The 219,330-nt window shown below is 72.1% G+C and carries 228 protein-coding genes, 7 tRNA genes and 1 pseudogene (1 of these 236 only partly in view); 125 read left to right on the top strand and 111 right to left on the bottom strand.

The features are described from left to right. Nucleotides 1-305 precede the first annotated feature (305 nt). Nucleotides 306-470 (top strand): DUF7838 family putative zinc beta-ribbon protein, encoded by a 165-nt coding sequence (locus NO900_RS03420; protein WP_256407820.1) that lies wholly within the window; start codon nt 306-308, stop codon nt 468-470. 123 nt (nt 471-593) lie between these two features. Here the strand turns inward: NO900_RS03420 and aceA are convergent, their stop codons facing one another. Genes aceA through NO900_RS03435 form a run of 3 tightly spaced genes read right to left on the bottom strand, consistent with a single transcriptional unit; the run spans nt 594 to nt 2,133 of the window. Then, nucleotides 594-1,637 (bottom strand): isocitrate lyase, encoded by a 1,044-nt coding sequence (gene aceA, locus NO900_RS03425; protein WP_256407821.1) that lies wholly within the window; start codon nt 1,635-1,637, stop codon nt 594-596. Nucleotides 1,638-1,642: 5 nt separating this feature from the next. Then, complete coding sequence (locus tag NO900_RS03430; RefSeq protein ID WP_256407822.1) at nt 1,643-1,807, bottom strand: hypothetical protein; 165 nt, start codon at nt 1,805-1,807, stop codon at nt 1,643-1,645. Further along, entirely contained in the window at nt 1,804-2,133 is a 330-nt protein-coding gene (locus NO900_RS03435) for a hypothetical protein (RefSeq protein WP_256408413.1), read from the bottom strand. Before NO900_RS03435 ends, NO900_RS03430 begins: the two co-directional genes overlap by 4 nt. A gap of 255 nt (nt 2,134-2,388) precedes the next feature. Between NO900_RS03435 and thiL the strand changes: the two genes are divergently transcribed. Continuing rightward, entirely contained in the window at nt 2,389-3,282 is an 894-nt protein-coding gene (gene thiL / locus NO900_RS03440) for a thiamine-phosphate kinase (RefSeq protein ID WP_256407823.1), read from the top strand. 70 nt (nt 3,283-3,352) lie between these two features. Beyond that, entirely contained in the window at nt 3,353-3,910 is a 558-nt protein-coding gene (locus tag NO900_RS03445; protein ID WP_256407824.1) for a sugar O-acetyltransferase, read from the top strand. A gap of 4 nt (nt 3,911-3,914) precedes the next feature. Here NO900_RS03445 and prs read toward each other — a convergent pair whose 3' ends face one another. Continuing rightward, entirely contained in the window at nt 3,915-4,769 is an 855-nt protein-coding gene (gene prs, locus NO900_RS03450; RefSeq protein ID WP_256407825.1) for a ribose-phosphate diphosphokinase, read from the bottom strand. A gap of 206 nt (nt 4,770-4,975) precedes the next feature. On the opposite strand from prs, the gene NO900_RS03455 reads away from it, so the two are divergent. Further along, a complete protein-coding gene (locus NO900_RS03455) occupies nt 4,976-5,626 on the top strand; it encodes an HVO_0476 family zinc finger protein (RefSeq protein ID WP_256407826.1) in 651 nt (216 codons plus the stop codon). Between the two features lie 124 nt (nt 5,627-5,750). Here NO900_RS03455 and fer read toward each other — a convergent pair whose 3' ends face one another. Then, nucleotides 5,751-6,140 carry a ferredoxin Fer gene (fer, locus tag NO900_RS03460; protein ID WP_256407827.1) on the bottom strand — a complete coding sequence of 130 codons (390 nt, stop codon included), beginning with the start codon at nt 6,138-6,140 and terminating at the stop codon, nt 5,751-5,753. A 244-nt stretch (nt 6,141-6,384) separates the two neighbouring features. Here fer and NO900_RS03465 point away from each other — a divergent pair, with 244 nt between their 5' ends. From NO900_RS03465 to NO900_RS03475, 3 genes are all read left to right on the top strand, one after another. After that, the gene (locus NO900_RS03465; protein WP_256407828.1) at nt 6,385-7,254 is read left to right on the top strand and encodes a CheF family chemotaxis protein; all 870 of its coding nucleotides are present in this window, start codon (nt 6,385-6,387) and stop codon (nt 7,252-7,254) included. Nucleotides 7,255-7,333: 79 nt separating this feature from the next. After that, nucleotides 7,334-7,510, top strand: coding sequence for a hypothetical protein (locus NO900_RS03470; RefSeq protein WP_256407829.1), 177 nt, complete (start codon nt 7,334-7,336; stop codon nt 7,508-7,510). Nucleotides 7,511-7,670: 160 nt separating this feature from the next. Then, a complete protein-coding gene (locus NO900_RS03475) occupies nt 7,671-8,570 on the top strand; it encodes a hypothetical protein (protein WP_256407830.1) in 900 nt (299 codons plus the stop codon). A gap of 49 nt (nt 8,571-8,619) precedes the next feature. Here NO900_RS03475 and NO900_RS03480 read toward each other — a convergent pair whose 3' ends face one another. Both NO900_RS03480 and psmA read right to left on the bottom strand, forming a co-directional pair. Next, a complete protein-coding gene (locus NO900_RS03480) occupies nt 8,620-9,501 on the bottom strand; it encodes an MOSC domain-containing protein (RefSeq protein WP_256407832.1) in 882 nt (293 codons plus the stop codon). Nucleotides 9,502-9,577: 76 nt separating this feature from the next. Next, nucleotides 9,578-10,387 carry an archaeal proteasome endopeptidase complex subunit alpha gene (gene psmA / locus NO900_RS03485; protein ID WP_303654678.1) on the bottom strand — a complete coding sequence of 270 codons (810 nt, stop codon included), beginning with the start codon at nt 10,385-10,387 and terminating at the stop codon, nt 9,578-9,580. A gap of 170 nt (nt 10,388-10,557) precedes the next feature. On the opposite strand from psmA, the gene NO900_RS03490 reads away from it, so the two are divergent. From NO900_RS03490 to NO900_RS03500, 3 genes are all read left to right on the top strand, one after another. After that, entirely contained in the window at nt 10,558-12,015 is a 1,458-nt protein-coding gene (locus tag NO900_RS03490) for a hypothetical protein (protein WP_256407833.1), read from the top strand. Then, nucleotides 12,008-12,751, top strand: coding sequence for an ABC transporter ATP-binding protein (locus tag NO900_RS03495; RefSeq protein ID WP_256407834.1), 744 nt, complete (start codon nt 12,008-12,010; stop codon nt 12,749-12,751). Before NO900_RS03490 ends, NO900_RS03495 begins: the two co-directional genes overlap by 8 nt. Nucleotides 12,752-12,864: 113 nt before the next feature. After that, nucleotides 12,865-13,968 (top strand): ABC transporter permease, encoded by a 1,104-nt coding sequence (locus tag NO900_RS03500; RefSeq protein WP_256407835.1) that lies wholly within the window; start codon nt 12,865-12,867, stop codon nt 13,966-13,968. Between the two features lie 44 nt (nt 13,969-14,012). Here the strand turns inward: NO900_RS03500 and NO900_RS03505 are convergent, their stop codons facing one another. From NO900_RS03505 to NO900_RS03545, 9 genes are all read right to left on the bottom strand, one after another. After that, on the bottom strand, nt 14,013-14,189 hold the full coding sequence (locus NO900_RS03505; RefSeq protein ID WP_256407836.1) for a DUF7501 family protein: 177 nt from the start codon (nt 14,187-14,189) through the stop codon (nt 14,013-14,015). Nucleotides 14,190-14,326: 137 nt separating this feature from the next. Continuing rightward, complete coding sequence (locus NO900_RS03510; protein WP_256407837.1) at nt 14,327-14,890, bottom strand: dihydrofolate reductase; 564 nt, start codon at nt 14,888-14,890, stop codon at nt 14,327-14,329. An 8-nt stretch (nt 14,891-14,898) separates the two neighbouring features. After that, on the bottom strand, nt 14,899-15,927 hold the full coding sequence (gene thyA / locus NO900_RS03515) for a thymidylate synthase (protein ID WP_256407838.1): 1,029 nt from the start codon (nt 15,925-15,927) through the stop codon (nt 14,899-14,901). 505 nt (nt 15,928-16,432) lie between these two features. Continuing rightward, the gene (locus NO900_RS03520; RefSeq protein ID WP_256407839.1) at nt 16,433-16,831 is read right to left on the bottom strand and encodes a DUF7975 family protein; all 399 of its coding nucleotides are present in this window, start codon (nt 16,829-16,831) and stop codon (nt 16,433-16,435) included. A 34-nt stretch (nt 16,832-16,865) separates the two neighbouring features. Beyond that, nucleotides 16,866-18,029, bottom strand: a complete 1,164-nt coding sequence (locus NO900_RS03525; RefSeq protein ID WP_256407840.1) for a DUF7118 family protein — start codon at nt 18,027-18,029, stop codon at nt 16,866-16,868. Next, complete coding sequence (hisI, locus tag NO900_RS03530) at nt 18,029-18,436, bottom strand: phosphoribosyl-AMP cyclohydrolase (protein WP_256407841.1); 408 nt, start codon at nt 18,434-18,436, stop codon at nt 18,029-18,031. Before hisI ends, NO900_RS03525 begins: the two co-directional genes overlap by 1 nt. 65 nt (nt 18,437-18,501) lie before the next feature. Next, nucleotides 18,502-18,870: a GNAT family N-acetyltransferase gene (locus tag NO900_RS03535; RefSeq protein WP_256408415.1), complete on the bottom strand. Its 369-nt coding sequence runs from the start codon at nt 18,868-18,870 to the stop codon at nt 18,502-18,504. Nucleotides 18,871-19,049: 179 nt separating this feature from the next. Beyond that, nucleotides 19,050-20,444, bottom strand: coding sequence for a DUF92 domain-containing protein (locus NO900_RS03540; RefSeq protein ID WP_256407842.1), 1,395 nt, complete (start codon nt 20,442-20,444; stop codon nt 19,050-19,052). Between the two features lie 453 nt (nt 20,445-20,897). Then, the gene (locus NO900_RS03545) at nt 20,898-21,677 is read right to left on the bottom strand and encodes an HAD-IIA family hydrolase (protein ID WP_256407843.1); all 780 of its coding nucleotides are present in this window, start codon (nt 21,675-21,677) and stop codon (nt 20,898-20,900) included. A 142-nt stretch (nt 21,678-21,819) separates the two neighbouring features. Here NO900_RS03545 and NO900_RS03550 point away from each other — a divergent pair, with 142 nt between their 5' ends. Together NO900_RS03550 and NO900_RS03555 are read left to right on the top strand one after the other, a co-directional pair. Further along, a complete protein-coding gene (locus tag NO900_RS03550) occupies nt 21,820-22,593 on the top strand; it encodes a GTP cyclohydrolase III (RefSeq protein WP_256407844.1) in 774 nt (257 codons plus the stop codon). Nucleotides 22,594-22,777: 184 nt separating this feature from the next. Beyond that, entirely contained in the window at nt 22,778-23,014 is a 237-nt protein-coding gene (locus NO900_RS03555) for a hypothetical protein (RefSeq protein WP_256407845.1), read from the top strand. Between the two features lie 34 nt (nt 23,015-23,048). Here NO900_RS03555 and NO900_RS03560 read toward each other — a convergent pair whose 3' ends face one another. Next, a complete protein-coding gene (locus NO900_RS03560) occupies nt 23,049-23,255 on the bottom strand; it encodes a DUF8149 family protein (RefSeq protein ID WP_256407846.1) in 207 nt (68 codons plus the stop codon). A gap of 132 nt (nt 23,256-23,387) precedes the next feature. On the opposite strand from NO900_RS03560, the gene NO900_RS03565 reads away from it, so the two are divergent. The 4 genes from NO900_RS03565 (at nt 23,388) to NO900_RS03580 (ending at nt 27,825) form a co-directional block, all read left to right on the top strand. Further along, entirely contained in the window at nt 23,388-24,218 is an 831-nt protein-coding gene (locus tag NO900_RS03565; RefSeq protein ID WP_256407847.1) for an SDR family NAD(P)-dependent oxidoreductase, read from the top strand. A gap of 105 nt (nt 24,219-24,323) precedes the next feature. Further along, nucleotides 24,324-25,928 (top strand): heme-binding protein, encoded by a 1,605-nt coding sequence (locus NO900_RS03570; protein WP_256407848.1) that lies wholly within the window; start codon nt 24,324-24,326, stop codon nt 25,926-25,928. 67 nt (nt 25,929-25,995) lie between these two features. Continuing rightward, the gene (locus NO900_RS03575) at nt 25,996-26,460 is read left to right on the top strand and encodes a universal stress protein (RefSeq protein WP_256407849.1); all 465 of its coding nucleotides are present in this window, start codon (nt 25,996-25,998) and stop codon (nt 26,458-26,460) included. Nucleotides 26,461-26,526: 66 nt separating this feature from the next. Further along, entirely contained in the window at nt 26,527-27,825 is a 1,299-nt protein-coding gene (locus tag NO900_RS03580; protein ID WP_256407850.1) for a DHH family phosphoesterase, read from the top strand. A 27-nt stretch (nt 27,826-27,852) separates the two neighbouring features. Here NO900_RS03580 and NO900_RS03585 read toward each other — a convergent pair whose 3' ends face one another. Then, nucleotides 27,853-28,446, bottom strand: coding sequence for a DUF7411 family protein (locus NO900_RS03585; protein ID WP_256407851.1), 594 nt, complete (start codon nt 28,444-28,446; stop codon nt 27,853-27,855). Next, nucleotides 28,447-28,797, bottom strand: coding sequence for a DNA-binding protein (locus NO900_RS03590; protein WP_256407852.1), 351 nt, complete (start codon nt 28,795-28,797; stop codon nt 28,447-28,449). 147 nt (nt 28,798-28,944) lie between these two features. On the opposite strand from NO900_RS03590, the gene NO900_RS03595 reads away from it, so the two are divergent. Continuing rightward, nucleotides 28,945-30,051, top strand: a complete 1,107-nt coding sequence (locus NO900_RS03595; protein WP_256407853.1) for a 60S ribosomal export protein NMD3 — start codon at nt 28,945-28,947, stop codon at nt 30,049-30,051. Nucleotides 30,052-30,554: 503 nt separating this feature from the next. Here the strand turns inward: NO900_RS03595 and NO900_RS03600 are convergent. Together NO900_RS03600 and NO900_RS03605 are read right to left on the bottom strand one after the other, a co-directional pair. Next, nucleotides 30,555-30,746 (bottom strand): DUF7317 family protein, encoded by a 192-nt coding sequence (locus NO900_RS03600; RefSeq protein WP_256407854.1) that lies wholly within the window; start codon nt 30,744-30,746, stop codon nt 30,555-30,557. A 322-nt stretch (nt 30,747-31,068) separates the two neighbouring features. Beyond that, complete coding sequence (locus NO900_RS03605) at nt 31,069-32,982, bottom strand: helicase C-terminal domain-containing protein (protein ID WP_256407855.1); 1,914 nt, start codon at nt 32,980-32,982, stop codon at nt 31,069-31,071. Between the two features lie 105 nt (nt 32,983-33,087). Here NO900_RS03605 and NO900_RS03610 point away from each other — a divergent pair, with 105 nt between their 5' ends. Continuing rightward, nucleotides 33,088-35,151, top strand: coding sequence for an AMP-dependent synthetase/ligase (locus tag NO900_RS03610; RefSeq protein ID WP_256407856.1), 2,064 nt, complete (start codon nt 33,088-33,090; stop codon nt 35,149-35,151). Between the two features lie 40 nt (nt 35,152-35,191). Here NO900_RS03610 and NO900_RS03615 read toward each other — a convergent pair whose 3' ends face one another. The 5 genes from NO900_RS03615 to sucC all read right to left on the bottom strand — a co-directional run bounded on the left by NO900_RS03615 (nt 35,192) and on the right by sucC (nt 41,977). Continuing rightward, complete coding sequence (locus tag NO900_RS03615; protein ID WP_256407857.1) at nt 35,192-36,502, bottom strand: tRNA (N(6)-L-threonylcarbamoyladenosine(37)-C(2))-methylthiotransferase; 1,311 nt, start codon at nt 36,500-36,502, stop codon at nt 35,192-35,194. 111 nt (nt 36,503-36,613) lie between these two features. Then, a complete protein-coding gene (locus NO900_RS03620) occupies nt 36,614-36,931 on the bottom strand; it encodes a helix-turn-helix domain-containing protein (protein WP_256407858.1) in 318 nt (105 codons plus the stop codon). 102 nt (nt 36,932-37,033) lie between these two features. Further along, the gene (locus NO900_RS03625) at nt 37,034-39,835 is read right to left on the bottom strand and encodes a GAF domain-containing protein (RefSeq protein WP_256407859.1); all 2,802 of its coding nucleotides are present in this window, start codon (nt 39,833-39,835) and stop codon (nt 37,034-37,036) included. A 130-nt stretch (nt 39,836-39,965) separates the two neighbouring features. Next, entirely contained in the window at nt 39,966-40,835 is an 870-nt protein-coding gene (gene sucD, locus NO900_RS03630; RefSeq protein ID WP_256407860.1) for a succinate--CoA ligase subunit alpha, read from the bottom strand. Beyond that, complete coding sequence (gene sucC / locus NO900_RS03635) at nt 40,832-41,977, bottom strand: ADP-forming succinate--CoA ligase subunit beta (protein WP_256407861.1); 1,146 nt, start codon at nt 41,975-41,977, stop codon at nt 40,832-40,834. The genes sucD and sucC overlap by 4 nt, the downstream gene beginning before the upstream one ends. Before the next feature lie 200 nt (nt 41,978-42,177). On the opposite strand from sucC, the gene NO900_RS03640 reads away from it, so the two are divergent. Continuing rightward, nucleotides 42,178-42,252, top strand: a tRNA-Val gene (locus tag NO900_RS03640). 34 nt (nt 42,253-42,286) lie between these two features. Here the strand turns inward: NO900_RS03640 and NO900_RS03645 are convergent. The 11 genes from NO900_RS03645 to NO900_RS03695 form a co-directional block, all read right to left on the bottom strand. Further along, nucleotides 42,287-42,991, bottom strand: a complete 705-nt coding sequence (locus tag NO900_RS03645) for an ABC transporter ATP-binding protein (RefSeq protein WP_256407862.1) — start codon at nt 42,989-42,991, stop codon at nt 42,287-42,289. Then, entirely contained in the window at nt 42,988-43,824 is an 837-nt protein-coding gene (locus tag NO900_RS03650) for an ABC transporter ATP-binding protein (protein WP_256407863.1), read from the bottom strand. Before NO900_RS03650 ends, NO900_RS03645 begins: the two co-directional genes overlap by 4 nt. Then, the gene (locus NO900_RS03655; protein WP_256407864.1) at nt 43,817-45,076 is read right to left on the bottom strand and encodes a branched-chain amino acid ABC transporter permease; all 1,260 of its coding nucleotides are present in this window, start codon (nt 45,074-45,076) and stop codon (nt 43,817-43,819) included. The genes NO900_RS03650 and NO900_RS03655 overlap by 8 nt, the downstream gene beginning before the upstream one ends. Beyond that, complete coding sequence (locus NO900_RS03660) at nt 45,076-46,275, bottom strand: branched-chain amino acid ABC transporter permease (protein WP_256407865.1); 1,200 nt, start codon at nt 46,273-46,275, stop codon at nt 45,076-45,078. The genes NO900_RS03655 and NO900_RS03660 overlap by 1 nt, the downstream gene beginning before the upstream one ends. A gap of 51 nt (nt 46,276-46,326) precedes the next feature. Beyond that, nucleotides 46,327-47,478: an MFS transporter gene (locus tag NO900_RS03665; RefSeq protein WP_256407866.1), complete on the bottom strand. Its 1,152-nt coding sequence runs from the start codon at nt 47,476-47,478 to the stop codon at nt 46,327-46,329. After that, nucleotides 47,475-49,220 (bottom strand): hydantoinase B/oxoprolinase family protein, encoded by a 1,746-nt coding sequence (locus NO900_RS03670; protein WP_256407867.1) that lies wholly within the window; start codon nt 49,218-49,220, stop codon nt 47,475-47,477. Before NO900_RS03670 ends, NO900_RS03665 begins: the two co-directional genes overlap by 4 nt. After that, the gene (locus NO900_RS03675; RefSeq protein ID WP_256407868.1) at nt 49,217-51,268 is read right to left on the bottom strand and encodes a hydantoinase/oxoprolinase family protein; all 2,052 of its coding nucleotides are present in this window, start codon (nt 51,266-51,268) and stop codon (nt 49,217-49,219) included. The genes NO900_RS03670 and NO900_RS03675 overlap by 4 nt, the downstream gene beginning before the upstream one ends. A 163-nt stretch (nt 51,269-51,431) precedes the next feature. After that, nucleotides 51,432-52,787: an ABC transporter substrate-binding protein gene (locus NO900_RS03680; protein WP_256407869.1), complete on the bottom strand. Its 1,356-nt coding sequence runs from the start codon at nt 52,785-52,787 to the stop codon at nt 51,432-51,434. A gap of 141 nt (nt 52,788-52,928) precedes the next feature. Beyond that, a complete protein-coding gene (locus NO900_RS03685; RefSeq protein WP_256407870.1) occupies nt 52,929-53,483 on the bottom strand; it encodes a ribbon-helix-helix protein, CopG family in 555 nt (184 codons plus the stop codon). Nucleotides 53,484-53,645: 162 nt separating this feature from the next. Next, a complete protein-coding gene (locus NO900_RS03690) occupies nt 53,646-54,362 on the bottom strand; it encodes an SDR family NAD(P)-dependent oxidoreductase (RefSeq protein WP_256407871.1) in 717 nt (238 codons plus the stop codon). 64 nt (nt 54,363-54,426) lie between these two features. Next, nucleotides 54,427-54,789 carry a hypothetical protein gene (locus tag NO900_RS03695; RefSeq protein ID WP_256407872.1) on the bottom strand — a complete coding sequence of 121 codons (363 nt, stop codon included), beginning with the start codon at nt 54,787-54,789 and terminating at the stop codon, nt 54,427-54,429. Between the two features lie 101 nt (nt 54,790-54,890). Between NO900_RS03695 and NO900_RS03700 the strand changes: the two genes are divergently transcribed. The 7 genes from NO900_RS03700 to NO900_RS03730 all read left to right on the top strand — a co-directional run bounded on the left by NO900_RS03700 (nt 54,891) and on the right by NO900_RS03730 (nt 58,957). Further along, nucleotides 54,891-55,841, top strand: coding sequence for a carbohydrate kinase family protein (locus NO900_RS03700; protein WP_256407873.1), 951 nt, complete (start codon nt 54,891-54,893; stop codon nt 55,839-55,841). 117 nt (nt 55,842-55,958) lie between these two features. After that, on the top strand, nt 55,959-56,243 hold the full coding sequence (locus tag NO900_RS03705) for a DUF5789 family protein (protein WP_256407874.1): 285 nt from the start codon (nt 55,959-55,961) through the stop codon (nt 56,241-56,243). Nucleotides 56,244-56,445: 202 nt separating this feature from the next. Further along, the gene (gene phoU / locus NO900_RS03710) at nt 56,446-57,120 is read left to right on the top strand and encodes a phosphate signaling complex protein PhoU (protein ID WP_256407875.1); all 675 of its coding nucleotides are present in this window, start codon (nt 56,446-56,448) and stop codon (nt 57,118-57,120) included. A gap of 88 nt (nt 57,121-57,208) precedes the next feature. Continuing rightward, nucleotides 57,209-57,607, top strand: coding sequence for an acyl-CoA thioesterase (locus tag NO900_RS03715; RefSeq protein WP_256407876.1), 399 nt, complete (start codon nt 57,209-57,211; stop codon nt 57,605-57,607). Between the two features lie 166 nt (nt 57,608-57,773). Next, on the top strand, nt 57,774-58,013 hold the full coding sequence (locus tag NO900_RS03720; RefSeq protein ID WP_256407877.1) for a glutaredoxin family protein: 240 nt from the start codon (nt 57,774-57,776) through the stop codon (nt 58,011-58,013). Continuing rightward, nucleotides 58,010-58,543: a cob(I)yrinic acid a,c-diamide adenosyltransferase gene (locus NO900_RS03725; RefSeq protein ID WP_256407878.1), complete on the top strand. Its 534-nt coding sequence runs from the start codon at nt 58,010-58,012 to the stop codon at nt 58,541-58,543. The genes NO900_RS03720 and NO900_RS03725 overlap by 4 nt, the downstream gene beginning before the upstream one ends. Nucleotides 58,544-58,684: 141 nt before the next feature. Further along, nucleotides 58,685-58,957 (top strand): DUF7553 family protein, encoded by a 273-nt coding sequence (locus NO900_RS03730; RefSeq protein ID WP_256407879.1) that lies wholly within the window; start codon nt 58,685-58,687, stop codon nt 58,955-58,957. A 2-nt stretch (nt 58,958-58,959) separates the two neighbouring features. Here the strand turns inward: NO900_RS03730 and NO900_RS03735 are convergent, their stop codons facing one another. Continuing rightward, complete coding sequence (locus tag NO900_RS03735) at nt 58,960-59,484, bottom strand: hypothetical protein (protein ID WP_256407880.1); 525 nt, start codon at nt 59,482-59,484, stop codon at nt 58,960-58,962. 154 nt (nt 59,485-59,638) lie between these two features. Between NO900_RS03735 and NO900_RS03740 the strand changes: the two genes are divergently transcribed. The 6 genes from NO900_RS03740 to NO900_RS03765 all read left to right on the top strand — a co-directional run bounded on the left by NO900_RS03740 (nt 59,639) and on the right by NO900_RS03765 (nt 66,365). Next, nucleotides 59,639-60,133, top strand: coding sequence for a CBS domain-containing protein (locus NO900_RS03740; protein WP_256407881.1), 495 nt, complete (start codon nt 59,639-59,641; stop codon nt 60,131-60,133). Between the two features lie 174 nt (nt 60,134-60,307). Continuing rightward, nucleotides 60,308-61,996 carry an ABC transporter substrate-binding protein gene (locus tag NO900_RS03745; protein WP_256407882.1) on the top strand — a complete coding sequence of 563 codons (1,689 nt, stop codon included), beginning with the start codon at nt 60,308-60,310 and terminating at the stop codon, nt 61,994-61,996. After that, nucleotides 61,996-62,952: an ABC transporter permease gene (locus tag NO900_RS03750; protein WP_256407883.1), complete on the top strand. Its 957-nt coding sequence runs from the start codon at nt 61,996-61,998 to the stop codon at nt 62,950-62,952. Before NO900_RS03745 ends, NO900_RS03750 begins: the two co-directional genes overlap by 1 nt. Beyond that, the gene (locus tag NO900_RS03755) at nt 62,949-63,944 is read left to right on the top strand and encodes an ABC transporter permease (protein ID WP_256407884.1); all 996 of its coding nucleotides are present in this window, start codon (nt 62,949-62,951) and stop codon (nt 63,942-63,944) included. The genes NO900_RS03750 and NO900_RS03755 overlap by 4 nt, the downstream gene beginning before the upstream one ends. Nucleotide 63,945: 1 nt before the next feature. Beyond that, on the top strand, nt 63,946-64,983 hold the full coding sequence (locus NO900_RS03760) for an ABC transporter ATP-binding protein (protein WP_256407885.1): 1,038 nt from the start codon (nt 63,946-63,948) through the stop codon (nt 64,981-64,983). A gap of 11 nt (nt 64,984-64,994) precedes the next feature. After that, nucleotides 64,995-66,365 (top strand): ABC transporter ATP-binding protein, encoded by a 1,371-nt coding sequence (locus NO900_RS03765; protein WP_256407886.1) that lies wholly within the window; start codon nt 64,995-64,997, stop codon nt 66,363-66,365. A gap of 49 nt (nt 66,366-66,414) precedes the next feature. On the opposite strand, the gene NO900_RS03770 is transcribed toward NO900_RS03765, so the two are convergent. Together NO900_RS03770 and NO900_RS03775 are read right to left on the bottom strand one after the other, a co-directional pair. After that, a complete protein-coding gene (locus NO900_RS03770; RefSeq protein WP_256407887.1) occupies nt 66,415-67,473 on the bottom strand; it encodes a zinc-dependent metalloprotease in 1,059 nt (352 codons plus the stop codon). Nucleotides 67,474-67,547: 74 nt separating this feature from the next. Further along, on the bottom strand, nt 67,548-67,847 hold the full coding sequence (locus tag NO900_RS03775) for a hypothetical protein (RefSeq protein WP_256407888.1): 300 nt from the start codon (nt 67,845-67,847) through the stop codon (nt 67,548-67,550). A gap of 129 nt (nt 67,848-67,976) precedes the next feature. On the opposite strand from NO900_RS03775, the gene NO900_RS03780 reads away from it, so the two are divergent. Beyond that, complete coding sequence (locus tag NO900_RS03780; RefSeq protein WP_256407889.1) at nt 67,977-69,041, top strand: M20/M25/M40 family metallo-hydrolase; 1,065 nt, start codon at nt 67,977-67,979, stop codon at nt 69,039-69,041. Nucleotides 69,042-69,161: 120 nt separating this feature from the next. Beyond that, a tRNA-Glu gene (locus NO900_RS03785) sits at nt 69,162-69,236 on the top strand. Nucleotides 69,237-69,311: 75 nt separating this feature from the next. On the opposite strand, the gene NO900_RS03790 is transcribed toward NO900_RS03785, so the two are convergent. The 5 genes and pseudogenes from NO900_RS03790 to dgoD all read right to left on the bottom strand — a co-directional run bounded on the left by NO900_RS03790 (nt 69,312) and on the right by dgoD (nt 73,519). Further along, entirely contained in the window at nt 69,312-70,475 is a 1,164-nt protein-coding gene (locus NO900_RS03790; protein ID WP_256407890.1) for a hypothetical protein, read from the bottom strand. A gap of 118 nt (nt 70,476-70,593) precedes the next feature. Then, the gene (locus NO900_RS03795) at nt 70,594-70,998 is read right to left on the bottom strand and encodes a helix-turn-helix domain-containing protein (RefSeq protein WP_256407891.1); all 405 of its coding nucleotides are present in this window, start codon (nt 70,996-70,998) and stop codon (nt 70,594-70,596) included. 161 nt (nt 70,999-71,159) lie between these two features. Beyond that, nucleotides 71,160-71,489 (bottom strand): annotated as a pseudogene (locus tag NO900_RS03800) (inorganic phosphate transporter); the annotation flags it as partial. Continuing rightward, nucleotides 71,490-72,302 carry an SDR family NAD(P)-dependent oxidoreductase gene (locus NO900_RS03805; RefSeq protein WP_256407892.1) on the bottom strand — a complete coding sequence of 271 codons (813 nt, stop codon included), beginning with the start codon at nt 72,300-72,302 and terminating at the stop codon, nt 71,490-71,492. It lies immediately after the preceding pseudogene. Between the two features lie 62 nt (nt 72,303-72,364). After that, the gene (dgoD, locus tag NO900_RS03810; protein ID WP_256407893.1) at nt 72,365-73,519 is read right to left on the bottom strand and encodes a galactonate dehydratase; all 1,155 of its coding nucleotides are present in this window, start codon (nt 73,517-73,519) and stop codon (nt 72,365-72,367) included. Between the two features lie 195 nt (nt 73,520-73,714). Here dgoD and NO900_RS03815 point away from each other — a divergent pair, with 195 nt between their 5' ends. Further along, nucleotides 73,715-74,356, top strand: coding sequence for a bifunctional 4-hydroxy-2-oxoglutarate aldolase/2-dehydro-3-deoxy-phosphogluconate aldolase (locus NO900_RS03815; RefSeq protein WP_256407894.1), 642 nt, complete (start codon nt 73,715-73,717; stop codon nt 74,354-74,356). A 119-nt stretch (nt 74,357-74,475) separates the two neighbouring features. Here NO900_RS03815 and NO900_RS17525 read toward each other — a convergent pair whose 3' ends face one another. The 7 genes from NO900_RS17525 to NO900_RS03850 form a co-directional block, all read right to left on the bottom strand. Continuing rightward, the gene (locus tag NO900_RS17525) at nt 74,476-75,540 is read right to left on the bottom strand and encodes a sensor histidine kinase (RefSeq protein ID WP_256407895.1); all 1,065 of its coding nucleotides are present in this window, start codon (nt 75,538-75,540) and stop codon (nt 74,476-74,478) included. Nucleotides 75,541-75,613: 73 nt separating this feature from the next. Further along, nucleotides 75,614-76,405, bottom strand: a complete 792-nt coding sequence (locus NO900_RS03825; protein WP_256407896.1) for an HpcH/HpaI aldolase family protein — start codon at nt 76,403-76,405, stop codon at nt 75,614-75,616. Between the two features lie 58 nt (nt 76,406-76,463). Next, entirely contained in the window at nt 76,464-77,561 is a 1,098-nt protein-coding gene (locus tag NO900_RS03830; protein WP_256407897.1) for a PAS domain-containing response regulator, read from the bottom strand. 188 nt (nt 77,562-77,749) lie between these two features. Then, nucleotides 77,750-78,163 carry a Rieske (2Fe-2S) protein gene (locus tag NO900_RS03835; protein WP_256407898.1) on the bottom strand — a complete coding sequence of 138 codons (414 nt, stop codon included), beginning with the start codon at nt 78,161-78,163 and terminating at the stop codon, nt 77,750-77,752. A 43-nt stretch (nt 78,164-78,206) separates the two neighbouring features. After that, nucleotides 78,207-78,845, bottom strand: a complete 639-nt coding sequence (locus tag NO900_RS03840) for a DUF6517 family protein (RefSeq protein WP_256407899.1) — start codon at nt 78,843-78,845, stop codon at nt 78,207-78,209. Between the two features lie 168 nt (nt 78,846-79,013). Further along, nucleotides 79,014-79,679 (bottom strand): AIM24 family protein, encoded by a 666-nt coding sequence (locus NO900_RS03845; RefSeq protein ID WP_256407900.1) that lies wholly within the window; start codon nt 79,677-79,679, stop codon nt 79,014-79,016. A gap of 826 nt (nt 79,680-80,505) precedes the next feature. Next, nucleotides 80,506-80,877 (bottom strand): ArsR/SmtB family transcription factor, encoded by a 372-nt coding sequence (locus NO900_RS03850; protein ID WP_256407901.1) that lies wholly within the window; start codon nt 80,875-80,877, stop codon nt 80,506-80,508. Between the two features lie 136 nt (nt 80,878-81,013). Between NO900_RS03850 and NO900_RS03855 the strand changes: the two genes are divergently transcribed. Beyond that, on the top strand, nt 81,014-81,580 hold the full coding sequence (locus NO900_RS03855; protein WP_256407902.1) for a GbsR/MarR family transcriptional regulator: 567 nt from the start codon (nt 81,014-81,016) through the stop codon (nt 81,578-81,580). A gap of 37 nt (nt 81,581-81,617) precedes the next feature. Here the strand turns inward: NO900_RS03855 and NO900_RS03860 are convergent, their stop codons facing one another. Further along, complete coding sequence (locus tag NO900_RS03860) at nt 81,618-82,169, bottom strand: hypothetical protein (RefSeq protein WP_256407903.1); 552 nt, start codon at nt 82,167-82,169, stop codon at nt 81,618-81,620. A 158-nt stretch (nt 82,170-82,327) separates the two neighbouring features. Here NO900_RS03860 and NO900_RS03865 point away from each other — a divergent pair, with 158 nt between their 5' ends. Next, the gene (locus NO900_RS03865; protein ID WP_256407904.1) at nt 82,328-82,795 is read left to right on the top strand and encodes a hypothetical protein; all 468 of its coding nucleotides are present in this window, start codon (nt 82,328-82,330) and stop codon (nt 82,793-82,795) included. Between the two features lie 93 nt (nt 82,796-82,888). On the opposite strand, the gene NO900_RS03870 is transcribed toward NO900_RS03865, so the two are convergent. After that, nucleotides 82,889-83,134, bottom strand: coding sequence for a hypothetical protein (locus tag NO900_RS03870; protein WP_256407905.1), 246 nt, complete (start codon nt 83,132-83,134; stop codon nt 82,889-82,891). A 129-nt stretch (nt 83,135-83,263) separates the two neighbouring features. After that, a complete protein-coding gene (locus NO900_RS03875) occupies nt 83,264-83,701 on the bottom strand; it encodes a universal stress protein (RefSeq protein ID WP_256407906.1) in 438 nt (145 codons plus the stop codon). A 232-nt stretch (nt 83,702-83,933) separates the two neighbouring features. On the opposite strand from NO900_RS03875, the gene NO900_RS03880 reads away from it, so the two are divergent. After that, on the top strand, nt 83,934-84,371 hold the full coding sequence (locus NO900_RS03880) for a hypothetical protein (protein ID WP_256407907.1): 438 nt from the start codon (nt 83,934-83,936) through the stop codon (nt 84,369-84,371). A gap of 132 nt (nt 84,372-84,503) precedes the next feature. Beyond that, nucleotides 84,504-86,054 carry a glutamate-cysteine ligase family protein gene (locus tag NO900_RS03885; protein WP_256407908.1) on the top strand — a complete coding sequence of 517 codons (1,551 nt, stop codon included), beginning with the start codon at nt 84,504-84,506 and terminating at the stop codon, nt 86,052-86,054. A 104-nt stretch (nt 86,055-86,158) separates the two neighbouring features. Here NO900_RS03885 and NO900_RS03890 read toward each other — a convergent pair whose 3' ends face one another. Beyond that, a complete protein-coding gene (locus NO900_RS03890; protein ID WP_256407909.1) occupies nt 86,159-87,040 on the bottom strand; it encodes a hypothetical protein in 882 nt (293 codons plus the stop codon). Nucleotides 87,041-87,210: 170 nt separating this feature from the next. Between NO900_RS03890 and NO900_RS03895 the strand changes: the two genes are divergently transcribed. The 3 genes from NO900_RS03895 to NO900_RS03905 all read left to right on the top strand — a co-directional run bounded on the left by NO900_RS03895 (nt 87,211) and on the right by NO900_RS03905 (nt 89,652). Beyond that, nucleotides 87,211-87,804, top strand: coding sequence for a class I SAM-dependent methyltransferase (locus NO900_RS03895; RefSeq protein ID WP_256407910.1), 594 nt, complete (start codon nt 87,211-87,213; stop codon nt 87,802-87,804). A gap of 66 nt (nt 87,805-87,870) precedes the next feature. Continuing rightward, nucleotides 87,871-88,188, top strand: a complete 318-nt coding sequence (locus NO900_RS03900; protein ID WP_465261784.1) for a BolA family protein — start codon at nt 87,871-87,873, stop codon at nt 88,186-88,188. Nucleotides 88,189-88,242: 54 nt separating this feature from the next. Further along, complete coding sequence (locus NO900_RS03905; protein ID WP_256407912.1) at nt 88,243-89,652, top strand: class II fumarate hydratase; 1,410 nt, start codon at nt 88,243-88,245, stop codon at nt 89,650-89,652. A gap of 6 nt (nt 89,653-89,658) precedes the next feature. Here the strand turns inward: NO900_RS03905 and NO900_RS03910 are convergent, their stop codons facing one another. Beyond that, on the bottom strand, nt 89,659-90,432 hold the full coding sequence (locus tag NO900_RS03910) for a DUF7847 domain-containing protein (RefSeq protein ID WP_256407913.1): 774 nt from the start codon (nt 90,430-90,432) through the stop codon (nt 89,659-89,661). A 214-nt stretch (nt 90,433-90,646) separates the two neighbouring features. Between NO900_RS03910 and NO900_RS03915 the strand changes: the two genes are divergently transcribed. Further along, the gene (locus NO900_RS03915) at nt 90,647-91,141 is read left to right on the top strand and encodes a metal-dependent hydrolase (protein ID WP_256407914.1); all 495 of its coding nucleotides are present in this window, start codon (nt 90,647-90,649) and stop codon (nt 91,139-91,141) included. Between the two features lie 119 nt (nt 91,142-91,260). After that, on the top strand, nt 91,261-91,527 hold the full coding sequence (locus tag NO900_RS03920; protein WP_256407915.1) for a hypothetical protein: 267 nt from the start codon (nt 91,261-91,263) through the stop codon (nt 91,525-91,527). Between the two features lie 186 nt (nt 91,528-91,713). Here NO900_RS03920 and NO900_RS03925 read toward each other — a convergent pair. Further along, a tRNA-Met gene (locus tag NO900_RS03925) sits at nt 91,714-91,867 on the bottom strand. 164 nt (nt 91,868-92,031) lie between these two features. On the opposite strand from NO900_RS03925, the gene NO900_RS03930 reads away from it, so the two are divergent. The 3 genes from NO900_RS03930 (at nt 92,032) to NO900_RS03940 (ending at nt 95,200) form a co-directional block, all read left to right on the top strand. Then, nucleotides 92,032-93,354 carry a DUF7115 domain-containing protein gene (locus NO900_RS03930; RefSeq protein WP_256407916.1) on the top strand — a complete coding sequence of 441 codons (1,323 nt, stop codon included), beginning with the start codon at nt 92,032-92,034 and terminating at the stop codon, nt 93,352-93,354. A gap of 57 nt (nt 93,355-93,411) precedes the next feature. Beyond that, nucleotides 93,412-94,635: a mechanosensitive ion channel family protein gene (locus NO900_RS03935; protein WP_256407917.1), complete on the top strand. Its 1,224-nt coding sequence runs from the start codon at nt 93,412-93,414 to the stop codon at nt 94,633-94,635. 163 nt (nt 94,636-94,798) lie between these two features. Then, nucleotides 94,799-95,200, top strand: coding sequence for a hypothetical protein (locus tag NO900_RS03940; protein ID WP_256407918.1), 402 nt, complete (start codon nt 94,799-94,801; stop codon nt 95,198-95,200). A 27-nt stretch (nt 95,201-95,227) separates the two neighbouring features. Here NO900_RS03940 and mutL read toward each other — a convergent pair whose 3' ends face one another. Both mutL and mutS read right to left on the bottom strand, forming a co-directional pair. After that, the gene (gene mutL, locus NO900_RS03945) at nt 95,228-96,985 is read right to left on the bottom strand and encodes a DNA mismatch repair endonuclease MutL (RefSeq protein WP_256407919.1); all 1,758 of its coding nucleotides are present in this window, start codon (nt 96,983-96,985) and stop codon (nt 95,228-95,230) included. Continuing rightward, on the bottom strand, nt 96,975-99,974 hold the full coding sequence (mutS, locus tag NO900_RS03950) for a DNA mismatch repair protein MutS (RefSeq protein ID WP_256407920.1): 3,000 nt from the start codon (nt 99,972-99,974) through the stop codon (nt 96,975-96,977). The genes mutL and mutS overlap by 11 nt, the downstream gene beginning before the upstream one ends. Nucleotides 99,975-100,102: 128 nt before the next feature. Here mutS and NO900_RS03955 point away from each other — a divergent pair, with 128 nt between their 5' ends. Next, on the top strand, nt 100,103-100,666 hold the full coding sequence (locus NO900_RS03955) for a J domain-containing protein (RefSeq protein ID WP_256407921.1): 564 nt from the start codon (nt 100,103-100,105) through the stop codon (nt 100,664-100,666). 6 nt (nt 100,667-100,672) lie between these two features. On the opposite strand, the gene NO900_RS03960 is transcribed toward NO900_RS03955, so the two are convergent. Continuing rightward, the gene (locus NO900_RS03960) at nt 100,673-101,371 is read right to left on the bottom strand and encodes a molybdenum cofactor guanylyltransferase (protein WP_256407922.1); all 699 of its coding nucleotides are present in this window, start codon (nt 101,369-101,371) and stop codon (nt 100,673-100,675) included. Nucleotides 101,372-101,500: 129 nt separating this feature from the next. On the opposite strand from NO900_RS03960, the gene pdxS reads away from it, so the two are divergent. Beyond that, nucleotides 101,501-102,409 carry a pyridoxal 5'-phosphate synthase lyase subunit PdxS gene (gene pdxS / locus NO900_RS03965; RefSeq protein WP_256407923.1) on the top strand — a complete coding sequence of 303 codons (909 nt, stop codon included), beginning with the start codon at nt 101,501-101,503 and terminating at the stop codon, nt 102,407-102,409. Between the two features lie 252 nt (nt 102,410-102,661). Further along, complete coding sequence (locus NO900_RS03970) at nt 102,662-103,087, top strand: DUF8159 domain-containing protein (protein WP_256407924.1); 426 nt, start codon at nt 102,662-102,664, stop codon at nt 103,085-103,087. A gap of 32 nt (nt 103,088-103,119) precedes the next feature. On the opposite strand, the gene NO900_RS03975 is transcribed toward NO900_RS03970, so the two are convergent. After that, complete coding sequence (locus NO900_RS03975) at nt 103,120-104,001, bottom strand: homoserine kinase (protein ID WP_256407925.1); 882 nt, start codon at nt 103,999-104,001, stop codon at nt 103,120-103,122. Between the two features lie 145 nt (nt 104,002-104,146). After that, nucleotides 104,147-104,398, bottom strand: a complete 252-nt coding sequence (locus NO900_RS03980) for a DUF8006 family protein (RefSeq protein ID WP_256407926.1) — start codon at nt 104,396-104,398, stop codon at nt 104,147-104,149. Nucleotides 104,399-104,579: 181 nt separating this feature from the next. Between NO900_RS03980 and NO900_RS03985 the strand changes: the two genes are divergently transcribed. From NO900_RS03985 to NO900_RS04010, 6 genes are all read left to right on the top strand, one after another. Further along, nucleotides 104,580-105,854 carry a TIGR00341 family protein gene (locus tag NO900_RS03985; protein WP_256408416.1) on the top strand — a complete coding sequence of 425 codons (1,275 nt, stop codon included), beginning with the start codon at nt 104,580-104,582 and terminating at the stop codon, nt 105,852-105,854. Nucleotides 105,855-106,027: 173 nt separating this feature from the next. Beyond that, nucleotides 106,028-108,211: a formate/nitrite transporter family protein gene (locus NO900_RS03990; protein ID WP_256407927.1), complete on the top strand. Its 2,184-nt coding sequence runs from the start codon at nt 106,028-106,030 to the stop codon at nt 108,209-108,211. Between the two features lie 138 nt (nt 108,212-108,349). Continuing rightward, on the top strand, nt 108,350-109,105 hold the full coding sequence (locus tag NO900_RS03995) for an SIMPL domain-containing protein (RefSeq protein ID WP_256407928.1): 756 nt from the start codon (nt 108,350-108,352) through the stop codon (nt 109,103-109,105). Between the two features lie 202 nt (nt 109,106-109,307). Then, complete coding sequence (locus NO900_RS04000; RefSeq protein WP_256407929.1) at nt 109,308-110,375, top strand: TAXI family TRAP transporter solute-binding subunit; 1,068 nt, start codon at nt 109,308-109,310, stop codon at nt 110,373-110,375. Nucleotides 110,376-110,478: 103 nt separating this feature from the next. Next, the gene (locus tag NO900_RS04005; protein ID WP_256407930.1) at nt 110,479-110,976 is read left to right on the top strand and encodes a DUF1850 domain-containing protein; all 498 of its coding nucleotides are present in this window, start codon (nt 110,479-110,481) and stop codon (nt 110,974-110,976) included. Next, complete coding sequence (locus tag NO900_RS04010; protein WP_256407931.1) at nt 110,973-113,828, top strand: TRAP transporter permease; 2,856 nt, start codon at nt 110,973-110,975, stop codon at nt 113,826-113,828. Before NO900_RS04005 ends, NO900_RS04010 begins: the two co-directional genes overlap by 4 nt. 87 nt (nt 113,829-113,915) lie before the next feature. On the opposite strand, the gene NO900_RS04015 is transcribed toward NO900_RS04010, so the two are convergent. Continuing rightward, nucleotides 113,916-115,112: a multicopper oxidase domain-containing protein gene (locus NO900_RS04015; RefSeq protein WP_256407932.1), complete on the bottom strand. Its 1,197-nt coding sequence runs from the start codon at nt 115,110-115,112 to the stop codon at nt 113,916-113,918. 152 nt (nt 115,113-115,264) lie between these two features. On the opposite strand from NO900_RS04015, the gene NO900_RS04020 reads away from it, so the two are divergent. Then, entirely contained in the window at nt 115,265-115,861 is a 597-nt protein-coding gene (locus NO900_RS04020) for a YfcE family phosphodiesterase (RefSeq protein ID WP_256407933.1), read from the top strand. A gap of 1 nt (nt 115,862) precedes the next feature. On the opposite strand, the gene NO900_RS04025 is transcribed toward NO900_RS04020, so the two are convergent. After that, nucleotides 115,863-117,512 carry a sensor histidine kinase gene (locus NO900_RS04025; protein ID WP_256407934.1) on the bottom strand — a complete coding sequence of 550 codons (1,650 nt, stop codon included), beginning with the start codon at nt 117,510-117,512 and terminating at the stop codon, nt 115,863-115,865. A 1-nt stretch (nt 117,513) separates the two neighbouring features. After that, the gene (locus NO900_RS04030; protein ID WP_256407935.1) at nt 117,514-118,353 is read right to left on the bottom strand and encodes a DUF5806 family protein; all 840 of its coding nucleotides are present in this window, start codon (nt 118,351-118,353) and stop codon (nt 117,514-117,516) included. Nucleotides 118,354-118,473: 120 nt separating this feature from the next. On the opposite strand from NO900_RS04030, the gene NO900_RS04035 reads away from it, so the two are divergent. The 4 genes from NO900_RS04035 (at nt 118,474) to NO900_RS04050 (ending at nt 121,163) form a co-directional block, all read left to right on the top strand. After that, complete coding sequence (locus NO900_RS04035; RefSeq protein WP_256407936.1) at nt 118,474-118,842, top strand: universal stress protein; 369 nt, start codon at nt 118,474-118,476, stop codon at nt 118,840-118,842. Further along, nucleotides 118,839-119,438, top strand: a complete 600-nt coding sequence (locus tag NO900_RS04040; RefSeq protein ID WP_256407937.1) for a GNAT family N-acetyltransferase — start codon at nt 118,839-118,841, stop codon at nt 119,436-119,438. Before NO900_RS04035 ends, NO900_RS04040 begins: the two co-directional genes overlap by 4 nt. 88 nt (nt 119,439-119,526) lie before the next feature. Beyond that, on the top strand, nt 119,527-120,150 hold the full coding sequence (locus tag NO900_RS04045; protein ID WP_256407938.1) for an adenylate kinase: 624 nt from the start codon (nt 119,527-119,529) through the stop codon (nt 120,148-120,150). A 98-nt stretch (nt 120,151-120,248) separates the two neighbouring features. Next, on the top strand, nt 120,249-121,163 hold the full coding sequence (locus tag NO900_RS04050) for a DUF106 domain-containing protein (protein ID WP_256407939.1): 915 nt from the start codon (nt 120,249-120,251) through the stop codon (nt 121,161-121,163). Between the two features lie 67 nt (nt 121,164-121,230). On the opposite strand, the gene NO900_RS04055 is transcribed toward NO900_RS04050, so the two are convergent. Further along, nucleotides 121,231-122,553 carry a carboxylate--amine ligase gene (locus NO900_RS04055; RefSeq protein WP_256407940.1) on the bottom strand — a complete coding sequence of 441 codons (1,323 nt, stop codon included), beginning with the start codon at nt 122,551-122,553 and terminating at the stop codon, nt 121,231-121,233. Nucleotides 122,554-122,657: 104 nt separating this feature from the next. On the opposite strand from NO900_RS04055, the gene NO900_RS04060 reads away from it, so the two are divergent. Continuing rightward, nucleotides 122,658-123,164 carry a DUF5813 family protein gene (locus NO900_RS04060; RefSeq protein WP_256407941.1) on the top strand — a complete coding sequence of 169 codons (507 nt, stop codon included), beginning with the start codon at nt 122,658-122,660 and terminating at the stop codon, nt 123,162-123,164. Nucleotides 123,165-123,294: 130 nt separating this feature from the next. Further along, complete coding sequence (locus tag NO900_RS04065) at nt 123,295-123,618, top strand: DUF7991 family protein (RefSeq protein WP_256407942.1); 324 nt, start codon at nt 123,295-123,297, stop codon at nt 123,616-123,618. A gap of 12 nt (nt 123,619-123,630) precedes the next feature. Here the strand turns inward: NO900_RS04065 and tmk are convergent, their stop codons facing one another. Beyond that, nucleotides 123,631-124,230, bottom strand: a complete 600-nt coding sequence (gene tmk / locus NO900_RS04070) for a dTMP kinase (protein WP_256407943.1) — start codon at nt 124,228-124,230, stop codon at nt 123,631-123,633. Between the two features lie 164 nt (nt 124,231-124,394). Here tmk and NO900_RS04075 point away from each other — a divergent pair, with 164 nt between their 5' ends. The 7 genes from NO900_RS04075 (at nt 124,395) to NO900_RS04105 (ending at nt 132,063) form a co-directional block, all read left to right on the top strand. Next, nucleotides 124,395-125,780, top strand: a complete 1,386-nt coding sequence (locus NO900_RS04075; protein ID WP_256407944.1) for a hemolysin family protein — start codon at nt 124,395-124,397, stop codon at nt 125,778-125,780. Between the two features lie 135 nt (nt 125,781-125,915). Further along, nucleotides 125,916-126,782 carry a universal stress protein gene (locus tag NO900_RS04080; RefSeq protein WP_256407945.1) on the top strand — a complete coding sequence of 289 codons (867 nt, stop codon included), beginning with the start codon at nt 125,916-125,918 and terminating at the stop codon, nt 126,780-126,782. A 161-nt stretch (nt 126,783-126,943) separates the two neighbouring features. Then, nucleotides 126,944-127,840 carry a complex I NDUFA9 subunit family protein gene (locus tag NO900_RS04085; protein WP_256407946.1) on the top strand — a complete coding sequence of 299 codons (897 nt, stop codon included), beginning with the start codon at nt 126,944-126,946 and terminating at the stop codon, nt 127,838-127,840. A 157-nt stretch (nt 127,841-127,997) separates the two neighbouring features. After that, nucleotides 127,998-129,179, top strand: a complete 1,182-nt coding sequence (locus NO900_RS04090) for a tubulin/FtsZ family protein (protein WP_256407947.1) — start codon at nt 127,998-128,000, stop codon at nt 129,177-129,179. A gap of 13 nt (nt 129,180-129,192) precedes the next feature. Further along, a complete protein-coding gene (cofC, locus tag NO900_RS04095; RefSeq protein WP_256407948.1) occupies nt 129,193-129,873 on the top strand; it encodes a 2-phospho-L-lactate guanylyltransferase in 681 nt (226 codons plus the stop codon). Between the two features lie 72 nt (nt 129,874-129,945). Further along, nucleotides 129,946-131,109, top strand: coding sequence for a 7,8-didemethyl-8-hydroxy-5-deazariboflavin synthase subunit CofG (gene cofG / locus NO900_RS04100; RefSeq protein WP_256407949.1), 1,164 nt, complete (start codon nt 129,946-129,948; stop codon nt 131,107-131,109). A 93-nt stretch (nt 131,110-131,202) separates the two neighbouring features. Next, the gene (locus NO900_RS04105) at nt 131,203-132,063 is read left to right on the top strand and encodes a mechanosensitive ion channel family protein (RefSeq protein WP_256407950.1); all 861 of its coding nucleotides are present in this window, start codon (nt 131,203-131,205) and stop codon (nt 132,061-132,063) included. A 20-nt stretch (nt 132,064-132,083) separates the two neighbouring features. On the opposite strand, the gene NO900_RS04110 is transcribed toward NO900_RS04105, so the two are convergent. After that, on the bottom strand, nt 132,084-133,556 hold the full coding sequence (locus NO900_RS04110; RefSeq protein WP_256407951.1) for an MATE family efflux transporter: 1,473 nt from the start codon (nt 133,554-133,556) through the stop codon (nt 132,084-132,086). Between the two features lie 128 nt (nt 133,557-133,684). Here NO900_RS04110 and thiE point away from each other — a divergent pair, with 128 nt between their 5' ends. Further along, complete coding sequence (thiE, locus tag NO900_RS04115; protein WP_256407952.1) at nt 133,685-134,323, top strand: thiamine phosphate synthase; 639 nt, start codon at nt 133,685-133,687, stop codon at nt 134,321-134,323. A gap of 19 nt (nt 134,324-134,342) precedes the next feature. After that, entirely contained in the window at nt 134,343-135,248 is a 906-nt protein-coding gene (gene thiM, locus NO900_RS04120) for a hydroxyethylthiazole kinase (protein WP_379792125.1), read from the top strand. A 28-nt stretch (nt 135,249-135,276) separates the two neighbouring features. Here the strand turns inward: thiM and NO900_RS04125 are convergent, their stop codons facing one another. Next, nucleotides 135,277-136,095 carry an SDR family oxidoreductase gene (locus NO900_RS04125; RefSeq protein WP_256407954.1) on the bottom strand — a complete coding sequence of 273 codons (819 nt, stop codon included), beginning with the start codon at nt 136,093-136,095 and terminating at the stop codon, nt 135,277-135,279. Nucleotides 136,096-136,231: 136 nt separating this feature from the next. Here NO900_RS04125 and NO900_RS04130 point away from each other — a divergent pair, with 136 nt between their 5' ends. The 8 genes from NO900_RS04130 (at nt 136,232) to moaA (ending at nt 143,983) form a co-directional block, all read left to right on the top strand. Continuing rightward, a complete protein-coding gene (locus tag NO900_RS04130) occupies nt 136,232-137,731 on the top strand; it encodes a phytoene desaturase family protein (RefSeq protein ID WP_256407955.1) in 1,500 nt (499 codons plus the stop codon). Next, complete coding sequence (locus NO900_RS04135) at nt 137,728-138,627, top strand: prenyltransferase (protein ID WP_256407956.1); 900 nt, start codon at nt 137,728-137,730, stop codon at nt 138,625-138,627. Before NO900_RS04130 ends, NO900_RS04135 begins: the two co-directional genes overlap by 4 nt. Beyond that, complete coding sequence (cruF, locus tag NO900_RS04140) at nt 138,624-139,535, top strand: bisanhydrobacterioruberin hydratase (RefSeq protein ID WP_321169210.1); 912 nt, start codon at nt 138,624-138,626, stop codon at nt 139,533-139,535. The genes NO900_RS04135 and cruF overlap by 4 nt, the downstream gene beginning before the upstream one ends. A gap of 112 nt (nt 139,536-139,647) precedes the next feature. Further along, nucleotides 139,648-140,205: a diadenylate cyclase gene (locus NO900_RS04145; protein ID WP_256407957.1), complete on the top strand. Its 558-nt coding sequence runs from the start codon at nt 139,648-139,650 to the stop codon at nt 140,203-140,205. A 720-nt stretch (nt 140,206-140,925) separates the two neighbouring features. Then, nucleotides 140,926-141,351, top strand: coding sequence for a universal stress protein (locus NO900_RS04150; protein WP_256407958.1), 426 nt, complete (start codon nt 140,926-140,928; stop codon nt 141,349-141,351). Nucleotides 141,352-141,356: 5 nt separating this feature from the next. After that, complete coding sequence (locus NO900_RS04155) at nt 141,357-142,136, top strand: MBL fold metallo-hydrolase (RefSeq protein WP_256407959.1); 780 nt, start codon at nt 141,357-141,359, stop codon at nt 142,134-142,136. 46 nt (nt 142,137-142,182) lie between these two features. After that, the gene (gene tenA, locus NO900_RS04160; protein ID WP_256407960.1) at nt 142,183-142,866 is read left to right on the top strand and encodes a thiaminase II; all 684 of its coding nucleotides are present in this window, start codon (nt 142,183-142,185) and stop codon (nt 142,864-142,866) included. A gap of 112 nt (nt 142,867-142,978) precedes the next feature. Continuing rightward, nucleotides 142,979-143,983: a GTP 3',8-cyclase MoaA gene (gene moaA / locus NO900_RS04165; RefSeq protein ID WP_256407961.1), complete on the top strand. Its 1,005-nt coding sequence runs from the start codon at nt 142,979-142,981 to the stop codon at nt 143,981-143,983. A gap of 49 nt (nt 143,984-144,032) precedes the next feature. Here moaA and NO900_RS04170 read toward each other — a convergent pair whose 3' ends face one another. Further along, on the bottom strand, nt 144,033-144,425 hold the full coding sequence (locus NO900_RS04170; protein ID WP_256407962.1) for a DUF1648 domain-containing protein: 393 nt from the start codon (nt 144,423-144,425) through the stop codon (nt 144,033-144,035). 236 nt (nt 144,426-144,661) lie between these two features. Then, nucleotides 144,662-144,736 (bottom strand) — tRNA-Arg (locus NO900_RS04175). Between the two features lie 102 nt (nt 144,737-144,838). Between NO900_RS04175 and NO900_RS04180 the strand changes: the two genes are divergently transcribed. Next, nucleotides 144,839-145,468, top strand: a complete 630-nt coding sequence (locus NO900_RS04180) for an AAA family ATPase (RefSeq protein WP_256407963.1) — start codon at nt 144,839-144,841, stop codon at nt 145,466-145,468. After that, nucleotides 145,465-145,917, top strand: a complete 453-nt coding sequence (locus NO900_RS04185) for an RNA-binding domain-containing protein (RefSeq protein WP_256407964.1) — start codon at nt 145,465-145,467, stop codon at nt 145,915-145,917. The genes NO900_RS04180 and NO900_RS04185 overlap by 4 nt, the downstream gene beginning before the upstream one ends. A gap of 35 nt (nt 145,918-145,952) precedes the next feature. On the opposite strand, the gene NO900_RS04190 is transcribed toward NO900_RS04185, so the two are convergent. The 4 genes from NO900_RS04190 to NO900_RS04205 form a co-directional block, all read right to left on the bottom strand. Continuing rightward, on the bottom strand, nt 145,953-146,540 hold the full coding sequence (locus NO900_RS04190; protein ID WP_256407965.1) for a DUF7978 family protein: 588 nt from the start codon (nt 146,538-146,540) through the stop codon (nt 145,953-145,955). A gap of 103 nt (nt 146,541-146,643) precedes the next feature. Continuing rightward, nucleotides 146,644-147,237, bottom strand: a complete 594-nt coding sequence (locus NO900_RS04195) for a GNAT family N-acetyltransferase (RefSeq protein ID WP_256407966.1) — start codon at nt 147,235-147,237, stop codon at nt 146,644-146,646. A gap of 75 nt (nt 147,238-147,312) precedes the next feature. Beyond that, on the bottom strand, nt 147,313-148,233 hold the full coding sequence (locus tag NO900_RS04200) for a DMT family transporter (protein ID WP_256407967.1): 921 nt from the start codon (nt 148,231-148,233) through the stop codon (nt 147,313-147,315). 202 nt (nt 148,234-148,435) lie between these two features. Then, entirely contained in the window at nt 148,436-149,107 is a 672-nt protein-coding gene (locus NO900_RS04205) for an ArsR/SmtB family transcription factor (protein WP_256407968.1), read from the bottom strand. A gap of 136 nt (nt 149,108-149,243) precedes the next feature. Here NO900_RS04205 and gpmI point away from each other — a divergent pair, with 136 nt between their 5' ends. The 6 genes from gpmI (at nt 149,244) to NO900_RS04235 (ending at nt 155,547) form a co-directional block, all read left to right on the top strand. Next, entirely contained in the window at nt 149,244-150,821 is a 1,578-nt protein-coding gene (gpmI, locus tag NO900_RS04210) for a 2,3-bisphosphoglycerate-independent phosphoglycerate mutase (protein ID WP_256407969.1), read from the top strand. 63 nt (nt 150,822-150,884) lie between these two features. Beyond that, nucleotides 150,885-152,027 (top strand): thiolase family protein, encoded by a 1,143-nt coding sequence (locus NO900_RS04215; protein ID WP_256407970.1) that lies wholly within the window; start codon nt 150,885-150,887, stop codon nt 152,025-152,027. 47 nt (nt 152,028-152,074) lie between these two features. Then, a complete protein-coding gene (locus tag NO900_RS04220) occupies nt 152,075-152,662 on the top strand; it encodes a DUF655 domain-containing protein (protein ID WP_256407971.1) in 588 nt (195 codons plus the stop codon). Between the two features lie 43 nt (nt 152,663-152,705). After that, nucleotides 152,706-153,644, top strand: a complete 939-nt coding sequence (locus NO900_RS04225) for a 16S ribosomal RNA methyltransferase A (RefSeq protein WP_256407972.1) — start codon at nt 152,706-152,708, stop codon at nt 153,642-153,644. Between the two features lie 8 nt (nt 153,645-153,652). Further along, nucleotides 153,653-154,933, top strand: a complete 1,281-nt coding sequence (locus NO900_RS04230; protein ID WP_256407973.1) for a mechanosensitive ion channel family protein — start codon at nt 153,653-153,655, stop codon at nt 154,931-154,933. Continuing rightward, nucleotides 154,930-155,547, top strand: a complete 618-nt coding sequence (locus tag NO900_RS04235; RefSeq protein WP_256407974.1) for a HemK2/MTQ2 family protein methyltransferase — start codon at nt 154,930-154,932, stop codon at nt 155,545-155,547. Before NO900_RS04230 ends, NO900_RS04235 begins: the two co-directional genes overlap by 4 nt. A gap of 7 nt (nt 155,548-155,554) precedes the next feature. Here NO900_RS04235 and NO900_RS04240 read toward each other — a convergent pair whose 3' ends face one another. Further along, nucleotides 155,555-156,487 carry an ABC transporter substrate-binding protein gene (locus NO900_RS04240; protein WP_256407975.1) on the bottom strand — a complete coding sequence of 311 codons (933 nt, stop codon included), beginning with the start codon at nt 156,485-156,487 and terminating at the stop codon, nt 155,555-155,557. A 112-nt stretch (nt 156,488-156,599) separates the two neighbouring features. Between NO900_RS04240 and NO900_RS04245 the strand changes: the two genes are divergently transcribed. Next, on the top strand, nt 156,600-157,616 hold the full coding sequence (locus NO900_RS04245; protein WP_256407976.1) for a 5-methyltetrahydropteroyltriglutamate--homocysteine methyltransferase: 1,017 nt from the start codon (nt 156,600-156,602) through the stop codon (nt 157,614-157,616). Continuing rightward, entirely contained in the window at nt 157,616-158,686 is a 1,071-nt protein-coding gene (locus tag NO900_RS04250) for a methionine synthase (RefSeq protein ID WP_256407977.1), read from the top strand. Before NO900_RS04245 ends, NO900_RS04250 begins: the two co-directional genes overlap by 1 nt. Before the next feature lie 63 nt (nt 158,687-158,749). On the opposite strand, the gene NO900_RS04255 is transcribed toward NO900_RS04250, so the two are convergent. Next, nucleotides 158,750-159,223 (bottom strand): luciferase domain-containing protein, encoded by a 474-nt coding sequence (locus NO900_RS04255; protein ID WP_256407978.1) that lies wholly within the window; start codon nt 159,221-159,223, stop codon nt 158,750-158,752. A 90-nt stretch (nt 159,224-159,313) separates the two neighbouring features. Between NO900_RS04255 and NO900_RS04260 the strand changes: the two genes are divergently transcribed. After that, entirely contained in the window at nt 159,314-160,063 is a 750-nt protein-coding gene (locus tag NO900_RS04260) for a sugar phosphate isomerase/epimerase family protein (protein WP_256407979.1), read from the top strand. A 35-nt stretch (nt 160,064-160,098) separates the two neighbouring features. Here NO900_RS04260 and NO900_RS04265 read toward each other — a convergent pair whose 3' ends face one another. From NO900_RS04265 to NO900_RS04300, 8 genes are all read right to left on the bottom strand, one after another. Continuing rightward, entirely contained in the window at nt 160,099-160,965 is an 867-nt protein-coding gene (locus tag NO900_RS04265; RefSeq protein WP_256407980.1) for a DUF7547 family protein, read from the bottom strand. Between the two features lie 60 nt (nt 160,966-161,025). Further along, complete coding sequence (locus tag NO900_RS04270; RefSeq protein WP_256407981.1) at nt 161,026-162,321, bottom strand: GNAT family N-acetyltransferase; 1,296 nt, start codon at nt 162,319-162,321, stop codon at nt 161,026-161,028. 52 nt (nt 162,322-162,373) lie between these two features. Continuing rightward, entirely contained in the window at nt 162,374-163,024 is a 651-nt protein-coding gene (locus NO900_RS04275; RefSeq protein ID WP_256407982.1) for a CocE/NonD family hydrolase, read from the bottom strand. Nucleotides 163,025-163,046: 22 nt separating this feature from the next. Continuing rightward, entirely contained in the window at nt 163,047-163,445 is a 399-nt protein-coding gene (locus NO900_RS04280; RefSeq protein WP_256407983.1) for a DUF5778 family protein, read from the bottom strand. Nucleotides 163,446-163,531: 86 nt separating this feature from the next. Then, the gene (locus NO900_RS04285; protein ID WP_256407984.1) at nt 163,532-164,530 is read right to left on the bottom strand and encodes an HhH-GPD family protein; all 999 of its coding nucleotides are present in this window, start codon (nt 164,528-164,530) and stop codon (nt 163,532-163,534) included. 25 nt (nt 164,531-164,555) lie between these two features. Continuing rightward, on the bottom strand, nt 164,556-165,215 hold the full coding sequence (locus NO900_RS04290) for a DUF7384 family protein (protein ID WP_256407985.1): 660 nt from the start codon (nt 165,213-165,215) through the stop codon (nt 164,556-164,558). Between the two features lie 24 nt (nt 165,216-165,239). Then, nucleotides 165,240-165,311, bottom strand: a tRNA-Thr gene (locus NO900_RS04295). Nucleotides 165,312-165,414: 103 nt separating this feature from the next. After that, nucleotides 165,415-166,080 carry a DUF7114 family protein gene (locus NO900_RS04300; RefSeq protein ID WP_256407986.1) on the bottom strand — a complete coding sequence of 222 codons (666 nt, stop codon included), beginning with the start codon at nt 166,078-166,080 and terminating at the stop codon, nt 165,415-165,417. Between the two features lie 59 nt (nt 166,081-166,139). Here NO900_RS04300 and NO900_RS04305 point away from each other — a divergent pair, with 59 nt between their 5' ends. The 3 genes from NO900_RS04305 (at nt 166,140) to NO900_RS04315 (ending at nt 168,373) form a co-directional block, all read left to right on the top strand. Next, on the top strand, nt 166,140-166,865 hold the full coding sequence (locus NO900_RS04305; RefSeq protein WP_256407987.1) for an enoyl-CoA hydratase/isomerase family protein: 726 nt from the start codon (nt 166,140-166,142) through the stop codon (nt 166,863-166,865). Nucleotides 166,866-166,953: 88 nt separating this feature from the next. After that, nucleotides 166,954-167,024 (top strand) — tRNA-Gly (locus NO900_RS04310). A gap of 182 nt (nt 167,025-167,206) precedes the next feature. Further along, nucleotides 167,207-168,373 carry an inorganic phosphate transporter gene (locus NO900_RS04315; protein ID WP_256407988.1) on the top strand — a complete coding sequence of 389 codons (1,167 nt, stop codon included), beginning with the start codon at nt 167,207-167,209 and terminating at the stop codon, nt 168,371-168,373. A 20-nt stretch (nt 168,374-168,393) separates the two neighbouring features. Here the strand turns inward: NO900_RS04315 and NO900_RS04320 are convergent, their stop codons facing one another. Continuing rightward, complete coding sequence (locus tag NO900_RS04320; protein ID WP_256407989.1) at nt 168,394-169,059, bottom strand: undecaprenyl diphosphate synthase family protein; 666 nt, start codon at nt 169,057-169,059, stop codon at nt 168,394-168,396. 81 nt (nt 169,060-169,140) lie between these two features. Here NO900_RS04320 and NO900_RS04325 point away from each other — a divergent pair, with 81 nt between their 5' ends. The 5 genes from NO900_RS04325 (at nt 169,141) to NO900_RS04345 (ending at nt 173,845) form a co-directional block, all read left to right on the top strand. Continuing rightward, on the top strand, nt 169,141-169,749 hold the full coding sequence (locus NO900_RS04325) for a DUF8056 family protein (protein WP_256407990.1): 609 nt from the start codon (nt 169,141-169,143) through the stop codon (nt 169,747-169,749). A 45-nt stretch (nt 169,750-169,794) separates the two neighbouring features. Beyond that, nucleotides 169,795-170,352 (top strand): DUF5812 family protein, encoded by a 558-nt coding sequence (locus tag NO900_RS04330; protein WP_256407991.1) that lies wholly within the window; start codon nt 169,795-169,797, stop codon nt 170,350-170,352. Nucleotides 170,353-170,423: 71 nt separating this feature from the next. Then, a complete protein-coding gene (secF, locus tag NO900_RS04335) occupies nt 170,424-171,305 on the top strand; it encodes a protein translocase subunit SecF (RefSeq protein WP_256407992.1) in 882 nt (293 codons plus the stop codon). Then, complete coding sequence (locus NO900_RS04340) at nt 171,305-172,906, top strand: preprotein translocase subunit SecD (protein WP_256407993.1); 1,602 nt, start codon at nt 171,305-171,307, stop codon at nt 172,904-172,906. The genes secF and NO900_RS04340 overlap by 1 nt, the downstream gene beginning before the upstream one ends. A gap of 186 nt (nt 172,907-173,092) precedes the next feature. After that, on the top strand, nt 173,093-173,845 hold the full coding sequence (locus NO900_RS04345; RefSeq protein WP_256407994.1) for a TMEM165/GDT1 family protein: 753 nt from the start codon (nt 173,093-173,095) through the stop codon (nt 173,843-173,845). 19 nt (nt 173,846-173,864) lie between these two features. On the opposite strand, the gene NO900_RS04350 is transcribed toward NO900_RS04345, so the two are convergent. The 3 genes from NO900_RS04350 to NO900_RS04360 form a co-directional block, all read right to left on the bottom strand. Next, nucleotides 173,865-174,620: a ribonuclease HII gene (locus NO900_RS04350; protein ID WP_256407995.1), complete on the bottom strand. Its 756-nt coding sequence runs from the start codon at nt 174,618-174,620 to the stop codon at nt 173,865-173,867. A 71-nt stretch (nt 174,621-174,691) separates the two neighbouring features. Further along, entirely contained in the window at nt 174,692-175,063 is a 372-nt protein-coding gene (locus NO900_RS04355) for a 30S ribosomal protein S8e (RefSeq protein WP_144797511.1), read from the bottom strand. 119 nt (nt 175,064-175,182) lie between these two features. Then, nucleotides 175,183-176,817 (bottom strand): potassium channel family protein, encoded by a 1,635-nt coding sequence (locus NO900_RS04360; RefSeq protein WP_256407996.1) that lies wholly within the window; start codon nt 176,815-176,817, stop codon nt 175,183-175,185. 192 nt (nt 176,818-177,009) lie between these two features. Between NO900_RS04360 and NO900_RS04365 the strand changes: the two genes are divergently transcribed. The 3 genes from NO900_RS04365 (at nt 177,010) to NO900_RS04375 (ending at nt 178,515) form a co-directional block, all read left to right on the top strand. Further along, nucleotides 177,010-177,408 (top strand): winged helix-turn-helix domain-containing protein, encoded by a 399-nt coding sequence (locus tag NO900_RS04365; RefSeq protein ID WP_256407997.1) that lies wholly within the window; start codon nt 177,010-177,012, stop codon nt 177,406-177,408. Then, on the top strand, nt 177,405-177,683 hold the full coding sequence (locus NO900_RS04370) for a DUF7521 family protein (protein ID WP_256407998.1): 279 nt from the start codon (nt 177,405-177,407) through the stop codon (nt 177,681-177,683). Before NO900_RS04365 ends, NO900_RS04370 begins: the two co-directional genes overlap by 4 nt. Before the next feature lie 130 nt (nt 177,684-177,813). Further along, nucleotides 177,814-178,515 carry a helix-turn-helix domain-containing protein gene (locus tag NO900_RS04375; protein ID WP_256407999.1) on the top strand — a complete coding sequence of 234 codons (702 nt, stop codon included), beginning with the start codon at nt 177,814-177,816 and terminating at the stop codon, nt 178,513-178,515. 80 nt (nt 178,516-178,595) lie between these two features. Here the strand turns inward: NO900_RS04375 and NO900_RS04380 are convergent, their stop codons facing one another. Next, nucleotides 178,596-178,886 (bottom strand): DUF7577 domain-containing protein, encoded by a 291-nt coding sequence (locus tag NO900_RS04380; RefSeq protein ID WP_256408000.1) that lies wholly within the window; start codon nt 178,884-178,886, stop codon nt 178,596-178,598. Between the two features lie 246 nt (nt 178,887-179,132). On the opposite strand from NO900_RS04380, the gene NO900_RS04385 reads away from it, so the two are divergent. Then, complete coding sequence (locus NO900_RS04385) at nt 179,133-179,678, top strand: DUF1684 domain-containing protein (protein WP_256408001.1); 546 nt, start codon at nt 179,133-179,135, stop codon at nt 179,676-179,678. 99 nt (nt 179,679-179,777) lie between these two features. Here NO900_RS04385 and NO900_RS04390 read toward each other — a convergent pair whose 3' ends face one another. Next, entirely contained in the window at nt 179,778-179,939 is a 162-nt protein-coding gene (locus NO900_RS04390) for a hypothetical protein (protein WP_256408002.1), read from the bottom strand. Between the two features lie 192 nt (nt 179,940-180,131). Here NO900_RS04390 and NO900_RS04395 point away from each other — a divergent pair, with 192 nt between their 5' ends. Beyond that, nucleotides 180,132-181,235 carry an NADH:flavin oxidoreductase/NADH oxidase gene (locus NO900_RS04395; protein WP_256408003.1) on the top strand — a complete coding sequence of 368 codons (1,104 nt, stop codon included), beginning with the start codon at nt 180,132-180,134 and terminating at the stop codon, nt 181,233-181,235. 120 nt (nt 181,236-181,355) lie between these two features. Here NO900_RS04395 and NO900_RS04400 read toward each other — a convergent pair whose 3' ends face one another. Then, the gene (locus tag NO900_RS04400) at nt 181,356-181,685 is read right to left on the bottom strand and encodes a transcription factor S (RefSeq protein WP_256408004.1); all 330 of its coding nucleotides are present in this window, start codon (nt 181,683-181,685) and stop codon (nt 181,356-181,358) included. Nucleotides 181,686-182,226: 541 nt separating this feature from the next. On the opposite strand from NO900_RS04400, the gene NO900_RS04405 reads away from it, so the two are divergent. The 4 genes from NO900_RS04405 (at nt 182,227) to NO900_RS04420 (ending at nt 185,769) form a co-directional block, all read left to right on the top strand. Then, entirely contained in the window at nt 182,227-183,114 is an 888-nt protein-coding gene (locus NO900_RS04405; protein ID WP_256408005.1) for a DUF502 domain-containing protein, read from the top strand. Continuing rightward, nucleotides 183,111-183,566 (top strand): archease, encoded by a 456-nt coding sequence (locus NO900_RS04410; RefSeq protein WP_256408006.1) that lies wholly within the window; start codon nt 183,111-183,113, stop codon nt 183,564-183,566. The genes NO900_RS04405 and NO900_RS04410 overlap by 4 nt, the downstream gene beginning before the upstream one ends. Before the next feature lie 70 nt (nt 183,567-183,636). Further along, complete coding sequence (locus NO900_RS04415) at nt 183,637-184,164, top strand: hypothetical protein (protein WP_256408007.1); 528 nt, start codon at nt 183,637-183,639, stop codon at nt 184,162-184,164. Between the two features lie 96 nt (nt 184,165-184,260). Then, nucleotides 184,261-185,769 carry an RtcB family protein gene (locus tag NO900_RS04420; RefSeq protein WP_256408008.1) on the top strand — a complete coding sequence of 503 codons (1,509 nt, stop codon included), beginning with the start codon at nt 184,261-184,263 and terminating at the stop codon, nt 185,767-185,769. A 133-nt stretch (nt 185,770-185,902) separates the two neighbouring features. Here NO900_RS04420 and NO900_RS04425 read toward each other — a convergent pair whose 3' ends face one another. The 4 genes from NO900_RS04425 to NO900_RS04440 all read right to left on the bottom strand — a co-directional run bounded on the left by NO900_RS04425 (nt 185,903) and on the right by NO900_RS04440 (nt 188,914). After that, nucleotides 185,903-186,631 carry an SDR family NAD(P)-dependent oxidoreductase gene (locus NO900_RS04425; protein WP_256408009.1) on the bottom strand — a complete coding sequence of 243 codons (729 nt, stop codon included), beginning with the start codon at nt 186,629-186,631 and terminating at the stop codon, nt 185,903-185,905. Between the two features lie 84 nt (nt 186,632-186,715). After that, nucleotides 186,716-187,027, bottom strand: a complete 312-nt coding sequence (locus NO900_RS04430) for a thiamine-binding protein (protein ID WP_256408010.1) — start codon at nt 187,025-187,027, stop codon at nt 186,716-186,718. Between the two features lie 502 nt (nt 187,028-187,529). Then, nucleotides 187,530-188,465 carry an alpha/beta hydrolase gene (locus NO900_RS04435; RefSeq protein WP_256408011.1) on the bottom strand — a complete coding sequence of 312 codons (936 nt, stop codon included), beginning with the start codon at nt 188,463-188,465 and terminating at the stop codon, nt 187,530-187,532. Then, complete coding sequence (locus NO900_RS04440) at nt 188,462-188,914, bottom strand: DUF8159 domain-containing protein (protein ID WP_256408012.1); 453 nt, start codon at nt 188,912-188,914, stop codon at nt 188,462-188,464. The genes NO900_RS04435 and NO900_RS04440 overlap by 4 nt, the downstream gene beginning before the upstream one ends. A 361-nt stretch (nt 188,915-189,275) precedes the next feature. Between NO900_RS04440 and NO900_RS04445 the strand changes: the two genes are divergently transcribed. Together NO900_RS04445 and NO900_RS04450 are read left to right on the top strand one after the other, a co-directional pair. Next, nucleotides 189,276-190,367, top strand: coding sequence for a DUF4013 domain-containing protein (locus NO900_RS04445; protein WP_256408013.1), 1,092 nt, complete (start codon nt 189,276-189,278; stop codon nt 190,365-190,367). Nucleotides 190,368-190,392: 25 nt separating this feature from the next. Next, nucleotides 190,393-191,460 (top strand): mRNA surveillance protein pelota, encoded by a 1,068-nt coding sequence (locus NO900_RS04450; RefSeq protein WP_256408014.1) that lies wholly within the window; start codon nt 190,393-190,395, stop codon nt 191,458-191,460. 426 nt (nt 191,461-191,886) lie between these two features. On the opposite strand, the gene NO900_RS04455 is transcribed toward NO900_RS04450, so the two are convergent. The 4 genes from NO900_RS04455 to glyA all read right to left on the bottom strand — a co-directional run bounded on the left by NO900_RS04455 (nt 191,887) and on the right by glyA (nt 195,352). Beyond that, nucleotides 191,887-192,885 (bottom strand): ornithine cyclodeaminase family protein, encoded by a 999-nt coding sequence (locus NO900_RS04455; RefSeq protein WP_256408015.1) that lies wholly within the window; start codon nt 192,883-192,885, stop codon nt 191,887-191,889. Nucleotides 192,886-193,020: 135 nt separating this feature from the next. Beyond that, a complete protein-coding gene (locus tag NO900_RS04460) occupies nt 193,021-193,299 on the bottom strand; it encodes a DUF8015 family protein (RefSeq protein ID WP_256408016.1) in 279 nt (92 codons plus the stop codon). A gap of 296 nt (nt 193,300-193,595) precedes the next feature. Then, nucleotides 193,596-194,006, bottom strand: coding sequence for a DUF3054 domain-containing protein (locus NO900_RS04465; RefSeq protein ID WP_256408017.1), 411 nt, complete (start codon nt 194,004-194,006; stop codon nt 193,596-193,598). Nucleotides 194,007-194,104: 98 nt separating this feature from the next. Next, complete coding sequence (glyA, locus tag NO900_RS04470) at nt 194,105-195,352, bottom strand: serine hydroxymethyltransferase (protein WP_256408018.1); 1,248 nt, start codon at nt 195,350-195,352, stop codon at nt 194,105-194,107. Between the two features lie 269 nt (nt 195,353-195,621). On the opposite strand from glyA, the gene tbsP reads away from it, so the two are divergent. The 8 genes from tbsP (at nt 195,622) to NO900_RS04510 (ending at nt 203,926) form a co-directional block, all read left to right on the top strand. Next, nucleotides 195,622-196,428 carry a transcriptional regulator TbsP gene (gene tbsP, locus NO900_RS04475; protein ID WP_256408019.1) on the top strand — a complete coding sequence of 269 codons (807 nt, stop codon included), beginning with the start codon at nt 195,622-195,624 and terminating at the stop codon, nt 196,426-196,428. 66 nt (nt 196,429-196,494) lie between these two features. Continuing rightward, the gene (locus NO900_RS04480) at nt 196,495-198,186 is read left to right on the top strand and encodes a YcaO-like family protein (RefSeq protein ID WP_256408020.1); all 1,692 of its coding nucleotides are present in this window, start codon (nt 196,495-196,497) and stop codon (nt 198,184-198,186) included. Between the two features lie 54 nt (nt 198,187-198,240). Then, a complete protein-coding gene (locus NO900_RS04485) occupies nt 198,241-198,579 on the top strand; it encodes a cupin domain-containing protein (protein ID WP_256408021.1) in 339 nt (112 codons plus the stop codon). Between the two features lie 460 nt (nt 198,580-199,039). After that, on the top strand, nt 199,040-200,068 hold the full coding sequence (locus NO900_RS04490; RefSeq protein ID WP_256408023.1) for a beta-ribofuranosylaminobenzene 5'-phosphate synthase family protein: 1,029 nt from the start codon (nt 199,040-199,042) through the stop codon (nt 200,066-200,068). Between the two features lie 91 nt (nt 200,069-200,159). Continuing rightward, nucleotides 200,160-200,996: an RAD55 family ATPase gene (locus NO900_RS04495; RefSeq protein WP_256408024.1), complete on the top strand. Its 837-nt coding sequence runs from the start codon at nt 200,160-200,162 to the stop codon at nt 200,994-200,996. A 201-nt stretch (nt 200,997-201,197) separates the two neighbouring features. Continuing rightward, nucleotides 201,198-202,046 carry a hypothetical protein gene (locus NO900_RS04500; protein WP_256408025.1) on the top strand — a complete coding sequence of 283 codons (849 nt, stop codon included), beginning with the start codon at nt 201,198-201,200 and terminating at the stop codon, nt 202,044-202,046. Next, a complete protein-coding gene (locus NO900_RS04505) occupies nt 202,043-202,723 on the top strand; it encodes a DUF8135 domain-containing protein (protein ID WP_256408026.1) in 681 nt (226 codons plus the stop codon). The genes NO900_RS04500 and NO900_RS04505 overlap by 4 nt, the downstream gene beginning before the upstream one ends. 87 nt (nt 202,724-202,810) lie before the next feature. Next, nucleotides 202,811-203,926 (top strand): putative sulfate/molybdate transporter, encoded by a 1,116-nt coding sequence (locus tag NO900_RS04510; protein WP_256408027.1) that lies wholly within the window; start codon nt 202,811-202,813, stop codon nt 203,924-203,926. Nucleotides 203,927-204,152: 226 nt separating this feature from the next. Here NO900_RS04510 and NO900_RS04515 read toward each other — a convergent pair whose 3' ends face one another. Further along, nucleotides 204,153-206,444, bottom strand: coding sequence for a nitric-oxide reductase large subunit (locus NO900_RS04515; protein ID WP_256408028.1), 2,292 nt, complete (start codon nt 206,442-206,444; stop codon nt 204,153-204,155). A 159-nt stretch (nt 206,445-206,603) separates the two neighbouring features. Here NO900_RS04515 and NO900_RS04520 point away from each other — a divergent pair, with 159 nt between their 5' ends. Next, the gene (locus NO900_RS04520) at nt 206,604-207,083 is read left to right on the top strand and encodes a MoaD/ThiS family protein (protein ID WP_256408029.1); all 480 of its coding nucleotides are present in this window, start codon (nt 206,604-206,606) and stop codon (nt 207,081-207,083) included. A gap of 101 nt (nt 207,084-207,184) precedes the next feature. On the opposite strand, the gene NO900_RS17595 is transcribed toward NO900_RS04520, so the two are convergent. The 5 genes from NO900_RS17595 to NO900_RS04545 all read right to left on the bottom strand — a co-directional run bounded on the left by NO900_RS17595 (nt 207,185) and on the right by NO900_RS04545 (nt 209,765). Then, a complete protein-coding gene (locus NO900_RS17595) occupies nt 207,185-208,291 on the bottom strand; it encodes a sensor histidine kinase (protein ID WP_256408030.1) in 1,107 nt (368 codons plus the stop codon). 201 nt (nt 208,292-208,492) lie between these two features. Beyond that, nucleotides 208,493-208,577, bottom strand: a tRNA-Leu gene (locus tag NO900_RS04530). 58 nt (nt 208,578-208,635) lie between these two features. Further along, nucleotides 208,636-208,983 (bottom strand): ferredoxin, encoded by a 348-nt coding sequence (locus NO900_RS04535; protein ID WP_256408031.1) that lies wholly within the window; start codon nt 208,981-208,983, stop codon nt 208,636-208,638. A gap of 87 nt (nt 208,984-209,070) precedes the next feature. Then, nucleotides 209,071-209,310, bottom strand: coding sequence for a DUF7508 domain-containing protein (locus tag NO900_RS04540; RefSeq protein ID WP_256408032.1), 240 nt, complete (start codon nt 209,308-209,310; stop codon nt 209,071-209,073). Further along, a complete protein-coding gene (locus tag NO900_RS04545; RefSeq protein WP_256408033.1) occupies nt 209,307-209,765 on the bottom strand; it encodes a DUF5796 family protein in 459 nt (152 codons plus the stop codon). Before NO900_RS04545 ends, NO900_RS04540 begins: the two co-directional genes overlap by 4 nt. A gap of 97 nt (nt 209,766-209,862) precedes the next feature. Between NO900_RS04545 and NO900_RS04550 the strand changes: the two genes are divergently transcribed. The 5 genes from NO900_RS04550 to NO900_RS04570 all read left to right on the top strand — a co-directional run bounded on the left by NO900_RS04550 (nt 209,863) and on the right by NO900_RS04570 (nt 213,005). Further along, nucleotides 209,863-209,988 carry a hypothetical protein gene (locus NO900_RS04550; protein WP_256408034.1) on the top strand — a complete coding sequence of 42 codons (126 nt, stop codon included), beginning with the start codon at nt 209,863-209,865 and terminating at the stop codon, nt 209,986-209,988. Continuing rightward, a complete protein-coding gene (locus tag NO900_RS04555) occupies nt 209,988-210,449 on the top strand; it encodes a hypothetical protein (protein ID WP_256408035.1) in 462 nt (153 codons plus the stop codon). The genes NO900_RS04550 and NO900_RS04555 overlap by 1 nt, the downstream gene beginning before the upstream one ends. A 124-nt stretch (nt 210,450-210,573) precedes the next feature. Beyond that, entirely contained in the window at nt 210,574-211,479 is a 906-nt protein-coding gene (locus tag NO900_RS04560) for a shikimate kinase (RefSeq protein WP_256408036.1), read from the top strand. A 12-nt stretch (nt 211,480-211,491) separates the two neighbouring features. Further along, complete coding sequence (locus tag NO900_RS04565; protein ID WP_092567282.1) at nt 211,492-211,785, top strand: chorismate mutase; 294 nt, start codon at nt 211,492-211,494, stop codon at nt 211,783-211,785. Between the two features lie 296 nt (nt 211,786-212,081). Then, nucleotides 212,082-213,005: an acetamidase/formamidase family protein gene (locus NO900_RS04570; RefSeq protein ID WP_256408037.1), complete on the top strand. Its 924-nt coding sequence runs from the start codon at nt 212,082-212,084 to the stop codon at nt 213,003-213,005. 48 nt (nt 213,006-213,053) lie between these two features. Here NO900_RS04570 and NO900_RS04575 read toward each other — a convergent pair whose 3' ends face one another. Both NO900_RS04575 and NO900_RS04580 read right to left on the bottom strand, forming a co-directional pair. After that, nucleotides 213,054-213,446 carry a hypothetical protein gene (locus NO900_RS04575; RefSeq protein ID WP_256408038.1) on the bottom strand — a complete coding sequence of 131 codons (393 nt, stop codon included), beginning with the start codon at nt 213,444-213,446 and terminating at the stop codon, nt 213,054-213,056. A 16-nt stretch (nt 213,447-213,462) separates the two neighbouring features. Further along, nucleotides 213,463-215,439 carry an ATP-binding protein gene (locus NO900_RS04580; RefSeq protein ID WP_256408039.1) on the bottom strand — a complete coding sequence of 659 codons (1,977 nt, stop codon included), beginning with the start codon at nt 215,437-215,439 and terminating at the stop codon, nt 213,463-213,465. A gap of 137 nt (nt 215,440-215,576) precedes the next feature. Here NO900_RS04580 and NO900_RS04585 point away from each other — a divergent pair, with 137 nt between their 5' ends. After that, the gene (locus tag NO900_RS04585) at nt 215,577-215,924 is read left to right on the top strand and encodes a DUF5518 domain-containing protein (protein WP_256408040.1); all 348 of its coding nucleotides are present in this window, start codon (nt 215,577-215,579) and stop codon (nt 215,922-215,924) included. A 31-nt stretch (nt 215,925-215,955) separates the two neighbouring features. Here the strand turns inward: NO900_RS04585 and NO900_RS04590 are convergent, their stop codons facing one another. Together NO900_RS04590 and NO900_RS04595 are read right to left on the bottom strand one after the other, a co-directional pair. After that, on the bottom strand, nt 215,956-217,659 hold the full coding sequence (locus tag NO900_RS04590) for a tryptophan--tRNA ligase (RefSeq protein ID WP_256408041.1): 1,704 nt from the start codon (nt 217,657-217,659) through the stop codon (nt 215,956-215,958). 605 nt (nt 217,660-218,264) lie between these two features. Beyond that, nucleotides 218,265-219,330: the 3' portion of an ATP-NAD kinase family protein gene (locus tag NO900_RS04595; RefSeq protein WP_256408042.1), read on the bottom strand. Its footprint extends 104 nt past the window's final position; the window shows 1,066 of its 1,170 coding nt (coding positions 105-1,170); its start codon lies beyond the right edge, outside the window; the stop codon is at nt 218,265-218,267.

Consider the following 219,330-nt stretch of genomic DNA (forward strand, 5'->3'; position numbering starts at 1 on the left):
GCCACGAGGCTGGGGAGGTGTGAGGTGCCGTGCGGTTGCGGGTGGGTGGGACTCAAAGGGGCAGCCGACGAGGCGGGCGCAGGCGACGCAAGCACCGCAGCGAAGGAGCGAAGCGACTGAGCGAGGAGCGCAGCGAGCGTGCGCCCGCCTCGTCGGCTGGGGCTTTGGAGTTGTTCACCGTCGATCCGGCAGCAACGATTTATAAACGACTGGCTGTCTCTTCGTAGACGGCGATCGCTCACTCCTCATCTTCGTACAACCGGTGAATCAGTAGCTTCAAAACCGCGCCGGACCGAACCGCGGGCATGGCGCTCGAAAAGGACGTCGACTGTCCCTCGTGCGGAGAGACCCGGTCGTTCTACCGGACCGCGGCGATGACCCTCCACCTCGGCGAGAAGACGAAGTGGCGCTGTCCCGACTGCGGCTACGGCTACGTCGAGATCGACGGTATCGACACGCTCCCGGCCTGAGGGGGACCGAAGGCCGGTCCGGGCGGTTCCGCGGGCTACCTTCGTTCGCTCGACCGGGAACGAACGGCGCTCGGAGAGACGCGAGGGCGCGGGTGATGGATCCGACGGCCGCGCCCGGTCCGATCAGTCGTCGTCGCTCTCGCTCGCCGTGATCGGGTCGCGCTCCTCGTCGGTGAAGCCGGCCGACTCCTCGTGTCGGGCCGACGCCTCGGGGTCGAAGCGCGCCTCGACGTCCTGGTACCGCGGGACGAAGGAGAGCTCGTGGTGGCTCTCCGTCTCGTGGCCGAGGTAGCGCTCTTCGAGGTCGAACTGGGCCTCCTCGTCGTTCTCGGCGATGTTCTGCAGGTCCTCGTACACCGCGTGGGCGCCCGAGTGGAGCCCGTAGAGGGTGATGAAGATGTACTGGTAGCCGAGGTCGCCGAGCTCCGCGAAGGTGAGCGGGTCCTCCTCCTCGCTCCACGCGAACGACGAGGAGTAGTTGAACGCGAGGTCGAGGTCGGGGTGGGTCTCGTGGATCGTCTCCGCGTACTCGATCGCGTCCTCGCGCGACGGGTCGGGCATCTCCGGCCAGACGAGGTCGACGCCGGCGTCGGCGTAGATCCGGCCGCGTTCGAGGTGCTCCTCCCAGTCGCCGTTGGCGGAGCCGTAGGCGTCGGTGCGCGCGATGATCACCGTGTCCTCGCTCTGCTTGGCGTCGACGGCCGCCTCGAAGCGCGACCGCGCCTGCTCGCGGGAGACGATCTGCTTGCCGGCGATGTGGCCGCACCGCTTCGGCGAGGTCTGGTCCTCGATGTGGACGGCGGCGACGCCGGCCTTCTCGTACTCGCGGACCGCGCGGCGGACGTTGTGGACGCCGCCGTAGCCGGTGTCGCAGTCGGCGACCACCGGGAGGTTCGTCGCCTCGACCATCCGCTTCGCGTTCTCGACCATCTCGGTCATCGTGACCATCTCCAGGTCGGGGAAGCCGAACTGACCGAGGACGGTCGAGTAGCCGCTCATGTAAGCGGCGTCGACCCCCGCCATCTCGGCGAGGCGGGCGTCGAGCGCGTGGTAGATCCCGGGCGCGAACGTGTACTCCTGCTCGTCGAACAGCTCGCGCAGCCGCCGGCCGGCCGGGTTGTCGATGTCTCTCGTGAAGACGTCGTCGTCGAGTTGGTTTGGATGCATGGGTGTCACTCCGCGGCGTCTTCGACGGGGCGCTCGGTCGCGGAACGGTCGTTCGCGGCCCGATCGGTCGCGGGGCGGTCCCTCGCGAGCCGGTCGGTCGCGTCGCGCGTGAACGTCGTCGGGTCCGGCCGCGGCCCGTCGCCGGTGCCGGCCATCGGGACGGCGCTCATCGCGACCCCCCGTCGGTCCGCGCGCGGCGCGTCGGACGCAGGTCCGGGACGAGCGGGGCCTCCCGCTCCGCGTCCGTCGGCGGCGGGCTCGGGCGGCCGGGCGTGTCGAACGGCTCGGCGGTCGCGTCGGTCCGGACGGTCCCGTCGGTCTCACCGGTCCCGTCGGTCCCGGCGGTCGCGTCGGGCCGCGTCGGCGGAACGAGCGGCGCGCCCGCCTCCTCGGTGATCGGCGTGCGGCCGGGGATCGGCGGAGAAGCGTCGGCGGTCGTCCGCTGGTCTGTCGGTCGGGTCGTCTCGGGCGTCGTGGTGTCGTCAGGTGTCGTCATCGGGTCGTGTGGGCGGTTGCGGTGGTCGTCTGGTGGTCGATCGCTCGTCGCGTCGGGCTGCCGCGTGTCCGCGTACGGATACTGACATTGCACTTGGTGAGTTCGGAGGACCGGTAATAAACATAATGATTGATAATGATAATATTCGTTAGCATGTTTTACCTATTTAAATGGCGCTTGGTATCACGGCTCACGATCCGGCGACGAGGGGCCGGACCGATCCATACTAACCGGTTCCGGCGCGTGTGGACGCCCGTGAACGAGCGCGACGCGCTTCGCCGGCTCGCCGCCGACCTGCCGCACGCGGGCGACGACGCGGCCGTCGTCGGCGACACCGTCATCACGACCGACATGCTCCACGAGCGCACCGACTTCCCGCCGGGGACGACCCGGTACACCGCGGGGTGGCGCGCGGTCGGCGCGTCGCTCTCGGACGTGGCGGCGATGGGGGCGCGCGCGACCGCGGCGGTCGCCGTCTACGCCGACGACGTCTTCGACCCCGACCAACTGGACCGGTTCGTCGCCGGCGCGGTCGACGTCTGCGAGGCGGTCGACGCCGAGTACGTCGGCGGCGACCTCGACTCCCACGGGGAGTTCACGACCGCCTCGACCGCGATCGGGGCGGTCACCGACGCCGGCCCGGTGACGCGCTCGGGGGCGGCCGCGGGCGACGCGCTCTGCGTCACCGGCGAGTGGGGCCGGTCGGCGGCCGCGCTCCGCCTGTTCGAGCGCGGCGACGACGCCGCGGTCGAGCGCGCCAACGACCTGTTCCGGCTCGCGCCGCGGGTCGCCGACGGGGTCGCGCTCGCCGGGCGCGCGACCGCGATGATGGACTCCTCGGACGGGCTCGCGCGGTCGCTCCACCAGCTCGCGGAGGCGAGCGAGGTCGGCTTCGCGCTCGACCGCGACCGGCTCCCCGTCCACCCCGCGGTCGACGACGTCGCGGAGGGGCCGGCAGACCGGTTCGAGCTGGCCGCGCACTTCGGCGAGGACTTCGAGCTCGTCTGCGCGGTCCCCGAGGGCGACCTCGACGACGCCCGCGAGGGCTGTCCCTCCGGGCTCGCACGCGTCGGCACCGTCGTCGACGCCGCGGAGGGGGTGACCGCCGACGGCGACCCCCTCGCGGACCGCGGCTACACGCACGGGTGAGGACCGGTCGACGAGCGAACCGGGCGGCCGAACCGCCGGCCCTTATGCCCGGGGTCCCGTCGGTCCCCGCATGGCGACCGAGACGGAGCGGATGCTGGCCGGAGAGCCGTACGACCCGAGCGATCCGGCGCTCGCCGCCGACCGCGCCCGCGCCCGCGACCTCGCCCGCCGATACGACGCGACGAGCGAGGCCGAACGGGACCGGCGCGGGCGGCTCCTCCGCGAGCTGTTCGACGCCGTCGGCGAGGACCCGACCGTCCAGCCGCCCGTGCGCTGCGACTACGGCTACAACGTCGCCGTCGGCGACGGCTTCTTCGCGAACTACGGCTGCGTCCTCCTCGACTCGAACCCGATCGAGTTCGGCGACCGCTGCCTGCTCGGCCCGGGCGTTCACGTCTACACGCCGACGCACCCGATCGACCCCGAGGAGCGCGCGACCGGCCGCGAGCGCGCGGAACCGGTGACCGTCGGCGACGACGTCTGGATCGGCGGCCGCGCCGTGCTCAACCCCGGCGTGACCGTCGGCGACGGCGCGGTGATCGCCTCCGGCGCGGTGGTAACGAGGGACGTTCCGGCGCGTGTGGTGGTCGGCGGGAACCCGGCGCGGGTGATCCGGGAGATCGAGTAAGGGGCTACTCCAGCGCCTCGGCGAGAGCGGGGGCGACGCTGACGACGCTACAGCCCCGCTCGACGGTGTCGCTGCCGACGATGCGGTCGACGCCGGCGCCCCGGAGCTTCGTCACGGCGTTGGCGACGAGCACCGGGTGGACGCAGGCCGCGAGCACCCGCGCCGCGCCGCGGTCGTTCAGCACGGCGACCGCCTCGCTCATCGTCGACCCGGTGGCGACGATGTCGTCGACGACGACCACGTCCCGCCCCGACACGGCCGCGTCCGACGGGGACACCGCGACGGCGCCCGTCTCCCGGTCGCGGTGCTTCTCGAAGTAGTCCGTCTCGCCCGCGCCGTACGCGTCTCGGACCGTCTCGGCGATGTCGACGGCGCCCGCGTCCGGCGCGAGGAACAGCGGCTCCGCGAGGCCGGCCGGGAGGGGGTCGGCGAGGACGCTCGCGGCGTCGGCGACGTCGACGGGGACGTCGTAGAGCTCGGCGACGCGCGGCTCGTGGGGGTTGACGAGGACGACGCGGTCGGTCCCGGTGGAGATCGCCCGCGCCATCGCCCGCGCCGAGACGGGCTCGCCCGCCCCGAACGACTCGTCCTGTCGGGCGTAGCCCATGTAGGGGATCACCGTCGACACGCGCTCGGCGCCGGCCTCGCGGACGGCGTCCTGGAGCTGGAGCAGTTCGACCCACGCCTCGTCGGAGTCGGTCGTCGCGACGACCGTCGCCTCGTCGGCGTCGAAGTCGGGCACCGCCGCGAGCGTCTCGCCGTCCGGGAACCGGTCATACGTCGGCGTCGCCAGCGGCCGACCCGTCTCCTCGGCGAGCGCGGCCGCGAGCAGCTGTGAGCTGGATCCGGGAACGATCATGGGCGTCCGTTCCCCTGACACCGGTAAACCAGTTTCCTTACTCCGGCGGGGCCGGTTCGGACTCGGACCGATTCGGCCTCGGACCGATTCGGCCTCGGACCGATCGCCGTCGACCCGCCCCGGCTCGTCCCCCGCTCCACGAGAGCGCGTGACGCACCGCGGCCACAGGGGCGGATATTTACGCGAGCGGCGGGTACGACGCCGTAATGACCGAAACAGGAGACCGAGTCGGCCTCGCTTGCCCGTCGTGCTCCCCGGGCGAGGAGACCGTCCACGAGGTGTTGCGCCCCGGCGGGCAGGCGACCGTCCGCTGTACCGACTGCGACCACACGCACAAGGCCGAGATCCCGGAGGCGGAGACCGTCGAGCTGAAGATCGTCGTCTCGCAGGACGGCGAGTCGTTCACCACCCGGATGGACGTGCCGGCGGACACCTACGTCGCGACCGGCGAGGAGTTCGTCGTCGACACCCCCGACGCGCTGATGCAGGTCCGGGTGACCGGGATCGAGGTCGGCCCCGAGCAACGGGTCGAGGAGGCCGGCGTCGAGGACGTCGCGACGCTGTGGACCCGCGCGGTCGACAACGTCTCCGTGCCGGTGACGCTCCACCCGAAGGACGGTGACGCCGACGAGACGCGCTCAGTCCGGGTGAACGTCCCCGGCGACTACGAGTTCACGGTCGGCGAGACCGTCGAGTTCGGCGACGAGGAGTTCGCCGTCGAGGGCGTCCAGATCCGCGAGGACGCCCCCGAGTACCGCCACGAGAAGCTGGACCACGAGGGCGACTTCGCCTACGCGAAGGACTGCAAGCGGGTGTACGGCCGCGACGAGAGCCTGACGGCGTGGTCCGCCTGGTAGGGGGCGTCACGGGGAGTGAAGAGGGCGGCCGCTCTCCGGGTGGCGCGTTCGAAAAAACGGTGAGGCCGATGTGGGCGACCCACATCGAACACCGTCTGTGAGTGCGACCGCGGTCGGTGCGGCGTTAGATGACGCGGTTCTGCAGGTAGTCGAGGTGTTTCGCGTTGTAGACGATCTTGACCTCGTCGGTCGCCGGGCTGCCGATGCAGGTGAGGCGGACGTTCTTCTCTTCGACCTCCTCGTCGGAGAGGATCTGCTGCATGTCCATCTCGATGTCGCCCTCCTTCACGATGGACGCGCAGTTCGCGCAGGCGCCGGCGCGGCACGAGAAGGGCCAGTCGTAGCCCTGCGCCTCGGCGGATTCGAGGATGTACTCGCCCTGGTTGACTTCGAGGGTGCCGTAGTCCTCGGCGTCGAGGTCGGCGTCGGCGGCCTCCTCGAAGAGGTCGTCGTCGTCCATCGACCAACCGTGGTCGTCGAGCACTTCGTAGTTGAGGTATTCTACTGTGGGCATCACCTGATGGTTTGATGCCCTCCTCATTAGGCTTTGCTGTTCCTCGGCTCTCGGCGGTCGATCGATCGACCGATCGAGGGGCGAACGAGGCCCGAGCGAGGCCCGAGCGAGGCCGAACGAGGGCCGTTCCGGAATCGAGCGGAGTCCGAACGCGTCCGGCCGCACCCGAGTGCCTGACAGATCGTTATCAGGAGTGATACGTCGTGGGCAACAGTAAATAGCGAACGGCGCATAGCGTGGTCCGATGGAGGAGTCCGTCGTCGCCGACTTCGTCGGTCGCGTCCACGCCCCGGACGTCGGAGGGGACGAGCCGGTGACGGGGCGGGTGCTCCTGAGCGAGCGTCGGCTGGTGCTCGTGACGGACGACGGGAAGACGACCGTCCCGCTCTCCGGCGTGTTCGACGTGGTCGTCGGCACGGTCCCGGGCGACCTGCGCTCGTTCTTCAGCGACAGCGTCACCCTCGCGTACGACCGCCGAGGGGAGCGGCGCACGGCCCTCGTCGAGGGCGAGCCGGACGACATGGACCGGTTCGTCCGCCTGCTGTTCACGGCCCTGCTGCGCGACGTGACGGTCACCGTCCGGCACCCCGCGAAGGTCGGCGGACGCGTCACGGACGCGTCGGACCACACGGCGTCGGTGACGCTCTCGCCCGGCGCGATCGGCTTCGTCGACTGCCCCGACCCGTTCAAAGTCGACCTCTCCGCCGTGATCGACTACGAGCGGACCGACCGGACGCTCGCGGGGACGCGGCGGCCCGCGCTCGTGTTCCGGCACGCCGTCGACGGGCGGACCGTCTCCTCGATCGCGACCGTCCCGAACGAACGGACGCTGAACGTGCTCGGCCGGTACATCAAGCTGGAGTACGACGAGGCCATGGAGGAGCTGGAGTCGTTCGACCCGACCGAAGAGCAGCTGGAGATCCTCGTGTCGATCTACTCGGCCGGCGGCGAGGCCGACATCGCCGACGTGGTCACGGGCGACGTGACCCGGACGTCGATGGTCCTCGACACGCTCCGCGACGAGGAGCTCGTCGTGGACGGCGAGTCGGGGGCGGCGCTCACGCGGAAGGGACAGATGATCGTCACCTCCTACCTGGAGTCGGTCAACGCCTGACGGGCTCCCGTCTGCCGGGTCCGAGACCGGAGACGTCGCCCGACCGAACGACTATGCGCTCGGAGGGCGTACGTCGGGTATGGGATTCAAGACCGACCTGAGCAACGGAATCATTTCGCTCGTCATCAGCCTCGCCGTGACCGCCGCGGCCGCGCGCTCCGACGGCGACGGTGAGTGGTCGACGGGCGAGTTGCTGGCCGCGGTCGGGATCGCCTCGTTCCTCTCGGGGTACCTGACCAGCTACTTCGCGAAGTAGGGGAGGGGCGGACCGCCGCCGTCGCCGTGACCGACCGATCGGCGTCGCCGTGACCGACCGATCGACGTCGTCATGGCCGACCGAGCGACGTCGTTCCGACCGGTCGAGCGACGCCGCCACGGGGGGAAGTTTCATGCCGGTTCGGACGTAGGTAGTTCACATGCCAGACGACCGCCACGGGCGTTCGACGCGGCTCGACGCCGCGGCCCGCGACCGGGGGATCGACGCGCCGGCGGGCGGCCGCCGCGACGCGTCGCCCGACGACGCGGGGCCGCGGACCGCGCGAGTGCCGGAGCCGCACGTTCACGACACCTTCTCGGTGGACGGGATCGACACGAAGCGGCGCGAGGGGCTCCTGGAGGCCGTCCTCCTCGACCGCGACGACGTCAGCGCCGCCTCGGCGACGAAGCGGAACGGGACGGTCGGGATCCACCACGACCCCGACGTTTCCCGCGAGGAGCTCCGGGACGCGCTGGAGGCCTGCGGGCTCGTGGTCGCGCCGGGCGACGCGGCGTTCGAGGTGCGGCGCGCCGCGCAGTTCGCCTCCGCGCGCGTCGCCGTCGCCGTCCTCTTCGGGCTGATGGTGGCGACGCCGTACATCGCCGTCCTCTACCCCACCCGGATCGAGTGGCTGTTCTACGACCCGGTGACGGTCCAGTACCTCCAGTCGATCCTCGACTCCAACATGGCGACGCATTTCTTCGTCAACCTCGGATCGCTGTCGGGGATCGCGTTCCTCGTCGCCTGCGGGCCGATGATCAAGCGGTCGCTCGCCGCGGCGGCCGCGGGCCGCGTGACGAACGAGAGCGCCTTCGTGGCGGGCGTGACCGCGCTGTTCGGCTACAGCACCCTCGCCGCGTTCACGGCGTTCGAGGGCGCCGTCCACTACGACCTGATCGCCTACGCGGTCGTCGCCGTCACCCTCTGGAACCACTTCGGCGTCGGCGCGTCGACGCCCGACACCGCGAGCGTCGAGGAGCCGACCGCCGACGGGACCGCCGACGCCGCGACCGAGGCCGCCGAGGAAGAGCCGGTCGCGCTGACCGACGGCGGTCGGTAGTCGCCGGCGACCCGGAGGCTCTCTTCTCGCCGAGTCCCGTCCCCGACGCTCAGTAGGGTTCCCCGTCGAGCGGCTCGACGCCCGCGATCGTCACCTCGTCGCCGACCGCGAGGGCCGACCCCCGCTCGGCCTCCGGAACGACGGTGTTCACCATCAGCCGGAAGTCGTGGTCGAACCGGTCGCTCTCGGTCCAGTCCGGGAGCGTCGCGCGGCGGTTTTCCATGAACGCCTCGCGGAACCCGTCGATCTCGGCGCCCGTGTCCGGGTCCCGAGACGGGACGACGCAGCGCTGGCAGGGGTTGACGCCGAGCAGCTCGGCGTCGCCCGCGGCGAACCGGACCGCCTCCCCGCGGTCGGCGAACAGCCGGTCCTCCCAGAACGCGGGACAGCCGTCGACGACGACGTTGGGGCGCAGCCGCCGGCGCATCTCCGTCGCGTCCGCGACCGCGTCGAACCAGCCGGCGACCGTCTCCAGGGTCGCGCGCGAGACCACGGTTGGGCCAGCGGCGGCCCGGTCGTCCGGGAGCCCGCCGTCGGGCTCGCGGGCCAGGTCGACGGCGTAGCCGAGGTAGTCGCCGACCCACGCCGCCAGCGCGTCGCCGTCGTCGGGGAGCGCGAACGTCCGCTCGTCGGCGTCGGCCCCTGTCTCGGGCCGCGCCGGCCGCGAGAGGGTCACCGCGGTCGGCGTCGCGTCGGCCGGGCCGGCGAGCTCGTAGCTCGCGCGGAGCCCGTGGACCGCCGGCTCGCGCTTCCCGTTGACGTAGCCGCCGCTCCCGCCGACGGAGGCCTCGTGCGGGTCGACGCCGGCCTCGACGAGCGCGTACGTCCGGTCTCCGCGGAGCGCGCCGGCGGGTCCGATCTCGGCGCGGTCGAGGGCGACGCCGTCGTTCGACTTCAGGGGATAGGCGACGAGTTCCGCGACGCGTACCATGGCCGGCGTTCGACGGCGGGAGAGAAAAGCGATCGGTCGGCGGGAACCGCGGCGTTGCGCCTCGTCGGCGGCGTCGTTACTCCTCGTCGCTCGCGTCGTCCGCGTCGGCGTCGTCGCCCGCGTCCTCGCCCGCATCGGCGTCGGTCTCCTCGTCGGCGTCGTCGCCGCCGAGCCCGGCCGCCTCGAACGCCTCGGCGACCTCGTCGCCGGGGACGGTCCGGTAGCCGTCGGCCTCGGTGATCGTCGCGACCGCGACGTCGTCGGCGTCGAACTCGTCCTCGTGGGCCGCGAGCGCGGCGAGGCCCAGCTCGATGCCGGCGGACAGCGAGAGGTCGTCGGTCCACTCCGCTTCCAAGTGACCCTGGATCTCCTTCCGGCCGCCGCCGATGACGGTCGCCTTCCACTCGTTCGGGGTGCCGGAGGGGTCGGCGGCGAACAGGCGCGGCTCGCCGTCGTCGATGCCGCCGATGAGGAGCGCGGCGCCGTACGGGCGCGTGCCGCCGCGCTGGGTGTTCTCCTGGATGTGGTCGGTGACGAACTTCGTCAGCGTCTCGACGCCGACGGGCTCGCCGTAGCGCAGGCGGTTCCCCTGCGACTGGCGGCGCGCGAGGTCGATCAGCTGTCGCGCGTCGGCGACGTGGCCGGCGCTCGCGGTGCCGAGGTGGTCGTCGAGCTTGTGGAGCTTCTCGATGCTCTCGGCCTCCATCAGCGTCGAGGAGGCGCGGGACATCGCGACGAACACGACGCCCTCGGCGGTGCGGATCCCGACGCTCGGCGCGCCGCGCGAGACCGCCTCGCGGGCGTACTCGACCTGGTAGATGCGCCCGTCGGGCGAGAACAGCGACGTGCCGCGGTCGTACGCCTGCTGGTCGTTGCCGCCCATCATCGCCGATCACCCGCTCTCGCGGTGTCGCCTTGGCTCATTACCTCCCCTTACGCCGGACGGTTGAAAAAGGGTCCGTAACCGGTACGCCCCGGGCGCGACCCGGGGACACTTCCCCGCCCGCGGTCGGCGGGAGAGGGGTCGAGTCGCCGGTCCCGACCTACGACGGATATATGTCGATCGGTCCCCTAACAGGGTCGACATTGATTCCCACACGAACGACGGCCGCCCTGCTGGCCCTTCTGACGCTGTTCGCGGCGGTCGGCGGCGCCGCGGCGGTGCCCGACACGCGGATCGCGATCGACGCGGTCGAGCCGAGCACGAGCGAGCCGGTCGTCGGCGAGCGCACGACGCTGAACGTCTCGCTCTCGAACTCCGGCGGGAGCCCCGCCGCCGCCGACGTGACGAGCGTCAGGGTCGTCGACGCGGCCGACGACGACGCGGAGCCATTGGACGAGGCGACCGCGGTCGGCGCGCTCTCGGCCGGCGACGCGCTCGACGTCGAGCTGTGGACGCGGTTCGACGAGCCAGGCGAGCGCCGGCTCACGGTCGAGGTCGTCGCCGAGGAGGAGGCGACCGGCGACGAGGAGGCGGGCGAGGGCGGCACGGTCACCGTGACGCGCGACGTCGTCCTCGACGTCCAGCCGGCCGAGGTGACGCTCGACCTCCGGACGCGCGGGCTCGCCCCGGAGGACCTCCAGAGCGACGACGAGGGCGAGGGCGCCGGGGGCGTCGGCGTGAGCGGCATCGAGGGGATCTTCGGCGGCGGTGGCGGCGGGCTCGACACCGGCGACGACGCCGAGCGGGCCGCGGAGTCGGCCGACTCCCCCGTGGCGGTGACCGTGGTCAACACGGGGACGACGACCGCCGACCGCGTGAGCCTGACCGCGGTCGGCGAGCCGGTCGCCGGCGGAGGGGGAAGCGGGAACGGGAGCGACGGCGACGACGCGGGCGGCGGGGCCGGCGAGGCCGACGACGCCGGCTTCGAGGCCGGGCCGTACGTCGTCGAGGACGTCGCGCCCGGCGAGGCGCGCGATGTCGTCGTCGACCTCGGGCCGCTCGACCGGCGCTCGGCCGTGACGTTCACGGCGGCGTTCCGCTCGGGCCTCGACGCGCAGGCGGGCGCCGGCGCGGAGCGCACCGCGACGTCGACGCTCCGGTACCCCGCGCACGAGGGGGCGCCGACGGTCACCGACGCGACGGTCGAGACGGTCGGGGACGGCGAGGTCACCGTCGACGCCAACCTCGGCAACGCGGGCGGCGGGGAGCTGGAGGGCGTCGTCGTCTCGGTCGGGGAGGCGCCGGGCGTCGAGCCCACGCCCCCCGGCCGCGAGTACTTCGTCGGCGCGGTCGGCGCCGGCGACTTCGTCGCCTTCGACCTCGACGCGACGGCGAACGCGTCGGTCGCCGACCGGGTCCCGATCCGGATCGCGTACACCGAGCGCGGCGTGCGGTACGTCGAGACGGAGACGGTGGCGCTCCCCGACGCGGCGGGCGGCGCGAACGGGAGCACGGGGGCCGTCGGAACGCTGGGCTCCGCGGGCGGGATCGGGGCGCTCGGGGCGGTCGGCCTCGTCGGCGCCGCGGGGCTCGCGGTCGCGGGGGCCGTCGTCCGTCGCCGCGATGTATAGCGTCGAGCTGCGGGGCGCGACCAAGCGCTACCCCGGCGGGGGCGCGGAGCCCGTGGTCGCGCTCGACGACGTCGACTTCGCGGTCGAGCCGGGCGAGTTCGTCGCGGTCGTCGGGCCGAGCGGCTCCGGGAAGTCCACGCTGCTGAACGTGCTCGGGCTGCTCGACGACCCGACCGAGGGGACGCGGCTCCTCGACGGGACGGACGTGACGAGCCTCTCGGTCGCCGGGCGCACGGCGGCGCGCAAGGAGTCGATCGGGTTCGTCTTCCAGGACTTCCACCTGCTGCCGACGCTGACCGCGGTCGAGAACGTCGCGCTGCCGACCGCGTTCGACCCCGGCGACGCGAGCGACCGCGCCGCCGACCTCCTCTCTCGGTTCGGGCTCGGCGACCGGCTCGACCACGAGCCGTCGGAGCTCTCGGGCGGGCAGAAGCAGCGGGTCGCGATCGCCCGGTCGCTGATCAACGAGCCGGCGGTGCTGCTCGCGGACGAGCCGACCGGGAACCTCGACACGGAGACGGGCGAGTCGATCCTCGCCGAGTTCGAGCGCGTGAAGGAGGAGGGGGTCGCGGTCGTCGCGGTGACGCACGACCCGCTCGTCGAGGAGTACGCCGACCGCGTCGTCGAGCTCACCGACGGCGTGCTCGTCGGCGGCGTTCCGGACGGCAGAGGCAGCGAGGCGGACGAGGAGGCGCCTCGTCCCGACCCCGAAACGGCGAGCGCGGGTGACCGATGAGCCGGATCGACTCGCTCGACTCACTGGATTCACCGAACTCACCGAATTCACCGAACTCACCGGACTCGCCGGGGTTCGGTGACCGGCTTCGGGGCTGGCGCCCCGCGGTCGCGATGGCGGCGCGGAACCTGCGCCGGAACCGGGTGCGGACAGCGCTCGCGGTGCTCGGCGTCTGCATCGGCGTGCTCGCGGTCGCGGCGCTCGGGATCTTCGGCAACGTGCTGGCGCTCGGCGCCGACGACGCCATCGGCGACATCGGCACGCAGGTGGTGGTCTCGCCGAACGCGGACGCCGGGATCGACTCGTTATCCGACGCCGACGTGGCGGACATCCGGCGCGCCGTCGGCGAGCCGGCGGTCGTCCCGCTGTACTCGGACAACGCGGTCGTCGCCGGCCCGACGGAGCAGGAGTTCGCGACCGTCTACGGCGTCGAGGAGCCGGCGCTCGCGTTCGAGGCCGCCGAGGGGCGGCTCCCCGAGCGCCACCGGCGGGGCGCGATCGTCGGCGCGAGCGTCGCCGAGGAGCTCGGCGTCGGCGCGGGCGACACCGTCGAGATCGCCGGGTCGCAGGTGCGGGTCGTCGCGGTGCTCGTCGAGAGCCAGACGTTCAGCCCGGTGGCGCCCGACGACGCCGTCTTCCTCCCCGAGTCCGCCTTCTCGACCGACGGGTACGCACAGGCGCTCGTCGTCGCGGAGTCGGGCGAGGCCGCGCGGGCCGCGGCGGACGCCATCCGCGAGGAGGTGAACGCCCGCGAGGAGCGCGTCGACCTGTTCGAGCTCGCCGCGATCGTCGACGAGATCAACGAGTTCTTCGGCCTGCTGAGCACGTTCCTCCTCGGGCTCGGCGCCATCTCCCTCGTCGTCGCCGGCGTCTCGATCCTCAACGTGATGTTAATGAGCACCGTCGAGCGGAGACAGGAGATCGGCGTGATGCGCGCGGTCGGCGTGACCCGCCGCGACGTGTTGCGCGTGCTGCTCGCGGAGGCCGGCCTCATCGGGGCCGCGGGCGCCGCCGCGGGGACCGTCCTCACCGTCCTGCTCGTCGCCGGGCTCGTCCTCGCGACGCCCGAGGTGGACCCCGCGCTCGCGCTCGACCCGACGAACGGCTACTACCTGATCCTCGCGCTCGGCTTCGGCGTCGGCGTGGGGCTCGTCAGCGGGGCCTACCCGGCCTGGAAGGCGGCGAACGAGCGGCCGGTGGAGGCGCTACGGAACTGAGCGGCCGCGGCGGCCGCGGTTTCCCGGCGTCGCGAGCGAGGTCGTCACCCGGCCCAGCCGCCCCGCATGTCGTCGGTCACGCGGTCACGCCAGGTCCCGAAGGCGTCCCGACACTCCGGGGTCTCCTCGATGTGCCGGACGAAGCCGGCGCCGGGAGACGACAGCTCCGCCTCGCAGAACGGACACCGCCTCGGCTCGATCGTCGACTCGGCTAGCGCCATGTCAACAGGTGACAACCTGGAGCGGTAAAAGCGTTGTTACGTTTGGTTATCAGCGAGAACGCTGTCGGTATCCGACAGCGTTCGACTTGTTCGGAGTTCGAACGACCACTCCGGGGCCGGAGTCGACGACCGTCGGTTCACTCGGTCGCTCGCTCGTAGGTGACGAACGCGAGGCCGTCGTCGTCGGCGTCGGCAGCGGCGTCGGCCTCGGCGCCGGCGTCCGCGGCGAGCTCGCGGTCGACCTCGCGCCACGCGTCGGCGTCCCAGTCCGGGAAGCGCGTGTCGCCGTCGGGGCGCTCGGGGACCTCCGTCAGCACCAGTCGGTCGGCGCGGTCGAGGAGCTGTTCGTACACCGCCGCGCCGCCGATCACGTACGCCTCGTCGACGCCGCGGTCGGCGGCGTCGGCGGCGGCGAGCGCGACCGCCTCGTCGACGTCGCCCGCCGCGACCGCCCCCTGGGGGAGGTCGAGGTCGCGCGTCGTCAGCACGACGCTGGTGCGGTCGGGGAGCGGGCCGCCGATCCGGCCGGCGATGCTCTCGTACGTCTTCCGGCCGACGATCACGGGGTGGCCGGTCGTGAGCCGCTTGAAGTGCGCGAGGTCCGCCGGGTAGTGCCACGGCATCCCGCCCGCGTCGCCGATGACGCCGTTCTCGGCGACGGCGGCGACGACGACGAGGTCGAGCTCCGTCTCGGGGTCCATCTGGTGCGTCACTCCGCGACTGCGAACGAGAGCCCGTCCGCGGAGTCGTAGTCGACGAGCTCGACGTCGTCGTAGGTCAGCTCGTCGAGTGGCTCGTCCGCGATCTCGATACGTGGGCGCTCGCGCGGCTCCCGCGAGAGCTGTTCGAGCAGGCCGGGGACGTGGTCGTACCCCGCTTCGCCGTCCGCCTCGTCGGGCGCAGTGCGCTCGACCCAGTCCTTCACGTCGAGGTAGTCGGCCTTGCTCTCGACGCTCGCGAGCCGCTCCTGGACGTACTTGAGGTTGTTCGCGTACCACTTCCCGCGCTCGCCGCGGCCGCAGTAGACGTGCGCGTCGACGACGGTGTGGCCGAACTCGCCGACCTCGAACCCCGACCGCTGCGCGAGCGCGTTCGCGAGCAGCGCGTACGCGGCGACGTTGAACGGCACCCCGAGCGCGATGTCGCCCGAGCGCTGCGTGAGGTGGAGGTTCAGTCGGTCGTCCTGGACGTTGACGACGAACGAGTAGTGGCAGGGCGGGAGCGTCGAGGTCGCGGCGTTGGCGGGGTGCCACGCGTTGACGACCATCCGGCGCGAGCGGGGGTTCTCTTCGAGGGTGTCGAGCACGTACCGGATCTGGTCGAAGGTGCGACGCTCGGTCCCGTCGGGGGCCTCCTCGACGGTCACCCAGCGGTGGGCGTCCTCGGGCCACGTCTCGCCGGGGAGCGCGGCGTCCTTGCCCGGAACCGGAAAGCGGCGCCAGAACCGGCCGTAGGCGGTGTCGAGCCGCCCCTCCTCGTCGGCCCACGCGTCCCAGATCTTCGTCTCCTCGCGGAGGTTCCGGACGTGCTCCTCGCCGGAGAGGTACCACAGCACCTCGTGGATGAGCGAGTTCCAGCGGTAGCCGTCCATCTTCTTCGTGGTGAGGAGCGGGAACCCCTCCGCGAGGTCGACGGTGTACTGCCCGCTGAACGACGCGATCGTGTCGACGCCGGTCCGGTTCGGCTTGTACGTGCCCGTCGACAGGGTGTCGTCGACGAGATCGAGGTACTGTTGCATGGTGGTCGGCGTCGCCCCCGTCCCGCGGGCACGCGAGGCGACTGTCTATCGGGTCAAACGCGCGGCGGAAAGTAAGTGTGTCGCGAACGAATTGCGGGGACGCGTTTACGCACACGTCAGTGTCGATCGGCAATTTATAAGCGATCGAAGCGGTGGCGCGCGCCTCCGAGCGGCCGCCGCCGGCGGCCGCGAGGAGCGCGTGCGAGGGACGCGGCGACCCAAGGGAGCCGCGAGGCTGGGGAGGTATGAGGTGCGGTCGCGGTGCGGGGCGGGATTCAAAGGGGCAGCCGTGAGGCGGGCGCAGGCGAAGTAAGGACCGCAGAGAGCGAGCGACGCGAGCGACCGAGGACCGCAGCGAGCGTGCGCCCGCCTCACGGCTGGGGCTTTGGAGGTGTTCACCGTCTATCTGTAGTTAGCTGTTTATAAGCGAGCGACTGGGGCTCTACCGACGTTCCCCGCGTCGTCGACAACTTACAAATGGTCGACAGCGACACCGAAGCTCAGTTCATATCGCCGTCACCCAGGCCCGGTACCCCTCGTCCAACTCGTACACCTCGCGGAACGCGCGCTCGACGAACCCCGCCACGCGGTTCGCGTCCGAGCGCGCGGTGACGACCGCGTTCGTCCCCTCGGCCTCCTCCGGGCTGACGAGCTCGTCGATCCGGAACTCGGGGAACTCGCCGAGCAGCGCTTTCAGCCGGTCCAGCTCGTCGTCGGTACAGTCCAGAATGAGCTCCGTGCCCGCGAGCTGGATCCACGGCGGCACCTCGCCGCCCTCGGTGACGTCGCTGTCGGGGTCGACGTCGACGGTCATCACGTCGCTCGACCGGGTCCGGTGGGCGGTCGCCGCGTCCGCGAACAGCCGCAGCCGCTCGTCCTCGGTGGCGGCGTCGAATCGGGTCATACCCGCACGTCCGCGCCGCCGACTGTTAAAAGCGCTACTCCCGCTCCGTCTCCGCCAGCACCTCGTCGACGACGTCGAGCGTGCGCTCGGCCTCGCGCACCCGGTCGTCGACGGCGCCGGTCCGCACCAGCTCCAGCTCCGACTCGTCGAGCGCGTCGCGCACCTCGGCGGCGCGGCGGAGCCGCTCGTACGCCTCGTCGCGCGCGAGGTCGCGGATATCCCGCAGCGTCGCGACCGTCTCGTCGCCGGCGACCCGCGAGACCAGCGGGATCAGCTCGTCGATCTCGTAGGCGAGCTCGTCGCCGGCGGCGGGGGGCCAGTCGAGCGTCAGCGGCTCGCCGTCGAGCCGCTCGACGTACGTGCGATGGACCGCGACCGCCGTCCGGAGCGCGCCGGGGTCGTCGACGTAATGCTCCAGCTTGGAGTTCGAGTAGTCCGCGTACTCCAGCAGGGTCGGCAGCGGCTCCTCGCCGGCCGCGTGCTCCACGACGTAGTCGGCGAGATCGGTCGGCGGCACGTCGACGTCGACGAAGGGGGTGGCGTCCGCGCGGTCGAGGAACGCGAAGACCTCGCGGGCCGACGCCGACTTGTAGAAGTCGTCGAACGCCTCGCGGACCGCCTCGTTGTACGCCTCGACCGGCTCGCGGAGGCGGTCGACGTCGGCGTCGAGGTCGGCGTCCGCCATCGCCGCGACCTCGCGGAGCTCGTCGAGCCGGGCGTCGAGCTCCTTGCGCGCCCGCCTGGCCTCCTTGCGGGCGATCCGGTAGTCGTCGAGCGCCTCGTCGCGGTCGGCGAGCAGGTCGACGTACTCCCCGGCCGGGTCGAGCGCCTCGCGGGCCGCCGCGAAGTCCGACTCGGAGAGCCGCTTCTTGTCGACCGCCTCGTCGGCGGCCGCGAACGCCTCGGCGGCGAGCGCGTCGTCGGCCACGTCGACCGCGTTCGCGAACTCGCCCTCGAACCGGACGTAGGCCTCGAAGTCCCCGCTGCCGACCGCGTCCTCCTCGTACTGGTCGAGCACGCGGTGCGCCCGTCGGTAGGTGTCCGCCGCGGCCTCGACGCGCTCGCGGCCGAGGTCGGCGATCCGGTCTTCGAGCCGCCGGAGCTCGTCGTACCGCTCGCGGAGCCTCGCGGCCGCCTCGCCCGCCTCGGCGACCGGGTCCGAATCGGCCGTCGACCCGCTCGCGACGGCCCCCCCCATCAGTACACCTCGTCCGGGTCGAAGACGCGCTCCCCGACGTTCTCGCCCTCGATCGTCCGGTGGAAACAGGAGCGGTGGCCCGTGTGACACGCCCCGCCGGTCTGGTCGACGAGGTACAGCAGCGCGTCGGCGTCGCAGTCGACGCGCACCTCCCGGACCGCCTGCGTGTGGCCGGAGGAGCCGCCCTTGTGCCACAGCTCCTCTCTGGACCGGGAGTAGTAGTGCGCCTCGCCCGTCTCGCGGGTGCGGTCGAGCGCCTCCGGCGAGACGTACGCGAGCATCAGCACCTCCCCCGAGTCGGCGTCTTGGGCGACCGCGGGCACGAGCCCGTCCTCGCCGAAGTCGACGTCGATGTCGTCGCTCTCGTTCCCGCCCGCCCCGCCGGCTCCCGCGTCGGCGTCGCTCATGTCTCGCCCGAAGCGCGGGGGTCGAATAGTCCTTTTGTCTGTCCGATTTCGGAACGCGACCCGTCCTACTCCCGGCGCAACACCAGCGCGTCGCCGTCGGCGTACGCGTCGGGGCGCCGGTCGACGACCTCGAAGCCGAGCCCGTCGTAGAGCGCGAGCGCCGCGTCGTTGTCGGGGTGCGCCTGCAGCGTCACCGGACCGGTCCCGTCCCCGACCACGGCCGAGAGGAGGCCGCGGGCGCGTCCCTCGCGTCGGTAGTCCGGGGCGACGACGAGCTCGGTGACGTGGACGCCCGGCCGGTTCGGGGCGTCGACCGGGAGCAGGTAGCCGACGGGCCGCCCGTCGGCGACGCTCACGAGCGCGGACCCGACGGCGAGCCCGTACTCCAGGAGGTCCGGGTTCGGTTGCCGGAGGAACGACTGCAGCTCCCGGATCCGGTCGGCGTCGGTCGGACGAGCGGCGCGGACGCGCGGGTCCGGAGCGGGGAGGTCCTCGTCGGGCGGGTCGGGCGAGCCGGACGCCTCGGACGCCTCAGACGTGCCGGACGCCTCGGACGTGCCGGACGCCTCGGACGCCTCGTTCCCCTCGTCCTCGCCGTCGCGCGGCGTCGGACTCACAGCAGAGTCACCCCGAGCGCGACCGCGACCGCCGCCCCGGACAGCGTCGCGAGGAAGTTCACGGCCTGGTTGCCGACGCGGTCGCCCTCGACGACCGCGCCGAGCACGCTGTCGACGGTCATCCCCGCGACCCCCGCCAGGACGACGACCCCCCCGCCGACGGCGAGGTCGCCGACCGGCATCCCGACCGCGGCGATGCCGCCGACGACGAGCGCGCCCGTCAGGCCGGCGAGCTCGCCCTGCCACGTGATCGCGCCGTCGGTGCCGGGCTCGACCCGCCGGAGGGTGGTGACGAGCCGCGGCCCGTCGAACAGCCCGCCGATCTCCGAGGAGAGCGTGTCGGCCATCGCGGTGGCGGTCGCCCCGGCGAAGGCGAACGCGAAGGGGGCCGGGGGGAGGGCGACGTGGGCCGTCGCGGCGTAGCCGACGAGCGCGACCAGGGCGACCGCGGAGTTCGCTAGGACGTTGCCGGTGCCGCGGGCGCCCTCGTTCTCCTGGGCGACGCCGCGGGCGGCCTTCTCGTCGAACCGGTACTTCGAGGCCAGGCCGCCGACGGCGTAGAAGGCCATCAGCGTGAGGAACCAGCCGACGCCGCCGAGCACGACGGCGAGCAGCGCGGAGAGCACCCCGGTGAGCATGCCGGGGACTGAGGCGGTCCCGAGCGCGAACGAGACGTAGCCCAGCGCGGCGGTCACGCCGAGCCCGAACGCGACGAGGGGGACGGTGACGGTCGGGTCGAGCGCGACGAACCCCCAGACCGCGAACGCGACGAGGATCACCGTGATGTGGGCGTCGCGGGAGAACACCAGCGACCGCACGAGCGCGGCGGTCAGCGCGGCCACCGACGCCAGGAAGACGAGGTCGGGGAACGCCGTCGCCAGCGACGAGGCCGTCCCCGCGAGGTCGAGGCTCGGGGCGGGGACGGGCCCGCCGAGAGCGAGTCCGCCGGCGTCGCCGAGGAGCTCGGTCTGGACCCGCACCGCGACCTGTCCGGCGAGGGCGGCGAGGGCGCCGACGCCGACGTAGCCGGCGACGAGCGGGAACTCGTCGGTCGAGCTCCGGCCGACGAACTCCCGGCCCAGCCGCCCGCCGCCGACGGCGAGCGCCGCCGCGGCGAACGCCTCGTACGGGAGCGGCGCGCGGGGGAGCGAGGCGAACAGCGCGAGGCCCGCGGCGGCGACCGAGAAGGCGACGAGCCCGTACAGCCGCTCCTCCTCTCGGTCGCCGGGAAGCGCGAGCGTCTCGAACCACTCGCCCTCCCGGATCCCGAAGAAGGCGAGGCCGGCGACCGCGAGGAAGGGGACGACCGCGGCGTCGCCGAGCGTCGGCGCGAGGGCCGCGAGCGCGGCCACGCCGGCGAAGGTACTCGCCCGTCGGAGCCTCCGTATCACGGCTTCGGCTACCCGGGACGAGCACTTAACGGTCCCGACACCGGCCGGCGATCGCGGCCCCGATCGGCGCCGGTCGGCCGCGAGGGCGGTGTCGGGTCGCCGACGCGATCGGTCCCGGACCGCCCACCGAAGCGGTCCCGGACCGCGGGCGGTCAGTAGCGGTACTCGTTGAACCGGACCGCGTGCCCCTCGATGACGCGCACGGGGCGCTCCGGGTCCTCCTCGTCGTCTCCGGTCGCCTCCTCGTGGGTGTCAACGTCACTCATACCGGTCGGGAAGCGGCCGTCCGGAGATAAACGTTCGCCACGGGGCGGAACTGTCGGCGGCGGCGAGAGCCGCCGAGACCGCAGGATCGAGGCTTCCTGAGAACGCCGAACCGGTGGTTTCCGGAGAACGCCGGACCTCCGGAGAACGCTGGCACGTCTCGTGACCGCGCGCGGCGGACGACTCCGATCAGCCGACGACGCGGTCGATGTCGCCGAGGTCGTCGAGCACGTAGTCCGGGGTGACGTCGGCGGCGGCGATCCGGTCCTCGTCGGTGACGCCGGACCTGACGAGCACGGTCGTCATCCCCGCGCGCTCGCCGAGCGCGACGTCGGTGTTCAGGCGGTCGCCGACGACGAGACACTCCTCGGGCGGGTAGGGGAGCCGCTCGCGGACCATCTCGATCGCGGTGTCCGACGGCTTCCCGAGGACGGCGTCGGGCTCGCGCTCGGCGACGCCGGCGACGGCGTTGATCACCGCCCCCGAGCCGGGCACGTCGCGCTCGGGCGCCGGGATCACCACGTCGGGGTCGGTACCGATGAACGGGATGTCCCGATCGAGCGCCCACAGCGCGGTACAGAGGTCCTCGTAGTCGAACTCGCGGTCGATCGAGGCGACCAGGGCGTCGGCGGCGCCGACGTCGTCGGTGGTCGAGAGCCCCGCGTCGGCGAACTGTTCGAGCAGCCCGGCCTCGCCGATACAGAGCAGGTCGTCGTCGGCGTGGTGCTCCCGGAGGTACCGCGTCGTCACCGTCCCGGCCGTGAACACGCTGTCGGCGTCGACGTCGTACCCCGCGGCACCGAGCCGGTCGACGTACGCCGGCGGCGCCTTCGTCGGGTTGTTCGAGACGAACAGCGTCTCGATCCCGGCCTCGCGGAGCCGCCGGTACCCCGCCGGCGCGCCCGGGATCGGATCGTTGCCTCGCACGACCGTGCCGTCCACGTCGAGGACGGCGCCGCTGAACCCCATGTCCGTCCTCGGGGCCCCACGGCCGTAGTGGTTCCGGGGCGACGGCCTCCCCGCCGGGGCCCGAGGTTCCCAGATACGGTAACGGTTTCACCTTCGGGATAACGGAAGCGTAAAGCGGCGCGACTCCTTATCGGAGTTTACTGTGACGACGACCCAGGTGACCCTCGTCCAGATCGACAACTACGGGCCGTGGACGACGACGCCGGAGCCGCGCCGGGAGATGGACCTCCAGACGCTCCAGTCGCGGCTCTTCGCCGACGTCGCCCAGTTCGTCGGCCACCGCGACGCGTACGTCTTCTTCACGCGCTTCGACAACATGATCGCGGTGACGAACGGGGTGGACGGCGCGGCCCACGCGGCCCTTCAGGAGTCGATCGGGAACCGGTATCCGGTGAGCATCAGCCTCGGCACCGCGGTCGACGAGCGACCGGTCGACGCGCTGGAGGCGGCGAATCGCCAGCTCCAGGTGGAGGGGAGCGCGCAGGACGAGCACCGGACCGAGGTGCTCGCCGGCGAGTACCTCACGGAGACGACGCCCTCCGACCTCCAGGTCGCGCACTTCGACGTCGTCAACGCGACGGGGAAGTACACCGACCGGCTCAACGAGTTCGACACGTTCATCAACATCGAGCGGGCGTACGGCTCCCTCATGCGATACCTCCGGGAGCGGCACGGCGCGCTCTCCTTCTTCGTCGGCGGGGACAACATCGTCTCCGTCTGTCCCGACCTCCCCGAGCGCGCGTTCGCCGACGCGGTCGCGCACGTGAGCGAAGACGTCGAGGTGGAGCTACAGGTCGGCGTCGGTCGGGGCGCCTCCGCCCACGAGGCGGGCTTCGCCGCCAAACACGCGCTGGAGGACTGCCGCCACGACGGGACGAGCGTCGAGCTGTTCGGCGCCCCCGCCGCCGGCGACTGAATCGAGTTCGAAGCGACGGCGACTGAATCGAGTTCGGGGTGGCGACCGAGCGGAGATCGGAGGTGGCGACCGAGTGGAGATCGGGGAGGACGACGTCCGAGCCGGAACGAACGATCCGATCGTTATCGAACGTGATAATTGAGTCTGTATATTTATATATGTCAACTCGGTATCCTCCGGCAACATGTCCGATGCAATAGTGTTCGTCTGCACGGCGGACGGCTGCGACGAGGGGCCGTGGGAGGGTTCCCACGACGCGATGGCTCACTGCGCCGAACACCCCGACCACGGCTACACCGGGCGACCGCGGAGCGAGGTCGGCGGCGACGCGGTGATCCCGGCGACGGCGACCCGGGAGCGCGACAACCGGAACCTCCAGCACAAGGGTCATCCCAAGGGCGCGCTCGCGAAGAACGACTGAGCCGACCCGAGAGCGGCGGTCGGTTTCGCTTCGTCTACGCCTCGTCGAAGAGCCCGAGGTCCTCGGCGACGAGGTCGGCGAGCCGGTCTTTTAATGCGGGGTCGACCTCCGCGATCTCCTCCCCGTCGTGTTTCCCGTCGTTGTGTCTGGCGAGCGCGTCCGCCACGTCCGAGAGGGGGACGCTGGTCTCCGTCTCGCACTCGGTGCAGACGATCGGGACGGACGGTTCGTCGGTGGACATACGTCGGGTAGTCGCGGGTCGGCGGTATATGCCTTCGGGGCGCGAGCCGCGCCGCCCGCCGTCGGTTCCCGAGGCGACTCGGCGGCGGATTGAACCGTCAGCGTCACCCGTCCCCGGTCGCTACCGGGAGCCATGCGCGTCCTCGTGACCGGAGCGGCGGGCGGGATCGGCGGCGGCGTCGTCAGGACCCTCGCGGCCGCCGGTCACGACGTGATCGGGATCGACCGCGACGCCGACGGGCTGGCCGCGCTCCCGGAGGCGGCGGAGACGCACGCCCTCGACCTGCGCGACGGCGACGCGGTCGCGGCGCTGCTCGCGGACCGCCCGCTCGACCGCGTCGTCTCCTGCGTCGGCGGGTACGAGATCGCGGCCGTCGAGGACACCTCCGTCGACTCGTTCCGCCGCCAGCTCGACACGAACCTGACCGCGGTCCACACCGTCGTCCGGGCCGCGCTCCCGTCGGTCCGCGAGCGCGGCGGCCGGATCGTCCTCGTCGGCTCGATGGTCGGCTCGACCGCGCTCCCCTACCACGGCGCCTACAGCGCCGCGAAGGCCGGGCTGCGCGGGTACGCCGACGCCCTCCGCCGCGAGGTCGAGCCGCACGGCGCGACGGTGGCGTTCGTCGAGCCCGGCCCGGTCCCGACCGGGTTCAACGAGCGCGCGGCCGCGGGGCTCGCCGAGCGGAACGCGGAGGCGGGCGCCGACGACTCCCACGCCGACGGCCCCTACGCCGACGCCTACCGGGCGTTCGAGGGGTACGCGCCCGCCGCGACCGACGTGGAGACCGTGGTCGAGCGCGTCGTCGAGGCGGCCACGGTCGACCGACCGCGGGCCGTCTACCGGGTGAGCCGCCGCGCGCGCTGGCTCCCGCGGCTGGCGGCGGTGCTCCCCGACCGGCTGTACGACCGGCTGGTCCGCGCCGGGCTCCCGGGCGGGGTACTCGGACGCCTGATCGATCGGTAGCGGCGACGCCCCGGCGGCCACCTCCCGTCGCTCTCGGCCGGTCGCCAGCCGTCGCTCTCGGCCGCGACCCGCAAGCCCCTAAGCCGCGGGGCTCCAAGCCGGCGTATGGTCGAGGCACCACAGACCGAGGAGGGGTGGTTCGCGCTGCACGACTTCCGGTCGATCGACTGGGACGCGTGGCGCGAGGCCCCCGAGCGGGAGCGACGCCGAGCGATCGAGGAGGGCGAGGCCTTCCTGCGGGACCGCGAGCGCGTGGCCGACGCCGACGAGGGGGACTCCGGGCTGTTCTCCGTGGTCGGGCACAAGGCCGACCTCCTGTTCGTCCACTTCCGGCCCTCGCTCGATCACCTCTCGTCGATCGAGCGTCGCTTCGAGGACACGGCCATGGCGAGGTTCACCGAGCGGACCACCTCGTACGTCTCGGTGACCGAGGTCTCCGGCTACGTCTCCGACGAGTACTTCGAGGACGGTCCGGAGGAGATCGACGAGGGCCTCCGCCGGTACATCGAGGGGAAGCTGACCCCGGAGATCCCGGACGACGAGTACGTCTGCTTCTACCCGATGAGCAAGCGCCGCGGCGAGGAGTACAACTGGTACGACCTCGACTTCGAGGACCGCGCCGAGCTCATGGCCGGCCACGGCGAGGTCGGCAAGGAGTACGCCGGGAAGATCAAGCAGGTGATCGCCTCCTCGGTCGGCCTCGACGACCACGAGTGGGGCGTCACGCTGTTCGGAGCGGACCCGACCGACATCAAGGACATCGTCTACGAGATGCGCTTCGACCCCGCCTCCTCGCGCTACGGCGAGTTCGGCGACTTCTATATCGGCCGGCGGTTCCCGCCCGCGGACCTCGGCGCGTACCTCGCCGGCGAGACGGTGCCTGCGGGGGAAGCGGACGGGGAGGACGCGCACGCGGGTCACGCCCACGGCGAGGGCAATCACCACGGCGACGACGGCCACGGGGGCCGCGGCGAGGGGCGCGACCGGGCCGGCGCCGGCGGGGGCTCGGCGCACGGCGACCACCCGCACGGCGAGGAGGCGGCGAGCGGCGAGGGCGACCACCCGCACGGCGAGGAGGCGACGGGCGGCGAGGAGGCGACGGGCGAGGGCGACGACGGCGTCTCGGACGAGGCGATCCGCGGCGAGCTCGCGGACCTGGACATCTACGCCGGGAAGCCCCACGGCGAGGACGTGTACGCGACCGTGCTGTACAGCGAGGCGGACGTCGACGAGCTGTTCGACGAGGTCGAGGGGCTCCGCGGCAACTTCGACCACTACGGCACTCACGTGAAGACGGCCGTGTACGAGGGCCGGCACACCGACCGGGCCGCCGTCGTCTCGATCTGGGACACGGCCTCGGCCGCCGAGACCGCGGCCGGCTTCCTCTCGGAGCTCCCGGGGATCGTCGCGCGCGCCGGCGAGGAGTCCGGCTTCGGCACGATGGGGATGTTCTACACCGTCAAGCCGGACTACCGCGAGGAGTTCGGCGACACGTTCGACGAGGTCGGCGAGATCCTCGCGGAGATGGACGGCCACGTCGAGACCGACCTGATGAGCAACGTCGAGGACGAGAACGACATGTTCATCGCCAGCCAGTGGGCGGCGAAGGAGGACGCGATGGCCTTCTTCGGCTCCGACGAGTTCCGCGAGACGGTCGAGTGGGGCCGCGAGGTGCTGGCCGACCGACCGCGGCACGTCTTCCTCGCCTGACCCCCGAGGGAAGTTGTCCCGCCGCCGACCGCCTGTTTTTAATTACCGCCTCGGCGAACGGAGTCGTATGTTCGATACGATCGTGGTCGCGACCGATGGCTCGGAGAGCGTGCGCCGGGCGGTCGACGTCGCGGTCGACGTCGCCGCGCGCTTCGACGCCGAGGTCCACGCCGTCTACGTCGTCGACGAGGGCGAGGTCGAGTCCACGCCCGACGAGGTCCGCGAGGACCTCCGCGACGCCCTCGACGACCACGGCGAGGCGGCGCTCGAAGCGGTCGCCGACGCCGCGACGGCGCGCGACCCCGAACTGGACGTGACGGCCGAGGTGCGCGAGGGGCGGCCGGCCGCCGAGATCTCGGGGTACGCACAGGACGTCGACGCCGACGTCGTCGCGATGGGAACGCGCGGGCGACACGGCGAGAACCGGTTCCTCATCGGCTCCGTCGCGGAGCGCGTCGTGCGCACCTGCCCCGTCCCCGTGCTCACCGTGCGCCAGCTCACCGACGAGGACCCGCGACGGACGACGATCTGAGGCCCCGCGACCCGGAGCGAGGCGTTCGACCGGCGGAGTTTTCCCGCTCCCGCTCGGGTCGACGATATGGACGACGACCTCATCGACGAGGCGGGGATCCCCCGCTCGCGGTACACGCGGCTGCCCGGCAAGGGCTTTTTTTACCCGGACTCCCTGGACGAGGAGCGCGCCGAGCGGCGGGCGAAGGAGGCGATCGAGGGGAGCGAGGCGGTCGTGATCGCCGACGGCGACGCCGACGGCCTCGCCTGCGCGGCGATGGTCCGGGAGGCGTACGACGCCGCCCTCGACGTCGCCGACTTCGAGGCGGCCATCGCGGCGCGGCTCGCGGAGGGGGCGGACGACGAGGGAGCGGCGGACGGTGAGGACGACGACGACGCGGCGACGGGCGACGAGGGCGACGAGAGCGATGAGGACGACCCCACCGCCGACGCCCACACGCGCTCGCCGGTCGGACTGGTCTCGGCCGGCCCGTACTCGCTCGACACCTCGCTCGAACGCGTGCTCGCGTACGCCGACGACGATATCGATCTGTTCGTCTGCGACCTCTGCCCGGACGAGTACGAGTGGATCGCGGAGCCGCTGGAGGCGCTCGCCGAGGAGGCCGCCTCGATCCGCTGGTTCGACCACCACCAGTGGGACGACGAGACCGCGGCGGCGGTCCGCGAGCTCGGCGTCGACCTCGTGATCGGCGACTCCGACGAGGAGTGCACCGCCGACGTGGCGCTCCGCTCGCTGGACCACGACTTCGACGACCGGTGGACCGAGCTGGCGGCCGTGACGCGCGACCACGACCTCTGGATCAAGGAGGACCCGCGCTCCGACGACCTCGCCGACTACTCCTACTGGGCCGGCGGCGAGGAGTACGCGACCGTCGTGGGCGCGTACGGCGCCGACCCCCCAGAGACCGTCGAGGCGTTCGTCGCCGACCGCCGCGTGGAGAAGGAGGCCCGGATCGACGCCGCCGTCGCCCGCGCGGTCACCCACGACGTCGGCGCGTGGAGCGTCGCGGTGACGTACGGGCGCTGCTCGCAGAACGAGGTCGCGGAGGCGCTCCGCGAGGCCGGCGCCGACGCCGCGGTGATCGTCAAGCCGGCCGGCTCGGCGTCGATCCGCGGCTCGGAAGGGTTCAAACACGCGCACGAGGTCGCCGGGAAGGTGAACGGCGGCGGCCACCCGCAGGCCGCCGGCTGCAAGCCGGAGATCTACGACGACATGCTCGACTACGCCCAGCACTGGACGACCGAGGGACAGGCCTGCAAACGGGTCATCCTCGCGGCGTTCGAGGCGGTCGCCGAGGAGGTCGCGGCGGCAGACGAGAGTGACGAGGTCGGCGAGGGCGACGAAGAGACGGACGACGGGGAGTAAACGAGCGACTGCGGGGCGGACGCCCCCCTAGTCGTTCCGGCCGTGGACGTACGTCTGGTCGTGGGCCGGGAACACGTCGTCGACGGCCGCCGCGCCGTGCTCCTCGGCGATGAGGGTCCGGAGCTCGTCCTCGTAGTCGGCCTTCGGCACCTCCTCGCTCGGGCCCTGCTGGACGTCGAACGTCGCCTCGACGAGGCGGTCGACGGCGTGGCGCCCGAACCCCGACAGCGGGGAGATGTAGTCGACGCCGTGGCGGTCCTCTAGGCTCTGCGCCTGTGCGCGCGAGACCGTCGGCACCCGGTCGTCCCGGCGGGTGCCGTCGGCGATCGCGTCGACGTCCCGCCCCGCGATCGCCTCCAGCGCGTGTTCGTGGACGCGCTGGATCCCGTTTCGAGGGTAGCCGTCGGCGAGCATCGTCTCCGCCGCCTCCTCGGCGACCGCGGGGTCGAGCTCGACGCGCTCGAAGGGGAACCCGAGCTCCGCGGCCGCCCGCTCGGCGTGCTCCCAGTCGTCGGTGAGGCCGAAGCTCCCGGTGACGCAGCGCACGTCGTAGAACCGGTCGAGCAGGTGGGCGGCGAGCGAGGAGTCTTTCCCCCCGCTGTACAGCAGCGCGAGCTCCATCTATCGCCGCCGGATGTCGAAGCTCTGCTGGTCGGGCTGGAGTTCCTTCAGGAGGTCGCGCATCTGGTCCTCGTCGATCTGTCCCTGGATCCGGCCGCTCTGCGCGAGCGCCGCGACCTGCTGTTTCACCTTCTCGCCGAACTCCGGCTTCGACATCGCGACCGCGTTGAGCCGCTGGCGCGCGCCGTCCGTGAGGTACTGCTTGAGCACGGCCTCCTGCTGGGCGTCGGCGCGCTCCTGCGCCTCGCGCTGGGCCTCGGCGTCGCCGCCGCCCTGCTGGCGCTCGCGGAGCTCCTCCATCTTCTTCTCTCGCAGTTCCTCCAGCCGTTCGTCGTCGGGGTTCTCGCTCATACGAGCCCCTTCACGGTCCGCGCGAAAAACGATTTCGGAGGGGTCGGCGGCGCTCGCGCGACGGCGACCGGTCCGAGTGGCGGCGACGATCCGGGGATCGCCGCCGGTCCGCGTCGCTTAAACGCCTCCTCGGCGTAGCGGTCGGCAATGAGCGAGTCGCGGGAGTTCTGTCCGCGGTGCGGCGGTTCGGTCCCGGAGCGGCGCGAGCCGCTCCCCGGCGAGCCGCGCGGACGGGACGCGCTGCTTTGCGACGACTGCTACTTCGAGGACTTCGACCTCGTCGACGCGCCCGACCGGATCGAGGTGCTGGTCTGTTCCGGCTGCGGCGCGGTCCGGCGCGGCGAGTCGTGGCGCGACGTCGGCGCGCGCGACTACACCGACGTCGCCGTCGACGAGGTCGCGGAGGCGCTCGGCGTCCACGTCGACGCCACGGACGTCGAGTGGGGCGTCGAGCCCGAGCAGGTCGACGAGAACAACGTCCGGATGCACTGCCGGTTCTCGGGCGTCGTCCGCGGGACGCTCCGGTCCGCGGAGGTCACGGTCCCGGTGAAGATATCGCGGGGGACCTGCGACCGCTGCGGGCGGATCGCCGGCGGCTACTACGCCGGCACCGTGCAGGTGCGCGCGGACGAGCGCGACCTGACGCCCGCAGAGCGCGTCGAGGCGCTCGACATCGCCGAGTCGTACGTCGCGGCCCAGGAGGCCGACGGCGACCGCGAGGCGTTCGTCACGGAGGTGAACGAGACCGACGACGGCCCCGATATCAAGCTCTCCTCGAACCGGCTCGCGCAGAACGTCGCGACGCGGATCACCGACGCGCTCGGCGGGAGCTTCGAGTCGTACCCGACGCTCGTCACCGAGGACGGCGACGGCAACGAGGTGTACCGCGTGACGTTCGCGGTCCGGCTCCCCCGGTACGCAGAGGGCGAGATCATCGACCCCGAGGACGGCGACGGTCCCGTCTTGGTCACGGGCGTCTCCGGGCGCCTGCAGGGCGTCCGCCTCGCCACGGGCGCCGAGTACGCCTCCGAGTTCGCGGACGGGGCGGCGCCCGACGCGGCCCGGCTCGGGACTCGGGACGACGCCGCGGAGACGACGGTGGTGACGGTGGAAGACGAGAACGCGATCCAGGTGCTCGACCCGGTCACCTACGAGGCGAAGACGGTGCCGAACCCCGAGTTCGTCGACGGCGAGGCCGACAGCGTCCTCGCGTTCGAACACGAGGGCGAGGTGCACCTCGTCCCCGAAGAGTAGCCCGTCCGCGGTGCACCGGTATGTAGACCCCCGAGCGACTGCGACATCGAGTTATGGAGATACGGTGCGGTGGCGCGTGCCTGCGAGCGGGCCATCGGCCCGCGAGCAGCACCGCGCGAGGGAGCCCGCGGTCGCCGTCGGCGACCGCGGCGAGGCTGGGGAGGTGCGAGGCTGCGGTGCGGGGCGGTCGAGCGGGAATCGAAGGGGCAGCCGGGAGGCGGGGGCTTTTGGCGGTGTTCGCCGCAGGATCAGCAATAACGTACAGCCGAGCGGCTGGGGCTTTTGGCGGTGTTCGCCGCGGAGCCGCCGACCGCTTATAAATTACCGACCGCGACACCCCGATCCGGCGTCTAAACGACCGAGCAACCGTGCCGACGCGCGTACCCCGCTCTCGATCGAGGAGCGACGTTCGGTGACCGACGTCCCGACGAGGATAGCGCTGTGAAACGGCAGAAAATCAGATCCGAACGGTCAAACCCCGCGACTCCGCGCGTCGCTTCCGATCAGTCGGCGTGGACGGACCGCTCCTCTCCGAGCGCGGCGGCGCGCTCGGCGTCGGTCACGTCGATGCCGCGGCGCTCCAGCTGGTCGACGAACTCGGCCTCGCCAAGCCCCGCCTGCGCGGCCGCCTGGGAGAGTGTCAGCGTTCTCGCACCGTACAGCGTCAGCGCGCTCCGGAGGCCCTTCGTTGCCATACCTACGATAGGCCCGTGAAGGTTTATGAAGGTTACTAATTGATTGAGGTTCCTGATACACCTTATACGATATATATTGACGGACGATCAGATCGGTGGCGTATAACCACTACCGACGACGGCCCGCAGGAATTATGTCGCTCTGTGGCGCAGGAGGGGTATGGACAGACAACAGATCTTCGCGCTGTTCTTCGCGTTCCTCATGGTGAGCTCCATGGCCGCCTGGGGCATCTCGGTGCTGTAGGCGCCGCCTCTGTGACGCGGCCGGCGCGTCGCCTCGCGAGACGCCGCGAGCGAACCGCGACGCGACCGCCGCACCGATTCAGCTGTCGCCCCAGACGTCGGAGAGCGGGTGGTCCTCGCGCCGGTCGGCGTCGGTCTCTGAGCGCGTCCGCGTCCCGTCGGCGTCGCCGCCGGCTCCGGTCCCGAGGCTCGCACTCGTCGTCTCCGTCCCGCTGTTCGCCGTGTCCCCGGATCCCCCGGAAGCGGAGCCGCCGCGCCCCGAGGCGGTCCCGGCACTACCCGCGTGCTCCCGTCCCGCCCGCGAGGGACCGGACGGGTCGGCGTCGATCCCGGCGAGCGCGGCGGCGGGGTCGAAGTCGGGGAGGTCGGGCGTCGTCATCGCGTCGATCTGGTCGCGGAACCACGGCGGCGTGTCGGCCCGCGCCCGGTCGAAGAGGTCCAGCAGGGAGTCGTCCGCGAGGTACGTCGCGCCGTGGTCGTCCGGCGACCGAACGACGCGGCCGCACGCCTGTATCACGGTCCGGAGCGCGGTCCGGTGGTACCACGCCCACTGGTCGTCGGCGAGCCGGCGGGCGACGCGGGAGTCGTTCGTGTTGCGGTACGGGGCCTTACACACCACCTGCCAGCGGCACAGATCGCCGTTCAGGTCCAGCGCCTCCTCCATCTTCACGGAGACGAACACCTCCGGGTCGTCGCTCGCCTTCCACGCCGACAGCTCGGCGTCCCGGTTCTCCCGGCCGTGCCGCCTGACCCGCGCGGCGACGCCGAACTCGCCCAGCAGCTCGGTGATCCGCCCGGCGATGTCGTACGAGTGGGCGTGGATCAGTCCCTTCTCGTCCGGGTGTTCGGCCATCAGCCGGACGATCAGGCGGGCGATCTCCGGCACCGTCTCGTCGCGGTCCTCGTATGTCATCGACCCCCGCGTCACGTCGTACAGCGGGCGGTGTTCCAGCGGGAACGTGTGGGGGACGTCGACGAGCGCGACGTCGGCGGGGTCGAGGCCGATCCCGCGGCAGAACGCCTCCTTCGAGAGGATGGTGGCGGACAGCAGCGCGAAGCGGTTCCCGCGGTCCCACACCGTGTGGCGGAGGTAGCGGGCCGGGTCCAGCGGCTTGATCGCGAGCGGCGACCCCTCGCCGCCGGACTGGTCGACGACCCACGTCGTCGGCGAGTCGAGGTCGCGGTAGTCCTCCAGGAACCAGCCGAGCTCGCCGATCAGCTCCTGCAGGCGGTCGCGGCGCGCGACCTCCTCGCGGTCGAGCTCGGGCCGCCCGGTCAGCTCGTCTCGCGCGCGCTTCGCGACGTCGCGGAGGGAGGCGACGAAGCGGGCGGTGCGGTTGAGCGCGTCCGCCTCCGGGCCGGCGTCGGCCTCGACGTCGGGAACGCTCACGTCGTCCCAGACGGGGACGCGCTCGGGGGAGAGCTCGATCGTCGCGTACATCTCCGCCCACTCCGCGAGCCCGTGCGCCTCGTCGATCACGACGACGTCGCGCTTCCGGAACACCTCGGAGCCGGCGGTGCGCATGAAGTAGGCTAACGTCAATGCGGCGTAGCGGTTTCCGGAGGCGATCGCGCGGTCGGAGAAGTACGGGCACCGGTGTTTCACGGAGCAGTCGAACCCCTGCTCCCGCGCGCAGGGCGCGCGGTTCACCGGCGTGTCGTGCTCGCCCGGAAGGATGCAGTCGTAGTTCGACTTCCCCCGAATGACCGCCAGGTCGTCGAGCAGGTCGTCGGCCTCCACGTCGTCGATCTGCGACACCTGCGGCGTCGTGTAGTAGGCGCCCGTCGCCTCGCTCGGCGCCGTCTCGTCGACCGTCGCCGCCGCGCCCATCACCGCTCGCGCGAGCAGCGACTTCCCGCTGCCCGTCGGCGCGCGCACCAGCACCACGTCGTTGCCGGCGGCGAACGCGTCGCGGATGTCCGCGAGCGCGCGCTCCTGCGCGCCGCGGAAGCTCGGGGCGGGGAACTCGGCGGGGATCCGGTCGGGGTCCACAGGGGTCCCTCGCCCCCTCCCGGGATTAAACCCTCGCGTTCCGGCACCCCGACGTAAATTCGAAACGACCAGACCGTTTATACCGTTCCGGCGGGTCGGAGGGGTATGCACTGGCGGGAGGCGGAGCGGGCGTTCGCGGACGAGGTCGTCGCCCGCGAGACGCTTCCGCGCACCTTCGAGCGGTCCGCCGAGCGCAACGCCGACCGGACCGCTCAGCGGTATAAGGGCGGACCCTACGACCGGTCGCTGGTCGCGGAGGGTGTCCTCCCGGCCGCGCTCAACGGCGAGTACGCCGACGTCACCTACGCCGAGATGCGCGGTCTCGTCCGCCGGCTCGCCGCGGGGTTCCGCGAGCTCGGCGTCGACGGCGGCACCCGGGTCGCCCTCTACGCGGAGACGCGGATGGAGTGGGCCCAGACCGACTTCGCGGCGCTGGCCGCGGGCGCGGTCGTGACGACCGTCTACGCCTCCTCGTCGTCGGACCAGGTCCGGTACCTGCTGGAGGACCCCGGCGCGACGGTCGTCGTCGTCGGGGACCGCGAGCTCCTCGACGAGGTGCTCGCCGTCGCCGGCGAGCTCTCGCGCGACCTCGACGCGGTCGTCTCGTTCGACGACGTCGACGTAGGGGAGGTCGACTTCGGCGGCGACGGCGACGATGTCGATACCGCCCTCGGCGCCGACGACGTGTACACCCTCGGCGAGCTCCACGCGCTCGGCGCCGACGCGTTCGACGAGGCGGCCTACGAGGGGTGGCTTAATTCGACCGACGTCGACGACCTCGCGAGCCTCATCTACACCTCCGGGACGACCGGGAGGCCGAAGGGCGTCCGGCTCACTCACGCGAACTTCCGAGCCAACGTCACCCAGTGTTACCGACGGTTCGCGGACCGCCCGGACCGCGACCCCGGCGTGCCGGGGATCTCCGCCGAGTCGACGACGCTATCCTTCCTCCCGCTCGCGCACGTCTTCGAGCGGCTGGCCGGCCACTACATGATGTTCGCGGCGGGCGCGACGGTCGGGTACGCCGAGAGCCCGGACACGCTCCGCGAGGACTTCGGGCTGGTGCGGCCGACGACGACCACGAGCGTCCCGCGCGTCTACGAGAAGCTGTACGACGCGATCCGCGAGCAGGCGGGCGAGTCGGCGGTGAAAGAGCGGGTCTTCGAGTGGGCGGTCGCGGTCGGGCGAGCCCACCACGAGGCCGACGACCCGGGCGCCCTGCTCGACGCGAAGCGCGCGGTCGCCGACCGGCTGGTGTTCTCGTCGGTCCGGGAGGCGCTCGGCGGGAACGTCGACTTCTTCATCTCGGGCGGCGGGTCGCTGTCCGCCGAGCTGTGCGCGCTGTACCACGCCATGGACCTCCCGATACTGGAGGGGTACGGGCTCACGGAGACCTCGCCCGTCATCAGCGTCAATCCCCCGGAGGCGCCGAAGGTCGGCACCATCGGTCCGCCGGTCGCCGACACCGAGATCGCGGTCGACGGGACGGTCGTCGGCGAGGCGACCGCCGACCTCGCGGGCGAGACGGGCGAGCTGCTCGCGCGCGGCCCGCAGGTGACCGACGGCTACTGGGAGCGGCCGGAGGCGACCGCCGAGGCGTTCACCGAGCCCGACCGGCTTCCCGAGGGGGTCGCCCTCGCGGGCACGCCGCCGGAGGAGCGCGGCGGCGACCCGGACGCGCCGTGGTTCCGCACTGGCGACGTCGTCCGGCTCCGTCCGGACGGGTACGTCGCCTTCCGCGAGCGCGCTAAGCAGCTGCTCGTGCTCTCGACCGGGAAGAACGTCGCGCCGGGGCCGATCGAGGACCGGTTCGCCGCGAACGAGTTCGTCGAGGGGTGCGTCGTGCTCGGCGACGGCCGGAAGTTCATCTCCGCGCTCATCGTCCCGAACTTCGAGCGGGTGGCGGCGTGGGCGGACGCGCGGGGCGTCGACCTCCCCGACGATCGGAAGGCAGTCTGCCGCGACGAGCGGGTCCGCGGACGGATACGGGCGGAGGTCGACCGCGTCAACGAGGGGTTCGAGCCGTACGAGCGGATCAAGCGCTTCCGGCTCGTCGAGGAGGAGTTCACGGAGGCGAACGACCTGCTCACGCCGACGATGAAGAAGAAGCGGCGGAACATCCTCGACCGGTTCGCCGACGAGATCGAGATGATCTACGCGGAGACGTGAGCGGCGCGTTCGGCGGGGGCTCCGTTCGCTTGTCGCTCGGTCAGTCGTCGCCCAGGACCGCTCCCGCGTCCTCGACGCCGGCGGGGCCGGACCCCGCCTCGTCGACCGGATCGCCGAACGCGTAGACGGTGTTGTGGCCGGTCACCTCGACGTCCAGGAAGTCGCCCACGTCGACCCCGCGTTCGGTCGCGTTCCGCACGATGATCTGGCGGTACGCGGAGTCGCGGCACTTCACGGAGTCGCCGGTGCCCTCCTCAACGACGAGCACCTCGAACGTCTCGCCGACCATCGACTCGTACGCCTCGCCGACGACCTCCATCTTCAGCTCGGACATCGCCTTCGAGCGCTCCTTTTTCACTGTGCCGCCGAGTCCCTTCATGTCGGCGGCGTCGGTGCCGGGGCGCTTCGAGAAGCGCGTGACGTTGATCTTCTCCGGGCGGACCTCGGCGAGCAGGTCCATCGACCGCTCGTGGTCGGTCTCGTCCTCGGTGGGGAAGCCGACGATGAAGTCGGTCGAGAGCGTCCAGTGGTCGAGCCGGTCGTCGAACGTCGCGACGACCTCGCGGAACTTCTCGACGCGGTGCTGTCGGCGCATGTCTTCGAGCACGTCGTCGGAGCCGGACTGGACCGGCGCGTGGATGAAGTCGTACAGCTCCTCGTTCGCGGCGAACACGTCGGCCAGCTCCTCGTGGATCCCGTGGATGCCGCCGGGGTTCGCCATCCCGAGCCGGACCCGGAACTCGCCGTCGATGTCGCAGATGCGGTCGAGCAGTTCGGGGAGCTTCCGATCCCCGTCGTCCCAGCCGTAGACGCCGGTGTCCTGTCCCGTGACGCGGATCTCCTTCGCGCCGGCGTGGACCAGCGCGCGGGCCTTCTCGACGTTCTCCTCGACCGGCGGGGAGTCGACCCGCCCGGTCGCGAACTTCGTGATGCAGTACGAGCAGTTGCTCATGCAGCCGCGAGCGATGGGGAGGAGCCCGACGACGCCGTCGAGGACGGGCTCGGCGTCGGGCGTGGTCGTCGGGCACTCGCCGTTGAGCGCGTACGTCGGCACCTCGTCCCAGTGGAGGATCTCGGCGTCGATCCCGGCCTCCTCGAAGGCCTCGCCCTGCGCGAGCGCCATGCAGCCGGTGACGACGAGGTCGGCCGCCGTCTCCTGGAGCTCCTCGGCGCGCCGGAGCATGTTCCGCTCCGTCTTCTCGACGACCGTGCAGGTGTTGAGGATGGCGACGTCGGCGTCCTCCGGGCCGTCCGCCGGGCGGTGGCCGCCGTCGCGGAGCGCGCGCTCTATCTCCCGGCTCTCACCCCGGTTCGAACTGCAGCCGTAGGTTTCGATGTGATACGTCGCCATCGAGTGGGCCCACTACCGGTCCCGCGGGCAAAAGCGCGACGGATCGGGGGCGGGCCGGGAGCGGATCGGATGTAAAAGGAGCGGATCCGGCCAGGTCGACGGCGACCGCCGTCAGTCCTCGGCGACCGCGGCCGCCGTGGGGGCCTCGGCGTCGGGCTCCGAGGCGGCCTCGGGCTCGGCGTCGCCCGAGCGCTCCGACTCGGGGACCGGGGCGTACACCGACCGGCGGGCGTCGCGGGGACAGAGCCCCTCCTCGACGAGCCCGACCTCGGTGAGCTTCTCGACCGCGAAGCGGACGGTTCTGGTGGAGAGGCGCGTCTCCTCGGCGAGCCCGGTCTGGTCGAACCGGCCCTCCTCGTCGAGGACGTAGTAGACCAGTTTGGCGCTCGGCGGGAGCGGCTCGAGCAGCTCGCGGGCACTGTCGTCCATACCTCGTCTACACGGGCGAGTCGGGCATAACCGTGGCCCGGGTGTGTACCCGCACCGCACAGCTCCCCGTTATTTTATATACCACGTCGTCGCGACGGGCCGTCAGTCGTCCGTGCGGAACTCGAACCGCGCCCCGTCCGCGTCGTCGATCGTGAGCGTCCAGCCGTGCGCGGCCGCGATCTCGCGGACGATCGCGAGCCCGAACCCGGTGCCGCGCGGGTCGTTCGAGGTCCCGTATTCGAGCGCCTCCTCGGGGTCGACGTCGAACCCGTCCCCGTCGTCCGCGACGAAGAACCCGTCCGGGAGCGCGCCGACCGTGACGGTGACTTCGCGGCCGGCGTCGGCCGCGTCGTCGTCGGGCTCCGCCCGACTGCCAGTGGAACCGTGTTCCACGCTGTCGCCGGACTTCGTCCGGCTGTCAGTGGAGCCGTGCTCCACGCTGTCGTCGGGTACCGCCCGACTGCTAGTGGAACCGTGCTCCACGCTGTTCGCGAACAGGTTCTCCAGGAGCGTCCGCAGGCGCTCCGGGTCGGCGTCGACCGCGACGGAACCGTCGGGCGCGTCGAGCGCCGCGCCGGCGGTGTCGACGGTGCGCCACGCGGTCGCCGCCGCCTCGGGGAGGTCGACCGACTCGAGGTCGTCGACGGTCCGGCCCTGCCGCGCCAGCGCCAGGAGGTCGTCGATGAGCTGGCTCATCCGGTCGTGGGCGTCGCCGACGCGGTCGATCTCGTCGAGCGCGTCCGGGTCGTCGACGGACTCCCGCACGAGTTCGAGCCGGCCGGCCGCGACGTTGAGCGGGCTCCGCAGGTCGTGGGAGACGAGCCCGGCGAACTTCTCCAGTCGGTCGATCTCGCGCTGGAGCGCGTCGTCGCGGTCCCGGAGCTGCGCCGTGCGCTCGGCGCCGTCGAGCGCCACGGTGACGTTGGCCGCCAACACCCGCGCCAGCTGCGTCGCCGTGTCGTCGAAGAACCCCGGTTCGCGCGAGCCGAGCGGCATCACCCCGTGGTCGCCGAGCGGGACGACGAGCAGGCTCCGGTGGTCGCCGTAGCCGACCGGGGTGTCGACGTCGTCGAGGTCGTCGACGCGGATCGGCTCGCCGGTCTCGAACGCCTCCCATATCCGACCGTCGCCCGGGCCGAACGCGGGGCGCTCGCCCAGCGCGGCGGTCGCCTCCTCGCTGATGGCGGTCGGCAGCAGCTTCCCCGCGTCGGGGTCGTACAGCCGGACGCCGCTGCTCGGGAACTCGAGGATGTCGATCGCGGCCCGCGTCGCGAGCTCGGCGATCTCCTCGCGGTCCTCGCCGCGGAACATCTCGCGGGTCGTCTCGTGGAGGCGGCGGAGCGTCCGCTCGACCCGCTTCTGCTCGCCGATGTCGGCGTAGACGCTGTAGACGACCGTCTCCTCCGGGCGTCGCACGGGGATCACGTGCAGGATGAAGTCCCTGATCCCGTCGGTCGTGCGGCGGCGCACTTCGAGGCGGGGCGTCTCCTCCGCGTCGAGGATCGCCTCGGGATCGGGGGGGTCGGCGTCCTCCAGAACGATCCCCTCGCGGATCTCGCGGTAGCCGTGGTCGGCCGTCGAGTAGCCGAACGTCCGCTCGAACGCCTCGTTCGTGGCGTCGAGGCGACGCTCGCCGTCGCCGAGCGCGACCGTCCTCGCGGCCGGCAGCGGGAGGTCGTCGAACAGCGCCGTCAGCCGGTCGCGCTCGGCCCGCAGGGCGTTCTCCGTCTCGATCTGGTCGATCGCGTCGGCCGCGTGGGCGGCCAGCAGCTCCGCGAACTCGATGTCGCCGTCGTCGAATGCGGCGTATCCGTCCGAGACGGCCTGTACCACGCCGTACGATCCGATCGGGACGCTGATCGCCGACCGGACGTCGTCGGCGACCGGGTCGGCGACCGCGCTCCCGTCGGCCCGGTCGGGGTCGTCGAGAGGGTCGGAGCCGTCGAAGGGGTCGGAGCCGTCGAAGGGGTCAGAGCCGTCGAAGGGGTCAGAGCCGTCGAAGGGGTCAGAGCCGTCGAAGGGGTCAGAGCCGTCGAGTCGGTCGGGGTCGCCGAGGCGGTCGGAGTCGCCGGAGGGACCCGCGCCCGGGCGGTCGCAGTTCTCCGGGTCCTCCAACTGGTCCGGGTCGGCGGGGTCGACGCTGACGTTGTCGACGACCATCGTCCGCCCCTCGGCCGCCGTGGTGCCGACGACCCCCTCGCCGACCTCGAACGCCCGGACCTCGTCGTCGGTGACGCTCTCCGAGAGCGCCGCGGGGACGAGCAGGTCCCCCTCGCGGCGGGCCGTGACGCACCGGTCGAACTCCAGGACGCCCTCCGCGGCGGCGACGGTCCGCTCGAACACGTCGTCGACGCGGTCGCAGGCGGCGACGTCCGTCGCGAACTCGTGGAGCGCGGTCACCTTCGCGTTCACCTCGCGGAGGTCCCGCTCGGCCCGGCGTCGCTCCAGCGCGTTCGCGACGCTGTTCGCGAGCATCTCGTACCGGTCCCGGCCGGCGCCCTTCTGGAGGTAGTCCGTCACGCCCGCGGAGATCGCCTCGCTGGCGATCTCCTCGGACCCCTTCCCCGTGAACAGCACGAACGGGATCCCGGGGTCGACCGCGCGGACGTCGGTGAGCAGTTCGAGCCCGTCGCTGCCGGGCATGTCGAAGTCGCTGACGACGCAGTCGACGCGGTCCGTCTCGACCGCCGCGAGCGCCTCGTCGGGGGCGGTGAACGTGACCGTCTCGATCCCCTCGACCAGCCGCTCGACGTGGGTCGCCGCGAGGTCGGCGGCGCCGGGCTCGTCGTCGACGAAGAGCACCCGTCGGGAACCGCCGCCGGCCGGATCGGATCCGCGGAAGGCGTCGGCCTCGGGGGAGTCGCCGGCGCCCCCCGAGTCGGCGTCCCCGGAAGCGGTGTCCATGGGTGCCCGTCACGCCACCGGTAATTTTACCTTACGCTCCGATGACCAGGACTGAGAACCGGAACGCCCCGGGTCGGAGCGAGGCGGCGTCGGTCCCTCTCGGGCATCCCGACGCCCCGGGGGTCGCCGACTACAGGAAGTCCTCGACGTGGTCGGCGACCTCTTCGGGGGTGTCGCCGACGGGGACGCCCGCGTCGTTGAGCGCGTCGATCTTCGACTGCGCGGTGCCCGTGCCGGAGCCGGAGACGATGGCGCCCGCGTGGCCCATCCGCTTGCCCGGCGGCGCCGTGCGCCCGGCGATGAAGCCCGTGACCGGCGTGTCCATGTGCTCGCCGATGAACCTCGCGGCCTGCTCCTCGTCCTCCCCGCCGATCTCGCCGCACATCACGACCGCGTCGGTCTCCGGGTCGGCCTCGAACGCCTCTAGCGCGTCGACGAACGAGGTCCCGATGATCGGGTCGCCGCCGATGCCGATGGCGGTCGTCTGCCCGATGCCGCGCTCGGTGAGGTTGTCGACGACCTGGTAGGTGAGGGTGCCGGAGCGGGAGACGAGCCCCACGTTGCCGTCGGCGAAGATGTTGCCGGGCAGGATGCCGAGCTTCGCCTCGCCGGGCGTGATGATCCCCGGGCAGTTCGGGCCGAGCAGCCGCGTGTCGGTCTCCGAAAGGCGCTTGTTCACCTTCGCCATGTCCTGGGTCGGGATCCCCTCGGTGATCGCGACGGCGAGGTCGAGGTCGGTGTCGAGCGCCTCGAAGATCGCGTCGCCCGCGAACGCCGGCGGAACGAAGATGACGGACGCGTCGGCGTCTTCGGCCTCCACGGCTTCGTCGACCGTGTCGTAGACGGGGACGCCGGCGACCTCCTGGCCGCCCTTGCCGGGCACCGCGCCGGCGACGACGTTCGTGCCGTACTCGATCATCTGGCCGGCGTGGAACTTCCCTTCCCCGCCGGTGATCCCCTGGACTACCACCCTGGTGTCGTCGTCGACGAAAATGCTCATTGGGTCACCTCCTCGGCGTTCTTCACCGCACGCTGGACCGCCGCCTCCAGCGTCTCCTCGACCTCGATCAGGTCGGTGTTCAAGATCTCCATCCCCTCCTCGGCGTTGGTCCCGGCGAGCCGGACGACGACCGGCTTCGGGATCTCGTCGAACTCCGCGAGCGCCTCGTTGATCCCCTTGGCGACCTCGTCGCCGCGGGTGATCCCGCCGAAGATGTTGAAGACGACGCTGTCGACGTTGGGGTCGGAGAAGACCATGTCGAGCGCCTGCGTGACGCGCTCGGCCTTCGCGCCGCCGCCGATGTCGAGGAAGTTGGCGGGCTTGCCGCCGTAGTAGTCGACCAGGTCGAGCGTCGTCATCACGAGCCCGGCGCCGTTCCCGATGATGCCGACGTTGCCCGAGAGGCGGACGTAGTCGAAGCCGTACTCGCCGGCCTTGCGTTCGAGGTCGTCCTCGTAGGACGCCTCGGCCATCTCCGCGAGGTCGGGCTGGCGGAACAGCGCGTCCTCGTCGATGTTCATCACGGCGTCCGCCGCGACGACGTCGCGGTCGCCCGTGATCATGACGGGGTTGACCTCGATCTCGGAGGCGTCGTTCGACTCGTAGAGGTCGTACAGCGTCGAGAGGATCGAGGCGACGTCGAGCGCGACGTCGGCGTCGACGCCGGCCTCGTAGACGACCTTCCGGGCCTGGTACGGGTGGAGGCCGAACGCGGGGTCGACGTGCTCGCGCGCGATCGCATCGGGGGTCTCCTCGGCAACCTCCTCGATGTTGACGCCGCCCTCGGTCGACACCATCAGGACCGGCTCGCCCGCGCCGCGGTCCATCGTGACGCCGACGTACAGCTCGTCCACGAAGTCGACGCCGGCCTCGACGAGCACCGAGTCGACCGTGTAGCCCTTGAGGTCCATCCCGAGGATCTCCTCGGCGTACCGCTCGGCCTCGTCGCGGTCGGTCGCGATCTTGATGCCGCCGGCCTTGCCGCGGCCGCCCACGTGGACCTGCGCTTTGATCGCCGCGGGGTAGCCGATCTCGTCGACGGCGTCGAGGGCCTCCTCGACGGTCGTCGCGAGCCGGGAGTCCGGCACCGGGATCCCGGCGTCCGCGAAGATGGTCTTCGCCTGATGTTCGTGTAGTTTCATCCGTCTCGAACGGGGACCGATAGCGGCTTAAATGGTGTCGATTCGGCGCGAGCGGGAGGACACAGCCCCCGTGCGGACGGACCGGATGTGGGGTCGGAGACACGCGTTCTCGGACCGGTAATTGGCCGAAGTCGTTGGGTTCCGGTTGCAACGTCGTAAGATAACTCTTAAGTCCGGAGGTCGGGTACCTCGATACGAGCGGGTTGGTGGTCTAGCCAGGTTATGACGGCTCCTTCACACGGAGCAGGCCGGCGGTTCGAATCCGCCCCAACCCATCCGCTTTCCTGACGGTCCTGAAGGAGACGCCGATCACCCCCCGAGGAACCGCTCGCGGACCTCCGGGTCGTGCAGCAGCTCCGTCCCCGGCCCCTCGTACGCGTTCTCGCCGTTGACGAGGACGTACCCGCGGTCGCAGCGCCGCAGCGCTCGCTTCGCGTTCTGCTCGACCATGAGGACGGCCGTGCCGGCGTCGTTGATCTCGTCGATCCGGTCGAACGTCTCCTCGACGAGCTCGGGAGCCAGCCCCGCGGAGGGCTCGTCCAGCAGCAGGACGTCCGGATCGACCATCAGCGCCGACCCCATCGCGAGCATCTGCTGTTGGCCTCCGCTCATCGTCCCGGCGCGCTGCCGCTGTCGCTCCCGCAGGATCGGGAACCGGTCGAGCACGTCCTCCAGTCGGTCCTCGGGGACCTCCGGCAGGCTGAACGCGCCCATGAGGAGGTTCTCCCGGACCGTCATCGACGGGAACAGGTTGTCGCTCTGGGGCACGTAGCTCACGCCGCGCTCGATGATCGCGTTGGTGTCCATCCCCTCGACGGACTCCCCGTTGAGCGTGATCGACCCGCCCATGTGAGTCACCAGCCCGAGGACGGCCTTCATCGCCGTGGACTTCCCCGCGCCGTTCGGCCCGACGATCGTCACGTACTCGCCGTCGTCGACGGTCAGGTCGACGTCCGAGAGGATCTGCAGGTCGCCGTAGCCGGCGTCCAGCCCGTCGAGTTCCAACACCGTCACACGTCGTCACCCCCGAGGTACGCCTCGATCACGCGCTCGTCCGATTGCACGTCCGCCGGGGACCCCGTCGTCAGGACCTCGCCCCGGTGCATGACGATCACGCGCTCGCAGTTGTCCATGATGAGGTCGATGTCGTGTTCGATGAGGAGGAACGAGTAGCCGTCGTCGACGAGATCCTCGATCCGACCCAGGATCTTCCGTTCGAGGGTCGGATTCACGCCGGCGAGCGGCTCGTCGAGGAGCACGATGTCCGGATCGGTCAGCAGCACGCGGGCGATTTCGAGGAGCTTCCGCTGGCCGCCCGAGAGGCTGCCGGCGGGCTCGTCGAGGAGGTGGTCGATCTCGAAGAACGCGGCGATCTCGCGGGCGCGGTCTCGGACCGCCAGCTCCTCCTCGGCGAACCGGTCGCCCCGGGTCCACGCGCCGCGGAGCCGCTCGCCGTGCTGGTGCATCGGAGCGAGCAACAGGTTCTCGAACACGGTCATCTCCGCCAGTTCGCGGGGGATCTGGAAGGTCCGGACCATGCCCTGCTGTGCGACCGCCGGCGGCCCGTCGCCGGTGACGTCCGCGTCGTAGAGCCGGACCCGGCCCTGGTCCGGCTCGTGAAAGCCCGTGAGACAGTCGAAGAGGGTCGTCTTCCCGGCCCCGTTCGGACCGATGAGGCCGGTGATCCCGGGATCGACGGTCAGATCGACCCCGTCGAGCGCGGTGATGCCGCCGAACCGTTTAGTGAGGTTCTCGACCCGGAGGATCGGGTCGCGGTCGTCTCCGACCGCCGGGCTCTCCGTCGGCGTCGCGTCGGTCGTCGGTGTCGGTGTGTTCCCTTCAGTCATCGTCGGTCCCTCCGGAGGCGTCCCACGACGGGAGCGGGACGTCGTACTCCTGTTCGCCGAGGAGCCCCTCGGGGCGGTAGTACAGGATAACCATCAGCACGACGCCGATCAGCATGAGCCGGGCCGCCGCGAGCTGGATTGAGTACTGCGACGGGACGTCGATGAACCGCGTCCCGTTGCGGACGCCCCAGAAGAACGCGGTGCCCAGGATCACGCCCTTGTTGTTGGCGGTGCCGCCGACGATGACGGCGGTGAAGGCGTAGAACGTGATCGTCGCGGCGAACTGGTCCGGGGCGATGAACCCGATGTTGACCGCCCACAGCGCCCCCGCGGCCCCCGCGAGCGCCGACCCGAGCATCAGCGCCTGGATCTTGTACCGGAACGTCTCCTTGCCGAGCGCCCTGGGGACGTCCTCGTCCTCGCGGACCGCTCGCAGGACCCTGCCGTACGGGCTGTTGATCGTCCGTTCCACGAGCCAGTACCCCCCGGCGAGCGCCGCGACCGACAGCAGGAGGACGAACCGGTCGTAATCCATCCCGCCCTCCGGACCGGCCGTCGGGTCGAACAGCCAGAGCGCGTTCCGGGTGAGCGCGACCGTGCCGCCGTCGAGCGTCGGGAGGACGAAGTACCAGACAGCGACGAGCGGGACGAGGACGGCGAGGACGAGCCTCCCGCGGCGACCCCGTCGTCGGAACGCCCCCGCGAGCCAGTACCCGAAGAGGGCGAACGCGGCGAGCGACAGGGCGCCGAAGACGGCCATGTTCAGCGTGAACTCGCCGAGGCCGACGGGGAAGACGTCGCGGAGCGGCGCGTGAACGGTGTTGATGCCGAACGGGCCGTTGAACAGCCACTCCTCGTCGTTCACGACGGTCGTGAGGATTGTGGCGATCCCGAGCGCGGTGATCGCGAGGTAGTCCTCGCGGAGCCGCAGCGTGGGGACCCCGACCGCGAGCGAGACGAGCGCCGCCGCGGCCATCCCGCCGAGCACGCCGAGCGCCCAGCCGAGGAAGCCGCCGAGCGGGCCGAGCGCGCCGAACAGCTCCGGGAGCGCGAACCCGCCGATCCCGGCGTATCCGGCGGGGCCGGCGGGCATCGTCAGGACCACGGTCACGTAGGCGCCGATCATGAAGTACGCGACGTGGCCGAAGTCGATGAGGCCGGTGAACCCGAACTTGAGGTTCAGCCCGATGCCGAACAGGCCGTAGATCGCGACGAACGTCAGGAGCGTGATGAGGAAGTCGGCGACCGCCATCAGACGTCACCCCAGATGCCCTCGGGTCTGACGAGCAGGACGCCGATCAGGATGACGAACGCGATCGCCACCCGGTACGTCGAGGAGCCGGCCGGCAGCAGGTAGACGCCGACGTCCATGCTCAGGCCGATGATCATCGCGCCGGCGACGGCCCCGTACGGGGAGGAGATCCCGCCGAGGATCACGGCCGCGAAGATCGGCAGCAGGAGCGCGAACCCCATGTTCGGCGTGAGGTTCGTCGCGAACCATCCGGTGAGGATCCCGGCGAGCGCGGCGAGCATCGCGGCGACGACCCAGACGACGAGCTGCACCCTGTCGGCGTCGACGCCGCGGACCTCCGCGAGGTCCGTGTTGTCCGCGGTCGCCCGCATCGCGCGGCCGAGGTCGGTCGTCTTCAGAAGCACGTTCAGGACGAACATCGCCGCGACGACCACCGCCAGTATCGTGACGTGCTTGACGTTCAGGCCGACGCGGGTGCCGAGGAGGTAATCGGTCCCCTGCGGGCCGAGTCGGACGACCGCGCCGACGACGAGGAGGGTGGCGACGCTCCCGGCGGCGGCCAGGATCCGCGGCGGGACGAGGTGGACCGCGGTGAAGTCGTCGTCCTCGCTGGAGAGCGCGAAGGTCGCGTAGCCGACGGCGACGGCGGCGAGCAGCCCGGCGACGACGAGCCACCACGGGTACCCCCACTCGCCGGTCGTGACGAGCTCGCCGGCCCGCCGCTGGGTCGTGACGACGGTGACGCCGCCCCGCGTGAGCAGGAAGTCGAAGTCGGTCGTGACGACGCTCTGCGTCTGATACTGGATGTTCTTCGACCCGACGAGGAACAGCACGGCGTTCCGCAGCACGAGCGCGAGCCCGAGCGAGACGATCACCATCGTGATCAGGTCCGCGTCCCTGCGTCGGAACTTCCGGAAGATCGCCAGCTCGTACGCGGCGCCGAGGCCGCCCGCCAGCGCGACTCCGAGGACCGCGGCGAGCGGGAGCGGCACGGAGCCGAACGCCGGGAGGAACGGGATCGCCGCGGGGTTGTTGAAGACGAGCGCGAGGTACGCGCCGACGGTGATCATGTCGCCGTGGGCGAAGTTCGGGACCTCCGCGATGTCGTAGATCAGCGAGAGCCCCAGCGCCCCGCCGGCGATCACGGCGCCGGTTATCAGCCCCTGTGCCGTCGCGTCCAGCAGGCCCGCGCTAACCATGGCGGGCACCTCCGCGGGCGGGACGGGTCCGGCGTGAGAGCGAGCGTCGCGTCATCGGCGCGCTCGCGCGATGAGGACCGCCGAGCCGACCGCGAGCGCGTTCAGTCCGACGAGCAGCGCGAACGCGCCCTCGTACCCGCCCGTGGCGTCCCGGATGGACCCCGTGACGGCCGGTAACGCGAGCGCGACGAGGTTGCCGATCGCGATGACCGTCGCCAGCGCGCTGCCCTCCGCGGCGGTCGCGCCGGCGGCGACGTTGTATATCGCGCCGAACGGGAGCGACACCGCCAGCATGACGAGCACCGGCAGCCCGACGCGGAGCGGGCCCGACGGCGCCGCGGCGAGCGCCCCGAACCCGAGCGCGGCGACCGTCGACGCGCCCGCGATGACCCTCGGATCGGTGACGGGGAGGCCGACGACGGCGCTCCCGCCGGCCGCCCGGCCGAGGGTCGCGACGCCGAGCACGAGCGCGTTCAGCGGCCCGCCGATCCCGACGTCCTCGAAGTACGCGGTGACGAACGCCGACAGCGTCAGGTACGACCCGATGGCGGCGACGTAGCAGAGCGACGCGAGGAGCACGACCCGGTCCGTCAGCGCCGACGCGTCGGCGGCGCCGGAGGCCGCGTTCGGCGGGGCGGTCAGTCGGTCGGATCGGTTCCGGTACAGCGCGCCGACGGCGGGGACCGCGCCGAGCGCGCCGAGCGCGTGGATCCCGATCCCGTTCGTCGCGGCCGCGAGCCGGGGCGCGATCAGGAAGCCGAACGCCCCGCCGAGCGTCAGCATCCCGCCGTAGACGCCCTGCTGCCGGCTCGCGGCGTCGCCGTCGTAGAGGCGGGCGACGTGCGTGGCGCCGACGCTGAGGACCAGCCCGGCCCCGAGCCCCCACAGGAACCGGAGGCCGAGCGCCGCCGGGAACGTCGGGGCGAAGTCCACGGTCGAGGCGAGCGCCGCCTGAGCGACCGTCGCGGCGATCAACAGCCGGGTCGTCGCGGTCCGCTTCACGAGCCTGCTGGCCGGCCACTGCACTAGGACGAACGGGAGCAGCGTCGCCGAGAGCATGAGGCCGAACGAGGCGTAGCCGATCTCGTACCGGCCCAGGTAGAACTCCGGAACGCCGGCGTACCCGAACATGACGTAGCCCACGCTCACGACGGCGAGGTGGGGCGCGACGCGCAGGCCGAGCGGGGGGTCGGTTCGGGTCATTCATCCGGTCGCTCACCCTCCTTCTCGGGGTCGGGTCCCGACCCGAGGACCTCGTCGATCGCGTCGTCGCCGTACGCCGCTCTGGCCCGCTCGACCGAGAGCTTCCCCGCGCGCAGGTCGCGCTCGATCGCGGCCGTCGACCGGGCGGCCGGGTCGCCGTACCCGCCGGCCCCGGGCGTCCGGATGCTCACCGTCGTCCCCGGCGGCAGCGCGTGCGTGGACTTCTGCGGGAGGCGCGCTGCGTCGCCGTCGGGGTCGATCCGGACCGCGCTCCCGGACTCGCCGTCGCCGCCGCCGAACAGCCCGTACGGCCGGTGGGTCTGTCGGTCGGCGAGGAGGCTGAACGTCGCCGTGTGGTCCCTGACGGTGATGTCGCGGCGCAGCCCGAGCCCGCCGCGGAACTCGCCCGCGCCGCCCGAGTCCTCCCGGAGCTCGTAGCGCGCGACGCGCAGCGGGTACGCCGTTTCGAGCACCTCCGCGGGCGTGTTCATCGTGTTCGACATGTGGACGTGCACGCCGTCCAGCCCGTCCTTCCCGGCGCGGCCGCCGAACCCGCCGCCCTGGGTCTCGTAGAACGCGTACGGCTCGTCCGACCGCGGGTCCCGCCCGCCGAACGTGACGTTGTTCATCGTCCCCTGCGAGCCCGCGACGACCCGCTCGGGGACGACCTCGGCGAACGCCCCGAGCACGACGTCCGTCACGCGCTGCGACGTCTCCAAGTTCCCGCCGACGACGGCCGCGGGCGGGTCCGGGTTCACGAGGCTCCCCTCGGGGGCGTCGATCGTGACCGGACGGTAGCAGCCGTGGTTCGGCGGGATCTCCGGATCGGTCACGCAGCGAACGGCGTAGTAGGTCGCCGACGCGGTCACGGCGAACACCGCGTTGACCGGGCCGGCGGTCTGGTCCGCGGTCCCGGCGAAGTCGACGCGGACCTCGTCGCCGTCGACCGTCAGCGCGACCTCGATCGGGAGGTCGACGGTCCCGGCGCCGTCGTCGTCGAGCACGTCTGCGAACGAGTACGTCCCGTCGGGCAGCGACTCGATCTCCGACCGCATCCGGCGCTCGGAGTAGTCTTTGATCTCCTCCAGCGCGACCGTCAGCTCGTCGGCCCCGTACCGCTCGGCGAGCTCGGAGAACCGCCGGCGGCCGGTCTCGTTCGCGGCCTCCTGCGCGCGGAGGTCGCCCCGGCGCTCGTCGGGCGTCCGGACGTTCGAGAGGACCATCTCGAAGACGGCCTCGTTCGGTTCGCCCGCCTCGAAGAGCTTCACCGGCGGGATCCGGAGCCCCTCCTGGTAGATCTCGGTCGAGTCCGCGGAGACGCTCCCGGCGCGTGACCCGCCGACGTCCGCGTGGTGCGCGCGGTTCGCGGTGAACGCGACGAGCTCGCCGTCGTGGTACACCGGCGTGACGAGCGTGAGGTCCGGGAGGTGCGCCCCGCCGTAGAACGGGTCGTTGAGCAGTATCGCGTCGCCGGGGTCCAGCGACTCGCGCGGGAACCGGTCGACCGCGGCCCGGACGGAGAACGGCATGGAGCCGAGGTGGACGGGCATGTTCTCCGCCTGGGCGACCATCTCGGCGTCCGCGTCGAACAGGGCGCACGAGCAGTCGCGGCGCTCCTTGATGTTCGGCGAGTACCCCGTGCGGATCAGGTTCGCGTTCATCTCCTCGCAGACGGCCGCGGCCGCGTTCCGCGTCACTTCGAGGGTCACGGGGTCGACGTCCGGGTCCGTCTCGTCGCTCATGGGTCGACCTCCACGACGAGGGTGCCGTACTCGTCCACCGCGACCGTCTGGCCGGGGCGGACGACGACCGTGCTCTCCGCGCCCTCGACGATCGCCGGCCCGGCGAACTCGGCGTCGGTGGGGAGCCGCTCCCGCCGGTAGACGCGCGTGTCGCGCACGTCCCCGTCGAAGTGCACCGGCCGCTCCTCCGCGACCGCGCCGGCGACGTCCCCTTCGACCGCGTCCTGTCGGAGGTCCGGCGTCTCGACGACGCCGCGGGCGCGGGTGCGGAGCGTGACCAGCTCGACCGGTTCGTCGTCGTAGGCGTGGCCGTACCGCTGGCGATGTCTGTCGTGGAACCGGTCGCGGATCGCCGCCTTGGTCCCCGAGTCGATCGGTCCTTCCGGGACCGGGACGGACAGCTCGAAGGACTGCCCGGCGTACCGCAGGTCGACCGACCGCTCGAACTGCGTCTGCGACGCGTCCAGGCCCTCCGCTTCCAGCTGCTCGCGGCCGCGCGAGACGAACTCGTCGAAGGTCTCCCGGAGGTCGCTCGGGTCGACCGCCTCCCAGCTCCGGACGCGGGAGGTGCTGTAGTCGTAGAGGACGTCGCTGATCAGCAGCCCGAGCGCCGAGAGCACGCCGGCGGTCCGCGGGACGAGCACCCGCGGGACGTCGAGCTCGGCCGCGAGCGCCGTCGCGTGAAGCGGCCCGGCCCCGCCGAAGGCGACGAGCCCGAAGTCGCGCGGGTCGTGGCCGCGCTCGACCGACACCACGCGCAGGGCGCGCTCCATGCTCGCGTTCGCGACGTCGAGCACCCCCTGCGCGGCGGCCTCGACCGACGTGTCGAGCGGGTCGGCGAGCTCCCGCTCGAAGATCGCCTCGACCCGGTCGACGTCGACCGACAGCTCGTCCGTGAGGAACGCGTCCGGGTTCAGGCGGCCCAACAGGAGCTGCGCGTCGGTGATCGTCGGGCGCGTCCCGCCGCGGCCGTAGCAGATCGGCCCCGGCTCGGCGCCCGCGGACCGCGGCCCGACGCGGAGCGCGTCGCCGTCGTCGATCCACGCGATCGACCCGCCGCCGGCGCCGACGGTGTGGACGTCGATCATCGGCACGTTCACCGGGTACTCCCCGACCTCGACGTCGGTGGCGACCATCGGGTCGCCGCCCTCGACGAGCGAGACGTCGCACGACGTGCCGCCCATGTCCATCGTGATGAGGTCCTCGACGCCGGCCAGCCCGGCGACGTAGCTCGCGCCCTGCACGCCGGCCGCCGGGCCCGAGAGCAGCGTGTTCACCGGGCGGGTCCGCGCGACGTCCGCGGTGATGATCCCGCCGTTCGACTGCATGATCTCGAGGTCGGGGCGGACCCCGAGGTCGGCGATCTCGGCCTCCAGGTTCCCGAGGTACCGGTCCATCACCGGTTTCAGCGCCGCGTTGAGCGCCGTCGTCAGCGTGCGCTCGTACTCGCGGATCTCGGGCAACACGTCGCTCGAAAGCGAGACCGACGCCTCGACGCCCTCGGACTCCAGGATCTCCCGGACGCGGCGCTCGTGGGCGTCGTTCTCGTACGCGAAGAGGAGGCTGACCGCGACGCTCGACACGTCCGCCGCCGCGAGCCGCTCCGCCACGTCGCGGACGGCGGCCTCGTCGAGCGGGGTCGAGACGTCGCCCCGCTCGTCCATCCGCTCCGGGACCTCGTACCGGCGGTGTCGCGGCACGACGGTCGGGGGCTTCTCCGTCTGGAAGTCGTAGATGTCGGGGCGCGCCTGCCGCCCGATCTCGAGGGCGTCGCGGAACCCCTCGGTCGTGACCAGCGCGGTCTCCGCCCAGTCGCCCTCCAGCACCGCGTTCGTCGCGACCGTCGTCCCGTGCGCGAAGAACCCGACGTCGTCGAATCGGATCCCGGTCGCCTCCCGCGTCTGTTCGAGTCCCTCCGTCACGCCGACCTCGGGCGCGTCGGGCGTCGACGATGTCTTCGTGACGTCGAGCGTCCCGTCCGTGACCGTGACGAGGTCGGTGAACGTGCCGCCGATGTCGACGCCGACGCGGGCGCCGTCGCTACTCATCGGTCCTCCCGCCGCGGGAGAGTCGATGCGCGCGTCGCCTGTGGCCGCGGGTCGTTCCGGTGTGGCTGCGAATCATGTGTGAGTGTGGGAGTGTGGCTGCGAATCATGTGTGAGTGTGAGAGCGCTCGGGCGTCCCGTAACGCGGCTACGGGGCCCGAAACCGTCAGATCAGCTCGCCGGCCGGGACCGTCTCCTGGTCGACGAACTCGCCGTCCTCGACCCGGACGATGACCATGTCGCTGGCGACGTCGCCGTTCTCGTCGTAGTTCACCTGGCCGCTCGGCCCCGAGTAGTCGATCGCCGTGCCGTCGTCGATCAGGTCGAACCCGTCGCCGACCTCGGCGTAGCTCACGGTTTCGCCGTCGGGGTTCGAGACCGGCCGCATGCTCTCCTTGACCGCGTTCGGATCGGTCGTGCCGGCGTGGTGGACCGCGAGGGCGTACGAGACGAGCGCGTCGTACGAGTTCCACGAGTACGGCGAGAACAGGTCGGCGTCCGGGTACGCGTCGGCGTAGTCCGACTCGAAGCTGCTCGTCGCGTCGCCGGTCGGCGGGAGCGTCCGCACGCCGTACATCCCGTCGAGGATCTCCGCGCCGACGTTGTTGAGGAAGTCCTGCGAGAGGAGGCTGGTGTGGAGCACCCAGTTGCCGCCGTACCCCTCCTCGTTCCACTGGTTCAGGATCGTGGTGCCGCTCTCCGGGTAGCCGGCGTACGCGATGAACTCCGGGTCGTCGGCGTACAGCTCGGACAGCGCCTGCTGGTACGACGACTGCCCGGACTCGTAGCCGACCGTGGCCGTCGTCGTCCCGCCGAACGTCTCCTCGAACGTGTCCGCGAGCGCCGCCCCGAAGTCGTTGTTAATGTAGAGGACGGCCGCGGAGTCCGCGCCGTCGTCCTCGATGATCTGCGCCATGACCTGCGCGATGAACCGGTCGTTCGTCCGCGTCCGGAACACGAGGTCGTCGTCCTCCAGCGTGCTGATCGTCGGCGACGACGACGCGGACGTGATGTGCAGGACGTCGTTCGGGATCGTCACCGACTGCGCGATGCTGATCGTCACGCCGCTCGACACCGCCCCGATCAGCGCCGGCACGCCCTGCGTGTTCACGAGGGAGTTCGCCGCGTTGACGCCCGCGGTCGAGCTCGTCTCGGAGTCCTCGTCGAACAGCTCGATCTCCCGTCCGAGCGGTCCGCCGGCCGCGTTGATGTCCTCCTGCGCCATCCGCAGGCCGTTCAGCATCGGCTGGCCGAAGTCGCTGAGGTCGCCGCTGAACGGGATCACGACGCCGACGCCGATCGGCTCGCCGCCGGACGATCCGCCGTCGTCGCCGTCCTCGGAGTCGGAACCGTCGCCCGAGTCGGAGCCGTCGGAGCCGTCGGACGACCCGCCGTCGCCGCCGTCGCCCTGGAGCTCCTCCTGACTGCTACACCCCGCCAGGGCGGCCGCGCCCGCCGCGCCGCTCAGGCGGAGGAACCGACGCCGCTCGATCCGGTCCGCGAACGTGGTATCATTCGGCATGGTTACGGGTGGCATATGTATCTCGGCATAAATATGTGGTTGTGAGGAGTTCACACGCGATGCCCGTTCCGATGCCCTCGTGTGAACCGGTGTGAACGCCGCATACGATCGAACATCGTCGCGCCGACTCCCGGCGAGCGCTCAGTCGTCCGGCCTCGTCTCCGTGATGAGGACCTTCGTCACCCCCTCCTCGATGGCGAGGTCGAAGGGGAGGTTCGCCGCGCTCCGCTCGATGAACCGGGTCATGAACCACCGGATCTGGTCGGAGGGGAACACGACGTGATACCGGTCGTCGTCGCTCCGGCGCACGCTCAGGAACCCGCACAGCGAGAGCCATTCGAGCAGCTCGTCGAGCGACTCGAACTCGCCGTCGTACTCGTGGGCGTGGTACTCCGAGACCCGGTCCGCCTTCGCCAGGAACTCGGGGTCCGGCTCGTCGTCGCTGTCGGAGACGTAGTCGAGGAAGCAGTGGAGGAAGTCCACGTCGAGCAGCACGTGCTCGCCGCCGGAGAGCATCTTGTGGTAGTCGCCGAGCTTCGTCCCCGCGTCGGTGGTCGCCGCCTGGTAGTTCGCCGCGTAGAACGTCAGCGCGCGTCGGAACAGCTCGCTCTGTCCGTGTCCCGTCCGTTCCGTGAGATCGTCGAGCGCCCCCTTCGCGTCCTCGTCGAGTGAGACCGTCACGCGGTCGATCGCCATACGCCACTGCCGGCGTCCGGGACGTGAATAGGCAACGGTTCTCACAACCGGCCGTTGCGGGTGAATAATTCGGGACCGGCGCCCGGCTCCCTTCGGGACCGACTCTCGACAATCTTCAGGGCCAACCCTCGGCTGCCTCTAGGGCCAACTCCCGCGCCCCGGCTACCACGGGATCCGTTCCCTGTCTTTCCAGAGGTGGCCCGCCGGGCTCCCCGGGGCGAACCGCGAGAGCCAGACGGGCGTCTCGGCGCCCGTCGACGGCGACCGCGGCGCGCCCTCGCCGCCCATGTCCGTGCGGACCCACCCGGGCGAGACCGCGTTCGCGACGAGCCCCCGGTCGCCGTACTCGCCGTCGAGGTACGCGGTCAACCCCCCGACGCCGACCTTCGAGAGCCGGTAGGCGGGGTAGTCGCCGCCCATCCGCCCCTCGGTGAACTGCCCGAGCCCGGACGAGAGGGTCACGACGCGGCTCCCGGACCGTTCCAACAGCAGCGGCAGAGCGCGCCTGGTCACCATCACCGGGCCGCGGAGGTTGACGGCCATCGTCCGGTCGAAGTCGGCGGGGTCCATCTCGTGGAGCGGTCCCGACCGAGGGAAGACGCCGGCGTTGTTCACGAGGACGTCGAGCGAGCCCGTCTCCCGGCGGATCCGGTCGATCGCCGCCCCGATCTCGTCGTCGTCGGTCACGTCCAGGCGGACCGCGCGCTGGTCGGCCGCGGTGACGTCGTCCGGGTCCCGCGCGCCGGCGTACACGGTCGCGCCGAGGTCGACGAGCTCCGCGGCGATCTCCGCGCCGATGCCGCGGGTCGCGCCCGTGACCAGCGCGACGTCGTCCGTCAGGTCGTGCTTGAGGTCGACGTCCGAGGGTCCGTCCGCCATACCGGGAGTTGGGCCGCGTTCGCAATAGACCCACGGTCCGACGGCGACGCCGACCCCGCGAGGCTCACTCCTCGGTGATCCCCGCGACCGTCACGTAGAGGCCGAACGTCGCGATCACCGTCCCGCCGAGCTGGGTGCCGGCGGTCGGGAGGAACCCGACGTCGGGGTACAGGAGGGGCGCGAACATGAACCAGCCGCCGAAGATCGTCGTCAGGACGGCCGGCGGGAGGCTCGGCGTCCCCGCGGCCCGCAGCAGCTGGAGGTTCCGCGCCGCGAACACCAGCCCGAGGACCGCGCTCGAACTGACGCTGCCGGTGAACGCGCTGGACGAGCCGAGCAGGGGCGGGAGGACCGCGACCGCGGCGCACGTGACGACGCAGACGGCGGCCGACGCCAGGATGAACCGAGAGGGTTGCTGATCGGTCACGTGTTCACCTCGGGACCGCCTCAATTAATTCCTCTGGCGGACGAAGCCCCGCCGATGTCGTCGAACGAACGCGCGGCGGTCGGGGTCCCGGCGGTGAGCCGATGAGCGACCGCTCGGACGGGACGCTCGTCGTCGGCGACGCGACGATCGACCTGTACCCGGTCGGCGGGGGTCCGACCGAGCCGGGGGGTCGCTTCGAGTGGCACGTGGGCGGGACCGCGACGAACGTCGCGCGGTGGCTCGCCGCGCTCGACGAGCGCGCCACGCTGGTGACGAACGTGGGGACCGACCGCGTCGGGGAGCTGGCCGCGCGGCGGCTCGACGCGGGGCCGGTGCGGACGGATCGCGTCGCGGCCGTCGACGCGGCGTCGCCCCTGACGCTGTACGTGCCGACGGCCGACGGCGACCGGTGGGACGCCTGGGTCGAGGGGAGCTGTTACGGGTTCACCCCGCCCGACGACCCGGCGTCGCTCGTCGGCGGCCACGAGCGGGTCCACCTGGAGGGCGTCACGCTGCCGACCGCGGTCAACCGGGCCGACGTGCTGCGGCTCGCGCGGGCGGCCGCCGAGGGCGACGCGCTCGTCTCGTTCGACCTGAACGGACGCGAGAACCAGTGGCGCGGGCCGGCGGCGTACCGGGCGGCGCTGCGCGAGGTCCTCCCGCACTGTGACCTGCTGTTCGCGGGGACAGACGACCTCGCCGTCGCGGGCGTCGAGGAGACCCCCGAGGGCCTCGCGGCGTGTCTCCCGGCGGGCGGCTCGGTGGTCGCGTTCCTCACGGACGGCGCGTCGGCGACGGTCGGGTTCCGCGTCGGCGACGGGGCGATCACGGAGCGGGTCGCGGTGACCCCCCCGAGCGTCGCGGTCGCGACGACCGCCGGCGCCGGCGACGCCTTCGCCGCCGCCGTCCTCGCCGCGCGCGGCGACGGCGTCACGGACCTGCGCGAGCTGGCGGCGATCGGGAACGCGGCGGGCGCCGCCGCGGCGACGACCGTCGGGTCGTTCGAGCCCGAGGCGGTGGAGGCGATGGCGACGCTGCTCGGCGACGGGTGAGCGGGAGCGGCCCGGGAACCGACCGGCGCCCGAAGCCGACGGCCGCGTCGCGGCGGTCGGACCGCCGGCGAGCCCGTTTGGCATCAGCCTTTTTGGAGTTCCTCACGAACGTTAGGTATGGATGTCGAAACGGCGTTGAACGACGTCTGTGACCGTCAGTACCCCGTCGCCTTCGACACCGTCGTCGAGGAGTGCGACGAGGCAACCGTCGAGTTCGCGAACGGGGAGGCGATGCCGCTCTCGGAGATACTCGGCGTGGTCGACGACGAGCCCGAGGCGTTCCGGTCCGAGGCCGAGCTGGAGGAGTTCGTCACGTCGCTGCTCCCGGAGGACGCGGTCGGGCGGAAGGGGTACGACGACCGCGGGAGCGCCGCCACCGAAGCGGACGAGACATCGTTCTGAACGCCCCGACCGGCGGGCCGGGCACTCGGCCGCCGGACGTGCCGCTGCGCGGCGGACGCGCCGTTGAGCGGCGCCACCCACCTCTCGCCCTCGTCGCGTCCCCCGCCCGTTCCGGTTCTTTTCGGCGTCGAAGGGGCGGAAAACCGATCGGTCGGTCGCCGACGTGTTTTTGTACGTTCGGTGAGGCGGATACGCTAACACGATGCCACGCGAACAGTACCAGTCGAAGCTGGAGTCGATCCGCGACGACGTGCTCTACATGAGCGAGGTCGTCGCGGAGCGGCTCCGGATGGGCCTCGACGCCCTGGAGACGCAGGACGGCGAGCTGGGCGAGGAGGTCATCGCCGGCGACGCCGAGATCAACGACCTCTACCTCGAACTGGAGGGGCAGTGCACCGACCTCATCGCGCTCCAGCAGCCGGTGGCGGGCGACCTCCGGTTCATCGCCGCCTCGTTCAAGATCATCACCGACCTCGAACGGATCGCGGACCTGGCGACGAACCTCGGCGAGTACGCGAAGCGGGCCGACCGCGAGGCGTTCCCCGACGTCGACGTCCAGCGCATCGGCGACGACACGCTGGCGATGCTCGACGAGGCGATGGCGGCGTACGCAGAGTCGGACCCAGAGCTGTGTTACGCCGTCGCCGAGGCCGACGACGAGGTGGACGCCGCCTGCGAGGCCGCGAGCGACCTGGTCGTCCGCGACCTCATCGAGCGCGACGAGCTCCGCGAGGAGGCGGACGTGGAAGCGACGATGCGGAACGTCTCGCGGCTCCTCCTCACGATCCGGGACCTCGAACGCGTCGGCGACCACGCCGTCAACATCGCCGCCCGGTCGCTGTACATGATCGAGAACGACGACGAGCTCCTGTACTGACGGCGCCTTCCCCGCCTCGGTCGGTCGTCCCGCGCGCGCCGCCGACCGATCCCGACGCCTACAAACCCCTCCCCGCGGACGACCTGTCATGAGCACGTACACGGCCGAGATCGACGTCCGGTTCCGCGACATCGACGCGATGGGCCACGTCAACAACGCGGTCTACGCGACGTACCTCGAACAGGCCCGGACCGAGTACTTCCGCGACGTCCTCGACGCCGACCTCTCGCGGGTGTCGACGGTGCTGGCGTCGCTCTCGCTCGACTTCCGCCGGCCGGTCGAGCTGACGGACGGGACCGTCGCGGTCGACGTCGACGTCGCCGAGCTCGGCCGTTCCAGCGTCGCGATGACCCACGAGCTGCGGGCCGGCGACGCGGTGGTGACCGAGGCCGAGGCGACGCTCGTCAGCCTCGACCCCGACACTGGCGAACCGGCGCCGATCCCGCCCGCGTTCCGCGAGCGGATGGCGTCGTACCACGGGCTGTAGGTCTCGGGCCGCGAGCGACCGCGCGGGCCGGGGTTCGCGTCCGACCGCACATCGGGGTCCGCGTCCGACCGCACACCCGGGGTCCGCGTCCGACCGCACACCCGGGGTCCGCGTCCGACCGTCGCCGAGGCCGTACCTTCTTGCCGCCGCGCGCCGATCGGTCGGTATGGCGATCCGACTCTACGCCCTCGACGGCTGTCCGTGGTGCGAGAAGGTGTCCGACGCGCTCGACGAGGCCGGGATCGAGTACGAGACCGAGTGGGTGGACGCCCTCCACTCCGACCGCGACGCGGTGAAGCGGGTCAGCGGCCAGCGCGGCGTCCCCGTCCTGATCGACGAGGAGCGCGGCGTGACGATGGCCGAGAGCGCGAACATCCTGGAGTACGTCGACCGGACGCTCGCATGACGATCTACACCGGCCGCGGCGACGAGGGCGACACCGACCTCCGGGACATGAGCCGGGTGTCGAAGTCCAGCCCGCGGATCGAGGCGTACGGGACCGTCGACGAGGCGAACGCGCTGATCGGCACCGTGCGCCCGACGGGTCACGACGACCTCGACGAGCTGTTGGCGACGGTGCAGAACCACCTCCACGTGGTGCAGGCCGACCTCGCGAACCCGGACCCGGACCCCGACGACCCGCGGGTCGAGCCCGAGCTCGTCGAGGCCCTCGAAGACCGGATCGACGCCTTCGACGAGGAGCTGGAGCCGCTGACCTCGTTCGTCCTCCCCGGCGGGGGCGAGTCGGGGGCGCGCCTCCACCACGCCCGGACCGTGACCCGCCGCGCCGAGCGCCGGGTCGTCGAGCTCGCGCGCTCCGAGCCGATCAACGAGACGGTCGTCTCCTACCTCAACCGCCTCTCCGACCTGCTGTTCACGCTCGGTCGCGTCGCGAACGCGCGCGACGGCGAGCCCGAGGAGTCGCCCACGTACTGACGCTCTTGTAGCCCCCGCGTTACGCGTATCGCCGGTCCGTCGAGCGGCGAGCGGCCGCGTCGCGTCCCGAGCCCCGTCCGAGAATCCTGTCGCCTCTGCGCGGCCACAAAGGATATATCCGTCGCTACCCAAAGGACAGATATGAGCAAGCACTTCGAAGACGCACGGTACTACCTCGGTCGCGCGGCGGAGCACGCGAAGGCGGGCGTGAAAGAGGAGCTGGAGCCCGTCGAGGCCCGCGTGAAGGAGCTCGTGGGCGCCGAGGAGGAGGAGCCGGAGCCGTCGCGGCTGGACCGGATCCAGGCCGACCTGAAGGGGTTAGAGGAGCGCGCGGAGGGCGAGGCCCGCGAGGCGGTCGCCTCCGCCCGAGCGCGCCTGAAGGAGTACCGCGGCCACGACGCCGCCGAGGAGTAGGCTCAGTCCCCTCGGCTTCCTTCCGTCGCCGCCTCGGGAGCGACGCGCTCGTCGGCCGGCACCACGGCGTACCCGATCCCCTCCCGCTCGAACAGCGCGCGGGTGCGCTCGACGCCCTCCTCGGCGTCGACGTCGGTCGCCCGGTAGTGGCGGATCGGGTGGCGGATCCACGAGGGCTCCCAGTGGGCGTACACGTCGGTCGTCGAGCGGTCCGGGCCGACGAACAGCGCGAGGTGGAGCTGGGAGTCGCTGCCGAGCGCCCCCTCCGGGTACCGCGCCCAGCTGGCGACCGACGTCTCGGGGGGCGTCGCGTAGTCGCGGAACTTCAGCGAGGAGACGAGGTTGCGGACGAACCCGAGCCGGTGGAGCCGCGCCTCGACGGCCGGGTACGGCTCGCGGAGCGTGAGCGCGTACTGGTCGCGGGGCGTCTCCCGCTCGGCGTACAGCCCGACCGCGGACAGCGGGAGGTGGAGCAGGCTCGCCACGGCCTGCCGCACGCGTTCGAGGGGCCGAAGCTCGTGGGTCATACCCGGGTCACGGGGCGGCTCGGGGGTGTATCTTTCCCGGCGGTCGTCGCCGCGCACCGCGTCGCCGTGCACCGCGTCGCCGCGCGCCCCGTCGCTACGCGCCCCGAACGCCGCGGTCGAAACGCCTAGGGGCCCCGGCCGCGACGGCGACCGTATGCAAGCCCGTGACCTGATGGAGACCGACGTGAAGACGGTCGCCGCCGACGACGACGTCGCCGACGTGTTCAGGAAGTTCGCCCGGTACGAGTTCAGCGGGTTCCCCGTCGTCGACGCGGACGACCGCGTGGTCGGCGTCGTCACCGAGTCGGACCTCGTCGACCTCTTCGAGCCCGACGACGAGACGCTGTGGATCCCGGTGGGGCTCCCGCCGTTCGTCGACACGCTCACCTATCAGGTGAAGCCGCCGTGGGCCGACCTCGACCTGGGCGTCGACATGGTCCGGAACGCCGACCGCCCGGTCTCGGACGTGATGAGCACCGGCGTGGCGACGGTGACCCCCGACGCCGCGGTCGACGACGTGCTCGACCTGCTCGCCGGCGACGACCCCGACATCAACCGGGTTCCGGTCGTGGACGGGGACGGGCGGATCGTCGGGATCATCGCCCGGCAGGACGTCATCCGGGCGTTCCGCGACGAGCGACTGGCGTAGCGACCGGCGGGGTCGCGAGCCGATCGCCGATCCGGTACCGCCCGGGGTCGCGAACGCGGAGCGACGCGACCGTGACGCCGCGACCGCACGCGGGCCGCCGACGCGCGCTAACGACCGTGAGATACGGATATATCCGGCGTCAGGATTAACAGGATCCGCTCGGTACCGTTTCCCATGTCACCCGATGACAACGAATTCGAGAACGCCGTCGAGGGCCCGGTGGTCGACCGGCGAACCACGCTGTCGCTGCTCAGCGCCGCGGGGCTGGGCGGCCTCGCGGGCTGCGCCGGCGGCGGCGGCGACGGCGGAGACGGGGGCGACGGCGGCGACGGCGGAGGCGGAGAGGACGGCTCGGACGGCTCCTCGGGGAGCCAGGAGATCTCCACGGGCGGCCGGCTGCAGGCCGGCTGGTTCACCGGGAGCATCGACACGCTCGACCCGCCGTACATCAGCGTCGGCCAGTACTTCCAGCTGGCCGCGAACGTGTTCAGCGGCCTGACCAAGCTCGGGCCGGACCTCCAGATCGAGGGCGACCTCGCGGAGGACTGGTCGGTCGCCGACGGCGGTGCGACGTTCACCTTCACCCTCCGGGACGACGTCACGTTCCACAACGGGACCGAGTTCAGCGCGGACGACGTGGAGTACACGATCCGGCGGACCATCGAGGAGGAGGCCCCGGCGGCGTCGAAGCTGTCGAGCCTCCAGCCGATCGACGAGGGCGGCGTCGAGGTCGGCGGCGACTACGAGGTGACGATCCGCTGGGAGCAGCCCAACGTGACCTCGCTGGTGTACCTCACCCGCGGCCCGGGCCGCGCGGCGACCATCGTCAGTCAGGAGGCCATCGAGGAGATGGGCGCGGACCAGTACAACGTCACCCCGGTCGGGACCGGGCCGTTCGAGGTAACGGGCCACGAGGTCGGTAACAGCGTCACGCTCGACGCCTACGACGACTACTTCGAGACCGACGAGAACGGCAATCAGCTCCCCTACCTCGACGGTATCGATGTCCAGCCGATCCCGGAGCCGTCCTCCATCGTGAACGCCCTCCGGAGCGGGGACATCCAGTTCGCGAACCTGCTCCCCTTACAGAACCTCGACCAGCTCGGGAACGACGCCGAGGCCAACACCGACGTGGCGCCGGGCATCAACTGGTACGGCCTCGCGATGAACGAGGAGCGGGAGCCGTTCGGCGACCGCCAGGCGCGACGCGGTATCGCGAAGGTCATCGACAACGAGCGCTTCGTCGAGACCGCGTACTTCGGCAACGCGCTGCCCGACACGGGCGTGCTGAACAGGGGGACCGGATGGGTCTGGCGCGAGGACAAGCCGGGCGACCAGGACTACGCGCCCGAGGAGGGACAGCAGCTGCTCGAAGAGTCCGGGGCCGCCGGCGCCAGCTTCTCGATCCTGGCCAACGAGGGCGGCACCCGGGAGGCGGAGGCGATGCGCCAGCAGCTCAACGAGGCCGGGTTCGACGTCGACATCGAGCAGGTCACCAGCTCGACGTACTGGACGCGCTACGAGGAGGGCGACTACGACACCACGATCGCCGGCAGCATCATCGACCCTGACCCGGAGCAGTCGCTGTGGAACTTCTACCGGCTGCCCGACGAGGGGGGCGTCTGGAACTGGGTCCGGTACGAGAACGAGGAGGTCCACAACCTGCTCGCCCAACAGCGGGCCGAGACCGACCGCGAGGCGCGTCGTGACCTGCTGTGGGAGATCGAGGACACGCTCATCGCGGACGTCCCGCACGCCTTCCTGGTGCACCAGGACGACATCGCCGGGGTCCGCGAGGAGGTGGGCGGGTTCAACCACCTCTCCGGACTCCGGAACTTCCACACCGTGTACCTGAACGAGTGATGTGGCGGTACATAGCGAAGCGCACCGGCCACGCGTTCTTCGTGATGTGGCTCGTGGCGACGACGGTGTTCGTCGGCCTGCGGTCGGTGCCGGGCGGGCCGGTCCGGGCGATGCTCGGCCAGGAGGCGACGCCGGAGGCGGTCGCGAGCCTCCGCGCCGAACTCGGCCTCGACCAGCCGCTGTACGTCCAGTACGTCGAGTGGTTCTCGGAGATGCTGGTCGGCGACTTCGGACAGAGCATCACGTCGAGCGAGTCCGTGGCGGGGCTCATCGCGGCGGCGGCCCCGCGGACGCTCTCGATCGCCGCCTTCGGCGTGGTGCTCGGGCTCGCCGTCGCGATCCCCGCCGGGATCATCGGGGCGACGAAGCGGAACCAGCTGCAGGACTACGTCGCGACGATCGGCGCGTTCATCGGGATCTCGATGCCGGCGTTCTTCGTCGGCATCCTGCTGGCCATCGTCTTCGGCGTGCAGCTCGGGTGGTTCCCCGTGGTCGGCTACACCCCGATCTCGGAGGGGGTCGTCCCGTGGCTGCGCAGCATCTTCCTCCCGGGCGTCGCGGTCGGGCTGCCGTACGCGGCGGGCGTCACGCGGATGATGCGGTCCTCGCTCATCGAGACGCTCGACGAGCAGTACATGCGGACGGCGGTCGCGAAGGGGGTTAGCTCGCGGATCCGACTGTACAAGCACGCGCTCCAGAACGCGCTGATCCCGGTCGTCACGATCGCGGGGATCCAGCTGGCGCTCATCCTCGGCGGGAGCGTCACCGTGGAGATCGTCTTCGGCATCCAGGGGCTGGGTCGGCTCCTCGTGAACTCGATCCTCGAACGCAACTACCCCGTGACGCAGATGACGATCCTGCTCATCGCGGGCATCTTCGTCTTCATGAACCTACTCGTCGACATCGCGTACACGGCGATCGATCCGCGGATCCGATACGGAGGAGAGCAGTCATGAGTGATAAGAACGCGGGTACTCCGGAGTTCGCGCGGCACGCCGGCGAGTTCGGTCCGGGCGAGGTCCCCGACGAGTACCACACCGAAGAGGCGGTCGAAGAGTACACGACGACGCGCGAGCGGATCGTCCGCGTCCTGAAGCGGGACAAGCTCGCGCTCCTGGGCGCGCTGGTCGTCGTCGGGTTCGTGCTGACGGCGGCGTTCGCGCCGTACGTCGCCCCGCACGGCCCGGAGGAGCAGTTCGGCTTCATGCAGGAGCCGATGAGCGAGTCGACCGGCGACTTCGACGGCGACGGACAGCGGGAGACCGTGACGCATTACCTCGGGACCGACTCGTTCGGCTACGACATCCTGACGCGGATCATGTACGGGGCGCAGATATCCCTCTTGGTGGCGTTCGCGACCGTCGCGTTCGCGTTCACCGTCGGGACGGCGCTCGGGACGCTCGCCGGCTTCTACGGCGGGAAGATCGACTCGGTGATCATGCGCGGGATCGACTTCATCTGGGCGTTCCCGACGATCATTCTCGGCGTCGGGATCATCGCCGTGATGGGGGGGTTGGGCTGGCTCAACGTCGTGATCGCCATCGGGATCGCGTTCATCGACGACTTCGCCCGCATTGTGCGCGGTGAGGTGCTCTCCATCCGGCAGGAGGAGTACATCACGGCCGCGCAGGCGGTCGGGATGAGCGACGTCCGGGTGATGTTCAAGGAGATACTGCCGAACGCGGTGTCGCCGATCATCGTCCAGGCGACGCTCATGATCCCGCTGGCCATCCTCGGCGAGGCCGCCCTGTCGTTCCTCGGGCTGGGGGTGAAGCCGACGACCCCGACGTGGGGGCTCCTGATCTCGGACGGCCGGCAGTTCATCTCGCAGGCGTGGTGGATCTCGGTGATGCCGGGGCTGGCGATCATGACCGTCGTGCTGGCGTTCAACACGCTCGGAGACGGGCTCAGGGACGCGTTCGACATCTCCGAGAGCGAGGTGAGCTGAGATGTCGACGCCGGTCCTCTCGGTCGACGACCTCCGGACGCAGTTCCCGACGGACCGCGGCGTCGTCCGCGCCGTGGACGGGGTCAGCCTGTCCATCGAACCCGGCGAGATCGTCGGGCTCGTCGGGGAGTCCGGGTCGGGGAAGAGCGTCCTCGCGGAGAGCGTGCTCGGCATCGTCGAGGAGCCGGGCGAGATCGCGGGCGGCGACATCCGCTTCGACGGGGAGTCGCTGCTGGAGATGACCGACGAACAGCGGCAGTCGATCCGGGGCGGGCGGATGTCGATGATCTTCCAGGACCCGATGAACAGCCTCAACCCGACGCTGACGGTCGGCGAGCAGATCGCCGAGACGGTGCGGCTCCACCAGGACACCGGCGAGTCCGTCACGCTGTCGGCCGAGCTGAAACGCAAGATCGTCGGGGCCGCGAAGAACGGGGAGGCGTGGCGGCGCGCGATCGAGATGCTCGAGTCCGTGCAGATCCCCGAACCGGAGGCCCGGGCCGACGACTTCCCGCACCAGTTCTCCGGCGGGATGCGGCAGCGCGCGATGATCGCCATGGCGCTCGCCTGCGAGCCCGACCTCGTCATCGCGGACGAGCCGACGACGGCGCTGGACGTCACGATCCAGGCGCAGATCCTCGAAGAGCTCGAAGACCTGAAAGACGAGTTCGACACCGCGATCCTTCTGATCACGCACGATCTCGCCGTCGTCGCCGAGACCTGCGACCGGGTCAACGTCATGTACGCCGGGGAGATCGTCGAGCGGGCGGAGACGCGGGAGCTGTTCTCCAGCCCGGAGCACCCGTACACGCAGGGGCTCATCGCGAGCACGCCGCAGCTGGAGAACCCGGACGCCACGCTGGAGCCGATCGAGGGGAACGTCCCGGACCTGATAGACATCGAGTACGCGTGCCACTTCGCGCCCCGCTGTCCCGAGGCGGAGCGGGAGTGCTTCGAGCGCGCCCCGGAGTTCCGGTCGGTCGGCGACGACCACGAGGCCGCCTGCCTCCGTCGCGGTCCGGCGGGTGATCGGTTATGAGCCGCGAGACGATGACCGACGCCCCGGCCGACGCGTCGGAGAAGGCGGGGGTCGCGACCGACGTGGTCTTGGAGACGGAGGGGCTGAAGAAGCACTTCGACCAGAGCGACGGGTTCCTCGATCGGCTGTTGAACGCCGGGCAGTCGGTGAAGGCCGTCGACGGGGTCGACCTGGAGCTCCGGGCGGGGGAGACGCTGGCCGTCGTCGGCGAGTCGGGGTGCGGGAAGTCGACGCTCGGCCGGACGCTGTTGAACCTCCACGAGCCGACCGAGGGGACGGTGCGGTTCCGGGGCGAGGAGATCGGCGGCCTCTCCGACCGCGAGATGCGGCCGTACCGGTCGGAGATCCAGATGGTGTTCCAGGACCCGCTGGCGTCGCTCAACCCCCGACAGACCGTCGGGGACATCGTGACCGCCCCGATGGAGGTCCACGGGATCGGCGACTCCGACGCGGACCGGACGGAGCGGGCGAAGGAGCTCCTCGAACGGGTCGGGCTCAAGCCGTCGTACATCGACCGCTACCCGGGCCAGTTCTCCGGGGGGCAACAGCAGCGGGTCGGCATCGCCCGGGCGCTGGCCGTCGAGCCGGACGTCATCGTCGCCGACGAGCCCGTGAGCGCGCTCGACGTCTCCGTGCAGGCGCAGATACTCAACCTCCTGAAAAACCTCCAGTCCGAGCTGGGGCTGTCGCTCGTCCTGATCGCGCACGACCTCTCCGTGATCCGGCAGGTCGCGAGCCGGGTCGCGGTGATGTACTTGGGGAAGATCGTGGAGACCGCGCCGGTCCGGGAGCTGTTCGAGGAGCCGAAACACCCGTACACGAAGAGCCTCCTCTCCGCGGTCCCGCGGATCGACCCGTCGGCGCGGACCGACCGCGTGGTGCTCCGCGGGACGGTCCCCTCGCCGATCGACCCGCCGTCGGGCTGCCGGTTCCACACCCGGTGTCCGGCCGTGATCCCGGGCGACGACTGGAGCGGGAGCCAGGCGGCGTTCCGGCGCGCCTTCACCTTCCAGACCCGCGTTGAGGGCGGCGACGTCGACGTGGACGCCGTCCGTCGACAGATGGAGGGCGCCGAGGGGGGGTCCGCGAGCGACGAGGCGGTCGCCGAGCGGATCGTGGAGACGACGCTGCCGGGGGAGCCGCGCTCGCTGCCCGACGACGCCGCCGAGCGGATACGGGAGGCCGCGCGCCTGCTCGTGGACGGCGACGCGGACGCCGCCGACCGGACGCTCGGGGAGCTGTGCTTGTCGCCGTGCGCCGACGACGAGCCCGCGCGGGTGGACACGGGCGACGACAGGTGGGCGGCCTGCCACCGCGTCGACCCGGAGCACGACGCCTCCGTCGAACCGATGGAGGGGACCGGAGCGGGCTCGTCCGGCTGAATCGCCCCGGCTCGAAGGGCGTCGGCCGCGTTTCGGAGTCGATCCGGGTTCAGGGGTCGACCCGCGTCAGCCACGCCTCGGGGTCGTCGAGCTCGGCCCCGGTCGGGAGGTTCTCGGAGCGCTCCCAGACCGCGCCGGCGGCCTCGATCCCACGGGCGTCGGCGACGCGGCGGAAGAAGGCGGCGCCCCGCTCGTACTGGCGGCGCTTCATCCCCAGCCCGAGGAGGCGCTGCGCGAGCCGCCGGACCGGGCCGCCGCCCCCGCGGCGCTCGTCGAGCTTGCGCCGCAGGTCGGCGTACTCGCCGTCGAACGCGCGGTCCATCAGCACCTCCGCGTACCCCTCGACCGCGGTCATGGCGGCCTGCAGCTCGCCGAACGCCGCCGAGTCGAGCCCGCCGAGCGTCATCTCGCCCGCCGTCAGTCCCTCCACGCCGCGCTCGACGCGCGATTCGAGGTACTCCGGGAGCCACGGCGCCGCGCCGAACTCGGCCGCGTGCGTCACCTCGTGGAACGCGATCCACCGCCGGAACCGCGGGTAGTCGACGTCGAGCGACGCCGCGACGGCGACGATGTTCGGGTGGACGAAGTAGAGCCCGTGGTCGGCGTCGGGCTCGTCGGCGAGCAGCAGCGGGTCGTACTGGCCGAGGACGTTCCGCGCGAGGAAGCCGAGCGCGAACGCCATCGTCCCGGTGTTGGCGATCCGCGAGGCGTCCCGCGTGAGCGCCGCGGCCGGGTCGTCGAAGCCGTCGGCGCCGCCGGGGCCGCCGAGGCCGTCGAGAGCGCCGCCCGCCCCCGTCCCCGACTGCCCGGTCGCCGCCGCCTCGATCGGCGCCATCACGTTCCGGAACGTGTCGACGCTCGCGTCGATCCAGTGGTGGCGGTTCTGCACCTCGATCGCGTCGGGGACGTCGAACGCGATCCCAGCGACCTCGCTCAGCCGCGCCCGGGCGTCGCGGACGTCGGCGGCGTACCCCTCGCGCTCGCCGGCCGTGAGCGCGAGCGAGCCGGGGTCCGTGCTCGCCTTCGCGGCCGCCGCGGCCCGGTCCCAGTCGACGACGCCGTCGCCGGACGCCTCGGAGACCGCGCGCAGGCTTCGGAGAATGTCCATACGAACGGCAGGGCTGCGCGCCTGAAATCGCTTGCGTCGGGTCGGCGTCGCCGCCGATCGCTCGCGTCCGCCCGTCAGTCGTCGCCGGCGATCCCCGACGGGACCTCGTCGTCGCCGCGGAGTCTCGCGACGCCGACCGCGACCGCGGCGAGCGCGGCGAGCGCGAGCAGGAGGCCCGCGATCGACTTCCCTCGGCAGCCGCCGCCGGAGCCGGCGTCGCCCGCGTCGTCGCTCGCGCGGTCGCCGTTCGCGTCCGACGCCGACTCGGTGCCCGCCGCCGGCTCCTCGGCCGCGCCGAAGAGTTCGAACGGCCCGACGTCGACGTCCCCGTCGCCGAGGTGTACCTCCAACAGCGTGAACGATGAGTCGCTCATATCCCGTCGTTCGCGCGGCGACGGTTTAGGCGTGGCGGCGGCGCGGGTCGGCGGGCGCTCGCGGCTCGGGGGAGCGTTCGCAGGGCTCAGATCGGCGGTTTCTTGCCGGCCGCCCCGTCACTCCCGACCATGCACGAGAGCGGCCGGACGTTCCTCGACGACCTGCTCGCGACCGCCAGCCCCTCCGGGTTCGAGGCGGCGAGCCAGCGGGTGTGGACCGACTACGTCGGCGAGTTCGCGGACGACATCTCCGTCGACGCCTACGGCAACGCCGTCGCGGTCAGCGAGGGCGCCCCCGACGCGCCGGCGATCGCCCTGACGGGCCACGCCGACGAGATCGGATTCATCGTCCGCGACGTGCTCGACGACGGGTTCCTTCGGATCGCCCGGATCGGGGGCTCCGACCGCACCGTCTCGAAGGGCCAGCACGTCACGGTCCACGCCGACGAGCCCGTGCAGGGCGTGATCGGCCAGACCGCGATCCACCTGCGGGATCAGTCGGACGACGAGTACCAAGAGATCGCCGGGCAGTTCGTCGACGTCGGCGCGACCGATGCCGAGGAGGCCCGCGAGCACGTCGAGGTCGGCGACCCGGTCACCGTCTCGACGGAGCCGAGGGAGCTGGTCGGCGACCGGATCGCCGCCCGCGGGATCGACAACCGCACGGGGACGTGGGCGGCCGCCGAGGGGCTCCGCCGCGCGGCCGAGCGCGGCGTCGACGCGACCGTCTACGCCGTCTCCACGGTCCAGGAGGAGGTCGGGCTCCAGGGCGCTCGGATGGTCGGCGTCGACCTCGACGACGTGGACGCGTTCGTCGCCGTCGACGTCACGCACGCCACCGACAACCCCGACGTGGAGACCGAACGCCGCGGTCCGGTCGAGCTCGGCGCGGGCCCGGTGGTCGCCCGCGGGAGCGCCAACCACCCGTCGCTCGTCGCGCTCGCGCGCGACGCCGCGGCCGACGCGGGCGTCGACGTCCAACTTCAGGCGGCCGGCACGCGGACCGGCACCGACGCGGACGCGTTCTACACGGCGCGGGGCGGCGTCCCGTCGCTCAACGTCTCGATCCCGAACCGGTACATGCACACGCCCGTCGAGGTCGTCGACCTCGGCGACCTCGACGCGGTCGCCGAGCTGCTCGCCGGCGTCGCCGACGGCGCGGCCGACGCGGCCCCGTTCGCGGTCGACGTCTGAGCGCCGCCTGGCACCGCCGCGACCGGGAGCTGAGCCACGGTAAACCGGGGCACGGCGCCGTCGAAGCGGAACTGTTTTACAATCTCCTGCCGTATCTGATGACGCGTCGAACGGACGTGCGCTCTGGTGGTGTAGTCCGGCCAATCATATCACCCTCTCACGGTGATGACCTGGGTTCGAATCCCAGCCGGAGCACTTCTGTGACGACCCGACCGGTGAGCCGCCGCGCCGTTCTCGCGGTCGGCGATTCAGGGTATCTCGGAGGGTCGTCTATTCCAGATCGGCGACGATCCACGGCTTCTCGTCGGGGTCGTACTCGCTCATCGCCCCGCTGTGGCTGCGCGTCTCGGGGGCGAGGACGCCGACGTGTTTCAGCTGCTGAACGAAGTTGAAGAGGACGTTGTTACGGACCGCGTCCCTCCAGACCGACGGGTCCCGATAGAGGCGGGCGGTCTTCCCCCGCTCGATCAGCTCTCGAGCGCGAGTCGCGCCCCGCGTCGTGCAGAACGCGCTCAGGAAGACGTTCGGATACTCGCGGACCAGCCGCTCGACGAGGTCGAGGAAGTGGATCCGAGGGCCCTCCTTGCGGAGCGCGTCGAGCAGCAGGCCGAATTCCGGGTGCCTGGAAAACGAGTTCCGGAGGAGCACCGCGAGCGGCGGGTGGACCTCGGCGACCGTGCTCCGGCCGACGTCCGCCTTCGCCAGCCGGAGGTCGTCGAGTTCCTCGACCCCGTAGCCCCGGAGCACCGTCGCGGCCAACTCCCCCTGCGAGGTCAGGTCGCGGGGCGAGCCGAGCGCGAGGAGACCGAGCGTCCGCGCGCTCGCGACGGTCTCGTCACTGGCGCCGAACCCGTACTCGTCGGCAATGACGTCGACGAGCTCGTCGCGCGCGAGCGGCCCGTACCGGTCGAGGGCGACGACCGGTGCGAGGTAGTTCAGCGGCTGCGCGAGGCTCAGCGTCGTGATATCGCCGCCGAACGCGTTCCCGCGGAGCCGGACCGACAGCTGTCCCTCGATGTCGGCGACTTCCTCGGTCGACTCCGCGCTCGGCGGATCGCTCCACGATGTCTCTCCGTCGGCGTCGACGCCGATGACGCCGACCCCCTTCGACCGGAGCAGGTTCGCGTGGGTCGCCACGGCTTCGCCGTCGCCCGCGAGATAGGAGACGTGCGCGCCCTGCTGGTAGGTCATCGCCTGTCCGATGCCGCGGAGGAGGTTCCGCTCCCCCTTCACCTCGATCGCGAACACCCGGTCCGCGTCGGTGAAGCCGAGCACGTCAGGGTACCGCCCACGGATCGCGATCTCGTGGCGGCGGCACCGGTCGAGCACGTCCGCGTACGTCCCGCTGTGGGCCTCCGGCACGTGCACCAGCGGCTCGTAGTTCCGCTCGTCGAGCGCGGTCACCACGCGGTCGAACACCGCCGGCTCGTCCATGGGGGGCCGTGTGCGCCGCGGGCAATAAGCGGTTCTCCCGTCGGGCGTCGCCTCTCGGTGACTCGACTCCCGCCCGCGACGCGGTCGGTGACCGCCGAACGCGACCCGACCGCCGCCGTCAGCTCTCCGCGGCCGACGCCGATCCCTCGGTCCGGTCGTACTTCTCCTCGAACTCCTGAATGAGCTGGCCCATCTTCGCGTACCAGTCGTTGAGCATGCGCTGCATGTCGTCGGCGACCTGCTCCGGGTCGGTCGGGCGGTAGACGTGGTAGTACCCTCCCTGGTCGTAGTTCACCTGCTCCTTCTGGATGAAGCCGGCCTGGAGGAGCCGCTGCACGGCGCGGTAGGCGGTCGACCGCTCGCGGTCGACCGCGTCGCCGATCTCGTCGATCGTCAGCGGCGCCTCGGCCCGGACGAGCTCCTGAAAGACCCGCCTGTCGAGCTGTGTGAGCCCGTGGAAACACTCCAGTAACCCCTCACACGCCATGTCCCGCTGGAGCTGTTCGGACATCGAGTCTGGCATTTTACTGTCGAGTCCGTACGCGACGCGCCGTTAAAATGTTTGTGTATAGAACGCACAATTTCGCGCCAACGGGCCGGGATCGCAGAGGGGGACGCCCGCGGTCCGCGGTCGCTTCGCCGACGGTTGTCCGAGGCGAGCGCCGCGCGGTCGCCCCCGGGCGGTCACAGGAGCCCGACCGCGACGGCGTACGCGAGCGCGAACGACAGGCCGAACGACCCGGCCCACGCCCCGATCGTCACGAGGATCTTCCGCGCGTCCACCGCGTCCCGCCCGCCCACCGCGGCGCCGCTCCCGATGATCGCGCTGACGACGATCTCGTTGAACGAGACCGGCACGCCGAGCAGCACCGCCAGCTGGGCGATCAGGAACGACGGGACGAGCGCGGAGATGGAGCGCCGCGGGCCGAGCGACGAGTAGTCTTGGGCGAGCGACTTGATCATCCGCGGCGCGCCCGTCCACGACCCGGCGAGCATCCCCAGCCCGCCGCCGACTCACCCGTCCCGGCGGTAGGCGAGGTAGCGCTCGTCTTCCATCACCTGCGACCGGCCGCCGTCGACGAGGACGCTCTCGCCAGTGATGAACGTCGCGTCGTCGCTCGCGAGGAACGCCGCGAGGCCGGCCACGTCGGCGGGGGTGCCGAGGCGACCGGCCGGGTGGATCGCCTCCGTGTACCCGTAGTCGTCGCCGAGCTCCTCGCGGGTGCGGTCGATCTCGATCCAGCCCGGGTTGATCGTGTTCACCGTGATCCCGTCCGGCCCGAGCTCCAGCGCGAGCGCGCGGGTCATCCCGTTGATCCCGGCCTTCACCGCGTTGTACGGGAACAGCCCCGGCATCGTGAGGAAGGCGTGGTTCGAGGAGGTGTTGAGTATCGTCCCGCCCGGGGGCATCTCCGCGGCGGCGTGCTTCGCGCACAGCCAGTACGCCCGGAAGTCGGTCTCGACGACGAACGCCCAGTCGTCGGTCGTCGCCTCGCTCGCGGTGGTCTCGGTCTGGACGCCCGCGTTGTTCACCAGCACGTCGATCTCGCCGTACTCGGCGACGGCGTGGTCGACGAGCGCCTCGATCTCGGCCGGGTCGCGCATGTCCGCGCGGACGAACGTCGCCTCGCCGCCGGCCGCCTCGATCTCGTCCGCGACGGCGTTGCCGTCCCCGGCGGAGCGACCGGTCACGACGACCGCGGCGCCCTCGGCCGCGAAGCGACGGGCGACGCCCGCGCCGATCCCCCGGGTGGAGCCGGTGACGACGGCGACCCTGTCGGCGTGTCTCCCCTCGACCGCGTTCTCGGTCGGATCGGTCGGTGGCATACCGGGAATGGCGTCGCCGCCCGTCAAATAGTCACCGTCCGTCGGCGGGGCCGCCCGACCGCCTACCACTCCGCGACGCTCCCGTCGGCGTGGCGCCAGACCGGGTTGTGCCAGTCCACGTCCCGCTCCGCCTGCTCGCGGACGTGCGCCTCGTCGACCTCGATCCCGAGGCCGGGCGCGTCGGGGATCGCCGCGTACCCGTCCTCGTAGTCGAAGACGGACGGGTCGGCGAGGTAGTCGAGCACGTCGCTCGTCTCGTTGTAGTGGATGTCGAGGCTCTGCTCCTGGATGAAGGCGTTCGGCGCGCAGGCGTCGACCTGCAGGCAGGCGGCGAGCGCGATCGGGCCGAGCGGGCAGTGGGGCGCCAACGCCACGTCGTACGCCTCGGCCATCGCGGCGATCTTCCGCACCTCGGTGATCCCGCCCGCGTGCGAGAGGTCCGGCTGGATCACGTCGACGGCGCCGTCCTCGAAGACCTCCTTGAACTCCCACCGCGAGTACATCCGCTCGCCCGTCGCGATGGGCGCCGTCGTGTGCGCGGCGATGTCCGGGAGCGCGTCGTTGTGACCCGACAGGACGGGCTCTTCCACGAACATCGGGTCGTGCGGATCCAGCGCCGCGACGAGCCGCTTCGCCATCGGCTTCGAGACGCGGCCGTGGAAGTCGACGCCGATCCCCACCTCGTCGCCGACCGCCTCCCGGACCTCCCGCAGGCGCGTCGCGGCGGCATCGACCGTGGCGGGGTCGTCGACCCGCTCGATCTCCTCGGTGGCGTTCATCTTCAGCGCCGTGAACCCCGCCTCGACCCGCTCGCGGGCCTGTTCGGCCACGTCGGTGGGGCGGTCGCCGCCGATCCACTGGTACACCCGGATCCGGTCGCGCGCCGCGCCGCCGAGCAGGTCGTGGACGGGGACGCCGAGCTCCTTCCCCTTGATGTCCCACAGCGCCTGATCGACGCCGGCGATGGCGCTCATCAGGACCGGGCCGCCGCGGTAGAAGCCGCCGCGGTACATCGCCTGCCAGTGGTCCTCGATCCGCCCGGCCGCCTTCCCGAGCAGGTAGCTCTCGAAGAGCTCCTCGACCGCGGTCTTCACCGTCTTCGACCGCCCCTCGACGACCGGCTCGCCCCACCCGACCGTCCCCTCGTCCGTTTCCACGCGTAAGAAGAGCCACCGCGGCGGCACCTCGAACAGCTCGTAGTCGACGATCTCGCTCATTCTGATCCCGTGGCGCTACCCCGCGGGCGCCGTTAGTCGTTTCGGGCGGCAGTGGGTCTTCGGGCGACGCGGGGGGATACAGTTCGGGCGACGATGCGACCGCGCCTCGGTCGGCGGCGAGGCCGTCGGCCGCGGCGACGCGGCCCCTCGCGGCGAGCCGGCCGCTTTATGAGGACCGCCCTCCCGGGTAGTCGCATGCACGCACGACGAGTCGAGCGGATCCGCGAGGGCGGCGTGATCGCGATCCTCCGCGGCGTGGCGCCGGACGCGGCGGTCGACGTCGCGGACGCGGTCGTCGACGGCGGCGTCACGGCGCTGGAGGTGACCGCGGACACGCCGCGCGTCGCGGAGACGATCGGACGGCTCGCGGACCGGTTCGACGACGTCCTCGTCGGCGCCGGGACGGTGCTCGACGCGGAGACGGCCCGGGCCGTACAGCTCGCGGGCGCCGAGTTCCTCGTCACGCCGACCGTCGACGAGGGCGTGATCGAGACCGCGAACCGCTACGGGACGCCGGTCGCGACCGGCGCGTTCACGCCGACGGAGGCCCTCCGCGCCTACGAGGCCGGCGCCGACTTCGTGAAGGTGTTCCCCGCCGCGACGGGCGGCCCGGCGCACGTCGCGGCCCTCGGCGGGCCGCTCCCGCAGGTCCCGCTGGTGCCGACCGGCGGCGTCGGCCCGGAGAACGCCGGCGACTACGTCGAGGCGGGCGCCGTCGCCGTCGGCGTCGGCAGCGCGATCGTCGACGGCGACGCGGTCGCGAACGGGGAGTACGCGGCGATCGCCGAGAACGCGCGGCGGACGGTCGACGCGGTCGCGGCGGCCGGGGGGCGGTAGGTCGCCGAACCGGGTCACTCCCGTCGACTTGCGGTCGGCCCGCGGTCGGCCCGCGGTCTCCCCTCAGTCAATCCGCGGTCGGCCCGCGGTCTCCCCGCGCGGTCGCCCAATTCCACCGCTCAGGACCCCTCGACGGTCGGTAACGCGATCCGGACGACGGTCCCGGTCGGCTCGTTCTCTAGCAGCTCGAACGTGCCGCCGGCGGTCTCGACGGTCCAGTAGATGATCCAGAGCCCGAGCCCCTGCGTGTGGACGAGCGGCGTCTCCGTCGGCCCCTCGACCGCGTCCACGTCGAACTGGGGGATCCCCGCCCCGGTGTCGGCGATCTCGACGACTGCCGCCCCGGACCGATCCGTGCTGAGCGTGACGGTCACGGCGGCGTCGCTCGGCGTGTGCTCGGCCGCGTTGCGGATCCCCTCCTCGATCGCCGTCGGGAGCGCCGGGTGCGACCGCACGCGCGGGTCGCCGTCGAACTCCGTCGCGATCAACGTCTCGGGATGCGCCGCCCCGACCGCCTCCGCCCGCTCTTCGACGAGCGTCCGGAGGCGGAACGTCTCGCGCCGGTCGGTGTTCCAGATGGAGACGATCTCCCGCGTCCGGTCGGTCGTCTCGACGAGGCGCTCCAGGTGCGTCCGCGCGGTTCGCACGTCGTCGTCGGTCTCCGGGCCGTGGTCGCGCCGTTCGACCCTGTCCAGGGTGCCGAGCGCGACGGTGAGCTCGTTCCGGAGGTTGTGTCGGAGCACGCGCTGGTTGATCGTCAACAGCTTGGTCAGGTCGCGGGCCTCGTCGAGCCGCTCGTCGGCCTCGACGGCGTGCAGCCCGCCGCGGACGCCGACCGCCGACCCGAGGCTCGTCGCGAACGCGAGGAGGAAGGTGAACTCCGACGGGTCGCCCTCCAGCGCCCAGATCAGCCAGACCGCGAGCGCGAGGAGCGCGAACGAGCCCGCCACGGCGGCCGCCAGCCGCAGCGCGCGCCACTTGCCCGACCGGGAGACCGGTCGGTTCGGGAGCCCGTACCCGGTCCCGACGACGAGGAGGGCGATGGCGCAGATCACGAACGCCTCGAGCGCCGTCCCGATCCCCTCGCCCTCGGTGACGAGGTGCGCGAGGCCGAGGCCGAGACAGAAGGCCCCGAGCGCGTACACCCCGTGTTGGGGACGGACCCGATCGCGTGAGAACGACACGGCTGGTCATACGAAGGGGAATGTAAAGGGTTTCGCCACTCCGCCGGTCGCGGCCGACCGGGGCGCCCTCGGCCTACGCGTCGCCCTCGTCGCCGTCGAGCCAGTCCGCGGCCGCCGTCCTGAGCGCGCCGGTCGTGCTCCCGAGGGTCAGCAGCTGGTAGCCGTCCGCGGCCTTCTCGTCGGCGTCCGCCGCGTCGAACGCGAGCCCGCCGACCGGCACGCCGGCGGCGATGGCCTTCGACCGGACCGTCTCCACCGCCTCCCGCACCGCCGGGTGATCGGTCTCGCCAGGGTGGCCGAGCGAGACCGACAGGTCGTACGGCCCGACGAAGACGAAGCCGAGCTCCGGGACGGCGAGGATGTCGTCGAGGTTCGCGACCGCCGCCTCGGTCTCGATCGTCGCGCCGACGAGCGTCTCCGCGTCCTCGGTCGCGAGGTAGTCCTCGCCGAGCCCCCAGCGGCGGGCGCGCGGCGCGGCCAGCCCGCGGTCCCCGGGCTCGCCGTCGTAGTCGAAGCGCGCCGACTTGACCGCCGCCCGCACCTCGTCCGGGCCCTCCACGCGCGGGAGGAAGACGTTCCGCACGCCCAGGTCGAGCGCCTTTCGGACGAGCGTCGGGTCGGCGCTCGGGAGCCGCACGAGCAGCTCCGTGTCGGTCGCCTCGGCCGCGCGGAGCAGGTCCTCGAACCGGCCCGCGTCCCACGGGTCCGGCCCGCCGTGTTCGAGGTCCAGCCAGACGACGTCGAGCCCGAGGTCGCCGTAGAGCTCCACGAGCCGCGGGCTGTAGGCGTCTTCGAGCACGCCGAACGCGACGTCGCCCTCGTCGAAGGCGGTCGCCAGGTCGTTGGTCGACGGTGAGTCCGTCATCGGCCTCGGTTCGACCGCGCCCCGGATACGTCTGCCGACCGCGTCGGCCGCGGGCCGGTCAGCGCTCGCGGGCGATGACGAAGAACCGCTCCGCCCCGCGGAGGTCGACCTGCGCGACGTGCACCTCGACGGGGAGCGTCGACCCGTCGCGACGGCGGTAGCGTCCCCTGAGCTCTCGCATCTCGCCGGGCTCCATCTCGGCCCACGTGCGCCTCGCTTCGTCGGGGTCGAGCGACTCGTCGACCTCCCAGACGCGCCTGCCGAGGAGCTCGTCCGCCGCGTAGCCGAGCTCGTCGCACAGCCGGCGGTTGGCGTCCACGATCCGCCCGTCCGCGTCGTGGAGGTCGATGAGGTCGGGCGACTGCTCGAAGAGGATGTCCAGCTTGGCGGCCTTCGCTTCGAGCTCCGCCTCGCGCTCCTTCCGGTCGGAGATGTCGCGGACGATGCAGACGTGCCCGCCGTCGTCGAGGCCCGCGAGCGAGAGCAGCTTCGGGTAGACGCTGTCGTCGACGCGCTTCCCGACGGACTCGTCGGACCACGGGTCGTCGGAGAGCGAGGGGATCACCTCCTCGCGGAGCCGCTCGGCCTCCTCCTCGGGGACGGTCGTCGCCCAGGGCTCGCCGATCAGGGCCGCGGGGTCGACTCCGTACAGCTCGGCGTACGCGTCGTTCATGTCGGTGTAGCGGCCGTCCGGGCCGATGACGGCGATCCCCTCCTCGGAGGCCTCGACGGCCCTCGCCCAGAGGTCGGCCTCGCGCTCCGCCCGCCGCCGCTCGACCGCGTTGACGATCCGGTTCGCGAGGAGCTCGAAGTGGTCGGCGCCGCCGCCCTTCTGCAGGTAGTCGGTGACGCCCGCGGAGATGGCGCTGCTCGCGACGGCCTCCGACCCCTTCCCGGTGAAGAGGATGAAGGGGAGGTCCGGTCGCTCCGCGCGGACGGCTTCGAGGAACTCGATCCCGTTCCGGTCCGGCATGTCGTAGTCGGAGACGACGCAGTCGAACTCGCCGGTCGCGAGGGCGTCGAGCCCCGCCTCGGTGTCGGCGACCGACTCCACGTCGATCCGATCCTCGATGCGCGCGAGGTACGTGGCCGTGAGCTCCGCGAACCCCTCGTCGTCCTCCGCGTGGAGCACTCGGATCGACGTTTCTCCGACCACGGTGTGCCATGAGAGTCAAAGGACTTAGTCGCTACCCCCCGCCGCGATCGTCGCGACCGCGTCGCGGCCTTAGTCGCGGCCCGAGGGGCGGGATCACTCGGGAGGGGGAAGAGGAAGGGAGGAGAGGGGCTGCCCCCGGCTGACGGCGGACGAGGGGCCACTGACGGGAGCCGACCGAACGACGGCGATCAGAGCGACAGGTGCGAGGTCGACCCCGGGTCGCCGTCGTCGGTCCCGCCCTCGTGTCGGAACGAGTAGCCGTCGTCGGTCAGGTAGACGGCGCCGTCGCCGACGGCGACCTCGACGGCCCGGAGCGTCGTCCCGGCCGCCGGACCGTTGTCGCAGTCGCCGGAGCAGGCGTCGAACAGCGAGCCGTGTCGCGGACAGATCACCTCGCCGTCCCGCATCGGCACGCCGTCGCCCGTGTCGAACCGCTGGCTCTCGTGGGGACAGGTGTTGACCCACGCCCGGACCCCGGGCGGCTCCTCGCAGGGCACGAGGACGACCTCCCGGTCGTTCGTGAACCGGTCGGCCGCCGTGAAGCGGTAGGACCCGCGCTCGGTGACGGTCTCGACGTCGGTCAGCCTCGTCCCGTTCGGCATCGGGCCTGTCAACGGGCGCTCCGACCTAAAGCGCCGGGGTCGGCTACGCGTCCCGCGCGACCGCGCCGAACGGCGCGTCGCCGTCCGCGCCGTCCGGGGAGACGAACACGGCCGTGACGGCGTCCTCGCCCGCGCGAACGCGGGCTCGCCGCAGGCTTACCGCCCCGCCGTCGGCGGTCGCGGTCGCCGTCTCGACCGCGGCCTCGCCCCCGAGCATCGGCCGCGACCCCGCCGTCTCCCGGCCGGAGACGTCCGCGACGCTCAGCCCCGTCGCCAGCTCGACGACGCGGGCGTCGCCGAGCTCGGTCACCGGATCTCGAACGACGTCGAACCGATCGATGACGGTGACGGCCGGCGCGGTGACGACGCCGAACCGGCGCCCGTCGTCGGCCTCGTAGCCGCGTCGGAACGCGGTCGCGATCACCTCTCGGGTGCTCGTGAGCTCGACGTCCCCGGAGAGGTCGACCCTGACCGTGACCTCCAGCGTCGTCTCGGTCGAGAGCGTCTCCGCGTAGCCGCCGCTCGACGCCGCCGGCTCGGGGAGGTACGCCGGTTCGGTCGCGCTCGCCTCGATCGGCTCCCGCTCCTCGGGGAGCAGTCCGCAGCCGGCGGTCGTCGCCAGCGCGGCGACCGCGCCGGTGAGGACGGCGCGCCGCGAGCGGGGCGCTCGGCCGCCGGTCATCGGTCGTCGCCGTCGCCGTCGTAGCGGTTCGGACCGCCGGGCGGTCGGGCCGGCACTCCGGTCGGGACGAGTGCGCCGATCACGCCCTCGGGTTCGTCTCCATCGACAAAACGCTGTGGTCGGCCGGGGACCGCGGCCCCTCGGGAGCGCTCCGCGCGTCGCCGCCGGCTACGCCTGCGTGACCGACCCCTCCTCGTGCGGCTGGACGACGACGAACCCGTCGGAACCGGTGAACTCCATCTGGAACGACTCGCCGGAGGTCTGTCCGACCTCGATGAGCTTGTTCGTCTCGATGGACGGCGAGAGGTTGGCGCTCCACGCCACGGTGGCGTCGGGGTCGGTGAACACCGGCGGGGTCATCACCAGCGGGTCGCCGTGCGTCGAGATCGCGACCTCGCCCGGACCGGTGAGGAACACGTTCGTCAGGCCGCCCGCGGCCATCCCGGAGAGGCTGCCGACGGTGTTGATCTCGTAGTCGACGTCGGCGTCGAACGCCAGGACGTCGTTGCCGTTGACCGAGACCGACTCGCCGTCGTCGAGGTTGAGCACCTGTACCTTCTTGCTCTGCTCGGCGGCGTACAGCTGGCCCTCGCCCTCGGCCTCCATGATCGGGGTCCCCTCGCCGCTGACGGCCTCCTTCACGATCCCGGTGACGCCGCCCTCCGCGGAGGCGCGGCCGGTGAAGGTGAGGTTGCCGGTGTACGCGACCATCGCGCCGGCCTTCAGCATCACCGTCCCGGAGACCGGAACGCGCAGCAGCCTGTTGTTCGCCTTCTGGAAGCCGGTGCCGTCCGCGTCTGGCGCGTTCGACCGCGTGAACTCGTCGAGGTCCATGCTCGCACGAACGATCGTTCGGACGACACTTGTGAGTCGCGGAGGGTAAAACGCGATTTTGAGCCTGTCGAGCGCCGTTCAGACGGGTCGTCGTGCGAAGCGATCGGTCGAAGATTCCTCTGGGCCGATGATGAGAGCGGCCGTCTCAGCTCGTCGGTAGCGACACGGCGAGCAAACAATCGTAGGCGACGCTCACTCACAGACAGCCGATGCGGTGGCGCGCGGCTCCGAGCGGCCGCCCTCGGCGGCCGCGAAGGAGCGCGTGCGAGGGAGTCGCTGGCGCGGAACGCGCCAGCGACAGGGCGAGAGCGAAGCTCTCGCTTGCAACCGGACGTAGTCCGGCGACGAGGCTGGGGAGGCGTGAGGTGCGGTCGCGGTGCGGGGCGGGACTCAAAGGGGCAGCCACGAGGCGGGCGCAGGCGACGTAAGCAGGGTGGCGCTACGCGCCATGGGCAGCCGGCGGCTTTGCCGCCGGCGACACCGCAACGAGAGAGCGAACGAAGTGAGCGACCGAGTGCGGAGCGCAGCGAGCGTGCGCCCGCCTCGTGGCTGGGGCTTTGTGGGTGTTCTCCGGGGTAGAAACGACGTAGTGCCGAGCGGCTGGGACTTTGGACGACTTCACCACACCAGCGTCAACCCCGGATCACCGGGGAATCGGGACTTTGGAGGCGCTCGTCACAGCGCCCTAACTACTCAAAAAATATCGATAACGACACTAGCCGTCGGATATGGCGACCGCTCGACGAACTCGATACGCCTGTCCGCGCGGCGCCGTGTTCGTACCGAACTCGGTCGATCCGGGTCGAACTCGCGGCGTCCGGGTCCCTCAGGACCCGTCGCGTTCCGTCGACGAATCGTCGGACGAGCCGCCGAAACGCACGACGAGCCGCTCGGTCGTCGGGGCGTAGACGGTCATCTCCGTCCCCTTCTCGGAGTACCAGGTCTTGACCGGGGCGATCAGCTCCGCCTCGCAGAGCCGGTCGAGGTGGTACGTCACGTTCTGGAGGGACGCGTCGACGTCGGCGGCGACGTCGGAGGCCGTGCCGGGCTCGTCCGTGAGCGCGGCGAGGACCCGCTGGGCGGTGTCACACGAGAGGGCGCGGAGGGCGTCGGTCGGCTCGTCGCGTCCGATGACGACGTCCGTCTCCTCTCGCGGGGCGTGGTCGACCGTCGGCTGGTGTGGAAACGCGCTTGCCATGGGCTTGGAGGGTGAGCGAGGTATTCGCTCTGTTCGGTTCAAGCCGAACGAATCAAACGATTTAATACTTACGAAACGTCTACGTCGCGTATGGCCGTTCGACACGCTCACCGGTCCGCGCGACGGGGGCACCCGTATGAGTGAGGACGCCGCGGTCGCCCGCGAGCGCGTCATCGAGTCGCTCGAACAGTCGGCCGAGGTGTACGGGCTGAGCCGCAGCGCCGGTCGGATCTACGGCGTGCTCTACTTCGCGACCGACCCGCTGTCGATCCCCGAGCTCGTCGAGCGGACCGGGTACGCGAAGTCGACCGTCAGCAACGTCACTCGCACGCTCACGCGGGTCGGGCTGATCCGGCGACGGTCCTCGGACGGCGGCGGGCGGCGGGTCCGGTTCGCCGCCGAGCGGGAGGTCTGGTTCATCGTCCAGACCGTCTTCCGGCAGTACGTGTCCCGCGAGCTGCAGACCACGCACCGGGAGATCCGACGCGCGGAACGCGGCCTCGACGACGCCGAGGACGCCGACGACGCCGAGGACGCCGAAGACGCAGACGACGCCGACGGGACAGACGACGCAAACGGCGTCGAGGCCGAGCGGATCCGCGAGCTCCGGGAGACGTACGCGGACCTCCAGGAGATCGTCGAGCTCGCGTCCGACCTCTCCGCCGCGGAACTGCGGGACGCGCTGGAGTCCTACGAGCGGTAGCGCTCGCCGGTCCCCGCGTCCTCCCGATCGAACGCCCCTACCAGTACACCGCGTACGTGCACTCGTCGCCGCCCTCTCGCCGGCAGCTCGATCCGACCTCCTCGATGAAGACGAACGAGTCGACCGGGGCGTGTTCCCGCGCCACGCCGCGGATCAGCCCGCGGTCGAACGGGCACGGGTACGGCGTGTGACACGTCACCTCGCCGGTCCGGTCGTCGACGCGCTCGAAGCGGTACTCGCCGACCTCCCCGCCGCGGTGGTTCCGGCGGTAGGCGTCGTCGATCCCGCGGAGCCCGGCCGGAACGGTATCCGACTCGTCCGGCCAATCGGCGACGTCGGGGAGCTGCTCGCCGAGCCGGTCGAGGACGTGCGGCTGGAGGTCCGCCGCGATGGTCTCGAACGCGTCCAGCCACGCCTGCTGCGGGTACCACTCGTCGGGCGCCGGATCGCGGATCCCCGCCTCCGCGAGCGCCGCGAGCGCCCGGTCGCGGTACGCGTCGGAGAACCGACCCATCCCCTCCTCGACGACCGACAGGACCGTCCGACCGTTCACCTCCGCGTCCCGGTCGAACGCCTCGTACGGAGTCATGCTGCGCGTCTAACGAGTTCGGGGACATAAACCCAACACATCGGACGACGGGCGGACGGACGCCGCGACGCGGCGCGGCGGTCGCGACGGGCGCCCGTCCGAGAAGCTTCATCTTATCTGACAAAAAGGTAATACGGGTGGGGACGCCTCGTGAGTCCATGGTGAAGAGCACGGTCCGGTTTCCCGAGTCGGTCGTCGGCGAGATCGAGTCGCTGGTCGAGGAGGGCCAGTTCGAGAGCAAGTCCGAGTTCTACCGGTTCTCGACCGACTACGTGCTGAAACAAGTGCTCGACGACTACGAGCCGGAGACGATCGACTACGAGGAGATCAGGGGGGAGGTGATGCCGCGGGCGGAGCGCGAGCTCGGCGGCGACGCCGACGCGGACCACCCGCCGTTCTTCGAGAGCGTCGCCTTCGTGCGGAAGCTCGCGCTCCGCGGGAACTTCAGCGACGCCGAGGACTTCATCGACCACCAGTACGTGCCGGGCGACCGCCACGCGGTCGTCCTCGAAGAGCTCCTCCGGCTGTACCGGGCGGAGGCGGCCCCCGCCCCGCGGGGGACCGTTCCGCAGGAGACCGCCCCGGACCGCGAGCCGCGGGCCGCGCCGGACGAGCCGCAGCGCTGATCGGTCGCCGCCTCCTCCGACCCTGCTCGGCTCAGTCGCCCGGTTTCCCCGCTCAGCTGCCTGGATTTCTCGCTCAGCCCCCGGCTTCCTCGCTCAGTTCTCCGACTCCCCTCGGCTCAGTCGCCACCGGAGCGCCGCGGCGACGGCGAGCACCGCCGCGAACGTGACGATCCCGGAGATCAGCGCGCCGCGAGCGCCGGTGACGCCGGCGGTGAACGCGCTCGCCGACGCCCCGCCGCCGGCGACGGCCGCGCCGCCGGCCAGTCCGCCGAACCCGATACAACAGAGGCTCAACAGGCTGACGAGCGACAGCGACCCGAGCAGACCGTCCCCGCTCACGGGCCGGCCCTCCGCCTCCGAACCGAGCCGGGCGCCGGGGGCGGCGTCGGTGCGAACGCGTTCATGCTTCCGGCTCGTCGATCCGCGCGTGAATAAGTGACGGGATCTGGCGCGTCGCGCGTCAGACCGTCACGCCGACGCGGGGACGGAGACGACCGTCGTCGACGCGTCGCGGAGGACCCGCTCCGTCGTGCTGCCGAGCAGGTCGCCCGCGGCGTCGCGCGCGCCGCGGGTCCCCATGACGATCGCGTCGGCGTCGACGTCCTCGGCGTACGCGACGATCTCGCGGGAGGGGACGCCCTCCGCGATCGCGGTCTCGCAGTCGATCTCCGCCGCGGTCGCCTCCGTCTCGATCCGCTCGACGGCCGCTTCGAGGCGGAGGCGCTCCGCCTCGTCGTCGCCGCCGTCGGCCACGCCCGGCGTCCCCGATCGCTCGTACGTCGGGAGCTCCTCGACAACGCCGAGGACGTGGATCGCCCCGTCGGGGGCCGTGACCTCGATCGCGTCGTCCACGGCCGCGAACGCGGCGTCGCTACCGCCGGTCGGGATCAGGGTCGTGCCGTACATGCGGTCGGCGATACGGGCGCGTTTCCAAAGAGAATTACCGTCGTCCGAGGCCCCGCGGAGGCCGCGACGCGTCGCCAGCGCGCGGCGGACGAACTGCCGTCGCCGCGACGGACGCATCACCGTCTCCGTGACGCGCCGTCGTCACCTCCGATCCGATGAACGGCCCGCGAACCGGCCGCTAAAGGGCCAGTAAGATATTTCAGCGTTCAGCTGTTGATCGTTACCAAGCGTCATGGAAGTCGCGGACGACGGATCGGATCGGCCCCGATCCGACGACGATTCACGAGGGCGTCACACGTATCGGACGGACCGGGCCGTCCGCGAGGGCGGTCGGCTCCTCGGCGAGGTCGACGGCGACCGCTTCCGCGAGGTGCTCCTGCGCCACCCGGACGCGTGCGAGGCGTACAGGATGATATCGGGGACCGGATACCGGGACCCGGCGGAGGCGACGGGGAGCTACACCGCGGCGGAACACGCCGGCCGGGTCGAGGCGGACGTCGAGTCGGTCGCGGCGGGACTGATCGACCCCGCCCACACCTGCGTCGTCAGGCTCGACACGACCGGGCCGCAGCTCGCGACGGTCCGGAACGAGGTCGAGCGGGCGCAGGTCGAGTTCGACGTCGACCGGGTCCGGTGGGTGGCGCCGGAGGGGACGGGCTCCGGCGGCTGACCCGACGGCCGGCTCGTCCGCGCCGTACCGGACCGCACGGACCGCACCCCGCCGCGTCCGGTTCCGACGCACCGAGGGCCTTCGTGTCGGCTCGGAGTTACTTTCATGTCGGATTCCGACCTATGCGTGTGTATGACTAGCACGGGAGACGACCCGGTCGAGCGGCTGAAGGGGGTCGCCGACGTCGACGTGGAGGCGTTCGACGCGCGAGTCCGCGAGGAGGCCGACGCGGTCCGGGACCACGTGGACGCGGGGACGTTCGACAACGAGCAGGTGACGACCGGGCTGGAGTACGAGTTCTACGCCGTCGACCGGGAGACGAGGGTGCTCCGCCGGATCCCGCGATCGCTCCTGTCCTGCGCGGGGTTCGACCGGGAGCTCGGGCTCCACAACGCGGAGCTCAACTCCTCCGTCCACCCGTTCACGGGTCGCGGGGTCGACGCCGTCCGGGCCGAGGTCGTCGGGAAGGTGGACGCGTTCCAGCGGCGCGCCGCCGGAGACGGGATCCGCCTCGTGAGCGACGGCATGTGGGCGGTCGGGCCGGCGGAGCAGACGACCGAGGGCTACCTGACCGAGGCCACCCGCGAGGGAGGGCTGACGCTCGGGATCAACGTCAGCAACGGGGTCCGGTACCACGGGTTCGCCAGCGTCGGCGACGACCGGATGATCGGCGGCGAGATCGACGTCCCCGGCGCGCGGATCGACGCCGACAGCGCCGGGCCGGTCAGCCTCACCGCGTCGATCCAGCCCCACTACCAGCCCCGCCGCGCCGCCGCCCTCCCGCGGTACCACCGGGCCGCGATACGGCTCGCCGGGCCGCTCCTCGCGCTCGCCGCGAACTCGCCGTTCCTGCCGCCCGCGCTCTACGACGACCCCGGACCCGACCGCGACCTGCTCGTGAGCGACGGGTACGCCGAACACCGGATCCCGGTGTACGAACAGATGATGAACCCGGCCGGACGCGACCGGAAGGTGAAGCTCCCCCGCGACGTCGACACCACCGGAGCGGCGGTCGAGCGGATCGCGTCCGACCCCGTGCTGGTTCCGGCGGAGATCGAGGCGGCGGGCCGGTTCGACGACGAGTTCGTCCACTTCCGACACAAGCACGGGAGCTACTGGCGGTGGGTCCGCCCGGTGTTCGACGGCGCGACCGAGGAGCGCGCCAGCGCCCGGATCGAGTTCCGACCGGTCCCCGGGCAGCCGACGGTCCCCGACTCGACGGCGGTCCTCGCCGCCTTCGGCGGGGCGATGCGGGGGATCGTCGAGCGCGACCACCCGGTGCTCGACCTCCCGTGGGAGCGGGCCGAGGAGAACTTCTACGCGGCCGCCCGCGGCGGGCTCGACGCCGAGATGACCTGGGTCACGGCCGACGGCGACGAGACGACGGACCCGGAGGAGCTGTACGGCGACCTGTTCGCGGCCGCGGCGGTCGGCCTGGAGGCGCACGGCTGTACGGCGGACCGGACCGCGGCCGCGCTCGCCCCGCTCCGGCACCGGGTCGAGACCGGTCGGACGCCCGCGGGCTGGAAGCGGTCCGCCGTCGAGGTCGCGCTCGACGAGGGCGAGGCGCCCGCCGAGGCGGTCCGGACGACCCAGCGCGCCTACGTCCGACTCCAGGGGCGGACGCTCTACGACGGGTCGCTCGCGGACTGGCCCGACCCGGAGGCGGTCGTTCACGTCTGAGTCGGGGGCCGGAGGCGGGGGAGGCCGGCGCGTGGGCGGCGACCGAGACCGGCGGCGTTCGGGACCGGAGTCGCCGCGACGCGCCGCCCCGGCCGCGGGACGGATCAGCCGCGTCGCACCGCGATGTCGGAGTAGCCGCAGCCGTCACAGGAGAGGGTCTCGCGGGCGCCGAACCGGTACGCCGACAGGGCCGCCCCGCAGCGCGGGCAGGGGTCGCCCGCGGCGAGCGGCGGCGCGTGGCGGACGCCCGCGACCACGAGCCGGACGGCGAGCTCGTCCCCGGCCGCCTCGTCGACCGCGCCGCCCCAGATCACGTTGGCGTCGGCGCCGATCCGCTCGCGGACCGCCGCGATCGCGTCGGTCGCGGCGGCGACGCTCGTGGCCGGATCGACGACGACGTCCACGAGGACCGCGCTCGCGTCGGTCGCGTCGACCCCGGTCGGGAGTCCGTCGAAGGCCGCCGCGACCGCGCCCCCCGGCGCGTCGCGGTCGGCGGTCCCGGTTCCCAGGGCGGCGACGCCGGCCGAGAGCACCGTCTCGGCGTCGGTGAGGTCGAGGTTGACGAAGCCGGGCTCCTGGACCGTCGCGAGGAACGCGCGGACCGCCGGCTCGACGGCGTCGCCCTCGGCGAGCAACGCGGCGTCGACGGCGTCGCGGACCGCCGCCAGCGCGTCGCCCTCGGCCGCGACCGCGGGGACGACCGCGACCGCGAAGGCGTCGAGGGCGGCGAGCGCCCGGAGCGTCTCGGCCGCCTCGCCGTCCTCGCCGACCTCGTCGGGGTCGAGGGCGACGACGACGGCCGCCGGGGGCCTGGGGGCGGCCCCCGACGCGTCGGCCGCCTCCGCGAGGAGGTCCTCGGCCGACGCGTGCCTGGCGTTCCGGAACGACGCGCCGGCGAGCCGGTCGGCGTACGCGCCGAGGCCGCAGACGACGACCGAGCCGCCGAGGGCGTCGGCCGCCTCGCGCAGGTCGTCCCGGTGGGTCATCCGAGCGGGCCGTTTCGACTCCGGCGACAAACCCCTTCGCACTCGCTCGCGGCCGGGGCGACCGACCGCGGGCGGTCGCCGCCGGCGGGACGCTCCCGGCGAGACGTACTGAGCGGGACGCCGCCGGCCGGATCCCAACCGCTAAGCCCCGCCGACCGCGACCGACCGGCATGGAGCGCTTCCGGAACACGGGGCAGCCGGACTGGGACTGGTGGGGACGGATCTGGCCGACGCCGGGCGACACGCTCCGGCGGCTCGGCCTGACGCCGGGCGACCGCGTCGCCGAGATCGGTTGCGGCAACGGCTACTTCGCCCTGCCGGCCGCGCGGGTCGCGGCCCCGGCGTCGGCGTACGCCGTCGACCTCGACGAGTCGCTGCTCGCCGAGCTGGAGGGGCTCGCCGACGTGCAGGGGATCGACAACGTCGTCCCGGTCCGCGGCGACGCCCGCGACCTCGCCGACCTCCTCCCCGAGCCGGTCGACCTGGCGCTGCTCGCGAACGCCTTCCACGGGGTCGACGACCGGGCCGCGTTCGTCGAGGGCGTCGCGGCCGCGCTCGCCGCCGACGGGCGGTTCGTCGTCATTAACTGGCGCGACCGACCCCGCGAGGAGACGGCGATCGCCGGCGAGCCGCGCGGCCCGCCGACCGAGTTGCGGGTGGGGCCCGAGGAGACGCGGCGCGCGGTCGAGGGCGCGAGCGACCTGCGGCTCGCCCGCGAGGTCGATCTGCCGCCGTTCCACTACGGGCTGGTCTTCGAACGCTGAGCGGCGGGCGCCGCCGCGGCCATGCAATCGCTTTTTGTCCGGGCGGACCCGAGTCGGCGTATGACCATCGAACCGGCCGCGATCGAGGACCTCATCGAGGCGGAGATCCCGGACGCCGTCGCCCGCGTGACGGCGCCGCGGGTCCACGACGACGAGGACGAGGACGCCCACTTCGCGGCCGTCGTCGTCTCGCCCGCCTTCGACGGCGAGTCGCTCGTCGACCAGCACCAGCGCGTGTACGACGCCGTCGGCGACCGCATGACCCGCTCGGTCCACGCCCTGGAGATCAAGACGTACACGCCGGCCGACTACGCCGAGCACGGCGACGGGAGCCTCGCGTCGGAACTCCGCGAGGCGGGGCTGTTCCCGGTCGGCGACGAGTGAGGGCGGCGACCCGCTTTCAGTAGCTTTTACCCGGTCTCGCGGGAAGCGTCGCGTATGGGTGAGGACTACCGCACGGAGGAGGACAGCCTCGGCGAGATGCAGGTGCCGGCGGACGCCTACTGGGGGGCACAGACCCAGCGCGCGGTCGAGAACTTCCCGATCTCGGGGATCGGAATGAGCCGGCGGTTCATTCGCGCGCTCGGCGTCGTCAAGAAGGCGGCCGCGCAGGCGAACCGCGACCTCGGCCTCGTCGACGACGACACCGCGGAGGCGATCGTCGCCGCCGCCGACGAGGTGATCGCCGGCGAGCACGACGACCAGTTCCCGGTCGACGTGTTCCAGACCGGCTCCGGCACCTCCTCGAACATGAACGCGAACGAGGTGATCGCCAACCGCGCCGCCGAGATCGCGGGCGCGGAGGTCGGCGACCGCGTCGTCCACCCGAACGACCACGTCAACTACGGTCAGTCGTCGAACGACGTGATCCCGACCGCGATGCACGTCGCCGCGCTGGAGGCCGTCGAGAAGGACCTCGTCCCCGCCCTCGAAACCCTCCACGCCGAGCTCGAAGCCAAGGAGACGGAGTTCGACGGCGTCGTCAAGACCGGGCGCACGCACCTCCAGGACGCCACTCCGATCCGGCTCGGCCAGGAGTTCGGCGGCTACCGGACGCAGGTCGCGAAGGGGATCGAGCGCGCCGAGGGCGTCCAGTCGAACCTCCGCGAGCTCGCGCTGGGCGGCACCGCGGTCGGCACGGGGCTCAACACCCACCCCGACTTCCCGGAGCTCGCCGCCGAATACATCTCCGACGAGACGAACACGACGTTCCGCGAGGCCGAGAACCACTTCGAGGCGCAGGCCGCCCACGACGCGATGAGCGAGGCGCACGGCGCGCTCCGCACGATCGCCGGCAGCATGAACAAGATCGCCAACGACCTGCGGCTGCTCGCCTCGGGCCCCCGCAACGGGCTCGGCGAGATCGAGCAGCCCGAGAACCAGCCCGGCTCCTCGATCATGCCCGGGAAGATCAACCCGGTCGTCGCCGAGTCGGTCAATCAGGTCCACAAGCAGGTCGTCGGCAACGACGCCGCGGTCTCGGCGGGGACCGCGCGCGGCGAGATCGACCTGAACCTCTACAAGCCGGTCATCGCGCACAACTTCCTCGAGTCCGCCGAGCTGCTCTCGAACGCCGCGGCGACGTTCGGCGAGCGCTTCGTCGCGAAGCTGGCGGCCAACGAGGCGCACTGCGAGACCCGCGTCGAGCAGTCGATGGCGCTGGCGACCGCGCTGAACCCCGCGATCGGCTACGACAAGGCGAGCGAGGTCGCGAAGACGGCCCTGAAGGAGGGGAAGAGCGTCCGCGAGGCCGCGGTCGAGGCCGGCTACCTCACCGAGGACGAGGCCGACGAGGTGCTCGACCCCGAGGCGATGACGCGCCGCGTGATCCTCGGCAACGAGGACTGAGAGCCGCTACAGCTTCGGCGTCTGCGACGCGTCGACCGGCCCGGGCGCCGTCCGGTTCGCGTTCGGTCGCCCGTCGCGCAGCTGAAGGTACGCGGACGCGATGATCCCGTAGTACGGGACGAAGAAGGCCGCCGAGAGCGCGGCGGCGACGAGGTCGGACGCGAGGGGCACGCCGGCGAGGTCGGCGAGGGACGTGGTGGCGCCCAGCACGAGGCCGAACAGCCCGGAGAGGAGCACGAGGACGGCGAGCTTGAGCCGGGAGCCGCGGGCGAGCGCCCAGCTCCGCTTGAGGCTCCCGACGACGCCGCCGTCCTCGACGGCGACGACGAAGACGAAGAACAGGAACGAGGCCGCGAGGAACACCCCCGGGAAGAAGAGGAGGGCGAAGCCGACCGCGACGGCGACGCTCACGGCGATCCCGCCGACCAGCGCGACGAGCGTGGCGCGCCCGAGGCGCTCGGTCAGCGCCGGGGGGAACGTCGACGCCTCGCTCAGCGGCTGGGCGAACGTCCGCGAGAGGACGACGAAGTACGCCGAGCTCACGAGCGTGAGCGCGGCGAACAGCGCGATCCCGACGCCGCCGGAGACGGGGAGCACGAGTCCGGCTTCCCCGCTGAACTGCGCCGCGGCCTCGGGCGGGAGGAAGCCGGCCACGGCGGTGTTGACACTCGTTTGGATCCCGAGCTGGATCAGGAGGAGCCCGACGAAGAGGACCCCGCCGGCTCGGGTGAAGGTACGCCTGAAACCGTCGCTGACCGCACGGCCGAGTTGGAGGGCCATCGCGCCGGAACGTCTCGGCGAGTTCCAATAAAATAATCGAATCGACGCGGCGTTTCCGGCCGTGAAACCCGCTCGCGACCGGGGAGGTCCCCGCCCGCGGCGAGTCGGCCACCGGCGGCGAGCCCGTCGATCCGACCGCCGTCCGGAGGCGACGGTCCCCGACCCACGCGTGGGGACGCGTAACAGCCTTTTCGGTCGCCGTCGATGTCCACATATGCACCGGAAGGGGCACGTCGGCGCGTCGCTCGTCGTCTACGCACCGTTCGGGTTCGCCCTCGCCGCGCTCGCCTCGATCGAGGCGGCCGCGGTCGTCGCGGCGGCCGTCGCCTCGACGGCGATGGTCCCGGACCTCGACATGAAGGTCCCGTTCGTGAACCACCGCGGGATCACCCACACCGTGTGGTTCGCGCTCGCGGTCGGGGTCGCCTTCGGGGCCGCCGGGGCGATGCTCGGGCTTCGGGAGAGCGCCCTCGCCGCCGCGCTCGTCGGCGGGCTCGCGTTCCTGTTCGGCGCGCTGACGATCGTCTCGCACCTGCTGGCCGACGCGCTCACCCCGATGGGGATCGAGCCGTTCGCGCCCGTCCGAGACGACCATTACACGCTCGACCTGTTCAGGGCCGCGAATCCGGTCGCGAACTACGGCCTGCTCGCGCTCGGCGGCGTCGTCGTCGCGGGCGCGCTCGTCGCCGGCGCGGCGCTCCCGGTCTGACCCGCGGAAGCGGACTCGCGGCGCGCTACTCGGCGACTGACCCGCAGCTATGTTTAATTAATCTAATACGAGTGCAAGAAATGGTCGATTATTTGTTAATGAGGTATGATATATGACGCATGGTGTCCGGCGGTCGCGACGCTGACGAGTACACGTACCCGTCGTTCGACGGGTATCAACCCTCGCTCAAGCTCCTCGGTGGGGGCCTGTGGACACTCGCTCTCGTCTCGATACTCGGGCTCTGGGCTCTCGTGGACTTCGACGCGTCGCCTGCGGCGTCGACGGTCGGTCTCGCCGTCATCGCGCGCGCCTTCGTCGGCGTCGTCGTGTTCGTGGCCGTATTCCCGATCGTCTTCCGTCTGCGCCGGATCGCGCGCCAGGCGTGAACCCCCGTCCGTGGACGCATCCACGCCTCACCGGTGCAACTAGCGGGTCACCCGATCACCGAGGCGCCGACCCGTCGCCGTGTCCGGTGTGATCTCCTCACTTTCGACACGACGCGGTTCGTGTCGAGACTGCCCAGCGCTCCAGCTGGTGGTGGTTATGACTGCACCTGCCAACAATACGGTAGATGGCCGGGGTGGGCTCCGAACCCACGATCTCCGCATGTCCCAGGTCCGAGGCTCGGCGGAGCCACGGGAAGGACGCGGACGCTTCCAAGGCGTCACCGCACCGAATCTCCGAACCCTATGAGTGCGGCGCTATGTCCAGCTAAGCCACCCGGCCTCACCCTTCCGTACCGCGATGAGACTCTTTAACCTTCCCATCCGTCGGAGGGGTGGGAGGCGGTGACAGAGGGGAGCGCGTCCCGCGAATCGGTCGGTCCGAGGGCCGAAGTGCCCGGGCGCGGACCCCGCGGATTTATGCGTGGCGGGGCGAATCCTCGGGGTATGAGCCTTCCCGACCTGCTCGCGGAGACCGTCGGCGACGAGGACGTCGTCGCCGAGGTCTCGCTCGGGGGAGCCGACCGGCTCGCGGTCACGCCGACGCGGACGCTCGTCTATCGCGGCGACGGGCTGCTGTCGGACGAGACGGTCGCGGAGTACTCCCACGACGTCGAGCGCATCGCGGTCTCGACGGGCCGCCGCAAGGCGAAACTCACCCTCGGCTACGGCCTCGACGGCGACGAGACCCTCTCGCTGCCGGCGGACCGCGCCGACGAGGCCCTGCACCCGATCCTCGCCGGCGTCCTCTCCGCGACCGGCGTCACCGACCCCGGCGAGTCCGTCCTCCGCACCTTCCGCTTCTCCGAGCTCACCCTCGTCGTCACCAGCGATCGCCTCGTCAAACACGTCGGCGCCGCGGTGTGGGACGAGGAGTTCGAGGAGTTCCCCTACGCCGACCTCACCGGCCTCGACTTCGAGGAGGGGACCGTCGCGACCGCGGTCGTCCTCGCGCACGGCGGCCGCTCCGAGCGGTTCAAGGCCCCCAACGAGTCCGCCCGCGCGGTCCGCGAGACCCTCGTCGACGCCGTCTGCGACTACCACGACGCGGACAGCTTGGAGGAGTTCCGCGTCGCCGTCGCCGACGACGAGTCCGACGAGGACGCGGGCGCCGACGAGACCACCGACTTCGGCGAGGGTCCCGACCCGCTCTCGGCCTCGCCCGCCGCCGACGCCGAGGCGGAGGGCGGGGCGGGCGACCTCGACGGCGCGACGAGCGCGATGGACGACCCGCTCTCCGCGGGCGTCGGCGGGGCGGACGGGTCCGCCGCGACCGGGACCGACGACGGGTCCGGGTCCGGAACGGCGCCCGCGAGCGGCGCGGCCGGAGGGCGCGACCCCGCCGCCGACGACGCCGGCGCGCCGCGCGAGACGACCGCCGGGACGGCGAGCGACGACGCGGTCGCGGGGGGCTCGACCGACGCCGACCCGCTGGCCGGCGGCGCCGGGGGCGAGCCGGTCGGGGAGGCCGACCCCGCGGGCGACGCCGCCGACGGGACCGCCGGGAACCGGGGCGCGTCGACCGAGGGGGCCGCGTCCGGGGGAACCGCGTCGGGCGGGGTCGGGGAGCCGGCCGCGCGGGACGACGCGGCGGCCTCGACCGACGACGGCTTCGGCGGGTCGCCGTTCGAGAGCGCGGGCGTCGAGGGCGAGGACCTCGCGGCCGAGGTGGCCGAGCTGCGCCGCGCCGTCAAGGAGCAGTCCGAGCGCCTCGACCGGCAGTCCGAGCTCATCGAGCGGCTGATCGAGGAGCTCCGGCGCGGGCGCTGATACCGGCGCGAGAGCCACGGGGAGCCATTTATAACCGAGCCGACGAAAGCCCGGAGAGTGACCGCGCAACTCGGCCCCCGGATCGACGCGACGCTCGGCAGCGTCGCGACCGCGGAGGCCCGCCTCGCCCTGACCGTCGGCATCCTCCTCGCGACGACGCTGACCGGCTGGCTGCTGCTCCCGCGCGCCGTCCGGGCGGGCGAGCGGGTGACCGCGGCGCGGCTGGAGCGCTTCCTCGACGGCCGCGGCGAGTCGTCGGTCGAGACGCTCCGCGAGGCGGTGCCCGTCTCGTTCGGCCTCCGAGTGTTCGTCGCCGTGCTCCAGCTCGCGCTGTTCGCGCTCGCCGCCGTCGCCGTGCTGACGCTGTGGGGGCGGTTCGCGGTCGTCGTCGCGGTCCTCCCGGTCGCGGAGAACGCCGCGGCCGTCGCCGGGCGGGCCCTCCTCTCGGTGCTGCTGCTCGGCGGCGCCTACGTCGCGAGCGACGTGGTAGAGGAGTACGTCGCCGACCTCTCCGCCGACAGCGACCGCATCACGGCCCACCAGGAGCAGCTCCTCAGCCGGATCATGCAGGTCGGGCTGCTCGTGATCGCGGGCGTCACCGTCCTCGGGATCTGGGGCGTGAACCTCGGCGGGCTCCTCGTCGGGGCGGGCTTCCTCGGGATCGTGCTCGGGATGGCCGCCAGACAGACCCTCGGCTCGCTCATCGCCGGCTTCGTGCTGATGTTCGCGCGCCCCTTCGAGATCGGCGACTGGGTCGAGATCGGCAGCGAGGAGGGGTTCGTCACCGAGATCACGATCATGAACACCCATATGCGGAACTTCGACGGCGAGTACGTCGTCGTGCCGAACGACCTCGTCACCAACCAGGCGATCACCAACCGGAGCCGCGAGGGGCGGCTCCGAATCCACATGGAGGTCGGGATCGGCTACGACGACGACCCCGACGAGGCCAGCGGGATCGCCGAGGAGGTCCTAGAGGAGATCGACACGATCGCCAACAACCCGAAGCCGTACGTGATCCCCTCCGGCTTCGGCGACTCCGCGATCCTGCTCGACCTCCGCTTCTGGATCGATCCGCCGACGCCGCAGGCGCGCTGGCGCTCGAAGGCGACCGCCGTCGAGCGGATCCAGGAGCGGTTCGCCGACGCCGGGATCTCCATCCCCTACCCCCAGCGCACCGTCTCGTACCCGCCGGAGACGGCGGAGGCGGACGAGACGGTCGAGCGCGTCGAGCGCTTCGACGACGACGGCGAGGGGCGGCCGAGCGACCGGCCCGCCTGAGGGCGCGTCGACGCGCGCGTAACTTCTTTTTCGCCCGGCGGAGTGAGGGGCGATACGAGCGGCGCCGACCGCCGCCGGACGGCGCACCCGACGACCGGCGGGACGCCCCGCGAGCGCCGCCGGCCGATGTCGGTCGCACCGCCGCCGCTCGGGAGGCGAGAGGATGGGTGAGCGAGGTGGAATCCACTGGCCGGACGTCGCCGTCGGACTGGGAGCCGTGCTCATCGGCGCGGCCCTCGTCGGCGGCCTCGTCTACGCCGCCGGCACGACGTCGGTGACCCGCGCCGACTACGAGGCGTACGTCGAGCGGTGCGGGGACCTCGCGGGGGAGTCGCGGCTGGTCGACGCCGGCCTGGGCACGGAGACGGTCACGCTGAACGAGAGCGACGTCCGGGGCTGCGAGAACGCCACCCTCGCCGAGTACCGGACCGCGCGACTGCGGTCGATGCGGTCGACGCCGCTGAACGCGGTACAGCGGGGTTGGATCGGCGGTACCGGGCTCCTGTTCGCGGGCGTCGGCTCGCTCCTCCTCCGCCGACAGCTCACCGCCGATCGGTCGGGGTGAGCCGCGGACGAGCGGCGCTCGGCCCGCTCACCGCTCCCGCCCGAACCCGGCCGCGAACGTCGCCGCGTCGACCGACAGGACCGTCGGCCGCCCGTGCGGGCAGGCGTACGGTCGGTCGCACTCGCCGAGCCGGTCCAAAAGCGAGCGCCGCTCGTCCCGCGACAGCTCCCCGATCTCCCCGCGCTTCAGCGACGGGTGACACGCCAGGTCGGCGAGCAGCGCCTCCCGGGCGTCCCGCGGGGACTCGTCGCCCGCGAGCGTCGCCAGCGCGTCGCGGAACGCGTCCGCGTCGGCCGCCCGGCCGAACGGCGCCGGGACCGAGCGCAGCCTGACGGTCCCGCCGCCGAACGGCTCCGTCTCGAAGCCGAGCGCGTCCAGCGCGTCGGCGTGCGCCTCCGCGGCCGCCGCCTCGTCGGCCGACAGCGAGACCGCCGCCGGGGGATCGAGCGCGGCGGTCGGCACCGGCTCGTCGGCGAAGGCCCGGGCGAGCCGCTCGTAGTTCACGCGCTCGTGGGCGGCGTGGCCGTCGACGACGAGCAGCTCCTCGCCCGCCTCGACGAGGAGGTAGAGGTCGCGGAAGACGCCGATCGGCTCCGCGTCCGCGAACGTCCCGGGCCGCTCCCCCTCCTCGCCCCCGACCGGGTCGAGCGCCGACTCGATCCCGGTGTCGACGTCGCCCTTCCGCCGGAGGTCGGCGCCCGTGAGCGCGTCGGCGACGGCCGACTCGACCGCCTCCGCGAGCCGGTCGGCGTCGCGCAGCCCGACCTCCCGCTTCGCGGGGTGGACGTTCGGGTCGACGCGGGCGGGCGGCACCGCGGCGTCGACCGCGGCCACCGGCTCGCGGTCGTCCGGGAGCAGGCGCCCGTACCCGGCGCGGACCGCGGCCGCGAGCCGGTCGTTCCGCACCGGGCGCCCGTTCACCGAGACGCGGACGTGGTCGCGGGAGGCGCGCGTCACCGAGGGGTACGCGAGCGCGCCGGCGACCTCGACCGAGAGCGGTTCCCCGCCGTCGCCCCCGACGTCGACGCTCGCCGCGAGCTCGGTCGACCGGCTCGCGGTCTCGCGGTCGTAGACGCCGAGCAGCGCGTCCGTGACGCCCGTCCCCGGCGTCGACAGCGTGGTCGAGCCGCCGTGCGCCAACGAGAACGCGACCTCGGGGTTCGCGAGCGCGTAGTCCGCCGCCAGCGAGGAGATCCGCGCGAACTCGGCGGCCGGCCCCGCGAGCGACTCGCGGCGCGCGGGACGGGTCGCGAACAGGTCCTCGACGACGACCGTGGTCCCGCGGGGGTGGCCGGCGTCGGACACCGCGATTTCGGGGGCGCCGTCGCCCGCCGCCGTCCCGTCGGCGACCACCCGCGTGCCCGCGGGGCCGCCGTCGCTCGTCGTCAGTTCGAGCCGCGCGGCGTCGGCGATCGCGGCCAGCGCCTCCCCGCGGAAGCCGAGCGACGCGACGCCGACCGGGTCGCCGTCGGGCGCGAGCTTGCTCGTCGCGTGGCGCTCGACCGCGCGGCGGGCGTCCGCGCGGCTCATCCCCTCGCCGTCGTCGGCGACCCGGATCCGGTCGGTGCCGTCGCCGTCGACCGCGACCTCGACCGAGGCGGCGCCGGCGTCGAGCGCGTTGTCGATCAGCTCGCCGACGACCCGCGCCGGCCGGGTGACCACCTCGCCCGCGGCGATCCGGTCGACCGTGGCGGGGTCGAGCCGGCGGACGCGGCCCGGCCCCTCGGCCGCTCCCGTCGCCTCGCGGTCGGGCCGACCGCCGCCGGCGCGCTCCTCACCCGCCATCGTCGAGCCTCGACTGGAGGTCGTGGAGGGCGTTCAGCGCCTCGATCGGCGTCATCCGGGCGAGGTCGAGGTCGCGGAGCTCGGCGGCGAGGTCGCGCTCGGCGTCGGCTCCGAGGTCGTCGGTCTCGGTCGGATCGGCCTCGTCCCCGCCGGTCTCGGTCGGATCGGCCTCGTCCCCGCCGGCCTCGGTCGGGTCGGCCCCGCTCCCGCCGACCTCGCTTCCGTCTTTCGGGGTCCGGTCGCGGGCCCCGGCGTCCGTCGGACGGTCGCCGTCGGCGCCGGTGGAGACGTCGCCGTCGCCGTTCACCGAGACGTCGCCGTCGTCGCCGACGCCCTCCTCGGCGAGGAACTCGCGGAGCGAGACGTCGCCCGACTCCCCCTCGTCCGCCGACGCGGCCCCCTCGTCGGTCGGTGCGTCCGGACTCTCCGACCCGTCGCCCCCTGACGCGGCCCCGTCCCCCGACGGGTCGCGCTCGGCGGCGGCCACCAGCGACCGCGACCGCTCGACGACCGGGGCGGGGACGCCGGCGAGCTCGGCGACCTCGACGCCGTACGACGAGGAGGAGGCGCCGGGGACGACCCGGTGGAGGAACGTCACGTCGCCGTCCTCGCGCGTGGCGGTGAAGTGGAGGTTGAAGACGTGTTCGCGGTCGTCGGCGAGGTCGGTGAGCCCGTGGTAGTGCGTGGCGAACAGCGCGGTGGCGCCGAGCTCGTCGTGGACGAACTCGACGGCCGCGCGGGCGATGGCGCGCCCGTCCGTGGTGGCGGTGCCGCGGCCGACCTCGTCGAGGAGGACGAGCGAGTCCGGCCCGGCGTCGTGGAGGATCTCCGTCAGCTCGCTCATCTCGCGCATGAACGTCGACTGCCCGCCCGCGATGTCGTCGGAGGCGCCGACCCGGGTGAACAGCCGGTCGAAGACGGGGAGGGTCGCCGCCTGCGCGGGGACGAACGAGCCGGTCTGCGCGAGCACGACCGCGAGCGCGACCGACCGCATGTACGTCGACTTCCCGCTCATGTTCGGTCCCGTGATCACGGCGACCGACCCGCGCGGGAGGTCGGCGTCGTTCGGGACGAACGACTCCTCCGCCCGCTCGACGACCGGGTGGCGCCCGCCCTCGATCTCGACCCCCGCGTCGGAGTCGTCGACGACCGCCGGGCGGACGTAGTCGCCCTCGACGGCGACCGCCGCCAGCGACGCGAGCGCGTCGAGCTCGGCGAGCGCGTCCGCGAGCCCCTGGATCCGCTCCGTCTCGCTCGCGACGCGCTCCCGGACGTCGGCGAACAGCTCGTACTCCACGGCGTCCGCGCGCTCGGCGGCGCCGACGATCTCCTCCTCGCGCTCCTTCAGCTCGGGCGTCACGTAGCGCTCGCGGTCCTTCAGCGTCTGCCGGCGGCGGTAGTCGTCGGGGACGCGGTCGCGGTTCGCGTCGGTCACCTCGATGTAGTAGCCGTGGACCTGGTTGTGGCCGACCGACAGCGAGTCGATCCCGGTGCGCTCGCGCTCGCTCGCCTCCAGGTCGGCGACCCACTCGCGCCCCTCGCGCTCGGTCGCGCGGAGCGCGTCGAGGTCGTCGTCGAACCCCTCGCGGATCACGCCGCCCTCGGTGATCTCCTGCGGCGGGTCGGTCGCGATCGCCTCGTCGATCAGCTCGCGAATCTCGGCCAGCTCGTCGAGCCGGTCGCGGAGGTCGCGGAGGTGGTCGGTCCGGGGGCGATCGGGCTCGCCGTCGCCGTCGGTGCCGTTCGCCCCCTCGGCCCCCGCCAGCGTCGCCTTCAGCTCCGGGACGACCGCGAGCGTCGCGTGCAGCGAGCGCAGGTCGCGGGCGTCGGCCCGCCCCCGAGAGACCCGGCCGACGAGGCGTTCGAGGTCGTAGGCGGCCCCGAGCGCGTCGGCGATCCCCTCGCGGACCAGCGTGCGGTCGGCCAGCTCGCCGACCGCGTCGTGGCGGCTTCTGACCGCGTCGGCGTCGACGAGCGGGCGCCGGAGCCACCGCTCCAGGCAGCGCCGCCCGAGCGCGCAGCTCGTCTCGTCGAGGACGTCGAACAGGGTGTCGCCGGCGCCGAGCCCGCGGTTCTCGAACAGCTCTAGACTGCGCTGGGCGGCGGCGTCGAGCCGCAGTCGGTCGCGGGGGTCGTACCGCCGGAGCCGGGTGACGTACGAGAGCGGGCCGTCGTCGCCCTGCGTGTACTCGGCGTACGCGAGCACGGCGCCGGCCGCCCGCAGCTCCGCGTCCGCGTCGAACCGCCGGTCGGGCGCCGGGAGGTACGGCTCCAGGCGCTCGGTCGCGGCCCGCCGCTCGAAGACCTCGGGGTCGTGCTCGTGGACCGTCCAGCCGTTCTCGGCGTCCGGGGGCTCGAACGCGGGGGCGTCGGGGCCCGCGATCAGCTCCGCCGGGGCGATCCGGTCGAGCTCCCCGGCGACCGCGTCGCGGTCGCCCGAGGTGACGAGGCACTCGCCGGTCGAGACGTCGACGGCGGCGAGGCCGACGGGCGGGGAGCCCGGGGCGTCTCCGCTCCCGCCGCCGGCCCCCTCGCCCCCGGCCGCCACCGCCGCCACGTAGTTCGTCGTCCCCGCCTCCAGCAGGTCGTCCTCGACGACGGTGCCGGGCGTGATCACCTCGGTGACCGCGCGGTCGACGAGCCCGGACGCCTGCTCGGCGTCCTCGACCTGGTCGCCGACGGCGACGCGGTAGCCCGCGTCGAGGAGCGACTCGAGGTAGGGGGCGGCGTTGTCGATGGGGATCCCCGCCATCGGGTAGTCGCCGGTGGAGTCCGAGCGCTCGGTGAGCGTCACCTCGCAGACGCGCGCGACGACCGCGGCCGCCTCGCAGAACGCCTCGTAGAAGTCGCCGACCTGGAACAGGACGAGGGCGTCCTCGTGGGCGGCACAGAGGTCGGCGTACTGCGAGAGCATCGGCGTGAGCTCCTCGCGGGCCTCGGCGATCCCCGGGGGGAGCCCCGTCGCGACCGCTCGGTCCGGGGTGGACATACCGCGAACCGGGGCGCCCGCGAGTATAAACGGTACGGAGGGCGGCGGGCGCGAGAGGGGCCCGCCGAGCGAGGGCGCGCGCCGCCCGCCGCCGGGAGCCTTACAACGATGGACGCCTCAGTACGCACGTGACGAACCGGACGATCATCGTCGGCATGGCGGCGACGTTCATCGGGCTGACGGCCCTGCTGCTCGTCGCGGGGGTCGTCGTCTCGCCCGTCCTGCTGGCCGTGGCCGTCCCCTTCGGGATCGTCTCGTACTTCCTCTGGTACCACGCCAGCGGCAAGCTCCGCGACCGCGTCCGCCGCGAGGCGGCGCGGGCGGGACCGGGGGAGCGAGAGCGGGCGCGGCGCCGCGCCCGCACGGCCGAGCACCGCCGGTCCGCGCGTCGGACCGCGGGCGCGACCGACGGGGGGTTCGGCGGCGCGGCGGCCGGCGGCTCCCGGGGCGCGCGCGGTCCCGGCGGGGGCGCCGCCGGCGGGCGACGCGACCCCCGAGACCGCGCGCCGCCGGCCCGCGGGATGACCGAGCGCGACGCGTACGAGGCGCTCGGCCTCGACCGGACCGCGGACCAGGAGGCGATCCGCGAGACCTACCGCGAGCGGGCGAAGCGGCTTCACCCCGACGGCGAGGACGGCGACGAGGAGGCGTTCAAGGAGCTGAACGAGGCGTACGAGCTCCTGAAGGAGTGATCGGTATCACTCCCGACCGTCGTCGTCGCCCGTCCCGAGCGCCTCGGCGATCGCGGCCTCGGCCTCGGCGAATTCCTCCCGCGTGTTGAGGTTCGTGAACGTCCGGTCCGTCGTCCGCGACCGGATGGTCTCGTCGTCGACGACGACGCGGTCCAGCTCGTCGAGCGCCGCCACCACCTTCCGGTCGCCGCGGGCGAGCGCGCGATCGCAGGCGTCGGCCATCGCGTCGGCGCGGTAGACGGCCTGCGTCGTCTGGAACCAGCGGTCGTCGAGCCGCGGCACCGCGGCGTCGTGACCCGCGGCGTCCTCCCGGAGCGACGCGAGGAACCCGGGGTCGACGAACGGGGTGTCGCAGGCGACGACGGCGACGTACCCCGACGGGGCCGCCCGACAGGCGTTGCGGATCCCGGCCGTCGGCCCGAGGTCGGGCTCGTCGTCGAGCGCCCACGTCACCGGGAGGGCGGTCCCCGCCAGCGCCGCGGCGATGGCCTCGCGCTGGTCGGGCCGGCAGTTGATCACGAGCTCGTCGACGACGGGGTCGCCGCCCGCGGCGCGGGCCGCGCCCGGCGGGACCGGATCGTCCGTCCCCGCGAGCCGGTCCGCGACCCGGCGGATCATGGGGACGCCGGCGAGCTCGGCGACGGCCTTGTCGCGGTCGCCGAAGCGGGTCGAGCGCCCGCCCGCGACGACGGCTCCGGTAGTCACAGACGGGTCTCCGTCGGCCGAGGACTTCGGCGTTGCGGTGGCGACGGAGCGGCGATCGCGGCGATCCCGGACGCGTCCCGTTCCGGCCGAAAGCGACCCGTTAAGTGGTCGGCGACCCATGGATCTCGTATGGCAGAGGACACGGATCTCGAGGGGCTAAAGCGCGGGACTGACCTAGTCAAGCGCGGCTTCGCACAGATGCAGAAGGGCGGAGTCATCATGGACGTCGTCAACCGCGAGCAGGCCCGGATCGCCGAGGACGCCGGCGCGGTCGCCGTGATGCACCTCGAATCGGTCCCGGCCGACATCCGGAAGCGCGGCGGCGTCGCTCGGATGGCCGATCCCGGGAAACTCGAAGAGATCATCGAAGAGGTGTCGATCCCGGTGATGGGGAAGGCCCGGATCGGCCACACCGCCGAGGCACAGATCCTGGAGGCCGCGGGCGCCGACATGGTCGACGAGTCCGAGGTGCTGACGCAGGCCGACGACCGCTACCACATCGACAAGCGCGAGTTCACCGCTCCGTTCGTCTGCGGGGCCCGGAACCTCCCCGAGGCGCTCCGCCGCATCGACGAGGGCGCGGCGATGATCCGCACGAAGGGCGAGGCGGGGACCGGCGACGTGAACCAGGCGGTCACCCACCAGCGCAACATCCAGCGCGCCATCGGCCAGCTCGAGGGGATGGCGTACGAGGAGCGCGACGAGTGGGCCCGCGAACACGGCGCTCCCAGAGAGCTCGTCCACGAGACGGCGGACCGCGGTCGCCTCCCGGTGGTCAACTTCGCGGCCGGCGGTATCGCGACGCCCGCCGACGCCGCGCTCATGATGCAGCACGGTTGTGACGGTATCTTCGTCGGCTCCGGCATCTTCGGCGCGGAGAACCCCCCGGCGATGGGCGAGTCCGTCGTCGCAGCGGTCAACAACTACGACGACCCCGAGACGCTCAAGGAGATTGCGAAGAGCCCGGGCAAGGGGATGAAGGGCCAGTCGAACGCCGACATGGCCGAAGAGGAGAAGCTGCAGGGCCGCGGCGTTTAGCTAGCGTCTCTCGATTTCGGTGCGGTATCCGCGAACGACGGGAGCGCCGGAGACGAGCGACCCGTCGTCACGAGGCCGAAACGGACGTTTTAGCCACCGGAATCGGTTACTTACCGGAGATGGAACGGCAGGCGTATGAACCGACGAGCCTGCCTCGCCGGAGCCGCGGGGTGTCTCGCGGCGACGCTAGCCGGGTGTCTCGGAGGGAGCGGAGCGGACGGCGGACCCCCTAACGATGGCTGTGCGCGGAGTTTGGCGACCACCGCCGACTCCGAGGAGCGGTTCCTCGAGGCGGGCGAGACCCCGGAGAGCCCCGCCGCCCGAGAGCTGCTGGCGACCGTCGAGGCCGAGACCGACGGGCCGACCCGGTTCACGGGCGACGACGGCGTCGAGCGGATCGGGTTCAGCGACGCGGGGGACGTCTGGGTGCTCAGGTATCGCGGAACCCCCCACGCCGGGGAGGAGCGGTTCCGGGAGGAGGTCGCGGCGCTCGCCGCGGCGTTCGCGTCGCACCGGCCCGACGGCGCGTCGCTGCGGGCCACGTCGCTCCACGAGTGCATGACCGGGACGTGGCACGTCTGCGCCGACGCCGCGGCGGCATTCGGGCGCGGGGAACTCGACCGGGAGGCCTTCGTCGACGGGGTGTGGGACACCGCCGAGACCGAGAGCAACTGCTGAGCGCGGCTCGGTTACCGTCTCGTCGCCCGTCCCTACTCCTCCAGCACCGTCGATCCCTTCCCGATCCGGGTCTGGTAGGCGCGGGCGTCGATCCCGGCCTCGGCGAACGCGTCGAGCATCGCGGCGGCGACCCCCCGGCGACGGTCCTCGCGGCAGACCGCGATGATGGCGGGGCCGGCGCCGCTGACGGTGACGCCCGCGGCGCCGGCGTCGAAGGCGGCGGCGCGCACCTCGTCGTAGCCCGTGATCAGGCGGGCGCGCTCCGGGGTGACCACGGGGTCGCTCATGCCGGCGCCGACGAGGTCGGGGTCGGAGCGGCACATCCCGATCGCGAGCGTCGCCGCGTTGCCGACGGTCTCGACGAGGTCCTCCATCGGCGCGCGCTCGGGGACGACCCGCCGCGCGTCGCGGGTGGAGACGGCGACGTCGGGGAGGCAGACGACGAGCGGGACCGCGGCGTCGACCGCGTGGGTGGTCTCGCTCGTCGTCACCGTGAAGCCGCCGAGGATCGAGGGCGCGACGTTGTCCGAGTGGGCGACGCCGGAGACGACCGCCTCGCCCTCCGCGGCGACCGGGACGAGCTCGGAGCGGGAGAGCCCGCGGTCGTACAGCCGGTTGAGCGCGACCGCGGCGCCGGCGGCGCTGGCGGCCGACGAGCCGAGCCCGGATGCCGGGCGGACCCCCTTGTCGATGTGGATGCGCGCGGGCGCGTCGAGGGCCTCGACGACCGCGCCGACCGTGTTCTTCTCGGGGTCCTCCGGGATGTACTGCGCGCCGACGCCCGTGACCTCGATCGTCGTCTCCGCCGCCTTCTCGACGGTGACGACGTCGGCCGGCCGCGTGAGCGCCGCCCCGAACACGTCGAACCCGCTGCCGAGGTTCGCGCTCGTGGCGGGCGCCCGTACCGTGACCATGCCGGGGAGTGTCGCCGGGGGTGCAAAAAGGAGCGGGATCGAACGGCGGCGCCGGGAGCGACCGATCCGGGACGCGTCGCCGGCGAGGAAATAGCGAGGAACGAGAGAACTTGAGGGAGAACCGAATCGGCGCCGCGCGCGCCGGTCAACCGTCGGCCATCGTCCACAGCAGCGTCCCGATGAGGATCAGCGGGATGCCGATCAGGATGTACGTCTTGGGCATCGTCGTGTACGGCGACATGAAGAAGATCAGCCCGAAGCCGGCGAAGACGGAGGCGATCACGCGCTGGGACTTCAGCGGCGCGGCGCCCAGCAGCGAGAGGATGAACCCGAGCAGTATGACGTGCCCGAGGTGGTAGTCGAGCAGGAACGTGTCGATAGCCAGCGGCGAGAGCATTCTTGTCCGAAGGTGCGAGGGATTCGCGCATTAAAGTTCCGTTTCTCGCGAGACCGGCGGGGGCTCGGTCCGCCGCGGCCCGGTCCGCCGCGGCTCGGTCCGCCTCGATCCGGTCCGCGTCCCCCACCGCCCGTTATAAGGACCGGCGGCGTGACCGCCAACCGTGCGACTCGTTCAGGTCATGATCCCGGCGGGGAAGCGCGCGGCCGTCGTGCGCGCGCTCGACGAGGAGGGGGTGGACTACGTGGTCACCGACGAGACGAGCGGGCGCGAGTACACCGCGGTCGCGACGTTCCCGCTCCCGACCGCCGCGGTCGAGCCCGTCCTCGAACGCCTCCGCGAGGCGGGGATCGACGAGAGCACCTACACCGTCATCGTCGCCGCCGAGACCGTCATCTCGCGCCGGTTCGAGGCGCTCGAAGACGAGTACGAGGCGGACGCCGAGCGCGGCGGCGACCGGATCTCGCGGGAGGAGCTGCAGGCGAAGGCGGACGACCTCGCCTCCGGGCTCGGCACGTACGTGCTGATGACGGTGATCTCGGCGGTGATCGCGACCGCCGGCCTCCTGCTCGACTCGCCGGCGACCGTGGTGGGGTCGATGGTGATCGCCCCCCTGATCGGCCCCGCGATGTCGGCCGCGATCGGCACCGTCGTCGACGACGAGGAGATGTTCCGGCGCGGCGTGCGGATGCAGGTGCTCGGCGTCGTCGTCGCGGTCGCCGCCGCGACGCTGTTCGCGTTCGCCCTGCGGACCCTCGCCCTGGTCCCGCCCGGGCTCGACCCGCTCGAACTCGCCGAGGTCTCGGAGCGGGTCGCCCCGAACGTCCTCGTGCTCGTCGTGGCGATCGGCGCCGGAATTGCCGGGATCGTCTCGCTGATGACGGGCGTCTCCGCGACGCTGGTCGGTGTGATGATCGCGGTGGCACTCATCCCGCCGGCGGCCGCCGTCGGCATCGGGATCGCGTTTCGGATCCCCCGGCTCGTGGTCGGCGCCGGCGTGATCGTCGCGGTGAACGTCCTCTCGATCAACCTCTCCGCGCTCGTCGTGCTGTGGTACGAGGGGTACCGGCCGCAGCGGTGGTTCCGCGAGGACGACGCCCGGGCCGCCTTCGTGAAGCGCGTCGCGGTCCTCGTCGCCGCAATCGCGGTGCTGTCGGTGTTCCTCGGCGGCGTCACCTACGAGTCGTACGTCGCCTCGACGACGGAGACCGACGTCCGGAGCGCCGTCGGCGACGAGCTGGCGGCGACGGGCTCCGGGATGGAGCTCCTCGAACTCGACGTCGAGCGCGGCGGAACGGTCCCGCCGCTCGACACCGAACGCGTGGTGGTCACCGTCGGGGCGCCGCCGGGCGCCGGCGTCGGGGGCGTGGCCGAGGCGCTCGACCGCCGGATCGAGGCGACGACCGGCGAGGAGGTGCGGGTGGAGGTGCGGTTCGTGACGGTCGAGCGCGCCTGACGCCCGGGCTCGTCGACGATCGGGCGCCCCCGAGTTCGGGCGTTCGACCCCGATCGGTTCGCGTTTGTGTGGAAACGGACGCGTTCTCGCGCCGAAACGCGACGTTCGACGGTTCCGCCGGCCGGTAGCGTGAGAGGAAGTACTTTTCAACGCCGCCGCAGACGGTAGGGACAGTGACCGATTCGACAGGGCCCGACGACGACGACTCGATACGCGAGGTCGTCGAGCGCTCGCAGAGCGGAGCACCGGCGGTCGGCGAGGCGGTCCGGGACCGCTTCTCGTCGGACGAGGTGTTCCAGCGGATCATCGCCGCCGCCGACGAGGAGGTGACCTCCGGCGGACGCGAGCTGTTCTTCAGCGGCGTCGCCGCGGGGCTGGCGATCACGATCACCTTCATGCTGTACGCCTCGCTGACGGCGTCGACCGACGGCCATCCCATCCTGAGCGTCCTGCTGTACCCGCTCGGGTTCGTCTACATCATCATCGGGGGTTACCAGCTGTACACGGAGAACACGCTCCCGCCGGTCGCGCTGACGCTGGAGCGGCTCGCGAGCCTCCCGACCCTGCTCCGCCACTGGACCATCGTGCTCGCGGGGAACTTCACCGGCGGCGCGTTCGGGGCGGTCGTGCTCTCGTACGGCGGCGTCTTCTCGGGCGACACGGTCGACTCGGCGATCTACATCTCGGCCGGCGGGCTCGACGTCGGCTTCTGGCCGCTCTTCTTCAAGGCCGCGATGGCCGGGCTCATCGTCGCCGGCGTCGTCTGGGTCGGGTTCGCCTCCACGAACTCCGTCACCCGCCTGCTCGTCGTCTACCTCGCGTTCCTCGCGATCCCGCTCGGGGACCTCTACCACGTCGTCGTCTCCTTCACCGAGGTGCTGTACCTGCTGTTCGCGCAGCGGCTCGGGCTGTACGCCGGCGAGGTCACCCTCGTCGGCGGGCTCGGCGGCTTCGTCCTCCCGGTGCTGCTCGGGAACACGATCGGCGGGGTGGTCCTCGTCACGCTGGTGAACTACTTCCAGACCAGCGAGGAGCGGCTCGAAGAGGCGCGCTTCGAGGGGATGACCCGCCGGCTGACAGTGCCCGAGTGGGCGCTCGGCCGGGCCGCGGGGCGCTCGTACGTCCCGATCCTGGACGCCACGGAGGCGACGCTGTTCGCCAACGAGGGGTACCGGATCATGGTCCCGATCACGAACCCGCGGACCGACGGGCCGATCGTCGAGCTCGCGAGCCGCCTCGCCAGCGACCACGAGGACGGGCTCGTCCACATCGTCCACGTCGTGCAGGCGCCGGAGCGCATGTCGCTGGCGGCCGGGGCAGGCCGGATCGCCGACGTCTCGGAGGAGGGGATGGAGGGGCTCCGCGAGACCGCCGAGGGACACGGCGTCGACGTCTCAACGTCGACCGTCGTCTCGCACCGGTCGTTCGAGGAGGTGTTCAACATGGCCCGCCGGACCCGTCCGGAGGCGGTGCTGATGGGGTGGGGCGAGGACCAGCTGTGGAGCGCCGCCCGCGCGGAGCGCCCCATCGACGAGCTCACCAACCAGCTCCCCTGCGACTTCCTCATCCTGAGCGAGAGCGACCTCGACACCTCGAAGGTCCTCCTCCCGACCTCCGGCGGCCCGGACTCGGCGCTCGGCGCGGAGGTGGCGGGCGTGCTCTCGCGGACGGCCGGCGCCGAGGTGACGCTGTTACACGTCGTCGACGGGGCCGGAGCGCGCGCCGCGGGCGAGGAGTTCCTCGCCGGGTGGGCGACCGAGCACGGCCTCGCCGACGCGGAGCGCGTCGTCGACGACGGCGGTGACGTCGAGGGCGCCATCGCGCGGGAGGCGGCGGACAGCACGCTCGTCGTCATCGGCGCGACGGAGAAGGGGCTCCTCTCGCGGCTCGTCGCGGACTCGCTCCACCTGGACGTGATCCACGACGTGGACTGCTCGGTGCTGCTCGCCGAGCGCCCCAGCAGCCGGTCGATCCGCAACCGGCTGTTCGGCTCGGGACGGCGGGTCACCGGGCCCCCGGACGGCGGGGTCGAGCGTGACCCCGACGCGTCGCAGGGGGCGGCGCTCTCCGGCCCGGACGACTCCGGCCCCGCGCCCCTCGCGGTCAGCGGTTCGGACGACGGGAGCGACGCGTCCGCCGAGGCGGACGGCGACGCCGACTCGACGGTGATAGCCGACCACGACGACCCGGACGGGGGGGAGCGCGGCGACGACGCGGCGGCGGACGGGAGCGCGGACGTCGACGGCGGCGAGGGCCCGTCGCCGGAGCGGTCGGTCGTCACCGACCACGACGACCCGGACGACGCGGAGGCGGACGAGGCGAGCGACGACGTCGAGCGGGACGGCGACGGAGGGTGAAAGCCGGGCGACGCCGCGTGGCCGGCTCGGACCCCGCGGCGGCGCGACCGACCCCGCCGCGGGGCTGTGCGCGCGATAGCGCAAACGGCTGTTTGTCCCATCGGCGACTTATTACGGCCTCCGGGCGAGGGGGCGAACATGGACCGAAAACTGGCGACCGCGGCCGGGCTCGCGCTGCTCGTCGCGCTGGCGGGCTGTGCGGGGCTCGCCGGGACGACCGGCGACGGCGGGCCGGGCGCGAACGCCCCGGGCGAGGCGCTCGACAGGAGCATCGAGGTGACCGCGACCGGCGAGGCCACGGCCGAGCCGGACCGCGCCACGCTGGTCGTGGCGGTGACCGCGACCGGCGACGACTCGGCGGCGGTCCGCGACGAGCTCTCCGCCGCGGACGAGTCGCTCCGGGCGGCGCTGACCGACTGGGGGCTCACCGAGGACGACATCCGGACCGAGCGCTACGACGTGCGCGAGTCATTCGAGACGCGGGACGATCCGAACCGAACGACGTACCGGGGCGTCCACAGCTACGAGCTCACGGTCGACGACGTGGCGGCGGTGGGCGAGGTCGTCGACGTCGCGATCGGCGCGGGCGCCGACGAGGTGGAGCGGATCGAGTTCGGGCTGAGCGAGGAGCGCGAGAGCGAGGTGCGCGCGGCGGCGATCGAGAACGCGATGGCGAACGCCGACGCCGACGCGGCCGTGCTGGCGAACTCCAGCGGGCTGGAGGTCACGGGCGCGTACAGCGTCTCCACCGCGGACGCCGGGGTGACGCCGTACCGCGTCGCCGAGGCCGCGACGGCCGACGCCGGCGGCGGCGACGCCGCGACCGGGATCGAGACCGGCGACGTGAGCGTGCGCGTCAGCGTCAACGTCGTCTACGGCGCCGAGCAGGCCTGAGGCGGCGAGGGGGGCCGAACCGGCGCCCGGAACGAGGGCGCCTCCCCTCCCGGCGTCCGCGAACCCGTCGTCGTCGACGGGGGATCGCCGGTGTTAGCGGCGGAGGCGGTCGATAGCGGACGGATCGTATGTGCGCAAACTAATCCCTTTCGGGTGGGATTCCACCGACAGCTACATACGGAAGCGATCAGTCTACAACTCTATGTCGCGCGATTACAACGTCGACAGCATCGATCGTCGTCAGATCCTCAAGGGAACCGCGGCCGCCGGCCTGATCGGCCTCGCCGGGTGTTCGGGAGACGGCGGCGGCTCGGACGGCTCGGACGGGTCCGACGGCTCGGATGGCTCCGACGGCGGCGACGGCATGGACGGCGACGACGGGTCCGACGGCTCCGACGGCTCCGACGGCGGTTCCGGGACGCGCCTGAGCTGGCACGCCGGCGGGACCGGCGGGACCTACTTCCCGCTCTCGAACGAGTTCAAGACGGTCGTCGACGCCAACACCGACTTCACGCTGAACGTCCAGTCCACGGGCGCGAGCGTCGAGAACGTCGGCAGCCTCGCCGACGGGTCGGCCGACTTCGCGCTGATCCAGAACGACATCGCCTCGTTCGCGAAGAACGGAACGGGCATCGACGCCTTCCAGGACAACGCGATCGAGAACCTCCAGGGCGTCGCGACGCTGTACCCGGAGACGATCACGCTCGTCACGCTGGCCGAGAGCGACATCTCCGCCGTCGGCGACCTCAGCGGCGCGACGATCAACACCGGCGACCTCGGGTCGGGGACGCAGGTCAACGCGCAGCAGATCCTGGAGTCGCTCGGGATCTCCGACTACAACGAGCAGAACGCCGGCTTCTCGCAGGCGTCCGAGCAGCTCGCTAACGGCGACATCGACGCGGCCTTCGTCGTCGGCGGCTGGCCGGTCGGCGCGATCGAGGAGCTCGCGAACACGAACGACATCGAGATCGTCCCGATCGCGGGCGACAACCGCGCGGCGGTCAAGGAGGACGCCTCCTGGTTCGCGGACGACACCATCCCCGGCGGCACGTACAGCGGCGTCGAGGAGGACGTCGAGACCGTCGCCGTGCAGGCGATGATCGCCACGAACGCCGAGGTCCCGGCCGACACCGTCGAGACGGTCACCGCGGCCATCTTCGACAACCTCGACGAGCTCACGATCAAGACCGACTTCATCACCGTCGACAGCGCGCAGGACGGGATGTCGATCGAGCTGCACGAGGGCGCCGCGGCCTACTTCGACGCGTAGACCCCCGACGGCTGCCGGACGCGTCCCAGAGGACGCGCCGCCCCTCGTTTGACCCCGGCTCGCCGGCCGTTCGAACTCACCACAACAAGGACCACCCGAACACATGGGCCGCTCTTCTCAGTCGACCCTCGGGGCCGCGGTACTCGCGCTCGCGGTGCTCGCGTTCGTCGCCGTCGCGGTGACCGCGCCGATCGGGGCCGTCCTCGTCGTCGAGGATATCGACACGGGCGAGCGGTACGTCGCCGAGCCGGTGAACGACGGGAGCACGGTGGCGCTCGAATACACCCACAGCGTCGAGAAGTCCCGCGTGTACGACGAGTACCGCGTCGACGGACGGACGCTCGTGAACACGCGGATGGAGTTCGAGTCCTACGGCTGGGGGCTCCCCGCGCGGGTCGACGTCACGAACGTCAACGGGACGCTCGTGTACGACCCCGCGGAGCCGATAACCGAGCTCGACGAGCTCCTCGTCTCGCCGGGGCGGATCGCCGACCACGCGCTGATCGTCGACGACCGGCGGTACGACCTCGTCGCGGTGACCGACGGCAACGACGTGAGGATGCACATCGAACGACGGTCGCTTCTCCAGAGGATCCTATGACCACGACCACCCGAACCGACGGCGGTATCGACGACCCGAACGACGGCGGCCCGGGGGGACCGCCTCCCGGCGGCTCCGGCGGCGGTCGGAGCGGCGACGAGCCGCCGGACGGCGGCGACGAGGGGCTCTCCCGCGAGGAGGCGGACGAGCTGATACAGGAGATCGAGCGCCGCCGCTCGCTCCGGGGGGTCGCCGCGGTGGCGGTCGCGGTCATCGGGATCGCGTTCTCCGTCTTCCAGCTGTTCCTCGCGGCCCGGAGCTACACGTTCACGGTCTGGCTCCCGACCGTCGAGGTCGCGGGGATCTCGATCGCCCCCTGGCAGGTCTCGCTCCAGCTGCTGCAGGCGAACGCGATCCACGTCGCCTTCGCGCTCGTCCTCACCTTCCTGCTGTTCCCGGTGAGCACCGGCGACGGGCTCTTCGCCCGCAACCTCGGTCGGGTCGTCCCCGCGGCGTCGCGCCGCCTCGGCGAGCGCAGTCCCGTCACGCGGGCGCTCGAAGGGGTCCGGGCGGGGGTCCGCTGGGCTCTCCTCGACCCCGACCGAGAGCGGGTGACCCCGGTCGACCTGGCGTTCGTCGCCGTGGCGTTCCTCTCGGCGTTCTACTTCATGACGGAGTTCTCGGAGATCCAGAACATGCGCGTCTTCGGGGTCGACTCGGGGCGCCCCGTCACCGAGGTGTACGCGTTCCTCCAACCCCTGCTCGGCGGCGTCCCCTTCATCAGCGAGTACTCCTACGCGATGCTTCTGGGCGTGGCCGGCGTGCTGTTGGTGTTGGAGGGCACCCGGCGGACCCTCGGCCTCCCGCTGATGATCATCGTCGCCACGTTCATCGTCTACGCTCGGTGGGGGTACCTCATCAGCTCGGGCACGCCGTTTATCGGGCTGCTCGCGATCCCGGAGCTCACGTGGCCGGACATCGTCCAGAACCTCTGGTACAACACCGAGAACGGGGTGTTCGGCATCCCGGTGACGGTGTCGGTGAGCTTCATCTACATCTTCATCCTGTTCGGCTCGTTCCTGGAGATGAGCGGGGCCGGCCAGTGGTTCATCGACCTCGCGTACGCGCTCACCGGGGGACGCAAGGGCGGCCCCGCCAAGGCGAGCATCCTCGCCAGCGGGTTCATGGGGACGATCTCGGGGTCGTCCATCGCCAACACGGTCACGACCGGCGCGTTCACCATCCCGCTGATGAAGCGGTCGGGCTACTCGCCGGAGTTCTCCGGGGCGGTCGAGTCGTCCGCCTCCTCCGGCGGGCAGATCCTCCCGCCGGTGATGGGGGCGGCCGCCTTCCTCATGGTCCAGTACACGGCGACGCCGTTCGCCGACATCATCATCATCGCGACGATCCCGGCGATCGTCTTCTTCTTCGGCGTCTGGGTGATGGTCCACCTCAAGGCGGTACAGGAGGGGATCGGCGGCGTCTCCGGGGAGGACACCGTCGGGCTCTGGAACCACCTCAAGCGCGGCTGGTTCTACCTCGTCCCGATCGGGCTCCTCCTCTACTACCTCATCGTCGAGCGGCTCTCGGTCTCCCGGTCGGCGTGGTTCACGCTCGTGGCGCTCGTCGGGCTGATCGCGCTCGTCTCGGCGTACAGCGAGGAGACGCGGCTGCGCCTCCTCGCCGTCTTCGCGGCGATCGTCGGGGTCGAGTTCGCGAGCCACGCGCTGGCCGGCGTGAACGTCGGGGGCCTCCTCGCCGGCTCCGGTGGAGCGGGGCTCCCGCCCCGCGAGGCGGCCGCCGCCCTGCTCGCGGGGATCGAGTGGTACGCGATGCTCGCGGGCGCGCTCACGCTGCTGTCCAAGCCCGACCTCGACGCGTCGCTGCTCGACCTGAACCCCTCGGTCCGGGACACCGCCGAGACGATCGGCGACCGGACCGGCCGCGACTTGGGGGACAGCCAGCCGTTCAAGCTCGGCGCCTTCGTTGTCACGTCGATGGAGCAGGGCGCGCGCACCGCGGTCCCGGTCGTGGTCGCGGTCGCGGCCGCCGGGATCATCCCCGGCGTCATCAGCGTCTCCGGGCTCGGTCCCAACCTGACCTCGCTGCTGTTGGCCCTCTCGGGCGGGTCGATCGTGGTCATGCTGCTCGTGACGGCCGTGTCGAGCATCATCCTCGGGATGGGGATGCCGACGACGGTCACCTACATCATCCTCATCTCGATGCTCGCGACGCCGCTCGTGGAGTTCGGCATCCCGCTCCTGGCCGCTCACCTGTTCATCCTCTACTTCGGCGTGATCGCCGACATCACGCCGCCGGTGGCCGTGGCGGCGTACGCGGCCAGCGGGGTCGCCAAGTCCGACCCCTTCGAGACCGGGGTGAAGGCGTTCTCGCTGTCGCTGAACAAGGCGATCGTCCCCTTCGCGTTCGTGCTCGCGCCGGGGATCGTCCTGCTGCGCGAGAAGGCGAACGCCGCCGACCTGCCGCTTCGCGAGCGGTACCGCGTGATCGGGTTCGAGGACCTCGCCGAGCTCTCCTACTCGGTCCCCGAGATCCTCGTCCCCGTCGTCGGGGTCTTCCTCGGCGTGATCGCGCTCGGCGCGACCGTCATCGGGACGCTGTACGCGCGCGTCGGCCGGGTCGCCCGCGGCGCGTTCGCGCTCAGTTCGCTGCTGCTGATGGCGCCGGGGCTCCTCTCCGAGAGCGTCTTCGACGTGCTCGGGCTCGTCGGCGTGACCGTCTCGGTCGACGCGCTCCTGCTCGACCTGACGCTGCGCGGCGCCGGGCTCGCGCTGTTCGCGCTGCTGGCCCTGCGGAACCGTCGGAAGGCCGACCTCGAAGGCAACGAGGGAGCCGGGACCAGCGCGGAACCGGACCCGACTGAGGTCGCCTCCGGCGCCGACTCGGCCTGATCGAGGTCGGCGGTATCGGGCCGAACGGGGCGACGCGGCGGCGAGCCGGTCGCGGGCGGGGCGGGCGACCCTCCGGGGTCGCTCCCGTCAGGCCTCGTAGCCGGCCAGCTCCATCACGGACGCGAACTGCTCCGTGTCCGTGACGCTCTCGTAGGCCATCCCGCCGATCATCCCGCCGGGGTAGGTGTCGCCGTTCATCGCGTGGTTCACCTTGTGGCAGTGGAGCGCGTAGACGCCGGGGTCGGCGCTCGCGGTGAACTCGATCGTCTTCCGCTCGGCGGGCGCGATGGGGACCACGTCCTCGCGGTGCCGGGCGGCCTCGGGGATGACGCCGCCGTCCTTCTCGACGACGGTGAACCCGTGGTTGTGCGTGTGCATCGCGTGCGACTCGTAGCCGGCGTTGACGTAGTGGATCCGGACTCGGTCGCCCTCCTCGACGATCAGCGGCGACCCCTGCTCGGGGTGGAAGGTGTACGGCGCGCAGCGGCCGTTGACCGTGAACGCGTCCGGGTTGCGGTCGCGGTGGCTGAAGTCGACGTCGCCGCCGGCCATCGAGGCCGACAGGCGCGTGTCCCAGTCTTTGATCGTCATGAACGCCTCCTTGTCCGGCGCCTCGTACCCCTCCGGATCGACGCGGAGGATCCCGAACATCCCCATGTCGAGGTGGTTCTGCGTCTGGTAGTGACAGTGGTAGAGGTGCGTGCCGGGCTGGTTCGCGCTGATCTCGTAGGTGTACTCCTCGCCCGGCGCGACCTGCTGCCCCGTCGTCGTCGGGACGCCGTCGTCCATCCAGCTCTTCGAGAGCCCGTGGACGTGGAAGGTGTGCGGCCGGTTGTGGTCCGAGTTGTCGTAGGTGATCTCCAGGTCGGTCCCCTCGGTCACCCGGAGCAGGGGCCCGGGGATGCTCGGGTCCGTGTCCGGCGTCTGCCACGCCCACACCTCGGGGAGCTCCCACGGGCCGCCCTGCGACTCGTCGCCGAGCAACTGGTGGCGACACGGCGTCGTCGACACCGTGAGCTGCCCGTCGCGCTCGTCGAGGTCGATCGTCGTCCGCGGGGTCGTGTACGGGTGGTCCGTCTCCACGCCGGTGGAGTCGCTGCCGGCCCACTCCTCGACCTGCTGGGCCGCCGCCCCGCCGCCGGCCGCGTTCTCCGCGCCCCCGGCGCTGTCGGCCCGCGGCGCGCCACAGCCCGCGAGCCCGACCGTCCCGAGCGCCGCGGCCGCCGAGAGGAACCCGCGTCTGGAACCGGTGCGCCGACCCGCGTCGTCGTTTTCTCTTGCCATGCCCGAACATGAACGGGGAATCGGGTTAAGAAGAGACGCGGATCCACGGATCGTGAGAACGCGGTCTCCGGTCGGTTCGTTTATGTACCGTCGAGCGTCTGAACGGCGCGGCCGAGGTTTATTATCCCGGGACGCGAGTGTCGACGCGACCAATGCGCGTCGGCATCGTCTCCGACACCCACGACGACCTCGCCGCCGTCGAGGCGGCCGTAGCGCTGTTCGACCGCGAGGGCGTCGACGCCGTCGTCCACTGCGGCGACTTCGTCGCGCCCTTCTCCGTCACCCCGTTCGACGTCGGCGGCGACTCCGGGGACGGCGACTCCGCTGGCGGTGACGACGACCCCGACGCCGGCTTCGACTTTTACGCCGTCCGCGGGAACAACGACGGGGAGTGGGCGGTGGCGTCGACCGTCGAGGCGTTCGGCACCTACCTCGGCGAGGCCGGGACGCTCTCGTTCGGCGGCGCGGACGGCGACGACGCCGCGGACCCCGTCGACGTCGCGGTCACCCACGGGACGAGCGGCGTCGTCGTCGACGCCCTCGTCGACTGCGGCGACTACGACTACGTGTTCCACGGCCACACGCACGCGCACGCCGCCGAGGAGCGCGACGGCACGGTCCGGGTGAACCCCGGCGGACTCCCGATTCCGGTCGACGGCGCGGACGACGTCTTCCGCGTCGCGGTCCTCGACGTCGGGGCGGACGCCGACGGCGCCGACGCGGTGACGCACCACGAGCTCGACCCGTGAGTCACTCCTCGCCGTCGTCGGGCTCGGAAGCGTCGTCGTCGGGGGCGCCGACGCCCTCGGACTCGGGGACCTCGTCGGCGTCGACGGTCTCGATCCCGCGGAACTCGAAGCGCGCGCCGCCGGTCTCGGCGTCGCCGAGCGCGACCGACCAGCCGTGCGCGTCGGCGACCTCCGCGACGATCTTCAGCCCGAAACCGGTGCCGTCGGGGTCGGTCGAGACGCCGGCGTCGAAGACCTGATCGCGCACGTCGTCGGGGATCCCCGGTCCGTCGTCGGCGACGTAGAAGCCGGGGGCGCCGGAACCGTCGGCGTCGCCGTCGCCGGCGTTCGCGGCGTCCCCGGCGTCGCCGAGCGGCCCGACCTCGACGCGGACGTCCGCGCCGGCGTGAGCGACCGCGTTGGCGAACAGGTTTTCGAGGGCCTGCCGGAACCGGCTCCGGTCGGCGCGGAACCGGACGTCGCCGGCGACGACCAGGGCCGCGGCCGCGGCGTCGACGCTCTCCCACGACTCCTCGGCGACGGCGCGGAGCGAGAGGGGCTCCGTCTCGTCGATCCCGGACCCCTGCCTGGCGAGCGTCAGCATGTCGTCGACGAGCGCCTCCATCCGGTCGAGCGCGCGGGCGACGGCGTCGACCTCGTCGACCTCGACGTCGGCCGCGCGGAGGCGGTCACGGACCAGGTCGAGGTTCCCGGCCGCGACGTTGAGCGGGCTCCGGAGGTCGTGGGAGACGAGGCTGGCGAACTCCTCCAGCCGGTCGCGCTCGCGGGCGACCTCGTCCTCGCGGGCCCGGAGCTGGCGCTCCCGCTCGATCCGGACGAACACCATCGTCACCGTCGCGGCCCAGATCCGCGCGACCGCGAGGTCGGAGTCGTCGAACGCGTCGGGCTCCGTCGCGCCGACGTTGATGATCCCGTACCGGCCGAGCGGGAGCACGAGCTCGCTCCGGATCGGCGAGTCGGGGTTGTACCGGTCCGGGTCCGAGCGCGTGTCGGCGACGTACTCCGGCGTCCCGGAGTCGAACACCTGCCAGGAGATGCTCCGGCCGTCGGCCGCGAAGACGGGGTGCTCGCCGACGACCTCGTCGGCCGCGTCGGTCCACACGTGAGGATCGAGGGCGTCCCGCTCCTCGTCGTACAGCCAGATCCCAGCGATCGGGTGGCCGAGCACCTCCTCGACGTACTCGACCGCCGCCGCCGCGGCGACCTCCCGGTCGGTCGTCTTCAGCAGGTCCTGGGTCGCCTCGTGGAGCGCCTCCAGCGTCTGCGTCCGGCGGTGCAGCTCGGCCTGCTCGGCGCGCTCCGCCCGCACGTCGACGAGCGTGACGACGAGGTACGTCTCGCCGCCCTTCTCGAACGGCCCGAGGCTGAGCGTCACGGGCGCATCGGTGCCGTCCGCGCGGCGGACGCACAGGTCGAGGCTCGCGGACATCGACCGGGGCTCCGGGTCGACGACGTAGCGGTGGAGCTCCCGGCCGGCGGCGCCGTCGCCCGGGTCGAAGAGCAGCGACTCGAAGTCCCTTCCCTCCAGGTCGTCCGGGGCGTACCCGAGCACCCGCTCGACGCGCTCGTTCGCCGCCCGGACGACCCCCTCGCCGTCGACGATCAGCACCGCGTCCGGGATGCCGTCGAGGGCCTCGGGGAACCGCTCCATCTCAGTCCTCTGCCGGCTCGTGGACGTGTCCGCACTCGGGGCACCGGACCTCCTCGCCGCGGAGGTCGGCCGAGGAGGCGCGCACCTCGCGCATCACCTCGCTGATCTTGTCCTCGGCCTCCAGCTCGTCGGCGACCGCGAGGTCGACGCCCTCGACCTCCAGGAGGAACTTCGCGACCTCCGTCACCTCGTACATCATCTCGTCGAGGTCCTCGGCGGTGAAGAAGCCCGACATCGCCCCGTAGAGGAACGTCGCGCCCGCCTTCGTCACCTTCTCCTCGAAGGAGTAGCGCGCCTGGTTGACGGCCTGGGGCGTGTACGTGTCCGTCATGAAGGGGACGAGCTCCGGAAGGTTCTCGCCGATCTTCGTCATCTCGACGCCCGTCTCGGTGCGGAAGTCGGCGCAGAGCCGCGCGATCGCCCACTCGCGCGCCGTGACGTACGTCCGGTCCCGGAGGAACTCGTTGACGCGCTCGTACCGGGCGCCGTCCATCTTCTTGAACCGCTCGTACTTGCGGACCTCCGGGGGGACGTCGTCGGCGGCGTCGGCGTCCGCGGTGGTGTCGGCGTCGGCGGCCGTCCCGGCGTCGTCGGTGCCCCCGTCCTCGCCGGTCGCGCCGTCGGCGTCGGTGCCCGCGTCGACCCCGTCGGCCCCGTCGTCGTCCGTGCCCGCGTCGGCCCCGTCGCCGTCGGTGGCGGCGGTCGCGTCGCCGTCGGCATCGCTCGGCGGAGACGCCTCGTCGAGGGATCCCGGGGCCCCCGCGTCGCCGGCAGAGGGCTCGCGGTCGGGGTCCGCCCCCCCGTCGGCGTCGTCCGACGCGGGACCGGGCTGGTCGTTCATGTCGGTACCAACCCCGCGCCCGACCAAAAGGGTTGTCGCTGCGGGCGGTCGGATCGGCGGCGCGGTCCCGGCCCGTCCCGGGGAGATCCACTTTTGTACCGCCGTGCAGACACGGCTCGTATGAAGGTGCTCTGCGGGATCGGCGGCAGCGACGACTCGTTCCGCGCGCTCGACCGGACCGTCGAGCGGGCGGCGGTCGCGAACGACGACCTGACCGTGGCGGTGGTCGACAACGAGGACTCCTCGGTCGCGCCGGACGACGTGATGGAACGGGCCCGCGAGGCGGTCGACGACGCGGGGATCGACGCCGAGGTCAGGCGGGTCGAGGGCGACCCCGGAAGCCGGCTGATAGAGATCGCCGAGCGGGAGGCGTTCGAGGAGATCGTCCTCGGCGGCGGGCACACGAGCCCGATGGGGAAGATCACGATCGGATCGATCGCCGAGTTCGTCCTGTTGAACGCCAAGACGACGGTCACGCTGGTCAGATGAGCGACCGACGCTACCCGGCGGCGGTCGCCGACGCGTTCCCGGTCCCCCCCACCGAGTTCACCGACCGGGAGGACCGGACCGTCGAGATCCGGCCGTACGACGGCAGCGAGGCGGCCTACGAGTCGCTCGTCGGGATGTACGACGACTTCGACCCGTCCGACCGCGCGCAGGGGATCCCGCCGGGCGGGGAGGAGCGCATCCGCGAGTGGCTGGACGCGATCCTCGCCGACGACTGCCACAACGTGATCGCGTGGTGCGGCGACGAGGTCGCGGGCCACGCGACGCTGGTCCCCGACGGCGACGCCTACGAGCTGGCGATCTTCGTCCACCAGGAGTACCAGCGCGCCGGGATCGGGACCCACCTCATCCGCGGGCTGCTCGGCCACGGGCAGGCCGAGGGGGTCGAGAAGGTGTGGCTCACCGTCGAGCGCTGGAACCGCGCGGCCGTCTCGCTGTACAAGAAGATCGGCTTCGAGACCTCGGACGCCGAGAGCTTCGAGCTGGAGATGGGGCTCCGGCTGAACGCGGACGCGGACGACGGGGACGACGAGGGCAGAGAGGACGAGGCCGGAGACGACGATGCCGGCGGGGAGTGAGAGGACGAACGCGGCAGGACTGTCGACCCGACGGCCCTCGCTCGCCGGGATCTTCAAGCCTTTACGTGCGGCGGGCGAGCGCTCCGGTATGGGTCACCGAATTCTTCTGTTGGGGGCGCCCGGCGCCGGGAAGGGGACGCAGAGCGCGAAGCTCGCGGACGAGTACGGGGTCGAGCACGTCACGACGGGCGACGCGCTCCGCGCGAACAAGGACATGGAGACGGAGTACGGCACGCCGCGCTCGTTCATGGAGGCGGGCGAGCTCGTCCCCGACCCGGTCGTCAACGAGATCGTCCGGGCCGCGCTCGACGACGCCGACGGGTTCGTGCTCGACGGCTACCCGCGCAACCTCGACCAGGCCGAGTACCTCTCGGAGATCAGCGACCTCGACGCCGTGATCTACCTCGACGTCGACGAGGAGGTGCTCGTCGACCGGCTCACCGGCCGCCGGGTGTGCGACGACTGCGGCGCGAACTACCACGTCGACTTCCAACCCCCCGAGGAGGCGGGCGTCTGCGACGACTGCGGCGGCGAGCTGATCCAGCGCGAGGACGACACCGAGGAGACCGCGCGGGAGCGCCTCCAGGTGTTCTACGACAACACCGAGCCCGTGGTCGACCACTTCCGCGACGAGGGCGTCCTCGTCGAGGTCGACGGCGAGGCGACGCCGGACGAGGTCTTCGACCGGATCCGCGACGTCGTCGAGGCGTAGGGACGCGGCTCTCGCCGCAGCGGGCCGCGCCTCGTCGGCGGCGATCCGCGCCGCCGATCCTACAAGGTTCTTAACCGTCGGCCGCCAACCGACCGATAATGAGCAAGGTCGAACGGAGAGTCCGCTCGCTCGTCAACGAGGACGGCGAGATGCGGGACGCCCTGGAGGTCGTCCTCGACCGCGCCACCGACGGCGAGGTCCAGTGGGTCGACGTCCGCGACGAGATCACCAGCGGCCAGTGGGGCCGCCTCATCGAGAAGGAGATCCTCGTCGACGACGGCGAGTCCGGCTTCGCGCTCGCCGACCCCGACGAGATCGAGGCGGGCATGAGCGAGGACGGCGGGAGCGGCGGCGGCAGCGACGTCGAGACCCCGGAGACGACCTCGTGGACGAAGTGGGACAAGCTCGCCGCCGTCGCGACCATCGGCGCCTTCGTCGGCTACGCCGTCGGTCCCGTCCGCGACGCGATCGCGGGCACGATCGACGTCGTCCTCGGGCCCCTGCTGAACGTCGTCCCCTTCTACGTCGTCATCATGGTGATCGCGCTCGGGACCGGGCTGTACTCCACGCTGCTGCGCGCGGGGCTCATGGACATGGAGAAGATGAGCCAGTACCAGGAGCGGATGCAGGACATCCAGGAGCGCCGGAAGGAGGCGAAGGAGCGCGACGACGACGCGGCGCTCGACGCCATCCAGGAGGAGCAGATGGACGCGATGGGCGACCAGCTCGGGATGTTCAAAGAGCAGTTCCGCCCGATGGTGTGGATCATGTTCCTCACCATCCCGGCGTTCCTCTGGATGTTCTGGGTGATCGGCTACCGCGGCTCGACCGCCGAGTACGAGATGGTCGCTCGGCAGGCGATCGTCGTGCCGCTCGCCGGCGAGGTCACCTGGGACACGGGGATCGTCGGCCCGATCCAGATGTGGATCCTCTGGTACTTCCTCTGCTCGATGGCGTTCACCCAGCTCGTCCAGAAGAGCCTCAACATCCAGATGTCGCCGTCGTCGTCGTAGGTCGCGGCCGACCGCTATTTTCCGCCGTTCGACGTCGCCGCCGCCGTTCGACGTCGCCGCCGGCCCGTCAACAGGAGCAGTAGTACTCCCGGTCGACGAACTCGGTCTCGAACAGCTTCGCGGCCGGGCCGGGGTCGGTGGGGCGGTACGCCCCGGTCGTCAGGTCGCCCTCGCGCTCGAAGGCGCCGGAGACGAGCCGGCGCCAGTCGGCGGCCGACAGCCGGTCCCAGAAGGCGTCGTCGCCAGCGAGCAGCGAGAGGTAGTCGCGGAGGTACACCCACCGCGTCGGCTCGACGCCCTCTGACTCGTAGTCGGCGTCGGTGACCGCGGCGTACGCCGCCATCGGGAGGTTCGCGCCCGCGGCGACGGGCATCGAGATCCACTTCCACGGGCGGGTGTTGACGTCGAGGAGGAGGAACTCCTCGCGGTCGGCGTCGTAGACGAACTCCGACTCGCTGATCCCGTGGTAGCCGGCGTCGTCGAGCACCGCGAGCGCGCGCTCCTCGATCGCCGGCTCGTCGGCCGTCTCGACCAGACAGGAGGTGCCGAACTGCCGCGGGTACCGCACCGCCGCGTTGCCGACGACCGCGAGCGCGTCGCCGGTCCCGGAGGGCGGGACGTACGACGCGAGCGAGTGGTCCCGCCCCGTCGCGATGTCGACGCGCTTCTGCGCCATCACGGCGATCCCCTCGTCGCTCGCGGCCGCGGCGACGTCCTCGAACTCCCCGCGGTCGGCGACCTCGATCACGTTGGTGCCGAACGCCTCCTCGAAGTCGCGCTTGAGCTCGGGCTTCACGACCAAGGGGAAGCCGAGCGCGTCGGCGGCCTCGTCGACCGTCGCGTCGGGCTCCCGCGTCGCCGCCGCGGCGGTCTCCGTCAGCCGGTACGTCTCGGGGTACGGCACGCCGAGCGCCTCGCAGGTCGCGTACAGCTCGGACTTGTTCAACACGTCGTCGAGCGTGTCGCTCCCGGAAAAGGGGAGCCGGACGCCGTCGGGGTCGGCCTCGGCGTACGCCAGCGCCCACTCGTCCATGCAGCCGAACGCGACCGCCTCGGTCCCCGCGGCGTCGACGACCGCCTCCACGTCCTCGCGGAACCCGTCGAGGTCGTCGAGGGGGTACGTGACCGCGCCCGCGAAGTCGACCGCGTCGGATGGCGGGGCGAGGCCGTCGTGGCGGACCGACCCGCTCCCGTCGTCCGCGCCGACCGCCTCGCCGACGCCGTCGCCGGCGCGGTCGAGCGCGATGACGGGCACGCCGTGCGCGTCGAGCGCGCGGGCGACGCCGAGTCCGGTCACGTGGGCGTTGCTGACGAGGGCCGGCGGGCGGTCGAACGACGCGTCCGCGAGCGCGTCGGTCAGCGCCTCCGTCGAGCGGAACTGGTCTGCCATACCCGGCGTTGGCCGTCCGGACACAAAGGCGCACCAGTATCGGCTCGGCGTGCCACTACCGGTGACGCAACGCGCTTTTGGTCCCGCCGCGCCTTCCCCTCGGTATGAGCGAGACAGAGCTGCCCGGCCGGGTCCGCCGCGCGTTCGCGGACCACGGCTCCTTCGAACCCGCCGGCGAGGCGGGCGCCTGGACCTCCGAGACGACCGCGTTCGACGGGGAAGTGCGCGCCGAGCCCGCCGCGGACGGCCGCGTCCGGTTCGCGGTGACCGTCCGGGTACCGACCCTCTCCGCGGCGACCGCCGACGAGGTCGCCGACGTGGTCGAGGAGGGGTGGATCGAGACGTTCGAGCTCCGCGTCGTCGACGTCGGCGGTGTGACGCGCGCCGAGCGCGAGTTCGACCCGGCGGTCACCGTGGGGGACGACGAGATCGCCGTCGAGTTCGAGCTGACCGACATCAACGAGCGGCGCGGCGTCGACGACGCGGGGGCGCTCATCGACTTCGTCGAGGGGACCTACGTGCAGGGCGTCATCCCCGGCTACGAGTACGTCGACCCCGTTGCGGGGCTGCTGTCGGCGGCGCGCCAGCAGGGGAACGACGGCGCGTTCTGACCGCGGTCGCGGCCGGCGGTCGCGGCCGGCGGTCGGAGTCGGCGATCGGCGGTCGGAGTCGGCGATCGGCGGGCGAGGCGTCGGGCGCGTCGGCCGATAGGGGCAAATGCCGGGAGCCCGTACCGGAGGTATGCTCGCGCTGATCGGGTTCGTCAGCCTCCTCGCGCTGGTGGCGTTCCACACGCTCGTCGCCGGGGTGACGACCCGCTTCTTCCGGCTTCGGCTGTCGACGTCGTGGGGGTCGGTGGTGTACACGATCGTCTTGACCCCGATGCTCCTCCTGGTCTCGACGCTCGTGTTCACCGGCGCGCTCAACGTCGGCGCCGGCGTCAACCTCGGCAGCACGACCGTCCTCTTCGGACTGCTCGTCTTCCTCCCGGTCGTGCTCGGCGCGGCCATCGACTACCTCTACGTCCCCTCGCCGGAGGAGTACGAGCTGCCGGACACGCGGTAGGACGACTGCGAATCAGTTCTCGATCAGGTCGGCGACGACCTCGGCGACCCGGGCCGTGACCGCCTCCGGCGACCGCGTCGCGTCGACGCGCACGAACCGCTCCGGCTCCGCGTCGATCAGCCGCTCGTAGTTGTCGCGGACCGCGGCAAGGTAGCCGTCCCGCTCGAACTTGTTCGTGCGGCCCGCGCGCTCGGCGGCGGTCCGGGGGTCCAGGTCGAGGTATATCGTCGCGTCGGGCGGCCGCGAGAAGGGGGCGTGGATCGATTTGACGTATTCGAGGGGGTCCCGGCCGTCGAGGGCGATATCGCTCGCGGCGAGCGTCGCGGCCTGATAGGCGAACCGGGAGTCGGAGTAGCGGTCGGAGACGACGAGGTCGCCGTCGTCGAGCGCGGGCCGGACCGTCTCGGAGAGGTGGTTCGCGTGGTCGGCGGTGTACAGGAACAGCTCCGCGAGCGGATCGGCGTCGTCGGCCGCGATCGAGCGGGCCACCGCCTCGCCGTACCAGCTGTCCGTGGGCTCGCGGGTGAACGTCGCGTCGGGGTGACGCTCGCGGAGCGCCTCCCAGACGGTCGTCTTCCCGCTCCCGTCGAGCCCCTCCAGCGTGATCAGCATGGTCGCGCTCGGACGCGGCGGGGAATAAACCGTCCGGGTTCCGGGGACGCGAGCGCGCGTCCGAGGCTCCCGGGGGGCGCGAGCGCGGCCATTTTTACCGCGGGGCGGCGAACCGGCGCCATGGTCGGCGACTCCCCCGCGCCGCGGGCGACACGGAGGCACCGATGGTAGCCGTCGCGGTCTCGGTCGCTCGGGTGGCCGCGGCGCTGGCGCTGGTCGCCCTGAACGGGTTCTTCGTCGCCTCGGAGTTCGCGTTCGTCCGGGTCCGGTCGACGTCGGTCGAGGGGCTCGCCGCCGAGGGCCGCGCCGGGTCGGCGGCGCTCCGGGACGTGATGGGGAGCCTCGACGACTACCTCGCGGCGACCCAGCTCGGGATCACGCTCGCCTCGCTCGGGCTCGGCTGGATCGGCGAGCCCGCGGTGGCCGCGCTCATCGAGCCGGCGCTCGGCTCGGTGCTCCCCGAGAGCGCGGTCCGCCTCGTCGCGTTCGCGATCGCGTTCGGCGTCGTCACGTTCCTCCACGTGGTGTTCGGCGAGCTGGCGCCGAAGACGATCGCCATCGCGCGGGCCGAGCGCATGGCGCTGCTGCTCGCCCCGCCGATGAAGCTCGCCTACCGCCTCTTCTCGCCCGGCATCGTCGTCTTCAACGGGGCCGCGAACGCCTTCACCCGCGCCATCGGGATCCCGCCCGCCTCGGAGACCGACGAGACGATGGGCGAGCGCGAGATCCGGCGCGTCATCGCGCGCTCCGGCGAGGCCGGCCGCATCGACCCCGCCGAGGTCGACATGATCGAGGGCGTCTTCGAGCTCGACGACACCGTCGTGCGCGAGGTGATGGTGCCGCGGCCGGACGTGGTGACGCTCGCCGCCGACCGGGCGCTCCCCGAGATCCGCGAGACCGTGCTGGAGGCGGGCCACACCCGCTACCCGGTCGTGGCCGACGAGGACGCCGACCGCGTGGTCGGCTTCGTCGACGTGAAGGACGTGCTGCGCGCCGGGGAGGCCGGCGACGAGTCGGCGACTGCGGCGGACCTCGCGCGGGAGCTCGTCGTCGTGCCCGAGACGACGGCGGTCGGCGACCTCCTCGTCCAGTTCCGCGAGGAGCGCCGGCAGATGGCCGCCGTCGTCGACGAGTGGGGCGCCTTCGAGGGGATCGTCACCGTCGAGGACGTGACGGAGGCGCTCGTCGGCGACCTCCGCGACGAGTTCGACGACGGCCGCGGCGAGCACACGATCCGGGCGCTGGAGGGCGGCGCGTACGAGGCCGACGGCTCCGTCTCCCTCCCCGCCGTCAACGACGCCCTCGGGACCGACCTCGAAGGCAACGGCTACGACACGCTCGGCGGGCTCGTGTTGGACCGGCTCGGTCGCACCCCGGAAGCGGCCGACGTCGTCGAGGCCGGCGGGCACCGCTTCGAGGTCACCGCGGTCGACGGCGCGCGGATCTCGACGGTTCGGATCGACCGGATCGAGGGCGACGGAGACGGGGGCGCGAGCGGCCCCGGAGCGGGCGGCGGCGCGAGCGACGCCGACGAGCGCGGCGGCGAGTAGGATGGCGAGACGCGAGGCGGCGCGAGCGAGTAGGGTGGCGGGACGCGAGACGGCGCGAGCGAGTCGGACGGTGGGACGCGAAGCGACCCGGGGCCGCACGGGCGTTTTTTACGGGTCGACCGCGACCCTCCGCCCATGTTCGACCGGATCCTGTTCCCGACCGACGGCGGCGAGGGCGCGGCGGCGACGTTCGGCCACGTCCTCGACCTGGCGGCGGACCACGACGCGACGGTCCACGTGCTCAACGTCGCCGACACGACCCACGACAGCGTCACGCGGGTCGGCCGCGACGTGGTCGACGTGCTCGAAGAGGAGGGCGAGGGCGTCGTGGAGGCGGCCGCGGAGCGGGCCGCGGACCGCGGCGTCGAGACCGTCACGGCGGTGCTCCAGGGCGGCGTCGCGGAGACGATCGTCGCGTACGCGGCGGAGCGCGACGTCGACCTCGTCGCGATGCCCACGCGCGGGCGGACGGGGCTCGACCGACTGCTCCTCGGGAGCACGACCGAGCGGGTCGTGCGCCGGTCGACGGTCCCGGTGCTCAGCCTCCGGCCGGACGGCGAGCCGGCGCGGTACCCGTACCGGGACGTCCTCGTCCCGACCGACGGGAGCGAGCGGGCCGGCGACGCGGTCGACCGCGCCGCGTCGCTGGCGGCGCGGAGCGGCGCGACGCTCCACGTCCTCTCGGTCGTCGACGTCGGGAGCGTCGGGGCCGAGGCGTACTCGGGCACCGACGCGCTCGTGTCGGCGGCGGAGGAGGCGGTCGCCGAGGCCGCCGCCGTCGCCGAGGCGGCGGGCGTGGAGACGGTCGAGCACGTCGAGGTCGGCTCGTCGGCGGTCCGCGGGATCCGGGCGTACCTCGCGGACCGCGACGTCGACCTCGTCGTCATGGGCACCCGCGGGCTGACGGGCGTCGAGCGCTACCTGCTCGGGAGCGTCGCGGAGCGCACGGTCCGGACCTCGCCGGTCCCGGTGCTGACCGTGCCGGGCGACGGGTCGGAGTGAGAACGGCGGCGGACCCGACAGAAGGACGGTCGCCCCGTCGACTGACGCCGGCCACCGCGGTCGACCGGGGTCGGTCGCCGGTTCGAAACCGCGGCACCGCTCCGCTCGGCGGCGTCTGACGCCGCGGTAGGTTTACGGGGGTTCCTCGCGTTGAGCCGTGCATGAAGGTATTGGTAGCCGGCGGGACCGGGTTCATCGGGTCGTACCTCTGTCGCGCGCTCGCCGACGGGGGTCACGACGTGACGGCCCTCTCCCGCTCGGGCGGAGAGACGCCGGACGGGGTCGACGTCGCGACGGGCGACGTCACGGACTACGACTCGATCGCCGGGGCCGTCGAGGGGCAGGACGCCGTGGTGAACCTCGTCGCGCTCTCGCCGCTGTTCGAGCCGAAGGGCGGCAACGTGATGCACGACCGGATCCACCGCGGCGGGACGGCGAACCTCGTCGACGCCGCCGAGGCGGCCGACGTCGAGGGGTTCCTCCAACTGAGCGCGCTCGGGGCCGACCCCGACGGCGACACCGCCTACATCCGCGCGAAGGGACAGGCGGAGGAGATCGTCCGGGAGAGCGGCCTCGACTGGACGATATTCCGGCCCTCGGTCGTCTTCGGCGAGGGCGGGGAGTTCGTCTCCTTCACGAAGCGGCTGAAGGGGATGTTCGCGCCCGTCGTCCCGCTGTACCCGCTGCCCGGCGGCGGGAAGACCCGGTTCCAGCCGATCCACGTCGAGGACCTCGTCCCGATGCTGGTGGCGGCGCTGGAGGGCGACGAGCACGTCGGCGAGACCTACGAGATCGGCGGCCCGGAGACGCTGACGCTCCGGCAGGTGACCGACCTCGTGTACGAGGCCGAGCGCAAGGGCGTCACGATCGTCCCGCTGCCGATGCCGCTCGCGAAGGTCGGGCTGACGGTGCTCGGCGCCGTCCCCGGCTTCCCGATGGGGCCCGACCAGTACCGGTCGTTACAGTTCGACAACACGACGGCCGACAACGACGTCGCCGCGTTCGGCGTCGACCCGGACGAACTGACCACGCTCGGCGCGCATCTGGGGGTCCGATGACGCGGTCGATCGCGAGGCGGGGCGGCGGTTCTGCGGGCCGACCCGAGGGCGCGGGGTCGTTCGTGTCACTCAGTCGGATATCAGCGATGGTAACGGCAACCGAAGGATTAAGTATGCCATCACGTTCTGTTCATTTCAAAGGCGGAGGGAGCACACGATGAAACTTGCAATGATCGGATTCGGACAGGCGGGGGGAAAAGTCGTCGACAAGTTCCTGGAGTACGACAAGCGGACGGGGTCGGAGATCGTCCGCGCGGCCGCCGCCGTCAACACGGCGAAGGCCGATCTCATGGGACTCGAACACATCACCGAGGAGCAGCGCGTCCTCATCGGCCAGTCCCGCGTGAAGGGCCACGGGGTCGGCGCGGACAACGAGCTCGGCGCGGAGATCGCCGAGGAGGACATCGACGAGGTCCAGGGCGCGATCGACTCGATCCCGGTCCACGAGGTCGACGCGTTCCTCGTCGTCGCCGGGCTCGGCGGCGGCACCGGCTCCGGGGGGGCGCCGGTGCTGGCGAAACACCTCAAGCGGATCTACACCGAGCCCGTCTACGGGCTCGGCATCCTGCCGGGCAGCGACGAGGGGGGCATCTACACCCTCAACGCGGCCCGCTCGTTCCAGACGTTCGTCCGCGAGGTGGACAACCTGATGGTGTTCGACAACGACGCCTGGCGGAAGACGGGCGAGTCCGTCCAGGGCGGCTACGAGGAGATCAACGAAGAGATCGTCCGGCGGTTCGGCATCCTCTTCGGGGCCGGCGAGATCCGGGAGGGTCAGGAGGTCGCCGAGAGCGTCGTCGACTCCTCGGAGATCATCAACACGCTCTCCGGCGGGGGCGTCTCCACCGTCGGCTACGCGGAGGAGGAGGTGGAGGAGCGCTCCTCCGGCGGCCTGCTCTCGCGGCTGCGCAACGACGACGGGGACGAGGACGAGCTCGACAGCGCGCACACGACCAACCGCATCACCAGCCTCGTCCGCAAGGCGGCGCTCGGCCGGCTCACACTCCCCTGCGAGATCGAGGGCGCGGAGCGCGCGCTGCTCGTGCTCGCCGGCCCGCCGGATTACCTCAACCGGAAGGGGATCGAGCGCGGCCGCAAGTGGCTCGAAGAGCAGACCGGCTCGATGGAGGTCCGGGGCGGGGACTACCCGTACCGCGGCGCCGGCTTCGTCGCGACCGTGATCCTGCTCGCGGGCGTCACGAACGTCCCGCGGATCAAGGAGCTCCAGCAGGTCGCCATCGAGGCGCAGGACAACTTAGACGAGATCCGCGAGGAGAGCGAGGAGAACCTCGACGAGCTCGTCAGCGACGACAGCGACGAGCTGGAATCCCTGTTCTAGGGCGACCCTCCCGATGGAGGTCATCGTCCCCTTTTCGACCGACCGCCCCAAGTCGCGACTCTCCGCCGTCCTCGACCCCGACGAGCGGGCGGCGTTCGCGCGGGCGATGCTCCGCGACGTGCTCGCCGCCGTCGAGGGCGCCGGCGGCGACCCGCGGGTCCTCGCTACCGGACCGGTCGACGCCGACTTGGGGTGTCCCGTCGCGGTCGACGGGCGTCCCCTGACCGACGCCGTGAACGCGGCGCTGGACGCGCGGCTGGGAGGCGACGGCGGCGAGGGGAACGCGGACGGCCCGGAGCCCGTCGCGGTCGCGATGGCCGACCTCGCCCTCGCCACCCCGGAAGCGCTCCGGGAGCTGTTCGCGGCCGGCCGCGAGGCCGATATCGCGATCGCCCCCGGCCGCGGCGGGGGGACGAACGCGTTCGTCGCGAGCCGCCCCGAGTTCCGGGTCGACTACCACGGCGCCTCCTACCTCGACCACCGGCGGATCGCCGCGGAGATCGGCGCGAGCGTCGCCGTCGTCGACTCCCACCGGCTCGCGACCGACGTGGACGAGCCCGCCGACCTCGCGGAGCTCCTGATCCACGCGGAAGCCGATGACGCGGCCGACGGCGGGCGCGCGGCCCGGTGGCTCCGCGACGCCGGCTTCGCGCTCGACGCGGGAAACGGGCGGGTCGGCGTCGAGCGGGGGTAGGGGGCCGGCCGACGGTTCCCGCCCGGATCCGGGACCGCGATCCTTTTTGAACCGCGAGCGCGAGGTGCGGACGTGTTCACGGCGGCCGACGAGTACGGGATCGACCTGTCGATCGACGAGCGGGCGGTCGAGCGACTGCTCTCGGTGACGCCCGCGGACGTCGAGCCCGCCGACCGCCTCACCTTCGCGCGGAACGTCTTCGTCCCGCTGACGACCGCCTGCCGGTACACCTGCACCTACTGCACCTACTACGACGTGCCGGGCGAGGCCTCCCTGCTCTCGCCCGAGGAGGTCCGCGAGCGCTGCCGCGTCGGCGCCGACGCCGGCTGCACGGAGGCGCTGTTCACCTTCGGCGACGAGCCGGACGACCGGTACACCGCGATTCACGACCGGCTCGGCGAGTGGGGGTTCGACTCGGTCCACGACTACCTCTACCGGGCCTGCGAGATCGCCTTGGAGGAGGGGCTGCTCCCGCATTCGAACCCGGGCGACCTCACCGAGGCGCGGTTCGCCGACCTGCGGGAGGTGAACGCCTCGATGGGCGTCATGCTGGAGACGACCGCCGACGTCGACGCGCACTCGGGGGGCCGCCGAAAGACTCCCGGCCAGCGGCTCAACACGATCCGGGCGGCGGGCCGGCAGGGGGTCCCGTTCACCACCGGCATCCTGGTCGGGATCGGCGAGGGGTGGCGCGACCGCGCGGAGAGCCTGCTGGCGATCCGCGAGCTCCACGAGCGCCACGGCCACGTCCAGGAGGTGATCGTCCAGAACGTCGTGCCGAACGAGCGGTCGGACTTCGCGAGGCCCGACCTCGCGACGATGCGCCGGGTCGTCGCGATGGCGCGCGCGGCGCTCCCGCCCGAGGTGTCGGTCCAGGTCCCCCCGAACCTCTCGCCCGCGGCCGACCTCGTCGACTGCGGGATCGACGACCTCGGGGGCGTCTCGCCGGTGACGGACGACTACATCAACCCCGCCTACGAGTGGCCCGACCTCGACGGGCTCCGCGCGGTCGCCGACGCCGGCGGGATGCCCCTGCGCGAGCGGCTCCCGACCCACGCCCGATACCTCCCGGACGACCTCCGACCGGCGGGCGTCGACCCCGCGCCGCCGCCGACGGACCGCGACGCGTGGCTCCCGCCGGCGGTCCGCGACCGGATCCGCGACGGCGACGTCCACGGGCGGCGGCTGCGCGGGGTCGCCCGCGGCGACGGGCCGCTCGCGGTCCGGAGCGACTGAGTGCCCGTGACGCGGAGCGTCCGACTCCCGAACCGGACGTAAACAACCGCGGTGCCAGTACCTTCTTTATATAGTCGCCGCAAGGACGGGACGATGTACCCCTTACAGCTCGACGCGATCGCGAACGCCGTCGACGTGGCGGCGATCGCGACCACGGCGCTCCGATTCGTCGCCGGCTTCCTCGCGGTGCTGCTGCTCGGAAAGCTCGTCCTGATCCCCGGGCTTCGGCGGGTCGTCCGGTCGCGCGGGTTCGACGAGGCCGTGTTGAGCCTCGGGACGAACGTCCTCAACGCCGTCGTCTGGGTGGCCGCGATCGCGATCGGCTTCGCCGTGGCCGGCTACGGGAGCTTCCTCTCGGCGTTCGCGGTGTTCGGCGGCGCCATCGCGCTCGCCGTCGGCTTCGCGGCGCAGGACCTCCTCGGCAACTTCGTCGCCGGCGTGTTCATCCTCAAGGACAAGCCGTTCGAGGTCGGCGACTGGATCGAGTGGGACGGGGAGTCAGGCCGCGTCGAGGAGATCGACCTGCGGGTCTCGCGCGTCCGGACGTTCGACAACGAGCTGGTCACGGTGCCGAACGGCGACCTCGCGAACAGCGCCGTCACGAACCCCGTCGCCTACGACACGCTCAGACAGAAGTTCGTCTTCGGGATCGGCTACGACGACGACATCGCCGAGGCGACGGACATCATCGTCGAGGAGGCCGAGGCCCACGGGGAGATCCTCGACGACCCGGGCGTCTCGGTCCGGCTCGTCGAGCTCGGCGACTCGGCCGTGGGGCTCCAGTCGCGCTGGTGGATCGCCGACCCCGACCGCGGCGACTTCGTCCGCGTGCGCTCCGAGTACGTCACCGCGGTGAAGGAGGCGTTCGACGAGGCCGGCATCGACATGCCGTACGTCCACCGGCAGCTCACCGGCAGCGTCGAGGTCCTCGAATCGGCCGTCGACGGGGAGTAGGGCCGCCGCGGCGAACGCCCTCACTCCGTCGACGCGTCGCCCTCGGCCGCGTCCGGCCGGTACTGTCGACTGACGGCCTGCCACCGGTCCGACCGGAACCGCGAGAGGTTGAGTCCGGCCGGCACCAGCTTCTCCGCGATCACCGCCGCGTACAGCCCGCCGACGCCGAGCGGCGTCGCCAGCCCGAGCAGCGCGGCCGGGAGCGCGACGACGTACAGCCCGACCATCGACGCGAGGAAGGGCCACCGGGTGTCGCCCGCGCCCCGGAGCGACCCGGTCACGGAGCCGTCGACGCCGAGCGGGATCGCCGAGACCGCGGCGACGACGACGAAGGCGGCGGTCGCGGCCACGGCGGCCGGGTCGTCGACGAACACGCCGGCGATCGGGTCGGCCGCGACGGCGACGACCGCGGACGCGGCCACGTAGACGACCGCCGACAGCCGGATCACGTCGCGGCCGTACTCGGTCGCGAGCGCCTCCTCGCCCGCGCCGAGCCGCTGGCCGACGAGCGTGCTCGCGGCGATGGAGAAGCCCCAGCTGAAGCTCCCGAGCAGCGCCCGGACGCGGCGGCCGACTTCGAGGGCCGCGACGGTCGCGGAGCCGAACGAGGAGGCGACCCACAACAGCGGGAAGACGGCGACCCCCTCGGCCACGCGGCGCCCGATCAGGGGCGCGGAGACCCGGAGGAGCTGCCGGATCAGGCCGGCGTCGACCCACGGCCCGGCGCGCCCGATCGGGACCGGCGAGGCGCCGCGGCCGAAGTACGACCGGCCGGTCATCCCCCACGAGAGCGCGACTCCGACCGCGGCGATGGAGACGGCGGTGCCGAGCGCCGCGCCGAGCACGCCGAGGCCGACGCCGAGCACGAGCCAGACCGTGAGGACGACGTTGAGGAGGGCGCCGCCGGCCCGGACCACCATCGGCGTGAACGTGTCGCCGACGCCGGCGTAGGTGCGGCTCGCGATCATGTTGAAGAACTCGAAGGCGAGCGCCGGCGCGGTGACGACGAGGTAGACGGTGCCGGCCCGGAGCGCGGTCCCCTCGCCGCCGACGAGCGCGATCAGCGGCTCCGCGAGGGCGACGAGGCCGACGACGATGGGGGCGACGAGCGCCAGCGCGACGAGGAGCGACCCCTTGACGACGAGCGCGGCGCGGCCGCCCTCGCCGCCGCCGTAGTTCTGCGAGACGAGCGACACCGTCCCGCCGGCGAGCCCGATGGAGACGAACTTCGCGAGCTGCCAGTAGGCGAACGCGAACGCCAGCCCGGCGACGGACGGCGCCCCCAGGGCGATCCCGACGACCGCCAGGTCCACCGTGTTCTTCGACATGATCGCGAACCCGGTGACGATCCGGGGCCACGCCAGGTCGAGCGTCTCGCCGAGCCGGTCTCGGTCGATGACGCCGGCGCGGTCGAGGCCGCCGGCCGCCGCCGACCCGATCCGGGAGAGGGCGACGCGGAGCCGGAGGGCCGCCGCCCGGAGTCGTGATCGCATCGACTGCGGTACGGACCGGGGCGGCTTGGGTCTGTTCACCTCGGCAGGCCGCCGGGACCCGCGGCGACCGACCCGGAGCCGCCGCGCGAACGACAGCTTTTCACGGCGACCACCAGAAGGTATCACCAATGAATCCCAAGGAGTGGCGGACGTACCTCGTGACGCAGGGGAGTCGGTCGGCGGGCCGCGACACCGAGGCGATCGTCGAGGCGGCGCTCGACGGCGGCGTCGACGCCGTGCAGCTCCGCGAGAAGGGCGTGAGCGACGCGGAGCGGTACGAACTCGGCCGACGGCTCCGCGAGCTCACGGCCGACGCCGGCGTCCCGCTGCTCGTCAACGACCGGGTCGACATCGCCGGCGCGGTCGACGCCGACGGCGTCCACCTCGGCCAGTCCGACCTCCCGGTCGCGGTGGCGCGCGAGCGGCTCGGCGAGGAGGCGGTCGTGGGACGCTCGACGTCGACGGTCGGCGAGGCGCGGGCGGCCGCGGAGGCGGGGGCCGACTACGTCGGCGTCGGGGCGGTGTACGGGACGGGGACGAAGGACGTGCCGGACGCGAAGGACGGGATCGGGACGGACCGGATCCGGGAGATCGCGGAGGCCGTCGACCTTCCGGTGATCGGGATCGGCGGGATCGACGCCGACAACGCGGGTGCGGTCGCGGCGGCGGGCGCGACCGGGGTCGCCGTCGTCTCGGCGATCACGGCCGCGGACGACCCGCGCGCGGCGACGGCGGCGCTCCGGGAGGTGGTCGACGATGCGCGGTGAGCAGACGGGCGGGGAGGAGATGAGCGGTGAGCCGACGGGCGACGACCTGACGACCGGCGACCCGACGACCGACGATCCGACCGACGCCCCGATCGACGGCGCGCTCGTCGCCGACGCGCTGTCGGCGGTCGGGGCGGCCTCGCCGCTGGTGCACCACCTCACGAACGCCGTGACGACGAGCGAGACCGCGAACGTCACGCTCCACTGGGGCGGGCTCCCGGTGATGGCCGACGCGCCGGCGGAGGCGGGCGACATGGCCGCCGGCGCGGACGCGGTCGTGATCAACACCGGAACCGCGTCGCGGCCCGACATCGGCGCCATGGTCGACGCGGGGCGGTCGGCGAACGAGGCCGGGGTCCCGGTCGTCCTCGACCCGGTGGGATACGGCGCGACTCCGCACCGCGTCGAGTCGGCGGGGCGGCTGCTCGACGCGGTCGCGTTCGACGCGATCAAGGGGAACGTCGGCGAGGTCCGCGGGCTCGCCGGAGAGGAGGCGGCGGTCCGGGGCGTGGAGTCGGTCGACGAGGGCGACGCCAACGTCGCGGACGCGGCGCGGGCGCTCGCCGCGGAGACCGGGGCCGTCGTCGTCGCGTCCGGCCCGACCGACGTCGTCGCCGACGGCGAGCGCGCCTTCGGGGTGACGGCCGGCCACGAGCGCATGGGGTCGTTCGTCGGCTCGGGCTGCATGCTCGCGAGCACCCTCGGGACGTTCGCGGCGGTCGTCGGCGAGGGCGACGGGGCGCCGGCGTCGACGACCGAGGCCGCGCTCGCCGCGTGCGCGGCGTACGGCCTGGCCGGGGAGCGCGCCGCGGCGTCCGACCCGGCGGGACCGGCGAGCTACCGGACGGCGTTCATGGACGCGGTCGCCGCGGTGGCGGCGGAGCGGCCCGCGCCCGACCTCGCGTCGCGGGTCGAGGAGGTCTGAGACCGCACCACCGGGTTTCGGAGGGCACCTACCGCGTCGCCGACTTCCACTCGCGGAGCCCGAGCCGCTCCCCGTTCAGGTCCTCGGCGGGCGCCTCGGTGGCCGCCCAGACGAACAGCGGCGCGACGCTCTCGGGGTCGCGGGCGCGCTCCTTCCCGGTGAGGTCGGTCGCGACGAGCCCGGGGTCGACGACGCCGACCGCCGCGTCGAGGTCGGCGGCGAATCCCCGCGCGACCGCCTCGGCCGCGGCCTTCGAGACCGCGTACGCCCCCATCCCGGGCGTCGACTCGTGCGCGACCGACCCGGAGGGAACGATCACCCGCGCGCCGTCGGCGAGGTGCGGGACCGCTTCGCCGATCGTCGCGAAGACGCCGCGGGCGTTGGTGCGCATGGTGTCGTCGTAGTCGGCGTACGAGACCTCGTCCGTCGGCCGCCCGCCGGGCGCGCCGTGGAAGACCGCGGCGTTCGCGAGCACGACGTCGATCGGACCGCCCTCGCGGGCGGCCCGCTGGAAGAAGCGTTCGAGGTCGAACTCGTCGCGGACGTCGACGCGTTCGCCCCAGGCGGTGCCGGCCGTGTCGGGGGCGTCGGGAGCGTCATCGGCGTCATCGGCGTCCGCGGCATCCCCGGCGCTCTCGGCGTCCCCGGCGCCGTCTCCGGGACCGTCGGAACTGCCGTCGCCGTCGTCCCCGTCGCCGTCCTCACCGTTCAGCTCCGCGACGGTCCGATCGACGGCGTCGCCGTCGCGGCCGGAGACGGCGACGAACGCCCCCGCCTCGACGAACGCCTCGGCCACAGCCCGCCCGATCCCGCTCGTTGCGCCGGTGATCGCGACCGTCGGTTCCATATGGGGATCGGTAGGGGCGGCCGCGACTTAGGCGTACTCACTCGCGGCGCCGGCGGGCCCGCGCCGCGGCCGGAGACCGGGCCGCCGTCGCCGCGTCTGGCCGGTATTTATACCGTCGCCGCCCCTACGATCCCCCATGGACGTGGCCCCGGACATCGACGCCGCGGCCGGCGAGTCCGTCGTCGTGATCGGCGGCGGGTTCGGCGGCCTCTCGACCGCGTGTTACCTCGCGGACGCCGGCGCGGACGTGACCCTGTTGGAGAAGAACGAGCAGCTCGGCGGGCGGGCGAGCCGACTCGAGGCCGACGGCTTCCGGTTCGACATGGGCCCCTCGTGGTACCTGATGCCGGACGTGTTCGAGCGCTTCTTCGGCCACTTCGGCCGGTCGCCGGACGAGTTCTACGAGCTGGAGCGGCTCGACCCGCACTACCGCGTGTTCTGGAAGGACGGCGACATGGTCGACGTGCTCCCGGACCGCGAGGCGAACCGCGAGCTGTTCGAGGAGTACGAGCCCGGCGCGGGCGACGCGTTCGACGCCTACCTGGAGGAGTCGGAGCGCACCTACGAGATCGGGATGGAGCACTTCGTCTACGAGGACCGCCCCCGACTCCGCGACTACGTGGACAAAGACGTGCTCCGGTACTCGTGGGGGCTCTCGCTGCTCGGGAAGATGCAGGGGCACGTCGAGAGCTACTTCGACCACCCGAAGCTCCAGCAGCTGATGCAGTACACCCTCGTCTTCCTCGGCGGCTCGCCGTACAACACGCCGGCGCTGTACAACCTGATGAGCCACGTGGACTACAACATGGGCGTCTACTACCCCGAGGGCGGGATCGGCGCCGTCGTCGACGGGATCGCCGAGCTCGGCGCCGACCTCGGCGTGGAGTACGTCACCGACGCCGAGGTGACGGGGATCGAGGGGCGCTACGGCGGGTTCGCGGTCGACACCGCCGACGGGGAGCGCTACCTCTCGGACGTCGTCGTCTCCGACGCCGACTACGCGCACACCGAGCAGGAGCTGCTCCCGCCGCGCAAGCGGCAGTACGCCGAGGAGTACTGGGAGTCGCGGACGTACGCCCCCTCGGCGTTCCTGCTGTACCTCGGCGTCGAGGGCGACGTGCCGGAACTCGAACACCACACGCTCGTGCTACCGACCGACTGGGACGGGCACTTCGAACAGATCTTCGACGACCCCTCGTGGCCCGACGACCCCGCCTACTACCTCTGCGTCCCCTCCGAGACCGACGACACCGTGGCGCCCGAGGGCCACAGCAACCTCTTCGCGCTGGTCCCCATCGCGCCCGGGCTGGAGGACACCCCCGAGCTGCGCGAGGAGTACCGCGACCTCGTGTTGGACGACGTCGCGGAAAACACCGGGACGGAGCTGCGCGACCGGATCGTCTTCGAGGAGACGTTCTGCGTCGACGACTTCGCCGACCGCTACAACAGCTACCGCGGGAGCGCGCTCGGGCTGGCGCACACGCTGCGACAGACCTCGCTGCTCCGGCCGTCCCACGAGTCCGACGCGGTCGACGGGCTCTACTTCACGGGGTCGACGACGACGCCCGGCATCGGGGTCCCGATGTGTCTCATCAGCGGGCAGATAACGGCCGAGGCGGTCTCGAAGCCGACGTGAGGAACGCCGTGACCGACACAGCGACCGACGCCGACCGACGGTCGATCGCCGCCGACCTCCGGTACCTGCTGGTGCTGTCGCGGCCGCGCTTCTGGCTGTACCTCGCGGGCCCCGTCGCGGTCGGCGTCACGTACGGGATCGGCGACGTGAGCGGGCTGTTCACGCCGACCACGGTGGCGCTGGCGGCGTACTTCCTCGTGCCCGCGAACGTGTTCCTCTACGGCGTCAACGACGCGTTCGACGCCGACATCGACGAGCTGAACCCGAAGAAGGAGGAGCGCGAGGCGCGCTGGCAGGGGGACCGGCTCGTCTCGGTCGCGGTGCTCGCGTCGGCGCTGGCGGGGCTCGCGACCTTCGCGCTCACGCCGCGGGTCGCGTGGCCGTACCTCGCCGGCTTCCTCCTGCTGTCGGTCGGCTACAGCGCCCCGCCGGTGCGGTTCAAGACGACGCCGTTCCTCGACTCCGTCTCGAACGGCCTCTACATCCTGCCCGGCGCGGCCGCGTACGCGACCGTCGCGGGCGCCCACCCGCCGCTCGCGGCGCTCGCGGGGGCGTGGCTCTGGACGATGGGGATGCACACGTTCTCCGCGATCCCCGACATCGAGCCCGACCGCGCCGCCGGGATCCGGACGACGGCGACGCTGCTCGGCGAGGGGCGGACGTACGCCTACTGCTTCGCCTGCTGGGCGGCCGCCGCGGCCGCGTTCGCCGCGGTCGACCTCCGGCTCGGCGCGCTGCTCGGCGTCTACCCGGTCTTCGTCGCGTGGGTCGCCGCCTCGTCGGTGTCGGTCGACCGCGCGTACTGGTGGTTCCCGGCGCTGAACACCGCCGTCGGAACCCTGCTGGCGATGGGCGGCCTCTGGCGCGTCTACCCGGTCACGGAGGTGCTCGCGTGAGCGACCCGGACGGGTCGGCCGGCTCGGCGGGGTCGCCGGAGTCGACCGGGTCGACCGTAGGCGGCGTCGACGCGCTCCGCGCGCGGCTCCCCGACACCCGCCGCGGCGCGGAGGCCCTGCTCGACCGGACCGTCCGCGAGAACCGGTTCACCATCGCCGTGTTGTTCCCGCTCGTCGGCGCGCTCGCCTTAGTCGGCAGCGCGGAGGGGTGGGTGCCGGAGCCGTTCGCCTTCCACCCGTGGTTCGTGCTGTTCGGCGTGCTGGTGATGCGCTCGCCGCTCGTCGTCGGGACCCTCCCCGCGATCGACCGGCGCGCGGTCGGGTGGGTCGGCGTCCTGATCGCGTACACCTACGCCGTCGAGCTGGTCGGCGTCGCCACGGGCTGGCCGTACGGGAGCTTCGAGTACACCGTGGACCTCGGGCCGATGCTCGCCGGCGTGCCGGTCGCGCTCCCGGTCTTCTTCATCCCGCTCGTGGTCAACGCCTACCTGCTCTGCCTCCTCCTCCTCGGCTCGCGGGCGTCGAACGGCTGGCTCCGGCTGGCGACGGTGATCGCCGCGGTCGTCGCGATGGACGTGGTGCTCGACCCGGGCGCGGTCGCGCTCGGCTTCTGGAGCTTCGGCGGCGGGAGCTTCTACGGCGTCCCGCTCTCGAACTACGCCGGCTGGGTGGTGTCGGCGACGGTCGCGGTCGTCACCCTCGACCGCGCGTTCGCGGGGACGACGCTCCGCGACCGGCTGCGCGACTGCGAGTTCATGCTCGACGACATGGTGAGCTTCGTGATCCTCTGGGGCGGCATCAACCTCTGGTACGGGAACCCCCTGCCGGTCGCCGTCGCCGCCGCGTTCGGCCTCGGGCTCGTCCGCGCGGACCGGTTCGACGCGCGGGTGTTCTCGCCGTGGGGATGACTCGCCGCGGGGGTGACTCCCCGACGCGACTCGGTGTCGCTTAAATACGCCCGTCGCCTCTCTCCGGTATGAGCGTTCAGGAGCGTCACGGGCGGCACGGCGAGGGGGGCGAATGAGTCGGCTGGCGATCGAGTACGGCGACCACGAGCGCGTCCGTGAGGTCGTCGACCGGCTGACCTACTGCGCCGAGCACGTCAGCGTCGCGTTCGACGGGTGGGAGGAGCCGCACGTCAAGGGGCCGGGGCTGTACTTCGCGGTCGTCGCCGACCGCGACTACGGCGAGTACGCCGACCCGATGGGCGACAACCGCTGGCCGCGGGAGGGCTGCGCGTCCGTGTTCGACGAGGGGGCGTTCGTCGACGCCGTCGGGACGGTGAGCGTCGAGCAGGACGGCGGGATCGTCGTCGCCGTCGACGGCGAGATCGAGGCGCAGATGGTCCGGTTCCGCGACCTCGGCACCCGGAGCGGGGAGTCCGACCTCGTCGACGACGTGGCGTACGAGCCGTGGATGGGGTCGCGACACATGAGCGCGATCGAGACCTCGGTGCGCCCGGAGGTCGTGGCGACGGTGACGCTGAGCGAGGAGACGGGGCGCGTGAGCGTCTTCCGCGACGGCGAGGCGACGTCGATGCGGCGCCACGAGCTCGGCGGCGAGTGGCGCGTCGAATAGGAAATAAAACGGGTTCCGTTACGGTCCGCCTCCTCGGATGGGTCCTCGTCTGAAACGGCCGGTCACCGTGCGGTGACTCCTGGTTGAGAGAGGAATCGGAGCGCGAATCGGTCGAGCGGTCGTTCGTACGTGACCGCTCGCTCTACGGTGAACACCCTAGAAGTCCCGGCCGCCCGGCTGTGCGCGATCAGTGACTCGACGCCGGAGAACACCTCCAAAGCCCCAGCCGGGAGGACTCGCGCGGCTTGCTGCGCTCCTCGCTCGGTCGCTCACTTCGTTCGCTCCCTCGCTGTGGTGCTTACTGCGCCGTGCTTCGTCCTCCCGGCTGCCCCTTTGAGTCCCACCCGACCGCACAGCACCGCCGGAAGACGTTCCTGCTCGCTCACTCCGTTCGCTGCGCGGGCTGCGACTTCCGTGCTCTCGCTCGCTCCCTCCGGTCGCTCACGAGACCGCGGCCTCACGCCTCCCCAGCCTCGCGGCTCCCTTCGGTCGCCGCGTCCCTCGCGCGTGCTCCTCGCGCCCGCTGGGCGCTCGGAGGCACGCGCCGACCGCATCGTCCTTTATCCTCGATGCTCCCCGTCGCTCGCGGTCGGTTTCGTACCACGTCGGCGAGGGGTTTCGACGGGGCCAGTCGGATCCGCTTTTGATCCGATCGACCGCCGTCTCGATCTCCGAGCGCGAGGCCCCATCGTTAATGGGCCGCCCGTCAAACCGTCGGGTATGTACGACGAGATCCTGGTGCCGACGGACGGGAGCGAGGCGGTCGACCGCGCGCTCGATCACGCCCTGCGGCTGGCGAGCGACCACGACGCGACGGTCCACGCGCTGTACGTGGTCGACCGACGGATCGCGACGGCGAACTCGGGCGACCTCCACGACGAGATCGTCGAGGACCTGGAGGCGCAGGGGCGGGAGGCGGTGGGCGCCGTCGCCGAGCGCGCCGAGGCGGCGGGCCTCGCCGTCGAGACGAGCGTCGTGCGGGGGACGCCCGACACGGAGATCGTCTCGTACGCCGACGAGCGCGGGATCGACGTGATCGTGATGAGCCCGGAGGGGAAGTCGCCCCGCGAGCGGATCCGGTCGCTCGGCAGCGTCTCCGACCGCGTCGCCGACGACGCGAGCGTCCCGGTGTTCCTGATCAAGTGACTCGCATGGAGCTCACCGTCCTCGGCTCCGGCAGCGCGATGCCCGTCCCCGACCGCGCGCAGGCGGGCTACCTCCTCGACGACGGCGACCGCTCGCTGCTCGTCGACTGCGGCAGCGGCGTCCTCCAGCGGCTCGCGGCCACCGACACCGGCTACGAGGGCGCCTCGACCGTCCTCCTCACGCACCACCACCTCGACCACGTCGCAGCGCTCCTCCCCCTGCTGAAAGCGCGGTGGCTCGCGGGGGCCGAGCACCTCGAAGTGGTCGGTCCGGCGGGAACGAAGTCGCTCGTCGACGGGCTCCTCGACGTCCACGACTACCTCGACGGGCGGGTCGACCTCGCGGTCCGGGAGGTGTCGGCGGCGCGTCCCTTCGCGGCGGCCGGGTTCGGCGTCGCCGCGCGCGAGACGCGCCACTCGATGGACGGGCTCGCCTACCGGTTCTCGCCCCCGAGTTCCGACGCGGATCCCGCGGACGGCCCGCTCACGCTCTCGGGCGACACCGAGGCGTTCGCGGGGATGGCGTCGTTCGCCGACGGGAGCGAGGTCCTCGTCCACGACTGCTCGTTCCCGGACGGCACCGACGTGTCGAACCACCCGAACCCCACGGCGCTCGGCGAGTCGCTCGCGGGCGTCGACGTCGACACGCTCCTCCTGTCGCACCTCTACCCGCACACGGGCGGCCGGGAGCGCGAGATGGCTCGGAGCGTCCGCGAGGCGGGGTTCGAGGGCGAGGTCGAGGTCGCGAGCGACGGGCTGCGCCTGGCGCTCGCGGACGGTGATTAGTAAGTAATACCACAGACTTATACGCCGGCGCGCCGAGGGGGCGCCCATGGCGTTCAGCGACGACCTGCTGGCGGCGGGGGCGGACATCTGGGCGGCCCAGTTCGAGCACCCGTTCGTCCGCGAGCTGGCCGCCGGCGACCTCGACGAGGCGGCGTTCCGCCGGTGGCTCGAACAGGACTACCGGTACCTCTTCGACTACGCCCGGACGTACGCCGTCGCGGGCGCGAAGGCGAGGGACGAGGCGGCGATGGCGACGCTCCTCGGCGGGGCGGACGCCGTGTTGAACGAGGAGCTCGACCTCCACCGGTCGTTCGCCGGCGAGTACGGCGTCACGCCGGACGAGTTAGCCGCCGTCCGGAAGCGCCCGACCTGCGAGGCGTACACGAGCTTCCTCGTTCGGACGGCGTACGAGCGGCCCGTCCCGGTCGCGGTCGCGGCGCTTTTCCCCTGCATGCGAGGGTATCTCGACGTGGCGGACCACATGGCGGAGCTCGCCGACGCTGAGCACCGGTACACGCCGTTCATCGAGACGTACACGAGCGACGCGTTCCGCGCCGAGACCGCGTCGATTGGCGACCTCCTCGACGACTACGGGGAGACGTACCCCGAACACCGAGAGGCGATGCGCGAGGCGTTCCTCACGAGCGCCCGCCTCGAACTCGCGTTCTGGGAGATGGCGTACGCCGGGGAGGAGTGGGCGACCGAGGCCGTCGACGGAGGGGACCCGTGACCGGGACGCCCGGCGAGGTCGACGCCGCCGGCGAGAGGACGTAACCGCCGAGAGTTACGCGCCGGCGCGATCGACCCGGACCCTTAAGCGATCCCACCCGCTCCGTTCGGACATGACCGGGCCACTCGCGGACGACTTCGGGCGGGAGGTGACGGGGGTGCGGGTCTCGCTGACCGACCGCTGTAACTTCGACTGCGTCTACTGTCACAACGAGGGGCTAGGCGACACGCGGGGGCCGATGGAGCCGAGCGACGACGAGATGAGCGCGGACGACGTGGTCCGCTTCCTGGAGGTCGTCGAGGGGTACGGCGTCGACTCGGTGAAGTTCACCGGCGGCGAGCCGATGCTCCGGCAGGACCTCGAGGAGATCGTCGAGCGCACGCCCGACTCGATGGAGGTGTCGATGACGACGAACGGCACGTTCCTCCCCGGGCGCGCCGAGGATCTGAAGGCGGCCGGGCTCGACCGCGTCAACGTCTCGCAGGACGCGCTCGACCCCGACGACTTCGCGGAAGTGACGAAGTCCGGCGCCTACGAGCAGGTGCTGGAGGGCGTCAGAGCCGCCGTCGACGCCGGGCTCGACCCCGTGAAGCTCAACATGGTCGTGTTCACGCACACCGCGGGCTACGTCGAGGAGATGGTCGAGCACGTCGCCGACAACGAGGGGCTCCAGCTCCAGCTCATCGAGTACATGCCCGAACTGACGGGCAAGCCGGAGTGGAACATCGACATCGGGCGCGTCCACGACTGGCTCGCCGAGGAGGCGGACCGGGTCGAGCACCGCGAGATGCACGACCGCAAGCGGTACTTCGTCGGCGAGGACGCCGACGGCGAGGGCGGCGGCATGGTCGAGATCGTCGACCCCGTCGAGAACGAGGACTTTTGCGCCAACTGCGGCCGCGTCCGCGTCACCCACGAGGGGTACCTGAAGGGGTGTCTCAACCGCAACGACGACCTCCGGTCGATGGGCGAGATGACCCGCGCGGAGATCGCGGAGACGTTCGAGGCGGTCGTGGCGAACCGCGTGCCCTACTACGGCGAGTACCTCGTCGAGAACGACGAGGGCGAGTACGAGATCAACGAGGAGTATCTGGGGACGCCGAGCGTAGCGGACTGAGACGCGAACGTCTCGACTCCGCCGCCAAGGTTAACGGCGCCGACCCTCTCTACCGCGTCTCGAACCAGACGGCCACGGCCACCAGCCCGCCCGCAAGCGCCAGCGCAACGGGGACGATCGGCACGTCGTAGCCGAGGTTGACCCCGAACACCATCAGCTGCACGACGAACAGCAGGATCATCGCCAGCGAGCCGACGATGCGCTCGCCGACGTCGCTGCCGGTCACCTCGAACAGCACGCTCACGAACACGACGATCGCGGGCATCATCAGGACCGCGATCGGTTTCTCGACGACGTTGTCGGGCTGGCCGGCGGCGTTCCAGTGGATCGCCATCTGATCCGGGAGCGCGCCGTACAGGGCGCCCCCGAGCGCTAACAACGCCGCGGTGACGACCCCGGCGACTAGCTTCTGACGGGCGAGGAATCCGGCTGGAGGGTTCATACCAACTGATGACGCCGGGCTCCGGTAAATACGTTATTCGTGTGAAACGAGTGACGCCCCGGTTCACCCGGTGCGCGTCGTGTCGTCTCGCGGCTTCACGACCACGGCGGGACTCGAATCCCCGTGCCGCTACCCCTCGCTCCGCTCGCGGAGAGCGGACACGGTGGGACTCCCGCGAGCGACCGCAGGGAGCGAGTGGGAGTAAACCGTGTCCGTGAGTGACCGCAGGGAACGAACGGACACGGTGGGATTCGAACCCACGACCATCGGATTAGAAGTCCGACGCTCTATCCTGGCTGAGCTACGTGCCCTCGCCTCGTTCTCTACCGCCCGATATAAAAAACGCCGACGGTTCGAACCGGCCGATCGCGCCAACAGCAGACCTAAGTCCGGCACGGGACTACTCGCCGCCAATGAACGTCATCGGAACCGTCGGGCTCCCCGGGAGCGGGAAGGGGGAGGCGGCGAACGTGGCCGAGGCGGCCGGGATCCCGGTCGTCGTCATGGGCGACGTGATCCGCGCGGAGTGCCGCCGCCGCGGGCTCGACCCCGCCGAGCACCACGGCCGGATCGCGGGGGCGCTCCGCGAGGAGGAGGGCGACGACGCCATCGCCGCCCGCACGCTCCCGCGCATCCGCGAGGCCGCCGCCGAGAGCGACCGCGGCGAGACCGTCCTCGTCGACGGGCTGCGCTCCACCGTCGAGATGGAGCGCTTCCGCGAGGCGTTCGGCGACGGCTTCACGCTCGTCGCGATCCGGGCGCCGTTCGAGCTGCGCGCCGAGCGCCTCGACGCCCGCGGGCGCGACGACTCCGACTCCGATCTGGAGGCGCTCCGCGAGCGCGACGCGCGCGAGATCGACCTCGGCCTCGGCGACACCCTAGAGCGCGCCGACGTCGAGATCGACAACACCGGGACGCTCGACGAGTTCCGGAGCCGCGTCCGGGCGGTGCTGGGGGTCGACGCGGAGCGGGAGGAGGGAGAGGAAGGAGATGCGGGCGAGGGGTCGGCGGCGACCGCGAACGCCGGGGGTGACGGCGCGTGATCTACAGCATCGACGTGCGGATCGAGGTCCTGGTCCGCGACACGGAGGTCACGGACCGAGTCGACGACGCGGTGCGGAACGTGTTCCCGGACGCGGAGCCGGTCCACGAGGACGGTCGGCTCGTCGCCGAGGCGCACACCCTCGACGCCTTCTCGGACGTGCTCCACGAGCAGGAGATCCTCGACACGGCCCGCCGGGTGTTCCTGCGGAACAGCGACGACGAGGGGTTCTCGTTCTCGCTGAAGAAGCAGGCCGCGTTCGAGGGGATCGTCAACTTCGCCGTCGGCGAGTCGGACGAGCTCGGCGAGATCGACGTCGACGTCCGCGTCCGCGAGCCCGACGTCGAGTCGTTCGTCGACTACGTCGCGCCCGAGACCGACGAGGGGCGACCGGTCGATCCCGTCCGGGAGTACGGCGACCGCGTCGAGCCCGACGAGGGCGACTACTGAGCGCCCGGCGCTCGCCGGGCCGCCGTTTCGATCGGTCAGTCGCTCAGCAGCGTCGCGCCCGCGCCGCCGACCGCGCCGAAGGCCGCCGGGTACACCGCGCCGGCGAGGAGGACGGCCGTGACGAGGTCGGGCGCGACCGCCCCGTCGCCGACCGAGTAGCGGAAGAGGAACGCGCCGATCACGGCCGGCGGGAGGTAGCCGACGAGGACGGCCGCGCCGGCCTTCGCGCCGTCCGCCGGCTCACTCGCCCCGGCGACCCGGCTCGCGGCGAGCCCGGCGAGGGTCAACAGGACGGGCGGGACGACGAACAGCAGCGTCAGCGACCCGCCGTCGGCCTGCGAGATGAGGTTCGTGAGCTGCGAGCCGCCGACCAGCGACGGGATCTGCGTGTCGACGAAGTGCCCGTTGTAGAACACCCAGCCGATCGCCTGCCACGTCGGGATCGGGTCCCCGCCGAACAGGTCGGCGAAGAAGTTGAACCCCTCCAGCTGGCTCTCGACCGCCGACCGCTGCGTGAGGTACGCGAACAGGTAGCCGAGCACGTACGCGGCGGCGCCCGCGGCCGCGCCGCCGACGATTCCGCTCGTTGCGTTCGGGCCGCTCGTTCGGTCGGGGACTGACATATACCCCGAGTCGTTTCGGCGGTGGTAAGTGTTTGTTGGCTCGGGACGGAGTGCGGAACGTGGCGTTTCAGAGCTGATTGCGACCGTTCAGACCGATACTGGGTCAGCTCGTCGCCTCGCGCCACTCCGCCCGCGAGACCGTGTAGCGCACCTCGTCGTGGACGCTCCCGTCGGGGAGGGCGAGCGTGTTCCGCAGGCGCCCCTCGCGGCGCCCGCCGAACCGGTCGACGTACCTCTCGACCGCGCGCCGCGAGTTGTCGTTGTCGGGGTGGTGGCTCACGGCGACGACCTCCAGGTCTAAGTCGTCGAACGCGACCCCGACGAGCGCCGCGGCGCGCTCGCCGGAGTACCCCCGGCCCCAGAACCGCTTGCGGAGCCACGTGCCGAGCTCGGCGGTCCGGGTCTCCCAGTCGACGGAGAGGCCGCCGAAACCGGCTATCTCCCCGGCGCCGTCCTCGCCCTCGCGGGGGCGGATGACGTAGCTCGCGGCCTCCCCGCTCTCCCACCGCTCGCGGCCGCGTTCGAGGAACTCGCGGGTCTCCTTCTTCGTCTCGTGGGGGTCCCACGCGACGTGCGCGGTCACCTCGTCGATCCCGGGGTCCGACGAGCAGATCCGGTAGCACGCGTCGAGATCGACGTTCTCGGGTCGCCGGGGCTTCAGTCGCAGCCGGTCCGTCTCGATCGCTTCGGGGAACACGACGGCCCGTCTCGGGGGGCCGACAAAAATGGTTCCCGGGCGTGCGTCGCGGTGGCACGCCGGCGACCGGCGGGCTCAGTCGACGACGCCGTACTCGCGGAGCGCCGACCGCAGCGCGGCCCGCTTCACCAGGGCGAACCCGACGCAGATGATCAGGAAGCCGGCGACCGTGTTGAGCGAGATCACCTCGCTCAGGAAGAGCCAGCCGGCGACCGCGGCGAATATCGGCGCGACGTACGAGACGAGGTTGATCTCGATCGGCCCGAGCCGGTCGAGCAGGTCGAAGTAGATGAGGAAGCCGAGGCCGCTGGCGGCGATCGACAGGTACGCTAGCGCCGCGATCGCCTCGGTGGTCCACGAGACGTCGGCGACCGACTCGCCCAGCCCGGCCGCCAGCAGGTGCATCAGCAGCGCGCCGAGGAGCATCGACCACGCCTCCATCGTCTCGATCGGGAGGTCGGCGTCCGACGCGCGGGTGAGCACCGACCCGAGCGCGAACGAGGCCGCCGCCAGCAGCACGAGGAGCTTCGCGACCGTGCCGCCGCCGGTCAGGTTCCCGGGGTCGGGCGCGGCCAGCACGATCGCCCCGACGAGGCCGACGAGGAGCCCGATCACGCCGACGACGGTCAGGCGTTCGGAGGGGAGGAAGGCGCGCGCGAAGACGGTCGTCAGCACGGGCGAGAGACTGACGATCACGGCCGCGACCGCGCTCGTCACGGCGGGGTCCGTCTCGCCGATGAAGAGGAACGCGTGGTAGGCGGCGATGATCAGCGTCGCGCCCACCGCGACGACCGTCCACTCGTCGCGCCCGCGGGGGACCGGGTCGTCGACGACGTACGCGGCGTACCCGAGCATGACGACGCCGGCGACATCGTACCTGAGCGCGGCGAACAGCACCGGGGGGAAGTACGCCAGCCCGGCCTTGATCGCCATGAACGCGGAGCCCCAGACCGCGGCGAGGATCAGGAACAGCGCGAGGTCCCGTGCTCTGCTCACACGCGTCCTCCTCCGGGCGCGGTCCAAAAGGTTCCGGAAGCGGCCGGCCGTGCGGAGAGGAAGGGTCGGGAGACGGGGACGCGAGGGACCGGGGACACGGGAGACAGGGATGCGAGGGACCGGGGATGCGAAAGACCGGAGGCGACGGGGACGCGGGCGACGGGAGCGCGAGCGGCGAGGGAGAGCGCGGGGCGCCGGCCCGCTACCGGACGCGGTATCGCTCGGCGTCGCCGTCGGCCTCGCGGGCGAGCACGCCGACGTCGGCGAGGCGGCCGAGCGCGTCGCCGACGGCCGCCTCGCGGGCCCCGACCTCGTCGGCCACGGCCGCGGGCGTCCCGTCCGTCTCGATCACCGCGGCGAGGATCGCTGCGTAGAAGCGGCTGTCGGCCTCGGTGCCGAGCCGCTCGTCGATCCGCGCGAGGGTGTCCTCGACCCGGCCCTGCACCCACCGCTGGGCCAGCGAGAGCTCGCGGTCGAGGTCCTGGAGGCGGGCGTACTCGCCCGCGAGGTCGGCGATGTCGTTCGACGCCCCCGAGCCGTCGGGCGCCTCGATGGTGAGGTGGGGACAGCGGCCCGACATGTCGAGGCTGTTCTTGGCGGGGTAGGCGCTCTTCGCGCCGAAGCCGTACGGGGAGACGCTGACCTCCAGCCGGAGGCTGCGGGTGATCCGGAAGTACTTCCGGCGCTGGTCGTCGGTCGTCGACTCGATCAGGCCGGCCTCCTCCAGCTTGCGCAGGTGGTCGATGACGGCCTTCGGGCTCACGTCGAGGTACTCCGAGATCTCCGTGACGTAGCAGGGCTTGGTCGCGAGCAGCCGGAGGATGCGCCGCCGGTTCTCGTTCCCGAGGAGATCGAGCAGTACCGCGGAGTCCATTAACGTATGGTTAGCCTCCGGAGGGTAAAAGGCTGACTTCCGGGCCGCGGTCGGCTCGTTGTCGGGGGATCCGCCGACCGGCGCTCGGAGGCCCCCGGAGCGAAGGGTAGTTACCCCGGGGAGCGGAACGGGGCGTATGGAGACGGCACTCATCGTCCTCGACGGCTGGGGACTCGGGAGCGGCGCTAGCGGGGGCGACGGCGCTGACGGCGAGACGGTCGACCCCTCGGGGCGGCCGGCCGGCCGGGACGCGGTCGCGGCCGCCGACACGCCCGCGTTCGACGACGCGACCGCGCGCGGCGCCGACGGCCGCCTCGTCGTCCACGGGCGGCGCGTGGGGCTCCCCGAGGGCCAGATGGGGAACTCGGAGGTCGGCCACCTGAACATCGGCGCGGGCCGCGTCGTCAAGCAGGCGTACACCCGGATCACCGACGCGCTCGCGGAGGGGTCGCTCTCCGACAACGACGCGATCGCGGGGGCGCTCGAACACGCGAAGTCGACCGGCGGGCGGGTCCACCTCATGGGGCTCGTCTCCGACGGCGGCGTCCACTCCGACGTCGAACACCTGCTCGCGCTGATCGACGCCGCGGCCGACGCGGGGGTGCCGGCGACGACCCACGCGTTCACGGACGGCCGCGACACGGCCCCGGAGATCGCCGACCGCTTCCTCGCCGAGGTGGAGGCGAAGGCCGCGGAGCGCGGGACCGGAGACGTCGCGACCGTCACGGGGCGGTACCACGCGATGGACCGCGACGAGAACTGGGAGCGGACGCGGACGGCGTACGACGCGATCGTCGAGCGCGAGGCGCCGCACGAGGCCGAGACGGCGGTCGAGGCCGCGACCGAGGCCCACGCCCGGGGCGAGACGGACGAGTTCATCGAGCCGACCCTCGTCGGCGACGGGCCGGCGCTCGCCGACGGCGACGCCGTGATCTTCTTCAACTTCCGGGCGGACCGCGCCCGCCAGCTCGTCCGGCTGCTCACCGACACCCGGCCCGAGTGGGCGTTCGAGCTCGACCAGCCCGAGATCCGGATGACGACGGTGACCGAGTACGACGAGACGTTCGACTTCCCGGTCGCGTTTCCGCCGGAGGTCCCCGAGAACACGATCGGCGAGGTCGTCGCCGACGCGGGGCTCACGCAGCTCCGGATCGCCGAGTCGGAGAAGTACCCGCACGTGACCTACTTCCTCAACGGCGGCCGCGAGGTGGCGTTCGACGGCGAGCTGCGCGAGATCGTGGCGAGCCCCGACGTCTCCACGTACGATCAACAGCCGGAGATGTCGGCGCCCGAGCTCACCGACGAGGCGATCGAGATCATCGGGGACGCGGACCCGGACCTGATGGTCCTCAACTACGCGAACCCGGACATGGTGGGCCACACCGGCGACTTCGACGCGGCCGTCGCGGCGGTCGAGGCGGTCGACGCGCAGCTCGACCGGCTCCTCGACGCGGTCGCCGACGCGGGCGGGCACGCCGTCGTGACCGCCGACCACGGCAACGCCGACGACATGGGGACGCCCGAGGACCCCCACACCGCCCACACGTTCAACCCGGTCCCGTTCGTCTACCTGACCCCCGACGGCGACGGCGGCGGGCGCGCGGTCCGCGAGGGCGGCTCGCTCTGCGACGTCGCGCCGACGCTCGTGGAGCTGATCGGGCTCGACCGCCCGGCGGAGATGACCGGCGAACCGCTCCTCGCGGACGGGCCGTAAACCGCGGCCGGATTCCCGGCGGTTCCACGGCCCTTTAAGAACGTCACCGGTCTCTGATCGGTCATGACAGACGAGACCACGCCGGTGATCGCCGCCGCCTACCGGACGCCGCAGGGGAGAGACGGGGGCGTCTACGCCGACACCCGCAGCGAGGACCTCTCGACGCGGCTCATCGACCACGTCCTCGCGGAGACCGGGCTGACGGGCGACCACGTCGACGACCTGATGTGGGGGGTCGCCCAGCAGCGCACCGAGCAGGACAACAACGTCGCCCGGGTCATCGCGCTGCTCTCGGAGCTCGGCGAGTCCGTGCCCGCGACCTCGATCAACCGCTGGTGCGCCTCCTCGATGCAGGCGATCATCTCGGCGTCGGACGCGGTCGCGGCCGGGAACCGCGACTGCGTCATCGCCGGCGGGGTCGAGAACATGAGCCGCGTCCCGATGGACGGCGACGCCTACGAGCACCTCCACCCGGAGCTGTCGGAGGAGTACGACGTCTTCCAGCTCCAGATGGGGATGACGGCCGAGAAGGTGGCCGAGGAGTACGGCGTGAGCCGCGAGGCCCAGGACGAGTACGCCGCCCGGAGCCACCGGCGCGCCGCGGAGGCGACCGACGCCGGCCGGTTCGACGACGAGATCGTTCCCGTGGAGACCGAGGAGGGGCTCGTCGAGGAAGACGAGGGGATCCGCCCCGACACGACGCCCGAGACGCTCGCCGAGCTCCCGCCCGCGTTCACGGGCGACGGGACGGTGACGGCCGGGAACGCCTCGCAGATCTCCGACGGCGCGTCGCTGACGCTGGTGACGAGCGAGGCGTTCGCCGAGGACCACGGGCTCGACGTGCTCGCGGAGGTCGGCGCGAACAACGTCGCGGGCGTCGACCCCACCGTGATGGGGATCGGCCCGGTGCCCGCGACGCGGGGCCTGCTCGACCGCGCCGGGCGGTCGATCGACGACTACGACCTCGTCGAGCTCAACGAGGCGTTCGCCTCCCAGTGCGAGTACTCGCGGCGCGAGCTCGAGATCGACGAGGACGTCTACAACGTCAACGGCGGCGCCATCGCGCTCGGTCACCCGCTCGGCGCCTCCGGGGCGCGCCTCCCCGTCACGCTGCTCCACGAGATGGAGAAGCGGGACGCCGACCGCGGGCTCGCGACCCTCTGCGTCGGCTTCGGGCAGGGGGCCGCGATCGAGTTCTCGCGATAGGTCGACGCGGCAGCGGTTTTTTCACCGTTCGGTGGCGTAAAACGAGTATGAGCGACCCCGACTCCGACGCGCCCGACGCGGCGGACGACGACGGCGGCCCCGTCGCCGTCCTGCTGGACGTGCTCCCGAACGGGCGGCCGGACGACGACCGGCCGCCGTCGCGGAAGACGCCGGTGGCGTACGGCCTCGGGACCGACTCGTTCCGGCTGTACGAGCTCGGACTCGACGAGGGCGCGGACGCGTCGGTGGGCGACCGGGTCGAACTCGACGGCCCCGGGGTCGGCCGGTACCGCGAGGTGGAGTACGACGACCTCACCCGGAACGCGGCCGCGGAGGTGGAGTACGCCGTCGAGGCGATCGTCGACGCCGACGAGAGGCGCTTCGTCGACTTCTACAACGAGGCCGGCCCGATCACGCTCCGGCTCCACCAGCTCAACCTCCTCCCGGGGGTGGGCAAGCAGCTCCGGAACAACGTTCTCGACGAGCGCAAGCGCGGGCCCTTCGAGAGCTTCGAGGAGGTGTCCGAGCGCGTCTCCGGGCTCCACCGCCCGCGGGAGGTGATCGTCGAGCGGATCGTCGAGGAGATCCGCGAGGACGACCTGAAGTACCGGACGTTCGCCGGGCGCGAGGAGTGAGCCGAAACGGGACTTTTACCCGGAACGCCGGCGTATCGCGGCCATGACCGACCTATCGACGGGTGAGACCGCGGGGTACGGGGACCGCGACCCCGACGCCCTCGCGCGGCGGGCCGGGGAGCGCGCGGACCCGGACCGCGACCAGCACTTCCTCGTCGACGACCGCGTGCTCGACCGGATCCCGGGGTACCTCCCCGACGACGCGGACCGGAGTCACCTCCTGGAGATCGGCGGGGGCGCGGGCGCGCTCACCGACCGGCTGCTGGCGGCGATCGTCGCGGAGGACGCCGACGCCTCCGGGAACCGCGACGCGGCCGGCGACCGCGGCGCCGTCCCCGGTCGCCTCTCCGTAATCGAGCGCGACGGGACCTTCGCCGACTTCCTCCGCGAGGAGTTCGCGACCGCGGTCGACGACGGCCGCCTCGACGTGATCGAGGGGGACGCGCTCGATGTCGAGCTCCCGCCCTTTACCGCCTGCGTCGCCAACCTCCCGTACGGCGTCTCCTCGGAGATCGCCTTCCGGCTGCTGCCGGCGAAGAAGCCGCTCGTGTTGATGTTTCAGGCCGAGTTCGCCGACCGGATGGTGGCGTCCGCCGGCGAGTCGGAGTACGGTCGGCTCTCGGTGTCCGCCCAGCACTACGCCGCCGTCGAGATCGTCGAGCGCGTCCCGAAGGAGGCGTTCGACCCGCGGCCCGCCGTCGAGAGCGCCGTCGTCAGGTGTACGCCGCGCGACCCCGACTACGCGGTCGGCGACGAGGCGTTCTTCCTCCGGTTCGTGAAGGCGCTGTTCACCCAGCGGCGCAAGACGGTGCGGAACGCGGTCCGGAACACCGGCCACATCTCCGGGCTGGACGAGCCCGAGGCCGTCGTCGAGGCCGCCGACGAGGCGGTGCTCCGCCGGCGGCCCGGCGCGCTGGAGCCGAGCGCGTTCGCCGCGCTGGCGGAGCTGGCCCGCGAGCACGGCGCGCCGACCGAGGTGTGACCGCGCCGATGACGCTCGCAGACGTCGCGCTCGCGATCGGGTCCCTCGCCGCGGCGGCGGGTTCGGTCGCCCCGGTCCCGGAGCTCCTCGCCGCCGGGACCGCCGGCGGTCCCCTCGGCGACCTCTACGGCGCGCTGACCGAGAACGTCAGGCGGACCATCGCCTCGGCGCTGATCGTCGCGGCCGTGCTCGGCGTGCGGGTGCTCACCGCGTGGGCGAAGCGGCGGAACGGGGACATCTCCTCGACGCGGCGGCTGCTGCTCTCGGCGTCCGTCGGCGCCGCCACCGCGGTCGGGGCGCTCTCGCTTCTGTTCGTGTGGGACCGGAGCGGCGCGCTGCTGGGCGCGTTCGAGGCGGCCGCGGTCACGGACCAGCTGTCGAACGTCGTGATCGCGGTGGTGCTCCTGGCCAGCGCCTACGCGATCACCGACTTCCTCGGGGGCGTCATCCGCGAGATATCCGCCGAGAGCAGCGTCCTCACCGACCACCAGGAGGAGGTGGTCCGGCGGCTCACGCAGCTGACGGTGTACACCTTCGCCCTGCTCGTCGTCGTCGGGCTGTTCACCGACAACGTCGGTGGCCTCCTCGTCGGCGCCGGCTTCCTCGGGATCGTGGTCGGGATGGCGGCGCGCCAGACGCTCGGGGCGATCCTCGCCGGGTTCGTGCTGATGTTCTCCCGCCCGTTCGAGGTCGGCGACTGGGTCGAGGTCGGCGACCACGAGGGGACCGTCACGGAGATCTCGATCATGAGCACCCGCCTCCGGTCGTTCGACGGCGAGGTCGTCACGCTGCCGAACGACGACGTGCGCTCGGGGTCGATAATCGACCGGTCGCGCCGGAACCGCCTGCGGATCGAGGTCGAGGTCGGCGTGGACTACGCGACCGACCTCGACCGCGCGGCGGCGGTGATCGAGGAGGCGATCGCCGATATCGACGACATCGCCGCGATGCCGGAGCCGGACGTCGTGACGAAGCGGTTCGACGACTCGGCGGTCGTCCTCGGCGCCCGCTACTGGATCCGGAACCCGAGCATGCGGAAGCGCTGGCGCACCCAGACGGCCGCGATGGGCGCGGTCAAGTCGGCGCTGGAGGACGCGGGCATCGTCATCCCGTTCCCGCAGCAGACGCTCTCGGCGCGGGAGGAGGGGACGTCCGGCCCCCAGCTCGACGCGTCGGTCGAGGGGCGAGCGGCGACGCGCGGCGGCGGGCGGAGCGACGGCGGCGAGCGGGGCGACGGGAGCGGCGACGCGAACGGCGGAGGCGACGGCGGCGAGGGGACGGACGAGTGAGCGACTCGAACGGTCCGGACGCGGCCCCCGACTCCGGGTCCGACCTCGCGGCGCGCCGCGGCGTCGACGACGCGGTCGTCTACCAGCCCGCCGAGGACTCCGGGCTCCTCGCCGAGGCCGCCCTCGAAGCGGCGCGCGGTCGGGTGCTGGAGGTGGGCACCGGCTCCGGCTGGGTCGCGGCGCGGATCGCCGCGGAGCGCGACCTGGACGTGGTCGGCGCGGACCTCAACCCGCACGCGGCGCGGGAGGCCCGCGAGCGCGGCGTCGAGGCCGTCGTCGCCGACCTCTGTGCCCCGTTCCGCGCGGGCGCGTTCGACACCGTCTGTTTCAACCCGCCGTACCTCCCGACCGACCCCGACAACGAGTGGGGCGACTGGATGGAGCGCGCGCTCTCGGGCGGGGAGTCGAGCCGCGAGCTGATCGAGCCGTTCCTCGCCGACGTGGGACGCGTGCTCGCGCCGGGCGGCGTCGTCCTCCTGCTCGTTTCCTCGCTGACGGGCTACGACGAGGTGCTCGCGCTGATCGAGGACGCGGGGTTCGAGGGCGAGCCCGTCGTCGAGGAGTCGTTCCCGTTCGAGACGCTCACCGTGTTGCGGCTCGAACGCCGGGAGTGAGGCGCGCTCACGCGTCGCGCGAGGCCTCGGCCGCCGCCGGGTCGACGCGCCGCACCTTCTCGTCCGATCCCTCGAATCGATCCGGGTGGATCACGGCCGCCAGCGCCTCCAGCGCGTCGACGACGCGGTGGCTGTGGCGGTTCAGGTAGGCGGTGCCGTCCATCGCGTACACCCGACCCTCGCGCGCCGCGGACACGCCGTCGAGCGGCTCGCGGGCCAGCAGGTCGCGGGCCGCGCGCTCGGCCTCGTCGACGTCGGCGGCGCAGGGACCGACCACGACGACCTGCGGGTCGAAGGCGCGCAGGTCGTCGGGATCGATCCTCCGCGACCGCTCGCCCGACGCGACGAGCCCGGGCTCCCCGCCGGCGGTCCGGACCAGATCGGGAACCCAGAGCCCGGCGTGGCGGAGCGGGTCGGTCCAGTCGAGGACGGCGACGCGGGGGCGAGAGCTGCCGGGAGAGGCGGGGTCGTCCGACGGCACCGCGTCGGCGACAGCGTCGATCCGGGCGTCGAGGTCGTCGCGGAGGGCGGCCGCGGCCGCCGGCCGGCCGACCGCCTCGCCGACGCGCTCGACGTTCGCGAGGACGTCGTCGAGGTCGGCGGCGTGGACGTCGAGCACCGCCGCGTCGAGGTCGAGGCGCTCGACCGCGCGGCGCGCGAGCCCCGCGTCGAGCGCGCAGACGGCGCAGACGCCCTGGGTTAAGATCACGTCGGGGTCGGCCGCGGCGAGGCGGTCGCCGTCGAGGTAATACGTGTCGTCGCGGGCGGCGACCCGGTCGAGGTCGCCGGGGTCGCCGTCGAGGTCGCGGACGAGCCCGGTGAGCGTCGGCCGGTCGTCGACCGCGGGCGGGCGGTCGCACTGGTGCGAGACCGCGGCCGGGACCGCGCCGAGCGCGGCCGCCAGCTCGGTGGCGGAGGGAAACAGGGAGACGACGGTCATGGGTACGGATCCGCGAGGGTCGGCTTAACCGTTCGGCCGTGTGTGGAGAAATAACTATTGAGCATAAAATACATTAGCAAATATTATACGGCGGCATATCGAACTTCTGGTGATGACTCAACGTGTCGCGGCCACGCCGGGGCTGTACCCGCTCCCGGACCGGGCGAAAGAGACGCTCTCGGACCTCAAGGGCCACCAGAAGGGCGACCTGCTGAGCGGCGACGAGGGCGAGGCGATCGTCGAGCAGTACGACGAGGTCCGCGCGGAGTTCGTCGACGACCAGCTGGACGCCGGCCTCGACCGCGTCGTCGAGGGGCAGGGCCGCTGGGACGACATGATCGCGCACCCGCTGACGGTGCACGACGGCGTCGAGACCGGCGGGATCGTGCGGTACTACGACAACAACAACTTCTACCGCGACCCCCGCGTCGTCGACGACCTCGGCTTCTCCGGCGACGTGGCGCGCGAGCTGGAGGCGGCCGCCGGTCTGCTCGCCGACGCCGACGGCGCCGCCGACGCGCCCCTCGCGGCGACGCTCCCCGGCCCGTACTCGCTGGCCGACCTCGCGACGGACGAGCGCTACGGCGACGAGGCCGACTTCCAGGCCGCGGTCGCCGAGTTCCTCGCGGGCGAGGTGGCGGCGTTCCCCGCCCACGAGACGCTGTTCCTCCTCGAACCGTCGCTCGTCACGAGCCCGCCCGCCGAGGGCGAGGAGTCGACCGCGACGGACGCGATCGCGGCGGTCGCCGACGCGACCGACGCCGACGTGGTCGTCCAGACCTCGTACGGCGCGCTCGGCGAGAAGCTGTACGCCCACCTCGTCGACGAGGCGGGCGCGGACGCGCTCGGGCTCGACCTCGTCGCCGGCGACCGCGACGACACCGTCTACAACGTCCAGGAGTTCGGCGCGACCGACTCGCTGTCGCTCGGGCTCGTCGACGGGCAGAACACGCTCGTCGAGGAGCCGGAGACGGTCGCGGAGCGGGTCGAGTGGTTCGAGTCGCAGGTCCCCGCGGAGGGGTTCGACCGGACCTACCTGACGCCGAACACCGAGCTGTTCTACCTGCCCGCCAACAAGTACCGCGCGAAGCTGAACGCGCTGGCCGCCGCCGCGGAGGTGCTCGACTGATGGTCCGAAACCCCGACGCCAACCGCGACCAGTTCCGCCCGCACGACCACCCGAACGACGCGTTCCTGCTGACGACCGTCGTCGGCTCGTACCCGAAGCCGAAGTGGCTGAACCGCGCCGACGAGCTGGTCGACGACCCCGACTCGAAGTTCGACGAGTCCGACCTCGATGAGGCCCACGACGACGCCTGCCGGCTCATCACCCGCGAGCACGAGCGCGCGGGGCTCGACACGGTCGTCGACGGCGAGATGCGCCGCAACGAGATGGTGGAGTTCTTCGCCGACCGCATCGACGGCTACGAGTTCAACGGCCCCGTGAAGGTGTGGGGCCACAACTACTTCGACAAGCCGAGCGTCGTCGAGGAGGTCGCGTACGACGAGCCGTGGCTCGTCGACGAGTTCGAGTTCACGTCCGACGTCTCCGAGCGCCCCGTCAAGGTCCCGATCACGGGGCCGTACACGCTCGGCTTCTGGGCGTTCAACGAGGCGTACCCCTCCACCGAGGAGCTCGTCTACGACCTCGCCGACCTCGTCAACGAGGAGGTCGAGAAGCTCGTCGAGGCCGGCGCGCGCTACATCCAGATAGACGAGCCCGCGCTGGCGACGACGCCAGAGGACCACGCTATCGTCGGCGAGGCCCTCGAACGCATCGTCTCGGGCATCGACGAGGAGGTCCGGATCGGCCTCCACGTCTGTTACGGCGACTACTCGCGGATCTACCCCGAGATCAACGACTACCCGATCGACGAGTTCGACGTCGAGCTGTGTAACGGCGAGTACGAGCAGATCCCGACGTTCACCGAGCCGACATTCGAGCCCGACCTCGCGCTCGGCGTCGTCGACGCTCACACCGCCGAGGTCGAGCCGATCGAGGAGATCAAGGAGAACATCCGGCAGGGGCTGCGCGTCGTCCCGCCGGAGAAGCTCACGGTCTCGCCCGACTGCGGGCTGAAGCTCCTGCCGCGCGAGGTCGCGTACGGCAAGACGGAGAACATGGTGACCGCGGTCCGCGAGGTCGAGGCCGAGATCGATTCCGGCGCGATCGACGTGGATAATCCGCTCGACGACTGAGGCGCCGTTTCGGTAGCTTCCGGATCGGTGACGTCGGAGGCCCCGAATCCCGGGCCGGCGCGGCTACTCTTCCGGTGCGCCGACTCTCCCGGGGCGACGACGTTCGAAAGCGCTCCGGACGGACTCCGAGGGGTCGAGGGCGTCGAGCTCGGAATCGACGTCCACGGCGGTGTACTCCTCGGCGCCGGCGGGAGTCTTCTTGAGGACGTTCACGTGGTACAGGTACGACAGCCTGACGAGCCACCGGGCGTGATCGTAGTCCCCCGGACGCTCGATGTAGAACGTGGTCCACCCCGAGTCGTCGAGGAGGTGGTGGACGCCCGTCTGGTCCGTTTCGACCAGCGCGTCGCGGAGCGCGCGGAGGTAGGCGATGTCGAGCATCCCCCACGCGTGGACGTGACCGACCTCTCGCGGTCCGACCAGCCACTCTGTCCCCCCGAACCGATGCTCTCCGACGGTCACGCCGGGCCACGACCCGACGTCGTCGACGAGCCGCTTGACCGTCCGCTCGACCGCCTCGCGGTCACTTTGTGTCATGGTACCATTCCGTGGGCGGACCGGATAGCTCTTCCTCGTCACGCGTCGCCCCGGCGCCACCTATACGTGGCCGCCGTCCCCACCGCCGACATGGAGATCGGTCTCACCGTCGGCGACGACCTCGACCGGCTCGAAGCGTCGCCGACGCGGTTCGACTTCTGCGAGCTCGGCGTCGGCGAGCCGACGCTCGCGCCCGGGGAGATCGACCCGGACCGGCTCGCGGACGCGCTCGACGGTCGCGACCTGCTCGTCCACCTCCCGTACGGCCAGCGGCTGGCCACCTACGTCCCCGAGGTGAACGACGCCATCGTCGACTACCAGCGGCGGCTCCTGGAAGCGGCGGGCGGCCTCGGCGCCGAGAAGGCCGTCCTCCACGCCACCTCCGCCGACCGCGACGACGTCGCGTTCCGCGAGGTCGCCGCCGAGCAGCTCCGCCGGGTCGCGGACGCCGGCCGCGAGGCGGGCGTCGAGGTCGTCGTCGAGAACGTCGGCCACCAGCACGCGGGGCTCCAGCTCTCCGTGCTCGGCGAGACGGCGCGCGACACCGACACCCCGATCTGCTTCGACGTGGGCCACGCGTACATGGAGGGCGGCGACAAGGCGATCGCGCGGTTCCTCCGCGCCCACGGGGACCGCGTCTCGCACCTCCACTGCCACGACGTGCGCCGCCGGGGCGACACCCACCTCCCGATCGGCGCCGGCGAGGTGGACTACGGGGCCGTGGCGGCCGAGCTCGACGGGTTCGACGGCACCGTCGCGCTGGAGGTGTTCACCGACGACGACGCCCTGCTCGTCGACTCCGCGGAGCGCGTCGCCGACCGGCTCGGCGCGGAGTTCTGAGGGCGAACGACCGTGACGGTGCGTCTCGCGGGGGATCAGTCCGCGTCGCGGTCGCCCGCGTCGTCCGGGTCGTCGCCGCCGGCCTCCCCCTCGGTCGCGGAGTCGCCGGCCTCGCCGTCCGCGCCGTCTCCGTCGGGGTCGGGCTCGCCGTCCGCGGCGTCGCCGTCGATCTGCCGCTTGATCGACTCCAGTTCCGACTCGACGTCGACCTCGGGCGCCGGGTCGTCCTCGGGCTCGTCGTCGGCCGCCTCCCCGGAGTCCGCGTCGGGATCGGTCACGTCGATCCGGATCCCGCGGCCGCCGGCGGAGGGGTCGTCGCGCCCGCCGCGCTCGTCCCGGTCGGCCGTCTCGCGTCCGCCGGTCTCGCGTTCGCCGTCGTCGTCTCGACCGCTTCGGCGGTCGTCGCGCCGGTCCTCCCGTCGCGCGGCGTCGGCCTCTCTCCGGCCCTCCTCGATCCGCGACTCGATCTCGGCCGTGAGGTCGCGGGCGTCGGCGATGATCGAGCGCGAGGCGGCCTCCTCGGGGAGGTCGGCCTCGGAGAGCGCGGTCCGGAGCTCCGAGAGCGACCGCGCGAGGCCGGCGCTCGCGCCGTCGCGGACGTCGGCGAGGCGGTCGGCGGTCCCGTCGGCGTCCCCGGCGACGCTCCGCCCGGGGTCGGCGAGCCGGAGGGTCCCACGGAGCAGTTCGAGCGACTTGATCGTCGTCTCCAGGAGGGCGATGACCGTCGGGATGGTGTACTGCTCGGTGAACCGGACCAGGTCCGAGAGGCTGGGCGGCCGCGGCGGCCCGCGGCGGTCCCGGTCGGTCTCCTCGAGGTCGCGGCGGAGCTCGCCCAGCACGTCTTCGAGCTCGTCGAGCCGCTCTTCGAGCTCGTCCTCGCGTCGGTCGTCGCGGGAACTCATGTCACGGGGTACGCGGCGCGCGAATAAAAAGCCCGGCCGGCGAGGGCGCCGAAGCGGGGCTCAGAACCCCTCGCGGAGGTGCGTCGTTCGCGGCGGGAACAGCGCGCGGAGAGAGGCGGCGGCGTCGCCGTCGAGGGGGCGGTCGCCGGGACCTCCGAGCCGGCCCGCTCGGACGACCTCGTCGACGGACCGATAGCCGACGTACAGCTGGGAGAGGGCGCCGACGTCGATTTCGGCACCGGCGGCGTCCGGGTCCGCGGCGTCGCCGGCGGCGCCCGGGTCCGCGGCGTCGTCGAGGGCGTCACCCTCGCCCCCGTCGACCGGCTCGACCGCGACGCTCCCGTCGGCGACCGCGACCCGGAACGTCGCGTCGTTCCGCGGGACGAGGGGGTCGTCGACCGCGAGCGAGAGCGCCGCCTCGACGCCGGGGTCCGGGTCGAGCGCTCCGAGGGCGGCGGCGACGTCGACGAGCCGGACCATCGGGCCGGTCCGGACCTCGCAGTCGACCGCGCGGGGGTCCTCGACGAGGTCGAGCAGGGGGGCGTCCGGCGGGGCCCGGATCCGGACCTCGGCGACCTGCGAGTCGTGGTTGCGGCAGAAGCGCAGGAGCTGGAACCACGCCTCGTCGTCCGCGACGGCGACGTCGGAGACGCGCATGACGGTGTCGTCCGCCTCGTCCGCGTCGTCGTCGAACGAGTACCGGCAGAGCCCCCGGAGCTCCCCGCCGCGCGCCCAGCCGTAGACGAACGGGTCGGTCTTCCAGCCCCGGACGACGCGCTCTCGCCACCACGCCTCGCTCCAGTCCATCGTGAGGTCGTAGCGCTCCGCCGTCGCCGCGAGCAGGGGTCGCACGGCCCCGTAGTCGCCCTCGCCGAGCCGGCGGAAGGACCCGGCCGCGTCGCCGTCGGTCGCGATCAGGTCGTCGACGAACCCGAGCTGATCGGGCGGCGCGGCGAGCGAGCGGTAGCGGCTCGCGGTCGCCCAGCCGTAGCCCGCGTAAAAGGAGTGCTCGAAGGGCCACAGCGTCGAGACGGCGACGCCCCGCTCGCGGTACTCCGCCAGCGACTCCCGGAGCACGCGGGCGACGTTCCCGCGCCGCCGGTGCTCCGGCGGCGAGGCGACCGCCGAGAGCCCGGCGACCTCGCGGTCGGCGCCGCGGATCCGCAGCGGGAAGAAGTGGTGCGCGCACACCGCCACGGGGTCGTCGGCCGCGTCGAAGAGCCCGCGCCGCTCGGCGATCGTGTCGTGGCCCTCCGCCTCGTCGGGGTCGTACGGGCCCTCGGCGGGGGCGAACGCGTACCGCATGAACGCGCCGAACTCGTCGGCGCGCTCCTCCGGGAAGGGTCGGTACTCCATACGCGGTCGGCTCGCGGGAGCGGAATAAGTCTTCCCGGGCGACGACCGGCGGTCACCCGCGATCCGTCCGCAGCCGCGGCTCGAAGAACGCCGCCGCGCGCTCGCCCGCTTCCCCCGCGCGTCCCACGAGGAAGTGGTCCGACTCGAACGCCGCCGTCTCGATCCCCAGCTCCTCGGCCCGCTCCGCGACGGGCGCCCAGTCGGCCGTCGAGTCGCGGGTCGCGTACGCGATCAGCGTCGGCACGCCCATGCCGACCAGGTCGCCGAGCGCCGCGACCGCGTCGACGTCGGGGGTCAGCCGGGCCGTCGGCGCGAGCGCGCAGACGCCGGCGAGGCCGGGGCGCGAGGCGGCCGCGACGAGCGCGACCGTCGCCCCGAACGAGAAGCCGAACAGCCCGACGCGGTCGTAGCGCTCGGCCGCCCAGCCGACCGCGTTGTCGGCGTCGGTGCTTTCGCCGTACCCCTCGTCCCAGTCGCCGTAGTCGAACCGGAGGCAGTCGATCCCGCGGTCGGTCAGGGCGTCGCTCACCGCCCGCAGCCGCTCGTCGCCGCGGTGGCCGCGCTGCTGCGGGTGGGGCGGGCAGGCGACGACGACCGCGTCGGCCCGGGGGTCGTCGCGGTCCGATCCGGCCCCGTCGCTCGCGGCGGCGTCGAGGGTGGCGCGCACGTCGCGGCCGCCGGGAACGAGGACGGTGTCGCTCACGAGTGGAGGAACCGCCGCCGCCTCAGGGCACCCGCGTCACGCGGTCGACGTCGTTGAGGGCCGCGAGGTCGTCGGCGAGGGCCGCCTGGTCGACGCCGGCCTCGTAGTAGAAGACGATGTCGAAGCTGCCGTCCCGGAGGAGCTGCTGGCACTCCCAGACGAACTCCTCGCCGTCGAGGGTGCGCCCCTGGAACTGGTTCGAGGAGAAGCTCGTGTCGTCGTTGCCGGCCTCGATGTACGCCTCGCCCTTCCCGGCGTGGTCGGCGATGACCTCGTTGATCGCGACCGTGAGCTCGTGCATCTCCAGGTCCTCCTCCCCGCCGAGCGTCGTGTGGACGATACAGCCCAGGAGTTCGATGTCGCCCGGCTCCAGCAGCGCCTTCGTCCGCGCGTAGAGGTCGGAGTCGACGGTCTCGCTCATACCCGTCGGTTCCGGCTCCGCTGATAAACGGGTGACGGTTCACACGTCGGGGGTACTTATCCGGCCGCGAGACGACCCGAACCGACTCAGTCCCTGAGCCGAACCGCCGGCTCGTCGCCGCTCTCGTCGACCGCGACCAGCCCGTCGTCCGCGAGGTCGTCGACGAGCCCGCGGAGCCACTCCCGGCCGTGTTCGCCGTCCGGCGCGTAGTCGACCCGGACCCGCGGGCCGAGCTCGTCCAGCGCCAGCTCGTCGTACTCGCCGAGCGTCCGGACCACGCGACCGCGGAACTGCCGGCGGCTCCCCTCGAAGTCGGGCTGTTCCGGCACGTCGGGCGCGGTGAAATCGCCCGTCTCGTAGGCGTGGCACCACCCGCGCCACGGGCAGCCCGCCTCGTCGCATCGCGGGGTCGTCCCGCAGGCGACGCCGCCGAGCTCCATGATCGCGTTGTTCCAGACCCGGGACTCGCCGTCGGGCATGGCGAGCGAGGCGACGCGCTCGAACGCCGCGTCGTCGTCGGGGACCGCGAAGGCGCGGTGGAGCACGCGCTTCACGTTGGTGTCGACGACGGCGTCGCCGTCGTTGAACGCGAACGAGGCGACGGCGTTCGCGGTGTACGGGCCGACGCCCATCAGCTCCCGCAGCTCGTCGGGCGACTCCGGGAACTCCCCGCCGTAGTCGTCCTCGACCTGTCCGGCGGCCTCGTGGAGGTACTTCGCGCGGTTGTTGTAGCCGAGCGAGTGGTCGGACCAGAACGCGACCACGTCGCCGCGGTCGGCGGCGGCCAGGTCGGCGGTCGTCGGCCACTCGTCGAGGAAGTCCTCCCACGCGGGGACGACGCGGTCGAGCTGCGTCTGCTGGCTCATCACCTCGCTGACGAGGACCTCGTAGGGGTCCTCGGTGCGCCGCCACGGGAAGTCGCGGTGGTCGGCCTCGTACCACTCCACGAGCGCCTCGCGGACCGCGTCGAGGTCGGCCGGGAGCTCGGGGGCGTCGCCCTCGGCGATCCCCTCCGTGCCGCCGTCGGTGCGGGGAATCCCGTCGCCCCTCCCGGTCTCCCCCGCGGTCGCGTCCGGATCGGTCATTACCGGTGCTGGGGTCGGCGGTCGCTTATCGGTGCTGGTCCCCGTCGCCCCGGACCGGCGCCATCGAGCGCGGGTCGCGGTCGGGGCCGGGGTACTCGCCGCCGACCGTTTCTGGGTGGAGCTTCTCGGCCGAGAAGACGGTCGCGAACGCCCGCGGCTCCCGCACGCTCACCGGCAGTCGGTCGCGGAGCCCGGCCGCGGCCCGCGCTCCCGTGAGCGACGGGTCGAGGCTCACGACCTGCATCGCGGCGCCGCGGTACGCCGACCCGAGCGCCGGGTGGTCGCCGGCGGGATGCGCGACCGGCTCGCGCCACGCCTCGACCGCCTCGCGCCAGTCGGCCGCGAGAGCGGCGTCCGCGAGCGCGGCGATCACCGCCTCGGCGTCGTCGAGGAGCGCGTCGCTGGCGACGAGCGTCGTCCACGAGTGCGCGCGCAGCGCGTCGAGCGCCTCGCGGGCCGCGCCGCCGACGAGGAGGTCGGCCGCGAGGGCGTCGGCGTCGGCGACGACCCGGGCGGGGCTGGGCTCGCGGTCGAGCGGGGAGACGTCGGGGTCGCTCTCGGCGGTGTCGCCCGCCGAGTCCTCGGAGTCGTCAGCGACCGACCGACGCTCCGCGAGCGCCGCGCTCACCGCGTCGGCGTCCGCGTCGTGCTCGGCGGCTCGATCGAAGAGGTCGGCGAAGGTCATTGTCGGGACGACAAAACTCGGAAGAGCCTAGGCCGAGATTTGAACTCGGGGTCTCGTCCTTACCAAGGACGCGCTTTACCGCTAAGCTACCCAGGCGCGCAACCTGTCGTTGACCGGATTCGACTTTATGGGTTTCGATCCGCCGCCGAGTCGTCGCCCGATCCGAGGCAGTGACGACGGGTCGCCGGGTTCCGCTCGCCTACCGGTCCGTCGCGCTCACAGCGCGGTCGGAGATGTCGGCGATCCGGTCGGCGGTCGCGTCCGGGAGCGCGCGCCCCGGCGGCGGGAACTCGCCGTCGTAGTCGGCCGCGAGCTCGCGGGCGTACGTCAGCAGCTCCTCCGGGGGCTCGCCGCCGACGGCGGTGGTGCCGGCGACAACCGCCAGTTCGAGGGCGTCGACCTCCAGGTTCCGGTCGAGCGCGGTCGCCGCCGCGGGGTCGGTCCCCTCGCGGTCGCGGAGGGTCTGGTCGCGGCCGAACGCGCGCACGACCTCGACCGCGGCGCCGGCCGCCTCGGTGCACGCCAGCAGCGAGAAGCCGCGCGAGACGAGCACGTCGGCCGTGAGCACGTCCATGTCGGCGTCGATGTCGGTCTCGCGCGTCGGCGCGGTCACCCACGGCTCCTCGTGGGCCACCGCGCGGGTGAGCCGGAGCCCCTCGTAGATGAGCTGCACGCCGGCCGCGCGGTCGACGACCTCGTCGGGGTTCACCTCGGGGTCGACCGCGCGGGCCGTGACCAGCGCCAGCACCCCGGGCGTCACGGCGGCGTCCAGGATGCGGCGTTCGAGGGCCTCGCGCAGCTGCTCGGGCTCGACGTCCGCGAGCGCCTCGTGAGCGGCCTCACGCGCTCGCGCGGCATCGTCCATTGCCGTCAGGTAGTCGAGCGAAGGGCAAAGACCTTTGGAAACGACCGGGATACGACGCCGTGATCCGCACCCGCACCGACGACCGCGTCCGCGTCGTCACGATCGATCGCCCCGAGCGGCGGAACGCGCTCCGCCCCGAGGACCTGCGCGCGCTCCGACGCGCCGTCACCGACGCCGACGCCCCGGTCGCGTACCTCCGCGGCGCCGGCGACGCCTTCTGTGCCGGCGCCGACCTCGACGCCGTCGCCGCGCTCGCCGACGCGGACGGTCCGGGCGGCGACGCGGACGCCCCGGCGTCGTTCGCCCGGGAGGGCCAGCGCACCGCCGCGGCGATCGCGGGCGCCGACGCGGTCGTCGTCTGCGGGGTCGACGGCGCGGCCCGCGGCGGCGGCGTCGAGATCGCGCTCGCCGCCGACGTCCGGATCGCCACCCCGGCGGCGACGTTCGCCGAGCCCGGCGTCGAGTTCGGGCTGTTCGGCGCGTGGGGCGGCACGGTCCGACTCCCGCGGGTGATGCGCGAGGGCGACGCCCTCGACTTCGCGCTCTCGGGCCGCGTCCTCGACGCCGACGAGGCGCTCCGGACCGGGCTCGTCTCCCGCGTCGTCGACGATCCGCGCGCGGTCGCCGACGCGATCGCGACCGGGGAGCCGGACGCGCTGCGGGCGATCAAGCGGCGGGTGCGCGACCGCCGGGACGACGCGACGCAGGAGGACGCGGAGGTCGAAGCGTTCGCCGCCCTCGTCCGGGCGCACGGCGGGGAGATCGCGGCGTCGAGGAGGGAGTGAACCCCCCGGAGCGCGCGGCCCGCCCCCGGCGCGGTCCCGATGTGACAAGCTTAAGTGGACCTCCGAGCAAGTTGGATACGCGACGCACGCACCGGTAGTGTAGTGGTATCACGCAACCTTGCCATGGTTGCAACCCGAGTTCAAATCTCGGCCGGTGCACTCCCTGCGGTCGTGCACCGGCCTGACTCCCACTCGCTGCGTCGCCGGCGCTACGCGCCGGCTGCAAGAGGGATCTCCGGTCCCTCTCTGCTCGCGGGAGTCTCGGCCGGTGCATTTCTCGAACTTCCGTCCCCGGCGCGAACCTGTTCGCTTAACCGGTCGTGCCGTGTTGTAGCGAGTATATGGTTGAGGCCTTACTTCTCATCGGGTTCGCGGTCGCGGCGTTCGTCGGGTACAACATCGGTGGCGCCACGACCGGTCCGGCGTTCGGGCCGGCCGTCGGGTCGGGCGTGCTCTCGAAGTCGGGTGCCGCGGCGCTGATGTCGGTGTTCTTCTTCGTCGGCGCCGGCACGCTCGGGCAGCGCGTCGTGACGACGCTCGGGGAGGACCTCGTCACCGGGGGCAGCGTGTTCACGCTGGAGACGAGCATCGTGGTCCTCTTCTTCATCGGGGGCGCGCTGTTCGTCGGGAACTTCGCCGGCGTCCCCGCGTCGACGTCGATGACGGCAGTCGGGGCGATCGCGGGGCTCGGGCTCGCGACGGGCACCCTCGACCGGGCGGTGATGGGCGAGATCGCCATCTGGTGGATCGTCGCGCCGATCATCGGCTTCTGGGTCTCCGGGGTCGTCGGGCGCTACTTCTACCCGGCCATCGACAGCTGGGTGGCGATCGACAGCACCGAGGGGGCGCTGTTCGAGTTCGATCGCTCCGGCCCGATCCCGAAGCCCGTCCCGGGCCCGAACACGACCCGGCGCGAGCTCGTGGGCGGCTTCGTCGTCATCGCCATCGGCTGTCTGATGGCCTTCTCCTCCGGGACCTCGAACATCGCGAACGCGATCGCGCCGCTCGTCGCGCTCGACAACGTCGAGATGACGCCGATGATCCTGCTCGGGAGCGCCGCGGTCGCGGTCGGCGCGTTCACGATCGCCCGGCGGACGCTCGACACGCTCGGCAACGACATCACCGACCTCCCGCTGACCGCGGCGATCGTCGTCGCCTGCGTCTCCTCCGGGATCGTCATCAGCCTCTCGGCGGTCGGGATCCCGGCCTCGTTCGTCATCATCGCGACGATGTCGATCGTCGGGCTCGGCTGGGGGCGCGCGACGCGGAGCGTCACGGTGAGACAGGGGATCAGCGGGGAGAAGGAGCCGAAGGTGTCCGTCGGCGCGCTGAAGACCGACGAGACGGCCCCGATCGGCGAGGGGGACCCGACCGACGTCCCCTCGGCGTCTGACCTGTTCAATCCGAGCACGAGCGCGCGCGTCGTCCTGATGCAGAACGTCGTCCCGATCCTCTCGACCGTCGGGGCGCTCGTCACGTTCACGCTGTTGTTCCGGTTCGTCTGGTGAGGCGGGCGGCCCTTTCCCCCTCACCGACCGAACCGACGCTGTCGGTCCTGGAAGTCGAGGACCGCGCGCAGGTAGTCCCGCCTCCTGAAGTCGCGCCAGTTCACGTCGGTGAAGTAGAGCTCGGCGTACACCGACTGCCAGATCGCGAAGTCGGAGAGCCGCTCCGCGCCGGTCTTGATGACGAGGTCCGGCTCCTCCGGGAACACGAGTCGGTCGGCGACGTCGTCCGCGTCGATCTCGGCCGGGTCGAGCTCGCCCGCGTCGACGTCGCTCGCGATCTCGCGGACCGCGGCCGCGAACTCCGCCTTGCCGCCGAGTCCGACGGTGATCCTGACGGGGACGTCCCCCTCGTCGCCGTCGGCGTGGTCGTCCCCTTCGTCGCCGTCGGCGTGGTCGTTGCTCCCGCCGTCGACGTCGTCCGGACCCCGAACGACGAACGGGACGGGGGCGTCGAGCCGACGGAGCTCGCGGATGAGCGTGGGGACCACGGACTCGTCGAGCACCGAGACCGAGACGGTGACTCGCTCGGCGCCGTACTCCAGCGCCCACCCGAGCGCCTCGGCGAGGGTGTCGAACGCCCCGTCGGCGAGGAGGTCGCGCTCGGTGACGACGATCGCGACGTGTTCCGGGGGCTCCCCGTCGTGGAGCCGGTGGCGAACGGCGAGGTACGCGTCGTACAGGCCCACGTGGGGTGGTCCCGTCGCCGGGGCTAAAAGCTCACGTCCACCGACGAGGGGTTTAATTCGCCGTCGGCCCTAACTGCGGCGATGGCAGACAGCTACCGCGGGGTGTTCGGCGCGATCCCCTACGCGATCCGCCACACCGACTCGTGGACCATGCGCGTGTACGGCGTCGTCGGCGCGCTCGCGGCCGGGCTGATCGCGACGGTCGTCACCCTCGCGCTCGTCGTCTGGATGGCGGAGACGGCCGACGTGCAGGGCGGCACGTTCCTGTTCTCGCGCTCGCTGTACGTGATCGCCGGCTTCGCCGCGGTCGCGCCGCTGCTCGCGCCGCTGCTGTTCGTCGCGCGCCGCCACCGCCGCGGCGACCCGGTGAAGCCGGGGTACGACCGGAAGCTGGCGTACGGCGGCTTCCTCTTCCTCTGCTCGCTGTACGTCGGCCTCGTGATCTCCGCGCCGGCGGAGCTCCGGGACCCGACCGAGTCCGCGGTCGTCGGCGCGCTCTACGCCCTCCCGCAACCGGTCGGGATCGTCCCGCCGGTCGCCGCCGCGCTCGTCGTGTTCGCGGTCCACTACCGGCTTCGCGTGACCGGCGACGGCACCGACGACGCGGGCGGCGCGGGCGGCGCGGCAGCCGACGCGGCGGCCGCGGACGAGCCGGCGACCGCGGCCGACGATCCCGCGGTCGACGACTGACGCGCCTCGAAACCCCGAAAAGGGTCGGTCGCATACCACGGTGCAATGACCGACGAGCCAGAGCGCACCGACGCGGACGCATCGGAGGGCGCGAGCGGGACGGAGACGGCCGACGGAACGGAAACGAGCGACGGGACGGACGGCAAGGAGAGCACCTTCCTCGTCACGCACGTCGAGAGCGACTCGGCGGTGCTGAAAGACGTTCACGACGGCCAGGTCCACACGCTGAGCTCGAACCCCGGACTCGACGTCGACGACGCGGTCGAGGCGACCGTCGCCCCAGACCCGCCGATGGAGGTCACGTACCGGGTGGTCGACGTGACGGAGCGGCGACCCCTCTCGATCGAGGAGAGCGAGGAGCCGCCGACCGTCCACGAGCGCGAGCTCGCGGCGGAGACGCCGACGGGGGAGCTCGCCCGCGAGCCCCGCGCGGGCGAGGGCGAGGTCCACGTGCTGACGCCGCCCGAGTCGGACACCGAGGACGCGGTCGCCGACGTGATCGAGGACCGCGAGGCGACGCTGTCCCGGGCCGCCCGGCTCGGCGTGAACCGCGTCGAGGTCCGCTCCGAGCCGGGGATCGTCAGCGTTCGGTACATGCCGTGAGGCGGTCTCGGGGGCGTCGGGTCGCGGGCGAGTGAGAAGGCTTATTCGCGCCCGCGCAGGAACCGCTATTTATGGTAGCGATCGACGTACCGGAGGTCAACTACACCGAGTACTCGAACCGGCAGCTCGTGGCGATCCCGCTCGCGGTCCTCGTTCTCGCGCTCGCGATCATCCTCGGCTGGTACCTCGTCACGGGGGCGCCGGCGAACCTCGGGCTGGCGTTCACGGGCGGCGTCGAGCTCCGGATCGCCGACGACGGTGGTAACGTCGAGGAACGAATCGAGACCGAGTTCGACAGGCAGCCCGACTCGATCCGGTCGATCCCCGCGGACGACGTGTTCGTCGTCACCTTCCGCGCGGCCGACGAGGACCCCGAAGGGCTGGCCGAGGGGCTCTCGCAACAGGCCGACGACGCGGGACTGACAACGACGGCGATCGACCAGGTGTCCCCGAGCTTCGCGGGCGACACGGCGCGGACCGCGGTGTTCGGGGTCGCGCTGGCGTTCCTCGGGATGAGCGTGCTCGTGTTCGCGCTGTTCCGGACGTTCGTCCCGTCGCTCGCGGTCGTCGCCTCTGCGTTCTCCGACCTGGTCATCCCCGTCGCCGTGATGAACCTCCTCGGGATCCAGATGACGCTGGGAACGATCGCCGCGCTGCTGATGATCATCGGGTACAGCGTCGACTCCGACATCCTGCTGAACAACTCCGTGCTGCGTCGGACGGGCGACTTCTACGAGTCGGTGAGCCGCGCGATGCGGACCGGGGTCACGATGACGCTCACCTCGATGGCGGCGATGATCGTGATGGCGATCGTCGCGACCGTCTTCGGGGTCGACCTCCTGCGGAACATCGGCATCATCCTCGCGGTCGGGCTCTGTGCCGACCTGATGAACACGTACCTGCTGAACGTCTCGCTGCTCCGCTGGTACAAGTTCGAGGGGGTGAAGCGCTAATGCTTGAGCCGATCAGGAACAACTGGCGCATCCTGCTCTTGGTCGTGGTCGTGGTCGGCGCGTCGGTCGCGCTGTTCGCCCCGCAGTTCGGTCCCGAGACCGCGCCGGGCGAGAACCAGAGCGAGGTGAGCCAGGGGATCACGAACCTCCAGTACGGGCTTGACCTGGAGGGCGGCACCCGCGTCCGGGCCCCGCTCGAAGGGTACACCGCCACCGGCGTCGACTTCGGCGGGGACGATCCCGTGACGGTCGAGCAGGCGGTCGCCGACGAGCTCGACGGCGTGCAGCTCCGCGACGTGGGGTCGAGCGTCGGCGAGGACGTGCGGGCGGTCGAGGTCACCGACCCGTCCGTGAGCGAGGAGGAGTTCCGAGCGGCGATGGACGCCTCGGGGTACTCCTACGAGAGCATCCGTCCCGGCGTGACCGCGGAGACCCGCGACCTCACGCAGAGCATCATCGAGGGGAAGATCAACGAGGCGGGGCTCTCGGGCGGGAGCGTCCAGCAGGTCCAGTCCCTCGGCGGCGAGTACTTCATCCTCGTCGAGGTGCCCGGCGAGAACCGGAGCGACGTGGTCTCGCTGCTCCAGGAGCGCGGGACGGTGCAGATAGACATCGCGTACCCGAGCGGGAACGGCACCGCCGTCGAGGAGGGGGTGCTCACGCAGGACGACTTCGAGAACATCGGGACGGCCTCCCAGCGGGACCGCGGCACGGGCTCGTACGTGCCGGTGAACGTGCGGAACACCGCCTCCGGCGGTCAGCAGTCGCCCGCCGCGACGTTCCAGCAGGCGGTCGTCGACCGCGGCTTCCCCTCGGCGTACCAGTCCGAGGCGGACCGCTGTCAGTACAACCCCGAGACGGGCGAGATCGAGAACTCGAACCCGTGCCTCCTGCTCACCGTCGACGGCGAGGTCGTCAACTCCTTCGGGATGGACCCGGAGCTCGCCGACAGCATGGCGAGCGGCTCGTGGGCCGACACCCCGAACTTCCGGCTGACCACGCCCGAGTTCTCGACGGCCCAGGAGATCTCGGTCAACCTGCGCGCCGGCGCGCTGCCGGCGGAGCTCGACATCAGCGGCGAGGGGACGTCGAGCACAATCTCGGCCGCGCAGGGGGAGAACTACAAGAACTACTCGCTGGTGACGGGGATCCTCGCGGTGTTCGCGGTCGCGGGCATGGTGTTCCTGCGCTACCGCGAGCCCGCGGTGGCGCTGCCGATGATCGTCACGGCGCTCGCGGAGGTGTACGCGCTGCTCGGCTTCGCCGCCCTCGTGAGCTACCCGATCGAGCTGGCGGTCATCGCCGGCTTCATCGCGGTCGTCGGGACCGGCGTCGACGACCTCGTGATCATCGCCGACGAGGTGATGAGCGAGGGCGAGGTGAACTCCCGGAAGGTGTTCAACTCCCGGTTCCGCCGGGCCTTCTGGGTCATCGGCGCCGCCGCCGCGACGACGATCGTCGCGATGTCGCCGCTCATGGTGCTCTCGCTCGGGGACCTCTCCGGGTTCGCGATCTTCACCATCCTCGGCGTCCTGATCGGCGTCCTGATCACCCGACCGGCGTACGGCGACATCCTGCGCCGCCTGCTGACGATCCGGTGAGGCGTCGCGGGAGCGGTCGACCGCCCCGTCGCCGCTCCGTCGCGTTTCGACCATGTCGATCGGGTCACCACCGATAATAGAGAGCCGACAAACTCTTAATTTAGACTCCTCTAAACCGCCCATGAGGACCGGCGGCCGCCCCGGAGCGGGGGGCTCGACCGACGAGCGTCGGGAGGACGGGAACGCATGACATACGCCGAGATACTGATCGTCGCCTTCGCGGCTCAGCTGGCCGTGCTTCCGGGCGAGAAGGTGCAATTCATGATCGCCGCGCTGTCGACGCGGTACGACCCGAAGGTGGTCGTCGCGGCCGCCGCGTCGGCGTTCGCCGGCTGGACGGCCGTCGAGATCGCCTTCGGACAGGCGCTGCAGGCGACGCTGCCGGGGGTCGTGCTCGACGCGGTGACCGCGGCCCTGTTCTTCGCGTTCGCGTACCTGCTGTACCGGTCGATGCCCGACCGCGACGCGGCCCGGATCGCGTCCAGCGACGGCGGCACGGAGGCACCGGCCGCCGGCGCCGACGCCCCGAGCCCCTCGGCGGCCGACGCCGACTACGCCGACCTCGACTCGGTGACGCTTCCGGGACCGCTCGACAGGTACCGGGGGTCTCTCGGGGGGTTCCTCCCGATCTTTGTGCTCATGGCCACGGGCGAGTTCGGCGACAAGACGCAGCTCGTCACGATCGGACTGGCGGCGCAGTACGGCGTGACCTCCGCCATCTGGGTCGGCGAGATGCTCGCGATCATCCCGATCAGCCTCGCGAACGCCTACTTCTTCCACACGTTCGCCCACCGGTTCGACGTGCGGCGGGCGCACATCGCGTCCGCGGCGCTGTTCGCCTTCTTCGGCGCCGACACCGTCCTCTCGATCGTCGCCGGCGTCTCCGTCTGGGAGACGTTCATCGGCGCCGTGAACGGGGCGGTCTCGACGCTGGCGTAGGGCCCGGGTCGACCCCCGGCTAGAACTCGTCTAACGCCGACTGCTCGGCCGCTTCCAGCACGTCGTCGCAGGTCGCCCACGACCGCCGGGCGCAGTCGGGAACGTCGCCCCGGTCGGCGACGTACGCGCGCAGGAACGACCGCGTCGTCGGGTCGCTCGGGTAGCCGCTCCCGACGCCGTCGTACGCCGGGTATCGGTCGTCGATCGCCGCCATCCGGGCGTCGCGGGCCACCTTGGCGACCACGCTCGCCGCGCCGACGACGGGGTCCGCCTCGTCGGCGCCGTGGAAGGCCTCGACGTCGACCGCGGGGCCGGCGGTGCCCCCGGGACCGCCGCCGGGGTCGTCGCTCTCGGGGTCACCGTCGTCGGAACCGTCGCCGTTCTCCACGAACTCGGCGAGCCGCCGCGCGAACCGCGCCTCGCTCGTGTCGCCCGCGTCGGCGACGACGCGGACGGGGCGCTCTGGCCGTTCGCCGCCGGCGAGTCCCCCGATCCCGGCGAGCGCGGCCCGCACCGCCCGCGCCTGTCCGCGGACCGTGAGCGTGTTCATGTCGGTGTCGGGGCGGTCGATCTCCGCGGGCTCGACGGTCGCGACGCCGACGGCGACGCGGTCGCTCCCGCGGACCGCCTCGGCTATCGCCTCGCGCCGCTCGGAGGAGAGCCGCTTCGAGTCGTCGACGTCGGCCGGGAGGCTCGACGGGGCCGCGAGCACGGCCGCGGCGACCATCGGCCCGAGCACCGGGCCCTTCCCCGCCTCGTCGACGCCGAGGTACACGCGTCGCTCGTCGTCGTCGAGGGGTAAATACGTTCAGAAAGCGGGTCGGCGGCGGTCGACCGGGACGCCGTTCAGTCGATGAGGACCGCGTTGACCTGGCCGGTCTGGCCGGGGCGGGAGGTGACGCGGGCGCGGCCGGCGGACGTGTCGATGACGGCGCCCTTGGTGACGATGTTCCGGCGGGCGTAGTTGACGTTGGATGGGTTGTCGACGACGTTCTCGATCTCGGCCTCGCTGACCTCGCCGCCGTCGGCGACCTGCGCGACGTTCGTCGAGAGCGCGCGGACCTTCTTCTCGGTGCCGCGGGAGTCGATGTACTGGACGCGCGTCTCGCCGACCGTGGTCTCGGCGGGCTCGCGGCCGAGCTGGTGGCGCTTCTTGTTCGAGGCGTGCTTGAGTCGGCCGCCCGTCCGCTTGCGCGTGGAGCGTCCCTGGTCTTTCATACAGGGACGAACAGCCAGCGAATACTTGAAGCGTTCGACTCGCCCCGGCGCCGAGCCGCCGCGTGACGGGTCGACGCCCCGTCACGGCGCGGCGCGAGGCCCTCGGGAGCGGAGGGCGCTCACGCGAACCGTCGTTCGAACTCGCGGATCCCCTCGTCGGTGCCGACGACGACGAGCTCGTCGTCCGGACCGACCCGGGTGTCGGGACCGATCTCCGTCACGGTCTCGTCGTCGCGCTCGATCGCGATGACGGTGCAGCCGGTCGCCTCCCGGACGTTCGCCCGCCCGATCGTCCGGCCGGCGAGGCGCGGCACGCGCCTCCTGACGACCTCGATCCGCTGGTCGAGCGAGAGCACGTCGCGGTCCTCGATGACGGTGGAGGCGGACAGCCGCCCGGTGACGGTCGCGAGCGAGAGCACGTAGTCGGCGCCCGCTCGGTGCATCTTCCGGACGCTCGCGGGCTCCTCGACCCGGGCGAGCACCTGCGTGTCCGGCGCCAGGTCGCGGACCACGAGCGTCGTGAACTCCGTCGTGGTGTCGTCGGGGAGCGCGAGCACGACCGTCTGCGCCGCCTCGACGCCCGCGGCGCGCAGCGTCTCGGGATCGGTCGCGTCGCCGACCACGTCGACGCCCTCCGCGTCCTCGCGGTCGACGACCGTGACGGGGAGGTCGGCCGCCGTGACCGTCTCGGCGACCGCGCGGCCGACCTGCCCGTACCCGACGACCACGGTCTCGCCGGCGCCGAACCGCCGGGTCGCGGAGTTCGTCAGCTCGACGAGCCGTTCGAGCTGGTCCGACCGCCCGGAGACGAGCAGCACCGTCCCGGCCGACAGCGTCGCGTCCGGCGGGGGCGCCGCGTCGAACTCGCCGTCGACCCACATCCCGATCACGTTGACGCCGGCGCGCTCGCGGATCCCGCTGTCGGCGAGCGTCGAGCCGGCGAGCGGGCTCCCGTGCGGGACCGCCACCTCCGCGAGCCGCAGGGAGTCGCCGATCGCGACCGCCTCGTCGAGGTCGGTCCGGAGCGCGGTCGTCACCTTCGCGGCGAGGCTCTCGCCGAGCAGCGACCGCGGGGAGAGCACCTCGTCCGCGCCCGCGAGCCGGTGGTACCGCTCGCGGTCCGGGTCCTCGACGACGCTGATGACGCGCACGTCCGGCGACAGCTCCTTGGCGGCGAGCACGATGCTCGCGTCCACCTGGTCGGAGACGTCCGTCACCAGCGCCCGCGCGTCGGCGAGGTTCGCGGCCGCCAGCCCCTCCGTCGACTCCGGGTCCGCGCGGATCACCGTCCGGCCCGCCTCCTGAAGCGCCGCGGCCCGGTCGCCGTCCGGCTCGACGATCACGTAGGGGATCCCGTGGGAGTCGAACTCCGCGATGAGCGCCGCCGACCGCGAGGTGTCGGAGCAGACGACGACGTGGCCGGACAGGCCGTCGTCCAGCGACGCGGGAGCCGTCGTCGAGAACGCCTCCTCCAGGAGCGGCGTCACCACCACCGGGAGCGCGCCGATGAGGAGGACCATGCCCACGAGGTCCATCACGGCGATGAACGCGTTCATCCGCTGGCTCTCCCACGGCGCGTCCCCGCCGAACCCGGTGGTGGTGAACATCTCGACCGAGAAGCGCAGCGCCTCGATCATCGTGACCGCGTCGCCCTCGTAAACCCGCATCCCGTAGCGGTAGACGACTGCGGTGAAGATCAGCACGAAGAGGACGAAGCCGAAGTACCCGCCGACGCGGCGCTTCCACGAGTCCATCGACCCGACGTACGCGACCCACTCACAAAAACGGGATGCGTCCGGCGTCGTCGCGGGTCCGGCGACGCCGCGGTCAAATGACGCCGCGGTCCGGCGGCGTCGCCGACGGTGCCGCGCGCGCTCGACGCCGCGCCGCGCGCGGCACGGCCGAAGTTCGATGGTTTAAGACGCGGGGGGATCCAAGTGGAAGCCATGGTGCGGGACCCGTCGCGCGAGGAGGACCCCCCGTCGGTCGACGACGTGCTGGACGCGCTGGCCGACGACGCCGCGCGCCGGATCGTGGCGGCGCTCACCGAGCCGAAGACGGCGAGCGACCTCTCCGAGGAGTGCGACATCCCCCTGTCGACGACGTACCGGAAGCTAGAGAAGCTCACCGACGCCTCCCTGCTCCGGGAGTCGACGGACATCCGCCGCGACGGACAGCACACCACGCGCTACTCCGTCTCGTTCGACGCCGTGACGGTCTCGATCGACGACGCGGACGAGGGGGGAGACGCCCCCCGCGAGCTCACCGTCGAGTTCTCCCGCCCGGAGCGCACGCGGGACGAACGGCTGGCCGACCTGTGGTCGGAACTGCGAGAGGAAACATGACAACGCACATCGACCTCGCCATCATCGTGGCAAAGACCGCCATCCTCGTGCTCGGTGGCAGCATCACCTACTACGCGCTCCGCGCGTACGGCAGGACGGGCGACCCCTCGCTGCGCGCGCTCGGGATCGGCTTCGGGATCGTGACCGTCGGCGCGCTGATCGGCGGCGTCTCCCACCAGGTCATCGGCGCGTCCCTGGCGGTCGGGATCGCGATCAACAGCCTGCTGACCGCGGTCGGCTTCGGCGTCATCGTCTACTCGCTGTACGTGGAGTGACGCCGTCGGCGTCGCTCTTGGGGGGCGTGGTTTCGCCCCGGGACCACCGTCGAGTCCGCGGAGGGATGTCGACGTCCGACGAACCCCGTTTTCGGTAGCCTTTTGCGGCGTTCCGCCCTCGGACCGGGTAATGAGCGACGCACGCGAGGAGCTCTCTCGCCGGATCGCCGGCGAGATAACGCTCAGCGACGACCCCGGGGCGACGCTCCGGAAGTGGCGGACCGACTTCGACGTCTCACAGACCGAGCTCGCCGACCAGCTCGACGTCTCCTCGTCGGTGATCTCCGACTACGAGAGCGGGCGACGCGAGAGCCCCGGGATCGGCGTCGTGCGCCGGATCGTCGACGGGCTCTTGGACATCGACGAGCGGCGCGGCGGCGGGCGCCTCCGCCAGTACGCCCGCGTGCTCTCGGCGGGCTTCGAGAGCGACATCGTCCACGACCTCCGCGAGTACGCCACCGCGGTGCCGGTCGGGGAGTTCTACGAGGCGATGGACGCCACGGAGGTCGTCCGCGGGGATCGCGACACCGTCAACGGCCACACCGTGATCAACTCCATCGAGGCGATCACGCGGCTCTCAAGCGAGGAGTTCTACCGGCTGTACGGCCAGTCGACCGACCGCGCGCTCGTGTTCACGGGCGTGACCCGCGGCGAGTCGCCGCTGGTCGCGCTCCGCGTCGTGAGCCCGACGCCGAACGCGGTCGTCCTCCACGGGATCGAGGCCGAGGACCTGTGGGAGCACGCCGCCGACCTCGCGCGCGTCGACCGCTTCTCGCTGGCGACGTCGACCCGCGACCTCGACGACTGCCTCGCCGACCTGCAGGCGCTCTGACCGCCGCCGGGCGCTCTGACCGCCGGCGGACGCTCTGACCGTCGTCGGTCCGCGACGAAGAAGACGACGGCGACGGGTCGTCACCGGGCGACGCGACCGAGCGGGCCGTCGGCGTCGCGGTCGAACGCCATCGTCCCCGGCAGCTCACTCACGCACGACCGACAGAAGCGATAGCCGAGCTCGTTCGCGGTGCCGCAGTCGGGGCACTCGACGACGCCGTCGTCGGCGTCGACGGGGTCGGCGCCGCCGCCGGGCGCGCCGGTTCCGGTCGCCGCGCGTCGCTCGCGGAGGCGATACCCGGAGTACGCGAGCAGCGCGTTGATCGCGATCCATCCGATCAGGATCCCGAACTGCCACTGGTCGCCGATCATGGTACCACCACCGTTCGAATCTACGCGCTTCGGAGACAAAAACGCGGTGCCGCCCTCCTTCGGAGGGAGCGGGACGGCGCGGGATCCGGCGGGGGCGACTCCGGGAGTCGGCGAGGGCGACTCCGGGAGTCGGCGAGGGCGACTCCGGGATCCGGCGGGGGCGACCCTGAGAGCCGGCGCACCCCGTGAGCCTCCGGGCCCGCCCGAACCGCGGCCCTGAAGCCGCCGGCGCCTCTCGGGCCAGGTATGACCGACGAGTACGCCGAGCGCCTCCGCGCCAACCGCCGCGAGAAGGACGAGTTCTTCGCCGACCACCCGCAGTCGCCGATCCCGCCCGAGCACCGCGACGGGTTCGACGGGCTCGACTACTTCCCGCCGGACGAGACGTACCGCGTCGAGGCGACCGTGACGGTCCACGACGACCCCGAGCCCGTCGAGATGGAGACCACGGCGAGCAACCCGGTCCGGTACCTCCGGGTCGTCACCTTCGCGTTCGAGGTCGACGGCGAGGAACACGCGCTCGCCGGCTACCGGCAGGCGGGCGAGGACGGCGAGATCTTCGTCCCCTTCCGCGACAAGACGACCGGCCAGCAGACGTACCATCGGGGCCGGTACATGGAGCTGGAGCCGGAGGGCGAGCTCGCCGACGGCGACGTCGTCACCCTCGATTTCAACCTCGCGTACAGCCCCTTCTGCGCGTACAGCGAGGCGTTCGCCTGCCCGCTCCCGCCCGAGGAGAACTGGCTGGAGATCGTCGTGCCGGCCGGCGAGCGCGCGCCCGACATCGAGTAACGGGGATCGTCGAGCGGTCGCCCGGGGTCCTCAGGCCGCCGAGTAACCGTTCGATCGGTCGGTCGGAAGGGGAAGAGAGGCCGCTCCGTTCGGCTCGCGCTACCGTTCCAGATCGACCGTGAGGTCGGTCGCGATCCACGCGTCCGTGTTGCCCTGCTCCGCGAAGACGGTTCGGTCGGGCGAGCAGCGACTCGCCGCGACGATCGGCCGTGCGTCCGCCGACTCCTCGGCGCCGCGCTCGATCCGGTCCCCAGTGCTCATTACCACCTCGTCAGGGGTACGGGAGGTTATAGGTTTCGGTCGACCTAAACCCCGCGCGCCGCGACCGCGACGCGCGGAGCCGGGCCCGCCGCGCCGCGGTCCGCCGCGCCGCGGTCGGCGGTCCGGTCCGATCGCGGCGACCCGCGCGGGGGATCGGAGCCCATTACCCGGCGGCGCCCCTCGACACTGACGATGACGGACTCGCTCTTCACGCCGCTGACGCTGCGCGACACCGAGCTTCGGAACCGCGTGATGCTGTCGCCCATGTGCCAGTACTCCGCGGACGGCGGGCTCGCGAACGACTGGCACCGGATCCACCTCGGCTCGCGCGCCGTCGGCGGGGCCGGCGCCGTGATGACCGAGGCGACCGCCGTCGAGGAGCGCGGCCGGATCACCCCGGGCTGCCTCGGGATCTGGTCCGACGAGCACGCCGAGGCGATCGAGCCGATCGTCGACTTCGTTCGGTCGCAGGGCGCGACGCCCGGGATCCAGCTGGCGCACGCCGGCCGCAAGGGGTCGCATCGGCCGCCGGCCGAGGGCGGCGACCCGATCCCGGAGGACGACCCGGCGGGGTGGGAGACGATATCGGCGAGCGACGCGCCGTACCCCGACGGCGACCGCGCGGAGACCGGCGAGCCCGCGGCGACGCGCCGGATGGACAACGGCGATATCGACGAGGTGATCGAGTCGTTCGCCGACGCCGCGGCGCGCGCCCTCGACGCCGGCTTCGAGATCGCCGAGGTCCACGCGGCCCACGGCTACCTGCTCCACCAGTTCCTCTCGCCGGTCACCAACGACCGCGACGACGAGTACGGCGGGAGCTTCGCGGACCGGACGCGGCTCGTCCGCGAGGTCGTCGCGGCCGTGCGGGACGTCTGGCCCGACGGCAAGCCGGTGTTCGTCCGGATCTCCGCGACCGACTGGCTGCCCGACCGCGACTCGTGGGACGTCGACGACTCCGTGCGACTGGCCCCGCTGCTCGCGGAGGCCGGCGCCGACCTGGTCGACGTCTCCGGCGGCGGGATCCACCCCGACCAGCAGCTCCCCGAAACCGGTCCGGGATACCAGGTGCCGTACGCCGAGGCGATCCGCGAGGGCACCGACGTGCCCGTCGCCGCGGTCGGCGGGATCACGGAGCCGACGCACGCCGACGCTCTCGTCCGGAACGGGCGGGCCGACCTCGTCGCGCTCGGCCGCGAGATGCTCCGGCACCCGTACTGGCCGCTGGAGGCGGCCCACGAGCTCGGCGCGGACGTCGAGTGGCCGGTGCAGTACCGGCGCGGTCGGTTCGACTGAGGGAGGGCGTCGGCCGGCTCGGCTAAGCGGGGGATCGCCTCGTGGACCGAGAGCGATCGCGTGACGGTATCGAGACGATGCCCCGACTGAGTGCCGCCGAGGGCGGCGGGTCGGAACGTATCAGTTGTAGCCGCGCCAGCGGCGACCGCACTCCTTGCACTTGAAGAATCGCGTCGGCGGCTCGTCGGCGGCGCCGGTCTGTTTGATCGTGTACCACGCCTCGCCGTGGCCGCACTCGTCGCAGACGACGTCGGTCGCGGTGGGCTTCCCCTCGAAGTTCGCGCCCTCCTCCGTCTCGATCACCTCGTCGCCGGTCTGTTCCGTGGTCGACTCGAAGTCGGCGGCGAGCGACTCGTCGCGCTCGGTCGTGGCGCCGCAGTCGTCGTTCTGACACACCATCTCCCCGTCGACGGAGACCATCATCGAGCCGCAGTCGTCGCAGAACTGCATATATGCGTCGCGATAGGGTGTCGAGCGGTTTAGCTTCCCTGACTGCGCTCGATCGCATATGCTGTTTATTTAAGAGTAACCGGTGACGACGATGCGGAGAACGCCCACGAAATCCCGGCTGCTTATTCGTAAATAGATGACTTCGGATCGGTGGTGAACGCCTCCAAAGCCCCGGCCGCGACGACGAAGCACGGCGACGATAGCACCGCAAGAAGCGAGTGAAACGAGCGACTGAGGAGCGCACCGAGCCGCGCGAGTCGTCGCGGCTGCCCGTTTGAGTCCCACCCCGCCCCGCACAGCACCGCGGCCTCACGCCTCCCCAGCCTCGTCGGTCGCCCTCCGCGTTGCTCCGGGCGACCGACTCCCTCGCGCGTGCGGTTCGCGCCGCGCTGCGGCGCTCACCGGCACGCGCCACCGCGTCATCAATTAAAAAGGCGCGTCGGACCCGGGTGGGGTTGCGGTCGGACCGCTCCGGGGAGCGCCCTCGTGGCCCCGCTCACCGACGGAAGCGTTTTGAGTCGGTCGTTCGTGGAAGCTGATAATGGCCGCCGAGTCCCCGCCGGACCGCGGGCGCCTCAGACGGGCCCTGCTGACCGGCGTCGCCGTCATCGTCCCCTCCGTCATCACGCTCGCGGTGCTGGGGTTCGTCTTCAACGCGATCTACGACTACCTGGACGCCTTCTCCACCGCGATCCTGCCGCTGCTGCCGCCGTCGGCGCTCCCGGTCGACCGCGAGGTCGCCATCGAGGTCGCCACGCCGGTCGTCTTCGTCGGGACGATCCTCCTCATCGGCCTCGCCGTCGAGTCGACGCGGTACGGCGAGCGCGCGGTCGACTACGCCGACTACGCCATCGAGCAGATCCCCGGCGTCGGCTCCGTCTACCAGGGGTTCCGGCAGATGAGCGACGCCATGCTGGAGTCGGACGGCGGCAACTTTCAGGAGGTGGTCCTCGTCGAGTTCCCGACCGAGGACGTCTACACCCTCGCGTTCGTCACGAGCGACACCCCGGACAGGGTCGCCGGTCCGGCCGAGGGCGGGGAGATGCGGACGCTGTTCATGCCGATGGCCCCGAACCCGGTGATGGGCGGGCACGTCCTGTTCGTCCCCGAGCGCCGGATCGTCGAGGTCGACCTGAGCGTCGAGGAGGGGATCCGGGCGCTGGTGACGAGCGGCGTCGCCCTCGAACGCGCCGCCGCCGACGCCGACGGCGTGTCGCCGTCGCAGGTTCGCGAGCCCGATCCGGAGGGCCCGATCGGCTCGTACCACTCCTCCACGTCGGACGTCGCCAAGCGGTCGGGCGGCGAGACCGACCGACCGAGCGACGCGCCGGGCGGCGACCGGGGCGGCGGTCGCGGTCCCCGCGACGGCGGTCGGAGCGGACGGAGCGACGAGCGGATCGCGCCCGACGAGCCCGGTGACGAGACGTGACCTTCGACCTCCGGGACCACACGGCCGACGTCGCGGTCGAGGCGACCGCGCCGACCCTCGCGGCGCTGTTCGAGTCGGTCGCCGACGGGCTCACCGCCGCGAGCTGTGAGGCGGTCCCGGAGACCGGCGAGCGGTTCAAGTTCACCGTGACCGCCGAGGGCCGCGAGGCGCTCCTCTTCGACTACCTCGACCGTCTTATCTACGAGCGCGACGTGCGGCTCGTCCTCCCGGCCGACCACCGGTGTGCGGTCTCGGGGCCCGACGACGAGGGCTCCGAGAGCGACGACCCGAACGACCCGGACGACACCGACGCCTGGACCGTCGAGGCGTCCGCCCGCGGCGTCCCGCTCGGCGACGTCGCGGCCCGCGAGATCAAGGCGGTCACCTACTCGGAGATGGCCCTCGACCGCCGCGACGACGGGTGGTACGCATACGTCGTGTTCGACGTCTGAACGGGGACGGAACCCCGATAGAACGGAGATCGGTGGAAACGATTTTCAGTACCGAGTTCCTTGTTACCGTATGTCACAAACGGGAGCGACGGCGACGGCGGACCGGCGCTGGCGGGCGGGCGCGCTCGGCGGCCTCGTCGCCGGCGTCGCGATGGGCGTCGTGTTACACGGGATACTGGGGCTCATGCCGACTATCGGCGCGCTCGTCGGCGTCGAGGCGGTCCTCGTCGGCTGGGCGGTCCACCTGTTCAACAGCGCCCTCTTCGGGGCCCTGTTCGCCGCGGTCTTCGACCGCGCGTTCTTCGACGACCTCCGGGCCGACGTCGGCGGCTGCCTCTCACTGGGCGTCGTCCACTCGGCGCTGCTCGGGGTGATCACGGGCGGACTGCTGCTGCCGACCGCGATCGCGCTCGAAGGGGCCACGTCGCTGCCGGTCCCCACGCTGCCGGTTCCCGGGCTCACGGCGAGCTTCGAGTTCGGCGCGGTGATCGCCGTCGCGCACCTGATCTACGGGCTCGTGCTCGGTCGCGTCTTCGCCGCGCTCACGCTCGCCGAGGGCGCGATCGGCTGGCTGCCGTTCGACCCGGTCGACCGGTAGGCGGGTCGCCGCGCTCGACGCGAGCGACCCGTGACGGCCGTCGACCCGCGTCCGCCTCTCGCAACGCCCTTGCCCCCCCGCGTCGAACGGCGGGGTATGACCACGCGCGAGTTCGACGGGATCCGGCTTGAGAAGGTGCGCGAGCACGTCTGGGAGATCCCCCGCGAGGGCGACATGAACGTTCCCGCGCGGGTTCTCGCCAGCGAGTCGCTGCTGGAGGCGATCGGCGACGACGACTCGCTCCAGCAGCTGAAGAACGCGACGCACCTCCCGGGGATCGTCGAGCCCGCGCTCTGTATGCCCGACGGCCACCAGGGGTACGGCTTCCCCGTCGGCGGCGTCGGAGCCATCGACGCCCGTATCGGTTGTATTTCGCCCGGAGCGGTCGGTTACGACGTGAATTGCGGCGTCAGAATGGTGAACACGAACCTCACCTACGACGACGTGCGCGGCCGCGAGGAGGAGCTCGTCGACGCCCTCTTCGAGGCGGTCCCCTCGGGGCTGGGCGGCGGCGGCGTGATCGGCGGCGACGCCGACGCGATCGAGGGCGCCTTAGAACGCGGCGTCGAGTGGGCCGTCGATGAGGGGTACGGGATCGAGAGCGACCTCGCGCGCTGCGAGGACGAGGGACGCCGCCCCGACGCCCGGCCGGAGTACGTCTCCCAGAAGGCGATGGACCGCGGGCGCAACCAGATGGGATCGCTCGGCTCGGGCAACCACTTCCTGGAGGTCCAGCGCGTCACGAACGTGTTCCGCGAGGACGTGGCGGAGGCGTACGGCCTGGCGGAGGACGGGATCGTCGTCCTGATCCACTGCGGGAGTCGCGGGCTCGGCCACCAGACGTGTAACGACTACCTGCGGCGGATCGAGAAGGAGCACGGCGACCTGCTCGACTCGCTGCCCGACAAGGAGCTCGCGGCCGCGCCCGCCGGCTCCGAGCTGGCCGACGAGTACTACGGGGCGATGGGCGCGTGCATCAACTTCGCGTGGGTGAACCGCCAGCTGATCACCCATCAGACCCGCGAGACGTTCGGCGAGGTGTTCGACGCCGACCCGATCGACGACCTCGGGATGGAGCTCTTGTACGACGTGGCGCACAACATCGCGAAGAAGGAGACCCACGAGGTCGGCGTCGACGCCGACGGGCTCCCCGCGGTCGGCGACGAGGCGGTCGACCGCGCGGAGCGCGAACTGTACGTCCACCGGAAGGGCGCGACGCGCGCGTTCCCCGCGGGCCACGGGGACGTGCCCGAGGCGTACCGCGGCGTCGGCCAGCCCGTGATCATCCCCGGCAGCATGGGCGCCGGGTCGTACGTCCTCCGCGGCGGCGACGAGTCGATGTCGGTCTCGTTCGGCTCGACCGCCCACGGCGCCGGCCGGCTGATGAGCCGGACGCAGGCGAAACAGGAGTTCTGGGGCGGCGACGTGCAGGACGACCTCGAAGACGGACAGCGGATCTACGTGAAGGCGCAGTCGGGCGCGACGATCGCCGAGGAGGCGCCCGGCGTCTACAAGGACATCGACGAGGTGATCCGCGTGAGCGACGAGCTGGGAATCGGCGACAAGGTGGCGCGGACGTTCCCCGTCTGTAACATCAAGGGCTGACGCGGCGACTCGACCGATCGGCGGGCCGGATCGGGCCGGTCGGTGCGGTCCGCATCGATCCGGTCGGTGCGGTCCGCATCGATCCGGTCGGTGCGGTCCGCATCGATCCGGTCCGGCCAGTCCCCCCGGGCCGTCAGAGGTGCATCCCGCCGTCGACCTCCAGTATCTCGCCGTGGACGTGCCCGTTGTCGATCAGGTAGCGGACCGCGTCGGCCACGTCGTCCGGCTCGCAGGCGTACTCGGGGAGGTGCGTGTCGACGTTCTCGTGGCCGCGGAACTCGATCGCTTCGAGGTACTCCAAGATGACGTCGTTGAGGTCGGTCTCGACGGGGCCCGGCGCGACGGCGTTGACCTGCACGCCGTCCGGGCCGAGCTCTCGGGCGAGCGCGCGAGTCAGCCCGTGGAGCCCGGCCTTGCTCGCCGCGTAGCTCGCGTCGACCGTCCCCAGCGTGCCGCCGACGCTGGAGAGGAAGACGACGTCGCCGCCGCTCTCGCGGAGGTGCGGCGCCGCCGCGCGGGTGACGCGGAACGCCCCGGAGAGGTTGGTGTCGATCACCGACTCCCACTCCGCGTCGCTCGTCTCCTCAAGGCGGTTCGGGCGCGCGATCCCGGCGTTGTTGACGACCGCGTCGAGCGACCCGAACGCCTCGACCGCCCGCTCGATCAGCCGGTCCGCGGCCGCGGGCTCGGAGACGTCGGCCCGCACCGTGACCACCTCGCCGCCCGCCTCGCGGACGCGCTCCGCCGTCTCGGCCGCGGCCTCCTCGTCCGACCGGTAGTCGACGACCACGTCGCGCTCGGCCAGCTCGACCGCGATCGCCCGTCCGATTCCGCGACTGCCGCCGGTGACCAGTATCGCCATACCCGCACGTGTAATTACTTACTAATACCACTAACGAATACACACCGGCGAATTCGCTCGGTCGCGGTCGGAGTTCCGACCCGGTCAGCGCTCCCGCTTCGCCTCGCGCCCGAGCTCCTCTTCGACGGCCTCGACCTTCCGGTCGGCGCTCGTCTCCGCGGTCCGCTTGTCGTCGATCTTCAGCACCGTCGAGACGCGGTCGCCGTCGACGGCGCCGTGGGCCGCCGCGGCCGCGGCGAACACCGTCTCGGCGTCGTCGGCCTCGATCACGGTGCCCATCGGGTTCGTCTCGTAGCTCACGTCGAACTCGTCGAGCGCGGCGACGGCCTTCGCGACCTCGCCGGCCATGCTCCCCTCGATCACCGGTGCGACGCTCAGCAGCGCGACCGTGGTCATGGGCGTGAGTGCGTCGTCCGAGCACTTAAGCGGTCGTCAGAGACGGGAGCGACCACGCGAACGAGTCACGAACGGTCGACTATACGTGAGTGATGGCGGATCGGCGGTCAATACTTCCAAAAGCCCCGACTGCTCGGCGATACACCGTTGCTACCGACGAGACTGCTAGGACCTCCGAAAGCCCCGGCCGCGAGGAGTGCGCACGCTCGCTGTGCGCCTCACTCGGTCGCTCACTTCGTTCGCGCCCTCGTTGCGGCGTCGCCGGCGACTCCGTCGCCGGCTGCCAGTGGCGCGTAGCGCCACGCTGCTTGCGTCGCCTGCGCACTCCTCGCGGTGCCCCTTTGAGTTCCGCCCGCACAGCACCGCGCCTCACGCCTCCCCAGCCTCGTCGCCGGCGGCGGAGCCGCCGGCTGCCAGAGGCGCGTCGCGCCTCGGCCGCGAGGCGGCCTCGGAGGCACGCGCCACCGCCGGGGATTGACTCGGGTCGAACCACTGGAGGGGGTCACTCCAGCGCGTCTTTGAGGAACGACAGCTGATGCCCGACCGCGGGCTCGAAGTCCTCGCCGAGCGGGGAGAAGTGGTCCGCGGGCATCGTGACGACGGTCCCGCGCGAGAGCGCCTCGCCCGCGTCGACGACCGCCTCGCTGTCGACGATCGCGTCGTCGGTCCCCGCCAGGAGGAGGGTCGGCGCGCGGATCTCGCCGAGCCGCTCGACCGGACGGTAGCTCGCGACGCGCAGCAGCGACCGCGCCGGCGTCTCGTTGCGCCACGTCGATTCCCGGTCGACCAGGTCGAGGTACTTCCGCTTCGTCCCCGGCTCCGTGATCGCCGCGAGCTCCTCGGCGCTCCCGACGATCGGGACGGTCCGACCGCGGCCGAACCGGTTCCCGATCAGGTCGCGAAGCCCGGCGGCCCCCGACCGCGCGAGGTACTTCCAGCCTCGGCGACGGGCGATCGCCCGCCCGTCGAGCATCGGGACCGCGCCGATCACGGCGTCGACGTCGGCGCGCTCGGCGGCGAGCGTGAGCACGTGCGCGGCCGACAGCGACGCGCCCCAGAGCACGAGGTCGGGGCCGACGGCGTCGACGCGGCGGACGCGGTCGATCGCGGCCGCGTAGTCGGCGCGCTGGGCGGCGGGACGGACCGCCTGCGAGTCGCCGTCGGAGGCGCCGAACTCGCGGTAGTCGAAGCAGAACGCGGCGTAGCCGGCGTCGGCGAACCGCTCCGCGACCGCCGGGTAGCCGAAGGTCCGCTCCGCGCCGAGCCCGGGGGCCATCACGATCGCCGGCGGATCGCCGGCGTCGCCGCCCGGCAGGTAGAGGGTCCCGCGGCAGGTGTCGCCGTCGACCTCGAAGGCGAGCGCGCGGGTGGCGAACCGCTCGCGGGGCGGCCGGTCGAGCCGGCGCTGCGCGCGGTTCACCGGCTTCCGTCGGGTCACGTCGAGTCCCCGGACGCCGCGGAGTCGTTGCCGTCGGCGGGGTCAACGTCGCCGTCCGCCGCGGCGGAGTCGTCGGCGTCGCCGTTCGCTTCCGCGGGCTCGTCCGCGTGCGACAGCGTCTCCAGCACGCGCGAGGAGAACTCCGTCTCCGAGATCTCGTACGCGGCCAGCGCCTCGAACCACTCCGGCTCGGCGCGCCACGTCCCGAGGACGTCGCCGGGCGCGCGGACGACCGTCGCCTCGACCCGGACGGGCTCCCACTCGTCGGCCTCGGCCTCGTCGATGAGCGCGTTGAGGGCGCGCCCGATCTCCCCGTGGTGCACCTCGCGCCCGGGGAACGCCGTCATGTACGTGAGATCCAGCGGGTCCCCCCCGTCGATCTCCTCGACGCTGATCCCGTAGCTGCGGAGCGCCGGCTCCACCTCGGCCGTCTGCTCGTCGCCGGTCATACGGGACGGTCGACCGGGCGGGATAAATCGCTACCGGCGTCGCTCGCGGGGGGAGGGAGCGGGCCGGTCCGGCGAAAGCCGCGGACGGGGAGCGGCCGCCGCGGACGGCGGCCGTAATCGGAGTTGTCAGAGGCACACGATTGTCCCGCGCGGCCGGTCTGTCGTACTCCGTGAAATCATATAAACGCTCGGGAGGCAGCGTTTCGGGTTCGCTGCTCCGGGACTCGCCGAGCCGACGCGATCGGGACGGCCCCCCGACGCGGCCGGGACGGTCCCCGATCCGACGCGATCGGAACGGGCGTCGACCCGACGCGGTCGCCGACCGGACATCCTTTATTGCCGTCGCGAAACAGGATCGGATATGATCCGGGGCGTGTCGTCGGCGCTGTCGCGGTCTCCCGACGCCCTCGGCGTCCTCGTCGTCGGCGGCCTCCTGACCCTCCTGACGTGGGTCGTCACGCCCGCGTGGGTCGCGGGCGCCCTGCTGTTCCCCCCGCTGGCCGTCCTCGCGCCGCTCGCGCTCGCGCCGGCCTTCGTCGCCCGCGGGTACTTCGCCCGGGTCGTCGCCGCCGGGGGCGCGGCCGGGAACCGCGACGGCGCGCCCCCGTTCGTCGGGTGGAACGAGCTCTACCGACACGGGCTCAAGTCGGCCCTGCTGAGCGCGCTGCTGCTCGCGCCGCTGGCGCTGTTCGTCGCGGCCGCCGCGCTCGCCGGGTTCGTCGCCGAAGCGGGGCTCGTCGACCTCGGGCCGGCGCTCGACCTCGCGGAGCGCGCGCTCGGCCCGGCCGGAGCCCCCGCCGTCGCCGTCGCCGGCGGCGGGTCCCTGGCGGTCGCCGCCGCGGCGTACCTCCTCGCGTTCGCGTACGTCAGGCCGGCCGCGCTGGCCGCGTTCGCCGCGTCCGGGCGGCTCCGCGACGGTCTCCGTCCGGGGCGGGTCGCCGCCGTCGCCGGGTCGGGCGAGTACGCGACGGCGTGGGCCGTCGCGGTCGCGGCGCTCGGCGCGGGGTACGCGCTCGCCGCGCCGTTCGTCCCGCTCGCGGTCGGCGTCGCGTTCGTCTTCGCCGCGCGGGTCGTCGCGCACGCCCTCTACGGCCGCGGCGCCGCGGGAGCGATCGGGTTCGGCGCCGCGGAGCCGGTCGAGACGGCCGCCCCTTCGGCGTCGTCCGCACCGGTCGTCGAACGCGCTCCGGACCGCCTCGACGGCGGGTTCCGCCGGGCGATGTCCGAGGCGCCGGCGTCGGTACAGACCGGCCGGACGGTCCCGTTCGGGGACGACCGAGCGCCGCCGAGCGACGCGGGCGGCGTCGGGGACGCCGACGGCTTCGAGTGGAACGTCGAGGTCGACGGCGAGGAGCGCGGCCCCTCGACCGGCGGCGACGGTGAGAGGCGGCGACCGCCGGTCGACGGCGGCTTCGAGTGGGGCGCCGGCGTCGGCCCGGAAGACAAGAGTTGATACGAGCGGCGGCGAACGGTCGCGTATGCGCATCTCCGACCGGGGCTACGGCGAGGAGGGCCGGGAGCGGCTCACGCTCGTCCCCGAGAACGTCGACGACCTCTGGCACCTCGCGCACGTCCTCGAACCGGGGGACCTCGTCGAGGGCGACACCACCCGCCGGATCCAGCGGAACGATGACCAGATGCGGGACACCGGCGGCCAGCGCGAGCACCTGTTCGTCACGCTGGAGGTCGACGACGTGGAGTTCGCCCGGTTCGCCAACCGGCTCCGCGTCTCCGGCGTGATCGTCGCCTGCTCCCGCGAGGACCAGCTCAACGCCCACCACACGCTCAACGTCGAGGCGCACGACGAGATAACCGTCGAGAAGCACTTCAAGCCGGACCAGACGGAGCGGTTGGAGGAGGCGACGGAGGCCGCCGAGAACCCCGACGTCGCCATCGCGACCGTCGAGGAGGGGGCCGCCTACGTCCACACGGTCCAGCAGTACGGCACCGAGGAGTACGCCTCGTTCACGAAGCCGACCGGGAAGGGGGAGTACTCGCGGCCCCGCGAGGAGCTGTTCGCGGAGCTCGGCGAGGCGCTCGCGCACCTCGACGCCGACGCCGTCATCCTCGCCGGGCCGGGGTTCACGAAGCAGGACGCGCGCGACTACGTCGAGGAGGAGTACCGCGACCTCCCCGACCGGATCACCACCGTCGACACCTCGGCCGCGGGCGACCGCGGGGTCCACGAGGTCCTGAAGCGCGGCGCGGTCGACGAGGTGCAGAAGGAGACGCGGATCTCGAAGGAGGCGAGCCTCATCGACGAGCTCACCGAGAACATCGCGCAGGGGGCGAAGGCGACGTACGGCCCCGAGGACGTGGCCGAGGCCGCCGAGTTCGGCGCGATCGAAACGCTCCTCGTGGTCGACGAGCGACTCCGGCAGGAGCGACAGAACGAGGGCGACTGGCCGATCGACGTCAACGAGGTGATCGAGTCGGTCGAGCAGCAGGGCGGCGACGTGGTCGTCTTCTCCTCGGAGTTCGCCCCCGGCGAGCAGCTCTCGAACCTCGGCGGGATCGCCGCGATCCTGCGATATCGGCTGGAGTGAGCGTCGAGAGCGACGCAACGCCTGTTTATATATGATGTGCGGTGGCGCGTGCCGTGAGCGGCCCGTAGGGCCGCGAACCGCCCGCGCGAGGGACGCGGCGACCGAAGGGAGCCGCGAGGCTGGGGAGGAGTGAGGTGCCGTGCGGAGCGGTGCGGGGCGGTGCTGGGCGGGACTCAAAGGGCAGCCGTGAGGCGTGCGGAGGCGTTCACGAGAGCTCCGCTCTCGTGAGCCAATCAGAACGCTTCGCGTTCTGATGACGACGCGAGCACCGCAGGAACGAGCAACGCGAGTGACGAGGAGCGCAGCGAGCGTGCGCACGCCTCACGGCTGGGGCTTTGGAGGTGTTCACCGTCAACTCATTGTCGGTTATTTGTAAATGAGCACTCGGAGCGGCCTCGCAGTCACCGAAGCGACATCCCCGTCAGTTCACTCTCCAGTAAGCGCCTCGCTCGCGGGCGCGAGCTCGATCGTCTGACCCCGTCCCCTCTCGCTCGCCCGCTTATATAGCATATGCGCGGCGGCCACGGTCTCGATTCCGGTCCCGCCGGAGTCGAAGACCGTGATTTCCTCCTCGCTCGTCCGGCCCGGATGCTCGCCGGCGACGACCTCACCCAAATCTGCCGCGACGTGGTCCTCGTCGACGAGCCCGGCCTCGACCGCGGCGAGGAACGACCCCGCGTCCTGCGCCGCCCGCTCGCGGATGTCGGGGACGTACGTCGCCCGGGCGACCAGCTCGGGCGGGAGCTCGTTCTTCTCCGGGTGGTACTGCCCCATCGCCGTGACGTGCGTCCCGGGCTCGACGTCGGCGTCGTCGATCACGGGGCCGCTCGCGTTCGTCGCCGTGATCACCACGTCGGCGCCGGCGACCGCCGCGCTCGCGCTGTCGACCGCCGAGACCGCGGCGTCGATCCGGTCGGCGAACTCCTCGGCGAACGCCTCGCGGTGCTCGGCGGTCGGCGAGAACACCCGGACCGACTCGAACTCCCGGACGGTCGCGGTCGTCGCGAGCTGGCCGCGGGCCTGCGCGCCGCTCCCGATCACGGCGACCTCCGTCGCGTCGTCGCGGGCGAGCGCGTCGACCGCGGTCGCCCCCGCGGCCCCCGTCTTGAACGGGTTCATCGAGGCGCCGTCGAGCACCGCGAGCGGCTCGCCTGACTCCGCGTCGAACAGCGGCGTCACGAACCACGCGTCGCCGGCGCCGAAGCCCGCGGAGTAGGTGTAGCCGCCCATCGCGCCCGTCTCCGGCAGCAGCGCGGCGTAGGTCGTCAGCATCCCCGGCGGGTCGCGGTTGAGCAGCTTCGTCCGCGGCTCCGCGGGCGCGCCCTCGCCGACCTGGCGGTACGCGTCGCGGACGGCGGCGACGTACTCCGCCGGCTCGGCGAGGTCGTCGACGTCGGCGCTCGTGAGGAACAGCGTCTCTGTCATACCGGTCCCCTCGGGTGCGGGGGACTAAACCGTACAGGGAACCGGAACGCGAGGCGGCGTCGCCGGCCCGGCGGTCGAGCGCGCCGGGGACCGGTCGCTATCGAGCGCGCTCGTCGACACGCGGCCCCGAGCCCGTCAGTCGGACCCGCCGGCCCCGGACCGGCCGGTCCGCGATCCCTCGACCGCGCGGTCGAGCGAGTCGCCGACGGAGCCGGCCGCGGACCGGTCGACGCCGCCGCGAACGTCCTCGACTGGGTTCCGGACGAACATCGCGTGGACCATGACGCCCCCCGCGACGAGCGCGCCCCCGGGAAGCGCGGCCGTCAACGACAGCCCGACCAGGTTGAGGAAGGCGGTCACACCGATCAACGCGGCCGGAATGAGCCCGAGAACGTAGTCGTAGTACCCAGTCATGCTCCGATTGACACTACTACGGAATCACTATTAAATTTTTCTCAGGGTTCCCCGTGACACCTCACGTGATCACTTCAAACGTTCTCATAAGTTATGCAGACGTATTCCTCGCGAAGCGGCGACAGAGAGGTGGGGACTACACTCGGGTTGAGCCGGGGCCGACCCGAGGGATAGCGTTCGGGACCGACGCGGGGAATGGAGTTCGAGAGCGACGCGAGAATTGAAGTCCGAAAGCGACGCAGCGGGCCGATCCGAAACCCGCGCGGTCGACGGTCGAAGCCGCCGATCCCGGCGGTCTACCGGAGGCGGAAGTACAGCGCGCGCCAGCCGCCGAGGAACACCGATCCCGCCACGAGCATGACGACGGCGAAGCTCAGCTCGGCGCCGCCCCGGAAGACGAACGCGCGGAGCGCCAGCCCGAGGACGGCGGCCGGGATCCACGACCGGACCGCGAGCGGCACCGACGACTTCGCCGTCTCCGCGGCGCCGGCGGAGTACGCGCCGACGACCGGCGCGACCAGGCCCCAGGCGATCAGGAACGGCGCGTAGACGCCGGGCAGGTATAACGGGTTCGCCGCGAGGAACTCGACCGAGGTGTGGTTCAACGTTCCGAGAGTCAGCATGACGATCAGCGCGAGCAGGTCGCCGATCACGAACGGGGCGGCGGCGCGGTCGAGGCGGTTCGAGAGGAACGACGAGTCGGCCATGTCGACCAGTCCGAGACGCCCCTACTTTGTACGCACGGATTCGGTCGGGCGGAGCGGTCTCGCCCGACGGCGACGCGTCGGCGACCCCGACGAGGCCCTCACTCGTACAGCGGGTTCGCCTCGCAGAGCTCGACGACGCGCTCGCCGACCTCGTAGATGACGTCGTCGCTGTCGACGTTGTCGACGACGCGGTAGATGAGGTCGCCGACCTCCTCGATCGCCGCCTCGTCGAACCCGCGGGTCGTGAGGCCGGCCGTGCCGGCGCGGATCCCCGAGGGGTTGAACGGCGAGCGCGTCTCGCCGGGGACGGTGTTCCCGTTGAGCACGACGTTCGCGGCCGCGAGCGCGTCCTCGGCGTCGCCGCCCGGCAGGTCGGGGTGCGAGTCGCGGAGGTCGACCAGCACGAGGTGGTTGTCCGTGCCGCCGGAGACGAGAGAGAGGCCGTGCCCCCGAAGCGTCTCGGCGAGGACCTCGGCGTTGTCGACCACGCGGCGCGCGTAGTCCTCGAACTCGGGTTCGAGCGCCTCCTTGAACCCGACCGCCTTGCCGGCGACGTTGTGCATCAGGGGGCCGCCCTGCCCGCCGGGGAAGACGGCCTTGTCGATGTCGTCGGCGTGCTCCGCGTCGCACATCACGATCCCGCCGCGGCCGGCCCGGATCGTCTTGTGGGTCGAGCCGGTAACGAAGTCGGCGACGCCGACCGGCGAGGGGTGGACGCCGGCGGCGACGAGCCCGGTGATGTGGGCGATGTCGGCGAGGTGGTAGGCGTCGACCGCGTCCGCGGCCGCCTGGATCTCCTCCCAGTCGACGGTCCGGGGGTACGCGGAGTAGCCGGAGACGACGATGTCCGGCTCGAACTCCTCGGCCGTCTCCCGGAGGCCCTCGTAGTCGATGTACCCCGTCTCGGGGTCGACCTCGTACTGCTCGACCTCGTACATCTGGCCGGTGAAGTTCGCGGGGTGGCCGTGTGAGAGGTGGCCGCCGTGGCTCAGCTCCAGCGAGAGGATCTTGTCGCCGGGGTCGAGCGTCGCGTAGTACACCGCCTGGTTCGCCTGCGTCCCCGAGTGCGGCTGGACGTTGACGTGGTCGGCGCCCCACAGCTCCTTCGCGCGCTCGATCGCGAGCTCCTCGACCTCGTCGGCGTACTCGCAGCCGGCGTAGTACCGGGCGCCCGGGTACCCCTCTGCGTACTTGTTCGTGAGGACGCTCCCCTGCGCCTCCAGTACCGCCTCGCTGACGTGGTTCTCGCTGGCGATCATCGCGAGCGTCTGCTCCTGTCTGTCGCGCTCGCCGGCCAGCGCGTCGGCGACCGCCGGATCGACCTCCCGGACGTGCTCGTTGTCCATGTACGAACGCGGGTGCGATCGCGCATTAATCCTTCCGTCGCGGCGTCGCCCTCGCCGCGCTCGGGGGGTCCCCTCCCCCGCCGCGCGCCGTCTCCGCTCTCGCCGCGCGCCGCCCGGTTCCCGACCTCCGACCCACCCCTCCCGCCGATATCAGCCCTAATCCGCGAATCCGCCGTTTTCGGGCGGCTCAGAGGCTGAAAGCCCGTTGTTCACTCTTCGAATCCCGTTAATATTAAATAGACATCTGGCTTTTATCCGGAGAGATAAATATGGTATCGAATTTACTGGAGACGGACGTCGAGAACGTCCTCGATACGGCCTTCGCCGGCGCCGACGAGGAGCTCCTCGTTGTCGACCCGTCCGCGGAGACGATCGTATCGCTCGTCGAGGCCGCGACCGGCCGCGACGACCTACCGACCCTGTCGATGCTGGCGGACGAACGCACGCTGAAGGACGTGACCGACGACTTCCTCGTCGCGTCGAAGGCGGCCGACCTCGTCGCCGACGGCTCGCTCGGCCTCCGCGTGCTCTCGGCCGACGTCGACAACGCGCTGTTCGTCTCGCCCTCGCGGGTGGTCGTCCTCGTGAGCGCGGGCGAGCACGTCGCCGCGCTCTCGACCGAGGACGGCGACTTCGTCGACGAGGTGTTCGCGACGCACCGCGACGCCTTCGAGGCCGCCGAGGAGTACGGGCTCCGGACCCCGGCGCTCGGCCGCGTCCGGGAGACGATGGCGGCCGAGATCGGCGAGGACGCCCGCGACGACTTCGACGCCGTGCTCGCGTCGATGGAGTCGGCGGACGCCGCGCTCGACGAGGTGACCGTCGCGCTGCTCGTCGCCGCGAAGAACGACGTGCTCCTCTACGACATCTCGAAGTGGGGCGAGGACGTCGGGATCGCCTCGAAGGCGACGTTCTCTCGGACGAAGACCCGGCTGGAGGACCAGGGGGTCATCGACACCGAGAAGGTCCCGATCGACGTCGGTCGCCCGCGGCTCCGGCTCAAGCTCGGCGACGAGCGCCTCCACGGCGTCGACGCCGACGAGCTCGCCGCGGTCGCGAGCGACCTGCTGGCGTAGAGGACCTCGATTTCCGCCGACGCCGCGACCCGCGCCTTTTTTTCGCTGCTTCGCGTCGGACGGGGCATGGACATCGCACTTGTCGGCGACGGCCCCGCGGTCGACGCCGTCGGGGCCGCGCTCGGCGACGTCGACGTGAACGTGATGCCGGTCGAGCCGGGGCTGCTGGACGGCTTCGACCTCGCCGTCGTCGCCGACACCGCCGGCTCGTCCGCGTTCGCGGCCGCGAACGACGCCCTCGACCGCTGGGTCGCGATCGAGGTCGGCGGGCTCGGCGGGGTCCCCCTCGACGGCGTCGACGCCGCCGTCACCGTCTTCGACGAGGCCTGCTACGACTGCCTCCGCGCTCGGGTCGCGAGCGGCGGGGCGGAGCCGGCGGACGCCGCGCAGGGCCGCCGGTCGGCCGTGCGCTACGCGGGCGCGCTCGCCGGGCGCCGCGTCATCCGGCTCCTCGCCGGCGACCGGGTCGCCGACGCGGTCGTCGAGGTGCCCGGCGCGGAGCGGACCCTCCTCCCGGTTCCCGGCTGCGACTGCGGCGACGACCCCGGCGACGCGCTCCCGCGGGACGGCGCGGACCGCGCGCTCGACGAGTCGATCGACCGCGCGGAGCGGGCGGTCGACCCCCGGATCGGGGCGCTCTCCGAGGTCGGCGAGCGGGAGTCGTTCCCGGTGCCGTACTACGTCGCGCGCGTCGCGGACACGACCCCCTTCTCCGACGCCCGGGCCGCCGAGTTCGGCGGCGGCGTCGCCGCCGGCTGGGACGCGGCGTTCATGAAGGCGCTCGGCGAGGGGTTAGAGCGGTACGCGGCGGGCGTCTACCGCGAGGCGTCGTTCACGCGCGCGCCGGCCGCGAACGTCGCGAACCCGGTGACGCCCGACGCGTTCGTGCGCCCCGACGACCGCGAGGCGTACGACCGCGACGACCGGCTCGCGTGGGTGACTGGCGAGTCCCTCGGGACCGGCGAGCCCGCGAGCCTCCCGGCGGAGTTCGTCCACTTCCCGCCGCCGGAGCGCCGGTACCGCCCCGCGATCACGACCGGGCTCGGACTCGGGAACTCCGGGCCGGAGGCCGCGCTGTCGGGGCTGTACGAGGCGATAGAGCGCGACGCGACGATGATCAGCTGGTACTCGACGACGGAGCCGCTCGGACTGGCGGTCGACGACCCGACGTTCGCCGAGCTGGAGAAGCGCGCGCGGGCCGAGTCGCTCTCCGTGACGCCGCTGCTCGTGACGACCGACGTCGACGTGCCCGTCGTCGCGGTCGGCGTTCACCGCGACGGGGACTGGCCGCGGTTCGCGGCGGGGTCGGGCGCCGACCTCGACCCGGTCGCCGCGGCCCGGAGCGCGCTCGCGGAGGCGCTCCAGAACTGGACGGAGCTCCGGTCGATGGGGCCGGAGGCGGCCGCGGAGGAGGGCGCCGCGATCGGCCATCACGCCGACTTCCCCGACGAGACGCGGGCGTTCTTCGACCCGGACGCGAGCGTCGCCGCCGACGCCCTCGGCGAGCCGGACCGCTCCGGGATCGACGAGCTGGAGGCCGTCGTCGACCGCGTCGAGACCGTCGGGTTGGAGCCGTTCGTCGCCCGCGTCACGACCCGCGACCTCGCCGGGATGGGGTTCGAGGCGGTCCGCGTGCTGGTGCCGGGCGCGCAGCCCCTCTTCACCGCCGACGCCTTCTTCGGCGACCGCGCCCGCGACGTGCCGCGGTCGATGGGGTTCGAGCCCGAGCTGGAGAAAGAGTACCACCCGTTCCCGTAGCCGACTCACCCCCTACCCGTCCCGTTTAAGTCGCTCCCGGCCGCCGGCTCTCCTATGGACGTCGTACCCGACGCGGACGTCGAGGCGGTCGAGGCGGTCGACGACGTGTTCCTCACCCAGGGCGCGGTCGGCGAGGACACCAGCGTGCAGCGCTTCGTCATCGAGCCGGGCGCGACGGTGCCCGAGCACGACCACCCCCACGAACAGGTCGGCGCGGTCACCGAGGGCGCGCTTACCTTCGTCGTCGACGGCGAGGAACTGGTCGTCGAGGCCGGCGACACGTACGCCATCCCGGGCGGCGAGCCGCACGCCGCGCGCAACGACGGCGACGAGACGGTCGTGGGGTACGACATCTTCTCGCCGCCGCGCGCGAACCCGGACTGGCAGGAGTAAGTAACGAGGCGGCCATTTATTAACAGACGGCGGTGCGGTGGCGCGTGCCGGTGAGCGGCCGAGAGGCCGCGAACCGCACGCGCGAGGGACGCGGCGAACGCGAGCGGCGAAGCCGCGAGTCGTGAGCCGCGAGGCTGGGGAGGTGTGAGGCGCTGTGCAGTTGCGGTGCGGGGCGGGACTCAAAGGGGCAGCCGCGAGGGCGACGCACGGCGCAGTAAGCACTGCAGGGAGCGAGCGCAGCGAGCGACCGAAGCGCGCAGCAAGCCGCGCGAGCCGTCGCGGCTGGGGCTTTGGAGGTGTTCACAGTCGATCCGTCGTCAACTGTTTGTAAACGAGCGGTCACCGATTCGGCATTCCCCGCTATTCCCGGATCGACCAAATTGTGGTGAGCGCAGTCGGGGGCAACGCCCGCCACTGTCGCGCCCCCTTTACCGGTCGCTCTCGTAGCGGACGAAACGCAATGGCACGCGCGAGCGCCGGGGCCCGGCTCCACTTCGGCTTCTGTAACCTCAGCCTCTCGCACGAGCGACTGTACGGCGCCCTCGGCCTCGGGCTCGCGGAGCCGCGGGTCGTCGTCGACGCCGAGCCGGCCGAGTCGGTGACGGTCAAAACGGTCGATGGGGACGACCCCGCGGCCGGTTCCACGGACTCAGATCCTACCAACGCAGTCATCGCCGCCGACGTCCGCGACTACGCCCGCACCGCCGTCGACCTACTCGGCGTCGACGGCGCGCGCGTCACCGTCCGCGAGTCGCTCCCGCGTCACGCCGGCCTCGGGAGCGGGACCCAATTGGCCGCGGCGACCCTGGCCGCGATCGCGGTCGCTCACGGGAAGGAACCGAAGGTCCGCGAGCGCGCGCCGGCGCTCGGCCGCGGCGGGCGCTCCGGCGTCGGCGTCGCGACCTTCGAGGCGGGCGGGTTCGTCCTCGACGCCGGCCACCCGACCGCCCGGTTCACGACCGACCGCCCCGCGGACGGCGAGTGGACCGTCCCGCCGGTGGCGGCCCGCCACGACGTGCCCGACGACTGGCGGTTCCTGCTCGTGCGTCCCGACGTCGCCCCAGGCCGAAGCGGCGACGCCGAGGACGACGCGATGCGGACCGCGGTCGAGCGCGCGGACCCCGGGCTCGCCGACCGGATCGGCGGGATCGTCACCCGGCGGGTGCTCCCCGCGGTGGCGACCGGGAACGCCGAGCGGTTCGGCGCCGCGGTCGCGGAGATCGGCCGACTCAACGGCGCCTGGTACGCCGACGAGCAGGGCGGCGTCTACCGCCCGCCGGTCGGCGACGTGGTGGCGTCGCTGTCGGCGTCGGCGTCGGTGTTCGGCGCGGGCCAGTCCTCGTGGGGCCCGACCGTGTACGGCGTCACGGACGCCGCGAACGCCGACGCCGCGGCGGCCGCGGGCGAGCGCGCGCTGGCGGAGGCGGGCGTGGCCGGGTCGGTCGCGGTCGTCCGCGCGGCCGACGGCGGCGCGCGGCTGAATGGGTAGGGAGGTCGTCGCCCGCCTCGCACTCCTCCCTCGTCGACCGCGTCTCCCCACGAGCAACAACACTAAGCGGGGCGGCGACCCCGTACGGGACATGACGAGCGTTCCGTTCGGCGTCGCCCGCCTCGACTCGATCCTCGGCGGCGGGGCGCCGCCGGGCAACGTCGTGCTGCTCGCCGGCGAGTCCGGGGCCGGCGCGCGCGAGTTCTGCTACACCAGCGCGGCGATGAACGCGCTCGGACGCGCCGACGCGGAGCTGTTCGACCTCTACTACGGCGACCTCCCGGCCGGCGCCGAGCTCCCCCGCGAGGTCCACTACCTCTCGTTCACCGCCGACACCGACGCGCTCACCCGCGAGATGGGGTACACGATGGCCGACGAGATCGTCGACGCCGCGATCGGCGAGATCGCCTTCCGGGACCTCTCGCCGGAGTACTTCCAGCTGAGCCCGATCCCCCGCGACTGGTACGAGGACGAGACGGCGTCGATCACCGAGCTCGGGGACCGCGGCGAGTACGAGGACGTGCTCACGGCGTTCGGCGACTACCTCTCGGCGAACGCCGACGGCAGCCTCGTCTGTATCGACTCCGTCACCGACCTCGTCTCGATGGTCGACGAGGACACGGAGTGGAGCGACGTGGCGATGGTGATGAAGGGGCTGAAGAAGGCCGCCTACGAGTGGGGCGGGCTCATCCTCGTGCTGGTGAACACCGACTCGATCTCCGACCGCGAGTTCGGCGCCCTGATGGACGCCGCGGGCGGCACCCTCCAGTTCACGTGGGAGAGCGGCGGCTCGCAGCGCGCTCGGACGATGTTCGTCCGCGAGTTCCGCGGCGTCCTGTCCCGGCTGGAGGCCGAGAACATCGTCCGGTTCGAGACCGAGATCCACGAGGGCGGCTTCGACATCAGCGACGTGCGGAAGATCCGGTGACGAGGCCTCGACGCGGCGATCGGCGGGACGGCTCCCGACGGGGTTGCGGCTCCCGACGGGATCGCGGCCCCGACGGAGTCTCGGCTCCTGACCGGACCGCGCGCCCGACCGGCTCCGACGCCGAGTATCGATCCGGAGAACGACGCGACAGATTACTTAAGTCTCCCCCCTAAATCAGTCGTAGATGACGGAGGCCACCCGATGAGCGACCTCGATCCGACCGACGGGACGGTCGACGCCGCGGTCGAGGCCGCCGCCGACGAGGCCGGCGTGAGCCGCGAGGAGCTCCTGAAGCGCGCGATCGTCGCGCTCGCGGACGCAGAGGGGGTCGACGTGGCCGACGCCGAGGCGGTGGCGGCGCTCGAGTCCCGGCTGGATGCCCTCGACGCCGAGGTCGACGAGAAGGTCGGGGACCTCCGGGAGCGGTTCGTCGAGCTCTACCGCGAGCTGGAGGCGACGGCGCCGGCCGACCACGCGCACCCCGAGACGGCCGAGCGGCTGGACGCGCTCGCGGCCGACCTCGACGGGATCGCCGAGCGGCTCGACGAGGTCGAGGCGGACGCGGCGGCGCGGTCGACCGCGGACGACGCGGTCGAGGAGCGCGTCGACGAGCTCGACGACCGGCTCGCGAGCGTCGAGGCGCGCGTGGACGACCTCGCCGAGCTGGAGGCGCGCGTCGACGAGCTCGACGCGGAGGAGCTCGACGACAAGCTCTCGCGCGTCGCGAGCGCGGTCGTCCGGGTCCGACGGCGGCTGGAGGCGGCCGAGCGCGACCGCGCCGACCGCGAGCGGCTCGACGCGCTGTCGGCGACCGCGAACCGGAACGGGGTCCGGAAGGCGGCCTGCACCGACTGCGGCGAGACCGTCGACGTCGGGCTGTTGACGGAGCCGGAGTGCCCCCACTGCGGCCGGGAGTTCGCCGAGCTGGAGCCGAACCCCGGCTTCCTCGGCACCTCGCGGCTCGTCGCCGCGGAGCAGCCCGCCCTCGACGGCGACGTCGACGACGAGACGGGCGACGTGAGCACCCGAGACCCCGGAGGCGACCGATGAGCGACGATGGAGACGGACCGCGGGACGACGCCGACGGGGACGGCGAGGACGACCCGTTCGACGCCCTCGGTGACCCCTCCGAGGGCGACGACCGCGCGGGGATCGACGAGCCCGCGGAGATCGACGACCCCTTCGCCGAACTCGGTGCGGGGGTCGACGCCGACGGCTCCGACGACTTCGGGGGGGCCGGATCCGACGATTCCGACTTCGACGGCTTCGGTCCGGACGACCGCGACGCCGCCGACTCCGACCGCGACGCGGCCGGTCTCGGATCCGGTCCGTCCGCCGTCGGAAACCCTCTCGACCCGGACGACTCGGGCGACTCGGACCCCTTCGACGAGCTCGGCCCCGCCGACTCGGGCGACCTCGACGACGCGTTCGAGCGGATGGACGTCGGCGGCGCGGCCGAGGAGGACGTCTGGGAGTCCCTCGACTCGGACGCCGGGGTCGCCGACGCGCCCGGCGAGGCAGTGTCCGCGCCCGGCGAGGGCGACGCCGAGCACGTCGTCTCGAAGCGGACGTACTGCCAGCAGTGCCCGCACTTCACCCCGCCGCCGGAGGTCGCGTGTAACAACGAGGGGACGAGCATCGTCGAGGCGGTCGGTTTCGACGAGTTCCGGGTGCGGAACTGCCCGATGATCTCCGAGGAGGACCCGACGTTCGACGCCGATGGATAAACTTATACCAGTTACGCTTTCTCAGAGCGATCCCGGCGGCGGTTTCTGAACAGCCTCAAGCGTGCCGGACCCGAACCGGCGCCCACGGTGGGAATCGTCGACGAAACGCGGCGGCGCGGGGTCGAGCTCGGTCCGGGAGCGCTCACCGGCGCGATAGGGGATTCGATTACGGTCGTTCCCCTCGTCGTCGCGCTGGCGCTGCTGACCGGCGCGTCGCTGCCGCACGCGCTCGCCGGCTTCGGGGTCTTTCAGGTCGTCTGGGGGGTCCGGTACGGGCTCCCGGTGTCCGTCGAGCCGATGAAGGCGCTGGCGGCGCTCGCGATCGCCGGCGCGCTGACGTACGCCGAGCTCGCGCTGGCCGGGCTGATCCTCGGGGGCCTCCTCCTCGCGGTCGGGCTCACGGGGACGCTCGCCCGGGCGGAGCGCTGGATCGGCGAGCCGGTGATCCGCGGGGTGCAGTTCGCGGTCGGGCTGATCCTCCTCCAAACCGGCGTCGACCTCGCGCTCGGCGACCCGGTCCTCGCGGCCGTCGGCGTCGCGATCGCCGCCCTCGCGGCCCTCGCCGGGCACCCGAAGGCGAGCGCGCTCGCGGTGGCGGTCGCGGGCGTCGCGGTCGCCCTCGCCACCGCCGGGATCCCCGCGCCGCAGTGGCCCGGGGCGCCCCCGACGCCGTCGCTCTCGGCGTTCTCGGCGGCGCTCACTCGACGGACGGCCGACGGCGTGGTCGCGCAGTTCGCGATGACGATCGGCAACGCCGCGCTCGCGACCTCGCTCCTCTTCGCCGACCTGTTCGACGCCGACGTGACGCCGGACGAGCTCTCGGCGAGCATGGGCGCGACGAACCTGCTCGCGGTGCCGCTCGGCGGGATCCCGATGTGTCACGGCTGCGACGGCGTCGCCGGCAAGCACGCGTTCGGCGCGCGCACCGGCGGCGCGAACGTCGTCCTCGGCGCCGGCTACCTCCTCGCCGTCCCGTTCGCCACGCCGGCCCTCCTCGGCGCGTTCCCGGTGGCGATGCTCGGCGCGCTGCTCGCGATCGTCGCCGTCTCGCTCGCGCGCAACGCGGTCGACTCGGAGAACGTCGCGCTCTCGGTCGCCATCGGCCTCGTCGCGCTGGCGACGAACCTCGGCGTCGCGTTCCTGCTCGGAATCGTCGCGCACCTCGCGTGGGAACGGGTCGGAAGGACCGACGACGGTTTATAAATCGAGGGTGCTGTAGCGACGCCACCGGAACGAAGGGAAGGACCGTTAGCGACTGAGCGAGGAGCGCGGCGAGCCGTGCGGGTCCTCAAGGCAGAGGCTTCGGAGGCGTTCGCCGTCTCTCCGCGGTCAACGACGTACACCTAGGCGGCCGGAACCGCGGACGCCTCCCCTGCGGTCACCTCCCGGCGACGCTCTATGTACGGAGTGTAAAAAAGCGGGCACCCCGTCAGTCGTCGTCGCTTCCCACGATCCCCTCCGCGACGGCCATGTCGTCGACGGTCGGGTCGTCCTCGGAGGTCCGGAGGACGAACCGCTTGCGGATCAGGTCGGCGGCGTAGACGGCCGTCCCGGTGATGATCAGCGTGTCGCCCGGCAGTCGCGCCCAGAACAGCGTCTGGACGAGGTCGCGCTCGTAGAACGCGAGGCTCCGGGCGGCGGCGTACCCGTCGGTGAACGCGACCTCCAGCTGGAGGAACCCGACCGGGAGCACGGAGACGAACACCATCAGCGCGAGCCCGACGTTCCAGCACCAGAACGACGCCCGGAGCCACGAGCCGTCCCAGCGCTCGGGGTCGATCGACAGCTGGAGCATGTACGCCACCATCCCGAGCGCGAGGAAGCCGAACGCGCCAAACATCGCGGCGTGGGCGTGGCCGACGGTGAGGTAGGTGCCGTGCTCGTAGTAGTTGATCAGCGGGAGGTTGATGAAGAAGCCGAGCACCCCGGCGCCGACGAAGTTCCACACCCCGCTGGCGACGATGAACATGAACGGGAGCGTGTACGGGAACCCCCCGGCCTCCGTCATCGCCCGGTACTGCCCGATCGCCTCGTAGAGGATGAAGACCAGCGGGAGCAGCTCCAGCGTCGAGAAGACGCTCCCGATCGGCACCCAGTAGTCTGGCATCCCGATCCACCAGTAGTGGTGCGAGACGCCGATGACGCCGGTCCCCATCACCAGCAGCGCCTGGAGCATGACCGCCTTCTCGGCGCTGCGCCGGGTGAGGAGGTTCATCGAGACCAGGGTGAGCCCGATGATCGCGACGATGAAGAACTCGAAGGCGCCCTCGACCCACATGTGGACGACCCACCACCGCCAGAACTCCGTGACGGCGATGTTCGTCGACGGCGTGAACAGGAAGCCGGCGACGAACAGCAGGGTGATCGAGCCGCCCGCGTAGAGGATCATGTGCGCGAGCCCGTAGATCGGCTCGCGGTCGAGCAGCGGCTTGAGCCCGCGGATCGCGAGGATCGCCCACAGGACGAACCCCACCAGCAGGCCGGCCTGCCACACCTTCCCGACTTCGAGGTACTCCAACCCCTCGTTGCCGAGGAGCCACCAGAGCTCGCCGGGGAGGTAGCCGTTGGCGCCGAGCCAGATGCCGGCCATCCCCCCGCCGACCACGACGACGAGCGCGCCGAGCAGGACGTTGACGTACCGCGCCTGGTTCCGCGGCTCGTGGCCGGTCAACAGCGGCGGGAGGAACAGCCCGGCGCCGAGCCACGTCGACGCGATCCAGAGGATCCCCATGTCGATGTGCCACGTCTTCGCGATCGAGAAGGGGAGCAGCTGGAGGATGTGGACCCCGAGGATCCGCTCGATCCCGAAGAAGCCGGCCCGCTCGATGTAGAAGTGCGCCAGTAACCCGCCCAACAGCACCTGCGCGAGGAACAGCCCGGCCGCGACGGGAACGAACCGGAGCGCCGCGCGCTGGCTCGGGAAGACGCTCACGTCGCCCGGCTCCGGCACGGAGATCCCCTCGGCAGACGGCTCCGGGAGCTTCACCGACTTGTAGAGGAGGATCGCGGCGCCGGCCGCGCCGACGAGCAGCACCATCGCGACCACGCTCCAGATCATCGCGGCGCCGGTGGCGTCGTTGCCGGCCGGCGGCGAGTAGGGCCACTCGTTCGTGTAGGAGTTGTCGGAGTTCGGCCGGTCGGTGTGCGAGAACCACGCCGTCCACAGCGCGAAGTCGGCGAAGTCCTCGGCCTCCTCGCGGGACTCGATCATGCCCGCGGGGACGCCCCGATCGTGGTCGCCCTCGTGGTAGCGCTCGACGTACGTCTCGGTCACCCGCTCGTGGGCGTACACCTCGGCGGCGGAGTACTCGATCGCCCCGCCGTCGTGGGAGCTGTCGAGGTCCTCGCGGACGGTCTCCGCGACCGCGGCCCGCTCGGCCGAATCGAGCGAGTCGTAGCTCGCGCCGTACCGCTCCCGCGCCCGGTACTCGCGCATGTGCTCGGCCTTCAGGTCGAGCGCGTCGGCGGTGTAGTCCTCGCCGTAATACGCCCCGTTGCCGAGGATCGAGCCGTGGTTCATCAGCCCGTACTGCTGGAACGCCGCCTTCCCGTCCCGGATCGACTCCCCGGTCGCGACCGTCTCCCCGTCCGGTCCGACGACCTCCTCGGGGATCGGCGGCGCCTCCTGATACGCGAACCACGCCCCGGCGCCCATCACGACCAGGTTGAGCAGGAACGCCGCGACGATGACCTTCGCGATGGTCTTGCGTGTGAGCTCCATCGGCGGAGGGTTGTCTCCGGTCGTCCTATCCGTTTGGCGGCAACATGTTCGGCCGCCGTTCCCGCGGTCCGGGACCCCCGTCGCGCCCCGCGGCGTCGAGACCGAACCGCGAACATGTTCGTGGGGGCGCTTACGCCCCGGAAAGACGTACGGACGGGCATGTCACCGAGTCAGCAGGCGGAGACCGTCGTCGAGGAGAACCCGGACGCCGAGAGCGACGCCGCGGCCGAGCCCGAGAGCGACGCGTCGCCGACGGCGGCGAGCGAGACCGAGGCCGAGACGACCGTCACCGTGCGCTGTACCGGCCACGTCCGCACGGAGCTCGGCGAGTACGAGTTCGAGTTCACGTTCGCGGGCGACACGCTCCGCGCGTTCCTCGACGAGCTGTTCGAGGAGTACCCGGAGCTCCAGGAGATGCTCATCGCCGAGACCGAGGCGGACGCGACCCACAGCGGCTGGGCGCCGACCCCCGAGGAGCTCCCCGGCACGTGGACGAAGAACCCGGTCGGGGAACAGACGACGACGTACGCCCGGATCCTGGTGAACGGTCACTTCAACGAGAACGAGAACGGGTTCGACACGGAGCTGGAGGAGGGCGACCGCGTCGCCCTGGTGTACCCGTTCATGTTCTGCTGTTAGCGCCGCCGCGCTCGTCGGCCCGGGTCGGGTGCGTCGTTTGCGACCGGTATGCGGGACTCTCTACTGGTTCGTCCGGCGCCACGTCTCGTCGGCCGGGGGCGCTACTCGGCCGGGCACTCGACGCCCGTGACCTCGAAGCGCGCCCCGCCACCCGCGCCATCGACGACACGGATCTCCCATCCGTGAGACTCGGCGACCCGCTCGGCGATGCTCAGGCCGAAGCCGGTCCCCTCGTCGGAGGTGGTGTGCCCCGTCTCGAACACGTCGTCCCGCTCGTCCGGCGGAATCCCCGGGCCGTCGTCCTCGACGTAGAACCCGCCGTCGAGGTCCCCGACGGTCACCGTCACTGCGGGTCCGACGTGTTCAACGCTGTTCCTGAACAGGTTCTCGAACAGCTGCCTGACTCGGCTCTCGTCGGCGCGGATCGTCGCGCAGGCCTCGAGACGGAGCGTCGCGTCCTCCGTCCGGACGTTCATCCAACAGCTCTCGATCAGGTCCGCGAGTCGAACGCTGCGACGCTCCGGGGACTGATCCTGTCGCGCCAGCGTCAGGAGGTCGGTGATCAGCGCCTCTATGCGTCCGTGGGCGCGCTCCACGTCCGCGAGGTGCTCGCTGTCGCACTCGTCCCGGGCCAGCTCCAGACGCCCGCTCGCGACGTTCAGCGGGTTCCGCAGGTCGTGCGAGACGACGTTCGAGAACTGTTCTAACCGCTCGTTCTGCCGCTCGAGATGTCGCTCGCGCTCCTCCAGTTCCCGGGTGCGCTCTTCGAGTTCCGCCGTTCGGATCCGCACCCTCGACTCCTGAACGCCGATCAGCAGCCCCCCAATAGAGCCGATCATCAGCGCGATCGACTGCGTCCCCGTCGACCACTCGACGGTGACGCCCGGGTGGAGGTCACGCAACAGGATGAAGCCGAACATCACGGCGACGCTGCCGACGATCCACCCGATCACCCGCGGATAGTACTCCTGCGAGACGTCGGAGCGGGGCAGCCAGTACCCGGCGAACATGAGGACCGTCCCCGGGATTCCGACGAAGACCAGGTTGAAGAGCGCGGTCACGACCGACCCGCCGCCGAAAAGCTCCAGCGCGACTCGCGAGATCCCGAACAGACAGATGACCCCGCCGGCGACGAACACCAACCTCGGGAGGAGCGAGGAGTATCGCACGAGCGCGCGGTCGGACTCGGCGCTCCCCGTCTGGTCCATTCAGCCACCCTTTCACCCCACCCTACTTAATTCATTAGCCATTTGTAACCGACTCCGGATTCCTCGCCGCAGGAGTGCGGGGGAAGGGATTCGAACCACGGTCGCTCTCGTTCGCTCGCCGCGATGCGGCTCGCTCACGTTCCGCTCCCTGATTCGAATCCCAAGCCTAGTGCTGTCGCTCGCGGGATGCTCGCGACAGCATGCGGGGGAAGGGATTCGAACCCTCGAACCTCTACAGGAGCGGATCTTAAGTCCGCCGCTTTTGGCCAGGCTCAGCCACCCCCGCGCGGATTTCGGTTCCGGCGGCGGGGTGAAACGCCTTTCGGAAGCCGGAGGCGAGCGGGCTACCAGTCCACCGAGAGCGTCCCGTCGCCGTGCGGATCGGGCGCGATCTCCTCGTCGGTGCGCCGGTCGACGACGTGAATGACCCCCCGTTCCTTCTTCGCGGGACACACCTCGGCCGCCCGCACGTTCTCCTCCAGCTCGTCTTCGCCGATGTAGTACGACCGCGGCTTCGCCATCCCGCTCTGGATGTCCATCACCCAGTTGTCGGCGACCTCGGCGCACTTCCCCGCGCCGAAGCACTTGTTCGCCTCGAAGACGATCTTGTACGGCTTCTCCTCGATCGGCGGCCCCTCCTCGCCGATGTCGCTCGCGCGTACCACGTCGTCGAGGTTCGCCTCGTCGCTCATACCTCCTCGTCCGCGACCGCGGGACTTTCGTCTGTCGGTCGTTCCCGGCGACCGGGTCGCCCGCGCCGGTCCCCCTCGCGCTCTCGGCTACGCCTCGACGTGCTCGGCGAGCAGGCGCTCCGCGTGCTCGGCCGAGTCGGCGAGCTCCCACCGCACCTTCGCCGCGTCCCCGTACGCGAGCGCCTCCTTCAGCTCGTCTCGGAGGACGCCCGTGCCGAACCCGACCGTGTCGCCGTCGGCGTCGCCGAGCTCGTAGAGGGCGTAGCGGCTCGGCGCGCTCCCGACCGTCGAGCGGTCGAGGTCGCGCCAGGGCTTCGCGAGGCTCACCGGTGCGCGTCGAGCCCGTCTTCGGGGCCCTCGACGATCTCGAAGCTCCCCTCGGTCCAGCCGTCCTCGACGAAGACGAACACGCGGCCGCCGGCGATCTCGGGGTCCGCGACCACCTCGTTGCGCTGGTCGGTGCGGCCGACGATCACGCCGGGGAACACCTCGTCGCGCTCGCCCTCCTCGACGAGGACGCGGCCGACCCCGGACTCCTCTAGGATCTCGTCGTCGGTGTTGTAGTCGTTGACGTACGTCATCACGCCCTCGGTCTCGGTCGGGTCGGTGACGAGCACGTGGGTCTCCTTGCCGGGCCCGGCGGTCACCGACCCCTCGACCGCGTCCGGGACCCCGCGGTAGAGCGTAGTCCGCCCGTCGAGGTACTCGACGACGACCCCCTCCTCGCGGAGGTCGATCCCGATCGACGTCGGCGGGACGTCGCTGCGTGAAGGCGCTGACATACGCGTCGCTCGGGCCGCCCGCCTCAAAAGGGGCGCGCACTCAGTCGCGAGAATCGGGCGTGCCACATTTAAGTCCCCGCCGACGAGAGTCTACCTCATGCAACGGACGCGCCGGGGGCCGCTGGGCGCCGGCATCGGGCTCGTCGCCGGGTTCTCCGGAGACGCGTGGGAGGAGCGCACCGGACGGCAGGGCCGGCTGGCAGACGGGTGGGCGGTGGTCTGATGGACGCGAAGGGAGCCGGCCTCACGGCGGCGGTGTTCGCGGTCGTCGGCGTCGGCGTCGGGCTGGTCGCCGCGGTCGGGACGAGTTGGGCCGAGACCGCGCTCGCGACCGCCGCGACCGGCGAGACCGCCCGGTTCGGTCCGGTGTTCGTCGCGCAGTCGTACCTCGCGGTCACGGCGGCCGCCCTGATCGGCGCGCCGCTCGTCGCCGGCGTGCTCGGCGTGCTCTTCGGGTCGCGGGCGTACGACGCCCGGGAGGCGGCCGCGACCTCCGGCGTCGGCGGCGGGGTCGGCGCGCTGATCTACGGCCTCGTCGTCGTCGCGCTCGTCGTCGTCTCCCAGGGCGAGGCGGCGGCGCAGGCGCACGGGATCGCGGACGCGATCGGACCGCTTCTCACGACCGCGGTCGCCGCCGCCGTCGTCGGCGCGGCGACCGGCGCCGTCGGGTCGGTGACGGCGTGATCGACGTGACCAGAGATGGGTACGAAACGACGATCGACGCCGCGGTGCGGCGCGCGGAGCCGGTCTGAGCGAGAGTCTCGCCGTGATCGCTACCTCTTTGTCCGCGCTCGCGAGCCGTGAGTGCATGGAGGGACGGGCCGCGGCGCTCGGCGCCGGCACCGTGTTGAACGCGCTCGCGACGGGCACCGGCGCGGCCTTCGGTATCGACGTCGAGACGCGCGCGAGCGTCGATCTCGATCCGACCGCCGAGGGCGTCGAGGGGACGATCGCCGAGGTCCCTGACGCGGACACCGCCCTGATCGAGCGCTGCGTCGCGCTCGCGACCGAGCGGTGGGGCGACGGCGAGGGCGGCGCCGTTCGGACCGACAGCGACGTGCCCCTCGCGGCGGGGCTCAAGAGCTCCAGCGCGGCCGCCAACGCGACCGTGCTCGCGACCTGCGACGCGCTCGGGCTGACGGTCGGGGACGGAGCCGACGGAGACGGCTCGGCCCCGTCAGTCGACGTCACCCGACTGGAGGCCTGCCGGCTCGGCGTGCGGGCGGCCCGCGAGGCCGGCGTGACGGTCACCGGCGCGTTCGACGACGCGACCGCTTCGATGCTCGGCGGCGTGACCGTCACCGACAACGCCGCCGACGAGCTCAGGTCGCGCGAGACCGTCGACTGGGACGTCCTCGTCTGGACCCCGCCCGAGCGCGCCTACAGCGCGGACGCCGACGCGGCCCGCTGCGAGGCGGTCGCGCCGATGGCGGACCTCGTCGCGGACCTCGCGCTCGACGGTCGGTACGCCGACGCGATGACCGTCAACGGGCTCGCCTTCTCGGCCGCGCTCGGGTTCGACGCCGACCCCGCGGTCGAGGCGATGCCGCACGCGACTGGGGTGTCGCTGTCGGGAACCGGCCCGAGCGTCGCCGCCGTCGCGGACCCCGCCGACCCCGAGACCGACCTCGACGCGGTCGCCGACGCGTGGGCCGAGCGCCCCGGAACGCTGCGACGAACGACCACGAGAAACGACGGCGCGACCGTCGAGTGACAACGAGAACCCATGAGTGACACACCGAACGCGGACGACCGGAGCCTCGACGAACTGCGACGCGAGATAGAGGACATCGACCGCGAGATCGTCGAACTGATCGCCCGCCGGACCTACGTCGCCGACACGGTCGCGGCGGTGAAAGCGGAGCGCGACCTCCCGACCACCGACGAGGGACAGGAGGAGCGCGTGATGGAGCGCGCCGGCGAGAACGCCGAGCAGTTCGACGTCGACGCCAACCTCGTGAAGGCGATCTTCCGGCTGCTGATCGAGTTGAACAAGGTGGAGCAGCGGGAGAGTCGCTAGGGCTCTCTCAGACCGAGGCTGTATTCGATCGCCGCGTCGGCCTCCTCCACACGGGCCGCCGGCACGGAGCCGAGACTGGTATCAATACGACGCCCGACGGACACCGCGCGAATCCGACCGTGTGAATTGACCGCAGAGCGCGACCGAGTCCGCTCGAAGCGGCGGCTCGGCGGCCGCGACGGACACCTCGAACGGATACGGTTCGTCCCTCCGCGAAGCCGTGAACGCGACGACGGCGGTCGTCGAGCGCGTCCGTGCGGGGATTTTTGTTCTCGCGCTCCGGAGTCGAAGCCGATATGTCACGAGAGCTGGTCTCTCACCGCGATGGCCACGTCTACGAGTTCGCGCCCGAGATGGAGCCCGTCTACGAGGCCGCCGACGGGGAGTCGCTCACGATCGAGACGATCGACAGCCTGAACGGCGCGATCCAGAGCGACGACGACCTGCTGGACGCGATCCCGGAGGAGGTGAACGCCGCGACCGGCCCGATCGCCGTCGAGGGGGCGAGTCCCGGCGACGTGCTCGCGGTCGAGATCGAAGCGGTGCGCGTCGCCGAGGACCGCGGGCGCGTCATCACGGCGCCCGGGTTCGGCCTCCTGCAGGACGACCCCGACATCGAACACCCGGCGACGCGGATCACCGAGGTCGACGGCGAGGGCGACGGGGCCGGGGGCCGGATCGAGTTCGAGGGGATCGATGTCCCGATCGACCCGGTGATCGGGACGATCGGCGTCGCCACCGCCGAGGAGTCGGTCTCGACGCTCACGCCCGACGACCACGGCGGCAACCTCGACACCACGGACATGACGGCGGGGACGACCGCGTACTTCCCCGTCTTCCAGGAGGGCGCGATGCTCGCGATGGGCGACTCGAAGGCCGCGATGGCCGACGGCGAGATGTGCGGGACCGGCGCCGAGATCGGCACGGAGATCGACGTGACGCTCTCCGTGATCGAGGACCCGCCGGTCCCGCTCGACCGCCCGCTCGTCGACACCGGCGACGCGGTCAAGACGGTCGCGAGCGCCGCGACGATGGAGGAGGCGGTCGAACTCGCCAACCGCGACGTCGTGCGGCTGCTGGCGCACGAGCACGGCTTCTCCCGGACCGAGGCGTACCTGTTCTCCAGCCTCGTCGGCGGCCTCGAGATCAGTCAGGTCGTCGACCCGCAGGTGACCGCGCGGAACGCGGTGCCGAGCGAGTACCTCTCGGTCCCGTTCTGAGCCCCGCCGTCGGGTCCGACCGCCGTCGGGCCCGACCTCGCTCCGACCTCACTCCGAGGCCGCCTCCCCGTCCCCGAACCGCCGGATCGTCCGTCGGAGCCCGAGGCCGATCGCCCCGCCGGGGAGGCCGAGCGCCGTCGCGGAGGCGGTCCCGACGACGGCCGCCCACGCCAGCCGGAAGGCGATCCCGGGCGTCTCGCCGCTGATCCCGATCCCGCCGAGGTGGACGCCGAACCCCGCGGACAGCCCGAACGCGACGACCCACGCGGCCGGGAGCCCGCCGCCGAGGACCGCGAGGAGCGCGGCGCACGCGACGACTCCGACCGCGAGCTGCGGGAGTCCGAGCGTCGCGGTCCCCGGCTCGACGGTCTTGAGCGCCGCGACACCCGCGGCCGAGCAGCAGAACGAGCCGAGCGCGACCACGGGGAGCCGTCGGTCCATCCGCTCGACTCGCACCTCACTCGTCCGCCGTCCGGCCGCGGTCGGCGAGCCGTCGCGCCGCGTCGCTCAGCCCGCTCGCGCTCGATCGGTCGGCGGCGTCCGCCGCGCTTCCGTCCCCCTCGGCCGCGTCTTCGGTCGCCTCCGCGTCGGCGACACCGTCGACCGCTTCCGCGTCGGCGACGTCGGCCTCCGGGCTCCGGTCCGACTCGACCTCGGCCGGGTCCGCGTCCGGGGGATAGCTCCGCTCGGCCGGCGGGACGAAGGCGGTCTCGACCGCCCTGACGATCTCGCGGACGCTCTCCTCGTCGAGCCGGTCGGCGTACGCCTCGCGGATCAGGTCGGGGACGGCGTAGGCGTAGTGTCCGCGACCGGCGTGGCGGATCAGTCCCGCCCGCCGGATCGGGCGGTGACGGCTGTACGCGTGCCCGGAGTCGCCGTCGCCGCCGGCGTCGATGTGGGCGGCGACGGGCTCGCTGACGCCCTCGCGCCGGTAGTGGCGGAGCATCCCGCGAGACAGCTCCGGAAGCGCCTCGATCCGGCCGCGGAGCTCCTCGATGACCGCCTCGCGGGTGCCGAGCTCGACGGCGTCGTCGAAGCGGAGGGCGCTCTCGGCGACGTCGGCGCGCGTCACGGGCTCGACGTCGTCCGGAGGCGCGTCGGTGTCGGCGAGGTCGTCGGCGGTGTCGTCGACCTCACCGGCTTCCTCGGCGGCGTCGCCGGCGTCGCCGACGGTGTCGCCGGCGTCGACAGCGGTGTCGGCGTCCGCGCCCCCGTCGCCGTCCGCGGTCGCGGCGACCGCCTCGTCGTACGACTTGAGGACGGACTGGTCGTCGTCGCCGTCGCTCTCGTCCCCGTCGTTCCCCCCGCTACCGCCCCCGCCGTCGGCCGCGGACGTTCCGCCGCCGACCGCGGGTCGCCCGCGGCCCTCGCGGTAGGGTGCCTCGGCCTTCCCGAGGAGCGCCTGCGCGAACTGGTCGGCCATGCTGCTCAGGTCGCGCGCCTCCTCCAGCTCGCGTTCGAGCTCGGCGATCCGCCGGTCCTTCCTGTCGAGCTCCTGCCTGAGGTCGGCGATCTCGGACTCGCGGCGCTCCTGTTCGTCGGAGATGGACTGGAGCTCGCCGACGAGGTCGCTGGAGACCGACTTCAGCTCCGGGCGCTCGAAGTCGTCCAGCCCGGGGGTCGCACCCGCGTCGAACGTCTCCTTGCGGTGGAACTGGATCCGGCGGATAGACTCGTCCCAGTCGGTCATCAGGAACGCCTCGCCGTCGCCGAGGTCCTCGACCGCGTTCGCGTACTTCGAGCCGAGGATGCGCCCCACGACCTTCGTGTCGTTGTCCCAGGTGAGCCGGTGCCAGCAGAGCCAGTCGCACTGGGTGATGAAGTCCTTCTTGACGTCGGCCGGGCGCTGGCTGATCCCGACGACGCCGAGACCGTGTTTCCGGCCGCGCTTGCCGACCTTGATCAGCATCTTCCCCGTCTCGTCCATCCCGCCGCCCTCGGGGATGTACTCGTGGCACTCCTCGACGACGAGCAGGAAGGGCTTCTTCAGGCGCTTCTCCTTCGCGAACAGCTGTCTGACGACCTCCAAGAGGAGCTCGTTCGCGGTCTCCTCCTCCAGGTAGCCGGAGACGTCGAGGATGATCGGAACGTTCTGCTCCAGGGCGAGCTCGGCGATCTTCTCCGCGTGTTCCGGGGAGACGACGATGTCGCACTCGTCGTCGGCGCCGGCGTGTAGAATTTCGTATTCTTCCTTAAGGCCGTAATATTCCCCGTCAGTGTCCACGATCATGACGGGAAACCCGTTAGATAGCAAATTCTCGATCACGACGGAGGCGGTGTTGCTTTTACCGGACCCGCTCTTCCCCGTGATGAAGGACCGGCCGGTGAGCACGTCGACCACCGGGAGCTCCACCGGCGTTCCCGGATCCGCCGTCGCGTCGCCGCCGATCCCCTCGCTGACGTCCGCGACGTGGATCGTCTCCTGCTCGGTCATACTCGTGACAGGTACCGCCCGCCTCATAAACTATCGGCTCGGAGCGCGCCGTCACGGGGAAGCGCGGGCGAGTACGCGGCCGGGTGGTCGCCGTCTCGTCCCGGAGGATTATACCCGGTAACGGTGACAATCACTCCGTGACCGGAAACACATACCTCAACGCGTTGATCGGCGCGGTCGCGACGGTCCTGCTCTCGTTCACCGGCGTCTCGCCCGTGCTCGGCGGCGCGGCGGCGGGGTACCTCGAAGGCGGCGAGACGAGCGACGGCCTCCGGGTCGGCGCGATCTCGGGCGCGATAGCCTCGCTCCCCGCGCTCGGGATCCTCCTCCTGTTCCTGTTCCTGGTTCCGGTCGCCCCGGAACCCGGCGTGGCGATCGGCGGCGGCGCGGTGGTCCTCGGGATCGTCGCGGTCGCGTTCGGCTTCGTGATGGCTCTCAGCGCGGTCGGCGGCGTTATCGGGACGTACGCGAAACGGGAGCTGTAGGCTCCGACGACGGACCGCGCCGGCGACCCCGTCAGTGCTCGCCGCCGGTGCCGCGCCGGTCGGAGTCGAGGTCGATGTCGAGCTCCGCGAGGAGCTCCTCGGCCTCCTCGCGCTTCTCCTGGTGGTCTTCGAGGAACTCTCGCATGAGCTCGGCGGCCTGCTCCTTGCAGCCGCCGCAGAGGCGCTCGCCGTTGACGCACTCGGCGTAGACGGTCTTGGTGAGCTCGTCGTCGTCGCCCGCGAGCAGGTAGGCGTACAGCTCGTAGACGGGGCACTCGTCGGCCTCGCCGCCGAGCTCGCGCTGCTTCTCGGCGGTGTCGCGGCCGCCGGTCGTCGCCGCCTTCACCTTGTCGTAGCCGTCCTCGGGGTCGTCGAGCAGGGAGATGTGGCTCGCCGGGATCGACGAGGACATCTTCCCTCCGGTGAGCCCGGTCATGAACCGGTGGTAGATCGAGGAGGGCTGCCGGAAGCCGAACCCGCCGTGGTCGATCTCGACCTCGCGAGCGACCGACTCGGCCTCCCCGCGGGTGAGGTCGAAGGCGTCGACGTGGCCCTCGAAGACGCGCTTCTCGCCGTCGACCGCCTCGATCAGCGCCTCGAACGCCTCGTCGGTGGCGTTGCGGTCGAAGAAGCGCACGCGGGGCCGGAGCGGCTCCTTGCCGCCCGCCCGGAGCTTGTCGAGGGCGGTCGGCTTGGCCGCCGCGAGGTCGGGGGTGTCGGGGGCGTCTCCGTCGGCCTCGCCCGCGTCGGCGGGCGCCGGCGGCTCGTAGTCGGCGAGCCACGCGGCGGCGTCCTCGCAGCGCACGTCGGTCTCGGCGTCGTCGATTTCGCCGTCGTCCCTCGCGCCCTCGGCCGCGAGCGCGTCGTAGGCGGCGCGGACCAGCTGTCGCTCCGCGTCGTCGAGCTCGAAGCTCGCGAACGCCTCGGTCACCTTGAAGTAGCGCACGCGGGTCGCCAGGTCGCGCGTCAGCCGGACGTGGGGGTCCTGATCCGGGCCGACCGGGATGACCGTCGGCTTCGGTTCGTCGACGAGCTGCGGGTAGAGGATGTCCGCGGTCTGGGTGACGACGCTCTGCATGTGGGAGATGTTGGTCTCGCCGTCGAAGCCGTAGATTGCCTCGAACTCCGAGAAGTTCGCCTTCGACCCGAGCTCGAAGCCGAGGTCCTGCACCTCGCGGTTGTCGGACTGGCGGTAGATCTCGCCCGCTTCGGCGTCGAAGCCGAGCGCGAGGAGGCTCAGGAGGTAGTTGCGCGCGTGTTCGTCGATCTCGTTCCACGACATGCCGCGCGCGGAGTGGGCCTCCAGGTCGGCGATCAGGCCGAAGGCGTCGCCCCCCTGCTCCTGGTGCCAGATGATCTCGTCGAAGACGAGCTTGTGGCCGATGTGCGGGTCGCCGGTGGGCATGAACCCGGAGAGCGCCGCGAACGGCTCGTCGTTCGCCATCGCCTCGGCGACCGCGTCGTACTCGCGGTGCCCGAAGATGACGCCGCGGCGCATCAGGTAGTGCGGGTCGACCACGTCGTCGGCGACGTCGTCGAACGCCTCGATGCCGAACTCCTCGAAGAGGTCCGCGTAGTCGCCGACCGACGCCGACCCCCACGGGTCGAGCGCGACCTCCTCGGCCGGTCCGTCCGCGCGTTCCGTCCCGCCGTCGGCGCGGGGCGACCCCGCCGTCTCGTCGGGGGGACCGCCCGCCGCCGACGGCCCCGTCTCATCGGGGGTGTCCTCGTCCATACGTCTCCTCCCGTCGGTCGACGCAAAAACCGTTCGCTTGTGCGTGAGAACGTGGCGCACGAGTTCGTCGATGAATCGTGAACGAGGGACGATGGTACGGATATCGGATTTGGTCCCGCGCTGAGCTCCCTGGCGTGTCTGTGATCGAACACACTACTTGGAGAACGCATCCAGAGTATCGCCCGCTCGGCGATACGTGGTCGATTACGGATCGGCGGAGAAAACCCCCAAAGCCCCAGCCGCGAGGGCGACGCACGCTCGCTGTCGTTCGAAAGGCGCGGAGCGCCTTTCGTGATGACGAGAGAGCTTCGCTCTCTCGAACCACGCGCTTCAGTCACTCACTTCGTTCGCTCCTTCCAGTGCTTGCGTCGCCTGGGCCGCCCTCGCGGCTGCCCCTTCGAGTCCCGCCCCGCTCTGCCCACACAGCACCTCGCACCTCCCCAGCCTCGCGGCTCCCTTCGGTCGCCGCGTCCCTCGCGCGGCGCTCCTTCGCGGCCGCCGATGGCGGCCGCTCGGAGGCGCGCGCCACCGCAGTTCTGCGTATCCCGCTTGCCGCCGGGATCTCGATCTACGGTTGTTCCCGGCTCCCTTCTCCCGATCGCGATTCACGCGATCTTCATCATCCGCGTCTCGAACTTCCCGACGCGGACCCGGACCCACCCCGCGAGCTCGGCGTCGAGCTCGGGGTCGTCGGTGTCGACCCGGAGCGCGCGCACGTCGTCGAGCTTCGCCCGCGAGGCGACGATCCGGAGGTCGCAGCGCCGGATCACGGCCGGCGACAGCTGCGGATTCCCGCGGCCGAAGACGAACCCCTGCCCGCCGATGGGCGAGACGACGACGACGTTCTCGTCGCCGAGCGCGTCGAGGATCTCGGACTCCGTCGCGTCCAGCGCGACTACCTCGCCGTCGCGCCACACGTCGACGCCGATGGGCGACGGCTCGAACCCCAGTTCGTCCTTGATCGCGCCGACGGTCGACCCCGGCCCGAGCACGAAGGTGACGCCCTCGCCGTCGCGCTCGCGGATGTCGTCGGCGACGCCCTCGGCGAGCGACTCGACGGTCCCGCTCGCGGTCTGTTTCGACGACTGGAGGTCGTCGGCGACGGGGACGCGCGCGACCGCGCGAAGCTCCGGGCGGACCTCCCCCTCGCGGTAGGCGTCCTCGTCGATGTCCATCACCTCGCGGCGCTCGGTGCGCGAGAACGCCGCCGCGACCTCGGCCGCGTCCTCCGGCGAGACGGCGAAGACGGAGGAGTACACCTTCACCCCGGCGGGGACGCCGAGCATCGGGACCTCGCTGCCCGCCGCCTCCAGCGTCGCCGCCACGTCCGTCGCGGTGCCGTCGCCGCCGACGAACAGGACCAGATCGACCGGATCGGCGGTCGCGTCGTCGCCGCCCTCCGTCCCGTCGCCCCCGACGAACGACCTGACGACGCGCGCGGTGTGCTCGGCGGTCGTCTCCGTGGGACCGGGCCGGTCGCCGTCGCCGGTCGAGTCGGTCGCGTCGTCGGTCGGGTCGCCATCGAACGGGTCGACGACGCGGACCGGGTCGAAGCCGGCGTCCCTGACCGACCCCTCGCCCATCGGGTCGGCGGCGACCGAAATCGCGGTCTCCGGCGCGACCGCCGCGAGGCGCTCCAGCGCTCGCCGCGCGCGGTCCGGCGCCCGCGGC

The organism is Halorubrum rutilum (assembly GCF_024494565.1).

What these genes read in the sequence shown, in the direction of transcription:
- NO900_RS03420 (WP_256407820.1), top strand. Translation starts at nt 306, where the DNA reads ATGGCGCTCGAAAAGGACGTCGACTGTCCCTCGTGCGGAGAGACCCGG.
- aceA (WP_256407821.1), bottom strand. Translation starts at nt 1,637, where the DNA reads ATGCATCCAAACCAACTCGACGACGACGTCTTCACGAGAGACATCGAC.
- NO900_RS03430 (WP_256407822.1), bottom strand. Translation starts at nt 1,807, where the DNA reads ATGAGCGCCGTCCCGATGGCCGGCACCGGCGACGGGCCGCGGCCGGAC.
- NO900_RS03435 (WP_256408413.1), bottom strand. Translation starts at nt 2,133, where the DNA reads ATGACGACACCTGACGACACCACGACGCCCGAGACGACCCGACCGACA.
- NO900_RS03445 (WP_256407824.1), top strand. Translation starts at nt 3,353, where the DNA reads ATGGCGACCGAGACGGAGCGGATGCTGGCCGGAGAGCCGTACGACCCG.
- prs (WP_256407825.1), bottom strand. Translation starts at nt 4,769, where the DNA reads ATGATCGTTCCCGGATCCAGCTCACAGCTGCTCGCGGCCGCGCTCGCC.
- NO900_RS03455 (WP_256407826.1), top strand. Translation starts at nt 4,976, where the DNA reads ATGACCGAAACAGGAGACCGAGTCGGCCTCGCTTGCCCGTCGTGCTCC.
- fer (WP_256407827.1), bottom strand. Translation starts at nt 6,140, where the DNA reads ATGCCCACAGTAGAATACCTCAACTACGAAGTGCTCGACGACCACGGT.
- NO900_RS03465 (WP_256407828.1), top strand. Translation starts at nt 6,385, where the DNA reads ATGGAGGAGTCCGTCGTCGCCGACTTCGTCGGTCGCGTCCACGCCCCG.
- NO900_RS03470 (WP_256407829.1), top strand. Translation starts at nt 7,334, where the DNA reads ATGGGATTCAAGACCGACCTGAGCAACGGAATCATTTCGCTCGTCATC.
- NO900_RS03475 (WP_256407830.1), top strand. Translation starts at nt 7,671, where the DNA reads ATGCCAGACGACCGCCACGGGCGTTCGACGCGGCTCGACGCCGCGGCC.
- NO900_RS03480 (WP_256407832.1), bottom strand. Translation starts at nt 9,501, where the DNA reads ATGGTACGCGTCGCGGAACTCGTCGCCTATCCCCTGAAGTCGAACGAC.
- psmA (WP_303654678.1), bottom strand. Translation starts at nt 10,387, where the DNA reads ATGATGGGCGGCAACGACCAGCAGGCGTACGACCGCGGCACGTCGCTG.
- NO900_RS03490 (WP_256407833.1), top strand. Translation starts at nt 10,558, where the DNA reads ATGTCGATCGGTCCCCTAACAGGGTCGACATTGATTCCCACACGAACG.
- NO900_RS03495 (WP_256407834.1), top strand. Translation starts at nt 12,008, where the DNA reads ATGTATAGCGTCGAGCTGCGGGGCGCGACCAAGCGCTACCCCGGCGGG.
- NO900_RS03500 (WP_256407835.1), top strand. Translation starts at nt 12,865, where the DNA reads ATGGCGGCGCGGAACCTGCGCCGGAACCGGGTGCGGACAGCGCTCGCG.
- NO900_RS03505 (WP_256407836.1), bottom strand. Translation starts at nt 14,189, where the DNA reads ATGGCGCTAGCCGAGTCGACGATCGAGCCGAGGCGGTGTCCGTTCTGC.
- NO900_RS03510 (WP_256407837.1), bottom strand. Translation starts at nt 14,890, where the DNA reads ATGGACCCCGAGACGGAGCTCGACCTCGTCGTCGTCGCCGCCGTCGCC.
- thyA (WP_256407838.1), bottom strand. Translation starts at nt 15,927, where the DNA reads ATGCAACAGTACCTCGATCTCGTCGACGACACCCTGTCGACGGGCACG.
- NO900_RS03520 (WP_256407839.1), bottom strand. Translation starts at nt 16,831, where the DNA reads ATGACCCGATTCGACGCCGCCACCGAGGACGAGCGGCTGCGGCTGTTC.
- NO900_RS03525 (WP_256407840.1), bottom strand. Translation starts at nt 18,029, where the DNA reads ATGGGGGGGGCCGTCGCGAGCGGGTCGACGGCCGATTCGGACCCGGTC.
- hisI (WP_256407841.1), bottom strand. Translation starts at nt 18,436, where the DNA reads ATGAGCGACGCCGACGCGGGAGCCGGCGGGGCGGGCGGGAACGAGAGC.
- NO900_RS03545 (WP_256407843.1), bottom strand. Translation starts at nt 21,677, where the DNA reads ATGGGGTTCAGCGGCGCCGTCCTCGACGTGGACGGCACGGTCGTGCGA.
- NO900_RS03555 (WP_256407845.1), top strand. Translation starts at nt 22,778, where the DNA reads ATGTCCGATGCAATAGTGTTCGTCTGCACGGCGGACGGCTGCGACGAG.
- NO900_RS03560 (WP_256407846.1), bottom strand. Translation starts at nt 23,255, where the DNA reads ATGTCCACCGACGAACCGTCCGTCCCGATCGTCTGCACCGAGTGCGAG.
- NO900_RS03565 (WP_256407847.1), top strand. Translation starts at nt 23,388, where the DNA reads ATGCGCGTCCTCGTGACCGGAGCGGCGGGCGGGATCGGCGGCGGCGTC.
- NO900_RS03570 (WP_256407848.1), top strand. Translation starts at nt 24,324, where the DNA reads ATGGTCGAGGCACCACAGACCGAGGAGGGGTGGTTCGCGCTGCACGAC.
- NO900_RS03575 (WP_256407849.1), top strand. Translation starts at nt 25,996, where the DNA reads ATGTTCGATACGATCGTGGTCGCGACCGATGGCTCGGAGAGCGTGCGC.
- NO900_RS03580 (WP_256407850.1), top strand. Translation starts at nt 26,527, where the DNA reads ATGGACGACGACCTCATCGACGAGGCGGGGATCCCCCGCTCGCGGTAC.
- NO900_RS03585 (WP_256407851.1), bottom strand. Translation starts at nt 28,446, where the DNA reads ATGGAGCTCGCGCTGCTGTACAGCGGGGGGAAAGACTCCTCGCTCGCC.
- NO900_RS03590 (WP_256407852.1), bottom strand. Translation starts at nt 28,797, where the DNA reads ATGAGCGAGAACCCCGACGACGAACGGCTGGAGGAACTGCGAGAGAAG.
- NO900_RS03595 (WP_256407853.1), top strand. Translation starts at nt 28,945, where the DNA reads ATGAGCGAGTCGCGGGAGTTCTGTCCGCGGTGCGGCGGTTCGGTCCCG.
- NO900_RS03600 (WP_256407854.1), bottom strand. Translation starts at nt 30,746, where the DNA reads ATGGCAACGAAGGGCCTCCGGAGCGCGCTGACGCTGTACGGTGCGAGA.
- NO900_RS03610 (WP_256407856.1), top strand. Translation starts at nt 33,088, where the DNA reads ATGCACTGGCGGGAGGCGGAGCGGGCGTTCGCGGACGAGGTCGTCGCC.
- NO900_RS03615 (WP_256407857.1), bottom strand. Translation starts at nt 36,502, where the DNA reads ATGGCGACGTATCACATCGAAACCTACGGCTGCAGTTCGAACCGGGGT.
- NO900_RS03620 (WP_256407858.1), bottom strand. Translation starts at nt 36,931, where the DNA reads ATGGACGACAGTGCCCGCGAGCTGCTCGAGCCGCTCCCGCCGAGCGCC.
- NO900_RS03625 (WP_256407859.1), bottom strand. Translation starts at nt 39,835, where the DNA reads ATGGACACCGCTTCCGGGGACGCCGACTCGGGGGGCGCCGGCGACTCC.
- sucD (WP_256407860.1), bottom strand. Translation starts at nt 40,835, where the DNA reads ATGAGCATTTTCGTCGACGACGACACCAGGGTGGTAGTCCAGGGGATC.
- sucC (WP_256407861.1), bottom strand. Translation starts at nt 41,977, where the DNA reads ATGAAACTACACGAACATCAGGCGAAGACCATCTTCGCGGACGCCGGG.
- NO900_RS03650 (WP_256407863.1), bottom strand. Translation starts at nt 43,824, where the DNA reads ATGACTGAAGGGAACACACCGACACCGACGACCGACGCGACGCCGACG.
- NO900_RS03655 (WP_256407864.1), bottom strand. Translation starts at nt 45,076, where the DNA reads ATGGCGGTCGCCGACTTCCTCATCACGCTCCTGACGTTCGTCGCGATC.
- NO900_RS03660 (WP_256407865.1), bottom strand. Translation starts at nt 46,275, where the DNA reads ATGGTTAGCGCGGGCCTGCTGGACGCGACGGCACAGGGGCTGATAACC.
- NO900_RS03665 (WP_256407866.1), bottom strand. Translation starts at nt 47,478, where the DNA reads ATGACCCGAACCGACCCCCCGCTCGGCCTGCGCGTCGCGCCCCACCTC.
- NO900_RS03670 (WP_256407867.1), bottom strand. Translation starts at nt 49,220, where the DNA reads ATGAGCGACGAGACGGACCCGGACGTCGACCCCGTGACCCTCGAAGTG.
- NO900_RS03675 (WP_256407868.1), bottom strand. Translation starts at nt 51,268, where the DNA reads ATGAGTAGCGACGGCGCCCGCGTCGGCGTCGACATCGGCGGCACGTTC.
- NO900_RS03680 (WP_256407869.1), bottom strand. Translation starts at nt 52,787, where the DNA reads ATGCCGAATGATACCACGTTCGCGGACCGGATCGAGCGGCGTCGGTTC.
- NO900_RS03685 (WP_256407870.1), bottom strand. Translation starts at nt 53,483, where the DNA reads ATGGCGATCGACCGCGTGACGGTCTCACTCGACGAGGACGCGAAGGGG.
- NO900_RS03690 (WP_256407871.1), bottom strand. Translation starts at nt 54,362, where the DNA reads ATGGCGGACGGACCCTCGGACGTCGACCTCAAGCACGACCTGACGGAC.
- NO900_RS03700 (WP_256407873.1), top strand. Translation starts at nt 54,891, where the DNA reads ATGAGCGACCGCTCGGACGGGACGCTCGTCGTCGGCGACGCGACGATC.
- NO900_RS03705 (WP_256407874.1), top strand. Translation starts at nt 55,959, where the DNA reads ATGGATGTCGAAACGGCGTTGAACGACGTCTGTGACCGTCAGTACCCC.
- phoU (WP_256407875.1), top strand. Translation starts at nt 56,446, where the DNA reads ATGCCACGCGAACAGTACCAGTCGAAGCTGGAGTCGATCCGCGACGAC.
- NO900_RS03715 (WP_256407876.1), top strand. Translation starts at nt 57,209, where the DNA reads ATGAGCACGTACACGGCCGAGATCGACGTCCGGTTCCGCGACATCGAC.
- NO900_RS03720 (WP_256407877.1), top strand. Translation starts at nt 57,774, where the DNA reads ATGGCGATCCGACTCTACGCCCTCGACGGCTGTCCGTGGTGCGAGAAG.
- NO900_RS03725 (WP_256407878.1), top strand. Translation starts at nt 58,010, where the DNA reads ATGACGATCTACACCGGCCGCGGCGACGAGGGCGACACCGACCTCCGG.
- NO900_RS03730 (WP_256407879.1), top strand. Translation starts at nt 58,685, where the DNA reads ATGAGCAAGCACTTCGAAGACGCACGGTACTACCTCGGTCGCGCGGCG.
- NO900_RS03735 (WP_256407880.1), bottom strand. Translation starts at nt 59,484, where the DNA reads ATGACCCACGAGCTTCGGCCCCTCGAACGCGTGCGGCAGGCCGTGGCG.
- NO900_RS03740 (WP_256407881.1), top strand. Translation starts at nt 59,639, where the DNA reads ATGCAAGCCCGTGACCTGATGGAGACCGACGTGAAGACGGTCGCCGCC.
- NO900_RS03745 (WP_256407882.1), top strand. Translation starts at nt 60,308, where the DNA reads ATGTCACCCGATGACAACGAATTCGAGAACGCCGTCGAGGGCCCGGTG.
- NO900_RS03750 (WP_256407883.1), top strand. Translation starts at nt 61,996, where the DNA reads ATGTGGCGGTACATAGCGAAGCGCACCGGCCACGCGTTCTTCGTGATG.
- NO900_RS03755 (WP_256407884.1), top strand. Translation starts at nt 62,949, where the DNA reads ATGAGTGATAAGAACGCGGGTACTCCGGAGTTCGCGCGGCACGCCGGC.
- NO900_RS03760 (WP_256407885.1), top strand. Translation starts at nt 63,946, where the DNA reads ATGTCGACGCCGGTCCTCTCGGTCGACGACCTCCGGACGCAGTTCCCG.
- NO900_RS03765 (WP_256407886.1), top strand. Translation starts at nt 64,995, where the DNA reads ATGACCGACGCCCCGGCCGACGCGTCGGAGAAGGCGGGGGTCGCGACC.
- NO900_RS03770 (WP_256407887.1), bottom strand. Translation starts at nt 67,473, where the DNA reads ATGGACATTCTCCGAAGCCTGCGCGCGGTCTCCGAGGCGTCCGGCGAC.
- NO900_RS03775 (WP_256407888.1), bottom strand. Translation starts at nt 67,847, where the DNA reads ATGAGCGACTCATCGTTCACGCTGTTGGAGGTACACCTCGGCGACGGG.
- NO900_RS03780 (WP_256407889.1), top strand. Translation starts at nt 67,977, where the DNA reads ATGCACGAGAGCGGCCGGACGTTCCTCGACGACCTGCTCGCGACCGCC.
- NO900_RS03790 (WP_256407890.1), bottom strand. Translation starts at nt 70,475, where the DNA reads ATGGACGAGCCGGCGGTGTTCGACCGCGTGGTGACCGCGCTCGACGAG.
- NO900_RS03795 (WP_256407891.1), bottom strand. Translation starts at nt 70,998, where the DNA reads ATGCCAGACTCGATGTCCGAACAGCTCCAGCGGGACATGGCGTGTGAG.
- NO900_RS03805 (WP_256407892.1), bottom strand. Translation starts at nt 72,302, where the DNA reads ATGCCACCGACCGATCCGACCGAGAACGCGGTCGAGGGGAGACACGCC.
- dgoD (WP_256407893.1), bottom strand. Translation starts at nt 73,519, where the DNA reads ATGAGCGAGATCGTCGACTACGAGCTGTTCGAGGTGCCGCCGCGGTGG.
- NO900_RS03815 (WP_256407894.1), top strand. Translation starts at nt 73,715, where the DNA reads ATGCACGCACGACGAGTCGAGCGGATCCGCGAGGGCGGCGTGATCGCG.
- NO900_RS03825 (WP_256407896.1), bottom strand. Translation starts at nt 76,405, where the DNA reads ATGACGGACTCACCGTCGACCAACGACCTGGCGACCGCCTTCGACGAG.
- NO900_RS03835 (WP_256407898.1), bottom strand. Translation starts at nt 78,163, where the DNA reads ATGCCGAACGGGACGAGGCTGACCGACGTCGAGACCGTCACCGAGCGC.
- NO900_RS03840 (WP_256407899.1), bottom strand. Translation starts at nt 78,845, where the DNA reads ATGACCGGCGGCCGAGCGCCCCGCTCGCGGCGCGCCGTCCTCACCGGC.
- NO900_RS03845 (WP_256407900.1), bottom strand. Translation starts at nt 79,679, where the DNA reads ATGGACCTCGACGAGTTCACGCGGTCGAACGCGCCAGACGCGGACGGC.
- NO900_RS03850 (WP_256407901.1), bottom strand. Translation starts at nt 80,877, where the DNA reads ATGGCAAGCGCGTTTCCACACCAGCCGACGGTCGACCACGCCCCGCGA.
- NO900_RS03855 (WP_256407902.1), top strand. Translation starts at nt 81,014, where the DNA reads ATGAGTGAGGACGCCGCGGTCGCCCGCGAGCGCGTCATCGAGTCGCTC.
- NO900_RS03860 (WP_256407903.1), bottom strand. Translation starts at nt 82,169, where the DNA reads ATGACTCCGTACGAGGCGTTCGACCGGGACGCGGAGGTGAACGGTCGG.
- NO900_RS03865 (WP_256407904.1), top strand. Translation starts at nt 82,328, where the DNA reads ATGGTGAAGAGCACGGTCCGGTTTCCCGAGTCGGTCGTCGGCGAGATC.
- NO900_RS03875 (WP_256407906.1), bottom strand. Translation starts at nt 83,701, where the DNA reads ATGTACGGCACGACCCTGATCCCGACCGGCGGTAGCGACGCCGCGTTC.
- NO900_RS03880 (WP_256407907.1), top strand. Translation starts at nt 83,934, where the DNA reads ATGGAAGTCGCGGACGACGGATCGGATCGGCCCCGATCCGACGACGAT.
- NO900_RS03885 (WP_256407908.1), top strand. Translation starts at nt 84,504, where the DNA reads ATGACTAGCACGGGAGACGACCCGGTCGAGCGGCTGAAGGGGGTCGCC.
- NO900_RS03890 (WP_256407909.1), bottom strand. Translation starts at nt 87,040, where the DNA reads ATGACCCACCGGGACGACCTGCGCGAGGCGGCCGACGCCCTCGGCGGC.
- NO900_RS03895 (WP_256407910.1), top strand. Translation starts at nt 87,211, where the DNA reads ATGGAGCGCTTCCGGAACACGGGGCAGCCGGACTGGGACTGGTGGGGA.
- NO900_RS03905 (WP_256407912.1), top strand. Translation starts at nt 88,243, where the DNA reads ATGGGTGAGGACTACCGCACGGAGGAGGACAGCCTCGGCGAGATGCAG.
- NO900_RS03910 (WP_256407913.1), bottom strand. Translation starts at nt 90,432, where the DNA reads ATGGCCCTCCAACTCGGCCGTGCGGTCAGCGACGGTTTCAGGCGTACC.
- NO900_RS03915 (WP_256407914.1), top strand. Translation starts at nt 90,647, where the DNA reads ATGCACCGGAAGGGGCACGTCGGCGCGTCGCTCGTCGTCTACGCACCG.
- NO900_RS03920 (WP_256407915.1), top strand. Translation starts at nt 91,261, where the DNA reads ATGGTGTCCGGCGGTCGCGACGCTGACGAGTACACGTACCCGTCGTTC.
- NO900_RS03930 (WP_256407916.1), top strand. Translation starts at nt 92,032, where the DNA reads ATGAGCCTTCCCGACCTGCTCGCGGAGACCGTCGGCGACGAGGACGTC.
- NO900_RS03940 (WP_256407918.1), top strand. Translation starts at nt 94,799, where the DNA reads ATGGGTGAGCGAGGTGGAATCCACTGGCCGGACGTCGCCGTCGGACTG.
- mutL (WP_256407919.1), bottom strand. Translation starts at nt 96,985, where the DNA reads ATGGCGGGTGAGGAGCGCGCCGGCGGCGGTCGGCCCGACCGCGAGGCG.
- mutS (WP_256407920.1), bottom strand. Translation starts at nt 99,974, where the DNA reads ATGTCCACCCCGGACCGAGCGGTCGCGACGGGGCTCCCCCCGGGGATC.
- pdxS (WP_256407923.1), top strand. Translation starts at nt 101,501, where the DNA reads ATGGCAGAGGACACGGATCTCGAGGGGCTAAAGCGCGGGACTGACCTA.
- NO900_RS03975 (WP_256407925.1), bottom strand. Translation starts at nt 104,001, where the DNA reads ATGGTCACGGTACGGGCGCCCGCCACGAGCGCGAACCTCGGCAGCGGG.
- NO900_RS03980 (WP_256407926.1), bottom strand. Translation starts at nt 104,398, where the DNA reads ATGCTCTCGCCGCTGGCTATCGACACGTTCCTGCTCGACTACCACCTC.
- NO900_RS03985 (WP_256408416.1), top strand. Translation starts at nt 104,580, where the DNA reads ATGATCCCGGCGGGGAAGCGCGCGGCCGTCGTGCGCGCGCTCGACGAG.
- NO900_RS03995 (WP_256407928.1), top strand. Translation starts at nt 108,350, where the DNA reads ATGGACCGAAAACTGGCGACCGCGGCCGGGCTCGCGCTGCTCGTCGCG.
- NO900_RS04000 (WP_256407929.1), top strand. Translation starts at nt 109,308, where the DNA reads ATGTCGCGCGATTACAACGTCGACAGCATCGATCGTCGTCAGATCCTC.
- NO900_RS04005 (WP_256407930.1), top strand. Translation starts at nt 110,479, where the DNA reads ATGGGCCGCTCTTCTCAGTCGACCCTCGGGGCCGCGGTACTCGCGCTC.
- NO900_RS04010 (WP_256407931.1), top strand. Translation starts at nt 110,973, where the DNA reads ATGACCACGACCACCCGAACCGACGGCGGTATCGACGACCCGAACGAC.
- NO900_RS04015 (WP_256407932.1), bottom strand. Translation starts at nt 115,112, where the DNA reads ATGGCAAGAGAAAACGACGACGCGGGTCGGCGCACCGGTTCCAGACGC.
- NO900_RS04020 (WP_256407933.1), top strand. Translation starts at nt 115,265, where the DNA reads ATGCGCGTCGGCATCGTCTCCGACACCCACGACGACCTCGCCGCCGTC.
- NO900_RS04025 (WP_256407934.1), bottom strand. Translation starts at nt 117,512, where the DNA reads ATGGAGCGGTTCCCCGAGGCCCTCGACGGCATCCCGGACGCGGTGCTG.
- NO900_RS04030 (WP_256407935.1), bottom strand. Translation starts at nt 118,353, where the DNA reads ATGAACGACCAGCCCGGTCCCGCGTCGGACGACGCCGACGGGGGGGCG.
- NO900_RS04035 (WP_256407936.1), top strand. Translation starts at nt 118,474, where the DNA reads ATGAAGGTGCTCTGCGGGATCGGCGGCAGCGACGACTCGTTCCGCGCG.
- NO900_RS04040 (WP_256407937.1), top strand. Translation starts at nt 118,839, where the DNA reads ATGAGCGACCGACGCTACCCGGCGGCGGTCGCCGACGCGTTCCCGGTC.
- NO900_RS04045 (WP_256407938.1), top strand. Translation starts at nt 119,527, where the DNA reads ATGGGTCACCGAATTCTTCTGTTGGGGGCGCCCGGCGCCGGGAAGGGG.
- NO900_RS04050 (WP_256407939.1), top strand. Translation starts at nt 120,249, where the DNA reads ATGAGCAAGGTCGAACGGAGAGTCCGCTCGCTCGTCAACGAGGACGGC.
- NO900_RS04055 (WP_256407940.1), bottom strand. Translation starts at nt 122,553, where the DNA reads ATGGCAGACCAGTTCCGCTCGACGGAGGCGCTGACCGACGCGCTCGCG.
- NO900_RS04060 (WP_256407941.1), top strand. Translation starts at nt 122,658, where the DNA reads ATGAGCGAGACAGAGCTGCCCGGCCGGGTCCGCCGCGCGTTCGCGGAC.
- NO900_RS04065 (WP_256407942.1), top strand. Translation starts at nt 123,295, where the DNA reads ATGCTCGCGCTGATCGGGTTCGTCAGCCTCCTCGCGCTGGTGGCGTTC.
- tmk (WP_256407943.1), bottom strand. Translation starts at nt 124,230, where the DNA reads ATGCTGATCACGCTGGAGGGGCTCGACGGGAGCGGGAAGACGACCGTC.
- NO900_RS04075 (WP_256407944.1), top strand. Translation starts at nt 124,395, where the DNA reads ATGGTAGCCGTCGCGGTCTCGGTCGCTCGGGTGGCCGCGGCGCTGGCG.
- NO900_RS04080 (WP_256407945.1), top strand. Translation starts at nt 125,916, where the DNA reads ATGTTCGACCGGATCCTGTTCCCGACCGACGGCGGCGAGGGCGCGGCG.
- NO900_RS04085 (WP_256407946.1), top strand. Translation starts at nt 126,944, where the DNA reads ATGAAGGTATTGGTAGCCGGCGGGACCGGGTTCATCGGGTCGTACCTC.
- NO900_RS04090 (WP_256407947.1), top strand. Translation starts at nt 127,998, where the DNA reads ATGAAACTTGCAATGATCGGATTCGGACAGGCGGGGGGAAAAGTCGTC.
- cofC (WP_256407948.1), top strand. Translation starts at nt 129,193, where the DNA reads ATGGAGGTCATCGTCCCCTTTTCGACCGACCGCCCCAAGTCGCGACTC.
- NO900_RS04105 (WP_256407950.1), top strand. Translation starts at nt 131,203, where the DNA reads ATGTACCCCTTACAGCTCGACGCGATCGCGAACGCCGTCGACGTGGCG.
- NO900_RS04110 (WP_256407951.1), bottom strand. Translation starts at nt 133,556, where the DNA reads ATGCGATCACGACTCCGGGCGGCGGCCCTCCGGCTCCGCGTCGCCCTC.
- thiE (WP_256407952.1), top strand. Translation starts at nt 133,685, where the DNA reads ATGAATCCCAAGGAGTGGCGGACGTACCTCGTGACGCAGGGGAGTCGG.
- thiM (WP_379792125.1), top strand. Translation starts at nt 134,343, where the DNA reads ATGAGCGGTGAGCCGACGGGCGACGACCTGACGACCGGCGACCCGACG.
- NO900_RS04125 (WP_256407954.1), bottom strand. Translation starts at nt 136,095, where the DNA reads ATGGAACCGACGGTCGCGATCACCGGCGCAACGAGCGGGATCGGGCGG.
- NO900_RS04130 (WP_256407955.1), top strand. Translation starts at nt 136,232, where the DNA reads ATGGACGTGGCCCCGGACATCGACGCCGCGGCCGGCGAGTCCGTCGTC.
- NO900_RS04145 (WP_256407957.1), top strand. Translation starts at nt 139,648, where the DNA reads ATGAGTCGGCTGGCGATCGAGTACGGCGACCACGAGCGCGTCCGTGAG.
- NO900_RS04150 (WP_256407958.1), top strand. Translation starts at nt 140,926, where the DNA reads ATGTACGACGAGATCCTGGTGCCGACGGACGGGAGCGAGGCGGTCGAC.
- NO900_RS04155 (WP_256407959.1), top strand. Translation starts at nt 141,357, where the DNA reads ATGGAGCTCACCGTCCTCGGCTCCGGCAGCGCGATGCCCGTCCCCGAC.
- tenA (WP_256407960.1), top strand. Translation starts at nt 142,183, where the DNA reads ATGGCGTTCAGCGACGACCTGCTGGCGGCGGGGGCGGACATCTGGGCG.
- moaA (WP_256407961.1), top strand. Translation starts at nt 142,979, where the DNA reads ATGACCGGGCCACTCGCGGACGACTTCGGGCGGGAGGTGACGGGGGTG.
- NO900_RS04170 (WP_256407962.1), bottom strand. Translation starts at nt 144,425, where the DNA reads ATGAACCCTCCAGCCGGATTCCTCGCCCGTCAGAAGCTAGTCGCCGGG.
- NO900_RS04180 (WP_256407963.1), top strand. Translation starts at nt 144,839, where the DNA reads ATGAACGTCATCGGAACCGTCGGGCTCCCCGGGAGCGGGAAGGGGGAG.
- NO900_RS04190 (WP_256407965.1), bottom strand. Translation starts at nt 146,540, where the DNA reads ATGTCAGTCCCCGACCGAACGAGCGGCCCGAACGCAACGAGCGGAATC.
- NO900_RS04205 (WP_256407968.1), bottom strand. Translation starts at nt 149,107, where the DNA reads ATGGACTCCGCGGTACTGCTCGATCTCCTCGGGAACGAGAACCGGCGG.
- gpmI (WP_256407969.1), top strand. Translation starts at nt 149,244, where the DNA reads ATGGAGACGGCACTCATCGTCCTCGACGGCTGGGGACTCGGGAGCGGC.
- NO900_RS04215 (WP_256407970.1), top strand. Translation starts at nt 150,885, where the DNA reads ATGACAGACGAGACCACGCCGGTGATCGCCGCCGCCTACCGGACGCCG.
- NO900_RS04220 (WP_256407971.1), top strand. Translation starts at nt 152,075, where the DNA reads ATGAGCGACCCCGACTCCGACGCGCCCGACGCGGCGGACGACGACGGC.
- NO900_RS04225 (WP_256407972.1), top strand. Translation starts at nt 152,706, where the DNA reads ATGACCGACCTATCGACGGGTGAGACCGCGGGGTACGGGGACCGCGAC.
- NO900_RS04230 (WP_256407973.1), top strand. Translation starts at nt 153,653, where the DNA reads ATGACGCTCGCAGACGTCGCGCTCGCGATCGGGTCCCTCGCCGCGGCG.
- NO900_RS04240 (WP_256407975.1), bottom strand. Translation starts at nt 156,487, where the DNA reads ATGACCGTCGTCTCCCTGTTTCCCTCCGCCACCGAGCTGGCGGCCGCG.
- NO900_RS04245 (WP_256407976.1), top strand. Translation starts at nt 156,600, where the DNA reads ATGACTCAACGTGTCGCGGCCACGCCGGGGCTGTACCCGCTCCCGGAC.
- NO900_RS04250 (WP_256407977.1), top strand. Translation starts at nt 157,616, where the DNA reads ATGGTCCGAAACCCCGACGCCAACCGCGACCAGTTCCGCCCGCACGAC.
- NO900_RS04255 (WP_256407978.1), bottom strand. Translation starts at nt 159,223, where the DNA reads ATGACACAAAGTGACCGCGAGGCGGTCGAGCGGACGGTCAAGCGGCTC.
- NO900_RS04260 (WP_256407979.1), top strand. Translation starts at nt 159,314, where the DNA reads ATGGAGATCGGTCTCACCGTCGGCGACGACCTCGACCGGCTCGAAGCG.
- NO900_RS04265 (WP_256407980.1), bottom strand. Translation starts at nt 160,965, where the DNA reads ATGAGTTCCCGCGACGACCGACGCGAGGACGAGCTCGAAGAGCGGCTC.
- NO900_RS04270 (WP_256407981.1), bottom strand. Translation starts at nt 162,321, where the DNA reads ATGGAGTACCGACCCTTCCCGGAGGAGCGCGCCGACGAGTTCGGCGCG.
- NO900_RS04280 (WP_256407983.1), bottom strand. Translation starts at nt 163,445, where the DNA reads ATGAGCGAGACCGTCGACTCCGACCTCTACGCGCGGACGAAGGCGCTG.
- NO900_RS04285 (WP_256407984.1), bottom strand. Translation starts at nt 164,530, where the DNA reads ATGACCGATCCGGACGCGACCGCGGGGGAGACCGGGAGGGGCGACGGG.
- NO900_RS04290 (WP_256407985.1), bottom strand. Translation starts at nt 165,215, where the DNA reads ATGACCTTCGCCGACCTCTTCGATCGAGCCGCCGAGCACGACGCGGAC.
- NO900_RS04300 (WP_256407986.1), bottom strand. Translation starts at nt 166,080, where the DNA reads ATGGACGATGCCGCGCGAGCGCGTGAGGCCGCTCACGAGGCGCTCGCG.
- NO900_RS04315 (WP_256407988.1), top strand. Translation starts at nt 167,207, where the DNA reads ATGGTTGAGGCCTTACTTCTCATCGGGTTCGCGGTCGCGGCGTTCGTC.
- NO900_RS04325 (WP_256407990.1), top strand. Translation starts at nt 169,141, where the DNA reads ATGGCAGACAGCTACCGCGGGGTGTTCGGCGCGATCCCCTACGCGATC.
- NO900_RS04330 (WP_256407991.1), top strand. Translation starts at nt 169,795, where the DNA reads ATGACCGACGAGCCAGAGCGCACCGACGCGGACGCATCGGAGGGCGCG.
- secF (WP_256407992.1), top strand. Translation starts at nt 170,424, where the DNA reads ATGGTAGCGATCGACGTACCGGAGGTCAACTACACCGAGTACTCGAAC.
- NO900_RS04340 (WP_256407993.1), top strand. Translation starts at nt 171,305, where the DNA reads ATGCTTGAGCCGATCAGGAACAACTGGCGCATCCTGCTCTTGGTCGTG.
- NO900_RS04345 (WP_256407994.1), top strand. Translation starts at nt 173,093, where the DNA reads ATGACATACGCCGAGATACTGATCGTCGCCTTCGCGGCTCAGCTGGCC.
- NO900_RS04355 (WP_144797511.1), bottom strand. Translation starts at nt 175,063, where the DNA reads ATGAAAGACCAGGGACGCTCCACGCGCAAGCGGACGGGCGGCCGACTC.
- NO900_RS04360 (WP_256407996.1), bottom strand. Translation starts at nt 176,817, where the DNA reads ATGGACTCGTGGAAGCGCCGCGTCGGCGGGTACTTCGGCTTCGTCCTC.
- NO900_RS04365 (WP_256407997.1), top strand. Translation starts at nt 177,010, where the DNA reads ATGGTGCGGGACCCGTCGCGCGAGGAGGACCCCCCGTCGGTCGACGAC.
- NO900_RS04370 (WP_256407998.1), top strand. Translation starts at nt 177,405, where the DNA reads ATGACAACGCACATCGACCTCGCCATCATCGTGGCAAAGACCGCCATC.
- NO900_RS04375 (WP_256407999.1), top strand. Translation starts at nt 177,814, where the DNA reads ATGAGCGACGCACGCGAGGAGCTCTCTCGCCGGATCGCCGGCGAGATA.
- NO900_RS04380 (WP_256408000.1), bottom strand. Translation starts at nt 178,886, where the DNA reads ATGATCGGCGACCAGTGGCAGTTCGGGATCCTGATCGGATGGATCGCG.
- NO900_RS04385 (WP_256408001.1), top strand. Translation starts at nt 179,133, where the DNA reads ATGACCGACGAGTACGCCGAGCGCCTCCGCGCCAACCGCCGCGAGAAG.
- NO900_RS04390 (WP_256408002.1), bottom strand. Translation starts at nt 179,939, where the DNA reads ATGAGCACTGGGGACCGGATCGAGCGCGGCGCCGAGGAGTCGGCGGAC.
- NO900_RS04395 (WP_256408003.1), top strand. Translation starts at nt 180,132, where the DNA reads ATGACGGACTCGCTCTTCACGCCGCTGACGCTGCGCGACACCGAGCTT.
- NO900_RS04400 (WP_256408004.1), bottom strand. Translation starts at nt 181,685, where the DNA reads ATGCAGTTCTGCGACGACTGCGGCTCGATGATGGTCTCCGTCGACGGG.
- NO900_RS04405 (WP_256408005.1), top strand. Translation starts at nt 182,227, where the DNA reads ATGGCCGCCGAGTCCCCGCCGGACCGCGGGCGCCTCAGACGGGCCCTG.
- NO900_RS04415 (WP_256408007.1), top strand. Translation starts at nt 183,637, where the DNA reads ATGTCACAAACGGGAGCGACGGCGACGGCGGACCGGCGCTGGCGGGCG.
- NO900_RS04420 (WP_256408008.1), top strand. Translation starts at nt 184,261, where the DNA reads ATGACCACGCGCGAGTTCGACGGGATCCGGCTTGAGAAGGTGCGCGAG.
- NO900_RS04425 (WP_256408009.1), bottom strand. Translation starts at nt 186,631, where the DNA reads ATGGCGATACTGGTCACCGGCGGCAGTCGCGGAATCGGACGGGCGATC.
- NO900_RS04430 (WP_256408010.1), bottom strand. Translation starts at nt 187,027, where the DNA reads ATGACCACGGTCGCGCTGCTGAGCGTCGCACCGGTGATCGAGGGGAGC.
- NO900_RS04440 (WP_256408012.1), bottom strand. Translation starts at nt 188,914, where the DNA reads ATGACCGGCGACGAGCAGACGGCCGAGGTGGAGCCGGCGCTCCGCAGC.
- NO900_RS04445 (WP_256408013.1), top strand. Translation starts at nt 189,276, where the DNA reads ATGATCCGGGGCGTGTCGTCGGCGCTGTCGCGGTCTCCCGACGCCCTC.
- NO900_RS04450 (WP_256408014.1), top strand. Translation starts at nt 190,393, where the DNA reads ATGCGCATCTCCGACCGGGGCTACGGCGAGGAGGGCCGGGAGCGGCTC.
- NO900_RS04455 (WP_256408015.1), bottom strand. Translation starts at nt 192,885, where the DNA reads ATGACAGAGACGCTGTTCCTCACGAGCGCCGACGTCGACGACCTCGCC.
- NO900_RS04460 (WP_256408016.1), bottom strand. Translation starts at nt 193,299, where the DNA reads ATGACTGGGTACTACGACTACGTTCTCGGGCTCATTCCGGCCGCGTTG.
- NO900_RS04465 (WP_256408017.1), bottom strand. Translation starts at nt 194,006, where the DNA reads ATGGCCGACTCGTCGTTCCTCTCGAACCGCCTCGACCGCGCCGCCGCC.
- glyA (WP_256408018.1), bottom strand. Translation starts at nt 195,352, where the DNA reads ATGGACAACGAGCACGTCCGGGAGGTCGATCCGGCGGTCGCCGACGCG.
- tbsP (WP_256408019.1), top strand. Translation starts at nt 195,622, where the DNA reads ATGGTATCGAATTTACTGGAGACGGACGTCGAGAACGTCCTCGATACG.
- NO900_RS04480 (WP_256408020.1), top strand. Translation starts at nt 196,495, where the DNA reads ATGGACATCGCACTTGTCGGCGACGGCCCCGCGGTCGACGCCGTCGGG.
- NO900_RS04485 (WP_256408021.1), top strand. Translation starts at nt 198,241, where the DNA reads ATGGACGTCGTACCCGACGCGGACGTCGAGGCGGTCGAGGCGGTCGAC.
- NO900_RS04490 (WP_256408023.1), top strand. Translation starts at nt 199,040, where the DNA reads ATGGCACGCGCGAGCGCCGGGGCCCGGCTCCACTTCGGCTTCTGTAAC.
- NO900_RS04495 (WP_256408024.1), top strand. Translation starts at nt 200,160, where the DNA reads ATGACGAGCGTTCCGTTCGGCGTCGCCCGCCTCGACTCGATCCTCGGC.
- NO900_RS04500 (WP_256408025.1), top strand. Translation starts at nt 201,198, where the DNA reads ATGAGCGACCTCGATCCGACCGACGGGACGGTCGACGCCGCGGTCGAG.
- NO900_RS04505 (WP_256408026.1), top strand. Translation starts at nt 202,043, where the DNA reads ATGAGCGACGATGGAGACGGACCGCGGGACGACGCCGACGGGGACGGC.
- NO900_RS04515 (WP_256408028.1), bottom strand. Translation starts at nt 206,444, where the DNA reads ATGGAGCTCACACGCAAGACCATCGCGAAGGTCATCGTCGCGGCGTTC.
- NO900_RS04520 (WP_256408029.1), top strand. Translation starts at nt 206,604, where the DNA reads ATGTCACCGAGTCAGCAGGCGGAGACCGTCGTCGAGGAGAACCCGGAC.
- NO900_RS17595 (WP_256408030.1), bottom strand. Translation starts at nt 208,291, where the DNA reads ATGGACCAGACGGGGAGCGCCGAGTCCGACCGCGCGCTCGTGCGATAC.
- NO900_RS04535 (WP_256408031.1), bottom strand. Translation starts at nt 208,983, where the DNA reads ATGAGCGACGAGGCGAACCTCGACGACGTGGTACGCGCGAGCGACATC.
- NO900_RS04545 (WP_256408033.1), bottom strand. Translation starts at nt 209,765, where the DNA reads ATGTCAGCGCCTTCACGCAGCGACGTCCCGCCGACGTCGATCGGGATC.
- NO900_RS04550 (WP_256408034.1), top strand. Translation starts at nt 209,863, where the DNA reads ATGCAACGGACGCGCCGGGGGCCGCTGGGCGCCGGCATCGGGCTCGTC.
- NO900_RS04555 (WP_256408035.1), top strand. Translation starts at nt 209,988, where the DNA reads ATGGACGCGAAGGGAGCCGGCCTCACGGCGGCGGTGTTCGCGGTCGTC.
- NO900_RS04560 (WP_256408036.1), top strand. Translation starts at nt 210,574, where the DNA reads ATGGAGGGACGGGCCGCGGCGCTCGGCGCCGGCACCGTGTTGAACGCG.
- NO900_RS04565 (WP_092567282.1), top strand. Translation starts at nt 211,492, where the DNA reads ATGAGTGACACACCGAACGCGGACGACCGGAGCCTCGACGAACTGCGA.
- NO900_RS04570 (WP_256408037.1), top strand. Translation starts at nt 212,082, where the DNA reads ATGTCACGAGAGCTGGTCTCTCACCGCGATGGCCACGTCTACGAGTTC.
- NO900_RS04575 (WP_256408038.1), bottom strand. Translation starts at nt 213,446, where the DNA reads ATGGACCGACGGCTCCCCGTGGTCGCGCTCGGCTCGTTCTGCTGCTCG.
- NO900_RS04580 (WP_256408039.1), bottom strand. Translation starts at nt 215,439, where the DNA reads ATGACCGAGCAGGAGACGATCCACGTCGCGGACGTCAGCGAGGGGATC.
- NO900_RS04590 (WP_256408041.1), bottom strand. Translation starts at nt 217,659, where the DNA reads ATGGACGAGGACACCCCCGATGAGACGGGGCCGTCGGCGGCGGGCGGT.